This is a genomic window from Pseudoduganella violacea (assembly GCF_014191875.1).
Lineage (GTDB): Bacteria > Pseudomonadota > Gammaproteobacteria > Burkholderiales > Burkholderiaceae_D > Rugamonas > Rugamonas violacea_A.
This window is the reverse complement of record NZ_JACHXD010000009.1, coordinates 1-223,720: the sequence shown is the minus strand read 5'-3', so window position 1 is coordinate 223,720 and position 223,720 is coordinate 1. Positions and strand designations below refer to the sequence as shown.

General features: G+C 64.1%; 214 protein-coding genes and 1 tRNA gene (1 of these 215 cut by a window edge). 56 read left to right on the top strand and 159 right to left on the bottom strand.

Features of this window, described 5'->3' with window-relative positions:
- From FHS03_RS17030 to FHS03_RS17010, 5 genes are all read left to right on the top strand, one after another.
- Positions 1-190, top strand: the 3' portion of a protein-coding gene (locus FHS03_RS17030; RefSeq protein WP_183442107.1) for a hydrolase. The gene continues 464 nt to the left of window position 1, outside the view; the window shows 190 of its 654 coding nt (coding positions 465-654); the start codon falls outside the window, past its left edge; the stop codon is at positions 188-190.
- A gap of 56 nt (positions 191-246) precedes the next feature.
- Entirely contained in the window at positions 247-519 is a 273-nt protein-coding gene (locus FHS03_RS17025; RefSeq protein ID WP_183442106.1) for a DUF1427 family protein, read from the top strand.
- Between the two features lie 62 nt (positions 520-581).
- Positions 582-2,492 carry an amidohydrolase gene (locus FHS03_RS17020; RefSeq protein ID WP_183442105.1) on the top strand — a complete coding sequence of 637 codons (1,911 nt, stop codon included), beginning with the start codon at positions 582-584 and terminating at the stop codon, positions 2,490-2,492.
- An 11-nt stretch (positions 2,493-2,503) separates the two neighbouring features.
- Entirely contained in the window at positions 2,504-2,956 is a 453-nt protein-coding gene (locus FHS03_RS17015) for a DoxX family protein (protein WP_183442104.1), read from the top strand.
- Between the two features lies 1 nt (position 2,957).
- Positions 2,958-3,662, top strand: coding sequence for a YoaK family protein (locus tag FHS03_RS17010; protein WP_183442103.1), 705 nt, complete (start codon positions 2,958-2,960; stop codon positions 3,660-3,662).
- Here the strand turns inward: FHS03_RS17010 and FHS03_RS17005 are convergent.
- The 4 genes from FHS03_RS17005 to FHS03_RS16990 form a co-directional block, all read right to left on the bottom strand.
- The gene (locus FHS03_RS17005) at positions 3,659-4,297 is read right to left on the bottom strand and encodes a response regulator (RefSeq protein WP_183442102.1); all 639 of its coding nucleotides are present in this window, start codon (positions 4,295-4,297) and stop codon (positions 3,659-3,661) included. The two genes, FHS03_RS17010 and FHS03_RS17005, sit on opposite strands and share 4 nt — an antisense overlap.
- A 143-nt stretch (positions 4,298-4,440) precedes the next feature.
- Complete coding sequence (locus FHS03_RS17000; RefSeq protein ID WP_183442101.1) at positions 4,441-4,695, bottom strand: DUF1059 domain-containing protein; 255 nt, start codon at positions 4,693-4,695, stop codon at positions 4,441-4,443.
- A gap of 87 nt (positions 4,696-4,782) precedes the next feature.
- Entirely contained in the window at positions 4,783-6,435 is a 1,653-nt protein-coding gene (locus tag FHS03_RS16995; protein WP_221208168.1) for a methyl-accepting chemotaxis protein, read from the bottom strand.
- Positions 6,436-6,543: 108 nt separating this feature from the next.
- A complete protein-coding gene (locus FHS03_RS16990) occupies positions 6,544-6,963 on the bottom strand; it encodes a winged helix-turn-helix transcriptional regulator (protein WP_183442100.1) in 420 nt (139 codons plus the stop codon).
- Positions 6,964-7,299: 336 nt separating this feature from the next.
- Between FHS03_RS16990 and FHS03_RS16985 the strand changes: the two genes are divergently transcribed.
- Positions 7,300-8,088: a substrate-binding periplasmic protein gene (locus tag FHS03_RS16985; RefSeq protein WP_183442099.1), complete on the top strand. Its 789-nt coding sequence runs from the start codon at positions 7,300-7,302 to the stop codon at positions 8,086-8,088.
- Positions 8,089-8,172: 84 nt separating this feature from the next.
- Here FHS03_RS16985 and FHS03_RS16980 read toward each other — a convergent pair whose 3' ends face one another.
- The gene (locus FHS03_RS16980; protein ID WP_183442098.1) at positions 8,173-9,576 is read right to left on the bottom strand and encodes an FAD/NAD(P)-binding protein; all 1,404 of its coding nucleotides are present in this window, start codon (positions 9,574-9,576) and stop codon (positions 8,173-8,175) included.
- A 102-nt stretch (positions 9,577-9,678) separates the two neighbouring features.
- Here FHS03_RS16980 and cysC point away from each other — a divergent pair, with 102 nt between their 5' ends.
- On the top strand, positions 9,679-10,296 hold the full coding sequence (gene cysC / locus FHS03_RS16975) for an adenylyl-sulfate kinase (RefSeq protein WP_183442097.1): 618 nt from the start codon (positions 9,679-9,681) through the stop codon (positions 10,294-10,296).
- Here the strand turns inward: cysC and FHS03_RS16970 are convergent.
- The 6 genes from FHS03_RS16970 to pepN form a co-directional block, all read right to left on the bottom strand.
- Entirely contained in the window at positions 10,291-11,112 is an 822-nt protein-coding gene (locus FHS03_RS16970; protein WP_183442096.1) for an arginase family protein, read from the bottom strand. The genes cysC and FHS03_RS16970 overlap by 6 nt on opposite strands.
- Positions 11,109-12,362: a hypothetical protein gene (locus tag FHS03_RS16965; RefSeq protein ID WP_183442095.1), complete on the bottom strand. Its 1,254-nt coding sequence runs from the start codon at positions 12,360-12,362 to the stop codon at positions 11,109-11,111. Before FHS03_RS16965 ends, FHS03_RS16970 begins: the two co-directional genes overlap by 4 nt.
- 12 nt (positions 12,363-12,374) lie before the next feature.
- Positions 12,375-13,073, bottom strand: coding sequence for a methyltransferase (locus FHS03_RS16960; protein ID WP_183442094.1), 699 nt, complete (start codon positions 13,071-13,073; stop codon positions 12,375-12,377).
- A gap of 145 nt (positions 13,074-13,218) precedes the next feature.
- The gene (locus FHS03_RS16955; RefSeq protein ID WP_183442093.1) at positions 13,219-14,502 is read right to left on the bottom strand and encodes a hypothetical protein; all 1,284 of its coding nucleotides are present in this window, start codon (positions 14,500-14,502) and stop codon (positions 13,219-13,221) included.
- An 84-nt stretch (positions 14,503-14,586) separates the two neighbouring features.
- A complete protein-coding gene (locus FHS03_RS16950; protein WP_183442092.1) occupies positions 14,587-15,033 on the bottom strand; it encodes a hypothetical protein in 447 nt (148 codons plus the stop codon).
- Between the two features lie 113 nt (positions 15,034-15,146).
- Positions 15,147-17,831, bottom strand: a complete 2,685-nt coding sequence (pepN, locus tag FHS03_RS16945) for an aminopeptidase N (RefSeq protein ID WP_183442091.1) — start codon at positions 17,829-17,831, stop codon at positions 15,147-15,149.
- 92 nt (positions 17,832-17,923) lie between these two features.
- On the opposite strand from pepN, the gene FHS03_RS16940 reads away from it, so the two are divergent.
- Positions 17,924-18,376, top strand: coding sequence for a GNAT family N-acetyltransferase (locus FHS03_RS16940; protein WP_183442090.1), 453 nt, complete (start codon positions 17,924-17,926; stop codon positions 18,374-18,376).
- The gene (locus FHS03_RS16935) at positions 18,373-18,729 is read left to right on the top strand and encodes a nucleotide pyrophosphohydrolase (protein ID WP_183442089.1); all 357 of its coding nucleotides are present in this window, start codon (positions 18,373-18,375) and stop codon (positions 18,727-18,729) included. Before FHS03_RS16940 ends, FHS03_RS16935 begins: the two co-directional genes overlap by 4 nt.
- Before the next feature lies 1 nt (position 18,730).
- On the opposite strand, the gene FHS03_RS16930 is transcribed toward FHS03_RS16935, so the two are convergent.
- The 3 genes from FHS03_RS16930 to FHS03_RS16920 all read right to left on the bottom strand — a co-directional run bounded on the left by FHS03_RS16930 (position 18,731) and on the right by FHS03_RS16920 (position 23,067).
- Positions 18,731-19,633: an alpha/beta hydrolase family protein gene (locus tag FHS03_RS16930; RefSeq protein ID WP_183442088.1), complete on the bottom strand. Its 903-nt coding sequence runs from the start codon at positions 19,631-19,633 to the stop codon at positions 18,731-18,733.
- Positions 19,634-19,957: 324 nt separating this feature from the next.
- The gene (locus tag FHS03_RS16925) at positions 19,958-22,165 is read right to left on the bottom strand and encodes a DEAD/DEAH box helicase (RefSeq protein ID WP_183442087.1); all 2,208 of its coding nucleotides are present in this window, start codon (positions 22,163-22,165) and stop codon (positions 19,958-19,960) included.
- Positions 22,166-22,257: 92 nt separating this feature from the next.
- Positions 22,258-23,067, bottom strand: coding sequence for an SDR family oxidoreductase (locus FHS03_RS16920; protein ID WP_183442086.1), 810 nt, complete (start codon positions 23,065-23,067; stop codon positions 22,258-22,260).
- Between the two features lie 106 nt (positions 23,068-23,173).
- Between FHS03_RS16920 and FHS03_RS16915 the strand changes: the two genes are divergently transcribed.
- Positions 23,174-24,820 (top strand): M28 family peptidase, encoded by a 1,647-nt coding sequence (locus tag FHS03_RS16915; protein ID WP_183442085.1) that lies wholly within the window; start codon positions 23,174-23,176, stop codon positions 24,818-24,820.
- A 5-nt stretch (positions 24,821-24,825) separates the two neighbouring features.
- Here FHS03_RS16915 and FHS03_RS16910 read toward each other — a convergent pair whose 3' ends face one another.
- Positions 24,826-25,239, bottom strand: coding sequence for an SRPBCC family protein (locus FHS03_RS16910; RefSeq protein ID WP_183442084.1), 414 nt, complete (start codon positions 25,237-25,239; stop codon positions 24,826-24,828).
- Positions 25,240-25,320: 81 nt separating this feature from the next.
- Positions 25,321-28,185: a bifunctional diguanylate cyclase/phosphodiesterase gene (locus tag FHS03_RS16905; RefSeq protein ID WP_183442083.1), complete on the bottom strand. Its 2,865-nt coding sequence runs from the start codon at positions 28,183-28,185 to the stop codon at positions 25,321-25,323.
- A gap of 293 nt (positions 28,186-28,478) precedes the next feature.
- Between FHS03_RS16905 and FHS03_RS16900 the strand changes: the two genes are divergently transcribed.
- The 4 genes from FHS03_RS16900 to FHS03_RS16885 all read left to right on the top strand — a co-directional run bounded on the left by FHS03_RS16900 (position 28,479) and on the right by FHS03_RS16885 (position 31,396).
- Positions 28,479-28,931, top strand: a complete 453-nt coding sequence (locus tag FHS03_RS16900; protein WP_183442082.1) for a host attachment protein — start codon at positions 28,479-28,481, stop codon at positions 28,929-28,931.
- Positions 28,932-28,940: 9 nt separating this feature from the next.
- The gene (locus tag FHS03_RS16895) at positions 28,941-29,639 is read left to right on the top strand and encodes a dienelactone hydrolase family protein (protein WP_183442081.1); all 699 of its coding nucleotides are present in this window, start codon (positions 28,941-28,943) and stop codon (positions 29,637-29,639) included.
- 163 nt (positions 29,640-29,802) lie between these two features.
- Entirely contained in the window at positions 29,803-30,915 is a 1,113-nt protein-coding gene (locus tag FHS03_RS16890; protein WP_183442080.1) for a PQQ-dependent sugar dehydrogenase, read from the top strand.
- A 37-nt stretch (positions 30,916-30,952) separates the two neighbouring features.
- The gene (locus tag FHS03_RS16885) at positions 30,953-31,396 is read left to right on the top strand and encodes a thioesterase family protein (protein ID WP_050409621.1); all 444 of its coding nucleotides are present in this window, start codon (positions 30,953-30,955) and stop codon (positions 31,394-31,396) included.
- A 136-nt stretch (positions 31,397-31,532) separates the two neighbouring features.
- On the opposite strand, the gene FHS03_RS16880 is transcribed toward FHS03_RS16885, so the two are convergent.
- A complete protein-coding gene (locus tag FHS03_RS16880) occupies positions 31,533-32,030 on the bottom strand; it encodes a DUF3016 domain-containing protein (RefSeq protein WP_183442079.1) in 498 nt (165 codons plus the stop codon).
- Between the two features lie 147 nt (positions 32,031-32,177).
- Positions 32,178-34,418 carry a PhoX family protein gene (locus tag FHS03_RS16875; RefSeq protein ID WP_183442078.1) on the bottom strand — a complete coding sequence of 747 codons (2,241 nt, stop codon included), beginning with the start codon at positions 34,416-34,418 and terminating at the stop codon, positions 32,178-32,180.
- Positions 34,419-34,553: 135 nt separating this feature from the next.
- Here FHS03_RS16875 and FHS03_RS16870 point away from each other — a divergent pair, with 135 nt between their 5' ends.
- Positions 34,554-35,363, top strand: coding sequence for a DNA-formamidopyrimidine glycosylase family protein (locus FHS03_RS16870; protein ID WP_307729552.1), 810 nt, complete (start codon positions 34,554-34,556; stop codon positions 35,361-35,363).
- Between the two features lie 102 nt (positions 35,364-35,465).
- Complete coding sequence (locus FHS03_RS16865) at positions 35,466-36,971, top strand: HD domain-containing phosphohydrolase (protein WP_183442077.1); 1,506 nt, start codon at positions 35,466-35,468, stop codon at positions 36,969-36,971.
- A gap of 127 nt (positions 36,972-37,098) precedes the next feature.
- Here FHS03_RS16865 and FHS03_RS16860 read toward each other — a convergent pair whose 3' ends face one another.
- Positions 37,099-39,054 carry a GAF domain-containing sensor histidine kinase gene (locus tag FHS03_RS16860; RefSeq protein WP_183442076.1) on the bottom strand — a complete coding sequence of 652 codons (1,956 nt, stop codon included), beginning with the start codon at positions 39,052-39,054 and terminating at the stop codon, positions 37,099-37,101.
- A 128-nt stretch (positions 39,055-39,182) separates the two neighbouring features.
- Positions 39,183-39,674, bottom strand: a complete 492-nt coding sequence (locus FHS03_RS16855) for a hypothetical protein (RefSeq protein ID WP_183442075.1) — start codon at positions 39,672-39,674, stop codon at positions 39,183-39,185.
- A 528-nt stretch (positions 39,675-40,202) separates the two neighbouring features.
- On the opposite strand from FHS03_RS16855, the gene FHS03_RS16850 reads away from it, so the two are divergent.
- Entirely contained in the window at positions 40,203-40,580 is a 378-nt protein-coding gene (locus FHS03_RS16850; RefSeq protein WP_050409626.1) for a hypothetical protein, read from the top strand.
- A gap of 7 nt (positions 40,581-40,587) precedes the next feature.
- Here FHS03_RS16850 and FHS03_RS16845 read toward each other — a convergent pair whose 3' ends face one another.
- Together FHS03_RS16845 and queC are read right to left on the bottom strand one after the other, a co-directional pair.
- Positions 40,588-43,710, bottom strand: coding sequence for a sensor domain-containing diguanylate cyclase (locus tag FHS03_RS16845; protein WP_183442074.1), 3,123 nt, complete (start codon positions 43,708-43,710; stop codon positions 40,588-40,590).
- Between the two features lie 157 nt (positions 43,711-43,867).
- The gene (gene queC, locus FHS03_RS16840; RefSeq protein ID WP_183442073.1) at positions 43,868-44,587 is read right to left on the bottom strand and encodes a 7-cyano-7-deazaguanine synthase QueC; all 720 of its coding nucleotides are present in this window, start codon (positions 44,585-44,587) and stop codon (positions 43,868-43,870) included.
- A 124-nt stretch (positions 44,588-44,711) separates the two neighbouring features.
- Between queC and FHS03_RS16835 the strand changes: the two genes are divergently transcribed.
- Positions 44,712-46,499, top strand: coding sequence for an autotransporter assembly complex protein TamA (locus FHS03_RS16835; RefSeq protein ID WP_229426256.1), 1,788 nt, complete (start codon positions 44,712-44,714; stop codon positions 46,497-46,499).
- 8 nt (positions 46,500-46,507) lie between these two features.
- The gene (locus tag FHS03_RS16830) at positions 46,508-50,917 is read left to right on the top strand and encodes a translocation/assembly module TamB domain-containing protein (protein WP_183442071.1); all 4,410 of its coding nucleotides are present in this window, start codon (positions 46,508-46,510) and stop codon (positions 50,915-50,917) included.
- On the opposite strand, the gene FHS03_RS16825 is transcribed toward FHS03_RS16830, so the two are convergent.
- Together FHS03_RS16825 and FHS03_RS16820 are read right to left on the bottom strand one after the other, a co-directional pair.
- A complete protein-coding gene (locus tag FHS03_RS16825; RefSeq protein ID WP_183442070.1) occupies positions 50,914-51,096 on the bottom strand; it encodes a hypothetical protein in 183 nt (60 codons plus the stop codon). The genes FHS03_RS16830 and FHS03_RS16825 overlap by 4 nt on opposite strands.
- Before the next feature lie 64 nt (positions 51,097-51,160).
- Positions 51,161-53,611, bottom strand: a complete 2,451-nt coding sequence (locus FHS03_RS16820; RefSeq protein ID WP_183442069.1) for an alpha/beta hydrolase family protein — start codon at positions 53,609-53,611, stop codon at positions 51,161-51,163.
- 130 nt (positions 53,612-53,741) lie between these two features.
- Here FHS03_RS16820 and FHS03_RS16815 point away from each other — a divergent pair, with 130 nt between their 5' ends.
- Entirely contained in the window at positions 53,742-54,266 is a 525-nt protein-coding gene (locus tag FHS03_RS16815) for a hypothetical protein (RefSeq protein WP_183442068.1), read from the top strand.
- A 1-nt stretch (position 54,267) separates the two neighbouring features.
- Here the strand turns inward: FHS03_RS16815 and FHS03_RS16810 are convergent, their stop codons facing one another.
- From FHS03_RS16810 to FHS03_RS16775, 8 genes are all read right to left on the bottom strand, one after another.
- Positions 54,268-55,737: a TIGR01777 family oxidoreductase gene (locus FHS03_RS16810; protein WP_183442067.1), complete on the bottom strand. Its 1,470-nt coding sequence runs from the start codon at positions 55,735-55,737 to the stop codon at positions 54,268-54,270.
- On the bottom strand, positions 55,734-56,378 hold the full coding sequence (locus FHS03_RS16805) for a DUF4166 domain-containing protein (protein ID WP_183442066.1): 645 nt from the start codon (positions 56,376-56,378) through the stop codon (positions 55,734-55,736). The genes FHS03_RS16810 and FHS03_RS16805 overlap by 4 nt, the downstream gene beginning before the upstream one ends.
- Positions 56,379-56,381: 3 nt before the next feature.
- Positions 56,382-56,915 (bottom strand): GbsR/MarR family transcriptional regulator, encoded by a 534-nt coding sequence (locus FHS03_RS16800; protein WP_183442065.1) that lies wholly within the window; start codon positions 56,913-56,915, stop codon positions 56,382-56,384.
- 94 nt (positions 56,916-57,009) lie between these two features.
- Positions 57,010-59,835 (bottom strand): ATP-binding protein, encoded by a 2,826-nt coding sequence (locus FHS03_RS16795; RefSeq protein WP_183442064.1) that lies wholly within the window; start codon positions 59,833-59,835, stop codon positions 57,010-57,012.
- Positions 59,836-59,838: 3 nt separating this feature from the next.
- Positions 59,839-60,564 carry a hypothetical protein gene (locus tag FHS03_RS16790; protein ID WP_183442063.1) on the bottom strand — a complete coding sequence of 242 codons (726 nt, stop codon included), beginning with the start codon at positions 60,562-60,564 and terminating at the stop codon, positions 59,839-59,841.
- Positions 60,557-61,930 carry a hypothetical protein gene (locus tag FHS03_RS16785; protein WP_229426255.1) on the bottom strand — a complete coding sequence of 458 codons (1,374 nt, stop codon included), beginning with the start codon at positions 61,928-61,930 and terminating at the stop codon, positions 60,557-60,559. The genes FHS03_RS16790 and FHS03_RS16785 overlap by 8 nt, the downstream gene beginning before the upstream one ends.
- 240 nt (positions 61,931-62,170) lie before the next feature.
- Complete coding sequence (locus FHS03_RS16780) at positions 62,171-62,926, bottom strand: DUF3108 domain-containing protein (RefSeq protein WP_183442062.1); 756 nt, start codon at positions 62,924-62,926, stop codon at positions 62,171-62,173.
- Positions 62,923-64,068, bottom strand: a complete 1,146-nt coding sequence (locus tag FHS03_RS16775) for a DUF3108 domain-containing protein (protein WP_183442061.1) — start codon at positions 64,066-64,068, stop codon at positions 62,923-62,925. Before FHS03_RS16775 ends, FHS03_RS16780 begins: the two co-directional genes overlap by 4 nt.
- Before the next feature lie 136 nt (positions 64,069-64,204).
- Between FHS03_RS16775 and FHS03_RS16770 the strand changes: the two genes are divergently transcribed.
- On the top strand, positions 64,205-65,098 hold the full coding sequence (locus FHS03_RS16770) for a PhaM family polyhydroxyalkanoate granule multifunctional regulatory protein (protein WP_183442060.1): 894 nt from the start codon (positions 64,205-64,207) through the stop codon (positions 65,096-65,098).
- Positions 65,099-65,119: 21 nt separating this feature from the next.
- On the opposite strand, the gene FHS03_RS16765 is transcribed toward FHS03_RS16770, so the two are convergent.
- The 5 genes from FHS03_RS16765 to FHS03_RS16745 form a co-directional block, all read right to left on the bottom strand.
- Positions 65,120-65,335: a hypothetical protein gene (locus FHS03_RS16765; protein WP_050409639.1), complete on the bottom strand. Its 216-nt coding sequence runs from the start codon at positions 65,333-65,335 to the stop codon at positions 65,120-65,122.
- Positions 65,336-65,362: 27 nt separating this feature from the next.
- Entirely contained in the window at positions 65,363-67,081 is a 1,719-nt protein-coding gene (locus FHS03_RS16760; protein ID WP_183442059.1) for a response regulator, read from the bottom strand.
- A gap of 5 nt (positions 67,082-67,086) precedes the next feature.
- Positions 67,087-67,797: a sensor histidine kinase gene (locus tag FHS03_RS16755; protein WP_183442058.1), complete on the bottom strand. Its 711-nt coding sequence runs from the start codon at positions 67,795-67,797 to the stop codon at positions 67,087-67,089.
- Between the two features lie 98 nt (positions 67,798-67,895).
- The gene (mnmC1, locus tag FHS03_RS16750) at positions 67,896-69,599 is read right to left on the bottom strand and encodes an FAD-dependent 5-carboxymethylaminomethyl-2-thiouridine(34) oxidoreductase MnmC1 (RefSeq protein ID WP_183442057.1); all 1,704 of its coding nucleotides are present in this window, start codon (positions 69,597-69,599) and stop codon (positions 67,896-67,898) included.
- Between the two features lie 2 nt (positions 69,600-69,601).
- Positions 69,602-70,159, bottom strand: a complete 558-nt coding sequence (locus FHS03_RS16745) for a DNA-3-methyladenine glycosylase I (protein ID WP_183442056.1) — start codon at positions 70,157-70,159, stop codon at positions 69,602-69,604.
- 96 nt (positions 70,160-70,255) lie between these two features.
- Between FHS03_RS16745 and FHS03_RS16740 the strand changes: the two genes are divergently transcribed.
- Positions 70,256-70,726, top strand: coding sequence for an OsmC family protein (locus tag FHS03_RS16740; RefSeq protein WP_183442055.1), 471 nt, complete (start codon positions 70,256-70,258; stop codon positions 70,724-70,726).
- A 152-nt stretch (positions 70,727-70,878) separates the two neighbouring features.
- Here the strand turns inward: FHS03_RS16740 and FHS03_RS16735 are convergent, their stop codons facing one another.
- The 3 genes from FHS03_RS16735 to FHS03_RS16725 form a co-directional block, all read right to left on the bottom strand.
- Entirely contained in the window at positions 70,879-73,629 is a 2,751-nt protein-coding gene (locus FHS03_RS16735) for a GGDEF domain-containing protein (protein ID WP_371871724.1), read from the bottom strand.
- Positions 73,630-73,846: 217 nt separating this feature from the next.
- Entirely contained in the window at positions 73,847-74,563 is a 717-nt protein-coding gene (locus FHS03_RS16730; RefSeq protein ID WP_229426254.1) for a DUF4142 domain-containing protein, read from the bottom strand.
- Between the two features lie 136 nt (positions 74,564-74,699).
- A complete protein-coding gene (locus tag FHS03_RS16725) occupies positions 74,700-75,206 on the bottom strand; it encodes a winged helix-turn-helix transcriptional regulator (protein ID WP_050409645.1) in 507 nt (168 codons plus the stop codon).
- A 471-nt stretch (positions 75,207-75,677) separates the two neighbouring features.
- Here FHS03_RS16725 and FHS03_RS16720 point away from each other — a divergent pair, with 471 nt between their 5' ends.
- Entirely contained in the window at positions 75,678-76,016 is a 339-nt protein-coding gene (locus FHS03_RS16720; protein ID WP_183442054.1) for a hypothetical protein, read from the top strand.
- A gap of 3 nt (positions 76,017-76,019) precedes the next feature.
- Here the strand turns inward: FHS03_RS16720 and FHS03_RS16715 are convergent, their stop codons facing one another.
- From FHS03_RS16715 to FHS03_RS16700, 4 genes are all read right to left on the bottom strand, one after another.
- Positions 76,020-77,030, bottom strand: a complete 1,011-nt coding sequence (locus FHS03_RS16715) for a Csu type fimbrial protein (RefSeq protein WP_183442053.1) — start codon at positions 77,028-77,030, stop codon at positions 76,020-76,022.
- Positions 77,030-79,471, bottom strand: coding sequence for a fimbria/pilus outer membrane usher protein (locus FHS03_RS16710; RefSeq protein ID WP_183442052.1), 2,442 nt, complete (start codon positions 79,469-79,471; stop codon positions 77,030-77,032). Before FHS03_RS16710 ends, FHS03_RS16715 begins: the two co-directional genes overlap by 1 nt.
- 64 nt (positions 79,472-79,535) lie before the next feature.
- A complete protein-coding gene (locus FHS03_RS16705) occupies positions 79,536-80,270 on the bottom strand; it encodes a fimbrial biogenesis chaperone (protein WP_229426253.1) in 735 nt (244 codons plus the stop codon).
- Positions 80,271-80,735: a Csu type fimbrial protein gene (locus FHS03_RS16700; RefSeq protein ID WP_229426261.1), complete on the bottom strand. Its 465-nt coding sequence runs from the start codon at positions 80,733-80,735 to the stop codon at positions 80,271-80,273.
- Between the two features lie 241 nt (positions 80,736-80,976).
- Here FHS03_RS16700 and FHS03_RS16695 point away from each other — a divergent pair, with 241 nt between their 5' ends.
- Positions 80,977-81,762 (top strand): response regulator transcription factor, encoded by a 786-nt coding sequence (locus tag FHS03_RS16695; RefSeq protein WP_183442050.1) that lies wholly within the window; start codon positions 80,977-80,979, stop codon positions 81,760-81,762.
- Positions 81,763-81,898: 136 nt separating this feature from the next.
- On the opposite strand, the gene FHS03_RS16690 is transcribed toward FHS03_RS16695, so the two are convergent.
- Positions 81,899-84,454: a TonB-dependent receptor gene (locus FHS03_RS16690; protein WP_183442049.1), complete on the bottom strand. Its 2,556-nt coding sequence runs from the start codon at positions 84,452-84,454 to the stop codon at positions 81,899-81,901.
- A gap of 398 nt (positions 84,455-84,852) precedes the next feature.
- Here FHS03_RS16690 and FHS03_RS16685 point away from each other — a divergent pair, with 398 nt between their 5' ends.
- From FHS03_RS16685 to FHS03_RS16675, 3 genes are read left to right on the top strand one after another with little or no spacing between them, the layout of a single operon-like run.
- Entirely contained in the window at positions 84,853-85,230 is a 378-nt protein-coding gene (locus FHS03_RS16685) for a BlaI/MecI/CopY family transcriptional regulator (protein WP_183442048.1), read from the top strand.
- The gene (locus FHS03_RS16680; protein WP_183442047.1) at positions 85,227-86,474 is read left to right on the top strand and encodes a M56 family metallopeptidase; all 1,248 of its coding nucleotides are present in this window, start codon (positions 85,227-85,229) and stop codon (positions 86,472-86,474) included. Before FHS03_RS16685 ends, FHS03_RS16680 begins: the two co-directional genes overlap by 4 nt.
- Positions 86,475-86,478: 4 nt before the next feature.
- On the top strand, positions 86,479-86,739 hold the full coding sequence (locus FHS03_RS16675; RefSeq protein WP_183442046.1) for a hypothetical protein: 261 nt from the start codon (positions 86,479-86,481) through the stop codon (positions 86,737-86,739).
- Positions 86,740-86,876: 137 nt separating this feature from the next.
- Here the strand turns inward: FHS03_RS16675 and pnuC are convergent, their stop codons facing one another.
- From pnuC to FHS03_RS16660, 3 genes are all read right to left on the bottom strand, one after another.
- Complete coding sequence (pnuC, locus tag FHS03_RS16670) at positions 86,877-87,440, bottom strand: nicotinamide riboside transporter PnuC (RefSeq protein ID WP_183442045.1); 564 nt, start codon at positions 87,438-87,440, stop codon at positions 86,877-86,879.
- Between the two features lie 38 nt (positions 87,441-87,478).
- Complete coding sequence (locus FHS03_RS16665; protein ID WP_183442044.1) at positions 87,479-88,702, bottom strand: M48 family metallopeptidase; 1,224 nt, start codon at positions 88,700-88,702, stop codon at positions 87,479-87,481.
- A gap of 123 nt (positions 88,703-88,825) precedes the next feature.
- Positions 88,826-90,346 (bottom strand): tetratricopeptide repeat protein, encoded by a 1,521-nt coding sequence (locus FHS03_RS16660; protein ID WP_221208167.1) that lies wholly within the window; start codon positions 90,344-90,346, stop codon positions 88,826-88,828.
- Between the two features lie 307 nt (positions 90,347-90,653).
- Here FHS03_RS16660 and FHS03_RS16655 point away from each other — a divergent pair, with 307 nt between their 5' ends.
- Both FHS03_RS16655 and FHS03_RS16650 read left to right on the top strand, forming a co-directional pair.
- Entirely contained in the window at positions 90,654-91,340 is a 687-nt protein-coding gene (locus tag FHS03_RS16655) for a substrate-binding periplasmic protein (RefSeq protein WP_229426252.1), read from the top strand.
- A 118-nt stretch (positions 91,341-91,458) separates the two neighbouring features.
- The gene (locus FHS03_RS16650; RefSeq protein ID WP_183442042.1) at positions 91,459-92,775 is read left to right on the top strand and encodes a metallophosphoesterase; all 1,317 of its coding nucleotides are present in this window, start codon (positions 91,459-91,461) and stop codon (positions 92,773-92,775) included.
- A gap of 53 nt (positions 92,776-92,828) precedes the next feature.
- Here FHS03_RS16650 and FHS03_RS16645 read toward each other — a convergent pair whose 3' ends face one another.
- The 3 genes from FHS03_RS16645 to FHS03_RS16635 form a co-directional block, all read right to left on the bottom strand.
- Complete coding sequence (locus FHS03_RS16645) at positions 92,829-93,272, bottom strand: SRPBCC family protein (protein WP_176347815.1); 444 nt, start codon at positions 93,270-93,272, stop codon at positions 92,829-92,831.
- 39 nt (positions 93,273-93,311) lie between these two features.
- Positions 93,312-93,716, bottom strand: coding sequence for a VOC family protein (locus tag FHS03_RS16640; RefSeq protein WP_183442041.1), 405 nt, complete (start codon positions 93,714-93,716; stop codon positions 93,312-93,314).
- 158 nt (positions 93,717-93,874) lie between these two features.
- Positions 93,875-94,375 carry a nuclear transport factor 2 family protein gene (locus FHS03_RS16635; RefSeq protein WP_183442040.1) on the bottom strand — a complete coding sequence of 167 codons (501 nt, stop codon included), beginning with the start codon at positions 94,373-94,375 and terminating at the stop codon, positions 93,875-93,877.
- Positions 94,376-94,571: 196 nt separating this feature from the next.
- On the opposite strand from FHS03_RS16635, the gene FHS03_RS16630 reads away from it, so the two are divergent.
- Together FHS03_RS16630 and FHS03_RS16625 are read left to right on the top strand one after the other, a co-directional pair.
- Complete coding sequence (locus FHS03_RS16630; protein ID WP_183442039.1) at positions 94,572-95,195, top strand: CHAP domain-containing protein; 624 nt, start codon at positions 94,572-94,574, stop codon at positions 95,193-95,195.
- A 78-nt stretch (positions 95,196-95,273) separates the two neighbouring features.
- Entirely contained in the window at positions 95,274-96,059 is a 786-nt protein-coding gene (locus FHS03_RS16625) for a metallophosphoesterase (protein WP_183442038.1), read from the top strand.
- Between the two features lie 21 nt (positions 96,060-96,080).
- Here the strand turns inward: FHS03_RS16625 and FHS03_RS16620 are convergent, their stop codons facing one another.
- The 22 genes from FHS03_RS16620 to ubiE form a co-directional block, all read right to left on the bottom strand.
- On the bottom strand, positions 96,081-96,554 hold the full coding sequence (locus tag FHS03_RS16620) for a PIN domain-containing protein (RefSeq protein WP_260110299.1): 474 nt from the start codon (positions 96,552-96,554) through the stop codon (positions 96,081-96,083).
- Positions 96,548-96,763 (bottom strand): hypothetical protein, encoded by a 216-nt coding sequence (locus FHS03_RS16615; protein WP_183442036.1) that lies wholly within the window; start codon positions 96,761-96,763, stop codon positions 96,548-96,550. Before FHS03_RS16615 ends, FHS03_RS16620 begins: the two co-directional genes overlap by 7 nt.
- A 102-nt stretch (positions 96,764-96,865) precedes the next feature.
- Positions 96,866-97,645 (bottom strand): enoyl-CoA hydratase, encoded by a 780-nt coding sequence (locus FHS03_RS16610; RefSeq protein WP_183442035.1) that lies wholly within the window; start codon positions 97,643-97,645, stop codon positions 96,866-96,868.
- Positions 97,646-97,736: 91 nt separating this feature from the next.
- Positions 97,737-98,933: an acetyl-CoA C-acyltransferase gene (locus FHS03_RS16605; RefSeq protein ID WP_183442034.1), complete on the bottom strand. Its 1,197-nt coding sequence runs from the start codon at positions 98,931-98,933 to the stop codon at positions 97,737-97,739.
- 28 nt (positions 98,934-98,961) lie between these two features.
- Positions 98,962-99,459, bottom strand: a complete 498-nt coding sequence (locus FHS03_RS16600; protein WP_229426251.1) for a YiiD C-terminal domain-containing protein — start codon at positions 99,457-99,459, stop codon at positions 98,962-98,964.
- Between the two features lie 9 nt (positions 99,460-99,468).
- Positions 99,469-101,868: a 3-hydroxyacyl-CoA dehydrogenase/enoyl-CoA hydratase family protein gene (locus FHS03_RS16595; RefSeq protein WP_183442033.1), complete on the bottom strand. Its 2,400-nt coding sequence runs from the start codon at positions 101,866-101,868 to the stop codon at positions 99,469-99,471.
- A 17-nt stretch (positions 101,869-101,885) separates the two neighbouring features.
- Positions 101,886-103,676: an acyl-CoA dehydrogenase C-terminal domain-containing protein gene (locus FHS03_RS16590; RefSeq protein WP_183442032.1), complete on the bottom strand. Its 1,791-nt coding sequence runs from the start codon at positions 103,674-103,676 to the stop codon at positions 101,886-101,888.
- A gap of 58 nt (positions 103,677-103,734) precedes the next feature.
- On the bottom strand, positions 103,735-104,322 hold the full coding sequence (locus FHS03_RS16585) for a TetR/AcrR family transcriptional regulator (protein ID WP_050409668.1): 588 nt from the start codon (positions 104,320-104,322) through the stop codon (positions 103,735-103,737).
- A gap of 200 nt (positions 104,323-104,522) precedes the next feature.
- Positions 104,523-104,906: an RNA-binding S4 domain-containing protein gene (locus FHS03_RS16580; protein WP_183442031.1), complete on the bottom strand. Its 384-nt coding sequence runs from the start codon at positions 104,904-104,906 to the stop codon at positions 104,523-104,525.
- Entirely contained in the window at positions 104,903-106,066 is a 1,164-nt protein-coding gene (gene clsB, locus FHS03_RS16575; RefSeq protein WP_183442030.1) for a cardiolipin synthase ClsB, read from the bottom strand. The genes FHS03_RS16580 and clsB overlap by 4 nt, the downstream gene beginning before the upstream one ends.
- An 8-nt stretch (positions 106,067-106,074) precedes the next feature.
- The gene (locus FHS03_RS16570) at positions 106,075-106,884 is read right to left on the bottom strand and encodes an endonuclease/exonuclease/phosphatase family protein (RefSeq protein ID WP_183442029.1); all 810 of its coding nucleotides are present in this window, start codon (positions 106,882-106,884) and stop codon (positions 106,075-106,077) included.
- Between the two features lie 52 nt (positions 106,885-106,936).
- A complete protein-coding gene (locus tag FHS03_RS16565) occupies positions 106,937-108,613 on the bottom strand; it encodes a PAS domain-containing sensor histidine kinase (protein WP_183442028.1) in 1,677 nt (558 codons plus the stop codon).
- Positions 108,613-109,902 (bottom strand): HD-GYP domain-containing protein, encoded by a 1,290-nt coding sequence (locus FHS03_RS16560; RefSeq protein WP_183442027.1) that lies wholly within the window; start codon positions 109,900-109,902, stop codon positions 108,613-108,615. Before FHS03_RS16560 ends, FHS03_RS16565 begins: the two co-directional genes overlap by 1 nt.
- Positions 109,903-109,935: 33 nt before the next feature.
- Positions 109,936-110,397 carry a dihydroneopterin triphosphate diphosphatase gene (gene nudB, locus FHS03_RS16555; RefSeq protein ID WP_183442026.1) on the bottom strand — a complete coding sequence of 154 codons (462 nt, stop codon included), beginning with the start codon at positions 110,395-110,397 and terminating at the stop codon, positions 109,936-109,938.
- Between the two features lie 49 nt (positions 110,398-110,446).
- The gene (gene aspS, locus FHS03_RS16550) at positions 110,447-112,252 is read right to left on the bottom strand and encodes an aspartate--tRNA ligase (RefSeq protein ID WP_183442025.1); all 1,806 of its coding nucleotides are present in this window, start codon (positions 112,250-112,252) and stop codon (positions 110,447-110,449) included.
- Positions 112,253-112,281: 29 nt separating this feature from the next.
- Positions 112,282-112,869, bottom strand: a complete 588-nt coding sequence (locus FHS03_RS16545; protein WP_183442024.1) for a DUF502 domain-containing protein — start codon at positions 112,867-112,869, stop codon at positions 112,282-112,284.
- 27 nt (positions 112,870-112,896) lie between these two features.
- Entirely contained in the window at positions 112,897-113,202 is a 306-nt protein-coding gene (locus FHS03_RS16540) for an FmdB family zinc ribbon protein (RefSeq protein WP_183442023.1), read from the bottom strand.
- A gap of 320 nt (positions 113,203-113,522) precedes the next feature.
- A complete protein-coding gene (locus FHS03_RS16535; RefSeq protein WP_183442022.1) occupies positions 113,523-114,146 on the bottom strand; it encodes a methyltransferase in 624 nt (207 codons plus the stop codon).
- 12 nt (positions 114,147-114,158) lie between these two features.
- Positions 114,159-115,727, bottom strand: a complete 1,569-nt coding sequence (gene ubiB / locus FHS03_RS16530; protein ID WP_183442021.1) for a ubiquinone biosynthesis regulatory protein kinase UbiB — start codon at positions 115,725-115,727, stop codon at positions 114,159-114,161.
- Complete coding sequence (locus FHS03_RS16525) at positions 115,724-116,368, bottom strand: ubiquinone biosynthesis accessory factor UbiJ (protein WP_183442020.1); 645 nt, start codon at positions 116,366-116,368, stop codon at positions 115,724-115,726. The genes ubiB and FHS03_RS16525 overlap by 4 nt, the downstream gene beginning before the upstream one ends.
- 111 nt (positions 116,369-116,479) lie before the next feature.
- Complete coding sequence (locus FHS03_RS16520) at positions 116,480-117,457, bottom strand: Tim44 domain-containing protein (RefSeq protein ID WP_183442019.1); 978 nt, start codon at positions 117,455-117,457, stop codon at positions 116,480-116,482.
- A gap of 8 nt (positions 117,458-117,465) precedes the next feature.
- Positions 117,466-118,200 (bottom strand): bifunctional demethylmenaquinone methyltransferase/2-methoxy-6-polyprenyl-1,4-benzoquinol methylase UbiE, encoded by a 735-nt coding sequence (gene ubiE / locus FHS03_RS16515; protein ID WP_183442018.1) that lies wholly within the window; start codon positions 118,198-118,200, stop codon positions 117,466-117,468.
- A 107-nt stretch (positions 118,201-118,307) separates the two neighbouring features.
- Here ubiE and FHS03_RS16510 point away from each other — a divergent pair, with 107 nt between their 5' ends.
- Positions 118,308-118,787 carry a PIN domain-containing protein gene (locus tag FHS03_RS16510; RefSeq protein WP_183442017.1) on the top strand — a complete coding sequence of 160 codons (480 nt, stop codon included), beginning with the start codon at positions 118,308-118,310 and terminating at the stop codon, positions 118,785-118,787.
- Positions 118,784-119,038 (top strand): hypothetical protein, encoded by a 255-nt coding sequence (locus FHS03_RS16505; RefSeq protein ID WP_183442016.1) that lies wholly within the window; start codon positions 118,784-118,786, stop codon positions 119,036-119,038. The genes FHS03_RS16510 and FHS03_RS16505 overlap by 4 nt, the downstream gene beginning before the upstream one ends.
- Here the strand turns inward: FHS03_RS16505 and FHS03_RS16500 are convergent.
- The 4 genes from FHS03_RS16500 to FHS03_RS16485 form a co-directional block, all read right to left on the bottom strand.
- Complete coding sequence (locus FHS03_RS16500; protein ID WP_183442015.1) at positions 119,035-119,457, bottom strand: gamma-butyrobetaine hydroxylase family protein; 423 nt, start codon at positions 119,455-119,457, stop codon at positions 119,035-119,037. The genes FHS03_RS16505 and FHS03_RS16500 overlap by 4 nt on opposite strands.
- 20 nt (positions 119,458-119,477) lie before the next feature.
- Positions 119,478-119,930, bottom strand: a complete 453-nt coding sequence (locus tag FHS03_RS16495) for an HIT family protein (RefSeq protein WP_183442014.1) — start codon at positions 119,928-119,930, stop codon at positions 119,478-119,480.
- Complete coding sequence (locus FHS03_RS16490) at positions 119,927-123,937, bottom strand: DUF3683 domain-containing protein (RefSeq protein WP_183442013.1); 4,011 nt, start codon at positions 123,935-123,937, stop codon at positions 119,927-119,929. Before FHS03_RS16490 ends, FHS03_RS16495 begins: the two co-directional genes overlap by 4 nt.
- Before the next feature lie 219 nt (positions 123,938-124,156).
- Positions 124,157-124,651 carry a YqaA family protein gene (locus tag FHS03_RS16485; protein ID WP_183442012.1) on the bottom strand — a complete coding sequence of 165 codons (495 nt, stop codon included), beginning with the start codon at positions 124,649-124,651 and terminating at the stop codon, positions 124,157-124,159.
- Positions 124,652-124,836: 185 nt separating this feature from the next.
- On the opposite strand from FHS03_RS16485, the gene ilvA reads away from it, so the two are divergent.
- The 5 genes from ilvA to rapZ all read left to right on the top strand — a co-directional run bounded on the left by ilvA (position 124,837) and on the right by rapZ (position 130,196).
- Positions 124,837-126,369, top strand: coding sequence for a threonine ammonia-lyase, biosynthetic (gene ilvA / locus FHS03_RS16480; RefSeq protein WP_183442011.1), 1,533 nt, complete (start codon positions 124,837-124,839; stop codon positions 126,367-126,369).
- A gap of 150 nt (positions 126,370-126,519) precedes the next feature.
- On the top strand, positions 126,520-127,353 hold the full coding sequence (queF, locus tag FHS03_RS16475; RefSeq protein ID WP_183442010.1) for an NADPH-dependent 7-cyano-7-deazaguanine reductase QueF: 834 nt from the start codon (positions 126,520-126,522) through the stop codon (positions 127,351-127,353).
- A 353-nt stretch (positions 127,354-127,706) separates the two neighbouring features.
- Positions 127,707-128,189: a PTS sugar transporter subunit IIA gene (locus tag FHS03_RS16470; protein WP_050409689.1), complete on the top strand. Its 483-nt coding sequence runs from the start codon at positions 127,707-127,709 to the stop codon at positions 128,187-128,189.
- A 35-nt stretch (positions 128,190-128,224) separates the two neighbouring features.
- Positions 128,225-129,160, top strand: a complete 936-nt coding sequence (gene hprK / locus FHS03_RS16465) for an HPr(Ser) kinase/phosphatase (RefSeq protein WP_050409690.1) — start codon at positions 128,225-128,227, stop codon at positions 129,158-129,160.
- Positions 129,161-129,335: 175 nt separating this feature from the next.
- Complete coding sequence (gene rapZ, locus FHS03_RS16460) at positions 129,336-130,196, top strand: RNase adapter RapZ (protein ID WP_183442009.1); 861 nt, start codon at positions 129,336-129,338, stop codon at positions 130,194-130,196.
- Positions 130,197-130,201: 5 nt separating this feature from the next.
- On the opposite strand, the gene FHS03_RS16455 is transcribed toward rapZ, so the two are convergent.
- From FHS03_RS16455 to FHS03_RS16415, 9 genes are all read right to left on the bottom strand, one after another.
- The gene (locus FHS03_RS16455) at positions 130,202-130,576 is read right to left on the bottom strand and encodes a VOC family protein (RefSeq protein WP_183442008.1); all 375 of its coding nucleotides are present in this window, start codon (positions 130,574-130,576) and stop codon (positions 130,202-130,204) included.
- Positions 130,577-130,674: 98 nt separating this feature from the next.
- A complete protein-coding gene (locus FHS03_RS16450) occupies positions 130,675-131,763 on the bottom strand; it encodes an enoyl-CoA hydratase/isomerase family protein (RefSeq protein ID WP_183442007.1) in 1,089 nt (362 codons plus the stop codon).
- Positions 131,764-131,874: 111 nt separating this feature from the next.
- Positions 131,875-132,237, bottom strand: coding sequence for a ribosome hibernation-promoting factor, HPF/YfiA family (gene hpf / locus FHS03_RS16445; protein ID WP_183442006.1), 363 nt, complete (start codon positions 132,235-132,237; stop codon positions 131,875-131,877).
- 73 nt (positions 132,238-132,310) lie between these two features.
- A complete protein-coding gene (locus FHS03_RS16440; protein ID WP_183442005.1) occupies positions 132,311-133,786 on the bottom strand; it encodes an RNA polymerase factor sigma-54 in 1,476 nt (491 codons plus the stop codon).
- A 4-nt stretch (positions 133,787-133,790) separates the two neighbouring features.
- A complete protein-coding gene (lptB, locus tag FHS03_RS16435) occupies positions 133,791-134,546 on the bottom strand; it encodes an LPS export ABC transporter ATP-binding protein (protein ID WP_183442004.1) in 756 nt (251 codons plus the stop codon).
- A gap of 2 nt (positions 134,547-134,548) precedes the next feature.
- Complete coding sequence (gene lptA / locus FHS03_RS16430) at positions 134,549-135,136, bottom strand: lipopolysaccharide transport periplasmic protein LptA (protein WP_183442003.1); 588 nt, start codon at positions 135,134-135,136, stop codon at positions 134,549-134,551.
- 25 nt (positions 135,137-135,161) lie between these two features.
- Positions 135,162-135,755: an LPS export ABC transporter periplasmic protein LptC gene (gene lptC / locus FHS03_RS16425; RefSeq protein WP_183442002.1), complete on the bottom strand. Its 594-nt coding sequence runs from the start codon at positions 135,753-135,755 to the stop codon at positions 135,162-135,164.
- Positions 135,756-135,769: 14 nt separating this feature from the next.
- Positions 135,770-136,309 (bottom strand): KdsC family phosphatase, encoded by a 540-nt coding sequence (locus tag FHS03_RS16420; RefSeq protein WP_183442001.1) that lies wholly within the window; start codon positions 136,307-136,309, stop codon positions 135,770-135,772.
- Entirely contained in the window at positions 136,309-137,307 is a 999-nt protein-coding gene (locus tag FHS03_RS16415) for a KpsF/GutQ family sugar-phosphate isomerase (protein WP_183442000.1), read from the bottom strand. Before FHS03_RS16415 ends, FHS03_RS16420 begins: the two co-directional genes overlap by 1 nt.
- 117 nt (positions 137,308-137,424) lie before the next feature.
- Here FHS03_RS16415 and FHS03_RS16410 point away from each other — a divergent pair, with 117 nt between their 5' ends.
- Positions 137,425-139,404, top strand: coding sequence for a monovalent cation:proton antiporter family protein (locus tag FHS03_RS16410; RefSeq protein ID WP_183441999.1), 1,980 nt, complete (start codon positions 137,425-137,427; stop codon positions 139,402-139,404).
- On the opposite strand, the gene FHS03_RS16405 is transcribed toward FHS03_RS16410, so the two are convergent.
- The 3 genes from FHS03_RS16405 to FHS03_RS16395 all read right to left on the bottom strand — a co-directional run bounded on the left by FHS03_RS16405 (position 139,401) and on the right by FHS03_RS16395 (position 143,027).
- Positions 139,401-140,549, bottom strand: coding sequence for a GGDEF domain-containing protein (locus FHS03_RS16405; protein WP_183441998.1), 1,149 nt, complete (start codon positions 140,547-140,549; stop codon positions 139,401-139,403). The two genes, FHS03_RS16410 and FHS03_RS16405, sit on opposite strands and share 4 nt — an antisense overlap.
- Positions 140,550-140,583: 34 nt before the next feature.
- Positions 140,584-141,435 (bottom strand): MOSC domain-containing protein, encoded by an 852-nt coding sequence (locus FHS03_RS16400; RefSeq protein ID WP_183441997.1) that lies wholly within the window; start codon positions 141,433-141,435, stop codon positions 140,584-140,586.
- A gap of 122 nt (positions 141,436-141,557) precedes the next feature.
- On the bottom strand, positions 141,558-143,027 hold the full coding sequence (locus FHS03_RS16395) for an NYN domain-containing protein (protein ID WP_183441996.1): 1,470 nt from the start codon (positions 143,025-143,027) through the stop codon (positions 141,558-141,560).
- Positions 143,028-143,151: 124 nt separating this feature from the next.
- Between FHS03_RS16395 and FHS03_RS16390 the strand changes: the two genes are divergently transcribed.
- Positions 143,152-143,658, top strand: coding sequence for a nuclear transport factor 2 family protein (locus tag FHS03_RS16390; protein WP_183441995.1), 507 nt, complete (start codon positions 143,152-143,154; stop codon positions 143,656-143,658).
- Between the two features lie 3 nt (positions 143,659-143,661).
- Here the strand turns inward: FHS03_RS16390 and FHS03_RS16385 are convergent, their stop codons facing one another.
- Positions 143,662-144,399, bottom strand: coding sequence for an AraC family transcriptional regulator (locus FHS03_RS16385; RefSeq protein ID WP_183441994.1), 738 nt, complete (start codon positions 144,397-144,399; stop codon positions 143,662-143,664).
- Between the two features lie 96 nt (positions 144,400-144,495).
- Here FHS03_RS16385 and FHS03_RS16380 point away from each other — a divergent pair, with 96 nt between their 5' ends.
- Positions 144,496-144,882: a nuclear transport factor 2 family protein gene (locus FHS03_RS16380; RefSeq protein ID WP_183441993.1), complete on the top strand. Its 387-nt coding sequence runs from the start codon at positions 144,496-144,498 to the stop codon at positions 144,880-144,882.
- A gap of 65 nt (positions 144,883-144,947) precedes the next feature.
- Complete coding sequence (locus FHS03_RS16375; protein WP_183441992.1) at positions 144,948-145,697, top strand: class I SAM-dependent methyltransferase; 750 nt, start codon at positions 144,948-144,950, stop codon at positions 145,695-145,697.
- An 11-nt stretch (positions 145,698-145,708) separates the two neighbouring features.
- Here FHS03_RS16375 and FHS03_RS16370 read toward each other — a convergent pair whose 3' ends face one another.
- Positions 145,709-146,644 carry an EamA family transporter gene (locus FHS03_RS16370; protein ID WP_183441991.1) on the bottom strand — a complete coding sequence of 312 codons (936 nt, stop codon included), beginning with the start codon at positions 146,642-146,644 and terminating at the stop codon, positions 145,709-145,711.
- A gap of 161 nt (positions 146,645-146,805) precedes the next feature.
- Between FHS03_RS16370 and FHS03_RS16365 the strand changes: the two genes are divergently transcribed.
- A complete protein-coding gene (locus FHS03_RS16365) occupies positions 146,806-147,378 on the top strand; it encodes a TetR/AcrR family transcriptional regulator (RefSeq protein ID WP_229426249.1) in 573 nt (190 codons plus the stop codon).
- Between the two features lie 23 nt (positions 147,379-147,401).
- Here the strand turns inward: FHS03_RS16365 and FHS03_RS16360 are convergent, their stop codons facing one another.
- The 5 genes from FHS03_RS16360 to ychF form a co-directional block, all read right to left on the bottom strand.
- On the bottom strand, positions 147,402-148,010 hold the full coding sequence (locus tag FHS03_RS16360) for an ATP-dependent Clp protease proteolytic subunit (protein ID WP_183441989.1): 609 nt from the start codon (positions 148,008-148,010) through the stop codon (positions 147,402-147,404).
- Positions 148,011-148,056: 46 nt separating this feature from the next.
- Entirely contained in the window at positions 148,057-148,413 is a 357-nt protein-coding gene (locus FHS03_RS16355; RefSeq protein WP_183441988.1) for an SRPBCC family protein, read from the bottom strand.
- Positions 148,410-148,724, bottom strand: a complete 315-nt coding sequence (locus FHS03_RS16350; RefSeq protein ID WP_183441987.1) for an ArsR/SmtB family transcription factor — start codon at positions 148,722-148,724, stop codon at positions 148,410-148,412. The genes FHS03_RS16355 and FHS03_RS16350 overlap by 4 nt, the downstream gene beginning before the upstream one ends.
- Positions 148,725-148,995: 271 nt before the next feature.
- On the bottom strand, positions 148,996-149,199 hold the full coding sequence (locus FHS03_RS16345; protein WP_183441986.1) for a type II toxin-antitoxin system VapB family antitoxin: 204 nt from the start codon (positions 149,197-149,199) through the stop codon (positions 148,996-148,998).
- A gap of 121 nt (positions 149,200-149,320) precedes the next feature.
- The gene (gene ychF / locus FHS03_RS16340) at positions 149,321-150,412 is read right to left on the bottom strand and encodes a redox-regulated ATPase YchF (protein WP_183441985.1); all 1,092 of its coding nucleotides are present in this window, start codon (positions 150,410-150,412) and stop codon (positions 149,321-149,323) included.
- A 146-nt stretch (positions 150,413-150,558) separates the two neighbouring features.
- On the opposite strand from ychF, the gene FHS03_RS16335 reads away from it, so the two are divergent.
- Positions 150,559-151,089, top strand: coding sequence for a DinB family protein (locus FHS03_RS16335; RefSeq protein WP_183441984.1), 531 nt, complete (start codon positions 150,559-150,561; stop codon positions 151,087-151,089).
- Here the strand turns inward: FHS03_RS16335 and pth are convergent.
- The 7 genes from pth to FHS03_RS16300 all read right to left on the bottom strand — a co-directional run bounded on the left by pth (position 151,086) and on the right by FHS03_RS16300 (position 157,111).
- Positions 151,086-151,670: an aminoacyl-tRNA hydrolase gene (gene pth / locus FHS03_RS16330; RefSeq protein ID WP_183441983.1), complete on the bottom strand. Its 585-nt coding sequence runs from the start codon at positions 151,668-151,670 to the stop codon at positions 151,086-151,088. The genes FHS03_RS16335 and pth overlap by 4 nt on opposite strands.
- A 120-nt stretch (positions 151,671-151,790) precedes the next feature.
- Positions 151,791-152,393: a 50S ribosomal protein L25/general stress protein Ctc gene (locus FHS03_RS16325; RefSeq protein ID WP_183441982.1), complete on the bottom strand. Its 603-nt coding sequence runs from the start codon at positions 152,391-152,393 to the stop codon at positions 151,791-151,793.
- A 162-nt stretch (positions 152,394-152,555) separates the two neighbouring features.
- Complete coding sequence (locus FHS03_RS16320) at positions 152,556-153,506, bottom strand: ribose-phosphate pyrophosphokinase (RefSeq protein WP_050409716.1); 951 nt, start codon at positions 153,504-153,506, stop codon at positions 152,556-152,558.
- A gap of 164 nt (positions 153,507-153,670) precedes the next feature.
- Positions 153,671-153,747, bottom strand: a tRNA-Gln gene (locus tag FHS03_RS16315).
- A gap of 73 nt (positions 153,748-153,820) precedes the next feature.
- Positions 153,821-154,702 (bottom strand): 4-(cytidine 5'-diphospho)-2-C-methyl-D-erythritol kinase, encoded by an 882-nt coding sequence (ispE, locus tag FHS03_RS16310; protein ID WP_183441981.1) that lies wholly within the window; start codon positions 154,700-154,702, stop codon positions 153,821-153,823.
- Positions 154,699-155,301 carry an outer membrane lipoprotein LolB gene (locus FHS03_RS16305; protein WP_183441980.1) on the bottom strand — a complete coding sequence of 201 codons (603 nt, stop codon included), beginning with the start codon at positions 155,299-155,301 and terminating at the stop codon, positions 154,699-154,701. The genes ispE and FHS03_RS16305 overlap by 4 nt, the downstream gene beginning before the upstream one ends.
- Positions 155,302-155,320: 19 nt before the next feature.
- Entirely contained in the window at positions 155,321-157,111 is a 1,791-nt protein-coding gene (locus FHS03_RS16300) for a tetratricopeptide repeat protein (protein ID WP_183441979.1), read from the bottom strand.
- Positions 157,112-157,188: 77 nt separating this feature from the next.
- Between FHS03_RS16300 and mutM the strand changes: the two genes are divergently transcribed.
- Genes mutM through mutY form a run of 3 tightly spaced genes read left to right on the top strand, consistent with a single transcriptional unit; the run spans position 157,189 to position 161,133 of the window.
- Positions 157,189-158,022, top strand: a complete 834-nt coding sequence (gene mutM / locus FHS03_RS16295; RefSeq protein WP_050409719.1) for a bifunctional DNA-formamidopyrimidine glycosylase/DNA-(apurinic or apyrimidinic site) lyase — start codon at positions 157,189-157,191, stop codon at positions 158,020-158,022.
- A gap of 45 nt (positions 158,023-158,067) precedes the next feature.
- Positions 158,068-159,996 (top strand): dynamin family protein, encoded by a 1,929-nt coding sequence (locus FHS03_RS16290; protein ID WP_183442197.1) that lies wholly within the window; start codon positions 158,068-158,070, stop codon positions 159,994-159,996.
- A gap of 15 nt (positions 159,997-160,011) precedes the next feature.
- Positions 160,012-161,133: an A/G-specific adenine glycosylase gene (gene mutY / locus FHS03_RS16285; RefSeq protein WP_221208166.1), complete on the top strand. Its 1,122-nt coding sequence runs from the start codon at positions 160,012-160,014 to the stop codon at positions 161,131-161,133.
- On the opposite strand, the gene FHS03_RS16280 is transcribed toward mutY, so the two are convergent.
- The 9 genes from FHS03_RS16280 to FHS03_RS16240 form a co-directional block, all read right to left on the bottom strand.
- Positions 161,130-161,429 carry a hypothetical protein gene (locus FHS03_RS16280; protein WP_183441978.1) on the bottom strand — a complete coding sequence of 100 codons (300 nt, stop codon included), beginning with the start codon at positions 161,427-161,429 and terminating at the stop codon, positions 161,130-161,132. The two genes, mutY and FHS03_RS16280, sit on opposite strands and share 4 nt — an antisense overlap.
- A gap of 65 nt (positions 161,430-161,494) precedes the next feature.
- Entirely contained in the window at positions 161,495-162,625 is a 1,131-nt protein-coding gene (locus FHS03_RS16275; RefSeq protein ID WP_183441977.1) for a deoxyguanosinetriphosphate triphosphohydrolase, read from the bottom strand.
- Between the two features lie 12 nt (positions 162,626-162,637).
- A complete protein-coding gene (gene aroKB, locus FHS03_RS16270; RefSeq protein ID WP_183441976.1) occupies positions 162,638-164,284 on the bottom strand; it encodes a bifunctional shikimate kinase/3-dehydroquinate synthase AroKB in 1,647 nt (548 codons plus the stop codon).
- Positions 164,285-164,294: 10 nt separating this feature from the next.
- Positions 164,295-166,472 carry an Ig-like domain-containing protein gene (locus tag FHS03_RS16265; protein ID WP_183441975.1) on the bottom strand — a complete coding sequence of 726 codons (2,178 nt, stop codon included), beginning with the start codon at positions 166,470-166,472 and terminating at the stop codon, positions 164,295-164,297.
- Between the two features lie 54 nt (positions 166,473-166,526).
- Positions 166,527-168,758: a type IV pilus secretin PilQ gene (locus FHS03_RS16260; protein ID WP_183441974.1), complete on the bottom strand. Its 2,232-nt coding sequence runs from the start codon at positions 168,756-168,758 to the stop codon at positions 166,527-166,529.
- Positions 168,755-169,285, bottom strand: coding sequence for a pilus assembly protein PilP (locus tag FHS03_RS16255; RefSeq protein WP_183441973.1), 531 nt, complete (start codon positions 169,283-169,285; stop codon positions 168,755-168,757). The genes FHS03_RS16260 and FHS03_RS16255 overlap by 4 nt, the downstream gene beginning before the upstream one ends.
- Positions 169,282-169,944 carry a type IV pilus inner membrane component PilO gene (locus tag FHS03_RS16250; protein WP_183441972.1) on the bottom strand — a complete coding sequence of 221 codons (663 nt, stop codon included), beginning with the start codon at positions 169,942-169,944 and terminating at the stop codon, positions 169,282-169,284. The genes FHS03_RS16255 and FHS03_RS16250 overlap by 4 nt, the downstream gene beginning before the upstream one ends.
- Positions 169,945-169,956: 12 nt before the next feature.
- Positions 169,957-170,595 carry a PilN domain-containing protein gene (locus tag FHS03_RS16245; RefSeq protein ID WP_183441971.1) on the bottom strand — a complete coding sequence of 213 codons (639 nt, stop codon included), beginning with the start codon at positions 170,593-170,595 and terminating at the stop codon, positions 169,957-169,959.
- A complete protein-coding gene (locus tag FHS03_RS16240) occupies positions 170,595-171,671 on the bottom strand; it encodes a pilus assembly protein PilM (protein ID WP_183442194.1) in 1,077 nt (358 codons plus the stop codon). The genes FHS03_RS16245 and FHS03_RS16240 overlap by 1 nt, the downstream gene beginning before the upstream one ends.
- A gap of 357 nt (positions 171,672-172,028) precedes the next feature.
- Here FHS03_RS16240 and FHS03_RS16235 point away from each other — a divergent pair, with 357 nt between their 5' ends.
- Positions 172,029-174,365 (top strand): penicillin-binding protein 1A, encoded by a 2,337-nt coding sequence (locus FHS03_RS16235; RefSeq protein WP_183441970.1) that lies wholly within the window; start codon positions 172,029-172,031, stop codon positions 174,363-174,365.
- Positions 174,366-174,421: 56 nt separating this feature from the next.
- Here the strand turns inward: FHS03_RS16235 and cyaY are convergent, their stop codons facing one another.
- Complete coding sequence (cyaY, locus tag FHS03_RS16230; protein ID WP_176347890.1) at positions 174,422-174,763, bottom strand: iron donor protein CyaY; 342 nt, start codon at positions 174,761-174,763, stop codon at positions 174,422-174,424.
- 40 nt (positions 174,764-174,803) lie between these two features.
- On the opposite strand from cyaY, the gene lptM reads away from it, so the two are divergent.
- Positions 174,804-174,995, top strand: coding sequence for an LPS translocon maturation chaperone LptM (gene lptM, locus FHS03_RS16225; protein WP_183441969.1), 192 nt, complete (start codon positions 174,804-174,806; stop codon positions 174,993-174,995).
- Between the two features lie 3 nt (positions 174,996-174,998).
- The gene (gene lysA, locus FHS03_RS16220) at positions 174,999-176,276 is read left to right on the top strand and encodes a diaminopimelate decarboxylase (RefSeq protein WP_183441968.1); all 1,278 of its coding nucleotides are present in this window, start codon (positions 174,999-175,001) and stop codon (positions 176,274-176,276) included.
- 34 nt (positions 176,277-176,310) lie between these two features.
- Here lysA and FHS03_RS16215 read toward each other — a convergent pair whose 3' ends face one another.
- From FHS03_RS16215 to FHS03_RS16190, 6 genes are all read right to left on the bottom strand, one after another.
- Positions 176,311-177,261: an Rpn family recombination-promoting nuclease/putative transposase gene (locus FHS03_RS16215; protein WP_183441967.1), complete on the bottom strand. Its 951-nt coding sequence runs from the start codon at positions 177,259-177,261 to the stop codon at positions 176,311-176,313.
- Positions 177,262-177,340: 79 nt separating this feature from the next.
- Positions 177,341-177,991 carry a protein-methionine-sulfoxide reductase heme-binding subunit MsrQ gene (msrQ, locus tag FHS03_RS16210; protein WP_183442192.1) on the bottom strand — a complete coding sequence of 217 codons (651 nt, stop codon included), beginning with the start codon at positions 177,989-177,991 and terminating at the stop codon, positions 177,341-177,343.
- A 5-nt stretch (positions 177,992-177,996) separates the two neighbouring features.
- Entirely contained in the window at positions 177,997-178,974 is a 978-nt protein-coding gene (gene msrP, locus FHS03_RS16205; RefSeq protein ID WP_183441966.1) for a protein-methionine-sulfoxide reductase catalytic subunit MsrP, read from the bottom strand.
- 82 nt (positions 178,975-179,056) lie between these two features.
- Complete coding sequence (gene ccsB, locus FHS03_RS16200; protein ID WP_183441965.1) at positions 179,057-180,208, bottom strand: c-type cytochrome biogenesis protein CcsB; 1,152 nt, start codon at positions 180,206-180,208, stop codon at positions 179,057-179,059.
- Positions 180,209-180,235: 27 nt separating this feature from the next.
- Positions 180,236-182,326: a cytochrome c biogenesis protein ResB gene (locus FHS03_RS16195; RefSeq protein ID WP_183441964.1), complete on the bottom strand. Its 2,091-nt coding sequence runs from the start codon at positions 182,324-182,326 to the stop codon at positions 180,236-180,238.
- A 153-nt stretch (positions 182,327-182,479) separates the two neighbouring features.
- Positions 182,480-183,148, bottom strand: coding sequence for a c-type cytochrome (locus FHS03_RS16190; protein ID WP_183441963.1), 669 nt, complete (start codon positions 183,146-183,148; stop codon positions 182,480-182,482).
- 161 nt (positions 183,149-183,309) lie between these two features.
- Between FHS03_RS16190 and yihA the strand changes: the two genes are divergently transcribed.
- Together yihA and hemB are read left to right on the top strand one after the other, a co-directional pair.
- Positions 183,310-184,020 (top strand): ribosome biogenesis GTP-binding protein YihA/YsxC, encoded by a 711-nt coding sequence (yihA, locus tag FHS03_RS16185; protein ID WP_183441962.1) that lies wholly within the window; start codon positions 183,310-183,312, stop codon positions 184,018-184,020.
- 20 nt (positions 184,021-184,040) lie between these two features.
- Positions 184,041-185,057, top strand: a complete 1,017-nt coding sequence (gene hemB / locus FHS03_RS16180) for a porphobilinogen synthase (RefSeq protein WP_183441961.1) — start codon at positions 184,041-184,043, stop codon at positions 185,055-185,057.
- Between the two features lie 138 nt (positions 185,058-185,195).
- On the opposite strand, the gene FHS03_RS16175 is transcribed toward hemB, so the two are convergent.
- The 5 genes from FHS03_RS16175 to FHS03_RS16155 all read right to left on the bottom strand — a co-directional run bounded on the left by FHS03_RS16175 (position 185,196) and on the right by FHS03_RS16155 (position 192,715).
- On the bottom strand, positions 185,196-186,104 hold the full coding sequence (locus FHS03_RS16175; RefSeq protein ID WP_183441960.1) for a cell envelope integrity TolA family protein: 909 nt from the start codon (positions 186,102-186,104) through the stop codon (positions 185,196-185,198).
- Positions 186,105-186,210: 106 nt separating this feature from the next.
- Positions 186,211-189,348, bottom strand: coding sequence for an efflux RND transporter permease subunit (locus FHS03_RS16170; protein ID WP_183441959.1), 3,138 nt, complete (start codon positions 189,346-189,348; stop codon positions 186,211-186,213).
- A complete protein-coding gene (locus FHS03_RS16165; RefSeq protein ID WP_183441958.1) occupies positions 189,345-190,544 on the bottom strand; it encodes an efflux RND transporter periplasmic adaptor subunit in 1,200 nt (399 codons plus the stop codon). Before FHS03_RS16165 ends, FHS03_RS16170 begins: the two co-directional genes overlap by 4 nt.
- A 93-nt stretch (positions 190,545-190,637) precedes the next feature.
- Complete coding sequence (locus FHS03_RS16160) at positions 190,638-191,993, bottom strand: ATP-binding protein (RefSeq protein ID WP_371871722.1); 1,356 nt, start codon at positions 191,991-191,993, stop codon at positions 190,638-190,640.
- Positions 191,990-192,715, bottom strand: a complete 726-nt coding sequence (locus FHS03_RS16155) for a response regulator (protein WP_183441957.1) — start codon at positions 192,713-192,715, stop codon at positions 191,990-191,992. Before FHS03_RS16155 ends, FHS03_RS16160 begins: the two co-directional genes overlap by 4 nt.
- 188 nt (positions 192,716-192,903) lie before the next feature.
- Here FHS03_RS16155 and FHS03_RS16150 point away from each other — a divergent pair, with 188 nt between their 5' ends.
- Complete coding sequence (locus FHS03_RS16150; protein ID WP_183441956.1) at positions 192,904-193,383, top strand: Spy/CpxP family protein refolding chaperone; 480 nt, start codon at positions 192,904-192,906, stop codon at positions 193,381-193,383.
- A gap of 181 nt (positions 193,384-193,564) precedes the next feature.
- Here FHS03_RS16150 and dsbD read toward each other — a convergent pair whose 3' ends face one another.
- Positions 193,565-195,403, bottom strand: coding sequence for a protein-disulfide reductase DsbD (dsbD, locus tag FHS03_RS16145; protein WP_183441955.1), 1,839 nt, complete (start codon positions 195,401-195,403; stop codon positions 193,565-193,567).
- Between the two features lie 130 nt (positions 195,404-195,533).
- On the opposite strand from dsbD, the gene FHS03_RS16140 reads away from it, so the two are divergent.
- Entirely contained in the window at positions 195,534-197,207 is a 1,674-nt protein-coding gene (locus tag FHS03_RS16140; protein WP_183441954.1) for a M28 family peptidase, read from the top strand.
- Positions 197,208-197,256: 49 nt separating this feature from the next.
- Here the strand turns inward: FHS03_RS16140 and rplQ are convergent, their stop codons facing one another.
- From rplQ to rplC, 28 genes are all read right to left on the bottom strand, one after another.
- Positions 197,257-197,652 (bottom strand): 50S ribosomal protein L17, encoded by a 396-nt coding sequence (gene rplQ, locus FHS03_RS16135; protein ID WP_183441953.1) that lies wholly within the window; start codon positions 197,650-197,652, stop codon positions 197,257-197,259.
- A 122-nt stretch (positions 197,653-197,774) separates the two neighbouring features.
- Positions 197,775-198,752: a DNA-directed RNA polymerase subunit alpha gene (locus FHS03_RS16130; RefSeq protein ID WP_050409749.1), complete on the bottom strand. Its 978-nt coding sequence runs from the start codon at positions 198,750-198,752 to the stop codon at positions 197,775-197,777.
- A gap of 109 nt (positions 198,753-198,861) precedes the next feature.
- Positions 198,862-199,485 (bottom strand): 30S ribosomal protein S4, encoded by a 624-nt coding sequence (rpsD, locus tag FHS03_RS16125; RefSeq protein ID WP_050409750.1) that lies wholly within the window; start codon positions 199,483-199,485, stop codon positions 198,862-198,864.
- A gap of 223 nt (positions 199,486-199,708) precedes the next feature.
- On the bottom strand, positions 199,709-200,113 hold the full coding sequence (rpsK, locus tag FHS03_RS16120; protein WP_008444339.1) for a 30S ribosomal protein S11: 405 nt from the start codon (positions 200,111-200,113) through the stop codon (positions 199,709-199,711).
- A gap of 14 nt (positions 200,114-200,127) precedes the next feature.
- Entirely contained in the window at positions 200,128-200,493 is a 366-nt protein-coding gene (gene rpsM / locus FHS03_RS16115) for a 30S ribosomal protein S13 (protein WP_050409751.1), read from the bottom strand.
- Between the two features lie 19 nt (positions 200,494-200,512).
- Positions 200,513-200,626, bottom strand: coding sequence for a 50S ribosomal protein L36 (rpmJ, locus tag FHS03_RS16110; protein ID WP_005663407.1), 114 nt, complete (start codon positions 200,624-200,626; stop codon positions 200,513-200,515).
- 32 nt (positions 200,627-200,658) lie between these two features.
- Entirely contained in the window at positions 200,659-200,877 is a 219-nt protein-coding gene (gene infA / locus FHS03_RS16105; protein WP_005663428.1) for a translation initiation factor IF-1, read from the bottom strand.
- Positions 200,878-202,212: a preprotein translocase subunit SecY gene (gene secY, locus FHS03_RS16100; protein WP_183441952.1), complete on the bottom strand. Its 1,335-nt coding sequence runs from the start codon at positions 202,210-202,212 to the stop codon at positions 200,878-200,880.
- Positions 202,213-202,243: 31 nt separating this feature from the next.
- Complete coding sequence (gene rplO, locus FHS03_RS16095; RefSeq protein ID WP_050409753.1) at positions 202,244-202,675, bottom strand: 50S ribosomal protein L15; 432 nt, start codon at positions 202,673-202,675, stop codon at positions 202,244-202,246.
- 27 nt (positions 202,676-202,702) lie between these two features.
- Positions 202,703-202,879, bottom strand: coding sequence for a 50S ribosomal protein L30 (rpmD, locus tag FHS03_RS16090; protein WP_050409754.1), 177 nt, complete (start codon positions 202,877-202,879; stop codon positions 202,703-202,705).
- Positions 202,880-202,890: 11 nt separating this feature from the next.
- On the bottom strand, positions 202,891-203,409 hold the full coding sequence (rpsE, locus tag FHS03_RS16085; protein WP_050409755.1) for a 30S ribosomal protein S5: 519 nt from the start codon (positions 203,407-203,409) through the stop codon (positions 202,891-202,893).
- Between the two features lie 10 nt (positions 203,410-203,419).
- Positions 203,420-203,782 carry a 50S ribosomal protein L18 gene (gene rplR, locus FHS03_RS16080; protein WP_028833785.1) on the bottom strand — a complete coding sequence of 121 codons (363 nt, stop codon included), beginning with the start codon at positions 203,780-203,782 and terminating at the stop codon, positions 203,420-203,422.
- Positions 203,783-203,795: 13 nt separating this feature from the next.
- The gene (gene rplF / locus FHS03_RS16075; RefSeq protein ID WP_050409756.1) at positions 203,796-204,329 is read right to left on the bottom strand and encodes a 50S ribosomal protein L6; all 534 of its coding nucleotides are present in this window, start codon (positions 204,327-204,329) and stop codon (positions 203,796-203,798) included.
- A 12-nt stretch (positions 204,330-204,341) separates the two neighbouring features.
- The gene (rpsH, locus tag FHS03_RS16070) at positions 204,342-204,737 is read right to left on the bottom strand and encodes a 30S ribosomal protein S8 (protein WP_050409757.1); all 396 of its coding nucleotides are present in this window, start codon (positions 204,735-204,737) and stop codon (positions 204,342-204,344) included.
- A 14-nt stretch (positions 204,738-204,751) separates the two neighbouring features.
- On the bottom strand, positions 204,752-205,057 hold the full coding sequence (rpsN, locus tag FHS03_RS16065; RefSeq protein ID WP_050409758.1) for a 30S ribosomal protein S14: 306 nt from the start codon (positions 205,055-205,057) through the stop codon (positions 204,752-204,754).
- A gap of 7 nt (positions 205,058-205,064) precedes the next feature.
- Complete coding sequence (rplE, locus tag FHS03_RS16060; RefSeq protein ID WP_176347905.1) at positions 205,065-205,604, bottom strand: 50S ribosomal protein L5; 540 nt, start codon at positions 205,602-205,604, stop codon at positions 205,065-205,067.
- Positions 205,605-205,610: 6 nt separating this feature from the next.
- Complete coding sequence (gene rplX, locus FHS03_RS16055) at positions 205,611-205,925, bottom strand: 50S ribosomal protein L24 (RefSeq protein ID WP_050409760.1); 315 nt, start codon at positions 205,923-205,925, stop codon at positions 205,611-205,613.
- Positions 205,926-205,934: 9 nt separating this feature from the next.
- The gene (gene rplN / locus FHS03_RS16050) at positions 205,935-206,303 is read right to left on the bottom strand and encodes a 50S ribosomal protein L14 (RefSeq protein ID WP_050409761.1); all 369 of its coding nucleotides are present in this window, start codon (positions 206,301-206,303) and stop codon (positions 205,935-205,937) included.
- A 254-nt stretch (positions 206,304-206,557) separates the two neighbouring features.
- Entirely contained in the window at positions 206,558-206,830 is a 273-nt protein-coding gene (gene rpsQ / locus FHS03_RS16045) for a 30S ribosomal protein S17 (protein WP_050409762.1), read from the bottom strand.
- Positions 206,827-207,018 carry a 50S ribosomal protein L29 gene (gene rpmC, locus FHS03_RS16040; RefSeq protein WP_093556911.1) on the bottom strand — a complete coding sequence of 64 codons (192 nt, stop codon included), beginning with the start codon at positions 207,016-207,018 and terminating at the stop codon, positions 206,827-206,829. The genes rpsQ and rpmC overlap by 4 nt, the downstream gene beginning before the upstream one ends.
- Before the next feature lie 12 nt (positions 207,019-207,030).
- Positions 207,031-207,450 (bottom strand): 50S ribosomal protein L16, encoded by a 420-nt coding sequence (rplP, locus tag FHS03_RS16035; RefSeq protein ID WP_050409764.1) that lies wholly within the window; start codon positions 207,448-207,450, stop codon positions 207,031-207,033.
- Positions 207,451-207,452: 2 nt separating this feature from the next.
- Positions 207,453-208,250: a 30S ribosomal protein S3 gene (rpsC, locus tag FHS03_RS16030; protein ID WP_050409765.1), complete on the bottom strand. Its 798-nt coding sequence runs from the start codon at positions 208,248-208,250 to the stop codon at positions 207,453-207,455.
- 9 nt (positions 208,251-208,259) lie between these two features.
- Positions 208,260-208,592, bottom strand: a complete 333-nt coding sequence (gene rplV / locus FHS03_RS16025; protein WP_176347944.1) for a 50S ribosomal protein L22 — start codon at positions 208,590-208,592, stop codon at positions 208,260-208,262.
- Positions 208,589-208,864 (bottom strand): 30S ribosomal protein S19, encoded by a 276-nt coding sequence (gene rpsS, locus FHS03_RS16020; RefSeq protein WP_050409767.1) that lies wholly within the window; start codon positions 208,862-208,864, stop codon positions 208,589-208,591. Before rpsS ends, rplV begins: the two co-directional genes overlap by 4 nt.
- Positions 208,865-208,873: 9 nt before the next feature.
- Positions 208,874-209,701 (bottom strand): 50S ribosomal protein L2, encoded by an 828-nt coding sequence (rplB, locus tag FHS03_RS16015; RefSeq protein WP_050409768.1) that lies wholly within the window; start codon positions 209,699-209,701, stop codon positions 208,874-208,876.
- Positions 209,701-210,018, bottom strand: coding sequence for a 50S ribosomal protein L23 (rplW, locus tag FHS03_RS16010; RefSeq protein ID WP_176347907.1), 318 nt, complete (start codon positions 210,016-210,018; stop codon positions 209,701-209,703). Before rplW ends, rplB begins: the two co-directional genes overlap by 1 nt.
- The gene (gene rplD / locus FHS03_RS16005) at positions 210,015-210,635 is read right to left on the bottom strand and encodes a 50S ribosomal protein L4 (protein WP_183441951.1); all 621 of its coding nucleotides are present in this window, start codon (positions 210,633-210,635) and stop codon (positions 210,015-210,017) included. The genes rplW and rplD overlap by 4 nt, the downstream gene beginning before the upstream one ends.
- A 3-nt stretch (positions 210,636-210,638) precedes the next feature.
- Positions 210,639-211,295: a 50S ribosomal protein L3 gene (gene rplC, locus FHS03_RS16000; protein WP_183441950.1), complete on the bottom strand. Its 657-nt coding sequence runs from the start codon at positions 211,293-211,295 to the stop codon at positions 210,639-210,641.
- Positions 211,296-211,575: 280 nt separating this feature from the next.
- Between rplC and FHS03_RS15995 the strand changes: the two genes are divergently transcribed.
- Both FHS03_RS15995 and FHS03_RS15990 read left to right on the top strand, forming a co-directional pair.
- Positions 211,576-213,639, top strand: coding sequence for a M4 family metallopeptidase (locus FHS03_RS15995; RefSeq protein WP_183441949.1), 2,064 nt, complete (start codon positions 211,576-211,578; stop codon positions 213,637-213,639).
- A gap of 184 nt (positions 213,640-213,823) precedes the next feature.
- Entirely contained in the window at positions 213,824-215,887 is a 2,064-nt protein-coding gene (locus FHS03_RS15990) for a M4 family metallopeptidase (RefSeq protein WP_183441948.1), read from the top strand.
- Positions 215,888-215,951: 64 nt separating this feature from the next.
- Here FHS03_RS15990 and creD read toward each other — a convergent pair whose 3' ends face one another.
- From creD to FHS03_RS15960, 6 genes are all read right to left on the bottom strand, one after another.
- Positions 215,952-217,331, bottom strand: coding sequence for a cell envelope integrity protein CreD (creD, locus tag FHS03_RS15985; protein ID WP_183441947.1), 1,380 nt, complete (start codon positions 217,329-217,331; stop codon positions 215,952-215,954).
- An 82-nt stretch (positions 217,332-217,413) separates the two neighbouring features.
- Entirely contained in the window at positions 217,414-218,868 is a 1,455-nt protein-coding gene (gene creC, locus FHS03_RS15980) for a two-component system sensor histidine kinase CreC (protein ID WP_183441946.1), read from the bottom strand.
- Positions 218,865-219,623 (bottom strand): two-component system response regulator CreB, encoded by a 759-nt coding sequence (gene creB / locus FHS03_RS15975; RefSeq protein ID WP_183441945.1) that lies wholly within the window; start codon positions 219,621-219,623, stop codon positions 218,865-218,867. The genes creC and creB overlap by 4 nt, the downstream gene beginning before the upstream one ends.
- Positions 219,624-219,823: 200 nt before the next feature.
- Positions 219,824-222,718 carry a TonB-dependent receptor gene (locus tag FHS03_RS15970; RefSeq protein ID WP_183441944.1) on the bottom strand — a complete coding sequence of 965 codons (2,895 nt, stop codon included), beginning with the start codon at positions 222,716-222,718 and terminating at the stop codon, positions 219,824-219,826.
- Between the two features lie 301 nt (positions 222,719-223,019).
- Positions 223,020-223,337 (bottom strand): 30S ribosomal protein S10, encoded by a 318-nt coding sequence (gene rpsJ / locus FHS03_RS15965; RefSeq protein WP_050409777.1) that lies wholly within the window; start codon positions 223,335-223,337, stop codon positions 223,020-223,022.
- A 116-nt stretch (positions 223,338-223,453) separates the two neighbouring features.
- The coding region (locus FHS03_RS15960; protein WP_503826787.1) for an EF-Tu C-terminal domain-related protein at positions 223,454-223,720 on the bottom strand (267 nt) is incomplete at its 5' end.

Sequence of the window (223,720 nt, the reverse complement as noted above, 5' to 3'; positions counted from 1 at the left end):
CGCCATGCAGCGCATGATCCAGGCTGGCGCGCGTCCTATGACCTCGCTGCAGTATCTGCTGGAACTGCAGCGCGACTGGGCGCGCACTGACAGCTATGAGCTGACCACCGGCATCGCCAAGAAATTCGGCGGCGCCTACGGCCTGGGCATCATCTACGCCCAGACCATGTTCCACGCCAAGGAAGGCTGATGCAAAGGGGCTGCGGCGGTGAAGGGCCGCAGCCTTTTTTACCCGGAACAACACCCATGAAAATATACATCGCATCCCTCGCCGCCGGCCTGCTGGTGGGTTTAATCTATGGCGTACTGAATGTGCGTTCGCCGGCACCGCCGGTGGTGGCCCTGGTCGGCCTGCTCGGCATCCTGCTGGGCGAGCAATTGCCGCCCCTGGTCAAGCAGTGGTTCAAGCCGCAGGACGGCCAGGTTTCCTGGTTCAGCGAACAAGTCAAACCGCATTGCTTCGGCGAGCTGCCGACGGCGGATAAAAAAACGGCGGACGACGCCCAGCGCTCGGCCTGAGCGCGCGCAAGCGGCATCGCGCCTTGAACGGTGCCGGCAGATTCACCTTTTCGGAGCAGTACATGAACACTCCCAGCCATCCAGACCTCATCCTCTACCGGGGTCAATTCACCACCCTGGACCGCAGCAATCCCCAGGCCGACGCGGTCGCCATCCGCGATGGCCGCTTTACCCATGTGGGCAGCGCGCAGGAGATCCTGGCGCTGGCCGGTCCCGCCACCGCCAGGATCGATCTGCAGGGACGGCGCGTGCTGCCCGGCCTGATCGACAACCACCTGCACATCATCCGCGGCGGCCTGAATTTCAATATGGAGCTGCGCTGGGACGGCGTGCGCAGCCTGGCCGACGCCATGGCCATGCTGCGCCAGCAGGTCGCCATCACGCCGGCGCCGCAATGGGTGCGCGTGGTGGGCGGCTTTACCGAGCACCAATTCGTGGAAAAGCGCCTGCCGACCATCGAGGAACTGAACGCCGTGGCGCCCGATACGCCGGTCTTCATCCTGCACCTGTACGACCGCGCGCTGCTCAACGGCGCCGCGCTGCGCGCCGTGGGCTACGACAAGAATACGCCGGAGCCCCCGGGCGGCCGCATTCTGCGTGACAGCGCCGGCAATCCGACCGGCCTGCTGCTGGCCAAGCCGAATGCGGCCATCCTCTACGCCACGCTGGCGAAAGGGCCGAAGCTGCCGCCTGAGTATCAGCTCAATTCCACGCGCCACTTCATGCGCGAGTTGAACCGCCTGGGCGTGACCGGCGCCATCGACGCCGGCGGCGGCTTCCAGAATTATCCCGAGGATTACCAGGTGATCCAGCAGTTGTCCGACGCGGGACAACTGACCGTGCGCCTGGCCTACAACCTGTTCACGCAAAAGCCCAAGCAGGAGAAGGAAGACTTCCTGAACTGGACCTCCAGCGTCAAATACCAGCAGGGCGACGACTACTTCCGCCACAACGGCGCGGGCGAGATGCTGACCTTCTCGGCCGCCGACTTCGAAGACTTCCGCGAACCGCGTCCCGATATGCCGGAATCGATGGAAGACGACCTGGAAGGCGTGGTGCGCATCCTGGCACAGAACCGCTGGCCGTGGCGCATGCATGCCACCTATGACGAAACCATCAGCCGCGCCCTCGATGTGTTCGAACGCGTCAACCAGGAGATTCCGCTACAGGGACTGAACTGGTTCTTCGACCATGCGGAAACCATTTCGCCGGAATCGATCGACCGCATCGCCGCGCTGGGCGGCGGCATCGCCGTGCAGCACCGCATGGCCTACCAGGGCGAGTACTTCGTCGAACGCTACGGCGCCGCGGTGGCCGAGGCGACGCCGCCGGTGAAGCAAATCCTGGAAGCGGGCGTGAAGGTGTCGGCGGGGACGGACGCCACCCGCGTCGCCTCCTACAATCCCTGGGTGTCGCTGGCCTGGCTGGTCAGCGGCAAGACCGTGGGCGGCCTGCGTCTTTACCCGCAACGCAATTGCCTGGACCGCGAAACGGCGCTGCGCATGTGGACCGAGAACGTGACCTGGTTCTCCAACGAGGAAGGCAAGAAGGGCCGCATCGCCGTGGGCCAGCTGGCCGATCTGATCGTGCCGGACCGCGACTTCTTCGCCTGCGCCGAAAGCGATATCGCCGACACGTCCTCGCTGCTGACCATGGTGGACGGCAAGGTGGTGTACGCCGCCGGCCCCTTCGCCAGCCACGACACGCCGCTGCCGCCCGCCATGCCCGACTGGTCGCCGGTGCGCAACTACGGCGGCTATGGCGCCTGGGGCAACCGTGGCAGCCTGTCCTTCGCGGGACGCGGCGCGGCGGGCCACGCGCACAGCAAGGCCGCACAGGCGGCGGCTTGCGGCTGTTCGCGCCAGTGCAATGTGCACGGCCACCAGCACGCCACGGCATGGACGCGCAGCCTGCCCGTGGCCGACCTGAAAAGCTTCTGGGGCGCCCTGGGCTGCGCCTGCTGGGCGGTGTGATGGCCGGCGTAATGAAACCTTCACGGAGCGCGCAGACCCATCCCACCCGCACGCCGCCGCGCTGGCGCGTGTGGGCCGCCGCACCGGCCCTGCACTGGCTGGCGCTCCTGCTGCTGTGCGCCGCCTATCTGCAAGGCGGCTTGAACAAGCTGACGGATTTCGGCGGCGCCGTCGCCGAGATGCGCCATTTCGGCCTGTCGCCCGCCGCCCCGCTGGCGGCGGCCGTCATCCTCGGCGAGCTGGGGGCGGCGCTGCTGGTGCTCAGCGGCCGCCTGCGCTGGCTGGGCGCATTGGGGCTGGCCCTGTTCACCGTGGCCGCCACCTTTGTCGCCAACCGTTACTGGGAAATGCAGGGCATGCAACGCTTTATGGCGGCCAACAGCTTCTACGAGCATCTGGGCCTGGCCGGCGCTTTCCTGCTGGTGGCCTGGCACGATCTGCGCGCGCCGCAGGGAGGACGCTGAGATGGCCGGCAACCCCTCCCCCGGCAGCGCCCCAACAGCCAGCGCCCGCTGCTGCGCCGCCACATTGAGCTTCCTCGCCGGCTATGTGGACACAGCCGGCTTCATCGCGCTGTTCGGCCTGTTCACCGCCCACGTCACCGGCAACTTCGTGCTGCTGGGACGGGCGCTGGTCGAGCCGCATCACGATGTGCAGCTCAAGCTCCTGGCCTTCCCGGCCTTTATCGCCGCCGTGGCGCTGTGCCATCTGCTGGTGCTGCGCTGGCAGCGCCTGGGCGGCAACGCGCTGCGGCGCGCCCTGCTGCTGCAATTGGGGCTGCTGCTGGCGGCGGCCGTCTGCGGCTGGCTGGCGGCACCGATCCGCAGCAGCGATGCGCCGCTGGTCATGCTGAGCGGCTTGCTGTGCACGGCGGCCATGGGCGTGCAAAACGCTTACGGCAAGCTGCTGCTGCCGCAGCTGGCCGCCACCACGGTCATGACCGGCAATGTGACCCAGCTGGTGATCGACGCCATCGACGCGGCGCGCGGCCCAGGCGCGGCGCGTGCGGCGGACCAAATGAAACTGCTGTGGCCCGTGCTCAGTTTCGCGGCGGGCGCCTTCGGCGGCGCGCTGGCGGTCAGCCGTTACGGCATGGCGGCGCTGCTGCTGCCCTGTTGCCTGTTGGCGCTGCTGGCGACGCTGGCCGCGAGCGCGCGACGTGCGGACTAAAACGTAATCATGCCGCGCTTGAAGGCGATGGTGACGGCATGCGTGCGGTCGTTGGCGCCCAGCTTGGCGAGGATGGTGCGCATATGCGCCTTCACCGTTTCTTCGGAAATGGCCAGATGCAGCGCGATGCGCTTGTTGGAATTGCCGGCCGCCGCGCTGCGCAGCACTTCGGCTTCGCGCTCGCTCAGCAGGCTGCGGCCCATATGCTCGGCCAGCTCCATCGCGATCTCGGACGGGATGCGGCGCTGGCCGGCATGCACGGCGCGGATGGTGTCCAGCAGATCCCGGCGCAGACTGCTCTTCAGCAGAAAGCCGGCCGCGCCGCCCTGCACGGCGCGCTGAATCTGGGCGTCGCCTTTGAAGGTGGTCAGCATCACGATGCGCGCCGCCGGAAAATCGCGGCGGATCGCCAGCAGGGCCGTAACGCCGCACATTTCCGGCATGGCGATGTCCATCACCGTCACGTCGGGACGACAGAGCGGATACATGGCCAGCGCCTGCACGCCGTTCTCCGCTTCGCCCGCCACGCACATATCGGGCTGGCTGGCGATCGTTTCCGCCAGCCCCGCGCGCAGCAAGGGATGGTCGTCGACGATCAGAATGCGGATCGGCGATCCGGCGGCGGGAAACTCCATACTTGTCATTCGGGGTAGGCAAAAACGCGAGGGAGAATTTATACCACGCCGCCGCCGCAAGCCACTAGAAGGCTTCCTCGGACGCTGCCAAAAAAAATGCCAGCCGGGCGGCTGGCATGACGCGTGCCGCCTGGCAGTGCGCGCTAATGCGGCAGGGGGCGGCCGCTATCCTGGCCGCTCTGCGCGGCGCCACCGGGCAGCGCCTGCTCGCCCGGCATGCCATCCTTGATCATGGTGCGGATCTGCCGGCGCAGTTCCGGGCTGTCCGCATGCTGGTGCACGCTCACGGCGTGCTGCACGGCGACGGCCAGCAGCTCCTCTTCATCGTCGGCCGACATGGCGACGGTGCAGTGGGCATCGCTGGGAAAATCGCGGCAATCGATGTATTTGCGTGTCATGGCATCCCCTCTGTTTGACGAACGGCGAAGCGCCGCCCAGTTTCACTATAGTTCGCCAACAGCCACTTTACTTGCATAAATTAATGCTCACACCGCACCCTGCGCGGACCGCAAGCCGCGCCTTGCCGCCGGCCGCTGGCGCGGCGGCAGCACCAGGCGCGGCGGCACGCCGGCGCGCTCCTCCACCACGGTAAAGCGGGCCACCGCCGCGCGCAGGCCGTGCGCCTGCGCCGACAAGGCTTGCGCCGCCGCCGTGGCCTGCTCCACCAGCGCCGCGTTCTGCTGCGTGACCGCATCCATTTGCATGATGGCCATATTGATCTGTTCGATCCCCGCGCTCTGCTCGTGCGAGGCGGTGCTGACATCGCCGATGATGTGCCGCACCTTGCCCACCGCCTGCACCACCTCGGCCATGGTGCGGCCGGCCATATCGACCAGTTGCGCGCCGCCCGCCACGTGGCTGGCCGAGGCGCCGATCAGCTCCTTGATCTCGCGCGCCGCCGTGGCGCTGCGCTGGGCCAGGGTGCGCACCTCGCCGGCCACCACGGCAAAGCCGCGTCCCTGCTCGCCGGCGCGCGCCGCTTCCACGGCGGCGTTCAAGGCCAGGATATTGGTCTGGAAGGCGATGCCTTCGATCACGGCGATGATCTCCGTCACCTGGGCCGAGCTGGCGGCGATGTCCTGCATGGTCGCCACCACGCGCTGCACCACCTGGCCGCCGCTGGCGGCGACCTCGGCCGCGCTCTGCACCAGGGCATGGCCGCTGCGCGTATTCTCGGCGTTCTGGCGCACGGTGGTGGTCAACTCTTCCATGCTGGACGCGGTTTCCTCCAGCGAGGAAGCCTGTTCCTCGGTGCGCTGCGACAGGTCGGCATTGCCCTGGGCGATTTCATCGGCCGCCACGGCGATCGTATTGGCCGACTGGATGATGCCCGACACCATGGTGTTCAATTGGCGCCGCATCGATTCGAGCGAGGCCATCAGGCTGTCGCGCTCGCCCGACAGGGGTACGGCCACGCCCAGATTGCCGTCGGCGATCTGGCGCGCCACTTCCTGCGCCAGGGCCGGCTCGCCGCCGAGCTGGCGCAGCAGGCTGCGCGTGACCAGCCAGCCCGTCAGCAGGCCGCAGCCGATGGCGATCGCGCCCAGCAGCATGATCAGGGCGCTGGACGATTCGGCATGGGCGGTGGCGGCCACGCCGGTGTCGGCATTGAGCTTGTCTTCCATCGCTTGCAGCGCGCCGGTGGCGGCCAGCCAGGCGCGCTGGCCGCGCCGCATCTCGCCCACCAGCAAGGCGGTGGCGCCGTCGCGCTCGCCCGCCATGGCCAGCGCCATGGCTTGCTCGAAGGCCGGCAGGCTGTCGGCCTCCGCACTCTTCAGGGCGTTGTAGAGGCGCAACTCCTCGGGCAGGGTATTGGCGTCTTCATGGAACATTTTGCCCAGCTGGGCATAGGTCTCGGCATACAGGGCTTCCTGCTTGCGCACGCGCTCGACCTCGGCGCGCATCTGCGCCGCGTCGCTCAACAGGGCCAGATTGCGGATGGCGATGGCGCGGTCCTGCACCGTCGCCCCCAGCGTGGCCGCCAGCCGGGCTTCGACATTATTAATATTGACGATGCTGTTCAGATTCTCGTTCAGCGTATATAGGCTATACAGGCTCAGCGCGGAAATACTGGTCAGCAATAACATCAAGATGCCGAAGCCGGCCAGCATGCGCTGCCGGACACTGAGATGTTTCATCGTCTCTCCCTTTTGGGCCAATAAAGAAAAAACGATGGTATGGAGCCTGCCGCCATTCAACAAGAAGGCACAAACATGTTACCTATTAATAATAATTATTACTAATTACTAATTTCGCCGGCCATGGGTCATGCCCACCGCCGGCGCGGTCGAGCGTTGGCTTTTTTCATCGAAACGGCTGCGCGCCGTGTGCACCTGTTCCTGGTGTTCATAGGCCCACTCGACCAGGCCCACCATGGGCTTGAGCAGGCTATGGCCCAGATCGGTCAGCGCGTATTCGACGCCGGGCGGCACGGTGGGATATACCGTGCGCACCACCAGGCCGTCGCGCTCCAGGCCGCGCAGGGTCAGGGTCAGCATGCGCTGCGAAATGACGCCGATGCCGCGCCGGATCTCATTAAAGCGCAACGGTCCTTGGCAGAGGCAGCTGACTATTGTGAAGCTCCATTTATCGCCCAGCCGGTCCAGCACCGCCCGCGTGGCGCGGCATTTCCCCTCATCTTTATGGAATGCATGTCTATGAGGCATTAATACGATTCTCTTCGGGTTCGCACTTTCAATGCGATTGTTTTTATTTTTGATTGAACGATCGGGAATATAGGCGCGCTGGAAGCTGGCCCGACCGTGCCGGATTATTACAGGAAAATAAGGGCGAGACCGATGGTAGGGGCCGGCTTGGCATTGTGCAAGAGGGAACATTCATGTTCCCTACTAACAACTTATATTTCCTGATAATTAAGCTTCCATTAAGGAAAATCCGGCGTAAAGAAGTCTTGCCAGCCGGTGTGGGCGGCATGCTAGGATGCATGTCAGGGGCCGTGAATACTTGAAACGGGCCCCGATGGCAAACCGAGCGGAGCGGCAATGCGCGCCAGACGACGCTACCTTCTAGTCCTCACCAGCCTGGCCCTGCTGGCCGGCCTGCCGGCGCGCGCCGCACCGCCGCCGCTGACCTTCTGCTTCGAGGATGTGGCGCAGCGGCCGTGGACCACGCCCAAGGGCAAGGGCTTGAATTTCGAGCTGCTGCGGCGCGTCGAAAAACAGCTCGGCGAGCAATTTCTCTATGTACCCAAACCGTGGCGGCGCTGCCTGGAAGAGATCCGCTCCGGCCGCGTCGATGGCGTGATCGCCGCCGCCGATTCGCCGGCGCGGCGCCGCCTGGGCCAGTTCCCGCTGCTGCCGGACGGCCGCTCCGATCCCGCGCGCGCACTCAACGAAGACCATGCCTACGTCTACCTGCGCATCGGCGGCGAGGGCCGCTGGGATGGGCAGACGCTATACAGCCCGAACGGCGAGATCGCCGTGCAAACCGGCTATATGATCGCCAGCGTGCTGCGCGAACGCGGCTACAAGCCGCGCGAGCTGGTGAAGTCGGCCGACGATGCGCTGCGCCTGCTGGTCTCGGGCATGTTCGATGTGGCGGTGCTGCAGGGCAGCGAGGCCAGCCGCCTGGCGCAGCAGGACCCGCGCTTCCGCGAACGCGTGCAGCAAGCCACACCGCCCTACGCCACCCTGGTCTTCCACCTGATCTTCAGCCACCAGGCGTATGAGCGCGAGCCGGCCCGCGCCGAAGCGGTCTGGCGCGAAATGGCCGTGGTGCGCCAGTCGCATGAATACCGCCAGCTGCTCAAGGAAGCTGGCGTCGGCAACTAAGGCGCGGCGGGACGGTTCCGGCGCCAGCAAGGAACGGCAAAGGGATTGCAGGCTGGTTTTCGCATCCAAAGGACAAGCCGCGCATCATGATTTTTTCAAGCAATCCTGCGCGATCTGGCGGGCGAAACGGCGCAGTTCGGGCACGGCGATGGCTTCCCAGTAGTCCGCTTTCAGCCAGGGGCCGATATAGTGCAGCACCGTGCTGCAGCGGCCGGCCGCGTCGCGTACCGCGCAGCCCGGCCCCACTTCGATGCCCAGGCCCAGCGCGTCGGTGCGCAGCAGGCCGGCGGCCAGCAGTTGGCCCACCAGCGCGTTGCCGCAGGCGGCCGGGCCGGCCGGACCGGTGCAGTTGATCACGCGCGCCACGCGCAGCGTCAGCGCGGACGCGTCCCCGTGGCCGGAGCGCGGCTGCAGACGCACGCGCACGCTCTCGGCATCCTCGCCATAGCCAAGCAGGCGCGCCGCGTGCACGCGCAGGATGCCGCTGCCCAAGGCCGCCTGCAGGCGCTGCGCAACCTCGGGCGCCATGCGGTGGCGGTGGCTGTCCCAGTAAGGCTGCACATGGCGCAGGAAGCGCCGTCTTTGCGTACTGTCCCAAGCCTGCCAGATGGCCGGCGTATGCGGCCGCAGCGCGGCCAGCGCGGCGCGCCAATCGTGGCCGGCCGCCTGCAGCGCGCGCGCGTGCTGGCGCAAGCCATGCAGTTGGGCGCGCACGGTCGCAGCCTGGCCCCAGATGGCCGGCAGCAGCGTGCCCGTGACGGCGCTGCCGGCCGGCGGCGGCGCCAGACGGCGGTGGGCTTGCGGCAGCAGGCCGTGGCGCGACACCATCTCGATGCGGCGCGTGGGATTACGTTGCAGCAGGCTGAGGGCGACGTCCACCGCCGTCAAGCCGCTGCCCAGCAGCAGCACCGGCTCTTCCGGCCGCAGGCTGTCCAGCTGCGCGCTGTTCCAGGGGTCGCGCTGGTAGCGCGCGCTGGCGTAAAAACCCATATCGGCCACGCGCGGGTCGGCCGAGGGGAAGTGGCCGAAAGCCAGCACCACGCGTTCGGCGCGCAGCGCGACACCGCCGGCCAGGCGCACCGTGGCGCCGTCGTCGTCCACGCCCAGCGCCTCGGCCTGGGCGGCGATGCGCTCCAGGCGCACCAGCGGCGGCGCCGCCTCTTCGCTCTGGCGCAGCAGCCACTCCAGGTAATCGCCATACAGCTTGCGCGGCACGAAGCTGGCGGCGCCGATGCGGCTGTCGCGCGCCTGGGCATAGCGCAGGAAATGGCCGGGGTCGTCGTCCAGCGCGCTCATGACGCCGGCGGGAATATTCAGCAGGTGGCCGGCGCTGCTGGTGCCGTAGGCCAGGCCGCGCGCCATGCCGGGACTGCGGTTCAACAAGAGGATGCGCAGGGCTGCGCGCGGCGAGCCGGCCGCCTGCCGCAGCAGCTGTACCGCGCACGCCACGCCGGAAAAGCCGGCGCCCACGATCAGCACCGTGCGCATGCCGCCCTCCCCGACAAGGCAAACCAATCCGTGTATATTGCAGATACCAGTCCCGCCATCGAAGCAAGTCCCTTCTTTCCCCGCAAAAGAAAGGCCTGAGCCATGACCAGCAGCGACATCGTTTGGCAGTACAGCAGCATCACGCGCGCCCAGCGCGAGCAGTTGAACAACCACCGCAGCGCCGTGGTGTGGTTCACCGGCCTGTCCGGTTCCGGCAAGTCCAGCGTGGCGCGCGCCGTCGAAGCGCGCCTGTTCCAGCAGGCTTGCCGCAGCTTCGTGCTGGATGGCGACAATGTGCGCCACGGCCTGTGCTCCGACCTGGGCTTCGCGCCCGCCGAACGTTCGGAAAACATCCGCCGCGCGGCCGAAGCGGCGCGCCTGTTCAGCGAGGCCGGCATGATTGTGCTGGCAGCCTTCATCTCTCCCTTTCGCGCCGACCGGGAACGGGCGCGCGCCCTGCTGCCGGCCGGCGATTTTCTCGAAGTCTATTGCCGCTGCTCCGTCGCCGCCTGCGAAGAGCGCGACGTCAAAGGCCTGTACCGGCGCGCCCGCGCCGGCGAGATCGCCGACTTCACCGGCATTTCCTCGCCCTACGAGGAACCCACGCGGGCCGAGCTGGTGCTCGACACCTGCAGCATCGGCGTCGAGGAGGCGGCCCGCCGCGTGCTCGACCTGCTGCGCGAACACGGCGTCATCGCCGCCCGCCACTGGCCCTTATGAGCCGGGCAGCAGCAGGTGCAGCAGCTCCAGGCAGGCCAGCGCCGTCTTGTCGCCCGCATCGCGGTCGCCGTGCCAGGCCGACACCGAGACCGCCGCAATCGGGTAGCGCGCCAGGCGGCGGAACAGCGCCGCCGTCTCGGCATAGCTGGGACCATGGCCGACGTGGTACTTGAGCGCCGCCAGCTCCGCCGCGTCCATCACATCGGTATCGAAATGCACATACAGGCTTTCTTCCGGCCGCAGATGGCCTTCGATCTCGCCGAAGCCGCAGCACACGATGTCGGAGGCGCGCAAGGCCACGTCCTCGCCCGGATCGAGGTCGCGCGCATCCGACAGCAGCACGCGCCGCTCCGGATAGGGCCGCACGCCGACCGCGCGGCGCAGCGCCGCGATGGCGTCGCGGCTGTTCTGGCGCCGGTCCTGCCGCCCCACCAGCATGGCCAGCGGCATGCCGCCCAGGTACTGGGTCTGGGTCGTGCCCCAGGTATGGAAATCGCCGTGCGCATCCAGCCACAGGATGCGCTGCGGCTCGCATCCGGCCTGCTGCAGGCCGGCCAGCATGCCCAGTGTCGAGATGCAGTCGCCGGAAATGCTGACCGGCTGCTCGCCCGCCTGCACCGCGCGGCGCACCTGCTCGGCCAGTCCGGCATACACCTCGCCCATGCTGGCCATCTGCGCGCCCTTGTCGGCGATCTTCGTTTCGCTGCGGCTGGGCAGCGCCAGCACCTGCCACGGCGCCGTATCGAGTTGCGCCACGCGCGCCAGGCCGTCGCGGCGCTGGCCCATCAGATAGGGGACAAGGAAACGCCGCCTCATTGCCAATCCTCCTGTTCCATGCGGTAGCCCAGTTCGTCCATCAGGCTGGCCACCTCCGGCCGCGCGGCCAAGGCCCCCAGCTGCGGGCGGCGCTTGCGCCAGCGGCCAGCGCCGGGCGCCTCGGTCGCCATCGTCACCGGCAGCGCGGGCGGCATGGGCAACGGCGCCAACTCCAGCCAGCGCGTGGCGCGGCCCATGATGGCGGCCGGATCGGCGATGAAGTCCTCGAACGCCAGACGTATCGCCGGCACGCCGCTGGCGATGATGGCGCGGTGGCTGGCCAGCCACTGCGCCAGGCACACCTCTTCCAGGCTGGCGGCGCTGAGCGCATGCCAGTCCGGCGGCAAATCGAATTTCCACCAGTGGCGGCCGAAAGGCAGCTGGTCGGAATAGCCGGCGATGTCGAGCGAGACGCCGGCGCGGCGCAGGTCCTGGGCGAAGAAGCCGACGGGTGAAAGCCAGCCGTCCATCAAGCCGTTCACGCATTGGGCGTAGCCGCGCGTCAGGTGGATATAGCGCACCGCCGCCCGCGGGAAGAGCTGCTCGTACAGGCCGGGACGGTAGGCGTCGGACGGCGTCTTGAACAGCAAGATCTTGTCCTGCGCGTCGGCGGCGGCGAAACGGCGCCGCCGCAGGCGCGGCAGCACGAAGGGCGGCTCCTCGATCTTGGCCGTCTCGTCGAAATACTTGTTGGCGCCCGGCCCCAGGCGGCCGTCGTAATAATCGACGCGCCAGGGTTCGCGCCAGAACAGGGCCGCCAGCACCTGGCTCTGCACTTCCTGCTCGTCCAGCGGCTCGGGCGCATCCCGTTCGCGCGCGCAAGCGTGGCCCAGCACCTCGTCCAGCGCGCGCTGCATGCGCTGGTATTCCTCCGGCACGCTGAACAGGGCGGGAAACTGCAGCAGCAGACGGCGGCGCCAGCGCGCCGTCAGCTCCGGCAAAGGCGCCCAGTGCGCGTCGGCCACGGTCAAGCCGTCGAAGATATTGTCGGCCAGCGCCTCGATGTCGTTCAAGCTGCGCAAGGCGTCGCTGTCGGAGTTGAAGCCAAAGCCGTTGCCGCTCAGGGCCAGGAAGGGTTCGGCCTCGCCGTCCAGCGAAGCGATGTCGGGATGCCCGGCCAGCACGCTCTTGAACAGGCTGGAGCCGGAGCGGGAACTGGTCAGTATCACCGCCACCCGCCGCACCGCGCCGCGCCATGGCGCGGCTGGCACGGCGCGCAGCGCGGCGACCGACTGCAGCAGCGCTTTCATGGCAACCGCCGCTTATGGCGCGCCGGCGTGGGCGCGTTCGATCAGGAAGGCGTAGAACTGCTTGGTTTCCGCCTTGTCGGCGCTGGCGGTCGCCATCAGGCGCACGCTGAAACCAGCTTCCTGCGCCAGCTTTTTCACCTCGTCCACCGCGCCGAAATTCGAGTGCGCGAAATAGATCCGGCCGCCCGGCTTCAGGTAGTTGCCGACCTGGCGGAAGAACTGGGTATTGGTCTGGAAATCGGTGTCCCACTGCGAGCGCGCCACCACATCGTGCGCTTCCTTGTTGCGGAAAGGCAGATTGGCGGTGATGACGTCGAACTGCTCCTCGCCCGCCTGCTCGAACAAATTGGACTGGCGCACTTCCATCACGTTTTCAAAGCCGTGCTGCTGCGCGTTGTGGCGCGCGCTCTTGACGGCGGCCGGATTGATGTCCAGCGCCAGCACGCGGCCCGCGCCGCCGTAGCAGGCGAAGACGGCGATCACGCCGGAGCCGGTGCCCACATCGAGCACGCTGGCGCCGGGCGGGATGTGCAGGTTCTGCACCAGCGGCTGGCTGTCGGTGAAGGGCCAGAAGGTGTCGGGGTAGACCAGGAAGCTCTTGCCCAGATAGCGCACCGTCTTGCCTTCAGGCGGAATGGTCTTGAACAGTTTCTGCCGGTCCTTCTGCCAGCGGTCGATCTTCGCCGTGCCTGGTTCGGAGGAGGTCTGCATATCATCACCTTTCACAGCGGGGTAACGCTTAGCGGGGAGAACAGCTCGCGGACTATCCTAGCGCATGTTGGGAAGCGGGATCAAGCACGCCACGATTGCGCCGCAGTCCGCGCTCGAACTGCGACACTATCGTCATGCAAGCGTATCAGCGCAAGCCGCTCGCCAGGCGCGGCGACGACAGCAGCGCGCGGAACGCGGCCCAGCGCTGGGCGCGCGCCTGCTGCGGATCGTTGGCGGTGGCGTGGCGTTGCACATACGCTTTCACCAAGTCGGCGCCCAGGTTGTAGTTGATGACATAGCTGCGCACCGTGTCGTAGAACTGCACGCGCTGCGCCGATTTTTCCGGCGGGTAGAGCTGCACGTTGACCAGCCAGTCGATGGTCTGGGCGCGCGTGAAGCTGCCATCCAGGTACTGCATGGCGGCGTCGTTGTCGGCGTAGCTCAGTTTCGACAGCAAACGGCGCAGGCGCGCATATTGCGGCGCCAGCGCCGGATCGAGGCCGGCCAGCGGGAACAGCACCTTCTGCTCGAACTCCAGGCGCTCGTCCTCGCTGAAGGCCAATTCGATGCCGTAGTTGGCGCTGCCTTCGGCGATCAGCGACATCGGCGATTGCAGCGGATAGACGCTGTACTCGACCCAGCCCTTGCCCTTGACCAGGCTCTGTTCCAGCAGCGCGTTGTAGACGTGGTGGCCGGGATAGCCTTCGTGGCAGCCCAGGTCCACGGCGCGGTCGATATAGATGGGGAATTCGGTGTTGATCTGGATCAGGCTGCGCGACTGGCCCTTGTACCAGTTATAGCCCGACCAGGGCTTGCCGGTGACGAATTCGAGCGTGAAGCTTTCCTGCGCGGGCAGGCCGATATGCGGCGCGGTGCGTTCGCGGCAAGCGCGGATGGCGGCATCCATCACCGGACGCAGACGGTCGGCCGGGATCACGAACTGCTGGCGGAAGGCTTTCAGGCGTTCGGTCACGGGACCGCTGCCCGGCAGCAGCTGCGCGATTTCGCCGACCAGGCTTTCGTAGTAGGCGCGCGTATGGTGGGGCGTGACGGCGTCGTACAGGCGCGCGGTTTCCTCATCGAAGCTGAACTTCTTCCCGTCCAGCATATCGATATAGGCCTGCATCGCGGCCAGCTGCTTATTGAGGAATTCGATGCGCAGGGTGTCGTCGGCGTCGGCGCCCTGCTGCCCGGCCAGCAGCTTGAGCGTGGCGCCGGCGTCGGCGCGCAGCTCCTTCAGCGGACGCTTCTGGCGCGCCGCTTCTTCCTGCCATTGCGGCGGGCCGTAGTAAGCATCGACATAATTGGCGTCATGCTGGCCAATGGCCAGCACCAGTTTGGTATAGCGTTCGGCCACATCCTGCAGCGGCGCGGCCCAGACGCTGCCCGCCATCAGCAAGGCGGCGCTGCCCAGCAGCAGTTTCTTCATCCACTCCCTCCTGTTCCGGTAAGGACGCGTGCGCGTCCGGCCGGCACAGTGTAAGGGAGTGGCCTGCTTTACACAACGACAAGGCTAGCGGTGCATGGCCATGCGCAGCAGCGGCGCATCCAGTCCCGCCATATCCGCGGGCTGGGCCAGCAGCAATTCGCCGCCCACCTCGCCGTCGATGCCGCGCCAGAGCCGCATATGGAGGCTGCGGTCCTCGGCCACGAAGGTATCGGTGCCGGCGCCGATCAGGCGCACTTTGCGGCCGTTGTCGAGAATCGCATACATGCTGGCCGTGCCGGCAAGCAGCGACAGTTCCTGGCCGTTGGACAGATCATAACTGCCGCGGTAGGACGCGAAATTGGTGACGTTCATGCCATAGCTGGTTGCCGGCAGATCGATGCGGTCGATCTGGCCCGGAATGCGCACGGTTTCCACCGGCTGTTTGGCGTCTTGCGCTGGCGGTTCCGCCAACGCCATCCCCTGCCCGGCGCCGGCCAAAACGGCGAGCAGGCATAGTGTGGTCTTGTTCATGGAATTCCCCTTTATTGGACGGGGCAGGGCCGGGATGCCTTCCGGACCTGCCGCCGTTTTTACTATAGACCAGCGCTATAGGGGGACGAAATAGATTTGATGGATCGAAAAGGCTAGCTTAATGGTACTGTCAAAGCCCGGCGGATCGCCACGCAGCGCGCATCCTCCTGGTGCGCCAGCAGCAGGGCGCGGCGGGTGCCTGTGGACAGTTCTTTGTTGTCCTCCACCGCAGCGGCCAGGCGCTGCACGCTGGCTGGCGTGCACGTGGCCGGGATCATGCTGGCGCCATAGGCGCGCATGAAGACCGGGCCGGCCGCCTTGTCCAGCAGCGGCAACTGGCGCAAGCGGTCGGCCGCGCTTTGCTCGCTCAGCGCATGCTGCTCGGCCGGATACATGGCGCCCATGGCGGTGCGGATGCGCGAGAACGGCAGCTTGCTTTGCAGGTCGCCGATCTTGGCCAGCCATTCCTGCTTAACCTGCGCATCGGGACTGATCACGCGCGCCGCCAGCGCGGCCGCCTGGCCGCTGTCGCTATTGTCGCGCGCCTGCTCGGCCTCGATGCGGGCGGCGGTGCCGGGATAGTTGCGGCGGCTCAGGTGGCCCAGAATGGCCCAGCGCAGATCCTGGCTGATGTTCAGGCCAGCGGCTTTTTCGCGGCCATCGAGCATGGCCGCCAGGCGCGCCAGCGCGGGCTGGCTGGCCACGGCGCCCAAGTGCAGGTCGAACCAGCGGCGCTGGAAATTGCTGTTGCCCTTATTCGCCAACACCTGGGTCCAGCTCAGCTTTTCCAGCGCGGCCGCGGTGCGCTTGGTGTAGGACGCGGCGGGCGCCATCAGGTTCAGGTAATCCTGCGCCTTGTCCACTTTGCCGATCACGTCGCCCAGCACCGCGTAATCCTTCTCGTACGGCAGGTTGTGCTGCGCCACCTGCAGGAAATCGTTGAGCGGCAGGTCGCCATCGCGCACGCTGTCCCACAGATTGTTCCACAGCATGGCGCGCAGCAGCGGATCATCGACCTTGCGCAGCGACTGGCGCGCGGTGGCGAAGGAGCGCGCATCGAGCTTGACCTTGGCAAAGCCCCAATCCTCGTAGTTCGGATAGACCAGGTCCGGGCAGGCTTCGCCGGCCAGCTCCGGCACCGCTGTGCTGGCGCCCTGGTAGGTCACGCCCTGCTGGCGTTCCAGCTTGAGCTGGCCGCCGCGCTTGACGAACAGGCCGACCTGCACGCGCTGCTCGCGCAGCACCGGATAAGCGGCCGGCGCGCTTTGCTGCAGGCTGAATTCCTGCAGCTTGCCGCCCTTGCAGGTATAGCTGGCGGTGATGGTGTTCACGCCCGGCTGGTAGAGCCACTGCTGGGTCCATGGCCCCAGATCGCGGCCGGCCGCCTCGCCCAAGCTGCCGATGAAGTCGTCCAGTTTCGCGTTCTGCCAGGCGTACTTGGCCAGGTAGTTGTGCACGCCCTTGCGGAACACTTCCTGGCCCAGCAGGTGGCGCAGCTGCTTGAGCGTGGACGCGCCTTTGGCGTAGGTGATGGCGTCGATATTGTCGAAGGCATTGGCGGTGGACGGCACCGGCACCTCGATCGGGTGGGTGGTCACGCGCTGGTCGTGCTCATAGGCGCCGACCTTGCCGCGCGAATAGAAGGACTGCCAGCCGTTCTTGAATTCGGTCGCCTCGGACGCGGCCAGGGTCGCCATGAAGGAAGCGAAGCTCTCGTTCAGCCACAGGCCGTTCCACCATTTCATCGTCACCAGGTCGCCGAACCACTGGTGGGCCATCTCGTGCATGATGACCGTGGCCAGCGATTCGCGCTGGGCGGCCGTCATCTCGTCCTTGTGCACGAAGCGCGCCTCGCCGAAGGTGACGGCGCCGGCGTTTTCCATGGCGCCGTAGAGGAAGTCGGGCACCAGGATCTGGTCGTATTTGTCGAACTGGTAAGGAATGCCGAAGTACTCGTCGAAGAACTTCAAGCCTTGCGCGGTGTAACGGAACCAGGTCTCGGGCTGCACCTGGGCCGCCAGCGACTGGCGCGCCATCAGGCGCATCGGATATTTGGCGCTGGTCTTGTCTTCCCACACCTTGTAAGGGCCGGCGTGCAGGGAGAAGTTATAGGCGCTGAGTTTTTTCGAGACAGGGAAAGTCCAGCGCTTGGCGCCGTCCACGTCCTGCACCGAGGTTTCGCGCGTCATCGACACCACCTGCCAGTCGGCCGGCGCGGTGACGTTGAGCTGGTAGGTCGCCTTCAGGTCGGGCTGGTCGAACAGGGCGAACATCTGGTGCGCGGCGGCCGGCTCGAAATGGGAATAGGTATAGACGCGGCCATCGGCCGGATCGACCATGCGGTGCAGCCCCTCGCCATTGGTGCTGTGCTTGCGCTCATACGCCACCGTGACGGTGTTGCGGCCCTGGCGCAGGTCTTCCGCCGCCAAGGTGATAAACCATTTATTGTATTTCGGCGTCACGGCCTTGCCGTTGACGGTGAGCGCGCTGATGCTGGCCTGGTCCAGGTCCACGGTCAGCGCCTGGCTGGCGTCGCTCAGGTCGAAATGCAGCGTGGTGGTGGCGCTGAAGCTTTCGGCGCCGGTGAGTTTGAAGTCCAGTACATAAGCCACGTTCGAGACGCGGGCCGAACGCGCCATGGCGTCGGCTTCGCTGAGCCAGGGGTTGTCGGCGCGCGCCGCATTGGTAACAGCAGCGACGGCGGCAGCGGCGGGGGTGGCGGCATGGGCGCTGATGGCGCCCGCTGCGAACGCGGAACTGATAGTCAGCGCCACAGCTTGAGATACTAGCGATTTCATTCTTCTCCCTTTCTCTTGTGAGCGCCCATCTGTGGTGGGCGGCGCAGGGATGATAGCATTGTCGCCTGTTGCCGCCACCTGAAAAAATGCCGATGAAGATCGTTTTTGAAACCCCGGATCAGCCGGAGGTGCATGCCCTGATCGCCGAGCTGGATGCTTACCAATACGGGCTGTATCCCCCGGAGAGTGTGTACGCGCTGGACCTGTCCGCCCTGCGCCAGGACAATGTGCTGTTCGCCGTGGCGCGCGACGGCGACGGCGCGGCCCTGGGCTGCGGCGCCATCGTGCTGACGCCGGAATTCGGCGAACTGAAACGCATGTATGTGCGGCCCGCCGCGCGCGGCCAAGGCCTGGCCAGCCGGCTGCTGCAGGCGCTCGAAGGCGCGGCCGCAGCGCGCGGCTGTCCGCGCTTCGTGCTGGAGACCGGACCTTTGCAGCCGGAAGCGCTGGCCCTGTACGAACGCCTGGGTTATGCGCGCTGCGGCCCGTTCGGCGATTATCCCGACGATCCGCACAGCGTCTTTATGCACAAGGCGGCGGCATGAGCCGGCAGGACTCCCTCGACGAACTGCGCGGACTGACCCGCGCTTTTGCGACGGAGCGCGACTGGGAACAGTTCCACACGCCGAAGAACCTGGCGATGGCGCTGTCGGTGGAAGTGGCCGAGCTGGTCGAGCATTTCCAGTGGCTGCCCACCGGCGCGCTGGACGAACTCGATGAACGCAAGCGCGAAGGCATCCGCCACGAGCTGGCCGATGTGCTGCTCTACCTGGTGCAGCTGGCCGACAAGACCGGCGTCGACCTGCGCGCCGCCGCGCTGGAGAAGATGGCGCTGAACCGGGCCAAGTACCCGGCCGCGCAGGTCAAGGGCGACGCCCGCAAGTACGACGAGTATTGAGTCAGCCCGCCAGGCCCAGCGCCTTGCGGATTTCGGCGCCGACGATGCGCCAGGCGGGCGAGCTGGCCGCCACCTCGTCATAGTGGCTGGCACCTGGGAGGACGATCACGGCGGCCGCATCGCCGGCCGCGACGGCGCGGCGCGCATAGTTCTCACCCGTTTGCGGCGGCGAGATGTCATCGAGTTCGCCGTGGATCAGCAGCGTGCGGATGGCGGCTGGCAGCATCTCGGCCGGCGAGGTGTCGGCAAACACGTCGGGACGCCCGGGCGTGGGCAGGCCGGCCAGCTGCGCCGTGTCGCGCTCGCAGGTACGCTTGATCAGCTCCGCCTCGTTGCGCAGGTCGGCCAGACCGCCCAGGCTGATCACGCTGGGAATCGGCAGCGGAGCGGCGGCGTAAGCGGGACTCCATGCCGGCAGCTTGTGGCGCGAAGCGGCCCACTGCGCCAGATGGCCGCCGGCCGAATGCCCCACCGCCACCACGCGCGCCAGGTCGGCGCAGGCTTCCTGCTTGAGCAGGTCGACCGCCGTGGCCACGTCCTGGTACATGCCGGGATAGCCGCCGCCCGCCTCGTCATAACGGCGGTATTCCACATTCCATACCGCGATGCCTTGCGCAAGCAGGGCGTTGGCCATGCTGCGCATCTGCACGATGCCGCCAAAGTCCACCGTCCAGCAGCCGCCGTGGATCAGCACCACCACCGGGAACGGTCCCTCGCCTTCCGGCTTGAACAGCTCCACGAACTGCGAAGGCGCGCCGCCATAGGCGATGCGGCGCGCGGGCGGCGCGCCATCCAGCGCCAGATAGTCCTGCAGCGTCATTGGCGCGGTGACAATGGTCTCGGCAGCGCCAGGGCAGCCGTCAGCGACGGCGGAAAACAGGGGCTTGCGGACTTGCTTCAGCATGGGAATCCTTGCGGTTAGTCGGGCCAGCCCGCAGCATAGCGCGTTGCGGGGTGGATGTCATTTCGACTGCGTAACGGAATGTGCCTGAAAAATACTGCCTGAAATTGTCTGAATCTGTTTGAGTTTGTCTGATTTTGCCTGCTTTTGTCTGGCCGGAATGCAGCTTGGAAAATGCAGGCAAATTCAGACAAATTCAGGCCAAAACAGGCAGTCGTTTCAGACAGGTTCCGCGAGGGAGTCGAAAACACAAACCTGGATCAGCGACAGCCATGCGGACAATAAAAAACCGGCCAATGGCCGGTTTTTGGTGCGGAAGCTGAAGAATCAGCCCTTCTTGCCCTTGAAGCCAGGCTTGACGGTGGTTGGCTTGCCTGCCGCCGGCTTTTTAGGCGGCGTGTGTTTTTCCGATTGCGGCGGCATCTTGTCGGCGAGGCTGATGCGCAGCTGCTGGCCGCCCACCCACACCTTGCCCAGATGCTTGAACAGATCGGGCGGCATCCCGTCCGGCATTTCCAGCACCGAGTGGTCGTCGAAGATTTCGATGCGGCCGATGAACTTGGCTTCCAGACCCGCCTCATTGGCGATGGCGCCCACCAGATTGGAGGGCGTCGCCGCGTGCTGGCTGCCCACCTCGACGCGGTAAGCGCGCATCGGGATATTCAGCTTGCCCGGCTTTTCCTTTTTCTTCTTGGCTGGCGCCTCGTCGAACATCGGCTCCTCGTCATCCCCACGCGGCGCGGCGGCCGGCGCCGGCTTGGCCTTCTTCGGCGCCGGCGCTGCAGCGGCAGGTTTGGCAGCGGCAGCAGGCTTGGCGGCGGCAGGCGCTTCGCCATCACGGCTGATGCTCAGCGCCTGGCCCGCCACGCGGATGCCCGCCAGCGTGTCCAGCGTCTCGCTGTTCAAATCCTCCGGCATATCGAGCACGGTGAAATCGTCGAAGATCTCGATGCGGCCGATGTATTTGGAATCGATGCCGCCCTCGTTGGCGATGGCGCCCACGATATTGCCCGGCTTGACGCCGTGGCGGTAGCCCACTTCGATGCGGTAGGTCAGCATGCCCGGATCGGGTGCGCGCGGCGTGCGCTCCTTCTTGGCGAAGCGTTCGCCACGATCGGGACGCTCGCCACGGTCAGCGCGCTCGGGGCGGTCGCCCTGCTCGCGCGGCGGGCGGCCGTCGTCGTGCCAGCCGGTTTCGCGTTTCTTGTCCAGCATCAGGGGCTTGTTCCCGCGCGCCATCTTGGCCAGGGCCGCCGCGATTTCCAGCGCCGGCACATTGTGCTCGCTCTCGTAGGCTTCGATCAGCGCCTGGAATTCATCCAGGCCGCCCTGCGCCAGCACATCGGTGATCTCGTCCTTGAAGCGGGCGATGCGCACGTCGTTGACCGCCTGCAGCGTCGGCAGTTCCATCATGCCGATCGGCTGGCGCGTGGTGCGCTCGATCGATTTCAGCAGATTGCGTTCGCGCGGGGTGATGAACAGAATCGCTTCGCCGCTGCGGCCGGCGCGGCCGGTACGGCCGATACGGTGGGTATAGCTTTCGGCGTCATACGGCACGTCGTAATTGATCACGTGGCTGATGCGCTCCACGTCCAGACCGCGCGCCGCGACGTCGGTCGCCACCAGGATGTCGATCTTGCCGTCCTTGAGCTGGCCGATGGTGCGCTCGCGCGCGGCCTGCTGCATATCGCCGTTGATGGCGGCGGCCGAGAAGCCGCGCGCCAGCAGGCGTTCGGCCAGTTCCTCGGTGCCCAGTTTGGTGCGCGAAAAGATGATCATGCCGTCGAACGGCTCGGCTTCCAGGATGCGGGTCAGCGCGTCGAGCTTGTGCATGCCGCTCACCAGCCAGTAGCGCTGGCGGATATTCTCGGCGGTGCCGGTCTTGGCGGCCACCGTCACTTCGGCCGGGTTGCGCAGATAGGTGGTGGCGATGCGCTTGATCTGCGACGGCATGGTGGCCGAGAACAGCGTGGTCTGGCGCGTTTCCGGCGTCTCTTGCAGGATGCGCTCGACATCGTCGATAAAGCCCATGCGCAGCATTTCGTCGGCTTCGTCCAGCACCAGGGTTTTCAGCTTGGACAGGTCGAGCGAACCCTTGTCCAGGTGGTCGATCACGCGGCCCGGCGTACCCACTACCACGTGCACGCCGCGGCGCAGGGCCGACAGCTGCGGGCCGTAGCTTTGGCCGCCGTAGATCGGCAGCACATGGAAATTCGGGATATGGGCGGCGTAGCGCTGGAAGGCTTCCGCCACCTGGATCGCCAGCTCGCGCGTGGGCGCCAGCACCAGCGCCTGCGGCGCCGCCTGTTTGGTATCGATGCGCGACAGGATGGGCAGGGCGAAAGCGGCCGTCTTGCCGGTGCCGGTCTGGGCCTGGCCCAGCACGTCGCGGTTGTCGAGCAGATAAGGAATGGTCGCGGCCTGGATCGGCGAAGGCGACTCATAGCCGACCTCCTTCAAGGCCTTGATCAGGGCCGGGCTCAGATTCAGGTCGGTAAACAGGACGGGGGCGGTATTTGGAGCTGTTGCAGTCATGGCGGCACTCGCTTAAAAATTATTGTTCGAATCGCCTAATGCGACAGAAAGCCTCTAGTTTACTCTTTCCGGCGCTTCCAGTCCCGGAAATATCAGCTGTGCGGCCGCGCTTCGGCCTTGACGGCCGCCAGCGCCATGTTTTCCACCAGGCCGGGCGCGATCAGTTTCAGCCAGCGTCCCAGCTTGCCCTTGGCCGTCATCACCACCTCGCGCTTGCGCCCCGCCATGCCGGCCAGGATCAGCGCCGCGCACTCCGCCACCGGCATGGCCGCCTCCTCTTTCAGGCTGCTGGCGCCCAATTCGCCGCCGGCCGCGTTGAAACCGCGATAACGGATGCGCGTCGCCACCACGCCCGGATAGGCGGTGGTGACGCTGATGCCATGCGGTTTCAGTTCCGCGCGCAGGCTCTCGAAAAAGCCGGCCATGGCGAATTTGCTGGCGCCGTAGGCGGTGCGTCCCGGCACGCCCACCAGGCCGGCCAATGAGGCCACCGCCACCACCTGGCCGCGCGCCTGCTTGAGCCAGGGCAGGGCCGCATGGGTGCACCACACGCTGCCCCACAGGTTCACGCGCATCAAGTCCTCGTACCAGCCCAGATCCTGCACCTCCTCGAACAGGGCGTGGCCGGAGCGGCCGGCATTATTGACCAGCGCATCGATGCGGCCGAAACGCCCGGCCGCCGCCGCGATCAGGCGCCGGCATTCGTCCTGCACGCCGACGTCGGTGGCCTGCACCAGCACCTGGGCGCCGTCCGCCCGGCACTGTCCCGCCACCTCCTCCAGGGCGGCGGCATTGCGCGCCGCCAGCACCAGCGCCAGGTCGCTGCCATGGCGCCGCGCCAGCTGGCGCGCCATTTCCGCGCCGATGCCGTCGGATGCGCCGGTAATCACGATGACTTGCATGCCGCCCTCCTTGTCAAAAGATGATGCTTGCATACTAAGCCATTTTCGCCGTGGCGGATCGGGTAAGATGCCGGCTGACCTTTCCATTCCCTTAATTGGAGAAGCAATGCGCAAGACCCTTCCGACCCTGCTGGCCGCCCTCTCCCCCCTGCTCGGCCATGCCGCCGCATCGGCCGCCCCAGCCACCCAGGCCGCGCCCACCGTGCAAGCGGCGCCGCTGCGCGCCCACCTGGCCTTCCTCAGCCACGACCTGCTGGAAGGACGCGGCACCGGCCAGCGCGGCGGCGACCTGGCCGTGAGCTATCTGGAAACCCAGGCCGCCGCCATCGGCCTGCAGCCGCTGGCCGACGGCAGCTACCGTCAATCGGTGAAGATCGAGGGCAGCAAGCTGCTGCCGGAAAGCTCGGTGCGCTTCGAGGTGGGCGACAAGAGCATCACGCCCATCGTCGGCAAGGACATCGTGTTCGGCACCGCCAGTGGCCGCAGCAATATCGCCTTCAGTGCGCCGCTGCTGTTCGTCGGCTACGGCGTGCACGCGCCGGAAGAGCGCTGGGACGACTACAAGGGCCGCGAAGTCAAAGGCAAGATCCTGGTCATGATGGTCAACGACCCGCAGCCCACGGCCGAGGAACCGAACCGCTTCGCCGGCAAGGCCTACACCTACTACGGCCGCTGGCTGTACAAATTCGAGGAAGCGGCGCGACGCGGCGCGGCCGGCGTGCTGCTGATCCACACCACGCCGTCGGCCTCCTATCCCTGGAGCGTGCCGGCCAATGGCTTCAGCCACGAACGCTTCCACCTGGCCGGCCCCGGCAACCAGATGGAAGGCTGGCTGCATGAAGACACGGCGCGCGAACTGTTCGCCGCCGCCGGCCAGGATCTGGACAAGCTGCGCGCCCAGGCCGAATCGCGCGAGTTCCAGCCGGTCGACCTGCGCATCCGCGCCAAGGCCGAGCTGCGCAGCAGCATCCGCCAGGTCGAGCAATTCAATGTGATCGGCATCGTGCCCGGCACCGACCCGCAGCTCAAGGAAGAAGCCGTGGTGTATTCGGCGCACTGGGACCACCTGGGCGTGGACGAGAATGTGCGCGAAGGCGACCGCAGCGACCATATCTGGAACGGCGCCATCGACAATGCCTCCGGCACGGCCGCGCTGCTGGCCATGGCCGCCGCGGCGGTCCCGCATCCGGCGCGGCGCGCGCAAGTGTTCCTGTGGCCGGCGGCCGAGGAACAAGGCTTGCTGGGCAGCGCCGCCTATGTGCGCAGCCCCGCCTTCCCGCTGGCGAAAACGGCGGCCGACCTGAATCTGGACAGCATGAACTTCGCCGGCCGCACCAAGGACATCGGCGTGGCCGGGGCCGAGCGCAGCAGCCTGTATGAGACGGCAGGCCAGGTGGCCAAGCAGATGGGCATGAAGCTGGCGCCCACGATTCCCGACCTGTCCGGCGCCTACTTCCGCGCCGACCACTTCAACTTCGCCAAGGCCGGCGTGCCGGCCTTCAACGTCGGCTCCGCCGTCTTCTCCGGCGACGGCCACTTCGAGTTCGCCCACCAGCATGCCGAGCAGGCCGCCCAGATCGTCGGCTTCAAGCGGCACTACCACCAGGTCACGGACGAATACCACCCGGGCTGGGACTTGAGCGGCATGCTGCAGCAAGCCCAATTCACGCTCAAGCTCGGCTACGCCGTCGCCAACAGCACGGCCATGCCACGCTGGAAAGCCGGCGAAGCCTTCGGCCGCGTCCCGCGTTAACGACGCTAGGCGTCGAGCTGGCGCGCGAGCTGGTCGAGGGCGCTGCGGTAGAGCTTGCGGAAAAGGTCGACCAGGGCTTGCTCGTCGGCGGGGGCGCAGTCGAAGTCGCAGGACCATTCGACCACGCTGCGGCCGGGGCCGGCCGCCGTCACGTCGAGCGTGGCGAAGCAGCGCGTCAGCGGCAGCGGCGCGTCGACGATCGAGGAGGTATAGGTCTGCTCGCTTTCACTGTAGTACTCGAGCCGTTCGACGAGGACGATGCCGTCGCCGGTCGTCAGGCGGCGCAGGCGGCCGCCCTGCTCCAGCTGGCTGCTGGCGATGGCGCCGCTCCACTGCGCCAGGGAATCGAAACCGCTGATGGTGTGCCAGACTTGCGCCGCCGGCAGATTCAGCGCCGCGCTGATCGATACGATGGACATGCTTGCTCCTGTAAGCGTGACATTTCGGGGACGCCAATATTATCATATTAACAATCCCGCGGCGCGTCCGCCCCCGCAATTTCAGATGGCCTGGCCCAGCATGCGGTCGGCCTGGGCGCCGCGTTCGGCCGCCTGGCGCGCGTCGTGCGCCGCCAGCACCGCCAGGAATTCGGCGGCCGGCACCGGGCGGCTGAAGTAATAGCCCTGCATCTGCTGGCAGCCGTGCTGGCGCAGGAAGTCGAGCTGCTGGCGGGTTTCCACGCCTTCCGAAATCACCTCCAGTTTCAGGTTGCTGGCCAGGGCGATGATGGTCCTCACGATGGCCGCGTCGTCGGCGTTCTCGGTGACGTCGCGCACGAAGGTCTGGTCGATCTTCAGCACGTCGATGGCGAAGCGCTTCAAATGCGCCAGGCTGGAATAGCCGGTGCCGAAATCGTCGATCGCCAGCTTCACGCCCAGTTTCTTCAACTCGTGCATGACGCTGATGGCCTGCTCGATATCGTTCATCACCTGGCTCTCGGTCAGTTCCAGCTCCAGGCAATGCGGGGCCAGGCCGGTTTCGGCCAGCGCCGCCGCCACCGATTGCACGAAGTCCTGTTCCGCCATCTGGCGCGCCGACACATTCACCGCCACGCGCAGCTCGCCCTGGCCCAGGCGCTGCCAGGCCAGGGCCTGGGCGCACGCCGTGCGCAGCACCCAGGCGCCGAGCGGCACGATCAAGCCGGTTTCCTCGGCCAGCGGAATGAAGCGGTTGGGCGCCACCATGCCCAGCTCGGGATGCTGCCAGCGCACCAGCGCTTCCATGCCCACGATGCGGCCGCAGGCGATATCGACCTGGGGCTGGTAGTGCAGCACGAATTCGCGCCGCTCCAGCGCCTGGCGCAGCGCGCCTTCGATCAGCAGGCGCTCGCCCAGCTGCTCGTTGAGCGCCGCTGTGTAGAACTGGTAGTTGTTGCCGCCCATTTCCTTGGCGCGGTACAGGGCGATGTCGGCGCGCTCCATCAGGATGCCGGGATCGGCGCTGTCGGCCGGATAGACGGCGATGCCGGCGCTGCCGCTGAGGAAAAGCTCGGCCTCGTCCAGCAGCAGCGGCGCGGCCAGCGCGGCCAGCACGCGCTGCACCTGTTCCGCGCGCGGCGTCAGCGCGCCATGCTCGGGCAGCAGCATCAGCGCGAATTCGTCGCCGCCGATGCGCGCCACCGTGTCCACCGGGCGCACGGCCTGCTGCAGGCGCTGCGCCACCGCCTGCAGCAAGCGGTCGCCGCCCTTGTGGCCCAGATGGCTGTTGGTGAACTTGAAGCGGTCCAGGTCGAGCGACACCAGCCACAATGAATGGCGCTTGCGCGCCGAGTGGGTAATGGTCTGGCGCAGGCGGTCCTGCAGCAGCAGGCGGTTGGGCAGGCCGGTCAGGGCGTCGTGCATGGCCTGGTGGTGCAGCTCGGACTCGTAAGCCTTCATCGCCGTGATGTCGTGCTGGATCGAGACATAGTGCGTGACCGCGCCCTGTTCGTCGCGCACCGGCGAAATATAGATCTCGTTCCAGAAGGCCGTGCCGTCCTTGCGGTAATTGCGCAGGATGGCGTGGCCGTCGCGCTGCTCGCGGATGGCGCTGCGCACCTCGACCGCGCCCGGCTGCTCGGTGTCGTCGCCGTGCAGCAGGCGCGGGCTGCGGCCCAGGATGTCGGCCGCGCTGTAGCCGGTGATGCGCTCAAAGGCGCGGTTCACGTAGACGGTGGGATTGCCCGGCTGCGCCGCCGTGATCACCACCGCATTGGTGCTCGACTCGATGGCGCGCTCGCGCAGCAGCAGCTCGCGGTTCAATTCCTTGAGCTGGGCGGTGCGTTCCTCGACATGGCGCTGGATCACGCGGTTGCGCAGCGACAGGGTGCGCATATAGGCCGCGCCCAGTCCCGTCAGCAGCAGGCCCAGGGCCAGCGTCGAGAGCGAAGCCAGATGGTCGCTCAGCAGCACCTCGTCGCCCGGCGCCGCCGTCACGCGCCAGCGCTGGCCGGCCACGTCGAAGCCTTGCCGCAGCGGCGCCGCGCGGCCCGGGTACAGCCAGCGCGGCAGCGTGCCCTGGCCCGACGGCGCCGCCGCCGCCGCGTACAGCGGCTGCTCGCGCTGGCCGTCCGCCGCGGCGGCGTACACGTTCAGGCTCATGCCCTGGTTGGGACGCAGGCCGGCCGCTTCGAACACCTTGGCGATCATATCGGCCGGACGCAGCACGATGGCCGTCTCGCCGATCACGGCGGCGCGCCGCTGCGCCACGCTGGCCAGTTCGGCGCCGTAGCGGTAGACCGGCATCGAGATCACCACGCCCACGCGCGGCGCCGGCCCCTCGACCAGCGCCACCAGCTGGCCGGCCGCCGGCAGGCCGGTAGCGTAGGCATGCTGGCGCACGTCCTCGCCGTCGGCCGGATACAGGGTGTCGAGGCCGAGCGCCATTTCATTGCCCTGCAGCGGTTCCAGATAGTCGATCACGCGGTAGCGCGCGCGTTCGCCGGCCGTCACCGCCACGCCGTCGCGCATCTCGGTCAGGCGCGCGTCGGCCTGGAAGCCGCGCAGGCTCGCCTCGAAGGCCGGGCGTTCGGCCGCGTCGATAAAGCGCAGATAGCTGGCGCTCTGCACATAGGGGTAGTAGGCCAGCGTGGGCTGGGTGAAGCGGCGGAATTCCTCGCGGCTCACGGCCATATGGCTGGCAAACAGCTGGTTGACGGCGCGCAGGCTGCCGATGGCATTGTCCACGCCCTCCTTCAGCGCCCACAGGCGCACATGGGCGCGCTGCTGGAAGGCCAGCTCCAGCTTGTCCTGCTCCAAGCGGCTGATGCCGGCAAACAGCAAGCCCGTCAGGCTCAGGCCCGACAGCAGGACCAGGGTGACCGGGCGCGGCCAGCCAGATTTGCCTGGGGCTCGGACAGGGGGCGCGGATGGAATGGTGTCGCTCATCTAAAACAGGGGAAAACACCAGATTAGCATGGATTCGCCCCGCTCCCCGGCCGCGCTGGCCCGGCCCGGCCCAATCGCGGCCCTTTTTCGCCGCCCCGTGTTCCATATACCACATAGCAACTTCATGTATTACAGGGAAAGATCGCAAGCGGCTCGGCGGCGCCTCACGGTCCGGCCAGGCCGGCCCGGTCTGCGTTGCGCCGCCCCACGAGCACGCGGCATATACTGGCTTGCCCCGTGGGTTTCCCCGCGCCGGGGGCGCCGGCGCAAGCGAACATGAGGAGGTGGCAAGCATGGAAAAAACCTGGATCGTGGTAGCCAACAGTAGCCGCGCGCGCATTTTCCAGCTCGACGAGCCGCACGCCGCGCTGCGAGAAATCGAAGACCTGGCCAATCCCCTGGGCCGCGCCGACAACAAGCAGCTTGCCAGCGACGGCGAGGGCCGTTTCGGCGGTCCCGCTGGCCAGAGCCATACCGCGCCCGGCCAGGAAGAGCCGGTGGCGCATGAGGTGCGCCTGTTCGCGCGCAGCGTCGGCGAACGGCTGGAGCTGGCGCGCGGCGCCAACCGCTACCAGCATCTCTGCCTGATCGCCGCGCCCAAATTCCTCGGCCTGCTGCGCGAAAACACCCATGCCTCCACGCGCAAGCTGGTGCAGGCCGAACTGGCGCGCAATATCGCCAGCTTCAGCATGCAGGATATCGAAGAATGCGTGGCGACGCTGGGCCTGCGCCGCGCGCTGGCCTGAGGAGGCGGCATGGACGGCAGCAGCAAGTGGATCGATCTCGCAGTCGACGAGGGCAGCTTCGGCGCCTACCTGGCCTTGCCGCGCGGCGGCGCCGGCCCGGGCATCGTGCTGCTGCAAGAGATTTTCGGCGTCAACGCCCATATCCGCAGCGTGGCCGAGCAGTATGCGGCGGACGGCTATGTGGTGCTGGCGCCCGACCTGTTCTGGCGCCAGCGGCCGCGCGTGGAGCTGGGCTATGACGACGCCAGTTGGGCGCAGGCGGCGCAGTATATGCAGCAGGCGGACCTGGAGCAGGCCCAGCAGGATATCGGCGCCACGGCCGCCGTGCTGCGCGGCCTGCCCGGCGTCGGCGCCAGGATCGGCGCGCTCGGCTTTTGCTTCGGCGGCCGGCTCGCGTATCTGGCGGCGGCCAATGGGAACGTCGATGCGGCCATCGCCTACTACGGCGGCCGCATCGAGCAGCACTTGGACCGCGCCGGCGACATCCGCGTGCCGCTGCTGCTGCACTTCGGCGGCCAGGATGCGCACATCCCGCCCGAGGCGGTGCGCCGCATCGCCCACGCGTTCGACGAGCGCGAGCATGTGGCCATCCATCTCTACCAGGAAGCCGAACACGGCTTCAACTGCTCGCACCGGGCCAGCTACCATCAGCGCTCGGCGGCCCTGGCCCATGGCGAAAGCCTGATCTTCCTCAGCGAGCACCTCTAGCGGCAGGCTGCGGCGCCATCCCCGCGCTCCGGGACGCGTCGCCCCACGACATGGAGCGAATACGGAGGTTGTCATGCGCAAGCTGTTCTCTTCCGCTTCCCTTGGTCTGCTGGCATTCGGCACCGCCTGAGGCGGCGGTTCCGGCGGCGGTGCCGCCGATGCCATGCCGCCCGCGGCGGCGCCGGCGCCGCTGCCCGCCGCCCTGAGCCTGGGCTTGCGCGAAGTCGCGTCCGGCCTGAGTCAACCGATCATGCTGACCGCGCCGGCCGGCGACCGCCGCCAGTTCATCGTCGAGCGGCCGGGCCGCATCCGCGTGCTGGAAAACGGCAGTCTGCTGGCCAAGCCCCTGCTCGACATCAGCGCCCAGACCAGCACCGACGGCGAACGCGGCCTGCTGTCCCTGGCCTTCCATCCCGAGTTTGCGCGCAACGGCTACTTCTACGTGTATTACACCGACCGCAGCGGCAATATCGCCATCGACCGCTTCCGCATGTCGGCCGATCCCTCTGTGGCCGACCCGCAGTCGCAGACGCGCGTGCTGAGCATCGGCCATCCCACGTATAGCAACCACAACGGCGGCCTGCTCGCCTTCGGACCGGACGGCTATCTGTATATCGGCACCGGCGATGGCGGCGGTGGCGGCGACCCGAACCGCAATGCGCAGAACCCCGAAAGCATGCTGGGCAAGCTGCTGCGGCTCGACGTCGATATCAGCCTGCCGACGGCGTACAAGGTACCGTCCGACAATCCCTACGCCGGCCAGAGCGGCAAGCGCGGCGAAATCTGGGCGCTGGGCCTGCGCAATCCCTGGCGCTTCGCCTTCGACGGCACCAGCCGCCAGCTGTATATCGCCGACGTCGGCCAAGGCGAGCGCGAGGAAGTCGATATCGCCGCCATCGCGGCGGGCGGCAACAACTATGGCTGGCCCATCATGGAAGGCAGCGCCTGCTACAACGCCGCCACTTGCGCCAGCGCCGGGCTGGTCCGGCCGGCCTTCGAATACACGCATGGCAGCGCGGGCGCCAACGGCTGCTCCATCACGGGCGGCTATGTCTACCGCGGCGCGGCCATTCCCGAACTGGCGGGACGCTATTTCTACTCCGACTACTGCAAGGGCTACCTCAAGAGTTTCCTCTACAGCGGCGGCACGGTGGGCGAGCAGCGCGACTGGGGCATTGCCAGCGTCGGCAACGTGCTGTCCTTCGGCCAGGATGCCCAGGGCGAGCTGTATGTGCTGGTCGGCGGCGGCAAGGTTTACAAGATCGTGCGGCAATAGGGCTACAATCAAGTTTTGCACTCGCGAACGAACGGCCATGGCACGACTGAAACTAGAATTCCCCGAAGACCAGTTTTGTTTTTCCACCCAGCTCACGGTACGCGTCACCGACATCAATGCCGCCAACCACCTCGGCAACGACTCGATGATTTCCATGATTTCGGAAGCGCGGGCGCGCTTCCTGTTTGACTTCGGCGTGCAGGAGACCGAGGGCGACGGCACCGGCATCATCGTCACCGACCTCGCCACCACCTACCGCGCCGAAGGCCATGCCCGCGACCAGCTGCTGTTCGAAGTCGGCGTCATGGACTTCAACAAATACGGCGGCGACATCACCTTCCGCATCACCCGCCCGCAGGACCAGGTACTGGTCGCGATGGCCAAATCCGGCTTCGTCTTCTTCAACTACAAGCTCAGCCAGGTCGTCCCCATGCCCGACGAGTTCCGCGCCAAATTCCCCCGCGTCAACTGGATCGATTAAACCTTTGCGCCAGATCAAACAATGTCCCACCCTGGTGTCAGGCACTAGGGTCGGACATTCTTTGCGTTAGATCAAAGAATGTCCACCTCTGGTGCCTGACACCAGGGTGGGACATTTGTTGAGATAGATCAAAGGCTTATTTTTGGCTGAGTTTGGACTCGGTGAAGGTGGCTTGGAACCAGTCGTCGAGCATCTGCTTTTCGTAGCGCAGGGAATCGCCGCTGGAGTAGCGGTTCAGGCGCTGGATGTAGTTCATGTTGCTGAGCTGGCTGTCGCCGCTGCGCACGAGCTTGCCGTCCGCTTCCAGGCTGTAATGCAGGGCCATATGGGGCCAGTCGGCGCCGCCGTTCAGGATGCGGATGTCTTCGATGCGGCGCGCCGGTTCCAGCCGGCCCGCCAGGTCGATATCGTTGACGTCGATTTTCAGGCTTTGCCCGGCCGGCAGGCTTTGGCCCAGCTTAACGAAGTGTTCGCGCAAGTCTTTGAGGACGAGCTCGCGGTCGCGCTCCATGCGCGGCAGGTCGTTATAGCTGTCCGGCTTGATGAAATTGACCGTGACCTCGGCGGCGGAGGCGGCCGTGGCGGCCAGCAGCAAAAGCGCCGCGGCCAGGGCGTGACGGGCGTGGAGTCGCATGGTTTTTCCTTTCCGTTCAGAGTAGTCTCATTTCACTATACTCTTTTCCCCACACGGCCAGGAGAACTGAAAACTTTGCTTACGTATCGATACAAAAGCCCCGCAAACCGCCGGTTTGCGGGGCTTGGCCCTCATTGGCGCTAGAACTTAGCTGCCGATGCGGCCGCCGTCATTCTTGGTGATGACGATGGTGGCCGAGCGCGGACGCTTGCCGGCGCCGTAACCGGCGTTGGCCGGCCATTGGCTGGTGTACTTGCCCGGATCGCCGATATTGGCCTGGTCCGTGCCTTCGCCCGGGTGCTGGATGTTGACGAACAGCGCCTTGCCGTCCGGGGTTTCGGCGATGCCGGTCAGTTCGCAGTCGACCGGGCCGACCAGGAAGCGCTTGACGGTGTCGGCCGTGGCGGCCTTGCCGACGAAGGTGTCGACCTTGAAGGCGGCGGCGGTGCCGGCGGCCGGGTAGTCCAGCGTGACTTTCTTGCCGTCGCCGACGCTGCCCGGAATGGCGGCCAGCATCATGCAGTTGGTGACGTCGGTGTAAGCGCCGTCATCGGTCTGGATCCACAGCAGGCCGGTCGATGGCGTGAAGGCCAGGCCGTCCGGGCTGGAGAAGTCCTGGTCGGCGGTCAGGTTCGACAGGTTGACCTTGCCGGCGTCGGCGCCCGACTCGGCGCCGAACAGGTAGACGTCCCAGCTGAAGGTGGCGGACGAGGCGCCGGCGCTGCCTTCCTTGATGCGCAGGATGTGGCCGTTCGGGTTGCCCTTCTGCTCGCTCTTGCCTTTCAGGTCGGTGTAGGCGCGCGGGTTGGGGCCATCGACCAGGGTGCCGGAGCCGGCGGCGACGCGGCCGCTGTTATTGGTCAGCGAGAAGTAGATTTCGCCATTGGCCGGGTTGACCGTGCACCATTCCGGACGGTCCATCTTGGTCGCGCCCACGGCGTCGCCCGCCAGACGGGCGTTGACCAGCACGTCGGCCTGGTCGGCGAATTTGTAGCCGGCATAGCCCGCGATGGCGGCGTTGTTGATGCTCAGCTCGATCCATTGGCCGCTGCCGTCGGCGCCGAATTTGGCGACGTAGAGCTTGCCCTTGTCCAGGTATTTGTCGCCGGTTTTCAGCATATCGCTCGGGGTGGCGTCGGCGGCGGCCCACACTTCCTCGGTGACGAATTTGTAGATGTATTCATTGCGCGAATCGTCGCCCATGTAGACGCCGAGCGGCTGGCCGACGACCGGTTTGCTGAAGGCGGCGCTTTCATGGGCGTAGCGGCCCAGGGCGGTACGCTTTTTCAGGGCGCGCGTCTTGTTGTAGGGATCGGCCTCGACGATGTAGCCCATGGCGTTCATCTCGTTGCGGTAATCGTCCTTGCCGTCGGTGGAGGCGCCGGTCTTGCTGATATTCCATCGCGCGTATTTATCGTCGGCGCCGCCGGTTTCCCAGCCGTGGCGCGAGGCGCTGCCGGCGTTGCGGCCATAGCGCTTGAGCGAGGCCACGCTCTTGTCGCCGGCGCGCGCGGTGTCGTCGTTCTTGTCGCGGGTGAAGTAGCCGGACCAGTTTTCCTCGCCGCTCACGAAGCTGCCCCATGGGGTTTTGCCGGTGCCGCAGTTGTTCAGGGTGCCACGGGTTTTCTTGCCGTCCGGCGAGTACTTGGTGACCATCAGCGCATTGCCGGCGGCCGGGCCGGACAGTTCGCACTCGGTCAGGCAGGTGACGCGGCGGTTGAAGGCCGAATCCTTGACGTATTCCCATTTGCCGCCGGTGCGGCGCACTTCGACCACGGAGATGCCGTGCAGGCCGGTTTCCTTGTCCACTTCCACGGCGGGGCGCGGCAGGGTGTTGGTGCCGCCATTGGCATGGATGAAGAAGGAGGACAGGGCCTGGTTGGTGGTCGCTTCGTGGTTCATGGCCAGCAGGCCACGGTCGGCGCCGGAGGCGGACGGTTTGCCGTCGGCGCCCAGGCCGAAGAATTCCATGCCGTCGTGGTGGTCGCCGGCGCGGTTTTCGTAGTCGGCATCGCTGCCATCGTTCTTGAAGGCGCTGGTGGACGCGGTCAGCGGATCGCCCAGGGCGTACAGGATGCTGGCGGTGTAGCCGGCCGGCACCACCACGCTGTCGAGCAGGCTCTTGCCGACGGCGCCGAAGGCCAGCAGCTTCTCGGCCGGCGGGGTCACCGGCGGGGTGACGGGCGGCTGCGGCGACACCACGCCATTGTTATTGTCGCTGCCGCCGCAGGCGCTCAGGCCGAAGGTGGCCATGGCCATGCTGACAGCCGAGGCGGCGCTGCCGCGCAGCAGATTGCGGCGGCTGATGCGCTGGTCCAGCACGGTGCTGAAGTGCTCGTTCGGGGTGTCGTTGTAGCCGATATCGTCTTGATCGATTTTGTTGGTCATGACCGTTTTCACTAGAGTGGTGGGGTTAAAAAAACTGCCGCCATTCTAGGGAGGGAAAATGACAGGATTGTGACGTGACTTGCAATCTGCGGAATGTGTGTGGGCGCACGGCGGCCGGGACGGCCTGGGTGCAGCATGGCATTTTCAGCTGCGGAGGCCGCCATGCCGGAAGGACCGTCGATCGTCATCCTCAAGGAAGCGGCGCGCCAATTCGAGGGGCGCACCATCGCCGCGGCCAGCGGCAACAGCGGCGGCATCGATTTCGCCGCCCTGCCCGGCCAGCCGCTGCTGGCGGTGCGCAGCTGGGGCAAGCATTTGCTGCTGGAATTGCCCCTGTTCAGCCTGCGCATCCATTTGCTGATGTTCGGCAGTTACCGCATCAACGAGCGCAAGCCCGATGCCGTGCCGCGCCTGGCGCTGCGCTTCGCCGAAGGCGGCGAACTCAATTTCTATACCTGCTCGGTGCGCCAGATCGCCGAAGCGCTCGACACCGTCTACGACTGGCGCGTCGATGTCATGGCCGACGCCTGGGAACCGCGCCTGGCGCTGCGGCAGTTGCGCGCAAAACCACAGATGCTGGCCTGCGACGCCCTGCTGGACCAGAATATTTTCTCGGGAGTGGGAAATATTATCAAAAATGAAGTATTGTTTCGTTTAAGAATACATCCTCTCTCAAAAGTAAAAGATATTCCCGCAACGAAATTGCGAGAGCTGGTCAAGCAGGCCCGGCAATACAGCTTCGAATTCAAGCAGTGGAAGCAGGCATCGGTGCTGAAACAGCATTGGCTGGCGCACACGCGGCGCATCTGTCCGCGCTGCCGCATACCGCTGCAGAAAGCCCATCTGGGCCTGACGCGGCGGCGCAGCTTCTGGTGCGAGCGCTGCCAAAAGCGCTATGACAGCGCAGCAAGGCCGGCAAGTGTTGCAAATGAGAGAAAGCAATAATTGTTTCTAGTTGTTAATGAATGAGGCAAGCAATACAATCACCGGGCTGCGCCCAAAACCCTGTGCGCTCGTCCGGGACTTTAGCCAACTAGCGGAATACCTATGTCTTTTCTGACTTCAGCAACGCCCAAGCTCGCGCCATGGAAAATCCTGCTGGTCGACGACGAGCCCGACATCCACGACATCACCAAGCTGACCTTGAGCCGCTTCCGCCTCGACGGACGCGGCCTGACTTTCGTCCACGCCTACAGCGGCGCCGAAGCCAAGCAAGTGCTGGCGCGCGAAAGCGATATCGCCCTGGTCTTCCTCGACGTGGTGATGGAAAAGGAGGACAGCGGCCTGGAAGTGGCGCGCTGGATGCGCGAAGAGCTGGGCAACCAGTTCACCCGCATCGTGCTGCGCACCGGCCAGCCGGGCCAGGCGCCGGAAGAGCGCGTGATCGTCAATTACGACATCAACGATTACAAGGAAAAGACCGAGCTCGACCGCACCAAGCTGTTCACCACGACCTTTGCCGCCCTGCGCGCCTACCGCGACATCATGAAGGTGGAGGAAGCGCGCCGCCAGCAGCTCAATTACCGCGAAGGCTTGGAGCGCGTGATCGCCGCCTCGGCCCACATCTTCCAGCAGCGCAACCTAAAGGATTTTGCCAGCGGCTTGCTGCAGCAAGTGGTGGCCCTCTTGCGCCTGGAGCAAAGCATGCTGCTGCGCCTGCGCGCGGCCACCGCCATCACGGGCGAACAAGACTATGAAATCCTGGCCCAGATCGGCGCCGACGCCGAACCGCTGCTCACGCCCGAGCTGCTGGCCCAGCTCAAAGTGGCCGAGCGCAACCGTATTTCGCGCATCCTTGGCGACACCTATGTCGGCTACTTCCCGAATACCAGCGGCAAGGCTTCGCTGCTGGTGCTCAAAGGCGTGGACGAGATTTCCGAGATCGACGCCAAGCTGCTCGAAGTATTTTGCTCGGGCGTGGCGATCGCCTTCGACAATATCCTGCTCAACCAGGAAATCACCGACACCCAGGCCGAGCTGATTCTGCGCCTGGGCGACGTGGTCGAATCGCGTTCGAACGAAGCGGGCAACCACGTGCGGCGCATGGCCGAAATCTGCCAGATGCTGGGCCAGGCCGGCGGCCTGCCCGACGACGAAACCGCCGTGCTCACGCATGCCGCGCCGATGCACGACATCGGCAAGATCGCCACGCCCGACGCCGTGCTGCTGAAACCCGGCAAGCTCGACGCGGCGGAATGGGAAATCATGAAGCAGCACCCGGCGGTCGGTCTCTCGATCCTGGACGGCTCGCAGCGGCCGATCCTGAAAGCGGCCGCCGTGATCGCCCACCAGCACCACGAAAAATACGACGGCAGCGGCTACCCGCAAGGGCTGAAAGGCGAGGATATCCACCTGTATGCCCGCATCGTCGCCGTCGCCGACGTGTTCGACGCCCTGATGCACAAGCGCTGCTACAAGGACGCCTGGCCGGTCGAACAAGTGATCGGCCACCTGCGCGAAGTCGCCGGCCACCACCTCGACCCCAAATACGTCGAACTGCTGATCCAAAACATCGACCGCGCCCTCGCCATCAACGAACGCTTCCCCGACTAAAGTTTGCGCCAAATCAAACAATGTCCCACCCTGGTGTCAGGCACTGGAGCAGGACATTCTTTGATCTAAATCAGCAAATGTCCTACCTTGGTGCCTGACACCAGGGTTTGACATTGTTTGATGCAGATCAAGCGGCGGGCTTTTTGCGCTGGTCGCGGGGGAAGCGCAGGTGGTAGTGCAGGCCCATGCCGGGGGCACTCACGACCTTGATGCTGCCGCCCAGGGGGCCGGTGACGAGGTTGTATAGGATGTGCGCGCCAAGGCCGCTGCCGCCGCTGCCGCGCTTGGTGGTGAAGAAGGGATCGAAGAGCTGGCTGAGCAGCGAACTGTCCATGCCGATGCCGTCGTCGCTGTAGTCGAACTGGATGTGCTCGCCATCGCTCTTGCCGCTGATCTTGATGCTGCCGCTCTGGCCTTCTTCGAAACCGTGCACCAGGGAGTTCATCACCATATTCGTCACAATCTGCGAGATGGCGCCGGGGAAGCTGTCGAGCTGGATGTCGGGCGCGCAATCGACCTCGACCTTGATGGGCTTGCCTTTCAGCTTGGGCTGCAACGAGAGCAGCACTTCGTCCAGGTATTTGCGCAGATGGAAGTTGCGGATATTGTCGGAACTCTGGTCCACCGCCACTTGCTTGAAGCTGCGTACCAGGGCGGCGGCGCGCTGGGTGTTGGTGGTCATGATGCGCAGCGATTGGTCGATGGTGTCGAAGAAGGCGTGCAAGCCGTCTTCGTCGAGCTGGCCGGCGGCCAGGTCTTCCTTGGTCAGCTTGAGTTCCTGCACCAGGTGGCTGGTGGCGGTGACGCAGATGCCGAGCGGGGTGTTGATTTCGTGGGCGACGCCAGCCACCAGGCGGCCCAGCGAGGCGAGTTTCTCCTGGCGCACCAGCTCGCTTTGCGCCGCCTGCAACTGGGTCAGGGCGGTGTTCAGCGCGGCGTTCTGTTCTTCCAGCGTGTCCTTGGCGCGGCGGATGGCGCGATCGGCCTGCATGCGCGCAATCGCCACCGCCACATGGCTGGCCATGAAGGCCAGGATGTCGAGGTCGGCCTGGCTGTACTCCACCGAAGCGTCATAGCTTTGCACGATGATCACGCCATAAGCGCGGTCGCCGAGCAGCATGGGCGCGCCCATCCAGCTGCGGATGTCTTCGCTGCCCAGCGGTTCGTCGATCTCGCCGGCGGCGCGCAGGGCGGCATAGGCCGGGCCATCGAGTAGTTGGGCCTGCTTGCGCTGGAGGATGTAGGAACTCATGCCGATGCCGTAGTGGAAGCGCTTGACCGGCGCTTCGGCGTCCTTTTCATCGACGAAATACGGGATGCTGATTTCCGCGCTGTCCGGATGGTAGAGCGCGATCAGGAAATTGCGCGCCGTCACCAGCTCGCTGATGATTTCATGCAGGCGACGGTAGAGCACGCCCGCGTCGGAGGCCGAGGCCGACAGGCTGGCGATCTCGTACAGGGCGCGCTGCAGATTTTCGGCGCGGCGCCGCTCGGCCACCTCGTGCTCCAGGCGCAGCGTGCGCTCGCGCACGGCGCGCTCCAGCCGGTCCATGCTTTGCAAGCCTTGCAGGGCGCTCGACACGTAGTTGGCGATCAGCGCGAACAGGGCCTGGTCTTCTTCGCTATAGGTATGTGCCGCGTCATAGCTTTGGATGACGATGGCGCCCAGGATCTGGTGGTTCTGGTCGAGCAGCGGACAACCCATCCAGTGCTCGGCCACCGTGCCCTGGCCGAAGGCGCCGCCGGTTTCGCGCGAGATATGCTCTTCGGCCGTCATCACCAGCGGCTGGCGGTTCAGGATCACCCAGGCTGTCGGCGATTGCTCGGGCGAGGCCAGCTCGACCCATTGGCCGGGATCGGGCGCCTCGTCCTGCACGTCGACGAAGTAGACGAAGCGCACGCTGTTGTCGTCGCCGTCGCGGTCGTTGAGCGCCACATAGAAGTTGGCCGCGTACATGATGCGCCCCAGCGCCGCGTGCACGGCTTGCAGGAAGAGCGCGATATCGGTGCAGCTGACCGATTGCTGGCCGATTTCGAGCAGCATGGACTGGACGGCTTCAAGACGGCGCAAACGGCTTTCCATATTTCCCCTGGACGATGAATAATTCACAACGGAAATATTATCAGGGCGCCGCCGCCGGGGCCAGCGGATTCCCGCGCCAGCCGCCGAAAGCCGGTCCGGATGCGGCAAAGCCGCAACCTCGGGGCCGCTTAGTGGGGGCGGCGGAAGTCGTTTTCGATCCAGGCCGCGGCGCTGGTCGCGCTGAGCTTGAAGTTGGGCGCCACGCGTACCTGGGCCAATTGCTCGCCATAGGCGTCGACGGCGCTCAGCAGGGCGTAGGGATCGTCCTCGTCCGGCACGATGTCGAGCTTGACGGTCAGGCTGCCCTGCTCGCTCTCCACGCGCAGCGATTTATGCAGCTGGGCATGCAACTGCTGCTCATGGCGGCGGATCACCTCGCTGGCGGTCTTGACCAGGGTGTGGAAGGCGTTGATGTCGAGCGGCTTGGGATTTTTCTTGTCGCGCCCCATGGTCCAGGGGCCGACCAGGGCCGGTTCCGGTTCGCCATCCTTGATCATGGCGACCGCCCAGCCATCGTCATCCTCATTCTTGATGACGCGTGCCGTCCAGCCATTGCCCTGCCAGACGCGGTCTTCCTGGATCAGGACATCGTCTTCTTGCTGTTCGGAAAAATCATTCATGCTGGGCTCGCGGCGGGAAAAAGGCAGCCATGATACCAGCCCGCCCAAAACAAAGCCCGCCGAAGCGGGCTGTATTCAGCAGAAATAAATCGCCGGCTGGCCCGGCGGCCGCACCGGCGGTCCCGGCGGCGTGATGCGCGGGTCGATGGCCGGCTCCGGCGTCTGGTATTTGTACGGAGTGATAATGATGGGCGGAATCGTCGGCGGCGCGGACGGCGGCCCCTTGGGCCCGCCGGAACAATCAAGTGCGCTACGCTGGCGCCCTGCTCTGCCGATTCCCGAGGATAACGATTGATCCTCGTCAAATGCTAGCCATGCCATATGCCCCTCCATGCGCGAGATAGGTATTCAGTATAGGCAAGCTTGAAGCAAGTTCAAGGCTGGAATTTCCTCCATTCATCGATTTCATTGCCCATTCGGCCCGCCAAATCCACCGTCCGTCGCAAGCCCGTCGCCGGCCGCTGCCGCGCGCAGTACAGTACCACCATGCCAAACGGCATCAGAACAATCAACCATACGGGGTTCGCCATGAAAAGACTGCTCGCCTGCGCTGTTATCGTGCTTCTCGCTATCGCTGCCATGCACACGCTGGACGTGGGCGATTGGACCGTGAGTTTCGGCGGCGACGAATACGAGGGGCCGCTGGCCGCCCTCTTCAGCCTGATCTTCGGCGCCGGCGGTCTGGTGATCGCGGCCGTCGCCATCGTCTGCGCGGCACTCTTCGTCGGCCTGCTGTTCGCCGGACTCGGCGTGCTGATGGTGGCGGGCCTGGCACTCCTGGCCGTGGTGCTGGTGGCGGCCATCTCGCCCTTCCTGCTGCCGCTGCTGATCCTGTTCGGCCTGTGGTATATGGTGTCGCGCCGCCGCGAACGCCGCCAGGCCGATCTCAAGGAACACACCATCTGATCCAGTTTCATGCGGAAGCGGCCGGGGGATGCCCCGGCCGGTCCGCCTCCTTTGCCGCCTCGCCTCCCGTCTCGCCTCCTGCCTCCGCTCCTGCCTTCGTTTCCGCCTCGGCCGGCGCCGCCGCGCTGTCCCGCCCCGCCACTTCCACCCGGTTACGTCCGCCGCGCTTGGCGCGGTACAAGGCCTTGTCAGCACGGATCAGGGCCGCGTCGCCGCTGGCGTCGAGCGCGTCCATGGCGGCGATGCCGACGCTGACCGTCACCGTGAATTCCTGTTCGCTCAAGAGCAAGGGCGTGCTGGCGATGCGCTGGCGCAGCCGCTCGGCATAGGAGGCGGCGGCGGCCAGGTCGGCGCCCGGCAGCAGCACGGCGAATTCCTCGCCGCCGACGCGGCCCAGCATATCGATCTTGCGCTGGCTGTCGCGCATCAGGGTGGCCAAGTGGCGCAGCACGGCGTCGCCGGCGGCATGGCCGTGTTCGTCGTTGATGCGCTTGAAGTGGTCCAGGTCGAGCATCACCACGGCCGTGCGCTCGCCGACGTCGCGCTGCAGGCGGGCCTGCTCGTCGTCAAGGCGGGCCATGAATTCGCGCCGGTTCGGCAAGCCGGTCAGGAAGTCGGTGGTGGCCAGCAGCAGCAATTCGTCGTTCAGGCGCTTGCGCTCGGTGATGTCGACGGTGGAAACGATGACGAAGTCCAGGCTATGGGCGTGGCCGGGCATGACCAAGAGGGTCAACTCGTTCTGCCGCGCCACCCCGTCCAGGCGGCGGAAACTGCTTTCGCAGGCGAACAGATGGGCCCCCTGGGCCAGGGCGGTGAGCGCGCGCGCAAAGGCCGGCAGCGCGCTGTGGTCGAAATTTTGCGCCAGGCTCAGGGCCGACAGATCCTTATGGCCGGGCAGCGCGCCGACCTGCTGCAGGGCGGCCGCGTTAAGGTCGGTGATGCGCACCAGGCTGGCAAGCTGTTTGAGCTGGCTGGGATTGTGGTGCAAATAGGCGGGAATATCTTCCACGCCCGACATTTCCAGCTCCACCAGGCGGGCCCGCACTTCCGACCAGTCCTGCTCCCACAAGGCGACGGGCGCATTGTCATACAGGCTGCGGAAACGCGCCTCTTCCACGCGCAGCGCCTGCGCCGCCTGGGCCTGCTCGATGGCGATGCCGGCCAAGTGGGCGGCCTGTTCGATCAAGGTGATATTGGCCGGGCTGGGCCGCTGCGGCAGTCGGCTGTAGATGGCGAAGGCGCCCAGCACCGTGCCCGAGGAGCTGCGGATGGGGTCCGACCAGCAGGCGCCCACGCCGGCGCGCCGCGCCAGATCGCGGTGGCGCAGCCACAGCGGGTCGGTCTGGATATTCTCGACGATCACGCGGCAGTTGGCCGCCACCGCCTGGCCGCAGGCGCCATTGCCCAGCATGACGGGCTGGCCATGGATGGCGGCGTTGAAGAAGGCCGGCAGGCTGGGCGCAGCGCCCACCAGCAGGCGGCTACCTTCGGGGTCGAGCAGCAGGATGCTGCACAGCATGGAAGGATTGTCGGCCTCGATGCCCAGCACCACGCTTTCCAGGATGGTTTGCAGCGGCGCGCCGGTGGCCAGCAGCTCCAGCACCTGGCGCCGGGTCTGTTCGCGCTGGTCGATCTGGGTGCGCTCGGTGATGTCGCGGAAAGACCACAGCCGCGCCTGGCCGCTGCCCAGACGCAGCGTGCGCGTGAATTGTTCCAGCACGCGGCCATCTTTCAGGTTCAGCAGCGCTTGCCGTTCTTCGTTGTCGCGGTGCGGCTGCTTGCCCGCTTCCAGGAACGGCTCGGCCTGCTCCAACTGGCCCGCCACATGGGCCATCAGGATCGGCCCGTCGCTTTGCCCATCCATCTGTTCCGGCACATTCCACAGCTGGCGGAAACGCCGGTTCACGTTCAGCACCGTGCCGCGGCAATCGTCAACCAGGATGCCGTCGATGGTGGAGTCGAGAATGCTGCGCAACATGGCCTGGCTGCGCTGGGCGCTGTCGGCCAGCGCCTGCATGCTGGCCTGGCCTTCCTGCAGCTCGGCCGCCAGCTCGCGGCTATGCTGCAGCGCCAGACCGGCGCGCGCGCGGCTCTGCGCCAGCAGCCAGGCCAGCAGGGCCATCAGCACGCTGAGCATCAGGCCGGCAATGCCGATCAACTGGGTCTTTTCGTCGCGCAGGCTATAGCTCTCGGGCAGCGCGGCGATGCGCACCGTCCAGCGGTGGTTGGCCACGCTGATCTGTTGCGTGGTCTGGCGCGCCATGGCGGCCGGTTCGCCAGGCGCCGGCTCAGCGGGAGCACTGTCATACATGCGCTGCGCCGGATCGACGCTATTGCCGTCGTAGATTTCCACGTCGAGACTGGCGCCGCGCTCACCGCCGATGCCGGCCATCAGATCGCCCATGCGGAAAGGCGCGTACACCCAGCCCTCGATGGCGGCGCGGCGCTGCGCCAGGGTCTGCTGCGGCATGCCCTTGCGGTAGACCGGCAGCAGCACCAGGAAGCCGGCCTGCCCCGGTGCGTTTTTTTCCTGCACCAGGCGCAACCGGCCTGTCATGGCCGGCAGGCCGGAATCGCGCGCCTGTTCCAGCGTTACGCGCCGCATCGGCTCGGACATCGGGTCGAAGCCGAAGGCGCGCAGATTGCTGCCGCTGAACGGTTCCAGATAGAGCACCGGCGCATAGTGGGGACGCAGGCCGGCCGGCGTGATCGTATAGTCGGGAAAGCCTTCGGCCCGCACGGCGGCGATATGCGCCTCGCGCGCACTGCCCGGCACCCAGCGCATGAAGCCCACGCCCTGTACACCGGGGAAATGCTGGTTCAACTCTTGGCCCGCGACGTAGATGCGGAACGCTTCGCGGTCCACGCTGCCGGCACTGGCGAACAAACCCTGCACCCCATACAGCACCTGCACATAGGTCTGCATGCGCTGGGCCATGCTGTTAATCAGCTCGCGGACGCGGTGGTTGAAATCGGTTTCAGCCTCCCGCTCGGCGTCGGCGCGCGCGCCCAGCCACAGCGCGCAGGTGGTCGCGGAACAGACCGCCAGCACCAGGGCCGCCAGCACACCGGGCCGCAGCAAGCCATGCAGCAGGCGGTCGCGCAGCGAGGGGTGGGCGGGCGTGTCCATAGTGTTCCTGCCAGCAGAGGGTGACATTCATAGTACGTTACCGCCCCCTGCCCCGCAATGAATATTATGTGCTGTGGGAAATACCGCATGCACTATGTGCAAAGCCAATGGAAACTAGCAAAACGATTGTCAGTCTCTTCGGTATTGCCAGGCCGCCTCAGGCCGGCTTGTTGGCGGCCGCCGCCGCGAACTGGCGGTAGCCACGCGCGCGCAACTCGCAGGCCGGGCAGGCGCCGCAACCATAGCCCCAGTCGTGCAGGGCGCCGCGCTCGCCCTTGTAGCAGGTATGGGTAGAGGCGCGGATCATATCGACCAGGCCGACGCCGCCGAGCGACTGCGCCAGTTCCCAGGTCTGGGACTTGTCCAGCCACATCAGCGGGGTTTCCAGCTTGAGGCGGGTATCCATGCCCAGGTTGAGCGCCACTTGCAACGCTTTCATGGTGTCGTCGCGGCAGTCGGGATAGCCGGAGAAATCGGTCTCGCACATGCCGCCCACCAGCACCGTCAGGCCGCGACGGTAAGCCAGGGTGGCGGCCACGGTCATGAACAGCAGGTTGCGGCCGGGGACGAAGGTGTTCGGCAAGCCATTTTCCTGCATGACGATTTCGATGTCCTCGGTCATGGCCGTCTGCGACAGGGCCGAGATCAGGGACAGGTCGATCATATGGTCTTCGCCCAGGCGCTGCGCCCATTGCGGCTTGTGGGCGCGCAGTTGTTCCAGCAAGGACGGACGCACGGTCAGTTCGATGGCGTGGCGCTGGCCGTAGTCGAAGCCGATGGTTTCCACGCGCTGGTAGCGTTGCAGCGCCCAGGCCAGGCAGGTGGTGGAATCCTGGCCGCCGCTAAACAGCACCAGTGCGGTATCAGTTGCTAACATATGAAACTTTCTGTAAATCTTATCAGGGACGCCATCCACTGTACCAATCCGGTAACATGTGGACATGAACATTAAGGCAGGACCACGAATTTTGGCACAAGTAGCGAGAAATGTATTGCGGCGCATGGCGCTGGCCGCGGCCGCGCTGGTTCTCCCGCTGGCCGCCTGGGCGGCCGAGGGGCTGCACTACAATGTGCGCATCCAGGCGCCCGGCGAGCTGGAAACGCTGCTGGAGCAGAACCTGGACTTGCTGCGTTTCCGCGGCAATGCGCGCATGGACCGCGACCAGCTGCAGCGCCTGGTGCGCACGGCGCCCGAACAGATCCGCACCCTGGTCGCCACGGCCGGCTACTACTCGCCCGTACTGAGCGTGCGCGTCGACACGCCGGACGCCACGCCGACGGTGGTGGTCGAGGTGCAGCCGGGCGAACCGGTGCGCGTGGGCGAAGTCGAAATCGTGCTCGAAGGGTTTGCCAGCAGCGGCGGCGAGGCCTTCGACAAGGACGCGCTGAAGGCCGGCTGGAGCCTGCCCGAAGGCGCCGTCTTCCGCCAGGACGAGTGGGAAACGGCCAAGCGCGGCATCCTGCGCCAGCTGATGCAGACCCGCTATCCGCGCGCCCAGCTCAGCGAAAGCCAGGCCACCGTCGATCCCGACACGCACAAGGTGCTGCTGCATCTGGTGCTCGACAGCGGCCCGGAAATGCGTTTCGGCGAATTGCGCATCGAAGGCTTGCGCCGCTATCCGGAATCGGTGGTGCGCAACCTGAACCAGATCCGTCCCGGCGACTATTACAACGAGGCGGCGCTGCAAGCCTACCAGGCGCGCCTGCAGGACACCGGCTATTTCAGCGGCGTGGAAGTGAGCGCCGACATGTCGGCCGTGATCGGCGAACAGCTGGAAGCGGCCGAAGCGCGCCAGGAAGGCCAGCCCCAAGCCACGGCCGCCAGCGCCATGGCGCCCTTGCCGCTGCTGGTGCGCGTGAGCGAGAACAAGCGCCGCAACGCCAGCGTGGGTCTGGGTTTCAGCACCAATACCGGCGCCCGTACCCAGGTCAACTACGACGACCTGTCGGTCTTCGGCCTGAAGATGAAAAGCGCGCTGACACTGGAAACCAAGCGCCAGACGGCGCGCACCGATTTCTACTTCCCCACCACGGCCGACGGCTATAACGACAGCTTCGGCGCGGCCATCGAGCGCAATGACATCCAGGGCGAGATCACGCGCACCGCGTCCGTGCAGGGCAAGCGCGCCTGGGGCACGCCAAGGCTGGAGCGCAGCATCAGCCTGCAGTACCTGACCGAATCGAAATCGATCGACCGCATTCCCACCAGCCGCAGCCAGAGTTTGCCGCTGACCTATGCCGTCACCTGGCGCAAGCTGGACAATCTGCTGTTCCCGAGCAAGGGCTATGTGCTGAACGCGCAACTGGGCGGCGCCCTGCTGCCGCTGCTGACGGACGAACCGTTCATCCGCAGCACCGTGCGCGGCATCACCTACCTCCCGCTCAACAGCAAGAGCAGCATCATCCTACGCGGCGAAGTGGGCGTGCTCGCTTCGCGCAAGAAGGATGGTGTGCCGACCACCTTCCTGTTCCGCGCCGGCGGCGACAACTCGGTGCGCGGCTACGCCTACCAGGAACTGGGCGTGCGCGAAGGCGAGGCCACCGTGGGCGGGCGCTATCTGGCCACCGCCAGCGCCGAATACCAGTACTGGGTCAAGCCCGCCTGGGGCGGCGCCGTCTTCTACGACGCGGGCAATGCGGCCGACTCGCCGAAATCGATCCACCCCAAATCCGGCTATGGCGTCGGCGTACGCTATAAGAGTCCGGTCGGTCCGATCAATGTCGATTTCGCCTACGGCCACGCGACGCGCAAGATGCGCATCCACTTCTCGCTGGGCTTTACTTTCTGATGGCTGATATGGACGATAGCAAGAACCCTCCTTCCGCGCCATCCTCGCAGCCGGACGGCGCGCCCGCCACGCGCGCGCAGCGGCGCTGGCTGCGCCGCACCCTGGTCGGCGCCGGCGCCACCGTGGTGGTGCTGGGCGGCGCCCTGTGGCTGCTGGGCCGCGAAACCACCTTGCAGCGCCTGATGCAGCAGATCGCCAGCGCCAGCGGCGGCCAGATCGTGGTCAGCGGCGTCAGCGGCTCGCTGTATGGGCGCATGCACCTGGGCCACATCGTCTACCGCAGCGAAGACAGCATCGTCACGGCCGACAATATCGACATCGACTGGTCGCCCCTGCAGTACTTCTCGGAAGGCATTGCGATCAGCGAGCTGCATGTGGAAGGCGTGACGGTGCGCAGCATCGGCCCCTCCAAGCCGGCCACCATGCCCACCTCGCTGGCGCCGCCTTTCCGCCTCAGCATCGCCGACGCGCGCCTGCAGCGTCTGACCCTGCTCGGCGCGGACAATAGCCGCAACGACATCAGCGCCGTGCGCCTGCAATTGCAGGGCGACGGCAAACAGTGGCAGCTCAAGAACGCCAGCGCGCTGACGCAGATCGGCCGCGTCGATGCGCAAGCCAGCATCGCCACGCAAGCGCCGTTCGCGCTGAGCGGCCAGGCGAGCCTGAGCCAGACCGGCGCACCGGCCGGCGTGAAACCCGCGCGGCTGGACGCCACCGTCGGCGGTAATCTTGAGCTGCTGACGGTGCAGGCCAAGGGCAGCTCGCCGAACGCGAATGGCGACGCCACGTTGACGCTGGCGCCCTTCGATCCGGTGATCCTGCGCACGGCCGAGGTCAAGGCGCGCGGCGTCGATCCGGCCCGCTTCGATCCGCTGTGGCCGAAGGCCGACCTGAATCTGCATCTGCAGGCGGCGGTGGCGCCGGGACAAAAATTGTCCGGCAGCCTGGCGCTGATGAACCAGGGCGAGTCCGGCCCGCTGGACAGGCAGCGCCTGCCGCTGCGCAGCGTCGGCGCGCGCCTCGGCGGCACGCTGGCGCAAACCAAGCTGGACGAGGTGCTGATCGATCTCGGCGCGGCTGGCAAGCTCCAGGGCAACGGCAGCGTGCAGCGCAATGCCGACAGCAACGCCATCGAAGTGGCCGACTTCCGCCTGCACACCGAGCGTCTCGACCTGAGCGCCATCCACGCCAGCGCCAACAAGACGGCCATTGCCGGCGAACTCAAAGCGCATAGCGACGGCAAGCAGCATCTGTTCAGCGCCGCGCTGGCGCAAGCCGGCCTGCGCCTCGACGCGCAAGCCACGCTGGCCGACCAGCTGCTGCGCGTGCAGCAACTGCGCCTGCTGGCGAAACAGGGCAGCATCAGCGCCAGCGGCGAAGCCAGCCTGAAAGACGGCAAAGCCTTCAAGGCCACGGCCTCGGCGTCGCGCTTCGATCCTGCGGCGCTGGGCAGCTATCCGGCCGCCGACCTGAATGCCGAGGTGCGCGCCAGCGGCAAGCTGGAACCGGCCTGGCAGGTGGCCGCCGATTTCGCCTTCAAGCCAAGCCGCCTGTTGGGTCAACCCCTGTCCGGCGCGGGCAAGCTGCAGGCCGACGCACAGCGCGTGCACGCCGTCGATGCGCGCCTGGCGCTGGGCAAGAATATGGCGGAAGTACGCGGCAGCTTCGGCGCGCCGAACGATAGCCTGAACTGGAAGCTCGATGCGCCGCAACTGGCCGTCGTCAGCGGCAGCCTGCTGGGCGCCGTAAATGCCAGCGGCGTCGCCAGCGGCAGCTTCACCGCGCCGCGTTCCACCTTCACGGCCGATGCGCGCGGCCTGGCGCTGTCCACGGCCAAGCAGCGCGCGCCGGATAGCCTGCTGCACGCCAGCGGCGAAGTGGGACTCGATGCCCAGCGCAAGCCCGAACTGAAAGTAGCGGGCAATGCTAGCCGCTTCAATCCGGCCGCTTTCGGCGTCGGCATGAGCGGCAGCATCGGGGCGGAATTCAGCGCCAGCGGAAGACTGGCGGAAGACTGGCGCGGCAAGCTCGATCTGAAACTGCAGCCCTCCACCTTGTCCGGCGCGCCGCTGTCCGGCCATGCGCATCTGACAGCCGACGCGGCCCGCATCGACAACGCCGACCTCGACCTACACCTGGGACCGAACGCCCTGCAAGCCAAGGGCGGCTTTGGTGGCGCAAAGGACAGGCTGGAATGGAAACTCGACGCCCCCCAGCTCTCCAGCCTCGGCCCCGACTTCGGCGGCCAGTTGCGCGGCGGTGGCACCTTGAGCGGCAGCGTGGCGCGCCCCGCCCTCGCCTTCAGTCTCGATGGCTCCAGCCTGCGCCTGCCCGGCCAGCAGCAATTGAAAGCCCTGCGTGCCAGCGCCAATCTGGGCGGCATGGAAGCCAATGACGCGCTGGCGGTCGATGCCGAAATCACCGGCTACAGCGCAGCCGGAACGACGGTGGACCGCGCCCGCCTGCAAAGCAGCGGCACGGTCGGTGCGCACAGCCTGCAATTGAGCGCCGTCAGCCAGGACTTCGACGCCAGCCTGCGCCTGCGCGGCGGCTGGGCCAAAGATGCCTGGAACGGCACGCTGGAAGCCTTGCAGAACAAGGGCCGTTACGCGCTCACGCTGCAAGCGCCGGCGCCGCTGCGCCTGGCCGCCGCGCCGGGCAGCGGACCGGCCGGACTGGCCAAGCCAGAACAGATCGCCCTGTCCAACGCCGTGATCAAGCTGCCCGACGGCAGCGTGCGCATCGAGAACCTGGAGAAGAATGGCGCCCACTGGCGCAGCCGCGGCGCGGCGGCCGGCGTGCCAGCCAGCTATCTGGCGCAGATGTCGCAGGCCTGGCGCGACAGCATCATCAGCGACCTAACCATCGGCGCCGACTGGGCGCTGGACATGCAGGCGCCCGCCGCCAAGGGTGCGACTCCGGCCCTCGACGGCAGCCTGCATATCTTCCGCGAGAAGGGCGACATCACCGTCACCGGCGGCGACAAGCCGGTGGCCCTTGGCCTGCGCCAGCTCGATACCCGCCTCAATGTGGCAGGCAATCAGCTGCGCGCCCAGCTGCTGCTCGATGGCGCGCGCGCCGGCAAGGCCAGCGCCGACGCCACCGCCCAGTTGCGCGACGGCCGCATCCCGCACGACAGCGCGCTGACCCTGAGCGGCAATGTGGACATGCCTTCGCTGGCCTGGCTGGCGCCCCTGGTCGGCATCCCGAGCCTGGAGCTGGACGGCGCGCTGAAAGCCAATTTCAGCGGCGGCGGCACGGTCGGCGCGCCGACGCTGAACGGCAGCGTCAGCGGCGACAAGCTGGTGGTGAACTGGGCCGAACAAGGCATCCGCCTGCGCAACGGCCAGTTGCAGGCGCAGTTGGCGGGCGACCAGCTGCAGTTGCAGCGCCTGCGCTTCGAAGGCGTGCAAGGCAGCGCCCAGGCCGACGGCTGGCTGCGTTTCGCCAATGCCGAAGCGACCATGCAGCTCAAGCTGGCGGCCGACAAGCTTGAAGTGCTGGCCCGTCCCGACCGCACCCTGGTGCTGAGCGGTTCCAGCACCCTGGTGCGCGACGCCAAGCACTTCCAGCTCGATGGCAAGTTCCGCGCCGACCGCGCCTCGATCGAACTGCCTTCGCAGGACACACCCACCATCAGCGAGGACGTGGTGATCCTCGGCCGCAACAAGCCGGCGCCGAAAGCCGACGGCAAATCGCTGCCGCTGAACGTGGACCTGGAAGCGGACCTGGGCGACAACTTCCATCTGAAAGGGAAAGGCCTGGACGCGCAACTGGCCGGCGCCGTGCGGGTGCGCATACAGGACCGCCGCGCACCGCGCGTGAACGGCAGCATCCGCGTGGCCAGCGGCACCTATGCCGCCTACGGCCAGCGCCTGGCCATCGAGCGCGGCGTGATCAACTTCACCGGCGCTTACGACAATCCGGGGCTGAATATCCTGGCTGTGCGCAAGCGTCCCGAAGACAGTCAGCTCAGCGAAAGCAATGTGGAAGCGGGCGTCGAAGTGCGCGGCACGGCGCTGGCGCCATCGGCCAAGCTGGTTTCCACGCCCACGGTGCCGGACAGCGAGAAGCTGTCCTGGCTGGTGCTGGGCCACGGCATGGCCGATGTGGCGGGCAATGAAATGGGCTTGCTCGGCACCGCAGCGGGCGCGCTATTCGGCGGCAGCGGCGGCAGCCTGGCCAACAAGGTCGGTCTGGACGAGTTGGGCGTGTCGCAGGCCAAGGGGCTGGAAAGCACAGTGGTCACGGTCGGCAAACGGCTGTCCTCGCGCGCTTACCTCAGCTTTGAGCAAGGCACGGGCAGCGCCACCAGCCTGGTCAAGCTGCGCTACAAACTCAATTCGCGCATCACCCTGCAATTCCAGACCGGCACCAACAACGCGCTCGACGTGCTGTATACCTGGGCCTTCGACTAAAGCCGGAGCATGGCGCGCGGCGCGCTGGGATTATGGTCGGGCACCGGATCGTCCTGCGGGACGGGCACGTTTGGATGGTGGGGGTGGACGGGCTGCGGCTCGGGCTGCGGCTCATCCACCGGCACCGGCAGATCGGGCGCGCGGTGCACCCGGTACGCGGGATTGCTGAAAGGGTTCATGTTCGACTCCGGTAAAAATAGTTACCTAAGCAAAGCTGCATGAACCCTTATTCTACGCGCCTGTTCAGGGCTTGGCGTTCTTGACGTACTTGTCCAGCCACTGGTTGGATTCATACAGCATGTGCATGATCGATTCGCGCGCGCGGTAAGCGTGCGATTCGTTCGGCAGCATCACCAGTCTTGCCGTGCCGCCCAGGCCTTTGACAGCCTGGAACATGCGCTCGCTCTGGATCGGGAAGGTGCCGGAGTTATTGTCCTGTTCACCGTGGATCAGCATCAGCGCATCCTTGATCTTGTCGGCGTTATTGAAAGGCGACATGGTCTGGTAGGTGGACTGCGCCTTCCAGAACGGCCGGTCTTCCGACTGGAAGCCGAACGGGGTCAAGGTGCGGTTGTACGCGCCGCTGCGCGCAATGCCGGCGCGGAACAGGCGGGTATGGGCCAGCAGGTTGGCGGTCATGAAGGCGCCATAGGAGTGGCCGCCGATGGCAATGCGGTGGCGCTCGGCCACGCCGCGCCGCACCACCTCGTCCACCGCCGCCTCGGCGTCGGCCACCAGCTGCGGCAGATAAGTGTCGTTCGGCTCTTCATCGCCCTTGCCCACGATCGGGAAGGATGGATTGTCCAGCACCGCATAACCCATGGCGAGGAAGGCGGCCGGCCCCCAATAGCTGATGGCGTTGAATTTATACGGCGAGCCGGTGGTCTGGCTGGCGGCGCTGGCCGACTTGAACTCCTGCGGGTAAGCCCACATCAGCAGCGGCAGCGGCCCGTCGCGCTTGACGTCGTAGTTCGGCGGCAGCATCAGATTGGCGGTCAGGTCCACGCCGTCGGCGCGCTTGTAGCGGATCTGCTCTTTCTTCACATCCTTCAGTTGCGGCAGCGGATGCGGCATATGGGTCAGGGCCGTCAGTTGCGCGGCGCTGCCCGCGCCCAGCTGGCGCAGATAGATATTCGGACGCTCGCTCGGCGATTCGCGCGTCGACAGCAGGCGGCTGCCGTCGTCGTTCAGCACCGCCAGCACGTTCTCGTAGTACGGCGCTTCGCTCTGGAACAGGCGTTCCTTCTTCTTGGTGTTCAGGCTGAAGCGATCGACGAAGGGACGTTCGCCTTCCTCCGTGGCGCCGGCGCCTGCCAGCAGGATGGTGTTGTCGGCACCCAGCACCAGGCGCGCATGGCCGGCCGCGTCGGCACGGGTCACAGGCTTGCCCGGATCGTTGTAGCGGTCTTCCGAAGAACCGGACCAGACCAGCTCCGGCGCGCTCGCGGCCTGGTCGGGCGCAATCTTCCACTGCTTGGCGGCGCGGGTCTTCCACCAGCGTTCATTGAGCAAGGCAACGTCGCCACGGCCCCAGACGATGCCGGCATAGCGGCTGCCCAGTTTCGCCAGCAGGCGCGGTGCGGTATTGAACGGCGCGGCCTGCATATACACGGCGTCGCGGATCTCGGCTTTCTGCGCCGGGTCGCCGCCGTCCTGGGCTTCAGCCCAGACCAGGGTGGCTGGCGCGTCGGCGCGCCAGCTCGGGTGACGCACGCCGGTCGGCACCGCGTCATTACCCGGTGGCAGACCTTCCTGCAAAGGCAGTTTGGCGACGGTGTGTTCGACCTTGCCGTCCAGCGCGCGCACTTCGACGCGCTTGGCGAAATCGTTGGCCGGCACCAGGTAGGAATAAGGACGCTCCAGCACTTCGGTCAGCAAGTGTTTGCCGTCGGGCGAAATATGCACTTCGGAGAACTGCTCCGGCTTACCGATCAATTTGGTCTTGCCGTTCAAGTCCACGGTCGCCAGTTGCACGGTGATGTAGTGTTCGAACAGCTTGGCGTCGGCCTCGTTCTTCAGCAGATCCTGGTAGGTGCGCAGCTGCTTGGCGCCGCCGGGCGCGCTATCCTGGGTGGCGGGACCGGTCGGGATGCCCGCGCCGGCAGGCGGCACGTGGTTGCCGGCCGGTTTCAACTGCACCAGCAAGCCCTTGTTGTCGGGCAGCCAATGGAAGCCCTTGTCCATCACGGTGTTGAGCGGCTGGTTCAACAGCTTCTTCGCGCTGCGCGCGGCCACGTCCACCAGCCACAGTTCCATGCCGGCAGCCTTGCCTACGCCATCGTCCTTGCCCAGGTGGGTGAAGGCCAGATAGCGCTGGTCGGGCGACCAAGCCATTTCCGCCAGGCGCAGATGTTGCGGCAGGCCGGCGATCTGTACTTCCTTCTGCGTGTCGATGTCGAGCAGGGTCAGGCCGGAACCGAAGTTAAAACGGCTGCTGGAATAGCTGCGCGGATGGATGCGCAGGCCGGCCAGCTTCAGCTCGGGCTGGGCCACTTCGGCGATGCCCGGCAGGGCCGGCGTGGCGATCATGGCGGCCAGATTGCGTTTCGGGCTCAGTTTCAGCTGAGGCGGACGCGGCGCGTCGACAATGGCTTGCAGGGCGGCGGGCGGCGTTTGATACGCGGTCTGCGCGCCGGCCAGCGGCGCGGCGGCGATCAGGCCCATGGCCAGCAGCGGGGAAGTACGAGAAGTCATGGTGCTCCGTTCATTCATTTTGGAAAGGAACGGACGAGTTTGGGCAAGCGACTGCCAAATGTCAATCACATAAAGTTACAAAGCCGATCCCTGTACAATCCTGTTTTTGCCGATTTCCGCGACCGCCTACATGGAACTGACCACTCTTGCCCTGCTCATCCTGATTCCCCTGCTGGTATGGCGCATCTATCTGCGGCTGAAACAGATCTTCAGGCGGCAGGAATCGCTGGCCTGGCGCCATGTCATGGGCGTGGCGGTCTGCGGCGCGCTGCTGCTGGCCCTGGGCTTCGCCATGCTGCCCGATACCGGCGCCATCTCCTTCCTGGCGGCGGGCGCCCTCGGCGGCGGCTGGCTCGCCGCATTCAGCCTGAAACGCACGCGCTTCGAAAATCGCGGCCTGCGCTTCTATTTCACGCCCTATCCGCGCTTCGGCATGCTGGTCTGCCTGCTGTTCGCGGCGGCCGTGCTGTCGATCGGCGTCGAGCTGTATATGAACAGCCGCGCCGCCATCCCGCAAGCGATGTCGCAAGTGACGCTGATGCGCGCGCCGGCCAGGGCCATCGCCTTCGGCCTGATGCTGGGCTTCATCGGCGTCTTCTCCGCCGGCCTGCTGCGCTGGCGCCGCACGCAAAAGCCGCTGCCGGACGCCGAGTAAATCACATCAAGCTGGCCAGCGCGCCTTGCAGGCCGGGATAGCGGAAGCGGAAGCCGCTGGCATGCAAACGCTGCGGCACCGCGCGCTGACCTTCCAGCAGCAAGTCGGTTTGCTCGCCCAGCAGCAGGCGCAGCGGCCAGGCCGGTAGCGGCAACAGGCAGGGACGGTGCGCCAGGCGCGCCGCCGTCCGGCTGAATTCAAGCTGCGGCAGCGATTCCGGCGCGGCGAAATTGAAAGCGCCGTTGGCCAGCCCTCCCCGCTCATGCTGACGACATAGGTGGGCGACGCCGGCCAGCAGATCCCGCACATGAATCCAGGCCATGGTCTGCCGTCCGCTGCCCAACCGTCCGCCCAGCCCCAGGCGCACCGGCAGCAGCAACATGGGCAGGGCGCCGCGCTGACCCAGCACCAGGGCAAAGCGCATGCGGACCACCGTCACGCCATGCGCTTCGGCGCCGCGCGCGGCCTGCTCCCATTCGCTGCACAGGCGCGACATGAAGATATCCTGCGGCGCCGCATCCTCGTTCAATTCCGACCTGTCATCCAGAGCTTGCCGGCCGTAGTAGCCGATGGCGGACGCCGACAGCAGCAGGCCAGGCTTATGTTCCGCGCGCGCCATCCAGGCCACCAGGTTTTCCGTCAACGCCACGCGGCTGCGGCGCAATGCGGCGCGCCGCGCCGCCGTCCAGGGCCAGCCCAAAATGCTGGCGCCAGCCAGGTTGACGACGATATCGACGCGGCGCGCGGCTGGCAGCTCGTCCAGCGACGCCACGCAACTGACGCGGCCATCGAAGGTCCATGCCGCCTGCCTTGGATTGCGCGCCAACAGGATCACTTCATGACCGTCGCGCAGCAGGGCATGCACCAGCAACTGGCCGATAAAGCCGGTGCCGCCCGTCAGCAGGAAGCGTTTGGCGCCGCTGCCGAAGCGCAGCGTCTCTTCCGCGCCCGCCTCATCCTCGGCGGCCAGGCGCCACAAGCGGCGCGCCGCCAGCGCATCGCGCCAGCCGGAGAGGCCAACGCCCACGCCGCACAAGGCAAGGAAGATACCCAGGCCGCCATGCGGCGTATAAGCCAGTCCGGTTTCGGCGGCCTGCCATTGCGGCATATTCATTGCCAGCAGGGCGATGAAGGCACCACCATTCACCGCCAGCACAGTATGCGTCACGCGCTCGGTGGCGGGCAGCAGGCGGCTGCGGTCTTCGATCACGAAGTCCCACAAGGTCAGCACGATTTCGACTATGAACAGGCCAAGCAGCACCCAGGCCCAGGCGCCCTGCCAGGTCCAGAATGCCAGGCCGGCGAACAACAGGCTGTAGATCAGGGAGCGCGCGGCGTGGATCGACAGCTCCAGGCGTGCCGTCACGCGCTGCGGCAGCGCCTCGCTCAGCTCATGGTGGTAGAGCGTATCGAAAGCCCCGAGACAGCCCTGCAGCGCCATCAGCTGCAAAGCCAGCAAATGCGTATTCATGCCTGCCCTCCTTCGGTTTTTTCGTAAAACACGCCGGCCTGCACGAAGCTGGTGCCGAACAGGATGTGCCGGATCTCGATGCGGATATTGAAGCGGTTCGGCGCCTCGTTGCGGTGGCAAAGGAAAGTCTTGCCCGGCGTGAGCAGGTCAGGCAAGGGCACGCGCCAGCCCAGGATCTGCCAGAAATAGCCGTCGCTGGTGAAATGCAGATTGCCATCCTCGACCCGCAGCAGCAGCTTCATGCCCAGCCCCAGGCCCACATACTCCAGCACCTCGCCCTTCTCGCTTTCCGCCATATACGAGGTGAAGCGGACCGGCTTATGCCGGCGCAGGCGGTAGATGCGCTGCTTGAAGATATATGGGCAGCCGGGCTTGGAATAAACTTCGATATCGACCGGGAAATCGAAGTCGTCGTAGGGAATCAGGGCGCCCTCGATCAAGGGACCGGACAGGAATCCCAGCAGCTTGCCGAAAACCGAGGAACGCAGCTCGCTCAAGCTGCCGGCATAGCGCAGCGGCTTGCCAGGCGCGGGATTCTTGTCGAAGCGGCGCTGGATATCCGGGTGCAGCTTGCCCCATTCCGCACCGAGTATCTTGCGGAACAGCTCCCCCTCGCCACGCGGGACGCTAGCGCTGTCCATGGCCTATTTCCCTTCCTTGCCGAGCAGGCGGGCCACCTTGCCGCCCATCTTCAGGAAGCGCTTCAACAGCGGCTGCGGCAGGCGCTTGTAATCCTCATAGCTGTCGCCCAGCATCTCCAGGAAGCCCAGCACCTCGCCCATGCGCTGGCGCGTGGCGGGCGAGATTTTTTTATCGTCCTCGGCCTCGATCGCGCATTCGCGCAGCACGCTGAGCGTGGGATCGATCTCGCGCCGCTTGCGCTCCTCCATGATGACGCGGAAGATTTCCCAGACATCGTGCAGGGCCAGGAAATGGTCGCGCCGGTCGCCCATCACATGCGTCACCCGCACCAAGCCCCAGCTTTGCAGCTCTTTCAGGCTGTTGCTGACATTCGAGCGCGCCACCGTCAGGGTGAGCGCGATCTCCTCCGCGTTCAGCGGCTCATTGGCCAGGAACAGCAGGGCATGAATCTGCGCCACGGTGCGGTTCACGCCCCAGCGCGTGCCCATCTCGCCCCAGTGCAGGATGTATTTCTGTTCGGTTGGGCTGAGCTCCATGATTTCCCTCGATTCTTTAATTTCTGTCGTTACGGAAATTAAAGACCAAAAGAAAACCGGTGTCAAGCACCGGTTTTCTGGAGGAGGCGCCGGATCAGGCGGCGGCCTGCTCGCTCTGGCGGCGCTGCAGCACGAAGATCGGCTGCGCCCACTGCGTGTCTTTCTTCTTCTTGCTGGTGATCAGGGTCAGCTCGGAAGGGTCGTATACGTCGGTATTATGGGTCAGCGGCGTCGTCATCAGGTACTGGGCGTCGGTGTTCTTCAGGAACTCGCCGACCAGCTGGATATTGCGGATATCCAAGTGGGCGAACGGTTCGTCGATGAACACGAAGCCGCCGGAACCGTCTTCGGATTTCAGCAGGCCAATCAGCAGCACCAGGGATTTCATCACCTGCTGGCCGCCGGACGCTTCGCCGTCGTTCATGCCGATCGGGCCTTTGCCGTCGAACTTGAAGCGCACATGCAGGCCAGCCTGCGACAGCAGCAGGTCGTCGTTTTCCAGTTTGACCGGATCGGCGTGCACCTCGATATTGGCCAGCTCGCCCAACTCCTTGATGTTCTTGGAGTAGGCCTTGATGGTGTAGCGCAGACGCTCGATGTAGGCGCCGCGCGCATTGGCCGTGGCCTCGATGGCGCGGTTGTTCTGGTAGCGGCGCTCCTCGGTTTCCTGCTTGCGGTTGGACAGCTGGTCGTTCAGGCGCTGATACTGGTCGATCACGGTCGCATCCAGTTCCCAGTCGTCGCGCGCCAGGCTGGCTTGCAGGCTGGCGATACGCAGATCGACCTGGTGGGCATTCTGGTGCTGCGCCACCAGCGCCTGGCGGCGTGCCGGCTTGCGCCATTCGCCCGGCAAGTGGCGCCACTGGCGGCGCAGGGCCAGCAAGGCGCGCGCATGGTCGCTGCGCTGTTCCAGCTGGCGTTTGTAGTTCAGGCGCATGCCCGCTTCCGCTTCCGACAGCGCCATGCGGGCGTTCTGCCAGGTGGTGTCGGCGCGGGTGCGCGCCACAGTGGCGTTTTTCATCAGGCTTTGCAGCTCGCCCAGGCGGCCGCCGACCTCGGTGCGCTCGGCACGCAGCGGCACGGCGTTGCGCGCCGCCTCGTCGAATTCGTCGGCGCGCGCGCTCAGTTCCTTGACCGCATCCACGCCGGCCACGCGGGCTTTCAGCGCGCTGGTTTCAGACACCAGCTTGCTGATCTGCAGGGTGTATTTGTCTTCCTCGGCTTCCAGCGACGGCAGGTTCTTCTGGATCGCATCCATACGCTGGGTGCGGCCGGCGGAACCGAAGCGGTAACGCGAGGCTTCCACGAACAGGGAGCGGCCGCCGCGGCGTTCGCGGTGGTAAGCCTCGGGCGTGATCCACTCCTCGATATTCCCGAGCTTGGCGCCGTCTTCCACCGAATCGACGCGGGTAATACGCGCCAACTGTTCGATCAGCCAGACCGGCGCCTTGGCGGTAAAGCGCACCACCGACAGCAGGCTCTCGTTCTTGGCCTGCTGCGCCGTCACCAGTTCCGGCACGATGAAGTGGCGATAGCGCTCCTTCTCGGCCAGGCGGTAGGCGGCCGACGCGTCGGAGGCATTCTCCAGCAGCACCACGGAGGCATAGCCGCCCAGCACGCCCTCGACGGCGCCCTGCCATTTCGGATCGGTCACTTCCACGATATCGGACAGCATATCGTGCGGGATATTCGCATCGCGCAGGGCACGGCGCATGGCGCGCACATTGTCCGGCTCCGGCATCGCGGTCTTGCCTTGCAGCGCCGAGATGGTGGTCTTGTCGCTGGCGATGCGGGCCGAGACGGCGTCGCGCGCGGTGCGCAGCTTGGCCAGTTCGGCTTCCTTGGCTTCCAGCTGGGCCGCCACGTCGGCCACATCGGCGCCCGCTTCGGCCGCCAGCTTCTGCAGACGGTTCTTCTGCTCGATCAGGCTGTCCAGCGGCTTCAGTTTGGCGTTGATCTGCGACAGGCGGCCTTGCAGCACGGTCGATTCCTGCTCCAGCAGCGTTTCCTGCTGCTGCGCATCGGTCAGCGCCTTGGCCTGGCGCGCCACTTCATTGCGCTTGTCGGTCAACTGCTGGTCGGCCTGTGCCATCGGCTTGCGCGCCTCGCGCAGCTGCTTGCCGATATTGCCGGCCTTCTCGCGCGCCTCGTGGTATTCCAGCGACGGCAGCACTTCCTCCTGCAGATTGCGGCGCTCCTTGTGCAGACCTTCCCACTGGTGGTAATTGGCCACGCGCAGGCGCAGGCCTTCCAGATTGGCGCGCGAACCATCGAGCTCCGCCTCGAAGCGTTTCAGCTCTTCCTCGGTGTCGCGCTGGTGGCGCTTGGCTTCGTCGTAAGCGTCCAGCACTTCCTTGTCGCCGAAGACCTGGAACACCAGGTCCAGCAACTGGCGCGGCGCGTATTCGCACAGCTTGTCGGTTTCGCCCTGCTCCAGCGCCAATACTTTGGCCATGGCCGGCGACAGGCCGGCATTGGCCAGGCGCTTGCGGTAGTTTTCCACGCCCAGCCAGTCATTGGCTTCAGTGACTTCCTCGATTTCGACATTCCCCGGACGCATCAGGTACTGGCGCTTCCAGTCGCCGCCATTCTTCTGGATCTGGCAGAACAGGGTCACATCGTCGTCGGAAAAGAAGCCGCTGCCGCGGAAAGGACGGTTGGACAGCTGCTTGCCGACGGCGCGGTTGTCCACCACGGCGCGCAGCCAGGCGGTCTGCTGGCCGGAGTGGCGGGCGTAGTGCTTGTAGGTGCGGCCCATCGAGCAATCGAGGCCGAACAGGGTGCGCAGCGCGTCGAGCAAGGTGGTCTTGCCCGAGCCGTTCTGGCCGGCGATGGTGATGATCTTCGCATCCAGCGGAATATTCTTGATGCGCTGCCAGTAGTCCCAGTGGACCAGCTCTAGCGATTTGATGTGAAACATGGATCAGTCCTGATTCGGGTGTTCGGTGGACGCGGAAGCCTCGGCTTCCATGGCGGCTTCGTTGGCGGCGGCCAGCACGGCGCGCGGAATATGCACCACCTGGTCCGGCACGCGCTTGAACACGTCGGCCAGGGCGCCGTTGATGATGCGCTCCTTCAGCAGGTCGGTATCCATCAGCAGGTCCAGCAGCGGACCTTCCACCAGGATGTCGCCGCGGCGCTCGATGAAACCGAGCTTGGACAGGATGCCCAGGTTCATGTCCATACGGGTCTTCTTGCCCAACTTGTCGCCGAAGTCGGCCAGCAGCGCCTTGTACGGGATGCCGATCGAAGTGTCCTCGGCGCGCGGCACCGGTTTCTCCTGGCCGAACATATCGTTCTGGTCGTCGTCGGCGTGCTGGTGGGTTTCCTGGCGTTCGCGCTTGGGCAGGATGATCAGCGCCCACAGCACCACCAGCAAGGCCACGCCATCGCGCGCCAGGCCGAAATTATTGTTCTGCCAGGTGTCGCGCGCGCCGAACACCTTCGGCTCGATGGCGCGGTGCAGGCACAGGGTCACGTGGTCGGCGTAAACATTGTCCAGCAGTTTCAGGCCGCAGGCCATCAGGCGCGCGTCGACCTCGACGCGGAACTGCTCGTCGGACAGGGCACGCTTGACCAGGCGGTCGTCGCGGCGCAGGGTCTGATGCGTCAACAGGCGCGCAATCAGGATTTGGGAATCGTCATTCATCGGCCTTGCCGCTTTCTTCCAGATCTAGTGAGAGGGATGCCATGGAGATGGCCGCGATTTCGAGATCGGGCAGCTTGACCATGGTGTCGGTCGGCGTGAAGGTGAGAGGCAGGCGCGCCAGTTCGGCGGTTGCGCCCTGCAGGCTGGCCTCGGCCGCGTCGCCCAACAGCGGCAGCAGCGAGGCGCGGTAAGAGGCGACCGCGAAGCTGGCCGGCAGCAGCGATTCGTGCACCGGAATCTCTTTCGGCGCGCCCTCGGCGACGCTGGGGAAGTTATTCAGGTTGGCGAAGTCCGACAGGCGGGCCAGCCAGTCATCGAGTTCTTTTTGCATGGCGGGCGTATCGTTAATCGTGGTCGGCGCGTCCTGGCCGGTCGGCAGGCCGCCCTCGCCGGTATTGCCGGCGCGTTCGGCCATCAGTTCCGTTTCGGCCACGTCGATCATCTCGGCGGGCGTGATGAACAGCGGCTTGGCCGGCTGGTCGATGGCGTCTTCGGCCAGCGAGGCCAGATCCTCGTGCTCCAGCAGCCAGCGCTTGATATCGGTGGTGGACAGGCCGGACTGGCCCAGATGCACGCGCTGGCGCTCGATCTGGTTCAGGGCGCGCGAGAACATGCCCTGCATATTCAGCAGCTGGCTCTGGGCGCGGCCGATGGCCTGGGCGGCGCGGTGGGTCGCCGCGTCAGCCCGCTCGTCCGAGGTGATGGCGCGCAGGATTTCCGAGCCCTTCTCCACCCAGTCGCACGCCAGGTGCCACTTCGCCTGCGAGGCGCGCAGACGGAATTCGGAACCGGAAGCGATGGCGTCGCGGAATTCCTCGGTCAGGTCAACCAGGCGGCCCAGCAAATGCTGCAACTGCTCGACGGTGACGCCGCCCACGGCCTGGGCGCCGGCCACCTGGGACAGCAGGAAGCCCATTTCCGCCTGGTCCTCGGTCTGGCCCAGGCCCAGCAGGCTGTCGATGGCCGACAGCACATTGCGCGCCATCGGCGTCACGCGGTAGACCGCCTGTTGCGCATCCCAGGCCAGCAACTGGTTCGAGCGCAGGCGCATCAGCACCGTTTCCAGGCTCTCCGGCAGCATATAGGCCAGCTTGGTATTGATGTCGGCGCGCGAAAACGCGGACGAAGCGGTATCGTTGGCCAGCTCGCGCAACACGAGCAGGCGCACCAAAACACCCTCGAAACCGCCGTGGAACAGGGCCGTAAACACCTGGAGCAGCGGCTGGGCGCGCTTCAGGTGGAAGACCTGTTCAATCTCGTCTACCGAGACATTGGGCTGGAAGTGGGCTTGCAGGGCAGCATTTTGCTCCTGCTCGGTCGGGTTTGCATCGGCAGCCAACGCTGCACTTGCCATAATATCAATCATCGTACTCCGGTATCCTGGCCCAGACATGCAAGTTTGCTATCAGCAACAAACTACGCGGGGGCGTCAGTATACCAGCTACCACCGCCCCCCTTTGCGCCAAATCAAACAATGTCCCACCCTGGTGTCAGGCACCAAGGTCGGACATTCTTTGATTTTTCTCAAGGAATGTCCACCTCCGGTGCCTCGGCGGCCCCGCCTGACACCAGGGTGGACATTTGTTGAGGGAGATCAAACGGGGGTTTATTTGCGGTCGATTTTGGTGAGCAGCTGTTCGAAGCTGTCGCCGTCTTCTTCGGAGAAGAGGATGCGCACGGGGTACCAGTCGAGGCTGGGCGCCAGCCAGAGGTCGACTTGCTGGCCTTTGTCGCGCTTGGGCGGGGCTTTGCTGAAGTGCAGGGCTTCGATGTCGCCCATGGCGGTTTTCAGGGTTTCGCTGCCGACTACTTTGAAGGTCCAGGTTTCGGCGTCGCGCCGGCCGGCGACGAAGAAGGCCCATTCGCTGCCGGGCTTGAACTTGTCGGGAGCCTGGCGCGCGATGGCGGCCAGTTGCCAGGGGGCGCTGGTGCGGTCTTGCTCGCCGCCTTTGAGGGGGTAGCTTTCCTGGGCGTCGGCGAATTCGATGGTCTTGCTGTCGCGCTTGAACTGGGTGGTGGACGCGCCTTTGCGGATGCGCTTCTCGTAATAGCTGTCCGGCGCCAGGCCGTAATCGTCGACCGCGCCTTCGCTGCGGTTTTCCAGCACTTTGCCGAACAGGCCGGAACGCGCTTCGCTGAGGATGGAGTATTTGCCGCCGCCGGCGCGCCAGGCCACGCTCGCTTCGCCGCTCAGCGGCAGGCCGTGGTTGCGCGCTTTCAGCGCGTATTGCAGGTCGGCCGAGGGCGGCAGGTTGAAGGGCCGCTTGATGCTCGGGTGCTCGCTGGCCGCCAGGGCCGGCGCCTGCAGGGCCGCCAGCAGCAGGCTGGCGGCGAGGGCTTGCTTGAAATGGGTCATGGTCATTGAATAGTCGAGTCCAGTTGTGTGATGCGCGTGACGGTTTGCGTGGTCACGGCGCCATTCGCTTCGGTATTGCGGATCTGTACCGGATACCAGCCCAGCGTGGGCGCCAGCCAGATGTCCAGCCGCGCCGAGTAACTGCCCGGCTTGGGCGGCCGCGTCAGGCGCCAGGCCTGCAGCTTGCCGATGGCCGTGTCCAGCTCTTCTTCACCGGCCAGCTGAAAACGGTAAACGCTGGCGCCCCGGTCTTCGCCGACAAGAATATCGATGTCGCCGTCGAACTGCTTGACGTCGGCGCGGCCGATGGCGGCCAGCTGGAAAGGCACGCTGGCTTTGTCTTGCGCGCCGGCCAGCAGCGGCACTTTCGCTTCGCTGGCCGAGAAGCTGATCTGGCGCTGCTCGCGGTTGAAATGGGTCGCCGTCTGCGAGCGGCCGCGCCGTTTCTCGCGCATGGTTTGCGGCGCGATGCCGGCGTCGTCGATGCTGCCTTCGCTGTCGAGCGCGAGCAGGTTGACGCGCGCGATCAGCACGGTGATGCCCACTTCCAGCCCCACCTTGTAGCGGCTGCCGTCGCTTTGCCAGCGCATGGCGGCCGAGCCGTTCCATTTGGTGCCGTTGGGGTCGACCCGCTTCACGTCCAGCTCAAAACCGGCCGACGGCGGCAGATCGACCTTGTAGCGCCGTCCACCCTGGGGCGGCGGCGCGGCATCGGCTGCCGGCGATTGTACGTCGGTTGCGGCGGGGATGGCGCCCGGCTGGACGGCCGGCGCGGCGGCGGCAAGCGCGCCAGCGGCCATGGCGCCCTCGGCATCGGCCGTGACCGGCGCGGCCACATCGAGGCCGGCTTCGAGCACGGCCGGCGGGACCGGCGGCGCCGGCTGCAAGTCCGGCGCGGGCGGCGGCAGGATGGGCTGGCGCGGACGCGGCGGCGGCGGCCGTTCGCGCGGCGGCGCTTCGGGCTTGGGCACGCGCGCGGCCAGCGCGGGCAGCAGTTCGATTTCGACCATGCGCGGCAGCGGGCTGCGCGCGGGGCTTTCGCCCATATGGCCGGTCAGCCAGGCTATGACGGCGTAGTGCAGTGCGACGATCAGCGCCAGCAGAATCAGCGGCCGGCTACGGCTGGAGTAGTAAGAAACGCTCGTCATGGCCGCTAGTGTACCGTGTCCGCCGGGGCCAGGCTGAAGGCCAGCTGAAGTGAGAAAATTGGCAAGATTTTTTTCGCCGTATCTGCTACGCTGATCTTCCTTACGCAAGCCTGCTTCAGACAAACGGAGAATGCCCATGACCTCGCCGCAAATGTCCAATATCCCCGGCGCCGCAGTAATGACCGACACCCTCGATTTCGTGAAAAACCTGTGGGGCAGCATGGGCGTGCCCGGCATCGGTCTGCCCGGCATCGCCACGCCGACCCTCTCGGTCGATGAGTTGGAAAAGAAGATCAACGATTTGCGGGCCGTCGAGGCCTGGCTGAACCTGAACGCCACCATGGTCCGCAGCAGCATCCAGGCGCTGGAAGTCCAGCGCGGCACCATCAACGCGCTGAAATCCATGGGCAAGACCCTGGCCGCCGCCATGCAGCAGCCGTCCAGCGGCGAGCATTCGCTATTCGACACCATGCCGTATGCGGCTTTCTTCCAGCCGCCCGGCGCGAAAACGGAGACGGCCGGCAAAAGCGGCACGGCCGCCAGCGGCGGCGCCGCTCCCGCCAAGGATGAGGCCAAGTCCGAAAACAAGGACGCCGCCAGCCCCAAGCCCAGCATGGCCGATGCTGCCAGCGCCGCAGCCGCGCAGATGGCCAATCCGGCCATCTGGTGGAATCTGCTGCAGGAGCAGTTTAAACAAGCCGTCAGCTCGACCATGGCGGCCGATCTGGGCGCAGCCGCAGCCAAGCCGGCCGCGCAAGGCGCCGCCAACGACAAGGCCGGCGCCGCGCAGAACAGCGCGCCCGAGGACAGGGATGCGGCGGCCGGCCATAGCGCGCCCGCCGCCAAGGCCGACAGCGGCAATGCCGGCGCCCACGCCGGCGCGGCCAAAGATGCCCAAGCCGCCAAACCGGCCGGCAAGGGCGGCTCGTCCAAGGCGGCCGTAAACGGCGCCGCCAAGGCCGATACGGCCAGCAGCAAGGCGCCCGCGCGCAAGCCGGCCGCCAAGCGCAGCGCGCCGCAGCCTAAGTAAGCACAGCGCCGGCGCCTTGGCCTAGGCCAGGCGCTGGATGCGGATTTCCTGTATCTGCCCGTCGTCCTGGCGCAGCACCTTGACGATGCGGATCAAGCCCTCTTCTTCCATGCCCAGCGCACTGGCGTGCGCGGCCTGGAAGGATTCCAGCGTGTCGCCCTTGGCGCTGACGGGACGTATCCACGCCGCCGCGCCAACCTTCATTTTTTCGTATACCTCTTTCGCGATATCGCGCATCCTCGTCTCCTTCGGTTGGGAGTTGGTTTAGTTTTCTTGAGCCGGTGCAGGCGCGGGTGCTGCGGCGTCGGGGCCGGCCTGCTCTTCCTCGACGCTGGTGGGTGGCGGGGCCGGCGCCAACAGCGCCAGCTGTTCGATCATTTGGGCAAAGCGCTGCTGGCCCGGGGCGATGCGGTCCACATACATGAGCACATCGCTGGCCTCGGCCATCAAGGCGTCGTCGTAACCATGTTCCTGCAGGTGCGAGATCAGGATCTGCGCCGAGTTGAACAGGATGCGCAGATTGTTGGGCAGGGCGCGGCGCGCTTCGCGCATCCAGGCCACCGCTTCGCCCAGCTTGCCGGTCTTCCACAGCAGCACACCCTTGTTCATCATATCGGCCGCCTCCTTGCGCGCGGCCGTGATCAGCAGCATGCCCTCTTCGCCCATGCGCGCCTTGTCGAAGATTTTCTGCACCTCGTCGAGCAGCACCTGGTTGTCGTGGTTGTTGCGCGTGACGTAGCACAGCAGATCAACCGGCGCATCCTTGACGCCGACGGCAAACAGCAGGGTCGCCATTTCCATGCAGGTCGGGATGTCCGGACGCACCGGGTCGGCCGCCAGCATGACTTCCAGCTCGTCGCCCGCCTTGCGCGCGCGGCGGTAGTCGCCGCTCTCGTGGTAGACCAGACCTTCGGTGATCTTGGCGCGCAGTTGCAAGGTCTCGCCGGTGAAGTCGCGCTGGGCGACGGCCAGCAATTGCAGCGCCTCTTTCGAGTCGTTTTTCTGGCCGCAGACGCGCGCCAGGCCGAAGTAGGCGTCGGCCGTTTTCATGATCGAGTATTCGCCGATGGCGATGCACTTGCGGAAGGCTTTCTCGGCCAGCGGTATATTGCCGACCTTGAGCGCGGCCTGGCCCAGATTGCGCTGGCGCGGCACCGAGTTGGGCGAGAGCTTGGCCGCCTTCTCCAGCACGTCGCAGGCTTCCTGGCTCTTGCCCATCAACTCCAGCGACTTGGCCAACTGGTCGTAGGCGTCGATGAAGTAGCGGTTTTCCGCGATCACGCTGTGGAACATCTGGCGCGCCGCCTCATGCTCGCCATTCGCCATGCGGATCTTGCCCAGTCCCGTGCGCGCCCAATTGTAGTCGCGCTGCTCGAGCACCTGCTCGAACACCACGCGCGCCTTTTCCGGCTCGCCCGCCTTCAGCAGCAGATTGGCCTTCATGCGCAGCAGGTCGACCTCGTGCACCTTATTGTCGCTGGCCTGCTCGTCGCACAGACGGGCGGCGCGCAGATAATCCTTGTCGATATAGGCTTCGTCGATCTGGCGGAAGATCTGCTTTTTCAGCCAGACGCGGTTCAGGCGCGTGAGCAGCACGCCTTCGGTGATCGGCTTGATCAGATAGGCTTCGGGCTGGTGCTCAGCCGCGCCCATCACCGATTCCACGCTCTTCTCGGCCGATACCGTGAGCCAGACGCTGCTCGGCGTCATCAGGTTGCGGATGCGCGCCTCTTCCAGCACCTGCTGGCCATTCTTGCCCTCGCCCAGATTGAAGTCGCACAGCACCACGTCGTAATGGGTGCGCGACAGCAGGGTCATGGCTTCGCCGCCGCTGGCCGCCTGGTCGATATGCTTGGCGCCCAGATTGCGCAGGGCTTCGCGCAGCAATTGGCGGATGCCGACGAAATCGTCGACGATCAGATAACGCTTCTCGGCCCAGTCGATGCCGGGCGTGGGGTCATTGGCGTTGTGAACCTGGTCCATGGCGCTCAGGGCAGACGCAGAATGAAGACGCCGCCGCCCAGACGTCCGCCGTTTTCGAGGTGGACGCTGCCGGCGCGGCCGCGATGGCGGTGCATCTTCGCCACTTCGCTGGAGAAGTACAGACCCAGGCCCGTGCTGTTGCTGGCGAAATCGACCGGCCCGCCGCCGTTCAGCGCGGCGCCGGCCTGCAGCATGGCAGGCGGGAAGCCGATGCCGTTGTCCTCGACGCGCAGCTCCAGCCAGCCATCCCGCTCGGCGATGCTGAGGCGGATGCGGTCGGTGGTGTAGCGGATGGCGTTATTGATCGCGTGCAGCAGCACGCCGATGATCAAGTCTTCGTCGAAGGTCCAGATCAGGTCGGGCGTATAGTCGGCGTCGAGGCGGATGCCCTTGGAGTTGAGCAGGATGCGCTGCTGCCCCGCCAACTGCTGCACCAGTTCCTCGATGCGCACGGCGTTCGGGTCGTAGGGATAACTGGGCTTGCCCACTTCCTTGTACAGGGCCAGCAGCTGGATCAGCTTATCGTTCAGGCGGCGCGTCTGGTACAGCATATGCGCCATTTGCGGATAGGAGGTGTCGGCGACTGCGGGCGCGCCGGGGGCGTTTGCCAGCAGATTCTCCAGCGTGCCGCTGAGCACACTGATCGAATTCTTCATGTCATGCACCGTCGATGCCAGGAACAGGAATAGCTCAGGCGATCCGCCGTGGTCTTCCATCCGTGCCGCCTCCTCATTGTTTCCAGAAGCGAATTATAGCTCGCCGGGCGGCGGCCCCCCCGGCGGCTATGGCGCGCCCGCCACAGTCGGACGGCGGCTTACTCCTTGCGTCTGGCTTTCAGGAAGAAACGCGCGGGGTCGAGCGCCTCGACCAAGGGCGCTTCCAGCGGCGGCGGCTCGTCTTCGAGTTGACAGGCCAATAACTCGGCGGCCAGCGGCGCCCAGATCAGGCCGCGCGAGGCGTAACCCAGGAGGCTATACAGGCCGGCATGGCGCGGCACGTCGCGCAGGCGCTCCATGCGGTACTCGGCGCCATAGTCGGGCAGCTGGCCGACCAGGGGCAGGCGGTCCGGCGCCATGCAGCGGAAACCGACGCGGCCCTGCAGCGGCGCCTGCTCCAGATGGTAGGGCGCCAGCCGCTCCGCGCCGAGGATCTGTTCGGCGCGCTGCAGGTTCTCGCGCTGGCTAGTGTCGCGCAAGGCTCGGTCCTCGTCGCCGTCATAGGTGGCGCCGACGCAGACGATGCCATCCACCGCCGGCGTCATATACGCTTCGCGGCACACCACCAGCGGCAGCGGCGGGAAGGCATCGGCCGTCAGATGCGTGACCTGGCCGCGCATGGTGTACAGCGGCAGCGGCGCGCTCTGGGCCAGATGGCGCGCCCCGCCGCCATTGGCCAGGATCACGTTCGGCGCTTCGGCCAGCAGCTCGCCGCTGACGCCGCGCACCTGCCACAGGTCCGCCACGCGGTGCAGCGTCAGCGCCTCGCTGTGGAACACGTGACGCAGGCGCTCGCCGCAGGCGGCCAACATGCTCTTGCAGGCCGAGGTCGGATAGGCCCAGCCGCTTTGTTCGAACAGCCAGGCGCCATGCGGCGTGGCCGAACCAAGCAGGCTGCCGGCGGCGTCGGCATCGAGCCAGCGCACGAATTCCGGCGGATAGTTCCAGTGTTCGACCACCTCGCGTTGCAGGGCCGCGTGTTCGGCGTCGCGCGCCAGTTGCAGCACGCCGCATTGCGCGCCCTTCACGGCGCGCTGGCCGCCGGCGCTGACGCCGCCCAGGCGCTGCCAGTGGCGCAGCGCGTACAGATAGGCGGCGCGCGTCAGGCGCGTCGGGATATTGTCGTCCTTCGACAGCAGCGGCATGAAGATGCCGGCGTGGTTGCCCGACGCTTCCTGCGCCGGGCCGCCATGGCGCTCGACCAGCGTCACCTGCCAGCCGCGCGCGGCCAGGCGTTCGCAAGCGGCGGCACCGGCCACGCCCGCACCGATGACGATGGCTTCGCGCCGCGGCCGCGCCGGACGCGGCGCCTGCGGCTTGCGGCTCGCGTACAGCGCCTGCAGCCAGCCGTCCGCCGCGGCCCCGCCCTGCCACACAAAGCCGGCCGAGCGCAGCGCTTTCAAATCGGTCTCCTGCGGCGCGCGCACGCGCAAGGTGGCGCCGGGCGCGGCCAGGCGCGCCAGATTGCGCATGGCGGCAATCGGCTGCGGCAGCACGAAGGCGTTGACCCGCGCCGCGATCTGCGGCAGCCACTCATCCAGCTCGCCCACCAGCAGGTCCAGCGTGACGCGTTCGCCGTCAAGGGCCAGGCGGTGCATGCCTGGCAAGGCCAGCGGCCAGGTGGCGCGCAGGATCGCGCCGTGGCGGCCATCCAGCGCCAGCGCGGCGGCCGGCGGCAGCGTGGTCGCGACGGCGATATAGTGCAGCGGCGCGCCGTCGGCGGGCCAGTCGCGCCAGATGGCGCCGAACTGTTCGCCGTGGCCGAAGGCGCAGTCGAAGATCACATGGCGCAGGGCTTCCATGCTCACGCTCCCTTGCGGCAGAAGCAGGCCGGGTCGTGGTCGTCGACCATGCCGATGGCCTGCATATAGGCGTAGATAATGGTGGAGCCGACGAATTTGAAGCCGCGCTTGGACAGGTCTTTCGAAATGCGGTCGGACAGCGCGGTCTTGATGATGCGCTCCGGCCCCGGATTGACGATGGGCTGGCCGTCCACATAGGCCCACAGGAATTGATCCAGGCTGCTGCCTTCGGCGCGCAGGCGCAGATAGGCTTGCGCGTTGCCGATGGCGGCCGCCACCTTCAGCCGGTTGCGCACGATGCCGGGATCGGCCAACAGCGCGGCCACCTTGTCCGGGCCGTAGGCGGCGATTTTTTGCGCATCCCAGCCATCGAAAGCGACGCGGTAAGTCTCGCGTTTCTTGAGGATGGTTTCCCAGCTCAAGCCCGCCTGCGCGCCTTCCAGATTCAGCATCTCGAACAGGCGCAGCTCGTCGTGGCAGGGCACGCCCCACTCCTCGTCGTGGTAAGCCAGGTAGAGCGGATTGGCCGGGTTGGCCCAGGAGCAGCGGGTTTTCGTCATGAAAGCAGGATGGGACAAGCGCGGCCTGCCCGATTCAATTAGGATAACGCTCCGGATTATCCAATATTCGCCACACTCGCAATAGGGGGAAATATCATGCAATTCGAAGCCCGTCTGGAATGGCAGCGCCAAGGCCAGGCTTTTCTCGACCAAAAGTATAGCCGCGCCCACGACTGGATCTTCGACGGCGGCCTGCGCGTGCCCGCCTCGTCCTCCCCGCTGTCGGTGCCGCTGCCGATGTCGAAAGTCGAAAATGTCGACCCCGAAGAAGCGCTGGTGGCCGCCGCCTCCAGCTGCCATATGCTGTTCTTCCTGTCGATCGCGGCGCGGCGCGGCCACACGGTGGAAAGCTATAGCGACCACGCCATCGGCCTGCTCGGCAAGAACGCCGACGGCAAGCTGGCCATGACCAGCATCACGCTGCGCCCGCGCATCGTCTTCAGCGGCACCGCCTGGCCCAGCGAAGACGAACTCGCGGCCATCCACCACGAAGCCCACGACAAGTGCTACATCGCCAATTCGCTCAAGGCCGAGGTGGTAGTCGAAACGCCGGTCGACGCCGGCTGACGCCCGGCCCCGCCTTTGCGCTAAATCAAACCATGTCCCACCCTGGTGTCAGGCACCAGAAGCGGACATTCCTTGATCCTGCGCAAACAATGTCCCACCCTGGTGCCTGACACCAGGGTGGGACATTTGTTGAGGGAGATCAAAGCGGGGGCTTAGTTGCGGGGGCCGCGCAGCAAGCGGACCTGGTCTTCGTCGAGCGCGCGGTCGAGGCGGTGCACCAGGCGCGAAAACAATTGCTCGGGACGGGTGCTGGCGGTGCTGTATAGCGCGGCCCAGCCGTTGCGGCCGGAGTTCTTGGCGATGTAGAGGGCTTGATCGGCCAGCTCGACGACCTGCGACCAGTTGAGCAGGCGCGGTTGCGCGGGCAGGAAGGGGAAGCAGGCAAAGCCGATCGAGCAGGTTTTGTCGAGGCGGCTGCCGTCGGGCAGGGTGAAGGGTCGTCCGGCCACGGCTTGGCGGATGCGCTCGGCCACCTGCTTGCCTTCCTCGCGGTGGGTGGCGCGCGCCAGGACGAGGAATTCTTCGCCACCCCAGCGCACCAGGTAGTCGGATTCGCGGAACACTTCGCGCAAGCGTTCCTGCATCTGCACCAGCACGGCGTCGCCGGCGCCGTGGCCGTGGTTGTCGTTGACTTCCTTGAAGTGGTCGAGGTCGACCAGGAAGAACACCAGATCCTTGTCCGGCAGGATCTCGCCACGTTCGGCCTGCGGTGGCGCGGACGGCTCGTCGTAGCGGCGCAGGCTGAGCGCCACGTCGGCGTCCACATGCTGCAGGAAGAAGCGGCGGTTGCGCAGGCCCGTGAGCTGGTCGGTCAGGCTGACCTCTTCCAGCGCCTGGTAGGCGCGCTGCAGTTCCAGATTTTTGTCGAGCAGCTCGGCCTGGGTGGCGGCGTTGTCGAGCGCGATGGCGCCATAGGCGCACAGGGTGCCGAAGATCAGGCGTTCGCGCTCGCCATAGGCGCGTGCCTGCAGCGATTGCACCGTCATCACGCCCAGCACGCGCTCGCCCACGGTGAGCGGGGCGAACAGCAGGGTCAGCGTGGGCAGGGTGCCGGGGATCAGGTTCGGCGTCAGCGCGTCGGCTTCCAGCTCGACCAGGATTTCGCGCCGCTCGCGCAGGCTGCGCACGGAGTTGGCTTGCTGGTCGGCCAGCGCGTAGCGCGTGGCCGGCAGCGGCTGGCCCGCCTCCACTCCGAAGGCGCAGCGCAGGTGCAGGCCGTCGGCTTCCAGCAGGAAGACCGAGAAATGCGTGGCGTCGAGCAGGCCGTGCACATGGCGGTCGAGCGCGCGGAAGACGGCGTCGGCGTCCAGATGCGCGGTGATCTCCTGGCCGATGGCGCTCAAGTGGGCCAGCGTGGCATTGGTCTGCTGCAGCACTTCGGCGCGCTGGGCTTCGGCCGCCGCCAGTTGGCGGTGGTGTTCGCCCTCGGTCTGGGCGCGTTCGGTGCGGTACTGCACCTGCATGGCGATGGCGCGGTTGGTGGCGTCCTGGTTGTGGGTCTTGTCGCGCGCGGCGCTGGCCTGCAAGGCGATGCCGTAGGCGCGCTGGTAGTTGCCGATGGCGGCGTATTCGCGCGCCGCCGTGTCGAGCAGCAACCAGGGCACGGTATAGCCTTCGATGGCGGCGGCCAGCGCCAGCGCCTGTTCCAGGTAATGCAGCACGGCGTTGGGCGCCGACAGGCTTTCCGGCGCGGGCAGCGCATGCCGCTCGTGGATCTGCGCCAGCACGCGCAAGGCGGCGATCTGGTTGCAGACGTCGCCGCTGGCGCGCGCCAGCGACAGCGCCGAGCAAGCCACCTGCTGCGCTTCGCGCGGGCGGCCCTGCAGCGACAGCGCATGCGCCTTGCCGCGCCGCGCCGCGCTTTGGAAATCGGACTGGCCGAGGGCCGCGCCGCGCTCTTCGAGCTGGGCGAAGCTGGCCAGGGCGCCGTCATAGTCGTCCAGGTCGAGCGCCAGGTCGCCCTGGTATTCCAGCGCCACGGCATAGGCGCGCGAATCGGACAGCGGCAGCAGGGTTTGCAGCGCCTTGTGCAGCAGGGTTTGCGCCGCTTGGCGCTGGCCCAACTGGCGCAGGGTTTCCGCCGTCTGCATCTGGCACAGGCCGATGCTCAGGGGCCAGCCGGTGGGGCGCGCCAGGTCGAAGGCGCGCTGCAGCCATTCGAGCGCGGCGTCGTGCGCATTCAGGCTGGTAAAGCCGTTGCCGATATTGGTGGCGAGGATGATGGCGCGGCGCAGCTGGCCGCTGGCCAGGGCGGCGTCGAAGCCGGCCATCAGGTGGCTGATGCCGCGCCCGAATTCGGCGCACTGGAAGGCGCTGGTGCCGAGGAAGTCGCTGATCCAGCCGGCGACGGCGGGATGCGCGTCCGGCGTTTCGTCGCCGAAGCGCTGGCGCCAGCGCTCGGCCGTGCCTTGCGCGTCGCGGAACACCGAGAACAGGGCGGTGGCGGCATCGACCACGTCGGCGCGCATGGCGTCGCCGGCGGCGCGCGCATCGGCGCTGGCGATGGCCAGCTGGCGCTCGCATTGGGCGGCATCGCCGCAGTCGACGGCCACGCTGGCGAGCTGGCAGCGCGCATCGGCGCGGCCGAGGGCGTCGTCCAGCAACTCGTATTCGAGCAGGGCCGCTTCGGCCAGCGTCCGGGCCGCAGCCAGTTCGCCGTGCAGCCAGTGCCATTCGCTGTCGAGCAGTTGCAGGCGGGCCGCCAGCAGGCGACGTTCCAGCGCCTGCGCCATGGGCAGCAGCGCCGCCGCTTCGGCCGCCAAGACCTGCGCGCGCGCCAGATCGCGCTGGCGCAAATGCCAAGCCAGGTGCACCAGCTGACGCAGGCGCGCGACACCTTGCAAGACGGGCAAGTCCGCTTCACAGCGGGCCACATCCTCGTCGAGCACAAACAGTTCAAGCACTCTCATTCCTCAATAATTGCCGCAATACATCATCTGGCATTATTCCACAGTTCCGCCAAGCGCCCTGGCGCCGCGCCGAAATGTCAGGAATAGCAAGACGCGGCAGGACAAACCAGCCGCATGGTGGGTAAATAAATGTTGTCCAAATGCGACAGTAAGAGAGGAAACGCACCGCCAGCGGCCGCCGGGACGGCCGCCGCGTTGCGCAAGACCGATCTCAATAGCGTTCCGGCGGTGGTTTTGGCACCGGTTTGGCCGGAATATCGGGATTGGCGGGCTTGGTCGGCTGGGCCGGATTCAGCGGATTATCGGGATTGCCACTGCTGTCGCGCTCGCCTGGTGGCAGACGCAGGCCAGGCTCGCCGCTGCCGCTGCGGCCTTCGGTGCCGCTGCTGCCGGCCGAGGTGCCGCTTTTCAAGCTGGCGTTAAGCTGTTGCACCTGGCTCAGGTGCTGGTCCACGGTGGGCTGCAACTGGGCCGCCAGCGCTTTCACGTCGGCATCCTTGGCCTGCTTCTGCACCTTGCTGACCAGCGCATGGGCCTGGCGATGGCCTTGGACGCCTGCCTGTTCCAGGTATTGGCGGTCGAACTGCTCGCCGCTCAAGGCTTGCAGCTTTTGCGCCAGGGCTTTTTGCTTGCTGTCCGGTTCCGCAGCCAGGTTCACGCCCTTGTTCTGCGCCACTTGCTTGACCGCGTCCAGCCCTTTGCCGTGATCGTCGATCATCTGTTGGGCGAAGCTGCGCACTTGTTCATTCTGCGATTTTTGCAATGCGATCCGGGCCACTTCCACTTCGGCCATATTGGCCTGGGCCAGATCGTTCAGCAGGCGTTGGTCGCCCTTGTTCAGCGCCTGGGCCGACGCGCCGCCGGCTGCCAGAAGCGCCGCCAGCAGGCTGGCGCCGAGGCCGCGCTGCCACATCTTTGCCTTGTCCATATCCATTCCTTTCGAGTGTGAGTGAAAGGCCGCTTTCAGGACGGTGTATGTTTGGACTGGCTTTATTCTACGTGGGATCAATGGGATGGGACGCACACCACAGCCCCCAGCGGCTGTGGCGCCGTCCACCCTGCCGTCAGCTATGCGTTTGCGGCTGACGCTTGCTCACTTCATTCAGGCGCATGCGCATGATTTCATTGGCGGCCGGACCTGGCGCGAACATATAGTCCTCGTCATTGATGGCCAGGCCGCTGTTGGCGTCGACCAGCACCTGGTCGGCCGGCTTGCCGGTTTCGCGGCTGACCACCAGCAGGCTGGCCCCTTCCGGCGCCAGGTGCTCATTGCCCCAGGCGACGAAAGCCAGCAGCACCGGCTTGAAATCGCGGCCCGCCTTGGTCAGGATGTACTCGTAACGCGGCGGCCGGTTGCTGTACAGGCGCTTTTCCATCAAGCCGCCTTCCACCAGGCCCGCCAGACGGCGCGTCAGCATATTCGGCGCAATCTTCAGGCTCTTCTCGAACTCATCGAAACGCGTCAAGCCATAGAAGGCGTCACGCAGAATCAGGATGCTCCACCACTCCCCCACTTTACCCAGGCTACGGGCGATGGGGCACGGCATCTGGCCAAAATCAGTATGTTTCATTACAACCTCCCTGTCGGTCTGTTAGCAAAGTCCCCCCACGCCATCGCGCTACGCGGGGACACAATTCGGGCATTCACTTGCAAAATGAATGTCACTGCAGTAGCCTGTGAGGGCCAGCAAAACAATTGGTGACAATGTGTGATTTTTATCCCTGCCCATCTACGTGAATATCCTCATGCGATGAGCCCGGTTTACACTATGAAAACCCACCTACTTTGTACATCCAAAAAGGGGCTTAGAAACTCTCGAATAGTCACCCACTAAATCTCTCCAAAACTCACCTCACGCGCGCAAGCCGCATGAAACTTGATTTGTGACATTTCGCGTAAATTCCTTTGGGATACAATTTTTCCTGTAGAGATAGGTCGCGGCAGCTGGCGGCATATCGCTCCGGCCCCCTCCACCCGTGGCCGGCTGCCCGGCTCCGTAGCGGCCGCAAGTACGCTACACACCCCGACCATGTGTGCTTGAATGAAAATCTTGTCTCTCAGTGCAATTCTGTGCAGCCTTCTGCTGAGCGCGCCGCTCGCGGCCCACGCCGCCGGCAAGCGCAGCGCCACCATGCAAGTCTCGTTTACCATCGTCGCCGCCTGCGACATCAGCCGCAGCGCCGCAACGAGCACCGGCCCCGTGGTCGATTGCCCCGCCGCCACCCCATACCAAGTGCAGCGCGCCAGCAACAGCGCGCGGCCGGCGGACCCCGCCGGCAACAGCAGCAGCCCGGCCGCCACGGCCGCCGACACCGGCGCCGGCCGCCTGCCAGCGCCTGCCGCCGACAGCGCCGCGCCGCTGTGGACGGTCTACTTCTAAACCTCAGAACACAATCGTCGCCGTCACCGTATCGCTGTAATCGCCGGGCGAGGGCGTGGTCTGCGCCGGCACCCGGCCATACACGGTGATCGGCTGGGCCGATCCCGTGCCGGTGCCGCTCACCATGCTGGTGCCGCTCAAGCCGTCGCCCCAGATGGCGCCGTCGAGCACGGCGGAAATCTCATAGGCTATGGTTTCGCCCGTCGCTGTCTTGCGCATGCGGCGCGCCGCCACATTGCCGCTGACCGTGCCGCCGTTCAGGGCGATGCGGTAAGCGTTGTTGTTGGTGCACTGCACCGACAAGGAAGCCGTGGTGCGGATGGCGCTGCTGAGCAGGCTGCGGTTGCCGAACGCCAGGTTGCCGGTCGAAATCAGGCAGTTGTTGACCACCGTGGCCTGGAGCTGGAAGGTGTAGGTGGCGCTGCTGCCCGTGGTGCAGGCCGGCTGCACCAGGTTGTAGAAGGCATAGCTGATGCTGGCCGCGCCGGTGAAGCTGGAACTGTAGACGGTATTGGAATCGCTGACGGTGGCCACGCCCGTCAGCGCGGCCGCGGCGATCTTGCCGTACACCGTGAAATTGCGCATGATCGTACCGCCGGTCAGCAGCGGCGCCGAGCCGGTGACGGTGATCGGCGTCGGCGTGCCCGCCAGCGCGGGCGAGCCCCAGATCGAGGCAGCGGCATAGCTGTTGTCGCGGTAGAGGTTGTAGTTCAGGCGCAGCGCGCCATTGCCCAGCGCGCGCGGATTGCTGCCGGTGGAATTCGCGCCCAGGCCGGCATTGACGCACACCACCACGTTCGGAAACAGCAGCAGGAAAGGCGGTGTCGGCGACAGCAGGCTCCAGGTGCACGTCACCACGCCGCTGCCGTTGGCGAAATAGTCGGAACCCGGCACCGGGCTGACCGAGGTGAAGCTGATATCGCTCAGCGTGGCGCTGCAGCTGTCGGCCCGCGCGCCGCCGGCCAGCCCGAGCCAGCCGAACAGCAAGAGCGCCAGGCCCTGGCCGCGCCGCATCAGCGTCCTCCCGCTGCAGGCAGGCAGGGGAAAGGCCCCAGCACCGGCAAGGCGCTGCCGGCCGGCGGCCGGTAGCGGAAACGCAGGCGGCACTGCGCGCCTGGCTTGCCCACCACCAGCTCGTTCTCCTCGCCCAGCTCGTCGACGAACGTCATGCCGTCGTAACCGATCACGGTCTCCGCCCCGCTCTGCACATGGCGCACCGGCGTGCCGACCGCCATCGGCGTGCCGTCGGCCTGCTGCACGACAACGGTGGCGGCGCGGTAGCGCTCGACCGGGAAAGCGGCCAGCACGCCCGCCAGCCGGCGCGGCGCCACCTCGGCGCGCGTGCTGCGCACGCGCACGTCGGCGGCCAGGCCGCCGGTATCGATGGCCAGCCGGTTCAGCGCATAGGGCAGCAGATTCGGCACCAGCAGATAGCCGCCGCGGCCGGTGTGGCCGATCTCGCGGTTCTCGTGCACCACCGGCACGCCGGCCACGCCGGTCGAGACCAGCGCGAAGCCGCTGCCCACCTGGCGCGCGGCCAGCACGGCGCCGTCCATGGCCACCAGGGCGCCACTGGCGCTGAGCGACGTGCCGCGCTGCCCGGCGCGGCCCTGGGTCAGCAGGCTGACCTGGCCGGCGTCGCCCAGATACTGGACCTGGGCCTGGTCCACCGCCGTCTGGTCGATGCTGCCTTTCTGCAGCGCCCAGCCGAAGCCGCCGCCAAAATCCGGCGCGCGCGTCAGGCTGAACAGCTTGCTGCGCACGCCGTTCTGGCGGCCACTGCTGGCCGCCGCGTTGACGCGGTTGTCGAAGGAATAGCTCAGATTGAAGAACAGGCCGCGCACGGCGCGGTCCTTGAGGTCGCGGAAGGCGCTCACGCCCAGATAGAGGCCATTGCCCATGCTGAGGGAATACGAGAGCGCGGCAATGCGCGCCGCCGGCTGCGCGGACGGACGCGCGCCCGTATACGCCAGGCTCAGGCTCTGGCTCGACGACAGCGCCAGGTTCAGCGCCATGCGGTCGCTGCCGCGCAGCACCGGCGTGCCTTGCGCGCTGCCCAGATCGGCATAGCCGCCGCTGGCGCGCACGCTGAGCAAATCGACGCTGAAACGCCGGCCCAGATACTGATAACCGAGCGCCAATTGGCCGCCGCCGCGCCGCGCCGCGCCAGACGCGCCGGCCCCGTCCTGCGCCGCGCCATTGTCCGTGCCGCTCCCGTCCTGCACGCCGCCGAGGCCGCCCGCCACCGTCGGCGGCAAAGCCCGGCTGTGATAGCTGCCGGCCAGCGCCGCGCTCAGCACGCCGGCCTGGCCCAGGCGCCACAGCAGGCCGCCGCCGCCGTTGACGAGATGACCGCCCGCCTCGCCATGCGCTTCCAGCGTCAGGCGCGGCGACCAGCCGTGACGCCAGGAAGCGCTGACGGCCGGCAGCGCATAGCCGAAGGAACGGCTGCCATAACCGCGCCGCAGCGCGCCCAGTTCCAGCGCATAATCGCTCAAGCCTTCGCTCAGCATGCGCGTATCGACGTAGAGCGGCAGCGTGGCGCTGACGGCGCGGCCGGCCGCGTCGCGCGTGACGACGGTGGCCTGGCCCGCGCCGTTCAAGCCGGCGATCTGGCGCACCACGAAGGGGCCGCTCGGCACCTCGGCGCTGTACTGCTGCACGCCGTTGACATACAGCTGCAGCACGCCCGGCACCACGGCCGAACCGCCGAGCGCGGCCACCGGATAGGTCAGCAGGTCAGGCCGCAAGTCGAAGTTGCGGCGCCACTGCACGCCGCCCATGCGCAGCGCGCGCGACCAGCTCAGCGAACCGCTGACGAAGTCGCCGACCTGCAGGCTGCGCATGCTGGTCTCGTCCTCGCGCAGCCAGTAGCTGTCGAGGCGGATGTAATTGCGCTCGGCCCCGCTGGCATTCCACAAGCCGCTGCTGCTGAACGCGCCCGCGCCGGAAAAATAGCGCCACTCGTTGAAGATGGCCAGGCGGCGCTCGCGTCCCAGCTGGGCATAGGCGTCGCAATTCAGCAGCAGGCCGGGCGTGACGCTGGCCGGCGCGCTGGGGCGGCCGCCACGCGCGTCGAGCGCAAACGGCGGGCGCAGCGCGTCGGCCAGCTGCAGGTGGAGGCGCTGGCGCACCGTATCGTAGTCATAGCGCAGGCCGGGGATGCGCTCGAGGTCGAACTCGTCCTGGCCGGCCACGCCGAACAGGGCCGGGTCCAGCCCCAGCTCGCGCAGATTCTGCACGCTGCTGCGCAGGCCGGACGGTCCTTGGCGGAAACGCAGGATCATGCCGCTATCCTCACCGTTCACGCTGACCTCCAGGTACAGCTCGTCCGGCGCGGACGGCGGCGGCGGCGCCTGGGCGCGCGCGGGAATGGGAGCGAGAACGGGAACGCAGCAGCACAGCCCGAAGCTGTGCGCCAGCAGCAGCCGGTAGGCCCAGTGCTCCGCCCTCATGAATACGCATCGCTCCTTGTCCCCGTGCCGCGTGGTTAAGTGTCCAGGATAAACGTCTTGCTGCTTACGGCGCCGCCGCCGTGCTGGCGGCCGTCTGCGGCCGCGCATTGATGCTGGTGCGGATGGTCAGCGGCCCCTCCAGTTGCGCCGCCGTGTCCAGCGGCAAACGCCATTCGCGCGTGCGGCCCGCCAGCGCATAGCCCAGCAAGCCCTTGCTCACTTCATATTCCTTGCCGGCCGCATTGGCGACCACGGTGGCGCCGATCTGGGCATGCAAGCCGCCGCTATTGCGCAGCCGCAGATGCCAGGCGCCGTCCTTACGGTAAAACATCCAGGCCAAGTCCGGCGCACCGTTGTCCTGGACCGACGCCATGAACACCGGCACCGAATAGCGCAGCCGGATCGCCACGCCGCCGCCAGCCTCGTCCTCGCCGGGAATCTCGTCGATCAGCAGGCGGAAGCTCTGCTCATTACCGGCCGCGGCGCCGCCGTCGCGCCGCACCAGGCGGATGGTCTGGCTGGTTTTGGGGGGAATCTGCAGCAGCGGCGGGCTGGCCAGCAGCAGCTCGGTCGGCTGCAGCACATCATCGCCGCCCTGCTGGTCCCAGGCATACACCCGCACCTGGCCGAATACCGGCGTCTCGCCATAATTCTGCAATTGCAGGCTGAGCGCCGTCTGGCCGGGACGGAAGGCCAGGTTCACCGGCGAGATCTGCAGATTGGCGGCCGCGGCCGCGCCGCCCAGCAAGAGCAGGACCGCGCCCAGGCGGCCAGCCGGACCGCAGGCCATGGCACGCATCTAGAAGTACACGGTGGCGGTGATGGTCGACTTATAGGTGTCCGGCGCGGGCGTGGCCTGCGCTGGCACCTCGCCATACACGGTGATCGCCTGCAAGGCGCCGGTGCCGGTGCCGCTGCGCGTATCCGTGCCCTGGGTATCGCCCCACAGCGTGGCGCCCGCCGTCTGGTACAGATTGAAGCGCACCGTGCCGGTGTTGCCGCCGGTGCCGCTCATATAGCGCGTGGTGCCGGTCGAGCCGGTGCCCGTGCCGGCGCTCAGGCCCAGGTTGTACGGCGTGGTGTTGGTGCAGGTGACATTGATCGTGGTGTTCACCGCCACCGTCGCGTTCAGCACGCCCTGCGACTGGCCGAAGTCCAGGTTGGAGGCCGCAATGGTGCAATCGGCGATGATCTTCATCGTCACATCGAACGTCGCCGTCTTGCTGCCATTGGTATACACGGCGGCCGAGACCAGCAGCGGCATGCCGGCCGCAAGCAGAATGGCGGGATGAAAGCGCCTGGCGAGCTTCATGTGTCCTCCCGGGAAGAGCGCAACCGATACTGAAAAAATTTATTGCCCTAACTCAATCTTCGATCCCATTATCAGACACTTCCTACAGTGCGACTTTTGCTATCCGTGACAGCGCTTTTGCTGGAAGAGAAAGCCGGCCTTTTTTTTTGATTATGGGCATAATACGCAACAGACTCTGCAGCCGGCCCCGACCATGTACCTGACCAATGATGCCCGTGTGCACAGCATTCTGATCGTGGACGACTCCGCGTTCGAGCAACGCATGCTGGTCGATCTGCTGAGCGAACAGGCGTACCGCGTGGCGGTCGCCTTCAACGGCCTGCAGGGCTACCAATTGGCGCTGGCCGACCGGCCCGACCTGATCCTGCTCGACGTGCGCATGCCGAATATGGATGGCTACACCGCCTGCCGCCTGCTGAAGGCCAATCCGGTCACGCACGACATTCCCATCATTTTTCTGAGCGGCGCCGACGCGGTGGAAGACCGCATCATGGGCTTGTCGATCGGCGGCGTCGATTACGTCTCCAAGCCCTTCACGCCGGGCGAATTGGCAGCGCGCATCCACGTCCACCTGAACCTGATACGGCGCGCGCCGGAAGCGGCCCCGGCCAGCGTGGACGAAGCGGCCGCCAGCGATCCCGACGCCGTCACCGTCAGCGCCGCCAAGCGCCTGATCTCGGACAACCTGGCCGCCCTGCCCAGTCTGGCCGAAATCGCGCGCAGCGTCGGCACCTACCGCGAAAAACTCTCGCTGCTGTTTCGCGAACACACCGGCATGACCGTGTTCGCCTTCATCCGCGAAGAACGCATCGCGCGCAGTCTCGAACTGCTGCGCGACACCGATATCGACGTGCAGGATATCGCCCTGCTGGTCGGCTTCAACAACGCCGGCAACTTCGCCACCGCTTTCCGCGAAAAAACCGGCCAAACCCCCAGCGCCTACCGCCACAGCGCCCAAACGCAAGCCAAAGACAGCTAAACTTTGATCCCCTCAACAAATGTCCCACCCTGGTGTCAGGCACTAGGGTGGGACATTCTTTGATTTTGCACAGACAATGTCCGACCTTGGTGCCTGACACCAGGGTCGGACATTGTTTGATGTGGCGCAAACGCGGTTAGAACTTGTAGTTGAGCTTGACGGCGGCGAAGCGGCCGCGCGGGTCGGACTGGGTGTAGTCGAAGAAGCTGGTCGACGAGTCCCACGAGGGGCGCTTGTCCGTCAGGTTCTGTACGATCAGGCTCAGCGTCGTGGCGGGGTTGAGTTTCCACGCCACCGTCAGGTCCACGGTGCCGACCGGCTTGACGCGCTCGCCTTCATTGCTGACTTGCTGGTAGCCGTCGACATAGTTCCAGTTCAGGGTGCTGGTGAAGGCGGCGTAGTCCCAGGTCAGGCCAGTGACGCCGCGCCATTTCGGAATCGAACCGAAGTGGTTGGTGCCGGCGCCGTTGGTGGCCGCTTCGCCCAGGGCCAGCGGCTGCTCAAACTTGAGCACGCGGCTGAGCTGGGCGTTCAGGCTGAGCTTGCCCCACGGCTGGGCGGCGAAGCTTTGGCGCAGGTCGATGTCAAAGCCGGACACCAGACGGTCGCCCTGGTTGGCGTACTGGCGGTACAGGGTCAGAATGCGGCCCTGCCCGTCGCGCACGATCTTGCCCGGGAACTGGGCTTCGGTGGCGATGATGTTTTCGGCCGTTTCGGTGTCGATCACGCCCTTGGTCTTGATGCGGTAGTAGTCGATGGCGACGCTGGTACTGCTGCTCGGCGCCAGCACGATGCCCAAGTTCAGATTGGTCGAGCGCTCGGGATTGAGCTTGGCGTTGGCGGCCGTGATATTGGTCACGCCGCGCGCCTGGTTCGGCGCCACCGGATCGCGCGGGTCAAGCACGCTGCCATAACTGACCGAGGTCGAATTGGTGATCTCCGGCAGCGATGGCGCGCGGAAACCACGCGACACGGTGCCGCGCAGCAGCAGCCATTGCGCGGCCTGGTAGCGCACGCTGCCCTTCGGCGAGAAGGCATTGCCGAAGTCGTTGTAATGGTCGGCGCGGGCGGCCAGGTTGACGTTCAAGTCCTTGACGACCGGCACGTTGAGTTCGGCGAACAGGGCGCTGACATCGCGCGTGCCCTTGATGATATTGATGGCGGGCCGCAGCTCGGTGCCCGACAGCACGGCGGTCGAGGTGTTCGAATCCATCTCTTCACGGCGCCACTGCGCGCCGAAGGCGAAGCCGAGCGGACCGGCCGGCAGGTCGGCCAGCTCTTTCGAGGCATTGAAGTCGACCACGCTCAATTTCGATTCGGCCGGACGCAGGGTGGACAGGCGCAGGCGGTTGCGCACGGCCTCGCTGTTTTTCGACTGGTCGGCGAAGTTGTAGCTGCCGTCGGCCAGCACTTTTTCGAATTCGTAGCGGTTGACGAAGTTCTGCACGGTTTCCTTGAGCTTGCTGCCGGAATGGGCCAGCGAAACATCGTAGTCCCAGCCCAGGTAGCTGCCCTTGACGCCGGCCAGGGCGCGGAAGAAGTCCACCTTGTCCTGCTTCATGCGCGGGCCGAGGTCGAATAGCGTGGCGGTAAAGGGCAGCGGCTTGGCGGTCGGGTTGTTGGGATGCCCCACCGGCAGCAGCACGGGGATGGTGTCGAGCGCCTGCTTGCCATTGTTCCAGGCGCGCAGGCCGCTGCTCACCGACAGCGGCGCGGCGAAGGTCTGGTCGGCCTGCGAGTAGCCGTACAGCAGGTCGGCATAGGCTTCGGTCTGCTCATTCAGACGCAAGGTGCCGCGCAGCGAGCTGTGCACGCGCTTGATGCCGGGGATCAGGGTCTTGTAGGGCGAGGGGTTGTAGGCCAGCACCTGGCCCGTCTTGCCGGGCGTGATGTCGCCGTAGGGCAGCAGTTCCAGCGGGCCTTGCCGGCCGCCCAGCAGCTGGGTCGCGTCGCCATTCACATAATTGGTCGGCACCCAGGTGCGGCTGCCGCCAGCCTGGTTGCGGAAATCGCTGCCTGCCAGCCAGTCGACATCGCTTTGCTGCAGCTTGTCGCGCTTCAGCGCGTCGAGCGAGAACACCACGCTCCAGCCTTTTTCATCGAGATTGCCGAAGCCGGTCTGCAGGCTGGCGCTCTTCTCGGTCTGGCCCGTGCCCTGGGTCGAGCTGCCCACCTGCACGCTGGTTTCCGTGCCTTTGAATTCCTTGTAGAGAATGATGTTGACCACGCCGGCCACGGCGTCCGAACCGTAGACCGAGGAAGCGCCGTCCTTGAGCACTTCGATGCGCTGCACGGCGGCCATCGGCAGGCTGTTCAGGTCGACGAAGGTTTCCTTCAAATCCTGGGCCGTGGCATAGCTGGCCACGCGCTTGCCGTTGACCAGGATCAGGGTGTTCTGCTGGCCCAGACCGCGCAGCGACAGGCCCGAGGTGCCGGCCGAGAAGCTGCCGGTGTACTGCTCGTTATAGCTGTTGCCGCTGTTGGCGGAAATGCTGCGCAGGATGTCGGCCACGCTGCTCTTGCCGGTGGCGGCCAGTTCCTTGGCCGTGATGACCTGGACGGCGCTGGCGCCCTCCTTCTGCGTGGTGCGGATATTCGAGCCCGTCACGATAACGCGTTCCACCTCTTGGGCGGCGGCGAAGTGCGGGAAGGCGGCGGCGATGGCCAGGGTGATGCTGAGCGGCTTGAACATTATTTCCTCTGATTGACAAAAAGCGGACGTGCAGAGTCCTGCCAGCCTTATGGGCCGGGATTGGGCTGCGCGGATAAAACGGGATGCGGTTTAGGACGGGGCGGGCGTCACATGCACTGCGCCATGCACTGCAGGTACAGGACGTGGCGGCGGGAGGCTGCGGTGATCAGGGTGGTACGGAACATGACGGACACCAAGGGGTGATGCTTTTCGGAGTTAGCACTATACCCAGGCTTTTTCATTACCAGAACGAATTAAATCTTCCTTACTTATGCAATCCGAATATAAAACTCTGTAGACAGCCTTGTATACTTAACACCACATGGAGCGGCAGATAAAAGTATACAGGTTTGTCTAGACAGACTATTCTAGAAAAAACTTAGCAAGGAAACCATGCCATGACCACACCGCCCCCCAAGCCGACGCCGGCCGAACTCGAATTGCTGCAGTACCTGTGGCCGCTCGGCAGCGCCACCGCCAAGCAAGTCCACGAAGCCATGCTGGCCGATAAGCCCGGGCTCGGTTATGGCGCCGTGCTGCGCCTGCTGCAGATCATGCACGGCAAGGGCTTGCTGATCCGCGACGCGAGCCAGCGCTCGCACGTGTACGCGCCGACCCAGGCCAAGGATGCGATGCAGGGCAATCTGCTGCAGGACTTGCTGCAGCGCGCCTTCTCCGGCTCGGCCAAGGCCCTGGTGCTGGCCGCGCTGCGCAGCGGCATCAGCAAGCAGGAGCGCGCCGAGATCGAAGCCCTGCTCAAAGAGGAGAAAAAATGAGCGGCCTGATCGAAGCGCTGGGCTGGACCCTGCTCGACTTTTTATGGCAAGGCGTGCTGCTCGGTGCGGCGGCCTGCCTGACCCTGGGTTTGCTGCGCCATGCGCGGCCCCAGCAGCGTTATGCGGCGGCCGGCCTGTTCCTGACGCTCTGCCTGCTGTGGCCGCTGCTCAGCCTGTATGGCCGCCTGCAAGGCATGGCCGCGGCCGGCAGCGCCAGCGGCGCGGCCAGCCTGTTCGCCGTCTATGCGCCGGCCGACCATTGGCAAGTGCTGGCGCAGCGCTATCTGCCGCTGCTGGTGGCGCTGTGGGCGCTGTGCATCGCGGCGCTCGGCCTGCGCAGCGGCCTCGGCCTGTGGTGGCTGAGCCGCACCATCCGCCGCGGCGGACGGCATCCCGTCTGGCAAGCGCGGCTGACGCAACTGGCCCAGGCTTGCGGCCTGCGCCGTCCGGTGCGTCTGCGCGTGGTGGATGGCCTGCCCAGTCCCGTCACGGCGGGCTGGTGGCGGCCGGTGGTGCTGCTGCCCGCATCCCTGCTGTCGGGCCTGCCGCCCGAACTGCTCGAAGCGCTGCTGGCGCACGAGCTGGCGCATATCCGGCGCCACGATTACCTGGTCAATCTCTTGCAGAACGCGGTCGAAACCCTGCTGTTCTACCACCCCGTGGTGTGGTGGTTGTCGCAGCGCATCCGCGCCGAACGCGAATTGATTGCCGATGATTTAGCAGCAAGCCAGCTGGGCGAACCGCGGCGTCTGGCCCTGGCCCTTTCCGAACTGGAAAAACTCCAGTTCTCCACTCAACGACTGGCTCTCGCAGCCAATGGAGGAGATTTAATGGCACGCATCAAACACCTAATCCAGCCCGAACCGCAGCGCGTCAACTGGAAAGCCGTCCTGCCGGCACTGGGCCTCGCGGCGGCCTGCCTGGGCGGCTTCGCCAACGCCACCACCGATCAGCTGGTCAGCAAGCCCGACACGGCGGCCGTGGTGGATTTCTCGAGCTGCAAAAAACCCGTCTGGCCGCAGGCCGCGCTGACCGAACAGCGCACCGGCACCGTGACGCTCGGCTTCGTGATCGGCGCGGACGGCAAGGTCAAGAGCAGCGAGGTACACCGGTCCAGCGGCCACGCCGATCTGGACGCGGCCGCGCGCGACGGCATTGCGCTGTGCTCGTTCAAGCCCGCCCAACACAAAGGCAAGGCCGTCGCCTCGCGCAAGCAGATTCAATACGTCTGGACGCTGGAGTAAGCCGATGCCGAAACGTGCGCGCTGCGCGCTGACGCTAATGGGACTGCTGGGCAGTCTGGCGGTGGACGCATCGCCGCTGCCCGCCCATCCCTTCGTCTCCACCGGCGGCAAGGCCCGGCAGTGGCTGGCGCCCGACCTCGCTGAAATGCAATTCGAGACCGGCGCCCAGCAAGGCGATTCGGCAACGGCCGCCGCCAGCAACTACACCATCCCCAGCGCCATCCCCTTCGCGCAAGCCGTCAACACCATCTTCCGCCTGCAATAATCCTTTGATCTACCGCAAACAATGTCTCACCCTGGTGTCAGGCACCAGGGTGAGACATTTCTTGATAAAGCTCAAAGAATGTCCGACCTTAGTGCCTGACACCAGGGTGGGACATTGTTTGATTTGGCGCAAACGATTTAGGTGGGAGCGCTGCGCTGGCGGCGCCAGTGGCGCCAGGAGATCAGGGCGTTGAGCCAGTAGGCGGCGTAGAGCAGGGCCGTCAAGTGCAGGCCTCGGCTCAGATAAAGTGGAACGGAGATGGTGTTGACCACAAGCCAGACCGGCCAGGTTTCGAGACGCCGCCCCATCAGCAGGAATTGGGCGATGATGGAAAACACCAGCACGGCGGAGTCGATGAAAGGGGCGTAGGCGTCGGTGTAGTGGTGCAGCATCAAGCCATACAGGCCGGTGGCGGCAATGCCGCTCAGGGCCATCCAGAGCAGACGCCGCGGTCGCACGGTGGTAATCGGCAACGCGCCGCCGTGATTGCCGCGCAGCCATTGCAGCCAGCCGATGGCGCAGGTGACGATGAAGAATAGTTGCAGGGCGACGTCGGCGTATAGCCGCACCTCGTAGAACAGCAGGGCGAACATGCCGCAGCCGACAATGCCGAGCCACCAGGAATGCACATTATTGCGTCCGGCCAGGACGATGGAGATTGCCATCACCGCATTGGCGGCGATTTCCAGATTTGAACTCAAGCGGCTTTCCGTTTCCGGCGGCGCCGCGCGGGCGCCGCTTAGTTATTTTCGCGGCCGCGGCAGTCGGCCGGCAGCAGTTTGGCGGGGATGCCGTCGCTGCCGCAACGCCACACCAGTTTCCTATTTTCATCGAGCGCGGGCATGAAGGCAATGGCCTTGCCGCGATAGCTGAAGTCGGCGGGGAAGACTTGCACGGTGCCGCTGGCGCCGTCGACCTTCACGTCCACCACGGCGTGGTTGGGGTCATCGAGCGCGTAACCGGCCTCGGCCAGGCTGTCGGGATTGCGGCCGTTGACGTAGAAATAGCGTTCGACGGCGGCGGTGGCGTCCTTGCCGACGTTGACGGCGTGCGCCATGCGCTGGCGGTCGCCGAAATCCTTGTAGACGGGAATACCGATGGCGCCGAACACGGCCACCACCGCCAGCACGGCCAGCACGCCGCTGGCGCCGCCGGCCAGCGCCAGACGCGGCAACAGCAGCGCGGGCAGATAGGCCAACGCATGGCGGCCCGGCAACTGGGCCGTGCCGTCGCCGGCCAGGGCGCGCATCACGGCCATGCGCTTGACCAGCCAGGGATGGTCGCTGATGAGTTCGTGGAAGGACATCCAGAAGCCGGCGCTTTGCTGGGCCTGGGCGCTATAGGTGCCGATACTCAGATTGCGCCAGCGGCGCGCGCCGGCCGCCAGCGCGGCCAGGCCGATCTGGGCGCTTTTCAAATCGTCGCAGGCGTGAAAACCATGGCGATCGCAGCTGTATTCGCGCGCGCGCGCATAGGCCGCGCCCAGCAGCGGCAATACCGAGGCCGGCAACAGCAAGGCGGCCCAGCGCATATGCTGGCGTTTTATATGGCCGATTTCGTGGCCGATATAAAAATTGATGGCATCCGGTTTATCTTCGAGCGCATCGACCACTTCCGAATACAGCACGATGATGTTATTGCCGAGAAAGCGGGTGGCAAAGCCGTTGAATATGCCGCCCATTTGCAGTAAATATGCTTCCGGTACTTGCTGCACCCCCAGCCGTTCGCAGCAGACGTCCACGCGCGCCTTGAGGTCGGGAAATTGGCTATAGCTGATGCGCACCGCCGTGCCTTTTAAATGCGACACCACGGCGGATTGCATAAAGCAATAAATAAGCAGAAAAACGATGAAATAGGCGAGGATGGCGGTTTTTAAAACGACGACCAGAATTGTCCAGAACAAAACCGAAATGCCCAGCATCAGGCGGAACAGCTTCTTTTCATTCCGATACACCAGCTCCATCCCACGCTCCGCCTTGATAATGTTGGCGTATTTTATGCGAGTTTATAAAAAAATAAAATAAAGCCTCTATTCGTATTTATACTTATTTCGGCCGATAGAGCTTGATTTATTAATCGTTTTATATTAAGCCGGGAATAGGACAAGCCAGCCAGCCACCGGCTGGCCCTGGTCCAGACGCAAGGTGGCGGCCTGCAGCCGCGGCGCGCGCCAGCCCTGCTCTGCGGCCAGACGGCGCAGATAGGCGGCCGAGTGGGCGTAGCGGCCGCTGGCGCGCAGCAGATGGTCGGCGCCCGCCTCCGCTTCGCTCTGCTCGACCGAGAAAGCCAGCCAGCCGCCCGGCCGCAGCGCCTGGCGCGCCGCCGCCAGCAACGCGTCCAACGCGCCGGCATACACAAAAACATCGGCCGCGACGATCAGGTCGAAGGCGGCATCTTGCTGGTCCAGCCAGACGCCCATATCGGCGCACACCAGCTCGTCATAGACGCGCAGGCTGGCAGCCCGCTCCAGCATCTGCGGCGACAGATCCAGCCCGGTCAACCGCCGCGCCCAGGGTTGCAGCAGCGGCGCGCACAGGCCGCTGCCGCAGCCCAGGTCCAAGACGTCCAGCGCGCCCGACGGCGCGGCCGGCAACTGTTCGCCCAGCAGCGCCGTCAGCAATTGCGGCGTGCGGTATTGCAGCGCGCCCACCAGGTGCTGCTCGAAGTCGGGCGCATACTGGTCGAACAGCGCGCGCACATAGGCCGGCGGCGAGGCGGACGGCGCCGGCTGCACGCCCAGCGCCGCCAGCAGGAAGGCCACCGTGTCGGCATCGGCGCCCAAGGCTTGGGCGGCGCGATAGGCGGCGACCGCCTCTTCGCGCCGGCCGAGGGCGCGCAAGGCATTGGCGCAACCGAGCTGGGCGCGCGCCGACGCGGGATCGAGTTCCAGGGCGCGCTGCTGGCTGTCGAGCGCCGCCGCGTGTTCATGCAGGCGCTGCAGCGCGCTGCCGCGGTTGCTCCAGGCTTCGGCCCAGGCGGGACGCTGGCGCAGCGCGCGTTCGTAGCCGTCCACAGCATCGGCATAGCGGCCCAGGGCGTGCAGCGAGACGGCGGCGCCGTGCAAGGCGTCAGCATCGCCGGCGCGACGGGCCAGCACGGCGCCGAAGCTGTCGAGCGCCTCGGCATGCCGCTCCTGCAACTGCAAGGCCAGTCCCTGGCCGCACAGCGCTTCCGGGTAGTCGGGCTGAATCGCCAGCGCGGCGCGATAACTGTCCAGGGCAGAATCGAGGCGTGCCAGGTGGCGCAGCGCATTGCCCCGGTTACACAAGGCCATCGCATAGTCCGGCCGCAGCACCAGCGCGCGTTCAAAGCTGGCCAGCGCCGCCTCGTGGCGGCGCAGGTCTTGCAAGGCCGCGCCGAGATTGCAGTGGGCGATGGCCTGCGCCGCATCCAGGGCCAGCGCCTGGCCGATCAGTTCGAGCGCGCGCTGCGGCGCGCCGCGCTGGCGTGCCAGCACCCCGCTCAGGTGCAGGGCGTCGAAGTTGTCGGGGGCTTGTTGCAGCACGGCCGCGTAGCCGGCTTCGGCTTGTTCCAGCGCGCCGCGCTGGTGCTGGGCCACGGCCGCTTGCAGCAGCGCGGCGATGGCGGAAGGGTCGGAATATTTCATGCGCGGTATTACATCACATTTGCAAGCGGACGGGACGTCAAACGCCTGTCATATTCCGGCGGCACAATATCGTCCATGCCCTGGAGGACAGGGGCAACCCAGGCAGCCCCCGCTGCCTCTACCGGCGCCGGCGGTCGGGAAATATACCGGCACCAGATTCTTCCTCCCTTTTCTGCTAGGACAGGCCGCAGATTCCGCGACATTTTAACTTGCCGCAAAGTACAATCGCGGTATGGGAGCACGTCATTTCTTCATCGCGATAGCCTGCTGGATCTGTACTGGTCCAGCCCTGGCGTGCAGCTTGAAAATGGCGCCCGAACAGTGGCCGCCCTATATCTACCGCGATGCGCGCGCCCGGCTCACCGGCCTCGACCTGGAATTGGTGACGGCCATCATGCACGAGGCCGGCTGCACCCTGCTGATCCAGCAAGAATTGCCCTCGGCGCGGCGGCAATTGATGTTCCAGAATGGCAATCTCGACCTGATGTTGGCGGCCAACAGCACGCCGGAACGGCGCGCCTATGCCCGCTTCAGCGTACCTTACCGCTATGAAATCGTGGGCCTGTTCACCACGCCTGGCAAGCTCAAGCAATACCAGCAGCTCGGCAGTTTCGAAGATGTGAGCGACCAGCAACTTACCCTGCTCGCGCCCAAGGTCGGCTGGTATGGGCCGGACTATGCGCGCTCCATGCACGGCATCGAAGCGGGCGGCCGGCTCTCCACCTTCAACAGCTTTCAGCAGGGCATACGCATGTTCGCGGCCGGCCGTGCCGAGTTGATCATGGGTGATGCCGCCGCCCTGCGCTACGAGGCGCGCCAGCAGGGCGTGCCGCTGACGTCCCTGCCCTATGTGCCGTTCAAGGCGCCGGTACATCTGATGCTGAACGCCGCCCGCACCACGCAGGCCGAACTGGACCAGATCAACGCCGCCATCGGCCGCCTGGAACAGCGCGGCGTGCTGGACGCCATTCGCACCCGCTATATTAGCCACTAAGCAGGCACGAATCGGCCACCGACGCGCCCCCGCGTGACAAAAGGTGGATTTTGCCATATGGTCAAAATGTTAAAGTGATGCCCGTTTGCGCCAAAGGCGCGCCTACACGGGTGAAAGCATGGGGAAGCAATACAGGAAATGGTGGTGGCGCAGCGTGCTCGGCATTGCACTGCTGGGTATCGGCGGCCTCGTTCTCAGCCTGTCGAACGCGCGCCTGCAACTGAGCCAGGAAGGTGTGCACGAAGCGCTCTACCTGCCGCTGGCGCCGGGCGCCTATGCCAAGGTGCATACCTACGCCGGCAGCGGCGACGCGCCCATCATGCCGGGCTATCTGGATGGGCCGGTGGTGCGGCGCACGGCGGGCGATCATTGGAGCGCCAGCTGGTTCTGCGAAAAGCGCGTCGAACACCGCGACGGCAGCGGCCAGCGCCTCGACATCGATTGCGGCGGCCAAAGCCGGCGCCATTTGCTGGGCCATATGCCCACGCCCAGCCACAACGTGGCCGCCATGCCGGAGCAGCTTGTTGTGCTGAGCGACATCGAAGGCAATCTGGGCTATCTGGAAGGGGCGTTGGCGCGTCTGCAGATCGTCGACGGCCAAGGCAACTGGGCCTATGGCCAAAATCATCTGGTGATTCTGGGCGACAGCGTGGACCGCGGCCGCGACGTCTCCGCCGTGCTGTGGCGCTTGTATGGCCTGACGCAGCAGGCCCACGCCGCCGGCGGCGCCGTGCATACCCTGCTCGGCAATCACGAACAATACCTGCTGCAAGGACGAATGAAATCGGTGCATCCGGCGCTGCGCTATTCGGCCCAGCAACTGGGCGGCTACCGCAGCGTATTCGCCGGCGACACCGTGCTGGGCGACTGGCTACGCAAGCTGCCGGTGGTGGTGCAAATCGGCCCCGTGCTGTTCGCCCACGGCGGCATCAGCGCCAGCGTGGCGCGCCAGGGCAAATCGGTGCAGGAATTGAATACCATCATGCGCGCTTACTGGCGTGGCGAAACAGCGCCGCGCGACGAGCTGGAGCTGGTACTGGGCCGCCAGGGACTGACCCAGTACCGCGGCTATCTGGAAGCGCTGACGCCCGATTACGGCCAGGCCGGCGAGGACGACGTCAGCCTGGTGCTGCGTACCTTCGGCGCCCGCCACATCGTGGTCGGCCACACCATCGTCTCCAAGGTGCAGCCGCTGTTCGGCGGCCGCGTGTACGCGGTGGACGTCAACAGCGACGCGGCCAGCGGCGAAGTGCTGCTGTTCGAACGCGGCGTGCCGCGCACCGTCGACATCGGCGTGGCACGCAATCTGCCGCCCAAACGCGCACAGGCCAGGCGCAGCCGCTCCCTCTTCCTGACCCGGCCGGAAGACGTGCAGGCCGTGTGGCAAACCATCGCCAGCAATTACGAGCTGGCGCAACTGCCCTACCCTTACTGATCCGGCGCACGCGGCACGGAGCCAGCAGCGCGCCGGCGCCGGCCAGACACGTCTTACTCCGTGACCTGGGCTTCCACCAGTTGGGCCAGCAAGGTCAGCGACTCCTGCCAGCCCAGATAGCAGGCTTCGGCCGGGATCACATCGGGAATGCCTTCCTGCACCACGTTCAGTTCCACGCCGCAGAAGACCTTGCGCAGGCTGATCGTGGTCTGCATTTCGCCAGGCAGATTGGGATCGTCGAACACACCGGTATAGCGCAGCAGTTCGCCCGGCGACAGCTCCAGATACTTGCCGCCGAAGGAATGGGTATGGCCGGTGGTGAAATTGGTGAAGGACATGCGGTAGCTGCCGCCCACCTTGGGTTCCTGCTGATGCATCTTGGCGGTGAAGCCGTGCGGCGGCAGCCATTTGCACAGCGCATCGGCGTCCAGGAAGGCGCGGTAGACGTGATCGGGGCTGGTGCGCAGGACACGGTGCAGACGGATCGTGGTGCTCATGTTTGTCTCCTTGGTGGATGTGGTGGCGTCAGTATGCGCTTAAGCGGCTTGTTGCGGCACCATATAGGCCAGCTCCCACAGATGGCCGTCGAGATCCTCGAAACCATGCGAGTACATAAAGCCATAATCCTGCGGCGCGCGCGGCGCCTTGCCGCCGGCGGCCAAGGCTTTCTTCACCAGCCCATCCACCTCCTCGCGGCTTTCGCAGGACAGGCAGACGATGGCTTCGGTCGCTTCCTTGGCGCTGGCAATCGGCTTGCCGGTGAAGGTGCGGAAGAAGTCTTCCACCAGCAGCATGGTGTAGATGCTGTTTTCCGCGATCACCATGCAGGCGGCATTCTGGTCGGTGAACTGGGGGTTAAATGTATAGCCCAACGCCGCGAAGAATGCTTTCGATTTATCCAGATCCTTAACCGGCAGGTTGACGAAGATTTGCTTGTTCATATCGGCCTCTCTGATGAGTCATGTGGGTGGGTTTTTCTGGCATTGCGTCCGCCATTATTCCCACGACGCCCCAGCATCGCCGAAATCGACAAGATTGCGAAAAAAATTTCTATATTTTTTGAAACGGGCCGGCGCCGGCCCGCTGCGCAATAGGAGACTCAGGAAGCCTTGTAAGTCTTGTCCTGCTCATCCACCCAGGGCTGGAACAGGGCAACCGGCCAGTTCGGGTCCACATCCGAAATGCGGGACAGGCACTTCCACACGCCGTCGCGTTTCTCGAAAGTGTCGGTATAGGTGCCGGTCGAGACAAAGCCTTGTTTCTCGGCCTTCCAGGTCACGATCCAGTTCCATTCCACATTGGCGGTATTACCGCTGCCTTCGATCACAAAAGTGCCGAGCGCGTGGCGCATCTTCTCCAGCGGGAAAACACTGTGGGCGTAATCGTAAAGCTGCTTGAGGCCCGCCACGCCTTCGAACAGATTGGTGCGGATATCGTTGACCTTGAAGGTCGCCTCCGGCCAGTACAGGCTGACATACTTTTCCGCCGACTCCCGGCTGCCATCGTTATCGATATAGCGCTGATGCAGATTGAGCTGCTCGAAAATCTGAAAACGGTCTGCCACCGTCAGCTGGTTCAACTGCTTGTTTTGCTCCGCCATGACTCATCCTTTATAAAGTGCGGTTGATGTACCGGCAGCAGAATAAAGAAATTACCTTGCCCGCATAAGCCAGCCGCGAGCGAATCGGCAGTTCGCTTTTTCCGAACAGTCCAATGCCCGCGCATACAGATCACTATAATGGCGCCCACGCGGGTCAGCTGTCTGGCCCCTTCTTTGACTGGAATTCAGGTTCTGTATGCGCAAATCCCTTGTCTCTCTTGTGACGATCTTGGCCTTGGGAGCGGGCCTGTTCATCGCGGTTAACCACGTCAACATCAATCCCAAGCATTCGGTGGGCGAGGTTCTCGATTCCCACCGCAATGTCTCCGTCTTCTATAACGGCGCGATTGGCCACGTCTCGGAAAGAAATCTCGCCCCCGACGGCTACAACCTGGGCCTCAAATATCAATGCGTCGAGTTCGTTAAACGCTATTACTACGAGCGCTTCCAGCACAAGATGCCGCAGGACCGCGGCCATGCGAAAGACTTCTACGATCGCAAATTATCCAGCGGCGCATTGAATATCGAACGTGGGCTTCTGCAGTTTGCCAGCGGGTCAGGAGAAATGCCTGCCGAAGAAGACCTGCTGGTCTTCGGCCCCTGGGTGTTGAACCGCTTTGGCCATGTTGCCATCGTCAGCCAGGTCGGCCCCGACTATGTGGAAGTAATTCAGCAAAACCCCGGCCCCTTCGGCACCAGCCGCGAGCGATACAAGCTGCTCATCGAGAATGGCCGGCCACGCGTCGACGCGCCCCGGCTGCTGGGATGGTTAAGGATGCCAATGCCGGTAGACCCGGCCAGCGGACACCCGACTGAGTAGCATGGCCATGCGCGCCGTCCGCAAGACAATGCGCCTCTGGGGTATGCTAGTGGCATCCAACCGCTCTCGCCGCCACTGATGCGACTTCTCATTCTCTCCGATCTGCACCGCGAATTCTGGACCCGGCATCAGCTCGTCTTTGACACGGCAAGCAATGCGCCCGACGCCGTGATCCTGGCGGGCGATATCGATATCAGCGGGGTACGCGCGGTGCAGTGGGCAGCGGAGGCCTTCCGCGGCATTCCCGTGATCTATGTCCACGGCAATCACGAAGGCTACGGCCACAATCTGGACAACGAGATCGAGAAGATCCGTACAGCGAGCGCCGCGACGGAGAATGTCAAGTTCCTCAATTGCGAAGAGCACCGTATCGGCAATGTGCGCTTCCTGGGCGCCACTTTCTGGACCGACTTCAAGCTGTTTGGCGAAGAGCAGCGCTACTTCGCCATGACCCAGGCGCAGTCCGTCATGACGGACTACCGCCGCATCCGCCTTGCCAAGCAAGGCTACCGCAGGCTGCGCGCCTCGGATACCGCTCAGTTCCATGAAACCCATAAGGCATGGCTGAGCGCAAAGTTGGCGGAACCATATGTCGGCCCGAATATCGTCGTGACGCATATGGCACCTTCGGTGCGATCCGTACCGGAACACTATGCGCATGACCTGGTTTCGTCAGCCTACGCTTCCAATGCCGACGAACTGGCCGCCAAGGCCGACCTCTGGGTGCATGGGCATACGCACAGCTCCATGGACTACCGGATCGGCAAGTGCCGGGTGGTTTGCAATCCCTTCGGCTACATGAACAAGGCGGGGGAAGCGGAAAACCTGGCATTCAATCCAGGCTTCACCATCGATATTTTCTGAGCAGCGCTCAACTGGGCATCCTCATGGCGCTGCTGCCACGTCGCTTACCGTCCACCTGACGAGTTTTCCATCTTCATCGTAGTCACATTGGCATTTATACGGTACGCGTACGGAGTTGGCGCCAAAGTCGCGAGGATTGCGAGTGACGACGGTAAGGCCTAGAACATTCGCCGTCGCTCCAATAATCGCATCGGGAAGCTTGATCTGCCGTTTGGGAATCTCTACCAGGCCAGCCGCGCGGATCTGGGCCGCGTTGAAGGTAATCAGGTCATCCGTGTGCATTACCTTGATGCGCAAAGCGCTCAGAAATTTACGGAATTGACCGGCTTGCTGGGACTGATTTGTTTGGTCGGCCATTAAACAACCAACCATCACTTCCATCCAGGTGACAGCGCTGATAGTGATGTCGGCGTAATAACTGGCCTCCGTTCGCGCTTCTTGGATGCCATTCATGAGATCCATAAGAATGCTGGAGTCGAGTAGAACGCTTACCATTCAGCGCGCAGCTCCTCCTGAAGCGCCAAGCCATCTTGAGTGATGTCTGTTCGACCCTTCCACATGCCAAATATCAGGTCGATGGCTTGAAGGCGCTTTTGGCGTTCAACCTCCTGCTCAGCAACGACTTTCAACTCAGCAGCGCTAGCTTGCTTGCCGGCCGGCCTGTCCCGTACTGTCTTCCTGCCCGATTTCGCTGGAGCGCCCATATCGTCCTCGCGTTCTCAATGTGGTGGCAATACCTACCTTAGCACAGGAGCCATCGACGGTGGTGGACAAGAGTATTGGCCGTGGCAACACGGCCAATTACATCAAGCAAACTTGCTGAAATCCGGCTTGCGTTTCTCGAAGAAGGCGGTGAAGGCTTCCTTCGCTTCCGGCGCCAGCAGCATTTCGCCGAACAGCTTGCTTTCGGCATCGATGTGGGCGGCCAGGTTGGCGCCGCGCGCGGGGCGCATCAGGCGCTTGGTGGTGCGGATGGACGCGGCGGGCAGCGCGACCAGCTTCGCGGCTTGGGCCTGGGCGTAGGCCAGCACGTCGGCGGCCGGCAGCACTTTGGACAGGATGCCCATCTCATACGCTTCCTGCGCGCCGAAGGCTTCGCCCAGCATCAGCTTTTCGGCGGCGCGGGCGTGGCCGGCGGCCAGCGGCAGCAGCATGCTGGAACCGAATTCGGGGCACAGGCCAAGCTGGCTGAATGGCACGGAGAATTTGGCGCTGTCGGCGGCGTACACCAGGTCGCAGTGCAGCAGCAGCGTGGTGCCGATGCCGATGGCGGCGCCGCTGACAGCGGCCACGATAGGCTTGCTGCTGCCGCTCAAGGCGCGCATGAACTGGAACACGGGACGGTCGGTGAAGGCTTCGCCTTCTTTCGGCTGCGAGTTTTTCAGGAAGTCGTCGAGGTCATTGCCGGCCGTGAAAATCTCGGGCTTGCCGGTGATCAGGATGGCGCGCACTTCGGCGTCGCTTTCGGCCGCGTTGATGGTGTCGGCCAGGGTCTGGTACATGACGGAGGTGATCGCGTTCTTGCGTTCCAGGCGGTTGAATTCCAGGGTCAGGATGCCGCCGGCCTTGCTGCTCAAAATATCCATATTGTCTCCATGTGGGAAGGGCGCCGGGTGTGAACCGCGGCGCCCTTTGTCGCGGCGGGCCAGGCGGCCCGCCCTCTCTTGTGGATGCGTATTACACTCGTTCGATGATACCAGCTGCGCCCATGCCGGCGCCCACGCACATCGTCACCATGCCGTATTTCAGGCTGTTGCGGCGCAGGGCGTGCACCACGGTGGCGGCACGGATGGCGCCCGTCGCGCCCAGCGGGTGGCCCAGGGCGATCGCGCCGCCCAGCGGGTTCACTTTGCTGGTGTCCAGGTTCAGGTCGCGGATCACGGCCAGCGCCTGCGCGGCGAAGGCTTCATTCAGCTCGATCCAGTCCAGCTGGTCCTGGGTGATGCCGGCGGCGGCGCAAGCGGCTGGAATCGCCACTTTCGGGCCGATGCCCATGATTTCCGGCGGCACGCCGCGCACGGCGAAGGAGGAGAACTTGGCCAGCGGGGTCAGGTTGTGCTCTTTCAGGATTTTTTCGCTGACCACGATCAGGGCACCAGCGCCGTCCGACATCTGCGAGGAGGTGGCGGCGGTCACGGAACCTTTGTTGGCGAAGACGGGCTTCAGCTTGGCCATCGATTCCATCGAGGCGTCGGCGCGCGGGCCTTCGTCGGCGTCCACGGTGCGCTTGCCGACCTTGATTTCGCCGGACTTCAGGTCAGGCGTGCGGGTGGTGATTTCGACCGGGGTGATCTCGTCCTTGAACAGGCCGGCCTGCTGGGCGGCGATGGCTTTGCGGTGCGATTCCAGGCCGAAGGCGTCCTGGTCTTCGCGCGACACTTTCCATTGCTGCGCCACTTTTTCGGCGGTCAGGCCCATGCCGTAGGCCAGGCCCACGTTCTCGTCCTTGAAGGTGTCCATATTGATCGATGGGTGGTGGCCCATCATCGGCACCATGGACATCGATTCCACGCCGCCGGCGATCATCACGTCGGCTTCGCCCACGCGGATGCGGTCGGCCGCCATGGCCAGGGCGGTGATGCCCGATGCGCAGTAGCGGTTGACGGTGACGCCGCCCACGGTGTTCGGCAGGCCTGCCAGCACCACGGAGTTACGCGCGATATTGAAGCCTTGTTCCGCTTCCGGGAAGGAGCAGCCGATGATGGCGTCGATGATCAGGGCCGGGTCCAGGTTCGGCACGGCGGCCATGGCGCCCTTGATGGCGTGCACCAGCAGATCGTCCGGGCGGGTCTTGTTGAACATGCCGCGCGGCGCCTTGCCGATCGGGGTGCGGGTCGCGGCGACGATGTATGCTTCTTGAAGTTGTTTGCTCATTTTGTGCTTTCGAATATTTGGTGATCGATTAGCGTTTCGCGGACAGATACCAGTCCACCTGCACTTGTGCGGCCAGCGTGCCTTCGGCGTCGAACACGTCGACATTCACCGGGAAGGCCACCTTGCCCTGTTCTTTCAGCTGCGCCTTGAGCGCCGCCAAGTCGCCCGGCACCCGGCCGCTGGCGCGCGTAGCGCCCTTGGCGACCTTCTGGTACTGGATACGCGATTCCTTGGCGACCGGGCGCATGTCCATGATCAGGTCGGCGAAGCCGCCTGCCATGGCCGCGCCGGACGCGGTTTCGGCCAGCGTGAACAAAGCGCCTGCGTGCTGTGTGCCGAGATGGTTATGCAGCTTGGGATCGTCCGGCAGCACGACTTCGGCCGTGCCGGCGCCGATGCTCTCGATGCGGATGCCCAGCAGGCGCACGAAAGGCAGCGACTCCGTCATATGCTGCTTGATGCGTTCATAAACCATGCTCGGTTTCACTTTCAACAGGACTTTAAATGCCAGCGACAGGATGGACATGAGCCAGGCTTAGTTGCGCACCGGCTTACCGGTTTGCAGCATGCCCATGATGCGCTCTTGCGTCTTCGGATGGTTCAGCAATTCCAGGAAGGCTTTGCGTTCCATATCCAGCAGCCACTGTTCGCTCACCACGCTGCCCTGGTCGATGTCGCCACCGCTCACGATCTCGGCGATCATGTCGCCCAGCTTGTAGTCGTGGGCGGAGATGAAGCCGCCGTCGCGCATATTCACCAGCTGGCCACGGATGGTGGCCCAGCCGTAGCGGCCAGTAACCGTCACCGGACGCTGGATCGGCGCGCGGTAGCCCGCGTCGAACATGGAGCGCGCGGTCACTTTGGCCACATGCAGCAGTTCATACGGGTTGAACACGATCACGTCGTCTTCTTTCAGATAGCCCATGGCGCGCGCTTCCAGAGCCGATTTCGCCACGTTCGCGGTTGCCGCGTTGGTGAAGCCGGTTTTCAGGAATTGCAGGATGTCGTTGCCCTTGGCTTCCTTGTTGGCGCGCACAGCCGCCTCTTTCAGGCCGCCGCCGGCAGGGATCAGGCCCACGCCCACTTCCACCAGGCCGATATAGGACTCGATCGAAGCCACGCGCTTGGACGCGTGCAGCGCCATTTCGCAGCCGCCACCCAGGGCCAGGCCAGCCACCGCTGCCACCACCGGCACGTTGGAATACTTCATGGCCATGAAGGTGTCTTGCAGTTCGCGGATGATCGGGTCGACCGCTTTCGCGCCGCCGGCCATGAAGGCTGGCAGGGCCGATTGCAGGTCGGCGCCGGCCGAGAAGGCGCCGCCTTCGGCTGCGTCGGTGTTCCAGATCACCAGGCCTTTGAAGTTCTTTTCAGCTTCGGCCATGCCGCGCTGCAGGCCTTTGATCACGCCGTCGCCGATCACGTGCATTTTGGTTTTCAGCGAGATCACCAGCACTTCGTCGCCGGAGTGCCACAGGCGCACGGAGTCGTCTTCGAAGACGGTGGTGCCGGCGGTCTTGGCGTCAGCGCCGCCGCTGCCGAACACCGGCGCGCGGAATTCCTGGCGCTGGTACACGGCCAGGTCGGAACGCGGCACGAAGGATTTGGAGATGGCGGAGTAGGAGCCTTCAGGGGTATGCACGCCCTTCTCGGCTACCTGACCTTCGAACACCCAGGCTGGCAGCGGTGCGTTGCACAGCGCCTTGCCTTCGTCGATATCCTGTTTCACCCACTCGGCGATCTGGTTCCAGCCGGCTGCTTGCCAGGTCTCGAACGGGCCAACGCTCCAGCCGAAGCCCCAGCGCATGGCGAAGTCGATGTCGCGCGCGTTGTCGGCGATCGATTCCAGGTGGTAGGCGATGTAGTGGAAGGCGTCGCGGAAGATCGCCCACAGGAACTGGCCTTGCGGGTTGGTCGATTCGCGCAGCGCCTTGAATTTCTTGACCGGGTCTTTCTCTTTCAGGATGCGGCCGATGATGTCGGCCGCTTTCGCGCCGCCGGCAACGTACTCGCCGGAAGCGAAGTCCAGACGCTGGATTTCCTTGCCCACTTTTTTGTAGAAGCCGGCGCCGGTTTTCTGGCCCAGGGCGCCGCCCTCGATCAGTTTCGCCAGCACGGCCGGGGTCTTGTAGACGCCGAAGAAGGGATCGTCCGCCAGGTTGTCCTGCATGGTCTTGATCACGTGGCCCATGGTATCCAGGCCCACCACGTCCGCGGTACGGAAGGTACCGGACTTGGCGCGGCCCAGCTTGGCGCCGGTCAGGTCGTCGACCACGTCCACGGACAGGCCGAACTTCTCGGCTTCATGGATGGTGGCCAGCATGCCGAAGATGCCCACGCGGTTGGCGATGAAGTTCGGGGTGTCTTTCGCGCGCACCACGCCCTTGCCCAGCACCGAGGTCAGGAAGGTTTCCAGCTGGTCCAGGATTTCCGGCTTGGTGGCGGCGGTCGGGATCAGTTCCACCAGATGCATATAGCGCGGCGGGTTGAAGAAGTGCACGCCGCAGAAGCGCGCCTTCAATTCCGCGTCGAAGCCGTCGGCCAGCTTGTTGATCGACAGGCCCGAGGTGTTGGAGGCGAAGATGGCGTTTTGCGCGATGTGCGGCGCGACCTTCTTGTACAGGTCATGCTTCCAGTCCATGCGCTCGGCGATCGCTTCGATGATCAGGTCGCAGCCGGCCAGCAGGTCCAGATTGTCTTCGTAGTTGGCGACCTGGATCAGTTCAGCGTCGGCCTTGTCGCCGAACGGCGCGGGCGACAGCTTTTTCAGGTTCTCGATGGCGCGCAGGACGATGCCGTTCTTCGGCGTACCTTCTTTTCCCGGCAGATCAAACAGCACGACCGGCACTTTGGCGTTGACGCAGTGGGCGGCGATCTGCGCGCCCATCACGCCGGCGCCCAGCACGGCTACTTTTTTCACGGTGAAGTTAGTCATGTTTATCCTCTAGGTTCTTAGAACAGATCAGCGTCGAGTGCCATCAGGCTGGCGGCGCCCGAACGTGCCTGGCGAATCAAGGTTGCGGTTTCAGGTTGCAGGCGAGCGAAGTAGAAGCGCGCGGTCGCCAGCTTGGCTTTGTAGAAGTTGTCGCCCGAGCCTTCTTTTTCCAGTGCGATCTTGGCCATTTGCGCGAAGAAGTAGCTGTACACCAGATGGCCCACGACGCGCAGGTAAGGCACGGCGGCGGCGCCCACTTCGTCCTGGCTCTGGAAGGCTTTCATGCCGATTTCCATGGTCAGCTTGGTGACTTTCTCGCCCAGGTCGCCCAGCGGGGTGATGAACTCGGACAGCGCTTCGTCGGTGCCGTTGTCTTCCACGAAGGCGCGGATTTTCTCGCCGAACTTGCGCAGCTTGGCGCCGTTGTCCATCAGGATCTTGCGGCCCAGCAGGTCCAGCGACTGGATGGTGTTGGTGCCTTCGTAAATCAGGTTGATGCGGGCGTCGCGCACATACTGCTCCATGCCCCACTCGGAGATGTAGCCGTGGCCGCCGTACACCTGCATCGCTTCCGAGGTCGCAATCCATGCGTTGTCGGTGATGAAGGCCTTGATGATCGGCGTCAGCAGCGCCACTTCGTCGGCGGCGTCCTTGCGCACTTCTTCGTCAGGGTGGTGCAGTTCGCGGTCGATCTGCAGCGCCACGTAGGACGAGAAGGCGCGCGCGCCTTCGGCGTAGGCCTTGGCGGTCAGCAGCATGCGGCGCACGTCCGGGTGCACGATGATCGGATCGGCCGCTTTTTCCGGTGCTTTCACGCCGGACAGGCTGCGCATCTGCAGACGGTCCTTGGCGTACACCAGGGCGTTCTGGTAAGCGACTTCGGTCAGGCCCAGGGACTGCATGCCCACGCCCAGGCGGGCGGCGTTCATGAACACGAACATGGCGTTCAGGCCTTTGTTCGGCTGGCCGATGATCCAGCCCTTGGCGCCGTCCAGGTTCATCTGGCAGGTCGAGTTGCCGTGGATGCCCATCTTCTCTTCGATGGCGCCGCAGGTGATCGGGTTGCGCGCGCCGATGCCGCCGTCGGCGGTCGGCAGGTATTTCGGCACCAGGAACAGGGAGATGCCTTTCGAGCCTTCCGGCGCGTCCGGCACGCGGGCCAGCACCAGGTGCAGGATGTTTTCGGACATATCGTGTTCGCCGGCCGAGATGAAGATCTTGTTGCCGGTGATGGTCCAGGAGCCGTCGGCTTCAGGGATGGCTTTCGAACGCAGCAGGCCCAAGTCGGTGCCGCAGTGCGGTTCGGTCAGGCACATGGTGCCGGTCCATTCGCCGGACACCAGTTTCGGCAGATAGGTTTTCTTCTGTTCGTCGGTGCCGTGCTCCAGCAGGCACTCGTAGGCGCCGTGCGACAGGCCCGGGTACATGGACCAGGCCTGGTTGGAGGAGTTCAGCATCTCGTAGAAGGAGTTGTTCAGAACGATCGGCAGGCCCTGGCCGCCGTATTCCGGATCGCAGGCCAGCGCGGCCCAGCCGCCTTCCACGTATTGTTTGTAAGCTTCTTTAAAGCCTTTTGGAGTGGTCACGGTTTTCGCGACCGGATCATGGTGGCAGCCTTCGCGGTCGCCCGAGTGGTTCAGCGGGAACAGCACTTCGGACGTGAACTTCGCGCCTTCTTCCAGCACCTGGTTGATGATGTCGGCGTCGGTTTCCGCGTGGGCCGGCAGTTCCTTGAGCTGTTCTTCCACTTTCAGGAACTCATGCAGAACGAATTGCATATCCCGGATTGGCGCGACGTATTGACCCATGATTTATCTCCTGACGGCTAAATAATTAAGATTGGTGACATGCTGCGCGGGGCGCAGCTTAAGCTTTGTAGTTCTCGATCAAGCGTTCGAAACCGACGCTGGCGCGTTCCAGACTGCCCGGGATGCGCAGGAAGCGCGCATCGTGGTGCAGGGCCAGGATCAGGCCATACATCTCGTAGACCAGCTGCTGGGCATCCGTATCGGCTTTCAGGTGGCCGCATTCGGTCGCCTGGTGGGCACAGCGCAGCAAGGCGCCCTGCCAGGCCGCCACCATCGACACCAGTTCCTCGCGGATCGGTCCCGGACGGTCGTCGTATTCGACGGCGCCACTGATATAGATGCAGCCCGACGCGATCTCGACGCTGACGCGCTTGACCCAGCGCGCGAACATGGCGCGCAAACGCGGCAGGCCGCGCGGCTCCTTGACGCTGGGATAGAACACTTCCTGCTCGAAACGGCGGTGGTACAGCTTCACAACTTCCAGCTGCAAGTCTTCACGCGAACCGAAATGCGCGAATACTCCCGATTTGCTCATATTCATGCGGTCGGCGAGCAAACCGATGGTCAGGCCTTCCAGCCCGTCACGGCTGGCCAGGTCCAGCGCCACATCCAAAATGGCAGCGCGAGTCATTTCGCCCTTGCGCATAAATTTTGTCGAAGTATTAATAAGAATGGCACTCACTTTTAAATCCGTATCAGGAGAAAAACCTATTCTCGCTCTGCGGATTTGCTTCGTGTAAAAAGAATTGCGAACGCTCGTACTATTATCCAGTGGGGGATAAATGTCAAACGGGATTGTTAGAGTCGGCGTTCTATTGATGCGTTGCAGCAATACGCCTGGTGATATCACTCGTCGCCGGTGGCGCGGTCCCACTGGCGGCGGTCGCGTTTGGTGGGGCGGCCCTTGAAATCGGCGCCCGGTTCGCGGAACAGTTTGCGCCTTTCCTGCTCGGCGGCGCGGCGCGCGATGGAGGCCGCGCTTTCCTCGTACAAGGTACGGGCGATGGGCGCCGCTTCGCGCTTGCCCGACAGGCCCAGCACCAGCACTTCCCACTCGTCCGAACCGTTATCGATGTGCAGCTTGTCGCCCGGCTTGACGTTGCGCGCCGGCTTCACGCGCTCGCCGTCCAGCTTGACCTTGCCCTTGTCGATGGCTTCGCAGGCCAGGCTGCGTGTTTTGAAGAAGCGCGCCGCCCACAACCACTTATCGATGCGGATATTCTCGTTCAAGCGTATTTCCCTACCGCGAAGATTCTCATTAACATCTTATAACAAACATACGCAAAACCATAGCCGAAGCGGCGCCAGCGGCCGATGCTGCGGAAATCCTCCAGATGCACTTCGACGCCGTCGGCCATCGCCTGTTGTATATGGCGGCGCAAGCCCTGATTGAAAGCGGCATCCTTGATCACGACATTCGCTTCCTGGTTGAGGAAGAGGCTGAGGCCATCCACATTGCTGGAGCCGACCGTGGACCAGTCGTCGTCGATCACGGCCACCTTGGCGTGCAGCTGGGTCTTGTGGTACTCGACCACCCTGACCCCGGCCGCCAGCAGCTTGGGATAGAAGGAATGCGCCACCGCGTCCTGCAGCCAGATCTCGCCCACGCCGATCAGCAGCACCACCTCGACGCCGCGCTGGGCGGTGGCGGCCAGGGCGCGGCGGAATTTGCGGCCGGGCGCGAAATACGGGTTGGCCAGCAGCACGCTCTTTTTGGCGCGGCCCAGCGCTTGCAGATAGGCGCGCTGGATGGTGCGCCGGTTGCGCAGATTGTCGCGCACCACGAAACCGGCCTGCACCGAGCTTTCGCGCGCCACCTTGCTGACCTTGCGCATCTCGTTGAACAGGCCGAGACGGCGGATCAGCGGCAGCTTGCCCACGCGCAGCCACTGCGCCTGGGCTTCATGGTGGATGGTGGCCACCAGCGGCCCGCGCACCTCGACCGCGAAATCCCAGCGCGGCGCGGCCAGCGCGATGCTGCGGTCGTAGTCGCAATACATATCGTCGTTGATATTGATGCCGCCCACCAGCGCCACCTCGCGGTCCACCACGCAGATCTTGCGGTGGGTGCGCGTGACGCCGCGCTTGAACCAGGGATTGAAGATGCGGTGCTGCACGCCCGCGTCCAGCAGTTCCGCGTCCATGCGGGTGGCGCGGCCATGGCCGGTGCCGAACCAGTCGGTGATCATGCGCACCGCCACGCCGCGCCGCGCGGCGCGCATCAGGCAGGCCTGCATGGCGTGGCCGGTATCGTCGTCGGCGAAGATATAGGTCTCGAAATAGACTTCGTACTGCGCCGCGTCGATTGCCGCCATCAGGGCCGGAAAATATTCGGTACCGCAGTACAGCAGCTTGACTTCGTTATCGGCAATGAAATTGACTGAGCGCATAGTCCCCGCTAGGCGAAATCCAGGGTCGCCACGATGGGGGCATGGTCGGACAGCTTGGCCCACATCGCCCCGTGCATGACTTGCGCCGATTCTACCTTGAAGCCGCGCACATAAATACGGTCGAGACGGAAGAATGGCAGGGCGGCGGGGAAGGTCTTGGCCGGATGCTGGGCCGCCTGGCGCCGCGCCAGCGTGCGCACCAGGTCGCCCAGGCTGGAGCCGGCGCCGATTTCGTCGAACACCTCAACCACGCCGAGCGCCTTGCGCAGCTTGGCGCTCAGGGTATTGCGCCAGTCGTTGAAGTCGCCGGCGATGATGACCGGTTCGCCATGGCCGGCCGAGGTGTTGACGGCCTCGATCAGCGCCTCCAGCTGGCGCACCCGGCTGCGTTCGAACAGGCCGAGGTGGATCACATAGCAATGGATCGGGCCGCGCGGCGTTTCCACCACGCTGTGCAGGATGCCGCGCTGCTCGTAAGCGTGGTCGGAGACGTCGGTATTGGTCCAGCGCGCGATGGGATAACTGCTGAGCAAGGCGTTGCCGTGGTGGCCGTGGTCGTATTGCGCATTCAAGCCATACACGGACTGGTGCGACTCACCCGCGAAAAATTCATGCTGGCCGCCCTTGGGCCAATGGCGGTGGCCGTGGTGCTCCTCGCCATAGCGGGCGGCGATGCGGTCGTGCTGGCCCTGCACTTCCTGCAGGAAGATCAGGTTCGCATCGAACTGGGCGATCGCATTCTTGAGCGCGTGTACCCGCGGCTGGCTGCGGTACGACACTCCCTTATGGATGTTGTAGGTGGCAACACGGATCTTCATGCAGGCATTGTACCCTTACGGCCCGGCTTGCCAAGCGTCAATCGTGCCGGGGTCAGAAGCTGGGGCTGAGCTGTTCGGCCGGCTGCTTCGGCAAGATCACGCGGAAGCGGCTGCCTTTGCCGACGGCGCTTTGCACTTCCATGCGGCCGCCGTGTTTTTGCACGATGCCATAGGACAGCGACAGGCCCAGGCCGGTGCCCTTGCCCACCGGCTTGGTGGTGAAGAAGGGTTCGTAGATGCGGTCGATCAGTTCGGGCGGGATGCCTTTGCCGGTGTCCTCCACTTCGACCCACACCGCCTGCTCGTCCTGGCCGGTGCGCACGGTGATGCGGCCACGCTCTTCGATGGCGTGGGCGGCGTTGACCAGCAGGTTCATGAACACCTGGTTCAGCTGCGAGGGGAAGCAGGCCAGCGGCGCCACGCCGCCATATTCCTTGACCACGTCGGCCTTGTATTTCAATTCGTTCCAGACCAGGTTGAGCGTGCTGTCGAGTCCCGCTTCCAGGCTGGCGACGGCCAGCTCGCCGCCGTCGACGTGGGAAAAGTCCTTCATATCCTGCACGATGCGCTTGACGCGCTCCAAGCCTTCCAGCGATTCGCTCAGCAGGCTGGCCAAGTCTTCGCGCAGATAGTCGGCGTCCACTTCGGCTTTCAGCGTGGCCAGCGCGGCGCGGTCGCCCACGGCCAGCTTGGGTTCCAGCGCTTCATAGGCGTCGAGCAGGTGCAGCAGGGATTCGGCGTAGCGCTGCAGGCTGCCCAGATTGGAATTGACGAAGCCCACCGGATTATTGATCTCGTGCGCCACGCCGGCCGCCAGCACGCCGATGGAGGCCATTTTTTCCGATTGCAGCAACTGGCTCTGGGCCTCGCCCAGCTTGCGGATCAGATCGGCCTGGCGCGCCTTTTCCTGCTCCAGCGTGGCGTTCGCCATCTGCAGATCCTTGGTGCGTTCGCGCACCCGGTATTCCAGTTGGTCGCGCGATTCGCGCAAGGCTTGCTCGGCGCGCTGGCGCTCCGTGATGTCGGTGAAGCCAAACACGCGGCCGATGATGCGCTCGCCCAGATACTGGGGCCGCGAACGGCATTCGAAGACGCGGCCGCTGCGCAGGCTGAGCAAATCCACCGTCTCGTTGGCATCGACCACCTGCTGCAGGCGGGTGCGGCATAGCTCGCCCTCCACCACCAGGCCCGCCAGATAGCCCAGGATGGCGCCATCGTCGCCCGCCTCCAGCAGGGATTCGGGCAGGTCCCACATGCGGCTGAACAGGCGGTTCATGCTGCTGATGCGGCCATGCCAGTCCAGCACCAGGATGCCGTTGCCGGTCGATTCCAGCGTGGCGCGCAGCTGCGACAAGGTCTGTTCCAGCACATCCTCCACCTGGCGCTCGTGGCGCGTGTCGCGCGCCAGCACCAGCAGCAGGGTGCGTTCCTCCTGGCGGATCACGCGCACCGTTTTCATCACCGTCATCAAGCTGGCGTCGGCGCAGTGGTATTCGCCTTCCTGCGCCGCGATTTCCTGGTACTGGCCGTTGCGCACATCCTCCCAATAGAAGACGTCCTGCAAGGAGCTTTCGATATCGGTGATGGACATGCCCTGCAACTGCTGCAAGGGGTAGCCGAGCACTTGCGCCGCCATCTGGTTCGCCAGCAGGATGCGCAGATCGGCCGGGTCCACCAGCAGCATCAAGTGTGGACTGTGGTCCAGCATCAGCTGCTGCAGGCTTTCCATTACGCGGCGGCCCCCTGTCCCTGCTTGCTGGCGTCGAAGTAATAGCTGACCCGCTTGCGCGGGCTCAGATAATGGTAAATCTCTTTCGGCACCTGGGCCGGCTTGATGGCCTTGACGATATTCAGGTCGGTCTCGCGCTCGGTGTCGACCAGGATCGCCTCCTCCTTCGGCACGCCGGCTTCGTACACCACCAGCACCGGCTTGGTGGGCTTGGCGGTATTGATGGTGGCGACCATACCGATCACCCCGTTCGACAGCTGCACCACGGTGCCGGGCGGATACACGCCGAGGCAGCGGATGAAGACCTGCAGCAGCTTGGGATCGAATTTGCCGCGCAGCTTGGCGAACATCAGTGCGAGCGCCTCGTGCGGCGTCATGGCGGCGGCCGGATTGGCCGGGTTGCACAGCTCATCGTAGAAATTGGCGATGGCGACGATGCGCCCCAGCAGGCCGGTGGCCTCGCCTTTGAGCTGGCGCGGATAGCCGCTGCCGTCAAAAGCTTCGTGATGGTCGCGGATCACGGATTGCACCGCCGCCGGCAAGCCCATTTTCTGCGCCAGCTCCAGCCCCACCTCGCAATGGGTTTCGTACAGGCGCAGCTCGGCGCCGGCGAGCGGCTCGAACTGATGCATCAGCCGGTCGGGCAGGTTCTTCAAGCCGATATCGTGGAATAGCGCGCCGGTGCCGAGCGCCGCCGCCGCTTCCACCGGCAGCTTGATATCGCGCGCCATCATCATCGCCAGCATGGTGACGTTGAGCGAATGGGTATAGATTTCCTCGCCGCCCACCTTGTCGCCCATGACGTGGATGGCCAATTCCGGCGCGCACAGGATGGAATCGGTGATCTTGCCGATCAATTCCTCGGCCTTGCGCACGGTTTCCGCCGGCCGCGCGAACATATTGCGCTCGATGTCGCGGATCGCGTTGGCGGTGTCGAAAAAAGCGTGCTCGATGCGCGCCGCCGTTTCGCGCTGCTGGCGAATGCGCGCCATCAGCACCATCTTGGCTTGCAGCGCGGGCGATTCGGGACCATGCAGCTCGACCACCGCGGATGCGGCCGGGGGCGGCGCGGCCTGCGGCGCCGGGGCGAGCGGCGCCGGCGCCACATCGCTGAGCGCCGGATCGAAACGGATGGATTTCAGGCCCAGACCACGCAGGACGCGGATCTGGTCTTCACTTTTAATTTTAAAGTGACTGAATGCGAACGGGTGCTCGAACCACTTCAGGTCCAGATGCACATACAAACCGATTTGCAGCTGATCTATGGAGATATCGAGGGTGTCCGCCATCGTGCCCACCTGTCCGCAGGATCATGACTTGCATTATCCCCTCTTTTTCAGCTGCTGCGGCAATTGCAACACCGCTTCCGCGTTGGAGGGCGAAAAACAGCGGTCGGCCGCTTCCAGCCAGGGCAGCCAGACGTATTGCAAGTGCTCGCGCGCGCTCAGCATGATGGGCGTGTCGCGCGGGACTTCGACGCTGAACACATGTTCGGTATTCTGCGTGACGCCGGGCGCGTAGCGGTGGCGCCAGACGGGATAGATTTCGTAGATATTGGCCAGCCCCCAGTCGCGCAGCACGATGCGCTCGCCGTCGGCGACGATGCCGGTTTCCTCGAACAATTCGCGGGTCGCGGTTTCCAGCAAAGGTTCGTCCACCGCGTCCTTGGAACCGGTGACGGATTGCCAGTAGCCGGCGCGGTCGGCGCGTTCGATCAGCAGCACGTCCAGGGCGGCGGTGTAGATCACCACCAGCACGGATTCGGGGATTTTATAGGGTTTCATGCGATAAAAGAAAAGGCGCCTCAGCGCCTTTTCTCCAAGAGCAAACCGCTTAGCCAGCCACTTTCGGCTCAGCCGCGCGCAGGCGGATGTGCAGTTCGCGCAACTGCTTCTCGTCCACTTCCGACGGCGCCTGGGTCAGCAGGCACTGGGCGCGCTGGGTTTTCGGGAAGGCGATCACGTCGCGGATCGAATCGGACTTGGTCATCAGGGTCACGATGCGGTCCAGACCGAAGGCCAGGCCACCGTGCGGCGGCGCGCCGTACTGCAGCGCGTCCAGCAGGAAGCCGAACTTCAGGCGGGCTTCCTGGTCGTCGATCTTCAGCGCGCGGAAGACTTTGGATTGCACTTCTTCGCGGTGGATACGGATCGAGCCGCCGCCCAGTTCCCAGCCGTTCAGCACCATATCGTAGGCCTTGGCAACGCAGGCGCCCGGATTGGTTTCCAGCATGTCTTCGTGGCCGTCTTTCGGCGCGGTGAACGGGTGGTGGGTCGCGGTCCAGCGGTCCGATTCCTCGTCGTATTCAAACATCGGGAAGTCGATCACCCACAGCGGTGCCCAGACGTCGTCGAACAGGCCGGCTTTCTTGCCGAACTCGGAGTGGCCGATCTTCACGCGCAGGGCGCCGATGGCGTCGTTCACCACCTTGGCCTTGTCCGCGCCGAAGAAGATCAGGTCGCCGTCTTCGGCGCCGGTCAGTTCCAGGATCTTGGCCAGGGCCGCGTCGTGGATGTTCTTCACGATCGGCGATTGCAGGCCGTCGCGGCCTTTGGCTTTCTCGTTGACCTTGATGTAGGCCAGGCCTTTGGCGCCGTAGATGGCGACGAACTGGGTGTAGGCGTCGATTTCCGAACGCGGCATGTCGGCGCCTTTCGGCACGCGCAGGCCGACCACACGGCCGTTAGGCATGGCGGCGGCGCCGGCGAAGACCTTGAACTCGACATCCTTCATCACGTCGGTCAGCTCGGTGAATTCCAGCTTGACGCGCATGTCCGGCTTGTCCGAACCGTATTTACCCATGGCGGTGGCGAAGTCCATCACCGGGAACGGGTTAGGCAGTTCGACGTCCATGGTGTTCTTGAACACCATGCGGATCATGTCTTCGAACAGATCGCGGATTTCCTGTTCGTTCAGGAAGGAGGTTTCGCAGTCGATCTGGGTGAATTCAGGCTGGCGGTCGGCGCGCAGGTCTTCGTCGCGGAAGCACTTGGTGATCTGGTAGTAGCGGTCGAAGTTGGCCACCATCAGCAGCTGCTTGAACAGCTGCGGCGATTGCGGCAGGGCGAAGAACTGGCCGGCGTTCACGCGCGAAGGCACCAGGTAGTCGCGCGCGCCTTCCGGGGTAGACTTGGTCAGAGTCGGGGTTTCGATATCGATGAAGCCCAGGTTGTCCAGGTATTTACGCACTTCCATCGACACCTTGTAGCGCAGGCGCAGATTGTTCTGCATCTGCGGACGGCGCAGGTCCAGCACGCGGTGGGTCAGGCGGGTGGTTTCGGACAGGTTGTCGTCGTCCAGCTGGAACGGCACGGCCACCGAGGCGTTCAGCACTTCGAGCTGGGAGCAGATCACTTCGATCTTGCCCGATTTCAGGTTGGCGTTGACGGTGCCGGCCAGGCGGTCCTTGACCACGCCGGTCACGCGCAGGCAGTACTCGTTACGCACGGATTCGGCGACCTTGAACACGTCGGCCTGTTCCGGGTTGCAAACGATCTGAACCAGACCTTCGCGGTCGCGCAGGTCGATGAAAATCACGCCGCCGTGGTCGCGGCGACGGTGCACCCAGCCGCACAGGCTAACAGTTTGGCCCAGCAGCGCTTCGGTGGTGAGGCCGCAGTAGTGAGTACGCATAGACATGGTTATTTCTCAGTTCAGGTTAAATTGTTTTATTCGGGCGCAACCACGCCCATGGAAACGATGTACTTCAGGGCGGCATCGACCGTCATATCCAGTTCGACGACGTTTTCACGCTTCATCATCAGGAAAAAGCCGGAGGTCGGGTTCGGCGTGGTGGGCACGTACACGCTCACATACTCGCCCACCAGATGATTCTTCACATCGCCGCCCGGCGTGCCGGTGAGGAAGGCAATGGTCCAGGACGCCTGGTGCGGATACGGAATCAGCACGGCCTTGCGGAAGGCATTGCCGGACGAGGAAAACAGCGTGTCCGACACCTGCTTGACGCTGCCGTACAGCGAGCTGACCACGGGAATGCGGTGCAGCAGCTTTTCCCACATGCGCACGACATAGTTGCCGATCAGATTATTGGTCAGCAAGCCGGTCAGGAACACGATCAGGATGGTCAGCATCGTGCCCAGGCCGGGAATGTCGAAGCCGATCAGGGTGCGCGGCTGCCAGCGCTCCGGCACGATCAGCAGGGACTGGTCCATGGTGCTGATCACCAGATTCAATACCCAGGCCGTGATCGCCAGCGGGACCAGGATCAGCAGGCCGGTAATAAAGTATTTACGCATCGTTTTCACCGTGGTGGGCGCCTTGTCTCAGGCCGACTCGCCGCTGCCGCCGCCACTGCTGGCTGCGGCCGGTGCGCTCGATGCCGCGGGCGCGGCCTCGCTCTTGGCGGGGGCCGTGTTATTGCTGGCAACACCGGTGGCCGGCACACTGCCGCCACGGAAATCGGTCACGTACCAGCCGGTACCCTTGAGCTGGAAACCCGCTGCCGTCAGTTGCTTTTTAAAGGCCGATTTACCGCAGGATGGGCAGTCGGTCAGCTGCGGATCGGAGATCTTTTGCAGCACGTCCTTGGCAAAGCCACACTCCTCGCAGCGATAAGCGTAAATAGGCATTACTTACTCCGCAAAAATCATCAAAAACCCTGAATTATAAAGCCTTTTTCCCGCCCGTTGACTCCTCCGGGCGGTCCAGGCAGGGAATTTTGTTTCCAATAGAAAAATACTATTCGATACAAGAAACATTCAGTGCTGTAATGACAGCACTACGAGGCCATAACCATAATGAGCCAGCATCTTCTTGCCACTTTACTCACGCTTTGCGCCGCCCTGCCCGCCAGCGCGGCGCCCGCCCTGCCCTTGCTGCAAAATCCCGACCAGCCGGTGCCAGCCTCGGCCGTCGGCCTCACCATCGTGCTGACGCTGGCCTGCGGCGCTTACCGGCGCCGCCACTCCAGCCAATACTCCTTCCCGGCGAAGACGGCGATGGAATCGCCGACCGGCTCTTCCAGCGTGCAATCGAAGAAAGGCGCGAGCAGACCGTGCAACTCCTCGCGGCTGGTGCCGAACGGCGGCCCCTTGGGATTCGAATCGTAAAAGAAGCAGCCGGCCAGCACGGCGCCGGGCGCCAGCAAATCGGCCCAGCGCTGGGCCAGGCGCGGCCACATGGCACGCGGCATGGCGCACAGGAAGGCGCGTTCATAGATCAAGTCGAGCGGCTGGGGTGGCGCGTAGGCAAAGAAATCGGCCTCCTGCACGCGCGCGCGCCAGGGGCCGGCGATTTGTTGCGCCGCAACAACAGCGGCCGGCGAGAAGTCGATGGCCGTGGCGTCCCAGCCCGCTTCGCACATCAGGTTCAACTCATAGGCCGAGCCGCAGCCGGGAATCAGCACCGTGGGCGCGGATAGACGAGCCAATCCAGCGGCGGCGGCCGGCCAGCCGGCGATGAAACGGCGCAGGCGCTCCGGCGCGCCGCCCTTGTCCCAGGGCGTGAACTCTTTTTCGAAGCGCTCGTCCCAGAAGGCGGGCGAGAGCGGATCACGGCTGTGGAATTCGGGCATGGCAGATCTCGCTTAGTAGGCGCCGTGCCAGCGTAGCCAGGCTTGCAGCCCGACCACGCCGATGGCAAAGGCGCCGGCCAGATAAACGAAGAAGCTGAGCATGCGGTTGGTGCGGCGCTGCTCTTGCAGTAATTGTTCCAGCAATTCGTTGCGGCCCCTATCCGGCTCGCCGGCCACGCTCAGCGCATGGTGCACCAGGCGCGGCAGCGCCGGCAGGATATGGCTGTAGCGCGGCGCCTCGGCTTTCAAGCGTTCGACCAGGCCGCGCCAACCGACCTGCTCGCCCATCCAGCGCTCCAGATAGGGTTTGGCGGTCTTCCACAGGTCGAGGTCGGGATCGAGGGTGCGGCCCAGGCCTTCGATATTGAGCAAGGTTTTTTGCAGCAGCACCAGCTGCGGCTGGACTTCGACATTGAAGCGGCGCGAGGTCTGGAACAGCCGCAGCAGCACCTGGCCGAAGGAGATGTCTTTGAGCGGACGGTCGAAGATCGGCTCGCAGCAGGCGCGCACGGCCGCTTCCAGCTCGTCGATCCGGGTTTCCTTGGGCGCCCAGCCGGACTCGATATGGGCTTCGGCCACGCGTTTGTAGTCGCGGCGGAAGAAGGCCAGGAAGTTCTGCGACAGGTAATCCTTGTCGTAATCGTTGAGCGTGCCGACGATGCCGAAGTCGAGCGCGATATAGCGGCCGAAGGTGGCGGGATCGATGGACACCAGGATATTGCCGGGGTGCATATCAGCGTGGAAGAAGCCGTCGCGGAAGACCTGGGTGAAGAAGATTTCCACGCCGTCGCTGGAGAGCTTTTTGAGGTCCACGCCCGCTTCCAGCAGGCGGTCGATCTGCGACACGGGAATGCCGTACATGCGCTCCATCACGATCACATTGCTGGAACAGTAATCCCAGTACATTTCCGGCACCAGCAAGAGGCGCGATTCGGCGAAGTTGCGCCGCAGCTGGCTCGCGTTGGCCGCCTCGCGCATCAAGTCGAGTTCATCGTGCAGGTATTTGTCGAACTCGGCCACCACCTCTTTCGGCTTCAAGCGCTTGCTGTCGGGCCAAAGACGGCTGACCCAGTCGGCGGCCAGGCGCATCAGCGCGACGTCCTCGTCGATCAGGCGCTTCATGCCGGGACGCAACACCTTGACGGCCACTTCCGTGCCATCCTTCAGCGTGGCGAAGTGCACTTGGGCGATCGAGGCCGAGGCCACGGGCACGCGTTCGAAGCGGGCGAACAGCTGCTCCGGATGGGCGCCCAGCGAGCGTTCGATCTGGGCGATGGCCAGGTCGGAATCGAAGGGCGGCACGCGGTCCTGCAGGCGCGCCAGCTCGACCACGATATCGGCCGGAATCAGGTCGGCGCGGGTGGACAACACCTGGCCGAATTTAACGAAGATCGGACCGAGCTCTTCGAGCGCCATGCGCAGGCGCACGCCGCGCGGCGTGGACAGGTCGCGCCAGAAAAACACCGTGTCGAGCAGACGGGAAATGCGCGGCTTGTCGAAGCCGGAGATGGCGATCTCGTCCAGGCCATGCTGGACGACGACGCGCAGGATCTTGAGCAGCCGCAGGAATTTGAGAATCATTGAACGTCCGTCTTGTGTTGCAGGGCCGCGCTGCGGCGGGCAAGTTTTTGTTCGAGCTTGTCCAGGCGCTTGGCGGCGCGCTCCACATCGTCGCGCAGGCGGCTGATGCCGGCGGCGAAATCCTCGGTCATGGCGGGACGCAGCAGCACCGGCTTTTCTTCCACCAGGAACTCGGCCACGTTCTCGGCCAGTTTCTGCCGGCCGCTTTGCAGCGCGCCGAAGGCGGCGCGGGCGCCGGCGGCCAGACGCACGGCGGCGATCGGCCCCAGCAGTTTTTCCAGATCATGCTCAGCCTCCCAGCGCAGCGACTGGCTCAGGCGCGAAATCGCATTGGCGAATTCGGCGTCGCCCTCGATCTGCACATAGGAAAACGCGCGTTCGCGGTTTTGCGCGATCAGCGGCAGGTCGGACAGCTTGAGACGGATCGTCACGGCCGGCGTCGCATCGGCCGGCGCGGCTTCCACCATGCCATCGGCGGTGGCGCGCAGGCGCAGCTCGGCCGGGCTGGCGGCGATGCAGGCGACCTTGCCCGCGTGCAGCTTCAACTCCTGGCGCGCCCAGGGCTCCTGCGCCAGCAGGTGGTTGACGGTGGCGGCGACCGGGGCGCCGGGGGACGGCAGTGCAAAGGGAAGTGTGAACATAATCGGGACACCAAAAAACAAAACCGCCCGGAAATCCTGGGCGGTCCTGATATTACCAGTTTGCCGCAGCTTGCCGCTGCGGCCGACGGGAAACTAAGGCAAGGCAGCGCCTCAGGCAAGCTGCTGGATACCGCCCAGCAGCCAACCGCCGGAACCGGACACCGGCTTGACCAGGTTCCAGACTTCGTTGAAAGGCTCGGCCAGGGCATCGGGCGCCGGCTTGATCTGGCCGGTGAATTTCACGCTGGCCAGGTAGTCCGTGCCATTGTTTTCAATGCCCAGCAGTTCGGCGTCGATCGTCACCACATCGGTGAAATCGGCCTTGCCGCCGCGTTCCTGGATCTGCATCTTCAGTTCGGCGAACACTTCCGGCGTGGTGAACTCGCGGATATCGTTCACATCGGATTTATCCCAGGCCGCTTGCAGGCGGATGAAGTTGCTCTTGGCGTGGCGCAAGAAAGCAGGCTGGTCGAAATCGGCCGGCACGCCCCATTGCTGGTGCGGCACGGGCGCCGGCGCGGCGGCCGGTTCGAACGCCGGCTGGGCTGGCTGGAAAGCGGCCGGCTGCAGACGCGAGCCGATTTCCGGCGTGCTGCTGCCGCCCTGCGGCGCGCCGAAGCCGCCCACATTGCCGCTATTACCACCGAAACCGCCATTGCCGCCAAAGGCAGCCGGGGCTGGACGGGGGCCAGCCGACTTGTTGCGGATCATGCGCACGATGAAGAAGATCACGCCGCCGATCAGGGCGATCATCAGGATCGAGCTGATGGCGCTGGCCAGGGCGCCGCCCAGGCCGAAGTGGGACAGCAAGGCGCCCAAACCGAGGCCCAGCAGGGCGCCGCCCAGGATACCCTTCCATGGGCTAGGCGGTTTCACGGGCGGTGCGGCCGGCGGCGTGGCGGCAGGCGCCTGCGTGGCTTGGCGCTGGGCTGCCGGCGCTTGCGCGGGCTGGGCCGGCATCTTGCTTACGCTCTGCGACTGACGGCCGATCGAACGACCGCCGCCCATCGGGCGGGCTGCCAATTCAGCCATCATGCTCATCGCGGAGATGGCCAGGGTGGCGCCGATCAGAATTTTCTTGAAGTTCATAATTATTCCTACAGTTTGATACCGGTGTGTAAAGCGGCCACACCTGCCGTCAGGTTGTAATACTGTACGCGCTCAAGACCGGCTGCCTGCATCATGGTCTTGAGGGTTTCCTGGTCCGGGTGCATGCGGATGGACTCGGCCAGGTAACGGTAGCTTTCCGCGTCGCCAGCGATTTTCTGGCCCATCCACGGCAGCACCGAGAACGAATACAAATCATACGGCTTTTGCAGCGGCGCCGCGACTTTCGAAAATTCCAGCACCAGCAGCTTGCCGCCCGGCTTCAGCACGCGGCGCATTTCGGACAGCGCCACATCCTTGTGCGTCATATTGCGCAGGCCGAAGGCGACGCTGACCCGGTCGAAGTAATTGTCCGGGAAGGGCAGTTTTTCCGCATCACACAGCAAGGTGGGGGTGACCTGGCCGCGATTCAAGAGGCGGTCGCGGCCGACGCGCAGCATGGATTCGTTGATATCGGTCAGCCACACCTCGCCCGTCGGCCCCGCCTGCTTGGCGAATACCTTGGCCAGATCGCCGGTGCCGCCCGCGATATCGAGCACCTTGAAGCCCGGGCGCACGGCGGCGTTGGCAATGGTGAAAGCCTTCCAGACGCGGTGCAAGCCGGCCGACATCAAGTCGTTCATCACATCATACTTGCTGGCGACGGAGTGGAAGACCTTGGCGACTTCCTTGACTTTATCGTCTTCGGAAACGGTTTTATAGCCGAAATGGGTGGTATTGGTCATGGTGGGCTGCCTGTTAATTTTGACTGCATTATACAAGCGCCCAGAGTGAAAAACCCTTGATCTGCCTGAAGATGGCCCAGGCTTGTCCGCTCTAAGCTGGCAAAACCATGCACAACACCGCCTATCTCGACCATTCGGTGATCTGCCACTACGCCGATCCCCTGAGCCGCCACGCCCTCACCCGCGCCTGCCAGCAGCTGACGCGGCACTGGTGGCGCACGCAGATGCAGCCGGCCCTTACCTATACTTCAGAGTACGCCATCGATGAAATCCTGCGCGGCGACCCGCGCCTGGCCTCGGCCCGCCTGACGGCCGCCCGCTCACTGACTGTGCTGCCGAAAGACCTGAACCACAAAACGATGGGGGAACTTTTAATTTTCAGCGGCTGTCTAATGGCCAAGGCGAAACAGACTGCCAGGCAATTCAGCTGTGCCAGCTGGTGGGAAATTCATTTATTTGCTACCTGGGACTATACCCAAATTGGGAGAGCCGACCGCCTGCGGCTGCTGCGGCAAATTATCGGCGGCTTTGAAATGCAAGCACCCGAAATCGTGAATATTTTGCAATTAATGGAGATGCCGCCATGAATACATCACGTTTCCCTCCAGACATCTATATACCCGAACTGGACCAGAAAACCATGGCGGAGATGGACGCATTGCATGCTGAATTTGTTGAGGACAGCAAGGATTACCCGCCCTCCGAACCCCGTCCGCTAGGCCTGAATCTGGAGGCTTTTCGCCAACTCCCCCCGCAGACAAGGGCTATCTTCCGCTATATTTGGGAGCGCCATCAGCGCGAGTACGAAGAGTTTTTAGCGAAGAAAAACGCGGCTTAATGCTTGTGGCCGCAACCGCGCGGCTGGGCAGCGGCGGCGCCGGGCAGCACCGCGCCAGGCGCGCGGCCGCTGTCGCTGGTAAAGCCGGCGGCCTGCAGGCGCACCAGATAGGCGGCCCAATGCTGGTCCTGGCGCGCGCCCAGATCGTAGAGATAATCCCAGGTGTATAAGCCGCTGTTATGCCCATCGGTAAAAGTGGGTTTGACGGCATAATTGCCGACCGGTTCCAGGTCCGTCATCCCGACTTCGCTCTTGCCCACTTGCAGTACTTCCTGCCCCGGTCCATGGCCCTTCACTTCGGCCGATGGCGAATACACGCGCAGCAGCTCGAAGGGAATCGAAAAGGTGGCGCCATCGTCGAAGCTCACTTCGAGCACGCGGGATTTGCTGTGGACGGTCAGACCGGTGGGGTTATGCATACTGAAACTCTTCCAAAAACTCAGGCACTCAGGCGTTGAATGATCGCCGCCCGCAAAGCCGGCAGCATGGCGCTGCGCTCGACCACGGCCTGCACCGGTGCCTCGCGCTGCTGCGCACCCCAGGTTGGATTAGGGAAGTGCGCATCGTCAGTGTAACGCGGGATCACATGCCAGTGCACGTGCGGGGTCATATTGCCGAAACTGGCGACATTCACCTTATGCGGCGCCATCACCTCGCGCTGCGCCAATTCCACCTGCCACACGGCGCGCATCACATGTTCGCGGTCCTCGGGCGCGAGGTCGGTCATTTCCTTGACATGGGCGTTCCACACCACGCGGCAATAACCCGGATAACCCGGCTCGTCGACCAGCACCACCGACAGGCGCTCATCGCGCCAGATCAGGGACGCGTCATCGCCGCCGGCGAAGGCGGCCAGCAAGGTGCACAGATCGCAGGGCTTGTTCACGCTCATACCAGTACCCTTTCGATGCCGCCGTCATTGGCGCGCGTGACGTAATCGGGCAGCCAGTTCTCGCCCAGCAGGTGCTTGGCGATTTCCACCACGATGTAATCGGCCGTAGTGCCCGAATCATCGTTATAGCGCGACAGGCCTTGCAGGCAGGACGGGCAGCTGGTGAGGATCTTCACATCGCCATCGAAGCCCTGGCGCAGCTTGTCCGCGCCCTTGACCATCTCTTCTTCCTTGCGGAAGCGCACCTGGGTCGAAATATCGGGACGCGATACGGCCAGTGTGCCGGACTCGCCGCAGCAACGGTCGTTCTTCTCGATCTTCACATTGTCCACGGTGGATACCAGGGCATTCACCGTCTTCACGGGATCCTGCATCTTCATCGGCGTGTGGCAAGGATCGTGGTACATATAGCGCGTGCCGGTCACGCCTTCCAGCTTGACGTTCTTCTCCAGCAGATATTCGTGGATATCCATGATGCGGCAACCGGGGAAGATTTTCTCGAACTCGTAAGTCGCCAGCTGATCGTAGCAGGTGCCGCAGGACACCAGCACGGTCTTGATGTCCAGATAGTTCAGCGTATTCGCCATGCGGTGGAAGAGGACGCGGTTATCCGTCATCATCTTCTCGGCCTTGTCGTACTCGCCCGAGCCGCGCTGCGGATAGCCGCAGCACAGATAGCCCGGCGGCAGCACGGTCTGCACGCCCACTTCCCACAGCATCGCTTGTGTGGCCAGACCCACTTGCGAGAACAGGCGCTCGGAGCCGCAGCCCGGGAAGTAGAACACCGCTTCCGTATTCGCATTGGTCTTCTGCGGATCGCGGATGATCGGGATCATCTTGTTGTCTTCGATATCGAGCAACGCGCGCGCCGATTTCTTCGGCAGATTGCCTGGCATCTTCTTGTTGATGAAGTGGATCACCTGCTCACGCACGGGCGGCTTGCCGACGGTCGGCGGCGGCGCCTTGGTCTGGCTGCGCGCCACTTTCTTGAAGATGTCATGGCCCAGACGCTGCGCCTTGTAGCCCCAACCGATCATCACTTCGCGCGTGGCGTTGATGGTGGCCGGGTCGGTCGCGTTCAGGAAGAACATCGAGGCGCGCTTGCCGGGATTGAAGCTGCGCTTGCCCATCTTGCGCAGCAGATTGCGCATATTCATGGACACATCGCCGAAGTCGATATTCACCGGGCAAGGCGTGACGCATTTATGGCATACCGTGCAGTGGTCGGCCACGTCCTCGAATTCTTCCCAGTGGCGGATCGAGATGCCGCGCCGCGTCTGTTCTTCGTAGAGGAAGGCTTCGATCAGGGCCGACGTCGCCAGGATCTTGTCGCGCGGCGAATACAGCAAATTGGCGCGCGGCACATGGGTCGAGCACACGGGTTTGCATTTGCCGCAGCGCAGGCAGTCCTTGACGCTGTTGGCGATGGCGCCGATATCGCTCTGCTGCATGATCAGCGATTCGTGGCCCATCAGGCCGAAGGACGGCGTGTAGGCATTGCTCAGGTCCGCGTCCATGCCGGGCAGGTTCAGCAGCTTGCCCTTGTTGAAGCGTCCTTCCGGATCGACGCGCTGCTTGTAGGCGCGGAAGTCGCCGATCTCTTCCTCGGTGAGGAATTCGAGCTTGGTGATGCCGATGCCGTGCTCGCCCGAGATCACGCCGTTGAGCGAACGCGCCAGCTTCATGATGCGGGCCACGGCCTTGTGCGCGTCCTGCAGCATTTCGTAGTGGTCCGAGTTCACCGGCAGATTGGTGTGGACGTTGCCGTCGCCCGCGTGCATGTGCAGGGCGACGAAGACGCGGCCGCGCAGGATGCGCTTGTGGGCCGCCGTCGCCTCGTCCAGAATCAGCTTGTAGGCCGCGCCGTTGAAGATCTGGCGGAACGGCGCGCGGATTTCCTGCTTCCAGCTGACGCGGATGGTGCGGTCCTGCACCACGTCGAACAGGGTGGCTTGCGGCTGGCGCTGCAGGCGTTCGTCGAAGGCCGGAGCCAGTTCCTGCAGGCCCAGCTCCTGCAGCTTGTGGCGCGCTTGCGCCAACGGCAGATCGAGGTTTTCCAGCGTATAGGTCCAGCGCTCGCGCACCTGCTCCAGCAGGGCCGCTGCTTGCTGCGGACGGTCGCCCAGCATTTCGGCGTCGCCCACCTTGTCGTCACTGGCATCGTCGCTCTTGCCGACCGGGAGATTGCCGGCGGCGAAAAATTCGCGCAGCGCGTCCGCCAGTTGCAGCTTGTTCTTGATCGACAGCTCGATGTTGATGCGCTCGATGCCATCGGTATATTCGCCCATGCGGTTAAGCGGAATCACCACGTCCTCATTGATCTTGAAGGCGTTGGTGTGCTTGGCGATGGCGGCGGTGCGGGCGCGGTCCAGCCAGAACTTCTTGCGCGCTTCCGGGCTGACGGCGACGAAGCCTTCGCCGACGCGGGTATTGGCCAGGCGGATCACTTCCGACGCGGCGCTGGCGACGGCATTCTCGTCGTCGCCGACGATGTCGCCGAACAGCGCCATCTTGGGCAGCACGCCGCGCTTGGATTTGGTGGCGTAGCCGACCGCGCGCAGATAGCGCTCATCCAGGTGTTCCAGGCCTGCCAGGCGCAGCGTGGCGAACTGCTCGCCCTGGGCTGGCAGACCGTCCAGATAATCCTTGATCTCGACGATCGATGGAATCGCGTCGCGCGCCTGGCCGAAGAATTCCAGGCAGACGGTGCGCGTATGCTTGGGCATCTTGTGCAGAATCCAGCGCGCCGAAGTAATCAAGCCATCGCAGCCTTCCTTCTGGATGCCGGGCAGGCCGGCCAGGAATTTGTCGGTGACGTCTTTGCCCAGGCCTTCCTTGCGGAAGCGGCGGCCTTCGATTTCCAGGATCTCGGTCTTGAACGGCGCGCCTTTCGCTTCGCCCTTGGCGTTCGGATGCGTCCATTCGAGGCGGAAGCGCGCCATCGGCGTATCGTGGATCTTCGACAGATTGTGGTCGATGCGCGTGACTTCGAGCCAGTCGCCGTTCGGGTCGACCATGCGCCAGGACGCAAGATTGTCCAGCGCCGTGCCCCACAGCACGGCCTTCTTGCCGCCCGCGTTCATGGCGATATTGCCGCCGATGCAGGAAGCGTGGGCCGAAGTCGGGTCGACGGCGAACACGAAGCCCGCCTTCTCGGCCGCTTCCGACACCTTGTTGGTGATCACGCCCGCTTCGGAGTAAATAGTCGCGTATTCGCGTTCCAGGCCGGGCAAGACCTTCATTTCCACGGCGCCCAGGGTCAGGAGCTTTTCGGTATTGATGACGGCCGACAGCGGCGTCAGGGGAATCGCGCCGCCGGTATAGCCGGTGCCGCCGCCGCGCGGGATAATGGTCAGTCCCAGCTCGATACAGCCTTTCACCAGGCCGGCCATCTCCTCTTCGCTGTCCGGGGTCAGCACCACGAACGGGTATTCCACGCGCCAGTCGGTGGCGTCGGTCACGTGCGAGATGCGCTTCATGCCGTCGAAGCAGATATTGTGCTTCTCGGTATAGCGGCCCAGCACCTTGTTGGCGCGCTTGCGCAAGTCGTACATGCGGCCGAATTCTTCGCCGAAGTCGGCCACCGCCTTGCTGGCCGCCTTCAGCAGCTTTTCCACATTGCCGCTGCGCTGGGCGGCATCGCCATCGGCCTCGGTGGCGTCCACCGTCAGGCGGCGCTTGTCGACTTCGGCCAGGCGGTGGTGCAGCGCATCGATCAATTTGGCGCGGCGCTTCGGATTGTCCAGCAAATCGTCCTGCAGATAGGGATTGCGGCGCACCACCCAGATATCGCCCAGCACTTCGTACAGCATGCGCGCGGAACGGCCGGTCTGGCGCGCGCCGCGCAGCTCGTCGAGCAGGCGCCAGGACTCTTCCCCTAACAGCCGTATGACGATTTCGCGGTCGGAAAACGAGGTGTAGTTATAGGGGATTTCGCGCAAGCGCGTGTGGGCGTGCCCATCGGGCGTTTCTGCAAGCAAGGCCTGGATTTGTGCTGGTGCGTTCATTATGCGTGGACTAGTGGCTGACGCTAAGAAAGACCATTCTATCGTATTGCGCCGCACAAGATCCTAACAGCCCCAAGGCATCACAGGGTTCCGTTAACGTCAGTTTGCCGAAATTAATTTGAAAAATGTGGCGTTTAGCGCACGTTTATTGCATTTCACCGATTTTTACCAGGGATTATTCATGCGATACGCCCCGAGGCAAAATTGCGTTTGCAGCATTCAGCCGCCCAGCACGTGCGCCACGGAACGCCAGAAGCCGTCCGGCACATACAGCAGCAGGGTCGTCATGGTCAGATAGCGCGCCAGCTTGCCGATGGCCATATACATGAGCGCGGGCCAGAACGGCAGCTTGAGCCAGCCGCCCAGGGTGCACAGGGGATCGCCGATGCCGGGCAGCCAGGACAAGAGCATGGTCTTGGCGCCGTAACGCGCCAGCCAGCCGAACCAGCGGCTCTCGCGCTCCTTGGCGAAGGCCGACTTGGCGGTATAACCCATCCAGTAATCGACCGCGCCGCCCAGGGTATTGCCGACGGTGGCGACGGCGATGGCGGGCCAGAACATGGCGCCATTGGCCTTGACCACGGCGAAGACGGCCGGCTCGGAGCCGAGCGGCACCAGCGTGGCAGACACGAAGCTAATGAGAAAGACCGAGGTCAGGCCCACTTCCGGCGCGGCCAGCAGGGCCAGCAGCCAGGCAATTGCGGATTCGATCATGAAGATTTGGAGGATGGCTCAGGCTGTCCATTATAATGAGTCGCACCAAGCACATCGCACGACTGAGTCCGGCGCCAGCATACCCGCGCGCGCCGGCGTGCAGCCTCCCTTCGGTTATCCGCCGTTGAACAGCAAGTCTTTGCACCCCGCCAGCCTCCCTGGCCCGACTTTTTTGTTTGCAGACTATGACTATCGACTACCTGAAGAAAATCCTGACCGCCCGCGTCTACGACGTGGCCCAAGAAACTCCGCTGGAACTGGCGCCGACCCTATCGCAGCGCTATCAAAACCGAATTTATTTCAAGCGCGAGGACATGCAGGACGTGTTCAGCTTCAAGGTGCGCGGCGCGTATAACAAGATGGCCCATCTGAGCGAAGCGCAATTGAAGCGCGGCGTCATTTGCGCCTCGGCCGGCAACCACGCCCAGGGCGTGGCGCTGTCGGCGGCGCGCATGGGCTGTCCGGCCGTGATCGTGATGCCGGCCACCACGCCGCAGCTGAAGATCGAGGCGGTGCGCGCGCGCGGCGGCGCCCACGTGGAAGTGGTGCTGCACGGCGAATCCTATACCGACGCCTACAACCACGCGCTGACGCTGGAAAAAGAACAGAAGCTGACCTTCGTCCACCCCTTCGACGACCCCGACGTGATCGCCGGCCAGGGCACGATCGCGATGGAAATCCTGCGCCAGCACGCCGGTCCGATCCACGCCATCTTCGTGCCCATCGGCGGCGGCGGCATCATCGCCGGCATCGCCGCCTATGTGAAACAGATCCGGCCCGACATCAAGATCATCGGCGTGCAAACGCTCGATTCGGACGCCATGGCGCGCAGCCTGAAGGCGGGCGAGCGCCTGACCCTGTCCGACGTCGGCCTGTTCGCCGACGGCACCGCCGTCCGCCTGGTGGGCGAGGAAACCTTCCGCATCGCGCAGCAGTATGTGGACGATGTGATCCTGGTCGACACCGACGCCATCTGCGCCGCCATCAAGGACGTGTTCATGGACACGCGCTCGATCCTGGAACCGTCCGGCGCCTTGGCCGTGGCCGGCGCCAAGGCCTATATCGAACGCGCGGAGCTGAGCAAGGACCCGGTCCTGCACCAGACCTTGATCACCGTGGCCAGCGGCGCGAACATGAATTTCGACCGCCTGCGCTTTGTCGCCGAACGCGCCGAGCTGGGCGAGTCGCGCGAAGCGGTGTTCGCCGTCACCCTGCCCGAGCAGCGCGGCAGCTTCAAACGCTTCTGCGCCCTGGTCGGGCCGCGCAATGTGACCGAGTTCAACTACCGCATCAGCGACCAGGACCAGGCCCACGTGTTTGTCGGTGTGCAGATCGCCGACCGCAACGAATCGAGCGCCCTGGCGCGCCGCTTCGAAGATAGCCAGTTCACGACGCTCGACCTGACCCATGACGAACTGGCCAAGGCCCACTTGCGCCACCTGGTGGGCGGCAAGAGCGCGCTGGCCAAGGACGAGCTGCTATACCGCTTCGAGTTCCCCGAGCGTCCCGGCGCGCTGATGCGCTTCCTCGACAGCATGGCGCCGAACTGGAATATCTCGCTATGCCACTACCGCTCCCAGGGCGGCGACGTCGGCCGCATCCTGATCGGCCTGCAAGTGCCGTCCGACGAGATGGGCGAGTTCCACAAATTCCTCGCCACCCTCGGCTACCGCTACTGGGACGAAACCCAGAACCCGGTCTACAAGCTCTTCCTCTAACGGCCGCCCGCAACAGCCGAGCCCGTGTCCACCTTGGTGCCTGGCACCAAGGTGGACACGGGCTCGGCTGTATGCGGCGGCTGCTCATCCGGCGGCGGGGGCGCTTTTGCGTTAACATGGAGGGCTGTCTGATTTACTCTGAGCACCGCCATGACCAATACCGCCGACCAGTCCCCTCTGGGCAAGAATTCCGCTTACCGTACCGACTATGCGCCGGAACTGCTGTTCCCCATCCCGCGCCAGGGTAAGCGCGACGAACTGGGGCTGCAGGGCACCCTGCCCTTCTTCGGCGTCGATCTGTGGAATGCGTATGAGCTGTCGTGGCTGAATATGCGCGGCAAGCCGCAGGTGGCCGTGGCGCGCATTACGGTGCCGGCCGATTCGCCGAATATCATCGAGTCGAAATCGTTCAAGCTCTATCTGAATTCCTTCAACCAGACCCGCCTGGGCGGCCCGGATGCACTGAAGACCTTGCTGCAGCAGGATCTGTCGGCCGCGGCCGGCGCCAGCGTGCAGGTCAGCCTGACCATGCAGGAGGACTTCGGCAGCCTGCAGATGGGCGAACTGTCCGGCCTGCTGCTCGACCGCCTGGATATCGAAGTCGATAACTACGCGCCGCAGCCGGAAATCCTGAAAGCCGACTTCGACGAGCAGCCGGTGGAAGAGGTGCTGGTGTCGCATCTGCTGAAATCGAATTGCCTGGTCACGGGTCAGCCGGACTGGGGCAGTGTGCAGATCAGCTATGCCGGCCCGCAAATCGATCAAGAAAGTCTATTGAAATACCTGATCGGCTTCCGCGAGCACAATGAATTTCATGAGCAATGCGTGGAACGCATCTTCACCGACATCCTGCGCCACTGCCGTCCGCAGCAGTTGACCGTGTATGCGCGCTATACCCGCCGCGGCGGCCTGGACATCAATCCCTGGCGCAGCAACCACAGCGGCGCGCGCCTGCCGTCCAATCTGCGCAACGCGCGCCAGTAAGCGGCCCCATGGATTGTTGATTGCAATCAACAATCCTCCGCATTTTTTACAATGTGGTGAAACATTTCAGCGGGTTTTGTCTTACAATCAGTTAAGAACTGTTATGGAATTACCCACGGCGAAAGCGCGTCCCCACAGGCAAAAAGCTGGCATTTTGCCGGAAACCTGCGCGTGAATTGCCAAGACGGCTGCCAGTATTTTTTGAATAACGCTTTAGCCTGCCTCAGGCGGGCTGGAGCGGAATGCGGAGGCCAGCCGGGCGCTAGCGATTTCATGTTACAGGCCGCACAAACAGGCCTATAATTCTGTGCTCGCAAGCCACCTTTGTGCGCCGCACCATTTCACGTCGCGTTATGAATAATCTGAGCAAAATCCTGTCGCTAGAGAATGTCCAGTTAGATCTGGAAGTCTCGAGCAAAAAGCGCGCCTTTGAGCAAGCCGGTCTGATTTTTGAGAACAACTGCGGCATCGCCCGCTCCACCGTGTCCGACAATCTGTTCGCGCGCGAGCGCCTCGGGTCGACCGGGCTGGGCCATGGCGTCGCCGTGCCGCACGGCCGCATCAAGGGTTCCAAGAGCCTGAAGACGCCGCTGGCCGCCTTCGTGCGCCTGGCCGAACCCATCCCCTTCGAATCGCCCGACGGCAAGCCCGTCAACCTGCTGTTCTTCCTCTTGATTCCCGACCATGTGACCCAGCAGCACCTGGAAATCCTGTCGGAGATCGCCGAGATGTTTTCCGACGACGCTTTCCGCACCGCCTTGTCGACTGATACCGACCCGCGCTCGGTGCATAGCCGCATCGTGAATTGGCAACCCAGCTTGCAAGCGGCAGGTTAAACTAGGATCGATACCACTTTCCGCAAAGAAGACCCATGCTGCAAACTCCGCTGACGATACAAAGGCTGTATGACGATAACCGCGAGACTTTGCAGCTGGGATGGTTCGCCGGCTTTCCCGGCGGCGAGCGCCTGATCTCGGGCGATGTGGCGTCGGCGGCCGACCAGGTCGGCCACTTGAATACGATTCACCCGGGCCGCATCCAGGTCTTCGGCCACCAGGAAATCAATTACTACCAGCGCCTGAAATCGCTGACGCGCGCCCATGTGATCGGCGAGCTGATCGCGGGCGGCCCGCCGGCCCTGATCATTGCGCAAGGCCTGGAAACGCCGCCCGACATCCTCGCCATCTGCGACGAGAAAAATATTCCCCTGTTCTCCACGCCGCTGGCGGCGGCCCAGGTGATCGACTTCCTGCGCGTCTACCTGTCGAAGAAGCTGGCGCAGCGCGTCATCATGCACGGCGTGTTCATGGACGTGCTGGGCGTGGGCGTGCTGATTACCGGCGACTCGGGCCTGGGCAAGAGCGAGCTGGGTCTCGAGCTGATTTCGCGCAGCCACGGCCTGGTGGCCGACGACGCGGTGGAGTTTTCGCGCATCGCGCCGAATATGATCGAAGGCCGCTGCCCGCCGCTGCTGCAAAACCTGCTGGAAGTGCGCGGCCTGGGCCTGCTCGACATCAAGGCCATCTTCGGCGAGACGGCGGTACGGCGCAAGATGCGCCTGAAGCTGATCGTGCACCTGGTGCGCCGCTCGGCGCTGGAAGAGGAAGTGGAACGCCTGCCCTTCCAGTTCCCGACCGAGGACGTCTTGGGCCTGCCGATCCGCAAAGTCGTGATCCCGGTGGCGGCCGGCCGCAATATCGCGGTGCTGCTGGAAGCGGCCGTGCGCAACACCATCCTGCAATTGCGCGGCATCGATACGCTGCAAGAGTTCATGGAACGGCAGCGTCAAGCCATGAGCGGAGATTGAATGCTGCTAAGGAGTGCGCCCTTGCAAGGGCGCACCGTTCCGCAGGCGCGCGGCGATGCCGCACCAATTCCCTGCTTCACCAACGTCAAGCCATGAGCGGCGACTGATACGTGCGCGCAGTGAATCAAGCCGCAAGCGAGGTTAAAACACCGGCTTTTTCGGGTATCATGCCCGCATGCGAATCGTCCTCATTACTGGTATCTCCGGCTCCGGCAAATCGGTAGCCCTGAACGTCCTCGAAGACACCGGCTACTACTGCGTGGATAACCTGCCGCCGGCCCTGCTGGCGAATCTGGTGGTCACGCTCGGCACGGAAGGCACGGAGGCGCTGGCGGTCGCGGTCGACGCGCGCAGCGCCGCCTCCCTGGCCAGCCTGCCCGGCGATATCGAGGCCTTGCGCTCCCTCGGCCATGATGTGCGCGTGATGTTCCTCACCGCGAGCACGCATTCGCTGGTGGCGCGCTTCTCGGAAACGCGGCGCAGCCATCCGCTCTCGCACCAGCTGCGGCCCGGCGACAATCCCAATGCGCGCCGCACCCTGATCGAATGCATCCTGGAAGAGCGCGAGCGCCTGTCGGCCATCCAGCAGTTGGGCCATGTGATCGATACTTCGGAATTGAGCGCCAACAAGCTGCGCGCCTGGGTCAAGGATCTGGTGCACAGCGAGCAGGCGCCGCTGACCCTGTTCTTCGAATCCTTCGCCTTCAAGCTGGGCGTGCCGCTCGACGCCGACTTCGTGTTCGACGTGCGCGCCGTGCCGAACCCCTATTACGACCTGGCCTTGCGCCCGCTGACCGGACGCGACGCGCCGGTGATCGCCTTCCTCGACGCCCAGCCCAGCGCCGAGGAGATGTTCCAGGATATCCGCAACTTCATCGCCAAATGGCTGCCTTCGTTCAAGAACGACAACCGCAGCTACCTGACTGTGGCCGTGGGCTGCACCGGCGGCCAGCACCGTTCGGTGTATATGGCCGAACGGCTGGCGCGCCATTTCCAGGCCGGCGAGCAGGTCGTGCTGCGCCACCGCGAACAGTAAGGCTTCTATTTCGACCAGTGCACGACCTCGATCTGATGCTGATCGGGGTCAAACACCATGGTGCCGTAGTACTTTTCATTGATGTCCGGCCGCAAACCAGGTTCGCGCAGCTTGCTCGCGCCCAGCTCGATGGCCTTGCTGTAGAAGGCTTGCGCCGCTTCCTGCGAGGGCGCCGTGATGGCGACGTGGGCGCGGTGCCCCACCAATGCATCGCCGTTCTGCGCCGGATAAATGGCAAAGCTCCAGTGGCCGTTGGCGCCGAAAATGACCTGGCCGCCATCCTGGTGCTGGACGCTATAGCCCAGCGGCTCCAGGCAGGCGGTGTAGAAGGCCAGTGCGCGCGGCAGGTCGCGCGTGCCGATGGATACGTGGTCGATCATGATGTTCCTCCCTCAAAAATGGTCAGAACATCATACTGAGCGGCGCAGAAACGTTTTCTTGAAAACGCCCTCCGCGACGCAACAATTTCTCTTAGCGCTCAGGGCGCGAGATGGCGTAGCGGGTGCGCGTGCTCCGGCCAGGCCGGCTCGAAGAAGCGCGCCACAGCCTCGGCCGACACTTCAGCCAAGGTGGGCGGATTCCAGCGCGGCTGGTTGTCCTTGTCGATGACCAGGGCGCGCACGCCTTCCAGCACTTCCCCATGTTCGAAATTGCGGCGCACCAGATTGCGTTCCAGGCGCAGGCAGTCGGCCACGCCGAGCGCGGCGCCACGCTTCAGCAGTTCCCGCGTCACGCACATCATCAGCGGCGAACGCTGCTCCATGGCGCGCAAGGCTTTCTGCGCGAAATCGCTGGCATCGCCGCGCAGCGACTCCATCACGGCGGCGACGCTGGCAGCGGCGAAATGGCGGTCGATCAGGGCGCGCTGCGCTTCCAGCTCGCTGGCGCCGGCCTGGGCGCGCAAAGGCGCGGCAAAGGCTTCGATGGCAGCACGCAGCTGCGCTCCCGGCGTGGCGTCGATCAGGGCTGCCAGCGCGGGCATATCGCTGTCCGGGACGTAGTGGTCGGCCAAGCCCAGATACAGGGCGTCGGCCGCGCCGACCGTGAGGCCGGTCAGGCCCAGGTACATGCCCAGTTGGCCCGGCGCGTGCGAGAGGAAATGGCTGCCGCCCACGTCGGGGAACAGGCCGATATTCACTTCCGGCATGGCCATCTTGGTGCGGTTGCTGACGATGCGCACGCCGCAATCCGGCCCGCCCTGGGCGATGCCCATGCCGCCGCCCATCACCACGCCGTCCATCACGGCGATATAGGGCTTGGGATAGAAATGGATTAAATGGTTTAGCGCATATTCCTCGGTGAAGAAATCCTCCAGCAGGGCGCTGCCGCCTTGCGGCGTCTGCTGCCCGACCTCGTAGAAGAAGCGGATGTCGCCGCCGGCGCACAAGGCCTTCTCGCTGCTGCTGCGGATCACCACGGCGGCAATGGCGGCATCGCCACGCCAGGCCAGCAGGGCTGCGCTGAGCGCGCGCACCATATCGAGCGAGAGGGAATTCAGTGCCTTGGGACGATCCAGGGTGATGATGCCGGTGCCGTTGCTGACGCGGGTGTGGACATATGCGCTCATGAGGTCTCGCCAAAATTTGAGGAAGCTTATTCTAGCGCGGCATATGGATTTACGGCGGATACAAAAAAGGGCGCTGATGCGCCCTTTTGTCGGTGCTGCCTGGCCCTGGTATCAGGTGGCGGAGGCAGATGCTTCTTCGTAGGTGTCCGGCAGGCGCTTGATAGCGGCGTGGCTATGGTCCTGGAGTTTGGCTTTGTGCTTCATGACCTGGCGATCGAGCTTGTCGATAAGCGTATCGATGGCGGCGTACAGGTCTTGCGACAGGCTTTCCACATACATGGTCTTGCCGGAAACGCGCAGATTGATTTCCGCTTTTTGACGTTTTTCTTTCTCGGTGAGGTTATCTACAGTCAGGATGACAGCAATATCAATTACATGATCGAAGTGGCGTTTGATACGCTCCAGCTTGTTCTGCACGTATTCGCGAATCGCTGGGGTCACGTCGAGATGATGTCCACTGATGGTGAGATTCATACACACTCCTAAAGATGATGTCGCTACAAGTTCGTGCGCGCCCAATCTGGCCGGGCTGGCAGGAACCCAGGCACTACAAAGATTTGCGGAGACTAACTGGCGGGATCTTCAATGCTTCGCGATATTTGGCAACAGTGCGTCGCGCAATTACCATGCCTTGTTCTCCCAGCATGTCCGCAATCTTACTGTCGGATAAAGGATTTTTCGGGTCTTCTGCTCCTGTCAATTGCACAATCAGCGCCCGTATCGCCGTGGAAGAAGCTTCGCCCCCCGCTTCCGTCGCGACATGGCTGCCAAAAAAATATTTCAACTCAAACATGCCATGGGGGGTGAGCATATATTTTTGAGTTGTTACGCGAGAAATAGTGCTCTCGTGTAGTCCCAGTGTATCAGCAATTTCACGCAACACAAGGGGTCTCATGGCCACCGCGCCGTGCGAGAAGAAATTCTTTTGGCGCTCCACGATGGCCTGCGCCACGCGCAAAATGGTGTCAAAGCGCTGGCGCATATTCTTGATCAGCCACTTCGCCTCCTGCAGCTGGGCGCTCATCTGCGTTTCGCCCTTCCCCTGGCGCAGCAGGCTGGCGTACAGGGAATTCACGCGCAGGCGCGGCATCACATCGTTATTCAACATGACGATCCAGCCGTTGCGGCCCTTCCTCACCACCACGTCCGGCACCACATAGTCCGACACGTCGGCGGCGAAGGCGGCGCCGGGATGCGGATTGCACTGGCGGATCACTGCCTGCGCTTCGCGCAGGTCTTCATCGTCGCAGTCGAGGGCTTTTTTGAGCTTGGTGAATTCGCGCTGGGCGAACCAGGCCAGGTGCTTTTCGACGATGCACAAAGCCATGCGCCGCGTCACCAAAGGCACGCCGGGCAGGCGGCGGATCTGCAGCGCCAGGCATTCGGCGGCGCCGCGCGCGCCGACGCCGGCCGGATCGAAGCTTTGCAGCAGGGTGAGCGAGGTTTGCAGCTCGTCCAGCTCCACATCGAGTTCCAGCGGCAGGCGCGCGTGGATTTCTTCCAGGCTCTCGTCCAGATAACCGTTGTCGTCCAGCGCATCGACGATCAGCTCCATCAGCGCGCGGTCGCGCGGCTCCTGCAGGGTGACGCGCATCTGCTCCAGCAAATGCTCGCGCAGGCTGCAGTGGTGGGCTTCCAGCTGGGGACGGGCGTCGTCGTCTTCGGGCGCCTTGCCGCGGCCCGTATCGCCCCAGTCGCCATCGGCTTCGGCCACACTCTCGCTCTCGCCGCCTTCGTAGGCCGGTTCGGCCTCGGCGGCCGGCGCCGGCGCATCGGCCGGCGCGGCATTGTCCGGCGCCGCGTCGCCGGCGGCCGGCGCCTGGCTGATGGCGCCGTCGGCCAGCAGCCGCACGGAACGGTCCAGCGGATCGTCAAGACGCTCCAGCAGGGGATTGTCAGTCAGCAGCTGTTCCAGTTCCTGATGCAGTTCCAGCGTGGACAGTTGCAGCAGACGGATGGACTGCTGCAACTGCGGCGTCAACGCGAGGTGTTGCGAGGTGCGCAGTTGCAAAGACTGTTTCATGGCTTTACATGCGGAAGTGTTCGCCCAGATAAACGCGGCGTACCGATTCGTCGGCGATGATGTCGTCCGGACGGCCGGAGGCCAGCACAGAGCCTTGGTTAATGATGTAGGCACGATCACAAATGCCCAGGGTCTCCCGCACATTATGGTCGGTAATCAGCACGCCGATATTGCGCTCCTTCAGGAAACGCACAATCCGCTGGATTTCGATCACTGCGATCGGATCGACGCCGGCAAACGGCTCGTCCAGCAGCACGAAGCGCGGATTGGTGGCCAGGGCGCGCGCGATCTCCACGCGGCGCCGTTCGCCGCCCGACAGCGACAGGGCCTGGTTCTCGCGCAGTTTCTCGATCTGCAGGTCAGCCAGCAGTTTTTCCAGGCGCGCGTCGATTTCCGTCTTGGCCAGCGCCTTGCCGTCCACCTTTTGGATTTCCAGCACGGCGCGGATATTCTCTTCCACCGTCAGCTTGCGGAACACCGACGCTTCCTGCGGCAGATAGGACAGGCCGAGCGTGGCGCGGCGGTGGATCGGCAGGCTCGATACATCGGTGCCGCCGATGTCGATGCTGCCCGCGTCCGAGGCCACCAGGCCCACGATCATGTAGAAGGACGTGGTCTTGCCGGCGCCGTTCGGCCCCAGCAAGCCGACCACCTCGCCGCAGTCGACCTGCAGCGACACGTCATGCACGACCTGGCGCTTGCCATAGCTTTTTTGCAGGCCGCGCACGACCAGGGTATTGCCCTTGCATTGAGCCTGCATGCTTATTTCCCCGCGTTCGGCGTGGTGGCCGGCGCAGCAGGCGCCGCGGCAGGCGGTTCGGTGCGGGTCGGCTGGATCACCATGGTGCCGCGGCCGCCGCCCGGCTTGGATTCGCCGGTTTCGCTATTCTTCACGGTGAAGAATTCCTTGCGGCTGTCGTAGGAGATGAACTCGCCCTGCACTTCGTCGCTCGGCTTGCTGCCTTCCAGGCGCTTGATCTTGGCCTTGGTGAACAGCTTCACCAGCTCGACCTTCTCACTGTATTCGATGCGTTCGGCCTCGCCTTCGATCCACTGGTCGCCGACACCGTCGCGCTTCTGGCGGAAGGTCGCTGCCTTGCCGCCCGCGCCGGTCAGGGTCACGAACTGGTAGCCCTCGGGGTCCTGGCGCACCACGGCTTTTTCGGCGTGCATGCGCAGAGTGCCGCGCGTGATGACCACGTTGCCGGTGGCGATCTTGAGCTGTTTCACATCATCCACGTCCAGATTGTCGTAGTTGATTTCCATCGGCTTGTAAGAGTCGGCTTTCTCGGCCTGGCTCATGCCGGCCATGCCAAGCAGGATGGCGGCCGTCAGCAGAAATTTTTTCATTGAATTTCCATTCTCTTGGTATTGATTAGTGCTGCTTAGGCGGCAGCACCAGCGTGCCGCGGCCTTTCAGCGTCAGCTCGCGGCTCGCGTTATTGCCACGCAGGCCGCTGCCGCTGGCACGGGCTTCGCCCTGGCGGATCTGCACCGGCTGGTCGGTTTCCATGCGGTCCTCGTCCGGATAGATGGTCAGCGCCTCGGTGCGCAGCTGGAAAGGCTGGCCCTTGGCGGCGGCCGCGCGGTCGATCTGCACGTCCTTGGTCAGCACGACGCGGCTGTTATTGTCGTCCACGCGCGCGTGCTGGGCGCGCATGTCCATCGGCGGCTGCTCCTTGCTGCTCAAGCTGCGCACCAGCGGCTTGTCGATCTCGGAAGAGTCGTCGACCGGACGGTGGGTCAGCTTGTCGCCGGAGATGATGTAGTTGGGGCGTCCATCCTTGCTCATGCGGACAAAGCTGAACTCCTCCACGATGTAGTCTGGTTCATTCAGGCGCTGGCTGGCCTGGATCTGGTCGCCGGCCTGGTTCATCAGCTGCAGCAGCCAGAAGCTGCCGAAGGCGAGGAAGAGCATGGCCATCATCACGATGGACAGGCGGAAGCGGTGGGCGGTACGCTGGCGCATCGGGCTGTCCTTTGTCAGACCAGGAACTGGGCCAGAATCTGTTCGTAGCTGCCCTGGGCGCGCAGCAGCAGTTCGCTGGCTTCGCGCACGGCGCCGCGGCCGCCGCTGGCGGCGGTCACATGGTGCACGCGCTGCAGCACCTCGGGACGGCCGTTCGGCACGCCGATGGCCAGGCCGACGCGGCTCAGGATCGGCAGGTCCACCACATCGTCGCCGATGAAGCCGACCTGCTCGGCGGTGAGGCCGGTCTTGGCCAGCAGGTCCATGAAGGGCGTCAGCTTGTCATGGCCGCCCTGGTGCACGAATTCGATGCCCAGGTCCTTGGCGCGGGCCGTCACCTGGGGCGAGCGGCGCGCGCTGATGATGGCCGTCAGCACGCCGGCCTGCTGCAGGAATTTGATGCCCAGGCCATCGTGCACATTGAAGGTCTTCATCAACTCGCCTTCGGCGCCGTAATGCAGGCTGCCGTCGGTCAGCACGCCGTCGACGTCGAAGATCATCAGCTTGATTTTGGCGGCGCGTGCCAGCACGTCCTGCTTGTCGATGCCGCTCATCAGATCACCTTGGCGCGGGTCAGGTCATGGATGTGCAGCGCGCCCACCAGCTTGCCGGCGGCGTCCACCACCAGCATCTGGTTGATGCGGAACTGCTCCATCACGGCGACGGCGTCCACCGCCAGCTGGTCGGGGCCGATGCTGCGCGGGTTGGCGTGCATCACGTCGCGCATCACCACCTTGCTGAAGTCCTGCACCTTGTCGATCATGCGGCGCAGGTCGCCGTCGGTGAAGACGCCGGCCGGACGGCCGTCGGGGTCGACCACGGCGGTCATGCCCATGCCCTTCTGCGTGATTTCCAGCAGCGCGTCGGGCAGCACGGTATCCAGGCCCACGGCCGGAATGGCGTCGCCGCTGCGCATGATGTCGCGCACATGGGTCAGCAGGCGGCGGCCCAGCGCGCCACCGGGGTGGGAGCGGGCGAAGTCTTCTTCCTTGAAGCCGCGCAGGTCGAGCAGCGCGACGGCAATCGCGTCGCCCAGCGCCAGGGTGACGGTGGTGCTGGCGGTCGGCGCCAGGTTCAGCGGGCAGGCTTCCTTGGCGACGGAGACGTCCAGGTGCACGTCGGCCAGCTGCGCCAGGCTCGACTCGGGCTTGCCGGTCATGGAAATCACCACGCCGCCCATGCGTTTCACCACGGGCAGGATGGCCATCAGCTCCGCGCTTTCGCCGGAGTAGGAAATGGCGATAAAGGCATCGTCGGAGGTGACCATGCCCAGATCGCCGTGGGCGGCTTCGGCCGGGTGCACAAACAGGGCCGGGGTGCCGGTGGACGCCAGGGTGGCGGCGATTTTGCGGCCGATATGGCCGGATTTGCCGATGCCGGACACCACGACCCGGCCCTTGCAATTTAGCAACAGCGACACGGCCTGGCCCACGCTCTCGTCGCTGGCCAGGCGGGCATGCAGCGCGGCCAGGGCGTCGGTCTCGATTTGCAGGGCTTCGCGCGCCAGTTCCAGGGCGCGTTTGGCGGTGTTCGCGTCAAAAGCTTTCAGCATTGTTTTTTCATGGGTTACACTCATGCCCAAAGTATAGCCGAATTGGGAAAGCAAAAAACTTGCCAGACAAAACAAAGCACGCATCCGGCTACGTCCGGCGCTGGAATCGAGGCCGCCATGTTCTCTCCCCTTGAACTGACCCTGCTGCTGCTCGGCAGCGCCGTCCTGGGCGTGGTGGCATTCCGCATGCTGCACCTGCCGCCCATGCTCGGTTATCTCGCGGTGGGCATCCTGATCGGCCCGCACGCCCTCGGCCTGGCCGAGGAAAGCCCCGCCACCCACGCCCTGGCCGAATTCGGCGTGGTGTTCCTGATGTTCTCCATCGGCCTTGAATTCTCCCTGCCCAAGCTGATGGCCATGCGCAGCATCGTGTTCGGCCTGGGCATGGCCCAGGTGGGGCTGACCATCGTCTCCACCATGGCCTTCGGCTGGCTGGTGTCGATGGTGCTGCCGGCCTATCTGCAAATCAGCTGGCAGGCCGCCTTCGCGCTGGGCGGCGCGCTGGCCATGTCTTCCACCGCCATCGTCTCCAAGATGCTGACCGAGCGGCTGGAGCTGGAAAGCGACCACGGACGCAAGATCATCGGCATCCTGCTGTTCCAGGATCTGGCCGTGGTGCCGCTGCTGATCCTGATCCCCTCCCTCGCGCAAAACCCCGAGAACCTGGCCGCCACCCTGGGCTGGGCCAGCCTGAAAGCGGTGATCGTGCTGGTGCTGCTGCTGTTCATCGGCCAGAAGCTGATGCGCGGCTGGTTTACCATCGTCGTCAAGCGCCGCTCGCAGGAGCTGTTCATGCTCAACCTGCTGCTGGTGACCCTGGGCGCGGCCTGGATCACCGAGCGCGCCGGCCTGTCCATGGCCCTGGGCGCCTTCGTGGCCGGCATGCTGATCTCGGAGACCGAATATCGGCACCAGGTGGAAGAAGACATCAAGCCTTTCCGCGACGTGCTGCTGGGGCTTTTCTTCATCACCGTCGGCATGCTGCTCAACTTCCGCGTGGTGATGCAGAACTGGTGGCTGGTGCTGATCCTGCTGGCCGGGCCGGTGCTGCTCAAATTCGCCCTGATCGCCGGTCTGGCCAAGCTGTTCGGCTCCTCCGACGGCACCGCCATGCGCACCGGCCTGGGACTGGCCCAGGCCGGCGAATTCGGCTTCGTGCTGCTGAATGTGGCGGGCGGCGTGCAACTGATGGACGGCGCCCTGATCCAGGTGGTGCTGGCCTCGATGGTGCTATCCATGCTGGCCGCGCCCTTCCTGATCGAACAGTCCGACCGCCTGGTGCTGAAATTCTCCAGCAACGAGTGGATGATGCAGTCGCTGAACCTGACCAAGATCGCGGCGCGCAGCATGGCCACGCAACAGCATGTGATCGTGGCCGGTTTCGGCCGCAGCGGGCAAAGCCTGGCGACCTTGCTGACGGAAGAGAAGATCGACTACCACGCGCTCGACCTGGACCCGGAGCGGGTGCAGGAGGCGCAGGCCGCCGGCGCCAACGTGTCCTACGGCGACGCGGCGCGGCGCGAAAGCCTGGTGGCGGCGGGCGTGACGCGCGCCGCCGCCCTGGTCATCACCTATGCCAGCACGCCGTCGGCGCTGAGGGTGCTGCATCTGGTGCACGAACTGGCCCCGAACCTGCCGGTGATCGTGCGCAGCCATGACGACACGGACCTGGACCGCCTGAAAGCGGCTGGCGCGGCCGAAGTGGTGCCGGAACTGATGGAGGGCAGCCTGATGCTGGCCTCGCACGCGCTGGTGATGCTGGGCGTGCCGCTGCGGCGCGTGGTGCACCGCGTGCAGGTGGCGCGCGAAGAGCGCTACGCCTCGCTGCGCGGCTATTTCCACGGCGCCAGCGACAGCGGCGAAGAGGCCGACCTGGTGCGCCTGCATTCGGTGGCGTTGGCGGAAAACGCCTCCTGCGTGGGCAAGGCCTTGTGCGATGTGCAGATGAAAGAGACCGGGGCCGAAGTGGCCGGCATCCGGCGCGGCAAGCTGCCGCTGGACGTGACGCCGGATACGGTGCTGGAAGCGGGCGATGTGGTGGTGCTGCGCGGCGGCGCCGAGGAAGTGGCCCGCGCCGAAACCCAGCTGTTGATTTAGTGCGGCTGGTAGCGGATCACGCGATTGCGGCCGCCCTCTTTCGCCTGGTACAGCGCTTCGTCGGCGTGGGCGATCAGTTCCAGCGCCACCTGTTCGGCCGGGCGGTCTTGCTCCGGCTGGCCCAGGCTGGCCACGCCGATCGAGGCGGTAATCGATACCTGCAAACCCTGCGCTAATTCGATCAGGCTGGCAGCCACGCCGGCGCGGATGCGTTCGGCCACGAAGGCCGCGCTCTCCAGATCGGCATCGATCAGCAGCACCACGAATTCCTCGCCGCCGAAACGGGCCAGCGCGTCCGACAGGCGCAGCTCGGCCTTGATGCGGGCCGCCACTTCGCGCAGCACATCGTCGCCGCCCTGGTGGCCGACGGTGTCGTTGACGCGCTTGAAGTGGTCGATGTCGATGTACATGAAGGAGATCTGGTAGTTCTGGCGGCGCGCGCGCGCGATCTCTTCGAGCAGGCGGCGGTCGATGTAGCGGCGGTTGTAGACGCCGGTCAGCGAGTCGGTCAGGCCGATGTACTTCAGCATCTCGTTGCTGATCACGTTTTCCAGGCAGATGGCGATGATCGAGGCCATATGCTCGATAAAGTCCGTGCCCAGGCTGGGCGTGAAGCGGGTGGGGTCGACGCTGCCCAGATTCAGGCTGCCGATGATGCGCTTATTGCGCAGCAGCGGCACCAGGGCGACGCTCTGCAGGCCTTGCGGCGCCTGCGGGAAGTGGCGCGCGTGGCGGGCCGCCTCGTACATGCACAGCAGGGGGCGCGGCGCCTGGGCGGCAAGATTGCGCGGTTCCAGCTCGAAACCCAGTTCGTCGATGCTTTCGGCGAACAGCAGATCGGGGAACTGGGCGAAGTCCACGCCCAGCTTTTCCATCACGGTGTGGATGTCGGCGTCCTCGTCGATCAGGGTCAGGGTCACGCTCTCCAGCTCCGAGATCACGGGCAGGGTGCGGAAGATGGTGCTCACCAGCTCGGGGAAATTGGAGGCGCCGACGATCTCCAGGTCGAAAGCCTGGTGGCGCGTCATGATGGAGTGGTTGCGCTCGGCCTGCTCCAGCAGATAGGCCAGGCGCGCGCGCAAGGCCTGGTTTTCTGCCGCCAGGTCGGTTTGCGGGGGCTGTATGCCCGTAACTTGCTGCCTCATATCCATCTGCCTTGAATGCCGCCCAAAATAGCGTTCAAAACGCCAGTGTAACCTCGATTTCCTGGCCGACGCGCAAACGTTCGCCATCGCCTTCCAGTACCACGCTATTCATGCCGAAGCATAGCGCACCGTCCACCACTTCCTTGGCACGATAGCCCGCCATCAAATCCAGCGGATCGGGGCCGAATTCGCCCTTGTTCTGGTCCACCGACGGGATCGGGCAGCGCGAGCAGGGCTTGGCCGCTTGCAGCACGATAGGGCCGAGCTGGAAAGTGTCCACATAGTCTTCCTCATACGCGTCCAGGCCCGCCACCACCAGATTGGGACGGAAGCGGTTCATGGGAATGGCGTCGCGGCCGGCGGCGCGCAGGCGGCCGTTCAAATCTTCCAGCGAGGCGGCGCCGGCGATCAGCAAGGGATAGCCGTCGGCGAACATGGTGGGATGGCGGGCGCCGGCGGTCCATTTGCCGCTGGTCAGGCGCTCGCCTTTGGCGTGGAAGCGCGCCAGGCGGCAGGGAATGCCGAGGAAGCTGCTGAACCAGGCGGCCGTGGTGGCGTCGCAGTCGTAGGCCAGCACGCGGTCGTCCCAGACCTGGACTTCCAGGGTGGGCGCCAGCTCGGGGTCGGGCAGGCCCAATTCGATTTCCAGCTGCAGCATGCCGGGCGCGCGCAGCTCGAGCGTCTCGCTTTTCAGGCGCGGCACGATCAGGGCCATGCGCGGATGATCGCGCTGGGTCAGGAACATGCCATTCTCATCGACCACCACCCATTCCCGGTCATACACCTGTTCCGTCATCAGGCCGGAACGGGTCAGCGTGGCTTCGTGCAGAACGATGCCGGCGCAGGATTTGATGGGATAAAGGGTGATTTCGCTGAGGATTGCCATGGATGCCGCCGCGGCGGCAGGCTTATGCCGCTGCCGCTTATGATTATTCAGGCTTCAAGTATGGCAGCAAAGCGCCCGGCAGTAAATCGCCGGGGCGCTTTCTCTTCGGCTTAAGCCTGGATTCAGGCGTCAGCCTTGGGCTTCGGTTTGCGCGGCAGGCGGCTGCGCGCAGGGGCTTTATGCGTGCCGGGCTTCGGCACGCGCTTGGCGGCAGCGGCGTCGCTAGCTGCATCTGGCCCCTCCGCCGCCGCGACCGCAGGAGCCGCCACGGGTGCCGCCACGGTTTCCGCAACAGCTTCCGGCTGCGCCTCGGCGACAACTACGGCCGCGCCTTCCGCCGCCTGTTCGGCTGCCTTGGCGGCCTTGCTGGTGCGGGCTGGCTTTTTGACTGCAGTCTTGCGCGCGGCGGGCGCGCGCTTGGCGGCGGCCTTGGCAGGCTTGGCTTTCGCCTCCGGCGCAGGCGCTTCCTCGGCTGGGGCTTCGGCTGGCGCGTGCTCAAGCGCTTCCCCCAGCGGCACAGCCTCTTCGCGCTGCGGCGCTGGCGTTTCGGGCCAGACGCTGGCTGGAGCCTGGGCTTCGGCGTCGATCACGTCCGCCCCGGCGTTCGGCTGCACGACTTCGTGCTGCTCGCCGCCACGGCGGCTGCGGCCGCCGCGGTTGCCGCGTCCGCGGCGCTGTTCGTTGCGCTCGCCATCCTGCTGCGACGGCGCTTGCTGCGCTGCCGGCGGCTGGGCGGCTTCGCCGTCCGCGCTCTCGGCAACGACGGGCTGCACCGGACCGCTGCCGCGATACACGTAGGCGCCGGATTTTTCGTCACGGCCGAATTCCAGCAGGCCGCGCGCCTTCATCTCTTCCAGCAGATTGCCGAAGGTGCGGAAGCCGTAATAGGACTCGCTGAAATCCGGCTTGCGGCGCTTGATCGCCTCTTTCAGCACCGATGCCCAGATCTTGCCGCTGTCGCCGCGCTCGGCCACCAGGGCGTCGAAGGTGGCGTAGGCGATGTCCACGGCCTGGCTGCGGCGCTTGTCCATCTCTTCGCGGCGGCGTTTTTCCTCTTCCGGCGAGCGCTTGGGCTGCTGCGAGTCGCGCGAATCGCGCTTGGCGGCACGGCGGCTTTCGCGCACCAGGTCGTCGTAGAAAATGAATTCGTCGCAGTTGGCAACCAGCAGATCCGAGGTGGAATCCTTCACGCCGACGCCGATCACCTTCTTGGCGTTTTCGCGCAGCTTGGACACCAGCGGCGAGAAATCGGAGTCGCCGGAAATGATGACGAAGGTGTTCACGTGGGCTTTGGTGTAGCACAGGTCGAGCGCATCGACCACCATGCGGATATCGGCCGAGTTCTTGCCGGACAGGCGCACGTGGGGAATTTCGATCAGCTCGAAGTTCGCCTCATGCATCGGCCCCTTGAAGCCCTTGTAGCGGTCCCAGTCGCAATACGCCTTCTTGACCACGATGCTGCCTTTCAGCAGCAGGCGCTCCAGCACTGGCTTGATGTCGAATTTTTCGTAGTTGGCGTCGCGCACGCCGAGGGCGACGTTTTCAAAGTCGCAGAACAGCGCCATGCTGACGGTATCGTTGGGTGAAGCCATGTGTCTTGTTATCTTCAGTGATCGGTGGAAGGTGGCGGGTGATTATACAGCCAGCGCCGAACCGGCCCGCTTACTGATGTATTCTTGTCAAAGCGGACACCCGCGCCAACCTTAAGGATTGCCCATGAAAACCGCCTTCGCCGCCCCCCTGCTTGCCGCCTGCCTCGCCCTGCCCTTCGCCGCCTGCGCCCAGTCCCCGGCCGCCGACCAGGCCTTCCGCGCCAAGGTGAATGACTTTGTCGACGGCTGGCACAAGGACGCGGCCAACGCCGATCCGGCCTATTTCGACAAGATGGCGCCCGAGGGCATTTACATCGGCACCGATAAATCCGAAGTGTGGACGCGCGACGCCTTCAAGGTCTGGGCCAAACCCTATTTCGACCGCAAGAAGGCCTGGGCCTTCACGGCGCAAAAGCGCAATGTCTATTTTTCTCCCGACAAAAAATATGTCTGGTTCGACGAGCAGTTGAATACGCAGATGGGCACCTGCCAGGCCAGTGGCGTGCTGCGCAGCACGGAGAAGGGTTTCCTGATCGAGCACTACCAGCTTTCGCTGGCCGTGCCCAATCCGCTGATGGATAAATTCACCAAGGCGGTTGCCGCACACGAAGGCAAGGACGCATCAAAATAAGCTTTATTCCGTCTCGCTGAAATAGCGGCTGGGCGTCACGCCGAAGCTGCGTTTGAACATGGCGATGAAGGCGCTCACATTGTCGTAGCCCAGATCGAGCGCGATGGCGGTGACGGAGCGTTGCGCCGCCAGCATTTCCAGCGCCCGCATCAGGCGCGCGCGCTGGCGCCAGTCGGCGAAGCTGAATCCCGTTTCGGACAGAAAGCGGCGTGCCAGCGTGCGTGGCGCCATGCCGGCCCAGGCGGCCCAATCCTCCATGCGGCGCTTGTCGGCCAGGTCGGCGGCGATGGCCTGGGCGATGCGGCGCAGGCGCGCATCGGCGGGCATCGGCAACACCAGCGAGGCGCGCGGCAGGCTGGCCACTTCATCCAGGATCACGCCCGCCACGCGCTGGCGCGCCGCGTCGAACTCTCCCTCCACCCATTGCGCCGCGCGCAGCACCGCCTCGCGCAGCAGGCCGGAAGCCTGCATCACGCAGGGCTGGCGCGGCAGGCCGGCGCAGGCCGCGTCATCGACATACACGCTCCAGCCGGCGAAAGCGCCGTGCGAATGCAGGGAATGCGGACAGTGCGGCGGCACCCAGACCGCATGCGTGGCGGGCACCACCCATAGGCTATCGCCCGCGCCCACCGTCAGCAGGCCGCGCTGGGCGCCGAACAATTGGCCGCGCGCGTGGCTGTGCGAAGCGGTGATGCGCCCGGCGTCATTTTGGACCAGGAGCGCGCTGAGAAAAGAGGTCATTGGCTGAAATGCGGTATTGATTGTCCATTTTAGCGCAGACCAGCCAAAACTCCCGCCCTATCATGGCTTCACCATCAACCAAAAACGGAGCAAGCCATGCTGAGCAAAACCTGGATGCAAAACGCGCTGAATGAAGTCCTGCAGCCGCAGGCCACTACCCAGACCTACGAAAAATACTTCGACCCGGATTATGTGCAGGTAGTGGACGGCAAAACCCTGGACTACGCCGAAGCCACCCACCATTTCGCCATCGTGCGCGACAAGATGAAATCGCTGCGCATCGTGATCGACGACTTTGTCGCCAGTGGCGACACCATCGCCGAAAGCCACATCGTCGACGGCGAGACCAAGGAAGGCGAGACCGTGCAGTTTGAAGTCATCGCCATCACCCGTCTCAGGGATGGCCGCATCTGGCGCCTGAACGAACTGACGCGCCAGATCAAAGGCGGAGAGCATAGCCGCGATCTCGGCTCGCGCACCTGAGCCACCGCCTGCGCGATGGCGGAGAGTGCGCTAGAGTAGCGTCCTTCCGCCAACGAGGGCCACGCATGACCGACGACCAGCTCTATCACGATCCCGAACTCGCCCAGTTCTACGATGCGGAAAACGCATGGACCGAGGGGTTGGAGTACTGCCGCCGGCTGGCCGCGTCCCGCGCCTCGGTGCTGGACCTGGGCTGCGGCACCGGCCTGTTTGCCGCCACGCTGGCGCAAGAGGGCCGCTGTACCGTGACAGGCGCCGATCCCGCCGCCGCGATGCTGGATATCGCCAGGGCGCGCGGCGGCGGCCATCTGGTGCGCTGGCTGCCGGCCGATGCCCGCACGCTGCGGCTCGATGAACGCTTCGACCTGGTCGTGCTGACGGGCCACGCCTTCCAGGTCTTCCTGACGCGCGAGGACCAGGCGGCCGTGCTGCGCACCATCGCCAGCCATCTGCAACCCGGCGGGCGCTTCATCTTCGACAGCAGAAATCCGCTGATGGAGGAATGGCGGGAGTGGACGCCGGACCAATCGCAAAGAACGTTGACGCATCCGCGGCTGGGCGCCATCGAGGCATGGAACGATGTGTCGCGCGACGCGGCGAGCGGCATAGTCAGCTACGACAGCTACTACCGCGTGAAGGACGGCGGCCGCCTGTATTCGGCGCGCTCGCCAATCGCCTTCCCCGCTCAAGAGCAACTGGCCGAACTATTGGAAGAAGCAGGCCTGAGCGCCGCGTCATGGCTGGGCGGCTGGGACGAGCGTCCTTGCACCGCCGAGGCGCCCGAGATCATCGCAATGGGAACGCTGCGGGCATAAGCAAAGCGTCCTCACTCCCGCGGCGTCCACTGGATGATGACGATGCCGCTGAGCAGGATCAGCGCGCCAAGCACGCCGTACCAGCTCATTCGTTCGTGCAGGACGAGCACGGCCAGGATGGTCGCGACCAAGGGCTCCAGCAGGCTGGCGATGGCGCCGCCGATGGCGCCCGTGCCCTTCAGGCCATTCAGGAAAAGCGTCTGCGCCAGGGCGGTGGGAATCGCCGCCACGTACAGCAGCATCGCCCAGCCCGACCAGGAATAGCTGAGGTGCAGCCCTTGCTCCGGACCGAACGGCAAGAGCAGCAGCGCGCCGATCGCAAAACCAATGGCCCCCGCGTGCGAGGCGCTGCAAACGCTGCCGGCGGCGCGGGCGGCCAGCACATAGAAGGCCTGCAGCAAAGCGCATGCGACAGCGATCGCCACGCCGGCCCAGAAGCGATAGGTATCCGGATTCAAGTCCGTGGGCAAGCCGACCAGCAGTATGGTGCCGCCGATGGCGGCGGCCAGGGCCACCAGCGTACGGGCATGCAAGCTCTCCCGATACCACAGCACCGAAATCAGCGCCACAAAGATGGGCGCGCCGCAAATGCTGATCAACACCGAAATGGCCACGCCGACGCGCTCGATCGCCAGCACATACGTCAACTGGTAGAAGGCCATGCTGCCCCCCAGCGCCAGCAGGATAAGCAGCCCTTTCGGCGTCAGCGGCGTCAGCCAGGCGCCCGTATACAGGCGCGCCATCAGCAATAGAAACGGCACGGACAGTGCCAGCCGCAGAAAGCTGATCGACACCGCATCCGCGCCGCCAACCGCCCCCAAGGATTGAAAGACGAGGCCTGTGGTTCCCCACAGCGCGGCGGCGGTCAGCACCGATATCCAGCCGCTTTTCAGAGAACTGACGCCACCACCAGGCGCCAACTGCTGACTTGAGCTCAAGCGTCCCATTTCGATGCCCCTTAAAGAGAACCTGCTTGCGTTATCGTCCCCCGCCGCTTGTGGCTTGCGGGGACGATCCGCAGCTATAATTAACTCCACCGTCAACGATGTCATCATAGTCAACGTTGACACCAGTGTCAAATTGAGAAAGAGCGGGGGCGGGTATGGTGATGACCAGGCAGTTTGATGAGGAAGTCCTGCTGGGCAAAGTGCTGAACGTGTTCTGGGTCAAAGGCTGGCAGGCCACCTCGATGAGCGACTTGGCCAGCGCCGCCAGCGTGCAGCGCGGCTCCCTCTATCACGCCTACGGCGACAAGGAACGGCTGTTCCTGCTCGCCTTCGATCGCTATGCGGAACAGGTATTGGCGGCATCGCGGGCCGCGCTGGCGGCGCCAACGGCCCGGGTCGCCTTGCAGCGCTTCTTCGAGGTTTCGATCGCCAGCATGACCATGGATACGCCGCCACGCGGCTGCTTCACGACCAAAACGGCGATGGAAAGCGGGCAGAGTGGCGCGGAAATCCATGGCCGGGTGTGCGCCCTGACGCAGGGTCTGGAGGCAGCGCTGGTCGAGGCGCTCGCGCGCGACACGGTGCGCCCGTCGCTCGCCATGTCCCCGGCAGAGGCGGCAAAGCTCATCCTGGCCTTCACGCGTGGGCTGGCCGTAATGGAACGGCTTGCGCATGGCCCCGAGCAGTTGCAGGCTTTAAGCCAGAGCATGGTCGCCCTGATCGCCACGGCATAACGGCAAGGCTGCGGATATACGCGCTACGCCAGCGCATCATCGCGCTGCTTGAGCACGCGGTCGATCAAGCCCCATTCAACGGCTTCCTCGGCCGTCATGAAGCGGTCGCGGTCCAGGGTACGTTCGACATCCTCGTAGCTGCGGCCGCAATGTTCGGCGTACAGGCGCGTGACGCGTTGCTTGGTGCGCTGCATTTCCTCGGCGTGGATGAATATATCCGAAGCCTGGCCCTGGAAGCCGCCCAGCGGCTGGTGCACATGCAGGCTGGCATTGGCCAGCGCCACCCTTTCGCCTGGCGCGCCCGCCATCAGTAGGAAGGACCCCATGGAACGCGCCGTTCCCATGCACAGCGTATGCACCGGCGATTGGATGTACTGCATGGTGTCGTACATCGCCAAGCCGCTGGTGATGACGCCGCCGGGCGAATTGATGTAAAGGTAAATGGGCTTGTGCGGATTCTCGGCTTCAAGGAACAGCAGCTGGGCGCAAACCAGGGCCGATACCGTGTCGTTCACCTCGCCGTTCAGGAAAACGATGCGCTCGCGCAGCAGCCGCGAGTAGATATCGAAGGACCGCTCGCCGCGGCCGGACTGTTCGAGAACCATAGGGACGAGCTGCATCATTTCGCGCATTGGCGAACTCCTTTCTCGCTGATTGAGGGAGAGCCTGGCTAGGGCGTCAGGCCAGCATCATGTACGGGCCGGCATCGTTGGCTGCCGGCGGTAGTGCGCGCGGCAAGCGTGCATCGCTCAGGCCATGGATGATGCACAGCAGGGTGCCGCCATCCTGGCCGGGACTAATCTGGAAAGTCACCACGCTTTCGAGGAAAGGCGGCGCGTCGTCCTGCATGCGGTAGCTGACTTCTTCACCCGCGACCGAGGCAAGCGGTTCGGCATCGGCCAGCGCGCCATCGGGTAGCCAGCGCTCGCGGAAGGCGGGGATGCTGACGGCGCGCCACACCTTCTCGGGCCGCGCATCGAGCGCGTATTCCTGCACCAGTTCCTGCTTTGCCTCTTCGGCTGCCATGTCGCTCATTGGTCCATGTCCTTTAGCAAATCCTTCAGCGCGTCGATCCGCGCCGGCCAGTACAGGCGGTATTTCGCCAGCCAGCCGGCAATCAGCGCCAGGCCTTCGGGATCAACCTCGTAGTTGACGAAGCGGCCCTGCCGCTCCTCGCGCACCAGCCCCGCATTGCGCAAGACCGCAAGATGCTGGGACATGGCCGACTGGCTGATCTCCATGCCTTCGCGCAAAGCGCTGGCATTCATGCTGCCCGCCGCCAGCTTCTCGAAGACGGCGCGGCGGGTGGGATCGGCCAGCGCCTTGAAGATATCGTTTTCAACCATGAAAACACATTAGCAAATACTAATGTATTGTGCAAGCACTTCTCTCGCTTGAGCTTAGTTGGAGGTAGGGTGATACAAGATTCGAAAGCGCTTTGCCTGCATGGCCAAGCGCTTATCCCAGGTCCAAAGCTGAGCGCCCGGACTCAGCAGGGCTGACATCAAAAGAAACACATCAACCAAGCCGCAGCCCAAGCCATAAAGCTTATTGATCAGGATGTCATTCCGGCGGCGAAATGATCGCCCCATATCGAGGTGTCGACAAGTATGCCGCTCATCGCAAGCGCCATGCCCGTCTGCGGGGAATGTCGGACATTTCGCGAGCGCTCGCGCCTAATGCTGCAAGCCGCTTTGCTGCCGGCACCCGGACAAAGGTTTTGACCGCTTCGCGGAAGAGATCCGCCTTATCCATGGCGGGGTCCGCAAGCTCCAGCGCTTTCTCATACAGCTCATCATCAATCGTCACGGTTGTTCTCATGGTAGAACCCCTGCATCACTGATGAATATATTTTGCGTCAATTTGCGCATCTCGCAAGCTGGATACGAAGAAAACAAAAAAGCCGCGAAAGTTCGCGGCTTGGGGATGGGGCAAAAACGGATCAGACGTTGAACAGGAAGTTCAGCACGTCGCCATCCTTGACCACGTATTCCTTGCCTTCGGCGCGCATCTTGCCCGCTTCCTTGGCGCCGGTCTCACCCTTGTAGGCGATGTAGTCGTCATAGGCGATGGTCTGGGCGCGGATGAAGCCGCGTTCGAAGTCGGTGTGGATCACGCCGGCCGCCTGTGGCGCGGTGTCGCCCACGTGGATGGTCCAGGCGCGCACTTCTTTCACGCCGGCGGTGAAGTAGGTTTGCAGGCCGAGCAGCTTGTAGCCGGCGCGGATCAGGCGGTCCAGGCCCGGCTCTTCCATGCCGAGGTCGGCCAGGAAGGCGCTCTTGTCGGCGTCGTCCAGGTCGGCGATTTCGGCTTCGATCGCGGCGCAGATGGCAACGATCGGGGCGTTTTGCGCCTTGGCGTAGTCGCTCAGCTTGTCGAGCAGGGGATTGTTGCTGAAGCCGTCTTCGGAGACGTTGGCCACGTACATGGCCGGCTTGGCGGTGATCAGGCACAGCGGCTTGATCAGGGCCATCTGGTCGGCGTCCAGCCCCAGCGAACGCACGGGCTTGGCTTCGTTCAGGTGCGGCACCAGCTGTTCCATCAGGGCCACCAGCTTGGCGGCATCCTTGTCGCCGGAGCGCGCTTTCTTCTGCTCGCGGTGGATGGCTTTTTCCACGGTGCCGAGGTCGGCCAGCGCCAGCTCGGTCTGGATCACTTCGATATCGTCCAGCGGGCTGACCTTGCCGGCCACGTGGATCACGTTTTCGTCTTCGAAGCAGCGCACCACGTTGACGATGGCGTCGGTTTCGCGGATGTGGGACAGGAACTGGTTGCCCAGGCCTTCACCCTGGGACGCACCGGCCACCAGGCCGGCGATGTCGACGAATTCGACGATGGCGTTGACCATGCGCTCAGGCTTGACGATCTCGGCCAGCTGGGCCATGCGCGGGTCCGGCACTTCCACCACGCCGACGTTGGGTTCGATGGTGCAGAATGGATAGTTCTCGGCCGGGATGCCGGCCTTGGTCAGTGCATTGAAGAGGGTGGACTTGCCCACGTTGGGCAGGCCGACGATGCCGCATTTGAGACTCATGGAAAACCTTTAATGATAGTGTTCTGCTACGGACGCTGCCGCAAATAGAACGAGATTGTACCGCAGAACGGTCCCGCTTCCCGGTCTGGGCCAAGGGCGGTACATGATATTGTTGCGCGCATCCTGCCACTATTTTGGAAGCCGCGATGAAGAGAACCGAGCAATTCCGCCTGCTGGCGAAATATAACGAGTGGATGAACCTGAAGCTGTACGAGGCCGCCGCCAGTCTGCCGGCGGCAGCGCGCAAGGCCGACCGTGGCGCCTTCTTCGGCTCCCTGCACGGCACTTTGCAGCACCTCGTCGCGGCCGACACCATCTGGCTGCGCCGCTTCGGCAGCCATGCGCGTTTCGCGCAGGTGCTGGCGGACTGCACGGCGCTGGCGCAGCCGCCCAGCCTGCAAGGCGAGGAGATGGCGTTTGGCGCGCTGCGCGAACGCCGCGTCTTCCTCGACCGGCAGATCCTGCGGTGGACGGACGCGCTGAGCGAAGACGATCTGGATCAGACCCTGCAATACCGCAGCATGAAGGGCGCGCCCGGCAGCCGCCCGGTGGACGGCCTGCTGCTGCACTTCTTCAACCACCAGACCCACCATCGCGGCCAGGCCACCACCCTGCTGTCGCAGGCCGGCGCCGACGTGGGCGCGACCGATCTGCTGATCCTGGTGGCCGATCTTTAAGCCGTGTGCAGCTCCATGGTGGCCTTGGTGAAATCGCCCGCCACCGCGAGCGGAAGGATGCGCAGGGATTTTTCGATCGACTCGTCGATCAGCATCTGGTCTTCGCGGCGCGGACGGTGCAGCACGAAGTCGGCCACCGGCTGCGCCAGATTCAGCGTGCGCGGATGGCCGATGCCGATGCGCAGACGCCAATAGTCCAGGGTGCCGAGCGCGGCGCTGATGTCCTTCAAGCCATTGTGGCCGCCGGACGAGCCGCCTTTTTTCAGCTTGGCCGAACCGGGCGGCAGATCGAGTTCATCGTGCACCACCAAGACCTCGTCCGGATTGATCTTGAAGAAGCGCGCCAGGCCGCCGACCGACTGGCCGGAACGGTTCATATAGGTCTGCGGCTCCAGCAGCCAGACTTCCTTGCCGCCGATGGAAGTCTTCGCCATCAGCGCATTGAAGCGCGTTTCACGCTGCAGGCGCGCGCCGGGCAGGGTGTTGGCGAGATTATCGACCAGCCAGAAGCCGGCATTGTGGCGGGTTTGTTCGTACTCGGGACCAGGGTTGCCGAGGCCGACGATCAGGCGGATGGACATGGGATTGCAATCCAGGCAAAAGGCGGATTATACCGCCGCGCCCGGCCAGGCTGTAGGCGCATAAAAAAAACCCCGGCCGAGGCCGGGGTTTTTCATGCTGCGCAGGACTGCGCGGGCAAATTACTTCTTGGCTTCTTCAGCGGCAGCGGCTTCAGCAGCAACGTGGCCAGCTGGCACGGAGGCGGTAGCGATGGTCAGGTTGTTGCCGTGGGTGATAGCGGTCACGCCTTTTGGCAGTTTCAGGTCAGCAACGTGCACGGAGTGGCCGACGTCCACATTGGTCAGGTCGACCACGATGAACTCTGGCAGGTCAGCTGGCAGGCAGGAGATTTCGATCTCGTTGGCGACGTGGCTGATGGTGGCGCCGTGCAGTTTCACTGCTGGGGACACTTCGGCGTTTTCGAAGTGCAGAGCCACTTTCACGTGCACTGGCTTGTTGGCGTCGATGCGCTGGAAGTCAGCGTGCAGCACCAGTTGTTTGTAAGCGTGCATCTGGAAGTCGCGCAGCAGCACTTTCTGTACTTGGCCGTCGATTTCCAGGTCCAGGATGGACGAGTGGAAAGCTTCTTTTTTCAGCGCGTGGAACAGCGCGTTGTGGTCCAGAGCGATGGTCACTGGGGCTTCGGTGCCACCGTAGATGATGCCTGGGGTTTGGCCGGAAATACGCAGGCGGCGGCTCGCACCCGTGCCCTGCAGTTCGCGTTTGAATGCAACTACTTTCATTTGAGACTCCAAAAATAAACAAGGCTTGCGCCTTGCGGTAAGAAGCGTCCCGCGACCAGGACGCTCCGGAAATCGGAGGCGGCAAGCCGTCTCCGGAAAAAACACGACGGCGCCACCGGAAAACCGGTCGCGCCGCCTGAATATTGTGCTTTCGCGGGCCGCTTAGTCCACGAACAGGGAGATCACGGAATCGCCCTTGATGATGCGTTTGAAGGTTTCGGCCAGCAGCGGTGCGCAGGTCAGCTGGCGGATCTTGCCGCAAGCCTTGGCCGCATCCGACAGCGGGATGGTGTCCGTCACCACCAGCTCGTCCAGCGAGGAGCCGGAAATGCGCTCGATGGCTGGGCCGGACAGCACCGGGTGGGTACAGTAGGCGATCACTTTCTTGGCGCCGCGCTCTTTCAGCACTTCAGCCGCTTTCACCAGGGTACCGGCGGTGTCGACCATATCGTCCATGATGACGCAGTTGCGGCCTTCCACGTCGCCGATGATGTTCATCACTTCGGAAACATTGGCTTTCGGACGGCGCTTGTCGATGATGGCCAGGTCGCAGCCCAGGCGTTTCGCCAGCGCGCGCGCGCGCACCACGCCGCCGACGTCGGGCGACACGACCAGCAGGTCTTGATGGTCTTTCTTTTGCAGGTCGCCCAGCAGGATGGGCGATGCATAAATATTGTCAACCGGGATATCGAAGAAGCCTTGGATCTGGTCGGCGTGCAAGTCCATGATCAGGACGCGCTCGACGCCGGCTTCTTCCAGCATATTGGCCACAACTTTGGCGGAGATCGCCACGCGGGCCGAACGCGGGCGGCGGTCCTGGCGGGCGTAACCAAAGTAAGGAATGGCGGCCGTGATGCGGCCAGCGGACGCGCGTTTCAGGGCATCGACCATCAGGATCAGTTCCATCAGGCTGTCGTTCGTCGGGGCGCAAGTCGACTGCAGCACGAAGACGTCTTTACCGCGGACGTTTTCATTGATTTCGACCATTACTTCGCCGTCCGAGAATTTCGAAACGACTGCTTTGCCGAGAGGGATGCCGAGATTTTTTGCGACCCCTTCTGCCAGCGCAGGATTAGCGTTGCCGGTAAAAACCATCAGGTTTTCGTAAGCCATGGGAGTCCCAGGAAGGTAAGCGTTGATTTCTTTGAAAAGTCACCGGGTCCGGCAGATGCCGCATCCGGCGCTGAGCTAAAAGGATACACCAGCGTGACTGGCAGTATCTTTGTTTTTACTCCGTGCCGGACACTTTCAGCATCGACAGATCACAGAGAAAACGGTGGCAGGGGAACAAGGATTCGAACCTTGGTATGCCGGAATCAAAATCCGGTGCCTTAACCAGCTTGGCGATTCCCCTACTCTAAACTGAAGCTTTTCGTCAGTAGGCCAGTATTATACAAGCTATTTAACGTAAAGCCAAATCTTTTTACTCACTTCAACATTTCAGCGATGGGATGCTGTGTCAGCGCTTTAGCTTTCCAAGCAGTCCAGGCGGCAGGCACATTGCTGAGCACTGCATCGGCCTGGGCCTCGCTATCGAAGGCGCAGAACACACAAGCACCGGAGCCAGTCATCCTGGCATCGCCGTAAGCCCCCAGCCATTCTACCGCCTTCGCTACCGGCGGGAACAAGCGGGTGGCCACTTGTTGCAAGTCGTTCTTTCCAAAACCACGGTTATCTTGGCGATTTCCGTAGTGGCTGGAAAAGTCCGTTATCTTAACGAGGGGCGTGTCCCTTGTCAAATACTCGGACGAAAAAATTTTCGCGGTGGGAACCGCGACGCCCGGTTCGACCACCACATACCAGCAGGCGGGCGCGGCGACGGGCTGCAGCGCCTCGCCCACGCCTTCGGCAAAACCGGTCTGGCCGAAGATAAAGAAGGGAATGTCGGCGCCCAGCGGCAGGCCCAAGTCCATCAGCTCTTGCCGGCTCAGACCGGCCTGCCACAGATGGTTCAGCGCCATCAGCGTGGTGGCCGCATCGGACGAGCCGCCGCCGACGCCGCCGCCCATGGGCAGCACTTTTTCGATGCCGATGTCGACGCCGGGCGGCAGCGCGCCGCGCCGTTTCAGCACCTCGGCCTGCAGCAGGCGGGCGGCGCGGATAATCAAGTCCTGCTCTTGCGGCACGCCGGGAATGTCGTTGACGCGGCGCAGCTCATGGTCGGCGCGCAAGTCGAAATGCAGGCGGTCGCAGCGGTCGATCATCTGGAACACGGTTTGCAGCAGATGGTAGCCGTCGGCGCGGCGGCCATTCACGTGCAGGAATAGATTCAATTTGGCCGGGGCCGGGCAATTCTTCAAGCTGCTCATTCGGGACGGATCACAATACGGATGGAAATATCGTCGATGGCTTCGCCGGTGCGGCGTTCGACGTCGATGCGCTTGGGCTTGGGCGGCACGCTGCCTTCCTGCCAAGTGACGTAGCTGAGCTGCCAGCCATCCTTGGTTTGAATAGTATTGACAGCGGGACTGGCGGCAAAGGGCTTGCCATCGGCGCCGATGGCGTGGCCCTGCAGCCAGTCGCGCAGGCCGGCCACGGGCAGCGGCCAGCCCAGGGCCTCGCGGCTTAGCTGGTTGATATCGCGCGCCGAACGCGGCGGGTTCTTGCCATCGTTCAAGGTGGCGCCTTCGGGCGTGACGGCGATAACGGCGATGGTCTGGCCGATCGGCGAGGACAGGGTGATGTCGGTGCGCGCGGCGCTCTGGCGCCATTCGAAGTTGCCGGTCACCGATTCGCGGTTGCCGTCGCGCGTGAAATTGGCCGACATGCTGCCGCGCAGTTCCTGCGCCTCGCTAAACGGCGCCACATGGACGGACGAGAGCGGGCCGCCCGGGGCGGTGGCGCAACCGGCCAGCGCGAGCATGGCAGCGGCGGCGCAGGCGGCCAGCGCGGCGCGGGTATGGGGCATGTAGTCCTTATTATCTTGCTTAGATGCTGGCATTCAGGCGTTCCAGGGTGCTGCGCAGCGCATCGTTTTTCGGGTCTTTGGCGCGCGCTTCGCGCCACAGGCTTTGGGCGCCATCCTTGTCGCCCAAAGCCCACAGCACCTCGCCCAGGTGGACGGCGATTTCCGGATCGTTGCGCAGCTTGTAAGCCTGGCGCAGATACTGCTCGGCCTCTTTCAGCTTGCCCATGCGGAATTGCACCCAGCCCATGCTGTCCATGATGAAGGGATCGCCCGGCGCCATCTGCAAGGCTTTTTCGACCAGGGCTTGCGCCTCGTCCAGGCGCACATTGCGCTCGGCCAGCGAATAGCCGAGGGCATTGTAGGCGTGGTGGTTATCGGGCGCGGCCTCGATGACCCGGCGCAGGATCTGCTCCATCAACTCCAGCCGGCCCAGTTTTTCGGCCGCCAGCGCAAAGTCGTACAACAGCTCGGCGTGGGCGGGGAAGCGCTGCACCGCGCCTTCCAGCACGGCGAAGCTGTCTTCCGACTTGCCGGCGTCGCGCAGCAGTTGCGCTTCGGTCTGCATGATCTGGGCTTGTTCGGCCGGGTCGCTGGTCTGGATCTGGCTCAGCAGGGTGCGCGCCTGGGCCAGATCGCCCTTGCGCGCCGCCAGATGGGCGCGCTTCAGGCGCGAAGTCAGGTAGACGCGCGGATCGTTGCCTTCCACCCGGTCCAGCCAGCCGATGGCGGTGTCGAAATCGCCGCGCTCTTCGGCGATCTGGGCCAGGATCAGCAAGGCTTTCGACGGGTCGCGCTCTTCGCCCTCGCTGCTTTCCAGCACCGCGACGAAACGCTTGAAATACTCTTCCGCTACGGGAATCTCGTTGGCCTGCATCGACATGATGCCGAGCGCGTACAAGGTGGCCGGATTGTCCGGCTGGGCGGTCAGCAACTGCTCGAACTGCTGGCGCGCCTGGCTGTATTGTTTTTGTTCGACCAGCAGGCGGGCATAGGCCGAACGCACTTCGCGCGCTTTCGGATACTTGGCCAGGAAGCCCTTGAAAAGCTGGGTGGCGCCATCCATATCCTGCAAGACCTGGCCCAGGGTCAGCACGGCCAGTTCCGAATCGGGCTTGATGCGCAGCGCTTCCTTCGCCTCTTTCTGGGCGCGTTCGTTGTCGCTATTGGCCGCCGCGCCCTGGGCCAGCACCAGATGGGTTTCCAGCATGCCGTCATACGGCGCCAGCACGCGCTGCATCAGCGCGAAAGCGGCGCCCTTGTCGCGCGCGCGCAGCAGGAATTGCTGCATCTGGAACATGGCTAGGCCGCGCGCGGCCGGCGGCGCCGTTTTCAGGCGCTGGGAAAAGACTTGCTCGCTTTCGGCCAGATCGTCACCCAGCACGGCAAAGCCGAGGAAATATTGGGCCGCCTCGTCCGATTCCGGCGCCAGTTCGCGCCACAGGCGGATGGCGGCCAGCGCCTCATTGCCCTGCTTGGCGGCCAGGGCCATTTCGGCCGAACGGCGCGCCAAGCGCGGGTCGCGCGTCTGCTGGGCCAAGACCATCATGGTGACGTAGGCGCTTTGCCACTGGCCGCGCTTGAAATCGAGTTCGGCCTTGGTCAGTTTGTAGAACAGCTCGCTGGTCAGTTCGACGGCGGGCAGCTTTTCTTCGGCCTGGGCGGCGGCGGCAATGGCTTCCGAGGCCGGGCTTTCAGCCGCCGGGGCGGCCGCGGCCTCCGCTTCGGCCGGCGTGTCCGCCTGTTTTTGTGGCGCAACGGCACATGCCGACAGCAAAGCCGAGAGGGTTACAATGACGAATGCGTTTTTCAAAGGATTGATCCTGCAAATCGGGCTCAAGTCTTGATTTTACGCCCAACCACATGCTTGCGTGCATTTACGAGTCCTCCATGCCTGAATTACCCGAAGTAGAAGTCACCCGTCTCGGCGTTGCGCCCCACCTGGAAGGCCGGCCGGTGCGCGCGGTCGTGCTGCGCCGCGAGGGCTTGCGCTGGCCGTTTCCGGCCGAGCTGCCGCAGCTGCTGGCGGGCCGCACCGTGCTGTCCACCGGGCGGCGCGGCAAATACCTGCTGATCGAGTTCGAGCATGGCACGCTGATCGTCCACCTCGGCATGTCGGGCCATCTGCGCGTGCTGCCGCCCGATATTCCGGCCGATAAGCACGACCATTTCGACCTCGTGGTGGAAGGGCCGCAGGGGCGCGAAGTGCTGCGCATGACCGATCCGCGCCGCTTTGGCGCCGTGCTCTGGCACCCCAACGAGGATGGCGAACTGGACGAGCACATGCTGCTGCGCGGCCTGGGCGTGGAGCCGCTGGGGCCGGCCTTCACGGGCGCCCTGCTCTACCGCCAGACGCGCACGCGCAGCGCCGCCGTCAAGCAGGTGCTGATGGCGGGCGATATCGTGGTGGGTGTGGGCAATATCTATTGTTCCGAGAGCTTGTTCCGCGCCGGCATCAACCCGAAGACGGCGGCCAACCGCATCAGCCCGGCGCGCTACGACCGCCTGGCCCAGTGCATTCGCGAGGTGCTGGCCGAGGCCATCGTGCAGGGCGGCAGCACGCTGCGCGATTTCATCAGCGTAAACGGGCAGTCCGGTTATTTCCAGCAATCGTATTTCGTCTATGATCGTGCTGGCGTGCCCTGCCGCATTTGCGGCGCGCCGGTGCGCCAGATCAAGCAAGGCCAGCGTTCGACCTTTTATTGCGTGAACTGCCAGAAATAATCCCCTGGCGTTTTGGACCATCCAACGTGCGAGGCAAGCGGCATGATGGCGAGAGACCTGGAGCACTACAGCGCATGGCGTCTGGGCGTGGCCAAGACGGTGCAGTCTTACCGCGCCTGGCTGGCCGGCACGCCGCTGGCCGACGCCGCCGCCGAACAGCGCCTGGCGCGCGCGCTGGCGCGCCTGGCCGACGACAAGATGTCGGTGGCCTTCGTGGCCGAATTCTCGCGCGGCAAATCGGAGCTGATCAACGCCATCTTCTTCGCCGATTACGGCCAGCGCATCCTGCCCTCGGCGGCCGGACGCACCACCATGTGCCCCACCGAGCTGAAATACGATCCGGCCTGGCCGCCCTGCATCCGCCTGCTGCCGATCGAGACGCGCGCCTCCCAGCTCTCCACCAGCGATTACCGCGACGATGCCGCCGCCTGGACCATGCTGCCGCTGAACCTGGAGGCGGCCGACGAGATGCAGCAGGTGTTCAAGCAGGTCAGCCGCACGCGCCAGGTGAGCGTGGACGAGGCGCGCCGCTATGGCCTGTATGACGAGAACGATCCCGACCTGGCCGCCACGCTCGACGCGCAGGGCCAGGTCGAAATCTCGCTGTGGCGCCACGCCATCATCAACTTCCCGCATCCGCTGCTGAAGCAAGGCCTGGTGATTCTCGATACGCCCGGCCTGAACGCCATCGGCACCGAGCCGGAACTGACGCTGAACCTGATCCCGCACGCCCACGCCGTGCTGTTCATCCTGGCCGCCGATACCGGCGTGACCAAGAGCGATATCGAAGTCTGGCGCCAGCATATCGGCGGCGGCGCGGGCCGGCTGGTGGTGCTGAACAAGATCGACAGCATGTGGGACGCCTTGCGCAGCGACGCTGAAGTCGATGGCGAGATCGCGCGCCAGCAGGAGCACGCGGCGCATATGCTGGCACTGCGGCCGGACCAGGTGTTTCCGGTGTCGGCGCAGAAGGCGCTGGTGGGCAAGATCACGGGCGACCAGGCCTTGCTCCACAAGAGCCGCATGCTGGAGCTGGAACGCGCCCTGTTCGATGAGCTGATTCCGGCCAAGAAGGACATCATCCGCCAGCGCCTGGCCGACGATCTGGCGGCCCTGGGCGCCGCGCAGCAGGCCATGCTGGCGGCGCGCATGCGCGGCCTGGTCGAGCAGCTGCATGAATTGCGCAGCCTGCGCGGCAAGAACCAGAGCGTGATCGCGCATATGATGCGGCGCGTCGATGCCGAGAAAAAGGAATTCGACGCCAGCCTGTTCAAGCTGCAGGGCACGCGCGCCGTCTTCACCCGCCTGTCCACCGAGCTGTATGACAGCCTGGGCATGGATATGCTGCGCGACCATGTGCACGAGGTGCGCGCGGCCATGGGCAACAGCGCCTTCTCGACGGGCATGCGCGAGGCGGTGCGCGTCTTTTTCGCCGCGCTGCGCGCCGACCTGCAATTGTCGGAACAGAAGGTGGGCGAAATCCACGGCATGATGGATGCAATGTACCGCCAGTTCTCCAGCGAACACGGGATCGCGCTGGCCCTGCCCATGGCGTTTTCGCTGGAACGCTACCGGCAGGAGATCGCCGACATCGAAAACGTTTATCATAAGCAGTTTGGCGCCGCCGCCATGCTGACCACCTCGCGCCTGTCGCTGATGGAGCGCTTCTTCGATTCGATCGCCTCGGCCGTCAAGCGCTGCTTCAAGGCCGCGAATGCCGATGCCGAGGCTTGGCTGAAAGTCATCATGGCGCCGCTGGAGGCGCAGATCCGCCAGCACAAGGAGCAGCTGAAGCACCGGCTGGCCGCCGTGCAACGCATCCACGAGGCCAGCGACAGCCTGGAACAAAAGATCGCCGCCTTCGAGGCCGGCCAGGCGGAATTGGAACAGCAGAAAGCCCGGCTAGCCGAACTGGCGGGCGATATCAGCATCGCCCTGCATGCCGAATTCGTGGCGCTGGATGCCGCCGCATAAATCACAGGAATTGAATTGCTTCACGAAGACTTTGCAGACCCCAGCTTTTCCGCCGCCCTGATCGGCTGGCAGAAAGAACATGGACGCCACACCCTGCCGTGGCAAAACACGCGCGACGCCTACCTGATCTGGCTGTCGGAAATCATGCTGCAGCAGACCCAGGTGTCGGCCGTGCTGGGGTATTACGCGCGTTTCCTGGAGCGCTTTCCCACGCTGCGCGAGCTAGCCGCCGCACCGGTGGAGGATGTGATGGCGCAGTGGAGCGGCCTCGGTTACTACACCCGGGCGCGCAATCTGCACCGCTGCGCGCAGCAGGTGGTGGCGCAGTACGACGGCGTCTTCCCGTCCGACCCGGCCCTGCTGGCGGAGCTGCCCGGCATCGGGCGCTCGACGGCGGCGGCGATTTCCGCCTTTTCCAGCGGCACGCGCGCCGCCATCATGGACGGCAATGTGAAGCGCGTGTTCGCGCGGGTGTTCGGCATCGATACCTTCCCCGGTGAAAAGAAGACCGAGCAAGCCATGTGGCGCCGCGCCGAAGCCCTGCTGCCGGCCAGCGGCATCGAGTCCTATACCCAGGGGCTGATGGACATGGGGGCGACGCTGTGCACGCGCAGCAGCCCCGATTGCGCGCGCTGTCCGATGCAGCAGCGCTGCGTGGCGCACCTGACGCAGCGCACCAAGGAACTGCCGGTGCGCAAGCCGAAGAAGGCGGTGCCGGAAAAGCACGCGACCCTGCTGCTGATCGTGGACCGGGGCGAGGTGCTGCTGGAGCAGCGCGCCGCCAGCGGCATCTGGGGCGGCCTGCTGTCGCTGCCGGAACTCGATGGCCATACGCTGGCCGAGGATGAGGAACAGCCGGAAATCGACCAGGACGCGCTGGCGCGCGCCATGCAGCCCTTCGGCGAAATGGAGTCGCAGGAGCGCTTGATGACGGTCACCCACGTCTTCACCCACTACAAGCTGCATATCGCGCCGCTGCTGATCACGCTGGCGCGCCGCGAAGCGCTGGCCGGCGAAGCGCGCTACCAGTGGCTGGCCACGAACCGCGTGGCCGACGCCGCCCTGCCCGCACCGGTCAAGAAGCTGCTGCTGGAATTGCTGGGCGACCAGGCGAACAGCCAGGCGCGCATGTTTTAACCCGCCAGATGTATCGTAGCGACGGCGGCCGAGATTGAAACGGCCGCCAAGGCTGTGGCGGTCGAGATAAACCAAGTGATAAGCCGGGATTCGAGCTTGGCAATCTGTGTTTCCAATTTCGCCACATCCTCCTTGGTGGCGTAATTGGAGCGGATAACCGCAAGGTCTTCCTTGGTCGCGTAAACCTCCAAATCCTGCTTGGTCGCATAATTGGCACGAATCTGCCCAAGATCGAGCTTGATGTGCGCCACATCCGCTTCCAAGGTAACGAACCGTTCGATGAAGTTCTCGTCCATGATGCTTCATCATTGTCCGCGCAAGCGGCAAGGTCAAGCGAAGCGGACGGCGTGCTTGATATGGATCAGAGTTCTTCCAAGGAGTACAGCCGGCGGTGCACCTGGATGGCGTAGCGGTCGGTCATGCCGGCGATGTAGTCGGCGATGCGGCGCGCCTGCAGGCTGGCGTCGCCGGTCGGTTCGCGGTAGTCGGGCGGCAGCAGGAAAACGTCGGCGGTGAAGGCGTCGTACAGCTCGCGCAGCATGCGGCTCGCTTTCAGGCGCATGCGGTTGACCTTGTAGTGGCGGTACAGATTCTCGCGCAGGAAGCGCTTGAGTTCCGTCGCGTCCTTGCGCATCTGGTCGGAGAAGCGGATCAGCGGCGGCGCGGCACGCACTTCCTCAATGCTGCGCGGCGCGGCTTCGCGGATACGTTCGCCGGAGGTGGCGATCAGGTCGTCGGCCAGCGCCGTGATCAGGCGGCGCAAGGTTTCGTAAATGGCGCGGCGGCCAACCAGGCCCGGATACACCGTCTGCACCTCGCGCCACAGGCGGGCGAAGAAATCCACCTGCTCCAGCTGGGCGATGCTGATCAGGCCCGAACGCAGGCCATCGTCGATATCGTGGCTGTTGTAGGCGATTTCGTCGGCCAGATTGGTCAGTTGGGCTTCCAGCGAGGGCTGGCTGCGGTCGAGGAAGCGCTGCGCCACCTCGCCCAGCAGGCGCGCATTGTGCAGCGAGCAGTGCTTGAGGATGCCCTCGCGCGTTTCGAACATCAGGTTCAAGCCATCGAAAGCGCCGTACTGCTGCTCCAGCTGGTCGACCACGCGCAGGCTTTGCAGATTGTGTTCGAAGCCGCCATGCTCCTGCATGCATTCGTTCAGCACATCCTGGCCCACATGGCCGAAGGGCGTGTGGCCCAGGTCATGGGCCAGGGCGATGGCTTCCACCAGGTCTTCGTTCAGGCGCAGATTGCGCGCCAGCGAGCGGCCGATCTGGGCCACTTCCAGGCTGTGCGTGAGGCGGGTGCGGAACAGGTCGCCCTCGTGGTTGAGGAAGACCTGGGTCTTGTATTCCAGCCGGCGGAAGGCGGTGGAATGGATGATGCGGTCGCGGTCGCGCTGGAACTGGCTGCGCGAGGCGTGCGGGGTTTCCGGGACGCGGCGGCCGCGCCCCAGGTCCGAATGCGCGGCGTAAGGGGCGAGGCTTGCTTCCATGGCGGCTCCGGCTCAGCGCACGCAGGCGGCGATGGTGTCGAGCAGCAGTTCCTGCGGCGCGTTGGTGATGCAGGGACTGCCCACCGGCTTCATCAGGATGAACTTGATGGCGCCGCCCTCGTTCTTCTTGTCGACTTCCATCAGCTCCAGCCAGCGCTGCGTGCCCAGGTCGGGCGCCTGCACCGGCAGGCCGGCGGCGGCCACCAGGGCGCGCATGCGCGCCACGGCATCGGCGTCGATAAAGCCCATGCGTTGCGACAGCTCGGCCGCCATTACCATGCCGCAGCCGACGGCCTCGCCGTGCAGCCAGACGCCGTAGCCCATGCCGGCCTCGATGGCGTGGCCGAAGGTGTGGCCGAAATTGAGGATGGCGCGCAGGCCGCCTTCGCGCTCGTCCTGGCGCACCACGTCGGACTTGATTTCGCAGGAGCGGGCGATGGCGTAGGCCAGGGCGCCCTTGTCGCGCGCCATCAGCTTGCCGATATTCGCTTCGATCCAGTCGAAGAAGGGAGCGTCGATGATGGCGCCGTGCTTGATGACTTCGGCCAGGCCGGCCGACAGCTCGCGGTCGGGCAGGGTTTCCAGGGTCGAGGTATCGGCCAGCACCACGCGCGGCTGGTAGAAGGCGCCGATCATATTCTTGCCCAGAGGGTGGTTGATGCCGGTCTTGCCGCCCACCGAGGAATCGACCTGGGACAGCAGGGTGGTCGGCACCTGGATGAAGTCCACGCCGCGCATATAGCTGGCGGCGGCAAAGCCGGTCATGTCGCCGATCACGCCGCCGCCGAGGGCGATCAGGGTGGTCTTGCGGTCGCATTTATGGGCCAGCAACGCATCGAAGATTTTCATCAGGCTGGACCAGTTCTTGAATTCCTCTCCATCGTCCAGCACGATGGAAATGACTTCCTTGCCGGCGGCGGCCAGCGGCGCGCGCACGCGCTCCAGATACAGCGGCGCCACGGTGGTGTTGCTGACGATGGCGACCTTGCCGCCCGCCACATGGCGCTGCAGCAGCGCGGGATCGTCCAGCAGGGCCGGGCCGATGGAGATCGGGTAGCTGCGCTCGCCCAGATCGACATTGAGAAGGATATTGGATTGTTCGTTCATCGAGGGTTCCGCCTGCGTGACACAGTTCGGCGCCGCCTCGCAGGCAAGCGCGTCGAGCTGGTTCATAATAATCTGAACCATCGATTGTACGTTAGGACGGCCGGTATCGATCACCAGGTCTGCCATTTCTAGGTAGAGCGGCTCGCGCTGCGCCATCAATTCTTCCAGCTTGCGGCGCGGATCGGCCGTCTGCAGCAGGGGGCGGTTCTTGTCGTGGCTGGTGCGCGCCAGAATGCTGTTGATGCTGGCGCGCAGGTAGATCACCGTGCCGCGCTCGCGCAGCACGGCGCGGTTGTCGGGGTTGAGGATGGCGCCGCCTCCCGTGGCCAGCACAATGCCCTCCTCCGCCGTCAGATCGCGGATCACTTCGGCTTCGCGGCGGCGGAAACTCTGTTCGCCTTCGATCTCGAAGATCAAGGGAATGGATGCGCCGGTGCGCGACTCGATTTCGTGGTCGGAGTCGACGAAGCGCATGCCCAGTTTGCGGGCGAGGATGCGGCCTATGGTCGTTTTCCCCGCCCCCATCAGTCCTACCAAAAACACATTTTGCATTCAGCCCCAGCTAGTTCGGATTAGTGCAGACGTTGGCCTTGCCGTATGGGCTGGTCTGCCCCGGCGGTATCAGATCCTTATTATTGTAATCTGTTGCCAGCCCAATCAGGGACACATATCCGACATAGCGTGCTTCCGTGCCCGCCACCTGGCCGCGGATGGTCATGTCCGCATCGACCCAATAGACCCGGTCGCGCGGATAACTAAGAGAAATGGTAGCTTGACCGCGCGCATCGCTGACAGCAGTGGCCGTGATGGTGAGCGGGATGCCCGGGTCGAGGCGGCCATTGCCGTTGATATCCTTGGCGACGGAATAAATTCCGCTGCCGTCGCTATCCTCGTTGGCGCACTGCACATACAGCGAAGGCGCCCAGGGGCCGTCCGAACCCTGGAAGGCGAGGAAGCCTTTGTAGTAGAAACGCGGCTTGATGGAGGCCGTCAGGTTCACGCCCGGCACGGCGGCGCCGGCGGCGTCGCTGACGAAGACCGAGTAATCCATGCGGTAGGTGGCAGCATCCGGGGTCTGCACGGTATTGCCGGTGCCGGCCGAGATGAAGAGTGAGCGTCTGCCCACCGTCAGGCGGGCAATGGCGCTGGCGTTCGAACCGCCGACCAGGCGCGCCATGATCTGCACCCCATCCACCGCCGTGGTGGAGGTGCCGGCCACATAACTGACCGTGGCCGCGCCGTCGCTGCCGGTGGTGACGACCGAGGGCTGGGTCAGCTGGCCGCCACTGGGGTCGGCCAGGATGGAGAAGGCCACTTGCGCGCCCTTGACCAGGTTGCTCGAGACCGAACCGTCGCGCACCACGGCGCGCAGCGCCACCTGCTGCGAGCTGCTGCCCGGCGCGTTGGCCGCCACCACCGCCGGATCGGCTTGCACATTGATGGTGTCCACGCCCGACAGCGGGGCCACGAATTCCGCCGCGCTTTGCGCGGTGGCGCCGCTGGTGGTATCGGTGGCCGTGAGCGTGGCCGGTCCCGGACTGGTGGCTGACAGGTAGGCGCTGCCGTCGCCGCCGCTCAGGGCCAGGGCGCCGCTCAACACCGTGGTACAGCCGGCATTGCTGTAGAAGTTGCCGCGCGAGGTATTCAGGGTCACGGCCGAACCGGTGTCGCTATGCACGGCGACCGGATGGCAGCCATTGATGATGATGGTCTGGCCGCTGACCACCGTCACCGTCAGCACCGAGGCGCTGACGGTGATCGGAGCCGTGGCCGTTTCGCCCAGCGCGCGCACCACGATGGTGTCGCCGCCGGCCGCGCTGGCCGTATAGCTCAGAATCAGCTGGCCGGCCGAATTGGTGACGGCGGCGCCGCCATCCTTGACCACGATCCGGTTGATCGATGAGCTGAAGCTGACCGGCTTGCCGATCAGGGCGTTGCCGGCGGAATCGACCAGCTTGACCGTCACGTCGCTGCTGCCGCCCACATTCACGGTGCCGCTGGCGTTGACCTGCAGCCGGGTGCCGATCACGTTCACCACGGCCGTGGTGGGCGTGGCGCCCTGCACCGAGGCCGTGACCCGGATGGCGCGCGAACTGGGGTCGCCGCCGGTGCTGAGTTTTTCGGTGACGCGGCCATTGGCGTCGGTGATGCGCGAAGTGGTGGTCAGGCTGCCGGAATCAGCCGACAGGTCGACCTTCACGCCTGGCATCACGCTGTTGTTGGAATCCTTGACCAGGGCCACCAGGGCCACTTCGGCGCCGGTGGCGCCGGCCGACTGCAGCGTGCCGGAATCGGCCGTCAGCACCACGGTGGGCGTGGCCGTCACCACCTTGACGGTGACGGTGTTCGAGGTGGCGCCGCCGGCGCTGGCCGTGATGGTGATGTCGCGCGCGCTGGCGTCGCCTTTGACATTGAGTTTTTCCACCACCTTGCCGTCGGTGTCGGTGACGCGGTTGGTGGCGCTGATATTGCCGGAACTGGATTTGAAGCTCACGGTCTCTCCCGGCAACACATTATTGCTGCCGTCCTTGACCACCGCCGTCAGCGTGACTTCGGTGCCATCCTGGCCGGAAGAAGGAATGGTGGCGGCGCTGGCCGTCAGCACCACCGTGCTGGCCTTGGAGGGCTGCTGTCCATTGAGATTCGTGCCGGGGGAGCCGCCGCCGCCGCCGCAGGCGGCCATGAGGCTGAGGAGGCTGAACGAGGCCAGCAGGCCAAGCCAGGTGGGGAGTTTCTGCATGAAGCCAGCTCTGGATGTGCGCATCGGTCTTCCCTCTCGAATAGACAGCGAAAGCTAACGTGCCGACAACCTCTCGGCCACAATCTTGGGCGTGATGAAGACCAGCAGTTCGGTCTTGTCGTTGGTACGGCTATTGTTGCGGAACAGGAAACCCAGCACCGGCACGTCGCCCAGCATGGGCACTTTGCTGACCGTGTTGCGCTCGATCTGCTGGTAGATCCCGCCCAGCACCACGGTGCCGCCGTTTTCCACCATGACCTGGGTCTTCACATGCTTGGTGTCGATGGCGAAGCCGGCCCGCGTCTCCTGGCCCACGCTATCCTTGTTCACATCGACGTCGATCACCACATTGCCATCCGGCGTGATCTGCGGCGTCACCTCCAGGCGCAGATTGGCCTTGCGGAAAACGATGGCGGTGGCGCCGCTGCTGGTGGCGATCTGGTATGGCAGTTCCAGGCCCTGCTCGATGGTGGCGACGGCCTTGTCGGCCGTGACCACGCGCGGGCTGGAGACGATCTTGCCGGTGCCGTCGGCCTCCAGCGCCGACAGTTCCAGGTTGAGAAAGCGGTTGGCGGCCGAGGAGAACAGGCTGATGGCCAGGCTGCCGGCCTGCTGGCCATTGATCGAAGCGGCCGGCAGGTTGATGAACTGGCTGTTGGTATAACCCTGGTCGGTGCGCGGCGTCTGGCCCAGGACTTCGCCGATGCCCGACATATTGCCGCCAATGCCGATGCGGGTATTGCCATTGCCGATCTGCCAGCCGGAATCGCCGCCGCGCAGGGTGCGCAGGTCGGCGAAACCAAGCTTGGCGCCCAGGTTGCGGGTGAAGGAATCGCTGGCTTCGACGATGCGCGCCTCGATCAGCACCTGGCGCGTGGCGATATCGGTTTTCTGGATCAGCTTGCGCACATCCTCGATCTTGGAAGCGATGTCGGTGACGAACAGCTGGTTGGTGCGCGGCTCGATGATGGCGCTGCCGCGCTTGGACAGGATGCGGTTGCGCACATCGGCGCCGCCATCCAGGCCGAACACGGTCTTGAAGGATTCGGCCTTCTGGTAATTGAGCTGGAAGATTTCGGATTTGAGCGGTTCCAGGTCGGCGATCTGGGCGCGCTGTTCCAGCTCCAGCTTTTCCTTGGTCAGCAGCTCCTCCTTGGGCGCGATCCACATCACGGAACCGTTCTTGCGCATGTCCAGCCCCTTGGCCTGCAGGATCACGTCGAGCGCCTGGTCCCAGGGCACTTCCTTCAGGCGCAGGGTCAGGTTGCCGGCCACGCTGTCGCTGGTGATGATGTTCAGGCCGGAGATATCGGCGATCGCCTGCAGGGCGGCGCGCACTTCGACATTCTGGAAATTGAAGGATAGCTTCTCGCCCCGATAGCCCTGGGTGCCCTGGGTCAGCTTGTTCGGGTCTTCGCGGATCGGCTTCACGTCGACCACCAGCTGGGTGTCGCTCTGGTAGACGCTCTGCTCCCACAAGCCCTTGGCTTCGACGGTCACGCGCACATTCTCGCCCTGCGGCACGGCGGTGACGCGCTGCACCGGCGTGCCGAAGTCGGTCACGTCGATGCGGCGGCGCAGGGTTTCCGGCAGGCCGGTGCGCAGGAAATCGACCACCACCCCGGTCGCGGTCTGGCGCACATCGACCGCCACCTGGTTGTTGGGCAGATCGACCACCACCCTGCCCTCGCCATTGCTGCCGCGCCGGAAGTCCAGGTCGCGCAACATCTGCTTGCCCGTTGCCGCCGCCGCAGGAGCGGCGACGACGGGCGCCGCGGCGGGCGGCGCCTGGGCGGCGCTGCCCTGGCGCTGGGCGGCGCTGGCCGGCAGGCCGCTGGCGTCGACCGCCGTCGCCACGCCGCCCGAGCCCTCGATGGTGAGGATCACATTATTGCCGTCGACGGCGGTGGCGTAATTCAGGCTGCGCTTCAGATTGAAGACCAGGCGCGAACGTTCGCCCACCTGCACCACGGTCACGCTGCGCAGGTCGCCCAGGTTCAGCTCCTGCATGGTCTTGCCGGTGGCATTGACGGTGGTGCCGAAATCGAGCGCGATGCGGGAGGGATTGGTGATGGCAAAGCCGAGCGGCGGCTTTGCCGGCGCGTTGCGCAGGGCGATCTTGACGATCACGTTGGAGCCCTGCTGGTTGGCCGTGATCGATTCGATGGCATTGCCGGCCGGCGCCTGGGCCAGGGCGGGCGCGGGGGCCAGGGCCGCGGCGCCCAGCAGCGCCAGCGTGGCGCCGGCGCGGCGCAGTCCCCGCGCCAGGGTGTGGATGGCGGTCATGGCTTGCTCTCCTTCTCCTGCAACTCCAGCTTCGACGTGCGTTCGACCCAGTCGCCGGCCGCATCCTGTACGATTTCCTTCACATTCACCGCGTCTTCCGTGATGCCGGTGACCAGGCCGAAGTTCTGGCCCAGATGCTGCCCGGTCTGCACGTGATGGATGGCGCGGTCGATCTGCAGCAGCGCGTACGTGGTCCGGTCTTTCTGCAGGACGCCCACCATCTTCATGGTATCGAGCGGGAAGCTCTCCAGGAACTCCTTGCGCCGCTGCATATCGGGCTGGATGCCGCCGCCGGAGCGGCTCTTGGCCAGCTCGATCAGCAGCTTGGCGGGACTGAAGGGATCGGGCGCTTCGGCCGAGGCATAGGCGAAGGGGATGAAGGTCTTGGGCTCGGCCAGGGGCGGCACCGCCACCTTGGTCTGGGCGTCGATTTCCTTCATCCACTGCCGCACTTCCTGCTCGTCGCTGTCGCCGCAGGCGCCCAGCAGCGGCAGCAGCAAGGCCAGGCAGGCGGCGCGCGCGTTCATTTTTTATTCCCCTTCTTCTTGTCGGCCGCCGCCTTGCGCTGGGCCGCCACCTCATCCTGGTCCAGGTAGCGGAAGGTCTTGGCCACCGCCTCCAGCACCAGGGAGCCATCCTTGGCCGTGTTCAGGTTCATATTGTTGAGGGTGACGATGCGCGGCAGATTGGCCATATCGCCGGCGAAGGAGCCGATATCGTGGTAGCGCCCCGCCACCTTGATATCGATGGGCAGTTCGGCGTAATAATCCTTGACCACCACCTGGCCGGGACGGAACAGCTCGAACTGCAGGCCGCGTCCCAGGCCGGCCTGGTTGATGTCGGACAGCAGGGCCGCCATCTCGGCCTTGCTGGGCAACTGCTTCTCCAGCCGCACCACATACTGGTCGACCTGCTGCTTCTGCGCGATCAGGGCGTCGAGATTGACGGCCTGCGCCACCTTGATCTTGTACTCGTCGCGCAGCTTGAGTTCGCGCGCGGCGCCGGTTTCCTGCTCTTCGAACTGGCCGCTCCAGTAGCCGAAGTAACCCAGCACCATCACCGCCACCGTCACGCCCAAGGCGCACAGCAGGCGCGGCGCCAGCGGCCACTGGCCCGGATGCACGCCTTGCAGCCCGCGGAACTGCGCCGCCAGTGTCTCGCCCAATTGTTTCAGGTCGGTCGCCATATGCGCTCTGCCTCAGGGTGGGGCCGCCTTGGCCGCATTGCCGGCGGGCCCCGGCTTGGCGCCGGGCGTACTCTCTTCCGGCTTGTCCTTGTCGCGCGGGCGCTTGATGCTGACGATCAGGTTGAACTCCACCACCTTTTTCGTGCTCTTGCCCTGGGCCAGATTGGCCGCGCGCACTTCGATCAGATCGGGCTTTTCCAGCCAGGGCGAGGCGCCCGCCAGATTGCGCAGCAGTTCCGAGACGCGTTCCTGCGATTGCGCATAGCCGCCCACCGTCACGCGCTGGCCGTCCTGCTTGAAGCCTTTCAGGTAGACGCCGGACGGGGTCTGCTTGACCAGTTCGTCGAGCAGATACACGGGCTGGTTGCGGTCGCCCTGCAAATCCTCGACCGCCTGCTGGCGCGCCTTGAGCGCCTCGATTTCCTGCTTCAGGGTGGCGATGGTGGCGATCTTCTTGTCCAGCTCCGCGATGGCCTTTTTCAGTACCTCGTTGCGCTGGTCCTGGATAGCGATGGCGCGCGCGTTGTAGCCACCCACCAGCAGCACCAGGGCCACGCCGAGCAGGCCGCCCAGGGTCAACAGGGCAAAGAAGGAGGCCTTCCTCTGCTTGCGTTTTTCCTCGCGGTGCGGGAGCAGGTTGATGCGTATCATCAGCCGAACCTCCGCAGCGCCAATCCGCAGGCCACCAGATACGCCGGCGCGTCGCCGCGCAGCTGCTGCTCGCGCACGCCGGCCGCCAACTGCATGCCCTTGAACGGCGACAGCACGGTGCTGGAGATCTTGCTGCGGCTGGCGATGATATCGAGCAGGCCGGGAATCAGGGCGCAGCCGCCGGCGAGGTAGATCTGGTCGACCTTGGTATAGGGCGTGGAGGTGAAGAAGAACTGGATGGCGCGCGTGACTTCGAGCGCGGCGCTCTCCAGGAAGGGCGCGAGGATGTCGGCGGCGTAGTTTTCCGGCAGCTCGCCGGAGCGCTTGCGCGCCTCCGCCTCTTCATAGGACAGGCCGAAGGAGCGCACAATGTCCTGGGTCAGCGAGTTGCCGCCGAAAGGCTGCTCGCGCTCGTAGATGGTCTGCCCGTCCAGCATCACCGAGATATGCGTGACCTGGGCGCCGATCTGGAACAGGGCGATGACCTGGCCGGCGCCGCCTTCCGGCAGTTGGGCCACGATGCGGTCCAGCGCGGCGCGCGCGGCGTAGGATTCGATATCCATGACGCTGGCCTTCAAGCCCGAGGCTTCGCCGATGGCGACCCTGTCCTCCACCTTTTCGCGGCGGGCGGCGGCCAGCATCACTTCGATATCGTCGGGCGAATTGCCGACCGGGCCGATGACGTCGAAATCGAGGCTGACCTCATCCAGGGCGAAGGGAATGTACTGGCTGGCTTCCGATTCGACCTGCACTTCCAGCTGTTCTTCGGACATGCCGGCCGGCAGGATGATCTTCTTGGTGATGACGGCGGCGGGCGGCATGCCCAGCGCCACATGGCGCGCGCGCGTGCCGCTCTTTTTCACGACGCGGCGCACGGCGTCGACCACCTGGTCCATGTTCTCGATATTGCCGTCGGTGACCGCGCCGCGCGGCAGCGCCTCGGTGGCGCAGCGCTCCAGCCTCACGCCCTCCTTGCCGGCATCGCTCAATTCCACCAGCCGCACGCTCGAGGTGCTGATGTCGATGCCGACCAGCGGCGGATGGCCGCCACCGAACAGGGTCTTGAGGTCTACCATCACGAGCATGTCCCCCTTGGTTCAGCACCTGTACGGTCGCAGGTGCTGCCGGATGCGCTCCAGTGTTATACCTGTCGGAACACCTTGCTGCGGCACGGGTCCAGACAATTTTGGTCAGACGGTACGTTTAGATGCTAGCAATAAGGCAGACGCGATGTAAAGCCATTTCTACCGTGCACATTTACTTGTATGTGCGTGTTTTGCCACAGATTTTGCCCAGCCGCCGCTGCCGGAATGGCAAGCTTATCGGCTTGTTAAAGGTAAAGTTTTGTGACAATTCCCTGCGCCGGCGCGCGCGCCGGCCGTCCAGCCCCTCGCTTATAATGCTGTGGATAAAATACTGAAAGCTCCCTGCGCATGACATCATCCAACAAGGCGACGCCTACCCCTGACAACAAGCCCTCGCGCTCGCGCGGCTTCCTGCTGATGGCCCTGGCCTCGCTGGTCGGCCTGCTGATGGCGGCGGTACTGCTGGTGGTCTTCGGCCTGGCCATGGCTTACCCCAACCTGCCCTCGCTGGACCAGCTGACCGATTACCGTCCCAAGATGCCGCTGCGGATCTTCTCGGCCGATAATGTGCTGATCGGCGAATTCGGCGAAGAGCGCCGCAACCTGGTCCATATCAAGGACATACCCGATGTGATGAAGAAGGCCGTGCTGGCCATCGAGGACGACCGCTTCTACGAGCATGGCGGCGTCGATTACCTCGGCATCCTGCGCGCGGCCGTGCACAACGCCACCGGCGGCGCGCGCCAGGGCGCGTCCACCATCACGCAGCAGGTGGCGCGCAACTTCTTCCTGTCCAGCGAGCAGACCCTCAAGCGCAAGGCGTATGAAGCCCTGCTGGCCTGGAAGATTGAGCAGAATCTGACCAAGGACCAGATTCTCGAGGTGTACATGAACCAGATCTATCTGGGCCAGCGCGCCTACGGCTTCTCCTCGGCGGCCCAGATCTACTTCGGCAAAAACCTGAAGGACATCAGCGTCGCCGAAGCGGCCATGCTGGCCGGCCTGCCGAAAGCGCCGTCGGCCTACAACCCGGTGGTCAATCCGAAGCGCGCGCGCACCCGCCAGCAGTACATCCTGCAGCGCATGGCGCAGCTGGGCTATATCACGCCGGCCCAGTACGAGGCGGCCAAGAACGAGCAGCTCAAGGTGAAGACCGATTCCAGCGAATTCGGCGTGCACGCCGAGTACGTGGCCGAGATGGCGCGCCAGCTGGTATACGAGCAGTTCAAGGAAGACACCTATACGCGCGGCCTGAACGTGTTCACCACCATCACCAAGGCCGACCAGGATGCGGCCTACCTGGCCCTGCGCCGCGGCGTGATGGACTACGAGAAGCGCCACACCTACCGCGGCCCGGAAGCCTATATCGACATCCCGTCGAACAAGGCCGACGCCGACGAAGCCATCGAAACCGAGCTGGCCGAGCATGCCGACAGCGACGATATCGTGGCCGCCATCGTGCTCTCGGCCAGCCCGCAGAAAGTGGTGGCCGTCACCGCCTCGGGCGAGGAAATCACCATGACCGGCGCCGGCGTCGAGATGGGCAAGTCCTGGCTGTCGGAAAAAGCCGCGCCGAACCGCCGCATCCGCCGCGGCGCCGTGATCCGCGTGATGCAGGAAGGGAAAGATTGGCAGATTACCCAGATGCCGGAAATCGAATCGGCCTTCGTGGCCGCCAGCACCGAGGACGGCGCGATCAAGGCCATGGTGGGCGGCTTCGACTTCAACCGCAACAAGTTCAACCACGTGACCCAGGCCTGGCGCCAGCCCGGCTCCTCGTTCAAGCCCTTCATCTATTCGGCTTCGCTGGAGCGCGGCCTGTCGCCAGCCACCGTGATCAACGACGCCCCGATTTCCTTCGACGCCGGCCAGACCGGCGGCCAGGCCTGGGAGCCGAAGAACTACGACGGCAAGTATGAAGGTCCGATGACCATGCGGCGCGGCCTGACCAAGTCGAAAAACATGATTTCGATCCGCATCCTGCACAAGATCGGCGCCAAGTACGGCCAGGAATACACCACCCGCTTCGGTTTCGAGCCGGAGAAGAATCCACCCTACCTGACCCTGGCCCTGGGCGCCGGTTCGGTGACGCCGCTGCAGATGGCGGGCGCCTACGCCGTCTTCGCCAATGGCGGCTACAAGGTCACGCCTTACCTGATCTCCAAGGTGACGGACGCCAACGGCAAGGTGCTGTCCCAGGCCAACCCCGACCGCGCCGGCACGGAAAGCAGCCGCGTCATCGACGAGCGCAACGCCTTCATGATGGACAGCATGCTGAAGGACGTGGTGCGCTTCGGCACGGCGACCAAGGCCCTGGTGCTGCGCCGTCCCGATATCGCGGGCAAGACCGGCACCACCAACGATTCGATCGACGCCTGGTTCGCCGGCTACCAGTCAAAGCTGGTGGGTGTGGCCTGGATCGGCTACGACCAGCCGAAGAACCTGGGCAACCGCGAAACCGGCGGCGGCCTGGCGCTGCCGATCTGGATCGGCTTCATGCAGAAAGCGCTGAAAAACATCCCGATCGAGGATAGGCCGGTGCCCGAAGGCATCATCATGGCCGATGGCGAATACTTCTATGCCGAGAATCCGCCGGGCGTGGGCGTGCAGAGCCTGGAAGGCAATGCGCGCGGCACACCGGCCGAGGAAAAAGCCAGAGATGCCGTGAAGAACGAACTGTTCTGATAAACAAAGAGAACTGCGCAAAGGGGACCACGGTCCCCTTTGTTTATTCCTGTTCCTTACGCCTGTTCGGAAATCACCACCGGCGCGCCGCCGGACTGGTGGGCCGTGATGGCCGTCAGCGCTTCGAACAGTTCGGTGTTGTCGCGCGTGTCGCGCCATTTGCCGTCGACCTGGCGGTAGTGGAAGCCGCCGGTGCGCGCCGCCACCCAGATTTCCTTCATGGCGGCCTGGCTATTGACGATCACCTTGGAGCCATTGTGCACAAATTCGATTTCCAGCACATTGCCGCTGCGGCTGCACTCGACGTCGAGCATGTCCTGCTCGAACAGGCGGTCATAGGCGGCTTCGATGGCGGACAGGGTGGCGTCGGCCAGGTCCAAAAATTCCGATTCGGTCATGCTACACTCCAAGCTCTCTGATCAAACCGTGATTTTAATCGTGAAGTCCACTTTTGCGCTGACTGGCGTTCTCGCCACCTGCCTGCTGCTGTCCGCTTGCGGCCAGACCGGCCCCCTGTACATGCCGAAAACCCAGACCAAGGCCGGCGGCTCCACCGCGCCGGGCAAGCCGGGCGTCGCACCGGCTTCGTCCCCCGTCCCGGCCACCCCGCCCGTATCCCAACAACAGTAATCCATGTCCCAATTCGCTTACCAGAACGGCGTGCTGCACGCCGAGGGCGTCGCCCTGAACGCCATCGCCGAACAATACGGCACGCCGACCTACGTCTATTCCAAGGCCCAGTTGCTGGGCAACTTTGCCGCCTATGCCGACGCCTGCGCCGGCCGCGACGCGCTGGTCTGCTATGCGATGAAGGCCAATTCCAACCTGGCCATCCTGGACTTGCTGGCGCGCCAGGGCGCGGGCTTCGACATCGTGTCGGGCGGCGAACTGCTGCGCGTGATCGCGGCCGGCGGCGACCCGCGCAAGGTGATCTTCTCGGGCGTAGGCAAGAGCGTGGACGAGATGCGCCTGGCGCTGACGCACGACATCCTGTGCTTCAACGTGGAATCGATTCCCGAGCTGCACCGCCTCAACGAGGTGGCGGGCAGCATGGGCAAAAAGGCGCGCATTTCGCTGCGCGTGAATCCGAATGTGGACGCGAAGACCCATCCATATATCGCCACCGGCCTGAAAGCGAACAAATTCGGCGTGGCCTTCAGCGATGCGCTGGACACCTACCGCACCGCCGCCAGCCTGCCGCACTTGGACGTGTGCGGCATCGACTGCCATATCGGCTCGCAGCTGCTGGACGATGCGCCGCTGCTGGAAGCGCTCGACAAGCTGATCGAGCTGATCGACACGCTCGATGCGGAAGGCATCCACCTGCACCACCTGGACATCGGCGGCGGCCTGGGCGTGGATTATGGCGAAGTGGGCGAAGGCGCGCCGGTGGCCGTGGGCGATTATCTGGGCCGCCTGTTCCGCCGCGTCGACGCCTGGCGCGCCGAACGCCACGGCGGCAAGCCGATCAAGGTGATCTTCGAGCCGGGCCGCTCCATCGTCGGCAATACCGGCGTGCTGCTGACGCGCGTGGAATTCCTCAAGCACGGCGAAGAAAAGAATTTCTGCATCGTCGATGCGGCCATGAACGATATGGCGCGTCCGGCTCTGTACCAGGCCTGGATGGATATGCAGCCGGTTGTGCAGTCCTCTGCTGCCGGCGAGACCTTCGACGTGGTGGGACCGATCTGCGAATCGGGCGACTGGCTGGCGCGCGAACGCGCGCTGGCGGTGGCGCCGGGCGATCTGCTGGTGATGCACACGGCAGGCGCCTATGGCATGACGATGGCCTCGAACTACAACACGCGCGGCCGCGCCGCCGAAGTGATGGTCGATGGCGGCCAGACCCATCTGGTACGCCGCCGCGAAACGCCGCAAGAGCTGTTCGCGCTGGAGTCGGTGCTGAAATAAGCTTCCCGGGCTGCGCACCGGCATGGTGCGCAGCTCAATCCTCCGGGCCGTCGGCGAAGATTTCTTCGAGGTTGAGGCCATCCGCGAAACGGTCGGCCCAGAGGTCGAAATCCTCTTCCGCCCCCCAATGCATCTGCCACAGATAGTCTTCGTGCAATGGGCCAAAGCGCTTGATCAAGATACGTTCCAGAACATGCTGCCTCGCACGCATCAGCTTGCCGTAAGCGAACTGTTCGGCAAAAGTGTCGAAGTCAGGGATTTTGATTCGCATTGGATGGCCCTCCCTACACATCAATGCTTCCAGCTTAGGCGCGCATGATTGCCCTGGCAAGCGCCGCTGCAACCAGTTCAAGACGCCATCACGCAGCGGCTGAGGCGGCTTTTCCCTCAACCATTCGGCAAGAAGCGTAACCACCTCCGCAAACCCGGGACCCTCACTTTCGTACTTGAAACGAAGCATCGCGACAATGATATTGCGCAGACCATTGTGCTTTCTCATCAATCGCCGCAAATCGAGAAGTACAAAGCGCTGTGCGGCCTGCAAAGCTTCCATACCAGCGGGACAGGCGGCGATCAAGTCGGCCAGGTCAGGGCTGCCGGTCCAGCGCCGCGCGCCACTATAGAGGACGAGCGGCAGGATGGGTGGCAGTTGATGCGCGGCTGGCAGCTCGTGGCGCTTGACCAGATCCTGGTACATCAGGCCGATATAGACCTGCATGCGCAAGGCCATCCAGGGGTCGGGCGTGGACTGGAATTCAAGCAAGAGGTAGAGGTACAGCCATTGCCCGGCCATCTTCACTTTCCACACCATATCACTGTGGCGCTGGGCGCCCTCCTCGCCCACATAGCTGCCGTTGACACGCTCCAGCGTCCCCAGCTCCAGCTGGTTCAGCCAGTCTGCCGGGATAAAGGCGCGCAGCAGGTCGGCCACTATTTCAGGATGGGAGAAGAGTTGCCGGTATGCGCTGTCGTGCTGATGGGCCATGGCCCATTGTAGGGAGGCCAGGTGGCGCTGCGACGGGCAAGGATGCGCAGGCTTTGCGCATCCTCAAGGAGGGCATGTCTTAGTGGCAGCAGCCGGAACAGCCTTTGGCGGCGGCCGGCGCAGCGGCGCGCTTGCTGTAGGCCCACCACAGGCGCACTCCCAACAGCGCAGCGACGATCAGGCCGAACAGGATAGGTTGGCTGAAATCGTGCTTGGCCGCCTTCATCCACCAGAAATGCAGGATGCCCAGCGGCGCGATGATGTAGACCAGCCGGTGCAGCCACTGCCAGCGCTTGCCGCCCAGGCGCTTGATCATGCCATTGCTGCTGGTAATCGCCAACGGCAGCAGCAGCACGAAGGCGCTGAAGCCGACGGTGATGAAGGGCCGCTTGAGCACGTCCTTCCACATCGCTTCCACATCGAAGAAATGGTCGAACCACAGGAAAGTCAGGAAGTGCAGGAAGGCGTAGAAGAAGGCATACAGGCCCAGCATGCGGCGCAGGCGGATCAGCCAAGGCCATTGCAGCAGGCGGCGCAGCGGCGTCACCGCCAGCGTCAGGCAGAGGAAGTACAGCGTCCAGTCGCCGCTGCCGCGCGTGATGAACTGCAGCGGCTCGACCAGTTGGCCGCTGACCGTGAGCCAGGCCATGCGCGCAAAGGGCAGCAGCGCCAGCACGAAGACGGCGAGCTTGATGCGGGATAGCTGTTTGGGGGTGGGGAAAAAGTCCATCATATTCAGAAATACTTCTTCAAATCCATGCCGGTATACAGTGAGGCCACATCGCTATAGCCGTTGAACATCAGTGTCTTACGCTTGCGCACGAAGAAGCCATCCTCGCCGATGCGGCGCTCGCTGGCCTGCGACCAGCGCGGGTGGTCGACTTCGGGGTTCACATTCGAGTAGAAGCCGTATTCCGAGGGCGCGGCCAGATTCCAGGCGGTGCGCGGCATCTCGCGCACGAAGCGGATCTTGACGATGGACTTGGCCGATTTGAAGCCATACTTCCACGGCACCACGATGCGCACCGGCGCGCCATTCTGCTTGGGCAGGGTTTCGCCATACATGCCCAGGGTGAGCAGGGTCAGCGGATGGTTGGCCTCGTCCAGGCGCAAGCCTTCCACATACGGCCACTGCAGCACGCGGCTGCCTACGCCGGGCATCTGCTTCTTGTCGGCCAGGGTGATGAATTCGACGTATTTGGCGTTGCCGGTCGGTTCGACCCGCTTGATCAGTTCGGACAGCGAATAGCCGACCCAGGGAATCACCATCGACCAGCCTTCCACGCAGCGCAGGCGGTAGACGCGCTCTTCGAGCGGCGCCAGCTTGAGCAGGGCGTCCAGATCGAGCGTCAGGGGCTTTTTCACCTCGCCCTCGATGCTCACGCTCCAGGGCTGGGTTTTCAGCGTGTGCGCGTTCTGGGCCGGGTCGCTTTTGTCGGTGCCGAATTCGTAGAAATTATTGTAGCTGGTGGCGTCCTTGTAAGCGCTTTGCTTGTCGAGGGCGGAATAGGCGGGATTGAGCTTGGCGGCCAGTTTCGGATTCAGGCCCTGGGCCTGGGCTTCCTGGCCCAGCGATTCGAGCAGGGCGCCGCCGGCCACCGCGCCCAGCGCCATCTGGCGCATGAAGCTGCGGCGCGACTCGAAGACGGCGCGTGGGGTGATTTCAGATGGAAACGGCAAGTCGATGCCGTTTGGATTCCGTTTGATCAACATGGCAACTCCAGGAAAAAAGTGCAGGCTTGTTGTTTAGTCTGGCCAGACAGCGAAACCTTACACCTCTTTCCTGAAAGCTGATTTAAAGCTTGCCGTAGGAATGCAAGCCGGAGAGGAACATATTGACGCCCAGGAAAGCGAACGTCGTCACCAGCAGGCCGACCAGCGCCCACCAGGCCAGGAAGCGGCCGCGCAAGCCCGTCACCAGGCGCATATGCAGCCAGGCCGCGTAGTTGAGCCAGACGATCAGGGCCCAGGTCTCTTTCGGGTCCCAGGACCAGTAGCCGCCCCAGGCTTCGGCCGCCCACAGGGCGCCGAGGATGGTGGCGATGGTGAAGAAGGCGAAGCCGGCCGAAATCGACTTGTACATCACATCGTCCAGCACTTCCAGCGCCGGCAGGCGGTCCACCAGATAACCGGAGGATTTGAGCAGGTAGGCGCCGGCCACCATGGCCGCCAGCGAGAAGGTGCCGTAGCCGATGAAGTTGGCCGGCACGTGGATCTTCATCCACCAGCTTTGCAGGGCCGGCACCAGGGGCTGGATTTCGGCCGCGTCGCGCGACACGGTGTACCACAGCAGGAAGCCGACGGCGGCCGAAATCACCAGCAGCACGAAAGCGCCCAGCTGCCGGGTGTTGTAGCGTTTTTCATAGTAGAGGTAGAACATCGCCGTGATCAGCGAGAACAGGATGAAGACCTCGTACAGATTGGAAATGGGGATGTGGCCGACGTCGGCGCCGATCAGGTAGGACTCGTACCAGCGCACCAGCATGCCGGTGGTGCCCAGGATCACGCCGGCCCAGCACAGCTTGGAGCCGACCGTGAAGCCCATGCCCGAACGCAGGCCCAGGCCGATCAGATAGAACAGGGTGGAGAGGAAGAACATCACGCTCATCCACAGGATCGCCGACTGGCTCGACAACATATTGCGCAGCCAGAATTTCTGGTTCGCCATATTCAAGTCGCCCGCGTACAGCGCGATGGCGGCCAGCGCCAGCGCGGCCGTCAGCGGCATCAGCCAGCGCACCGGCTTCCAGTGCCAGCCCAGGGCGGCGAAGGTGGGCGCGCAGGCGAGCAGGATCACTTTTTCATAAATGTCCATATACGCGCCGAAACGGTTCAGCGCGAACAGGGCGGCGCCCAGCAGACCGGCGGCGAACAGCCAGTCGATCCAGTTGAGGCGCTTGAAATAGCCGGGCGCCTCGGTATAGGTTTGGGTTTGCGTAATTTCCATTATTCCTCTCCACAACGTAGCAACAGCTTACGCCGATTGCGGCAATTTTTCCTTCATTTCATTGAATTCCCTATCGAAGTCCAGGGTGCGGCGCTGGGTGCTCATGGCCATCAGCGCGTGCGTGCCCTGCCCTTCCTCCTTGATCCAGACCCACAGGCGGCGTTCGCGGATATAGAACATGGCGAACACGCCCAGCACCAGGAACAGGCAGCCGAGGTAGACCACGCTCTTGCCGGGCGACTTCGTGACCTGGAAGACCGACGCCTTCACCTCGGTGAATTCGTCGAGCTGCAGATAAATCGGGGCGCCGTAGAAGAAGGCGTCCGACAAGGCATTGGTGGCCAGCTGCAGATAGCGCGCATGCTTCTCGTCAGCCGTGACCGGGGCCAGGCCATCCTTGTCGCGCGCGATCTGCCACAGCTCCCACAGCGTGCCGTTGAGGATTTTCATAAAGATGTCGGCGGCCTTGGCCTGCTCCTGCTCCGGCACTTTTTCCAGGAAGCGGCTGATGGCCATGAAGCCGCCCTGCTTGTCGTCGCCGGCGAAGATTTCCAGGCTCTTCAGCGCGGAATCGCGCAGTTGCAGGTTCAGCACGGCATTAGCGGCGGCGGTAGCCGGCGCGGCGCGGCGCGCATAGCGTTCGGCGGCGCTGGCGCGCAGGGCCGGGTCTTGCAGCGCGGCGCGCAGGCGCATCCAGTCGCGCACGCTGTATTCGTCGTCGGCCGGGATGCGCAGATAGCTGAAGGCATCGTTCGGATTGGCGCGCACGCCGGCCAGGAAGACGGTGGCGCCTTCCAGTTCCAGCGGCTGCATATAGTTCTGGAATTCGCGCGCCTGGCCGGTCTTGTCGCGCAGCTTGTACTGCACGCTGGGGCCGACGTTCTTCAAATCCTTGTTGTTGGCGGTCTTGGCGGCCGAACCGAGGTGCTTGTCCAGGCTGCGCGCGAATTCCTTGTTCAAGTCCTCGCCCTTGGTCACGGCGCGCGCATCCTGGCTTGCCATGTTTTCCACATTGAAGGGGCGGAAGCCCGACCATTCGATGGTGTAGTCCTCGGTCATCGGCGTGCTGGCGTTGACTTCACCGCTCAGTTCAAACTGCCCGGCCTTGGCGCCCTTCATCGGGTAGCCTTTGAGCTTGAGCTTGGTGCCGCCATCCTCGAAGCTGGACTGGTAGACGGCCAGGCCCTTGTAGACCAGGGGCTTGTTGACTTCGATGGTGGCGGGGATGGTCTTGCCGTTTTCCTTGTCGCGGATCACCACATCGCTGGCGAACAGCTTGGGCATGCCCGTGCTGTAGAAGTCGATGGTAAACTTTTTGAGTTCGATGGTGAAAGGCAGTTCCTGGATCAGCACGCCGTCGGCGCGCGGGATGATGGCCGTATCGCTGGCCTGGCCTTCGGGAATCGCGGTATTGGCGCGGAAGGTCGGGTTGGCCTGGCTCAGGCGGTGCTGCTGGGGAATATCGGAAATCAGGCCGCCGCCGGTGAACGGGGTCTTGCCCATGGTCCATTCCTGCAGACGGATCGGCATGTCGGAATCGAGCAGGCCGCCGACGCAGATGATGACGATGGCGGCGTGGGCGAAGATATAGCCGAATTTATTGCCGGCGCCGCGTTTCGCGGTCAGCAGCAGGGCCTGGTCTTTTTCGATGATGCGGGTCTGGTAGCCGGCGTGCTGCAGGCGGGTGGCGGTCTGCTGGGCCAGCGCGGCGCGCGCCAGCGGCGTGGTCCATTCGCTGTGGTGGTGGAAGTTGCGCAGCGACTGTTCGCGCACATGTTCGCGCCAGCTGCGCATATCTTTCAGCATCTTGGGCGTATTGCGCACGATGCAGAGCGAGGTCGAGACCACCAGGAAGCCCATGATGAGCAAGAACCACCAGGCGGAGTACACCGCATATAGGCTCAGTTTATTGAAGACTTCAAACCAGAAGGGACCAAACTGGTTGATGTAATTGCTCATGGCCTGGTTCTGCTGCATCACCGTGCCGATGATCGAGGCGATTGCTATCATCGTCAAAAGACTGATAGCAAAGCGCATCGAGGACAGCAGCTCAAACGCTTCGTGCAGAGTGGGTCGGTGGCTGGCCGGCGGGGCGGCGGTGGTACTGGCGGTGCTCATGCGGATGTCTTCACAAAAGGGACGGAACCAGGCAGGCAGGAGGATACCAATAAAAAGGGCAGCCCGCTTACGCGGCCGCCCTTTATACTGCCTGAACCGTCCTGTGCGCTTAAAGCAGACTTAAAGCAGTCGGCGCGGGACTAGCGGAGGTGATTATTTCAAGCCGGCCACGTAGTCAGCCACGGCCTTCATTTCCTCGTCGGACATGCGTTTGGCGATGGTGCTCATTTCCGGGCTGTTCTTGCGGCCATCGGCCTTGAACAGGGCCAGCTGGGCGGCGGTGTAATCCTGGTGCTGACCGCCGATGCGCGGATAGGTGGCAGGCATGCCGGCGCCGGCCGGGCCATGGCAGCTGGCGCAGGCGGGAACGTTCTTCTCGGCGATGCCGCCGCGATAGATCTTCTTGCCCAGTTCCACCGTGTCTTTATTTTTGGCGGCGCCGGGTTTCGAGGTCTGGGTTGCCAGGTAGGCGGCGATGTTTTTCTTTTCCTCATCCGACAGCATTTTGGAGAAGGTGGTCATCACCGGCTGGCTGCGCGACGGACCTTCGAAGCTCACCAGCTGTTTGTAGAGATACGCTTCCGGCTGACCGGCCAGTTTCGGGTTGGCGGTGATGGTCGAATTGCCGGCGGCGCCGTGGCAGGAGACACAAGCGGGCAGGCCGCGCGCCGCGTCGCCATCGGCGTACAGGGTGGCGCCTTTAGCGGCATCGGGCTTGGCAGCGGCCGGCGCGTGCTTCGCGTCGGAGGCCGATGCCACACCGGAAACGGCCAGCAGTGTAATGAACAAGGATTTTATAAATGGTGAAAACGCACGATTCATTCGGACACCCTGAGACAATTAGAAATTAGTAATAATCATTGCTGTATCAGTCTGCGTTATTAGCCGGCCGATCACCCCACAACAGCAATTAGTAACCCCTTATTGTACAATAGCTTTCTCGCGTTATCGCTCCCTTTTTGTTGTAATTCCCGCCTATTCCCATGTCCAAACTCTGGCAAGCCCGCTTCTTCACTACCGTCAACCACTTGCGCGACCTGCCTCGCACAAGCGTGCCGGAAATCGCTTTTGCCGGCCGCTCTAATGCCGGCAAATCGACCGCAATTAATATCCTGTGCAATCAAAAAGGTCTGGCATTTGCATCTAAAACTCCGGGCCGTACCCAGCATATTAATTTCTTTTCGATCGGCGGCGCCCATGTGGCAATGCACCGCAAGGACGAAACCAATGTGGACGAAATCCAGGCGCTGATCGCCGACCTGCCCGGCTACGGCTATGCCGAAGTGTCGGGCGACGCCAAGCTGCATTGGCAACGCCTGCTGGGCGACTATGTGCAACGGCGCGACCAGTTGGCCGCCCTGGTCCTGATCATGGATGCGCGTCGCCCATTTACCGAACTCGATATCCAGATGCTCGAATGGTTCGCCCCCACCGGCAAGCCGATCCACTGCATCTTGACCAAGGTTGACAAGCTCAACCGCAATGAATCCGTCAACGTGCTGCGCCAGGCGCAAGCCAAACTGGACAGTTACGTCGACGAAGACGGCGAAGGCTTCCCCTTCACCGTACAGCTGTTCTCCGCGCTCAAGCGCATCGGCATCGACGAAGCCACCGCCAAGATTGAGGAACTGATCGGCCTGGCCGGCGACGCGGATGCACCGGATGACGCCGCCGCGCCCGGAACAGACCAATAATAGCCATAGGAACCCCAGCGATGCACCATCCCCAAGTCTCCGCACAATTCCCTGCGATCCGCATGCGCCGCATGCGCCGCGACCCGTTCTCGCGCGCCCTGATGCGCGAAAACGTGGTGACGGCCGCCGATCTGATCTACCCGGTCTTCATCCTGGACGGGAGCAACCGGCGCGAGCCGGTAGCCTCGATGCCGGGCGTCGAGCGCGTGTCGGTGGACGTGCTGCTGAAGGTGGCGGAAGAGTGCGTGGCCCTGGGCATTCCCGTGCTGGCCCTGTTCCCGAATATCGACGCGGCGCTGAAAACCCCGGACGGCGTGGAAGCGACCAATCCCGACGGTCTGGTACCGCGCGCCGTGCGCGCGCTGAAGCAAGCCTTCCCCGAGCTGGGCATCCTGACCGACGTCGCGCTCGACCCCTACACCAGCCATGGCCAGGACGGCCTGCTCGACGCCAGCGGCTACGTCATCAATGACGCCACCACCGAGATGCTGGTGCGCCAGGCGCTGACCCAGGCCGACGCCGGCGTCGACGTGGTCGCCCCATCCGATATGATGGACGGCCGCATCGGCGCCATCCGCGCCGCGCTCGAAGCCAAGGGCCACATCCACACCCGCATCATGGCCTACTCGGCCAAATACGCCTCCGCCTTCTACGGTCCCTTCCGCGACGCGGTCGGCTCGGCCGGCACCCTGGGCAAGGCCGACAAGAACACCTACCAGATGGACCCGGCCAACAGCGACGAAGCGCTGCGCGAAGTCGCGCTCGACCTCAACGAAGGCGCCGACATGGTGATGGTCAAGCCCGGCATGCCCTACCTCGACATCGTGCGCCGCGTAAAGGACGAATTCAAAGTACCGACCTTCGCCTACCAGGTCAGCGGCGAATACGCGATGCTGAAAGCGGCCGCCCTCAACGGCTGGCTGGACGGCGACAAAGTGATGATGGAATCCATGCTCGCCTTCAAGCGCGCCGGCGCCGACGGCGTCCTCACCTACTTCGCCCTCGACATCGCCCGCAAGCTCAAAGCCAGCACCTAAAACCTCTGATCTAGATCAACAAATGTCCCACCCTGGTGTCAGGCACCACGGTGGGACATTTTTTGCGCTGGATCAAAGAATGTCCGACTCTAGTGCCTGACACCAGGGTGGGACATTGTTTGTTTTGGATCAAAGGGTTTAGCGGGGGCGGCGGTATTCGGGGAACATTTCCTTCATCAGGAAGGCCGCCAGTTCGGCTTCATCGTCCTTGCGCGCGCTCATGCGCACGACCTTGCCGAGGCGGTGGGATTCCCATTCGAAGTCGCCGGGCTTTTCTTTGCGGATGAGCTCGATCATCTTTTTCACCACGGCCGTTTCGATGTCGGCTTCGCCGCTCACTTCGACGTGCACCTGCTGCAGCCACTGGCGCTTGAAGTTGGTGTTCCAGCCGCGGAATTTGACGTCGGCGCTGTTGAAGGTTTTGTTGGTGACATCAAAAATGCCGCCGGTTTCGTTGCGTTCGCCATTGGCGCTGCGGCCCTGGGCGCCCATGATGTTGGCGCGGGCGATGCGGCGCGCACGGTCGTCGTCGCTTTCGGGTGCGGCGTCGGCCGAGGGCACCGCGCCGCGGCGGCGGCGCGCCGCTTCGACCATGGCCTGCATATCGTCCACTTGCGGTGGCGGCGGCGTCAGCTTGGCGGGCGGCTGCGGCGTGCGCGGCTGCTCGGGTATCTCAACCTGGGTGATGGCGTTCGGGTTGTGGCGCTGCGGCACGATGCGCGGCGTGATCTTGGCCGGCTGGGTCTTGCGCGGCGTGGGTTTCTGTTCAGGCTGGGGCTGGGCTTTGGGCTTGCTGGGCTTTTCTTTTGGCAGCGGCGCGACCCACACCATATCGCCTTCCTTGGCCGGCGGGGTCAGCACGATCTTGTGCTTGGGGCCGAACAGGAAGTACAGCGCCACCAGCACGTGCAGGGCCACCGAGATGGCGATGCCGATGCGGTTCGGCTGCTTGTCGCCATAGCCCCCCGGCGGCGGCAGGCGCTGGCCGCACGCTTCGCAATACTCGTGGTGATCCGTGTGGGAGCGGGTGAACTGAAACAAAATCATCGGACTTTCTGCGCAAAGCGGTCTGCTGGTCTGGTGAAGAAGCTTACTAAAACTCGGTCTTGACGGATGTTAGCGAATGTATCAGCAACAGCCGTCCCGCATCATATCAGTGCTTGACCGCGCTGACAGCTTTCAGCTCAACCAGCTTGCCGCCCTCCTCCACTTCCTCATCAGCCAGATCGGCGTCGCTCATGGGGCCGCTGCCGCTGTATTTGTCGAGGAAGAGGTAGATCACCGGGGTGATGTAGAGCGTAATCACCTGCGAGAACAGCAGGCCGCCGACCACGGCCAGGCCCAGCGGCTGGCGCAGCTCGGCGCCCGCGCCCAGGCCAAGCGCGATGGGCAGCGCGCCCATCATGGCGGCCAGGGTGGTCATCAGGATGGGACGGAAGCGCAGCACGCAGGCTTCGCGGATCGCCTCCTGCGGCGTGCGCCCTTCGGTGCGCTGGGCTTGCAGGGCGAAGTCGATCATCATGATGGCGTTCTTCTTGACGATGCCGATCAGCATCAGAATACCGATGATGGCGATCATGGTCAGGTCGAGGTTGAACAGCCACAAGGTCAGCAGCGCCCCGACCGCGGCCGAAGGCAGGCCGGCCAGAATCGTCAGCGGGTGGATATAGCTTTCGTACAGCACCCCCAGCAGCACATAGATCACGCCAAGCGCGGCAATAATCAGGATGAGCTGGCTACTCTGCGAGCTCTGGAACACGGCCGCGTCGCCGCCATAGGTCGTGATGATGGAAGGCGGCAAGCCCATCTCGGCGCCCATGCGGTCGATCTTGGCTGTCGCGTTGCCGAGCGGGACATCGGGCGCCAGGTTGAAGGAAATCGTGATCGCCTGCAGCTGGCCCTGGTGGTTGACCGAAGTCGGCCCCACCGTGCGCTCGACTGAGGCAAAGCTCGACAGCTGCACCAGCTGGCCGCCGGCATTGCGCACCGAGACCTTGGTCAGCGCATCGTCGAACTGGCGGTCTTCGGTGGCCGCTTCCAGAATCACGTAATAGCTGGCGGCCGAGGAATAGATGGTCGACACCTGGCGCTCGCCAAACGCGAGATACAGCGCGCTGCGGATATCGGCGATCTTCACGCCCAGGGTATTGGCCTTGTCGCGGTCGATCTTGAGCGAGGCTTGCAGGCCGCGGTTCTGCGAATCGGTGGTGACGTCGCGGAAGTCCTGGTCGGCGCGCATTGATTCGACAAACTTGCCGGCCCAGTCGTTGAGCGCGTCGGGACTGACCGACTGCAGCGTGTACTGGTAGCGGCTCTTGCTCGGACGGCCGCCCAGCTGCAGATTCTGCGCCGGACGCAGATAGACGGAAATGCCCGCCACCTGGCGCGCCGATTTGCGCAGGCTGTCCAGCACTTCGGGCATCTTGGCGCGCTCGCCGCGCGGCTTGAGCACGAGGAACATGCGGCCGGTATTGCCGCCGCTGGAGAAGGATGTCACGTCCTGCACATTCGGGTTGGCGCGCATGCGCTCGACCACCTGCATCTGCAGTTCCAACATGGCCGAGGACGAAATGTCTTCCGAGGCTTCGGTGGTGGCCTGGATCTGGCCCAGGTCTTCCTCGGGGAAGAAGCCTTTGGGAATGGTGGCGTACATGATCACCGTCAGCACGAAGGTGGCGACGGCGATCGCCAGCACGATGTAGCGGTGGCGCAGGGCCACGTCGAGCGTGCGCGCATAGCCGTCGCGCAGCTTGCCGAACGCCGCCTCGAAGTGGCGGCCGATGAAGCTGTCGTCGCCCGAGGTTTCGTGCGAGTCGGCCGGCATGAAGCGCGCCGCCAGCATGGGCACCAGGGTCAGCGACACCACGGCCGACACCAGCACCGACAGCGCCACCACCACGGCGAATTCATGGAACAGCAGGCCGATCACGCCCGGCATGAAGAAGATCGGAATGAAGACCGCCACCAGCGAAATGGAAATCGAAATAATCGTGAAGCCCATTTCGCGCGAGCCGACCAGGGCCGCCTGCAAGGGCTTCATGCCGTGCTCGATATGGCGCACGATGTTTTCCAGCACCACGATGGCGTCGTCCACCACCAGGCCGACGGCGAGCGTGATGCCGAGCAGGGACACGTTGTCGAGGCTGTAGCCGAAGGCGTACAGCAGGGCCAGCGCGCCGAGCAGCGAGATCGGCATGGTGACGGCCGGGATGAAGGTGGCGGCCAGGCGGCGCAGGAAGAGGAAGATCACCAGCACCACCAGCACCACAGTCAGCGCCAGCGTCAGGTTGACGTCGTGGATGGCTTCGCGGATCGAGACCGAACGGTCGTTGACCAGGTTGATCTTGATCGATTGCGGCAACTGGGCGCGGAAGCGCGGCAGCAGGGCACGCACGCCGTCGACCACCTGCACGGTATTGGCGTCGGGCTGGCGCTGCACCATCAGCACGATCGAGCGTTCGCCGTTGTAGCTGCCGGCCGTCTTCACGGACTGGAAACTATCCTCGACGGTGGCGACGTCTTTCAGGCGCACCGGCTGGCCGTTGCGGTTGGCGATGATGAGTTCGGCGAATTCGGCCGCCTTCATGAGCTGGGCATTGCCCTGGATGGTCAGGGTCTGGCTCGGCCCGTCGAGAATGCCGAGCGGGGTGTTGGCGTTGGCGGCGCGCACGGCCGTGGCCAGCTCGTCGAGCGTCAGATTGCGCGCGTTGAGCAGGTCGGCCTTGGCGCGCACGCGCACGGCAAAGCGCTTCTGGCCGTTGACCGACACTTGCGCCACGCCCGGCAGGGTGGACAGGCTGGGCGCGATCAGGTTTTCCGCGTAATCGTTGAGTTCGGACAAGCTCAGCGAGGGCGAGGTCATGGCCATGAACAGCACCGGCGCGTCGGCCGGGTTGACCTTGCGGTAGGACGGCAGCTCCGTCATCTCCTGCGGCAGCGCGCGCTGGGCGCGCAGCAGGGCCGCCTGGACGTCGACGGCGGCCTGGTTGACGTTGATGCTGGGGTCGAATTCCAGGGTCAGCGAGGTCGAGCCAAGATTGCTGGTCGAGGTAATCAGGCTCAGGCCGGCAATGGTGGAGAATTGCTTTTCCAGCGGCAGGGCCACGGACGAGGCCATGGTTTCCGGGCTGGCGCCGGGCAGGTCGGCGCTGACATTGATGACCGGGGTGTTATAGCTGGGCAGGGCGGCGACCGGGATGTGCGAATAGGACAGCACGCCGGCCAGAATCACGCTCAGCGACAGCAGCACCACCATGACGGGGCGCCGGATGCTCAGTTCGGACAGATTCATTCCGCCTTACCCTTCTGCTGCTGGCCTGGCGCCTGGCCAGGATGGGCGCCCTTGGCGCCGCCATGCTTGCCGGCCGCATCGGCGATGCGGATCTTGCCGCCGGGACGCAGGTTTTGCTTGCCTTCCACGATGATCTTTTCATCGCCCTTCAGGCCGGTCACAGCGGCCTGGGTGCCGAAGGCATGCAGGCGCTGCACATTCACGACGGCGGCCGTATTGTCGGGCGCCACGGTGTAGACGAAAGTGCCGCGGGTATTCGTAATGATAGCGTTTTGCGGCACGACCAAGGCATCTTTCAGGGTTTGCACGGTGAGCTTGGTGTTCACGTACTGGCCGGGCCAGAGGCGGGTATCGCGGTTGTCGAACTGGGCCTTCACGCGGATCACGCCGGCCACGGGGTCGACCGTATTGTCGATAAAGCTGAGCTGGCCATCGATGGGCTGGTTCGAATTGTTCTGGAACACCTGCACCGCCACCTTGCCGGCGCGCTGGGCGTCGAGCAGGGCCGCCAGGCTGCTTTCGGGCAGGGTGAAGGCGACATTGATGGGGTTGAGCTGGGTAATCACGGCCAGCGAGGTCGACAGCTGCACCAGGCTGCCCGGATAGACATTGATGGCGCCCACCCGGCCCGCCATCGGGGCGCGGATCGCGGTATAGCTCTGGCTGACCTTCTGGGCGCGGGCGGCGGCGATATCGGCTTCCAGGGTGGCGCGCGCGCCCTCGACCTGGCTCTTCAGGGTATCGACGGCGCCCTGGGCGATGAATTTCTGGTTCAGCAGTTCCTGGCTGCGCTTGTACTGGCGCTCCAGGTCGGCCAGGGTGGCGCGGTCCTTGAGCACCTGGGCTTCGGCCTTGTCCAGATTGGCAGCCTCGCTGCGGGCGTCGAGCGAGAACATCAGCTCTCCTTCCTTGACGAACTGGCCTTCCTTGACATGGACCTTGACGATGGTGCTCGTGGTCTGGGGATGCAGGTCGACCGTGCTGATCGGGCTGACCGTGCCGTTGGCCTGCAGCAGCACCGGCACATCCTGGCGCACGGGGGCGACCACATTGACCGTGGTCGGTCCCTGGCCCATGGCGTTGGCGCCAGCCTTGCCGCCGCCCTGCCCTTCCGCGGGTTTGTGCGTGAAATGCCAAGCGCCCGCGCCGATCAGGACAGCTACGCCTACCAGAATTCCCAGTGTCTTCTTTTTCATTCGTACTTTACGGCAAAGTTTAAGAGTCGCCGCCCGCGCCTGCACGGCGAGCGGATTGTCGCATACATGGGCGACGTTAGAGTGAGGATCGTGTCATTTGCCGGCGTAATACTCCGGAATCACGAGGGTGGCTTCGAGTCCGCCCTGTTCCAGATTGGCCAGGGTCAGGGTGGCGCCATGCTGCTCGGCGATATTGCGCGCGATGGTCAGGCCCAGACCCGTGCCGCCCGAGCTGCGCGAACGCGAAGTCTCGATGCGGTAAAACGGTTCGAAGACGCGCGCCAACTGGTCGGCCGGGATGCCGGGGCCGCTGTCGCGGATGCGGATGCGCGCCGCGCCGCCGACGCGTTCGACCGCGACTTGGGCCTGTTGGCCGTATTTAACGGCGTTATCGAGCAAATTGACGAGACAACGGCGGATATCGAGCGGGCGGCACATCATCGCCATGGTCGAACGGCCATCCAGTTCGACGCGCTGGCCGGCATCAACCGCATCGGCGCAGACGCTGTCGAGCAGAGAGTCGAGATCGAGCGCCTGCATGGCTTCGGTGGTGTCCATGCTGCGCGCCAGGTCCAGGCCTTCCTTGACCATCTGCTGCATGGCCGAGAGGTCGCCGATCAGTTTCTGCTGCAAATCCTCGTCGCGCACTTTTTCCAGGCGCAGGCGCATGCGCGTGAGCGGGGTTTGCAGATCATGGGTGATGGCGGCCAGCATCTCGGTGCGCTGGAAGATGTGCTGGCGGATGCGCGCCTGCATGGCGTTGAAGGCGGCGCCGGCCTGGCGGATCTCGCTGGCGCCGGCCAGGGCCAGCGGCGGGTGGTTGATGTCGTTGCCGAGGTCTTTGGCGGCCTGGGCCAGCTTTTTCAGCGGCCGCATCGTCATGCGCGTGACCAGATAGGCCAGGATGGCGATGCTGAGCAGGAAGGGCAGGAAGACGGCGTATTCATTGTGGCCGGTGGGCGGCGGCGAGCGCGGCGGCAGCACCGAGAGCTTGAGCAGCTGGCCGTCGCGCATGCGCACCAGGATTTCCTCGCAGGTGCCGCGCCACTGGGTGGGGCCGAAGATGGAATTGGACTGGCGCGGCTGGTCGCAAGCCTCGGGCCGGCCAGCCAGCGGGGTCAGCAGATAATCCGCGCCCAGGCGGGCGCCCAGGGCGCGCGAAAACTCGGTGGGCGGCTGGGTGGCGGCGCCCAGGCTTTCGATCGGCTCCAGGCGCAGGCCGCCCTTGCTGGCCACGCGCAGATACTGGCCGCGCGCCTCGGGCAGCACCACCTCGGCCGTGGTGATCAATTGCTCGACGCGTTCCAGCGCGTGATAGTCGCGGTAGCGCGACAGGGTGCGCTGCCGCTCGTTGACGGCCAGCCACTGGGTCAGGGCCGCCGACGCGACGATGCCCAGCATCAGGACCAGAAACACCCGCCCGGTCATCGAGCGCCAGAAAGCCTTCACGCCGCAGGCTCCACGCTGACCGCGCCGGCCAGCACATAGCCGCCGTTGCGCACGGTTTTAATGATTTGCGGCATGCGCGCATCCTCGCCCAGCTTTTGGCGCAGGCGGCTGATCTGGATATCGATCGAGCGGTCGAAGGGGTCGGCGTCGCGGCCCTGGGTCAGGTTCAAGAGCTGGTCGCGGTTGAGCACGCGATTCGGATGTTCGAGGAAAACCTTGAGCAGGCGAAATTCGGCGCCCGAGAGCATGATGACGATGCCTTGGGGGTTGAGCAGGTGGCGCGCCGTCAAATCCAGGGTCCAGCCCGAGAAGCGGATCTGCTGGGCCTGGTCCGACACGCCGGCCGGCTGAGAGTTACTACGGCGCAAGACGCTGCGGATACGCGCCAGCAGTTCGCGCGGCTCGAAGGGCTTGGGCAGGTAATCGTCGGCGCCCATCTCCAGGCCGAGGATGCGGTCGAGCGGCTCGCTGCGCGCGGTCAGCATGATGACCGGCAGGGTCGAATGGGCGCGCAGCTTGCGGCACAGGGTCAGGCCATCCTCGCCCGGCAGGTTGAGGTCGAGCACGACCAGGTCGGGGCGGGTTTCATCGAGCACCTTCCACATGGCGGCGCCGTCCGCCGCGCCCAGGCTGCGGTAGCCGTTCGACTCCAGGTAGTCGGCCAGCAGGGTGCGGATGTCGCGGTCGTCGTCGACGATCAGAATAGTAGAAGATGGTTCCATGCCTCAATTATCCTTAGTTCCGCCGCCGCTTACCAATGGGCTTTTGTATCGTCTTGTATATGCCGCCGGGCGAAACATCTCGAAACAAAAAGCGGCGCTGCCGACACTTGTCAGAAACACCTGCTTGAGAAGATAAGACCATGTGCTAAACCTAAGGTGCACATATTCCCACTCCCTGAAAGGAAAGTATGATGACCAGCTTACGCAAACGTATTGCTATCGGGATGACCGTGCTGAGCCTGGGCACGGCCGCATTCAGCGCCTATGCCGAAGAAACCCCGGCGCAAGGCCGCCATGCGCACGCCGCCAATAAAGAAGAAGCCAAGGCCAAATGGCAGGAACATTTCGCGCAACGCCAGCAGCGTTTGCACGATAGCCTGAAATTAACGGCCCAGCAAGAACCGGCTTGGGCGACATTTATCGCCGCGATTAAACCGGAGATGAATGCCGCCCATTCCGACCGCGCCGCCGCCGCGAATATGACGGCGCCGCAAAGAATGGAGAAACACCTGGAAATGGCAAAACAGCATATCGCCAAGCAGGAAAGCCATTTAGCCGCCCTGAAAACCTTTTATGCCGTGCTCAGTCCCGAACAGCAGAAAATCTTCGACGAACAAGCGAAGCGCCTGCACCAGCATCGCCGCGGCATGATGCGCCACCACCATTAAACCCGCGCGCCGGGCCGATGCCCGGCTTTTTTGGCTTCACTCATGCTCAATATTGGCATGATTACACCAAAAACCAGCACGCCATAGCCGAGCCCGTGTCCGATTGGGGTCTGACCCCAAGGTGGACACGGGCTCGGCTGTGGGGGAATAAAAAACCCGGCTTAATTGGCCGGGTTTTGGTTTATTGCAGCTTGTTGAGGGATTGCAGGAATTTTTCGCTATTCTGGAATCCGATCACGCGGGAATCGGGTATTTCTTTTCCGCTGCGGTCGAAGAGAATAAAGCCGGGGGGGCCGAATAATTTGAAACGGCGCAGCATTTCTTTATCGGCTTCGTCATTGGCGGTGACGTCGACTTGCAATAAGACGCTATTGGCCAATTTGGCTTTGACTTGTGGATCAACAAAGGTGAATTTTTCCATTTCTTTGCACGATACGCACCAGTCGGCATAAAAATCGAGCATTACGGTTTTGCCGCCGGTATTGGCCAAGGTGGCGTCCAATTGGGCGACGGTTTTAATGCGGGTGAATTCCAGGCCATGCGCCTGGCCGCCGCGCAGATGCGATAAGGGCGCCAGGGGATCGCGGCCGCCGCTGAGGGCGCCAATCAGCTGGGCGGCGCCGACAAACGCAAAGACCAGGCTCAGGGCTTTGAGTCCCCAGTGCCGGGATGTGACGAAGAGGTACATGCCATAACCGAGGCCAAGCACGGTCCAGCCCAGCATCTGCACCAGCGCCGGCAACACGGGCGACACCAGCCACCAGGCGACGGCCAGCATCAGCACGCCGAAGAAGCGTTTCACGCCCTCCATCCAGGCGCCGGCGCGCGGCAGCACGGCACCGGCCGAGACGCCGACCAGGACCAGGGGTACGCTCATGCCGACGGCCAGCGCGAACAGGGCGCTGGCGCCGATCACGACGTCGCGCGTCTGGCCGATGTACAGCAAGGTGCCGGCCAGCGGCGCGGCCACGCAGGGGCCGACGATCAGGGCCGAGATCGCGCCCATGGCAAAGACGCCAGCCAGCTTGCCCGAGGATTGGCGGTTCGATGCCGCCATCAGCCGGCTCTGCAGGGAGGCCGGGACTTGCAATTCATACACGCCGAACATGGACAGGGACAGCAGCGCCATCAGCAGCGCAAACGCGCCCAGCACCCAGGCGTTCTGCAGATACGCCGCCAAGCCTTCACCAGCCAGCCCGGCCGCCACGCCCAGCGCGGTATAAATGATGGCCATGCCCAGCGCGTAAGTCACCGACAGCAGCAGGCCGCGCTTGCGCGTGGCGCCCGCGCCTTCGCCAACGATGATCGAGGACAGAATCGGCACCATGGGCAGCACGCAGGGCGTGAAGGACAGGCCCAGGCCCAGCAGCAGGAACAGCGGCACGATGACCATCAGGCGGCCGCTCTTGAGCGCCGCTTCGATGCGGCCCAGCTCGCTGGTCCCGGCCGCCGCGCCGCGCGCCGAACCGGCGGCCTCGGCAGCCTGGGCGGCTTGCTCGGCGGCATAGCCTTCCGGCGTGCTCAGGCCCGCCAGGTCCTGGCCCGCGCTCGCGCTGCTGATGCTCAGGCCGCCGCCCTGCAGGCGCGTGCTGGCGTCTTGCGGTGAATAGCACAGGCCTTTGTCCGAGCAGCCCTGGCTGGTCGCCATCAGGGTGAAGGGGCCGGCCGCTTCGACCGGGATGACGATGGTCACGCTATTGCGGTAAGTCTCGACTTCTTTCTGGAAGGTTTCATCGAACTTGACCTTGCCCGGCGGGATCTCCGGCTCGCCCAAGGTGGCGCCCACGGCCTTGAAGGCGAAGCGCTCGCGGTACATGTAATAGCCGTCGGCAATCTTGTAGGTCACGGCCACGCTCTTGCTGTCGGCCATGCGGGCCGAAAACTGGAAGGCGACATTGGGGTCGAGGAATTCTTCGTCGGCGCGCGCGCTGCGGCCCGCCAGCAGGGCCAGCGTCAGCAGCACGGCCAGGGCCGCCAGCAGCCAGCGCGCGAAGGGACGGGGGGAAATAAGGCTGGACATAGCAATCGTCTTTAATCTGGGCAATAGAGCAAGCGAATAGTACACCGCCCAGTCTATTCGCGCCGATGATGCAGCGCAATTTCGGCCGATTTATGCCAGACTTAAGAAATCTTGTCACGGAGACCACTTTATGCGCATCCGCCCCACCCTGCTGCCCCTGCTTGGCGCTGTTCTGGCCGCCCCCACCCTAGCCGCCCCCACCTTCGGCACCGCCAGCGAAAACAGCTTGCTGGCCCATATCCAAGTCCTGGCGTCGGACGAGTTCGAAGGCCGCGCGCCCGGCACGCCCGGCGAGGCGAAGACCATAGCCTATCTGGAGCAGCAATTCCGCCGCCTGGGCCTGAAGCCCGGCAATCCGGACGGCAGTTATGTGCAGGCGGTGCCGATGCGCGGCCAGTACGCCACGCCCCGTTTCAGCTACCAGGAAGAGGCGCGCCAGGTGCAGCTGCGCTTCCCCGACGATTTCGTGGCCTATGCCAGCGGCCCTGATGAGCAGCGCGCCGTGCGCGATTCGGAGCTGGTCTTCGTCGGCTACGGGGTGGTGGCGCCCGAGTACGACTGGGACGATTACAAGGGCGCCGACCTGCGCGGCAAGACCCTGCTGATGCTGATCAACGACCCCGCCCTGCCCGACCCGCGCGACCCGAGCCGCCTCGATCCGGCCATGTTCCGCGGCGAAGCCATGACGTATTACGGCCGCTGGAATTACAAGTACGAGAGCGCCGCCCAGCAGGGCGCGGCGGCGGCCCTGATCGTGCACGAAACCAAGCCGGCCGCCTATCCGTATGAGGTGGTGCGCAACGGCGCCCTGGCCGAGCGCTTCAGCCTGCTGGACGACGGCACGGCCGATGGACCGCCCGTGCCGGGCTGGATTCATCTGGACAAGGCAAAGGAACTGGTGGCGGCCGCCGGCTACGATTTCGCGGCGCTCAAACAGGCGGCGCTGTCGAAGGATTTCCATCCCATCAGCCTGAAGGCGCAGGCCAGCTTCGACGTGAGCAGCCAGTCGCGCAAGCTGAATTCGCACAATGTGGTGGGACTGATCGAGGGTTCCGATCCGGTGCTCAAGCACGACTACATCATCTATAGCGCACACTGGGACCATTTCGGCATCGACGAGCGCTTGCCGGGGCCGCGCACGCGCCAGATCTACCATGGCGCGCTGGACAACGCCTCCGGCGTGGGCGCCCTGCTGGAGCTGGCGCAAGCATTCCAAGCCTTGCCGCAACGGCCCAAGCGCTCCATCCTCTTCCTCGCCACCACGGCCGAGGAAAGCGGCCTACTCGGCGCGAAATACTATGGCAACGAGCCGCTCTATCCGCTGGCGCGCACCATCGCCAATATCAATATCGACGGCATCAACGCCTGGGGCCGCACCAGCCAGATCGAGAACGTGACCTCGGGCCATTCCACGCTGGACGAGCTGCTGGCGCGCCACGCCATCGCCCAGGGCCGCAGCATGACGCCCGACGCGCGTCCCGAGCTGGGCAGCTTCTACCGCGCCGACCAGCTGGAATTCGCGCGCCAGGGCGTGCCGGTGCTGTACACCAAGTCGCGCAGCGGCTATATCGGCAAGCCCGACAACTATGCGCGCGAGGTGGTCGATTACTACGTGACCCACGATTACCACAAGGTCAGCGACGATGTGCGCGACAACTGGGATTTCAGCGGCGGCCTGGAGGATATCGAGCTGCTGTTCCGGGTCGGCCATGAGCTGGCCCAGGGCGGCACCCGGCCACAGTGGTATCCCACGTCGGAATTCCGCACCCTGCGCTCCACCCTCAGCCTGCGCGCCAAACCGTAAACGAAAAAAAGCCCGCCAAGGCGGGCTTTCTCCACAGCTACAACCGGTATTACTCGGCGGTAGGAGCGTCTTCCACTGCGGTGACTTCTGGACGGTCCAGCAGCTCGATGTAAGCCATTGGAGCGTTGTCGCCAACGCGGAAACCCATTTTCAGGATACGCAGGTAGCCGCCGTTGCGGTTTGCGTAGCGTGGGCCCAGTTCTGCGAACAGCTTCAGAACCATTTCACGATCGCGCAGGCGGTTGAAGGCCAGACGCTTGTTAGCCAGGGTGTCGGTCTTGCCCAGGGTCAGGATCGGCTCGATAACGCGGCGCAGTTCCTTGGCCTTTGGCAGGGTGGTTTTGATCGCTTCGTGACGCAGCAGCGAAACAGTCATGTTGCGCAGCATTGCCAGACGGTGGGACGAGGTACGGTTCAGTTTACGAAGGCCGTGACGGTGACGCATGGTATTTCCTTTCGGTTGTGTTTAATTCCGAGTTCTTCGATCGCCATGGCTTGCGCCGGGCGCGGACCGGTTTCTGAGGTTAAACCGCCCGGCAGTCATCTGCCGGACGGGGTGCTGCAAACTTACTTCTCCAGACCGGCAGGTGGCCAGTTCTCGAGTTTCATGCCCAAGGTCAGGCCGCGCGACGCCAGCACTTCCTTGATTTCGTTGAGCGACTTGCGGCCCAGGTTCGGGGTCTTCAGCAGCTCGTTTTCGGTGCGCTGGATCAGGTCGCCGATGTAGTAAATGTTTTCGGCTTTCAGGCAGTTGGCCGAACGCACGGTCAGTTCCAGGTCGTCCACTGGACGCAGCAGGATCGGATCGACCAGCGGCGCGCGCGATGGCGCTTCAGCGGCGGCTTCGGTGCCTTCCAGGGCGGCGAACACGTTCAGCTGGTCGACCAGCACGCGGGCCGATTGACGGATCGCTTCTTCCGGGGTGATCACGCCATTGGTTTCAATATTGATGATCAGCTTGTCCAGGTCGGTACGCTGTTCCACACGCGCCGATTCCACGGCGTAGGACACGCGGCGCACTGGCGAGAAGGACGCGTCCAGGATGATGCGGCCGATGGTCTTGTTGGTGTCTTCCGACAGGCGGCGCACATTGCCCGGCACATAGCCACGGCCTTTTTCGACCTTGATCTGCATGTCCAGTTTGCCGCCGGCGGTCAGGTGGGCGATCACGTGGTCCGGATTGATCAGTTCCACATCGTGCGGCAGATCGATGTCCGAAGCCAGCACGGCGCCTTCGCCTTCTTTCTTCAGGGTCAGGGTGACGGAGTCGCGGTTATGCACCTTGAACACCACGCCCTTCAGGTTCAGCAACAGGTCGACCACGTCTTCTTGCACGCCGTCCAGCGAGGAGTACTCGTGCACGACGCCGGCGATGGTCACTTCGGTCGGCGCGTAGCCGATCATCGAGGACAGCAGAACGCGGCGCAGGGCGTTGCCGAGGGTGTGGCCGTAGCCGCGCTCGAACGGCTCCATCACGACTTTTGCGTGGCCGGCGCCCAGGGCTTCGACGTCGATAATACGTGGTTTCAACAAACTGTTTTGCATTGAAATGTCCTTTTCATTACCCTCGGCTCGTTACACCGATAAGGCTGATGGCATTAGTGAAAAAGCCCACTCCGTGGAGTGGGCGGGTCTTGCGGCTTACTTACTGCGATTAACGCGAGTACAGTTCGACGATCAGCGATTCGTTGACGTCGTTGGCGATTTCGTTACGCTCTGGCAGGGACTTGAAGGTACCTTCCATTTTCTTGGCATCCACGGACACCCACGATGGCATGCCGACTTGCTCGGCCAGGGACAGGGCCTCGACGATACGGGTCTGTTTCTTGGCTTTTTCGCGCACGGCGATCACGTCGCCGGTTTTCACGACGTAGGAAGCGATGTTCACCACATTGCCGTTCACGGTGAAGGCTTTGTGCGATACCAGCTGACGCGCTTCAGCGCGGGTCGAGCCGAAGCCCATGCGGTAGGCCACGTTGTCCAGGCGGGTTTCCAGCAGGGACAGCAGGGTTTCACCGGTGTTGCCTTTGCGGCGGTCGGCTTCAGCGAAGTAGCGGCGGAACTGACGTTCCAGGATGCCGTACATACGCTTCACTTTTTGCTTTTCGCGCAGCTGGTTGCCGTAGTCCGAGGTACGGGCGCCGGATTTCACGCCGTGCTGGCCTGGCTTGATGTCCAGTTTGCATTTGGAGTCCAGCGAGCGACGGGCGCTCTTCAGGAACAGATCAGTGCCTTCACGGCGGGACAGTTTTGCTTTTGGTCCGATATAACGTGCCACGGTGTTTTCCTTAAATAATGATGACGCCCCAGCCGCATCGGTATGCGGTTAGGCGCTAGTCTGGCCCGATTGGCCAGACGGTGGCTCAACACGCCCGCCGAAACCGGTTCGACAGGCGAAAATAGCCGGACAGTATAACCGTTTCCGGTCCACTGTTCCAGCGATTTTCTATCCAGCAGGCAGGTGGCCGGCGCGCTGCATGCCGGCCATAGCCATACTGGACTTAGATACGACGACGCTTAGGAGGACGGCAGCCGTTGTGCGGCACTGGGGTCACGTCCTGGATCTCGGTGATCTTGATGCCCAGGTTGTTCAGTGCGCGAACCGCGGATTCACGACCAGGACCTGGGCCCTTGATACGCACTTCCAGGTTCTTCACGCCGCATTCCACCGCCACTTTACCAGCGGCTTCAGCAGCAACCTGCGCTGCGAACGGGGTCGATTTACGCGAACCCTTGAAGCCAGCGCCACCGGAGGTCGCCCACGACAGAGCGTTGCCCTGACGGTCGGTGATGGTGATGATGGTGTTGTTGAACGAAGCGTGAACGTGAGCGATACCTTCAGCGACGTTCTTTTTGACCTTCTTGCGAACGCGCGCTGCTGCTGCGCTGCTTTGTTGCTTAGCCATAGTAGTTTCCTAGATTATTTCTTCAGCGATTGAGCGGCTTTGCGCGGACCTTTACGGGTACGTGCATTGGTGCGGGTGCGCTGACCGCGGACCGGCAGGCCCTTACGGTGACGCATGCCGCGGTAGCAGCCCAGGTCCATCAGACGCTTGATGTTCATCGACAGTTCGCGGCGCAGATCGCCCTCTACTACGAACTTCGCGACTTCATCACGCAGCTTTTCCAGTTCGCTGTCGTCCAGGTCCTTGACCTTTTTATTGGTCGGTACACCCGTTTGGGCGCAGATGAACTGCGCGCGCGGGCGGCCAACACCGTAGATGGCGGTCAGGCCGATAACGGTGTGCTGATGATTTGGGATGTTAACCCCTGCAATACGTGCCATTCGTTATTCCTCGAACTGATTAACCTTGACGCTGCTTATGGCGTGGTTCGACGCAGATTACGCGAACAACACCTTTGCGCTTGATGATCTTGCAGTTGCGGCAGATCCGCTTGACTGAAGCGTTAACTTTCATTTTTGCACTCTCTTTGGTTCGATTACTTAAATTTACTTGGTCCGGAACACAATACGGGCCCGGCTCAGGTCGTACGGCGTCAACTCCACCGTGACCTTGTCGCCAGGGAGAATGCGGATGTAATTCATGCGCATTTTACCCGAAATGTGGCCTAACACCACGTGGCCGTTTTCCAGCTTCACTCGAAATGTTGCATTAGGCAGATTCTCGAGGATCTCGCCTTGCATCTGTATGACGTCGTCTTTTGCCATTTATCGCGTCGGAATTCCGCCCTTGAAGTTAGCTTTGCGCAGCAGCGAATCGTATTGCTGCGACATCACATAGTTTTGTACCTGGGCCATGAAGTCCATGGTCACCACGACAATAATCAACAGAGAAGTACCACCGAAATAGAACGGTACCTTCCACTGGGCGACCATGAATTCCGGCAACAAGCACACCAGGGTGATGTAGACGGCGCCGGCCAGGGTCAAACGGGTCAGAATCTTGTCGATGTAGCGGGCGGTCTGCTCGCCGGGACGGATGCCCGGCACGAACGCACCACTCTTCTTCAAGTTCTCCGCGGTCTCCTTGCTGTTAAACACCAAAGCGGTGTAGAAGAAGCAGAAGAACACAATGGCCACGGCGTACAGCAATGCATGAATCGGCTCGCCGGGGGCCAGCGATGCAGCCAGATCTTTCAGGAACCGCACCACCGGATTGGCGGTGTCGGCACCCTTCGAAAACCAGTCCACGATGGTTGCCGGGAACAAGATAATCGACGAAGCGAAGATTGGCGGAATCACGCCTGCCATATTGAGCTTAAGCGGCAGGTGGCTGGTCTGCCCACCGTAGATCTTGTTACCGACCTGACGTTTGGCATAGTTGACCAGAATCTTGCGCTGACCGCGTTCCACGAACACCACGCCGTAGGTTACCAGGGCAACCAGGGCGACGATGACGATCACCGAGAAGGCGCTGATCGAACCGGTCGACACTTGGGAGAACAAGCCACCCAAGGCACCCGGCAGACCGGCGGCGATACCGGCGAAGATGATGATGGAGATGCCGTTGCCGAGACCACGCTCGGTAATCTGCTCCCCCAGCCACATCAGGAACATGGTGCCGGTCAACAGCGTCACCACGGTCACGAAGCGGAAGCCCATGCCAGGGTCGAGCACCAGGTTCGGCTGGGCTTCCAGCGCGACCGCGATGCCGAAGGCCTGGAACAAAGCCAGACCGACCGTGGCGTAACGGGTGTACTGGGTGATCTTGCGACGACCCGCTTCCCCTTCTTTTTTCAGCGCTTCCATCTGCGGCGACACGATCGACAGCAACTGCATGATGATCGAGGCCGAGATGTACGGCATGATACCCAGCGCAAACACCGTAAAGCGCGACAGGGCGCCACCCGAGAACATGTTGAACATGCCCAGGATGCCGCCTTCCTGCGACTTGAACAGTGCGGCTAACTGTACCGGATCGATTCCCGGAACCGGGACGTGAGCCCCGATCCGATACACCACCAGAGCGCCCAGCAAAAACCAGAGCCGGCCCCAAGGGAACCCGGCTGCGGCACTTTTAGCAAGCTGTGGATTAGTCGCCAATTTTCGCTCCGATTAAGCTTTTAGCGGTCACTCAGGCTACCGAACCGCCGGCAGCTTCGATGGCGGCTTTCGCGCCTGCGGTCACTTTCAGACCTTTCAGGGTGACAGCCTTGGTGATTTCGCCGGAGGCGATCACGCGCACATCGCGTGCCAGCACGTTCAGCACGCCGGCTTGCTTCAGGACCAGGATGTCGACTTCACCGACCGCCAGGGCGTTCAGATCCGACAGACGCACTTCCGCCTTGAAGGTTGCATTCAGCGATTTGAAGCCGCGCTTTGGCAGACGGCGTTGCAGAGGCATCTGACCGCCTTCGAAGCCGACCTTGTGGAAGCCGCCCGAACGCGATTTCTGACCTTTGTGACCACGGCCAGCGGTTTTACCGAGGCCGGAGCCGATACCGCGGCCAACGCGACGCTTAGCGTGTTTCGCGCCAGCTGCTGGTTGAATGGTATTCAATTCCATTTGATTCTCCAGATCGTAAGCCGCAGCTTACGATACGACTTTAACGAGGTAGGCGACCTTGGTGATCATGCCGCGTACCGATGGAGTGTCCTGCAGCTCGGAAACCGAGTTGACACGACGCAGGCCCAGGCCGCGCACGGTGGCACGGTGGTCTTGACGAGTGCCGATCAGGCCCTTCACCAGTTTTACTTTGATAGTGCTCATGCGGTTTCCCCTTAAGCCAGGATGTCTTCCACCGATTTGCCGCGTTTGGCAGCGATCTCGGCAGGAGTGCTCATTTTCGACAGGCCGTCCAGGGTGGCGCGCACCAGGTTGTACGGGTTGTTCGAACCGGTGGATTTGGCTACCACGTCGGTCACGCCCATCACGTCGAAGATTGCGCGCATTGCGCCACCGGCGATGACGCCGGTACCTGGCTTGGCCGGGCTCATCATCACGCGCGAGGCGCCATGACGGCCGGTCACGGTGTGCTGCAGGGTGCCGTTTTTCAGCGGTACTTTGATCAGGTTGCGGCGGGCTTCTTCCATTGCCTTTTGCACACCGACCGGTACCTCTTTCGACTTGCCCTTGCCCATGCCGATGCGGCCATCGCCGTCACCAACCACGGTCAGCGCCGCGAAGCCCATGATACGACCACCCTTGACCACTTTGGTCACGCGGTTGATCGCGATCATTTTTTCGCGCATGCCGTCATCCGGCTTGTCGCTTTGCATTTTTGCTTGCATTTTTGCCATGATCGTATCCTTAGAACTTCAGACCGGCTTCACGCGCGGCTTCAGCCAGCGCCTTGACACGGCCGTGGTAACGGAAACCGGAGCGGTCGAAGGCGACTTCGGTGATGCCCGCTTTCAGTGCTTTTTCTGCGACACGCTTGCCGACCAGTGCGGCAGCGGCGGCGTTGCCACCCTTGCCCGACTTGCCAGCCAGTTCGGCGCGCACTTCCGCTTCTGCGGTGGAGGCCGAAACCAGTACTTTGGCGTCTGGGCTGGTCAAGTTCGCGTAAATGTGCAGATTGGTGCGGTGGACCGACAGGCGGTTCACTTTCAATTGCGCGATCTTGATGCGGGTTTGACGTCCGCGGCGCAGACGAGATTCTTTTTTGTCCATCGTCAGCCCCTAATTACTTCTTCTTGGTTTCTTTAAGCTTAACCACTTCGTCCACATAGCGGACACCCTTGCCTTTATAAGGCTCTGGGGAGCGGTAAGCACGAACTTCGGCGGCCACCTGGCCAACCTTTTGGCGATCGATGCCGCTGATCACGATTTCGGTCGGGGTCGGGGTTGCCACTTTGACGCCGGTTGGCATCGCGTGAACGACCGGGTGGGAGAAGCCCAGCGACAGGTTCAGCTTGTCGCCAGCGGCTTGCGCCTTGTAACCCACGCCAACCAGGCTCAGCTTCTTCTCGAAGCCCTTGGTGACGCCGGTAACCATATTGTTTACCAGGGCGCGCAGGGTGCCGGACATGGCGTTCGCTTCGCGGCTGTCATTGGCCACGTCGAAAGTCAGGGTACCGGCGTTGTTTTCCACTTTCACCAGGCCGTTCAGGCTCTGGCTCAGGGTGCCCAACGGGCCCTTTACGGTGATCGCTTGCGCGGAGATGGCGACTTCGGCGCCAGCCGGCACGGCGATCGGCATTTTAGCTACACGAGACATTGTGCTAACTCCTTAAGCCACGAAGCAGATAACTTCGCCACCGACACCGGTAGCGCGCGCTTTGCGGTCGGTCATGACGCCTTGCGGGGTCGACACGATGGCAACGCCCAGACCGTTCATGACGGTCGGGATTTCGTCCTTGCCCTTGTACACGCGCAGGCCCGGACGGGACACGCGCTCGAGGCGCTCGATAACAGGACGGCCTACATAATATTTCAAACCGATTTTCAGTTCCGCCTTGCCTTCGTTCGAGGTCACGGCGAAATCTTCAATGTAACCCTCGTCCTTGAGGACGTTGGCAATCGCTACTTTCACTTTCGACGATGGCATGGCCACGGTCGACTTCTGCACGCCTTGGGCGTTGCGAATGCGGGTCAGCATATCGGCGATAGGATCGCTCATACTCATTGCTTGTTCTCCTATTACCAGCTGGCTTTAGTCATACCCGGGATCTCACCACGCATGGCGAATTCACGGAGTTTGATACGGCCCAGACCGAATTTACGGAAGGTGCCGCGTGGACGACCGGTCACGACGCAACGGTTGCGTTGACGGGTCGGGTTCGAGTTACGTGGCAGGGCCTGCAGTTTCAGGCGCGCTTCGTAACGCTCTTCTTCCGACTTGGACTGGTCATCAATGATGGCCTTCAGCGAAGCGCGCTTGGCGGCGAATTTCTCAGCCAGGGCCACGCGTTTCTGCTCACGGTTAATCAGTGCGAGTTTTGCCATGATCTACTTAGTTCCTGAACGGGAATTTAAAGGCGGCGAGGAGCGCTTTGGCTTCGTCGTCGGTCTTGGCGGTGGTGGTGATCGAGATGTTCATACCACGCAGCGCGTCGATCTTGTCGTACTCGATTTCCGGGAAGATGATCTGCTCTTTCACACCGATGTTGTAGTTGCCGCGGCCATCGAAGGAACGGCCGGACACGCCACGGAAGTCACGCACGCGCGGCAGGGCCACGGTGATGAAACGGTCCAGGAACTCATACATGCGGGCGCCGCGCAGGGTCACCATGGTACCGATCGGGTAGCCTTCGCGGATTTTGAAACCGGCGATTGCCTTACGGGCCTTGGTCACGACTGGCTTCTGGCCGGCGATCTTGGTCAGGTCGCCAACAGCGTGCTCGATGATCTTCTTGTCGGCTACGGCTTCCGAGAGACCCATGTTCAGGGTGATCTTGGTCAGGCGCGGCACTTCCATTACCGATTTGTAACCGAATTTCTCGGTCAGATCGGCAACGACCTTGTCTTTATAAAATTGTTGCAGACGGGCCATTTCTTATTACCCCTTCACTACTTCGCCGGAGGACTTGAAGATGCGGACTTTTTTGCCGTCCACTTCTTTAAAGCCCACGCGATCTGCCTTACCGGTCGCAGCGTTGAACAGCGCAACGTTGGACACGTGAATAGGCATGGTCTTGTCAACGATGCCACCAGTAACGCCAGTCATCGGGTTAGGCTTGACGGCTTTTTTAGCCAGGTTCACGCCTTCCACCACGACGTGCTCAGCGTCGATACGCTGTTGCACCACGCCGCGTTTGCCCTTGTCCTTGCCGGTCAGGACGATGACTTCGTCGTTTTTGCGAATCTTATCCATTACGACTCCTTACAGGACTTCCGGTGCCAGGGACACGATCTTCATGAACTTCTCAGTACGCAGTTCGCGCGTGACTGGGCCAAAGATACGGGTACCGATCGGTTCCAGCTTGGCGTTCAGCAGAACGGCGGCGTTGCCGTCGAACTTGACCAGGGAACCGTCCTGGCGGCGCACACCTTTAGCGGTACGCACAACCACGGCGTTATAAATTTCACCTTTTTTGACACGGCCACGCGGCTGAGCCACCTTAACGGTGACTTTGATCACGTCGCCAATGCCAGCATAACGGCGCTTGGAGCCGCCCAACACCTTGATGCACATAACTTCTTTCGCACCGGTGTTGTCGGCCACTTCGAGCCGGCTTTCAGTTTGAATCATAGTATTCTCTTTCCCAACTTAAGCCGAAGAATCCACACAATGTGAACCTCGGTCAGTCTTGGTCCCGCCAGACACGCGTAACGCGCCTGTTTGGGTGCTTGACCTTCAGACAAGTACTGACCGCGATCCATGTCTGTGGAAAGACACTTAGCGGCGATACATGAACGAAGCCCGCAAGTATCACATAAAACCTGCGGGCCTGCAAGAACTAATTGGACTGTGGCCGGCACCGCACGGTGCCGGCCGCAAACCTCTTAGACGATTTGTGCAGCTTGCACTACACGAGTCACCGTCCACGCCTTCGTTTTGGAGATCGGGCGACCTTCCTGGATCTCGACCGTATCACCGGCTTTGACTTGGTTGGTCTCGTCGTGCGCGTGGTATTTCGCGGAACGCACGATGATCTTGCCATACAGAGGGTGCTTCACGTGACGCTCGATCAGTACGGTAACGGTCTTGTCCATCTTGTCGGACACCACTTTACCGATCAGCGTGCGCTTGAGCGACTGTTTCACTGGTTCGTTCATTTGGCTTCCTTCAGATTCATTACCGTTTTAACGCGTGCGATATCGCGGCGTACCTTCTTGAGCTGCGAAGTGTTGCTCAGCTGTTGCGTCGCGGTTTGCATACGCAGACCAAACTGGGCCTTCAGCAGATCGTTCAGCTCTTTTTGCAGAGCTGCCTGGTCTTTGCCGCGGAGTTCAGATGCTTTCATATTTCACTCCAATTATTGGCCAACCTGGCGCACCACGAAGGTGGTAGCCAGCGGCAGTTTGGCAGCAGCCAGGCGGAACGCTTCGCGCGCCAGTTCTTCTGCGACGCCATCCATTTCGTACAGTACTTTACCTGGCTGGATTTCAGCCACGTAGTACTCTGGATTACCCTTACCGTTACCCATACGGACTTCGGCAGGCTTGTTCGAAATTGGCTTGTCCGGGAAAACGCGGATCCAGATACGACCGCCACGTTTGATGTGACGGGTCATGGCGCGACGCGCTGCCTCGATTTGACGGGCCGTGATACGGCCGCGTGCAACGGCTTTCAGACCGAATTCGCCGAACGACACGGCGGTGCCGCGCGTGTGCGAAATACCGGTGTTACGGCCTTTCTGCTCTTTACGATACTTTCTGCGTGCTGGTTGCAGCATGATTATTCTCCTGCTTTCTCAGCTGCGGCCGGCTTGGCAGCGCGGCGACCGGCTGGTGCGGTTGCGGTTTTAGCGCCTGGACGTGGGCGGCCAGCTGGCTTGCCGTCGTCACGACGCGGACCACGTGGCTTCTTCTCGTCAGCCGGGGTCTCGATGACTGGTGCTTCGCCGGTAGCGGAGCGGTCGCCTTTGTAAACCCATACCTTCACGCCGATGATGCCGTAGGTGGTCGAAGCTTCGGAAGTGCCGTAGTCGATGTCGGCGCGCAGGGTGTGCAGCGGCACACGACCTTCGCGATACCATTCGGTACGGGCGATCTCGATGCCGTTCAGACGACCGGACGACATGATCTTGATGCCTTGCGCGCCCAGACGCATCGCGTTCTGCATCGCGCGCTTCATGGCGCGGCGGAACATGATACGTTTTTCGAGCTGCTGGGCGATCGAGTCAGCGATCAGCTGGGAATCGATTTCCGGCTTGCGGATTTCTTCGATGTTCACGTGCACCGGCACGCCCATGATCTTGGTCAGGGCGGACTTCAGCACTTCGATGTCTTCGCCTTTTTTACCGATCACGACGCCTGGACGCGAGCTGTAGATGGTGAAGCGCGCGTTCTTCGCTGGACGCTCGATGACGATGCGGCCGACGGAGGCGTTCTTCAGCTTCTTCTTCAGGAAAGCGCGCGCTTTCAGGTCTTCGTTCAGCATCGAAGCGAAGTTGCCGTTGGTTGCGTACCAGCGCGATGCCCAGTTACGGGTAACGGCCAGACGGAAACCGGTTGGATGTATCTTCTGTCCCATCGTGACTCCTTAGTTTCCGACAGTCACGTAAATGTGACAGGATTGTTTCGAGATACGATCACCCCGGCCCTTAGCGCGTGCAGTGAAGCGCTTCAGGATCGGACCCTTTTCGACATAGATCGTTTTCACGAACAGTTCGTCGATGTCGGCACCGTCATTGTGCTCGGCGTTCGCGATGGCGGACTCCAGCACTTTTTTCAGGATGGCCGCGCCTTTTTTCGGGCTGAACTGCAGGATGTTCAGCGCAGCGTCCACCTTTTTACCGCGGATCAGGTCAGCCACCAGGCGGCCTTTTTGATCCGACAGGCGTACGCCTTTGAGGATAGCTTTAGTTTCCATTATTTCTTAGCCTTTTTGTCAGCAGCGTGGCCCTTGAAGGTACGGGTCAGCGCGAATTCGCCGAGCTTGTGACCAACCATGTTCTCGGAAACATACACTGGCACGTGCAGCTTACCGTTGTGCACAGCAATGGTCAGACCGATGAAGTCAGGCATGATCGTCGAACGACGCGACCAGGTTTTGATTGGCTTCTTGTCCTTGGTCGCTTGCGCGGCTTCGACTTTCTTCACCAGGTGGGCGTCGCAGAACGGCCCTTTTTTCAATGAACGAGTCATGGTTTATCCTTATTTCTTGCCGCGGCGCGAGACGATCATCGAAGAAGTGCGCTTGTTCGAACGCGTCTTCTTACCCTTGGTCTGCTGGCCCCATGGCGATACTGGATGACGACCAGCTGCGGTACGGCCTTCACCACCACCGTGCGGGTGGTCGATCGGGTTCATCACCACACCGCGGACGGTTGGGCGAACACCGCGCCAGCGCATGGCGCCAGCTTTACCGATCTTACGCAGATTGTGCTCGCCGTTGCCGACTTCACCGATGGTGGCGCGGCACTCGATGTGCACGCGGCGCACTTCGCCGGAGCGCAGACGCACCTGGGCGTAAGTACCTTCGCGGGCCATCAGCACAACGCCAGCGCCAGCGGTACGGGCCATCTGGGCACCTTTACCTGGCAGCATTTCCACGCAGTGCATGGTGGTGCCGACTGGGATGTTGCGGATTGGCAGGCAGTTGCCGGCCTTGATCGGCGCTTCCGAACCGTTCATCAGCACGTCGCCCACAGCCATGCCTTTGGAGGCGATGATGTAAGCGCGCTCGCCGTCCGCGTAGCACAGCAGGGCGATGTGGGCGGTACGGTTTGGATCGTATTCGATACGTTCCACTTTGGCAGGAATGCCGTCCTTGTTGCGTTTGAAGTCAACCAGACGGTAGTGCTGCTTGTGACCACCACCGATATGACGGGTGGTGATGTGGCCGTTGTTGTTACGGCCGGCGGTCTTCGATTTTTTCTCAACCAGGGCGGCGAAAGGACGGCCTTTGTACAGGTCGGCATTCACCACCTTCACCATGCCGCGACGGCCTGGCGAGGTTGGCTTCATCTTAACGAGTGCCATTATTTAGCCTCCTCGGAGAAATTGATTTCCTGGCCGGGCTTCAGGCACACGAAAGCGCGCTTGGTGTGGTTGCGGCGACCGATGAAACGGCCGGAACGCTTGACTTTACCTTCGCGGTTCACGGTCTGCACCGATTCCACTTCGACCTTGAACAGCAGTTCAACGGCTGCCTTGATTTCTGGCTTGGTCGCATCCTTGGAAACCAGGAACACGATCTGCTCGTTCTTTTCCGCGACCATGGTGGCCTTCTCGGAAATGACCGGCGCCAGCAGCACCTTCATCAGGCGCTCTTCGCTGTGTTTGATGACTGCGCTCATGCCAGCATCTCCTCAATCTTGGCCAGGGCCGCTTTGGTAACCAGGATCTTCTTGTAGAAGACCAGCGACATTGGGTCTGCGTGGCGTGGCTCGACAACCAGCACGTTCGGCAGGTTGCGGGAAGCCAGCAGCAGGTTTTCTTGGATGTCGTCAGCAATGATCAGCACCGAGTCCAGACCCATGCCGTTCAGCTTTTGCGACAGCAGTTTGGTCTTTGGCGCATCGATCGTCAGTTCTTCGATCACCACCAGGCGTTCCTCGCGGGCCAGCTGGGACAGGATCGAGCAGAGACCGGCGCGGTACATCTTCTTGTTCACTTTGTGGGTGAAGTTCTCGTCAGGCGAGTTCGGGAAGATACGACCGCCGCCGCGCCACAGTGGCGAGGAGGACATACCAGCACGCGCGCGGCCGGTGCCTTTTTGGCGCCATGGCTTCTTGGTCGTGTGGTGGACTTCTTCACGGTCTTTCTGCTTGCGGTTGCCGCTACGTGCGTTGGCAGCGTAGGCAACGACGACTTGGTGGATCAGCGCTTCGTTGTAATCACGGCCGAAGACGGTGTCTGCGGCAGCAACGTTGGAGGCGGCTTGACCTTGCGCGTTCAAGAGCTTGAGTTCCATCGATTAAGCTCCCTTCTTAGCTTTGACTTTAACGGCTGGCGATACCACCACCTGACCGTTTTTCGCGCCAGGAACGGCACCTTTCACCAGCAGCAGCTGACGTTCGGCGTCGATACGGGCGATTTCCAGATTCTGGGTGGTCACGGTGACGTCACCCATGTGGCCGGTCATGCGCTTGCCAGGGAAAACGCGACCTGGATCCTGCGCCATACCGATGGAGCCTGGAACATTGTGCGAACGGGAGTTACCGTGGGTAGCACGGCCGGACGAGAAGTTGTAACGCTTGATGGTACCGGCATAGCCTTTACCAATGCTCACGCCTTGCACGTCGATTTTTTGACCGACTTCGAACAGGGAAGCGACAACCACATCGCCCGCTTTCAGTTCGGCGGCTTTAGCGGCGTCCACGCGGAACTCTTTCAACAGAGTGCCGGCTTCGATGCCTGCTTTAGCGAAGTGACCAGCAGCGGCTTTGATCACGCGGGAAGCGCGACGTTGACCGAATGCGACCTGAACAGCGGAGTAACCATCCACTTCAGGAGTTTTGATTTGCGCAACGCGGTTGTTCGATACGTCCAGCACGGTGACAGGAATCGAATCCCCATCATCCGTGAAGATGCGCATCATGCCAACCTTGCGACCGAGGAGGCCAAGGCTCATTTTTTCTCCATTCCCACCTACGATTGGGCGGGGCTTTGTTTAACTACAAAAAGTGATACGGACCATGAAAAAGACGAATCCATACCGAAGCCGGCTAGTGTACTGTGATTTGCCCCTTGACGCAACAACTTAGTACGAGGTATGTCATGTTTCCGACAAGCCCGTCTTTCCCCCTGCCAAAAGTCATAGTGGCGTTGTTATTTTTGCACATTTATTAATATCAAAAAGATATCTTTCATATAATGAAACTTCATCCACCATTCATATGAAGGGGCAAGGCATGGAGTTCACCTTACAGACTTGGCTTAAATACAGTGCCGGCGCGGCCGCGCTGCTGGCGTGCTGCGGCGCTCAGGCGGCGCAGCGCGTGGAAGTGAATACCGCGAGCGGCAGCGGCCCGCTGCGCGCGGGCCTGGCCGCCAAGGCCGACCTGGGCGAAAGCGAGCTGAAGGCGGGGCGCAGCCTCGACTATCCGAACGGCCTGCGCGTGCAGCGCCACGAACAGTATTACCAGGGCGTGCCGGTGCTGGACGGCTTCGTCGTCGAGCACCGCCAGGGCGACGCCAAGACGGCCACGCTGCGCGGCTCGGTGCTGCAGCGCATCGCCCAGGACTTGCCCAGCGCGCGGCCGGTCTTCTCCGCCGCCGACATCCTGCTGCAAGCCAAGACCCAGTTGCAGCGCTTCCAGACCACGCACGACGCCGCCACCCTGTATGTGCATGCCGGCCGCGACAACGTGGCGCGCCTGGTCTACCTGGTCTCCTTCTATGTGCAGGACGGCCAGCAGCTGCGCTATCCGCACCTGCTGATCGACGCCAACCTGGGCCGCGTGCTGCAGCAGTGGGACGGCCACATGACGGCCGCCGCCAGCGGCCCCGGCGGCAACACCCGCACCGGCCAGTATGAATACGGCACGCAGCGCCCGGCCCTGGACGTGTCGGCCAACTGCAGCATGGACAGCAATGGCATTGTCACCGTCAACCTGGACGGCGCCCTGACCAACAATCCCCTGAAGACCCCGTATCAGTTCGCTTGCCCGCGCAATACCTTCAAGGCCGTCAACGGCGGCTATGCGCCGCTGAACGATATCCACGCCCACGCCGGCGCCACCTTGCGCATGTACATGGCTTACCTGAACACCCCGCCCGTGCCCCTGCCGCTGGTGGGGCGCGGCCACCCCGGCAACTATCTCGACAACGCTTCCTGGGGCGCCGGCGTCGCCACCTTCGGCGATGGCGTCAGCCAGTTCTACCCGCTGGTCGCGCTGGACGTGGTGGCGCACGAATTCAGCCACGGCTACACGGAACGCAATTCCGGGCTGAACTACTTCGGCATGCCCGGCGGCATGAACGAAGCGTTTTCCGATATGGCGGGCGAGGCCGCCGAATACCATGCGCGCGGCAGCAACGACTTCCTGGTGGGCGCCGAGATCGTCAAGAGCGGCGCGGCGCTGCGCCAGATGAGCAATCCCAGCGCCGACGGCCAATCGATCGAGCACACGGTGTACCACAATGACTTCACCAATGTGCACCACCTGAGCGGCATCTACAACAAGGCCTTCTACCGCCTCGCCACCCGCGCCGGCTGGAACGCGCGCAAGGCCTTCGAGGTCATGGCCGACGCCAACCGCCTCTACTGGACCAAGTTCAGCAGCTATAACGAGGGCGCCTGCGGCGTCGAGAACGCGGCCCGCAACCGCGGCTACGTGGTGGCCGACGTCACGGCGGCCTTCAACGCCGTCGGCGTCAATTGCGGCGCCTACCGCTCGGTGGCGCAGCAGCTCTATCTGGCCCAGCTGGGCCGGCCGGCCGATGTGGGCGGTTTGAACAACTTCATCGGCAGGCTGCAGGCCAGCGCCGTGCCTGACTATCTTTATAATATCGAGCAGGCCTACCGCAGCGGCAACCAGCAGATCCGCGACCTGGTGGACGGGCTGGGCAACAGCGCCGAGGCGCGCGCGCTGTATCCCGGCGATAACACCAGCTTCGTCCATGCCATCTTCAATACCCTCGCCAATCGCGCCCCCACGTCCACCGAGCTGGCGAACTGGCTGGACCAGTTGAATAACAAGGGGGCGAGCCGCGGCCTGGTGGCGCTGGCCGTGCTCGACGTCCTCTCAGCCGACAACGCCAGCGCCGATGGCAAAGCCGTGGCGCGCAAGACGGCGACAGCGCTCTACTTCACGGCCGCCATCGACACCAGCGCCGAGCTGGCCGCGTATAGCGGCACCAGGGCGGCGGCCAAGGCGCGCGCCATGCTCAGCCAGGTAGGCAGCAATACCGATGTCGTGGCCTTCCAAAACACGGCCGACCAGACCCTGGCCGATCTCGTCGCCGGCCGCTAAGCCTAGACGGCGTTCCGCACCCAGCACGGCCGCGTTCGCGGCCGTGCCTCCCCTCGCCGGCAGTACGGCAACACCGCAGGACGGTTATGTCCACACTATCAACTTTTTCCTGTAAGAAATAGTAAAAAGGCATTTTTGCATATAATGCAAATTCTTTTCCATTCATTTCAAAAAAGGACAAGGCATGGACTTAACTTTATCAACCCGGCTGAAAGCCGTCGCCGGCGCGGCTGCGCTGCTCGCTTGCGGCGGCCTGCAGGCGGCGCAGCGCGTGGAAATCAATACCACCACCAGCAATGGCCCGCTGCGCGCCGCCCTGGCGCCCAAGGCCGACCTGGGCGAAAGCGAACTGAAGGCGGGGCGCGGCCTCGATTATCCCAACGGCCTGCGCGCGCGGCGCCATGAGCAGTATTACCAGGGCGTGCCGGTGCTGGACGGCTTCGTGGTCGAACACCGCCAGGCCAATGCCGGCACGACCACCTTGCGCGGCTCGGTGCTGCAGCGCATCAGCCAGGACTTGCCGAGCGCGCGGCCGGTCTTCTCCGCCGCCGACATCCTGCTGCAAGCCAAAACCAAGCTGCAGCGCTTCCAGACCACGGACGACACCGCCACGCTCTATGTGTACGCCGGCCGCGACAACGTGGCGCGCCTGGTCTACCTGGTCTCCTTCTATGTGCAGGACGGCCAGCAGCTGCGCTATCCGCACCTGCTGATCGACGCCAACCTGGGCCGCGTGCTGCAGCAGTGGGACGGCCACATGACGGCCGCCGCCAGCGGCCCCGGCGGCAACACCCGCACCGGCCAGTATGAATACGGCACGCAGCGCCCGGCCCTGGACGTGTCGGCCAACTGCAGCATGGACAGCAATGGCATCATCACCGTCAACCTGGATGGCGAGGCGACCGGCAGTGCGAAGAAGACGCCCTACCAGTTCGGTTGCCCGCGCAATACCTTCAAGACCGTCAACGGCGGCTACGCGCCGCTGAACGATATCCACGCCCACGCCGGGGCCACCTTGCGCATGTATATGGACTACCTGAACATGCCGCCCGTGCCCCTGCCCCTGATCGGACGCGGCCATCCCAGTAACGCCCTCGACAATGCCTCCTGGGCCCGCGGCACCGCCAACTTCGGCGATGGCGAGAGCCTCTACTACCCCATGGTCTCGCTCGACCTCGTGGCGCATGAATTCAGCCACGGCTACACCGAGCGCAGTGCCGCCCTGGCCTACTTCGGCCAGCCGGGCGGCATGAATGAAGCGTTTTCCGATATGGCCGGCGAAGCCGCCGAATACCATGCGCGCGGCAGCAACGACTTCCTGGTGGGCGCCGAGGTCGTCAAGAGCGGCACCGCCATGCGCGATATGCGCAAACCCAGCGCCGACGGCAAATCGGTCGAGCACACGCTCTACCACCGCGAGACCATTGATGTGCACCGCTTGAGCGGCATCTACAACAAGGCCTTCCACCGTCTCGCCACCCAGCCCGGCTGGAACACGCGCAAGGCCTTCGAGGTCATGGCCGACGCCAACCGCCTGTACTGGACCAAGTTCAGCCGCTATAACGAGGGCGCCTGCGGCGTCGAGAACGCGGCCCGCAACCGCGGCTATGGGGTGGCCGACGTCACGGCGGCCTTCAATGCCGTCGGCGTCAATTGCGGCGCCTACCGCGCGCTGGCGCAGCAGCTCCACCTGGCCGTGCTGGGCCGGCCGGCCGAAGCGGCCAGCCTGGCGAACGCCATGAGCGCGCTGCAAGCCAGCAATGTCGACGACTATGCGAGCGAACTGGAGCCGCAATACCTGGCCGGCAACCAGCCGCTCCGCCAACTGGTCGATGGTCTGGGCAACAGCGCCGAAGCGCGCGCCCTGTACCCGGGCGACCATGCCAGCTTCGTACGCGCCGTCTTCAACAACCTCGCCAACCGGGCGCCGACGCCGGCCGAACTGGCCAACTGGGTCGACCAGCTCAGCACCAAGGGCGCCAGCCGCGGCTATGTGGCGCTGGGCGTGCTCAACGCCCTGGCCACCGATGGCAGCGAGGCCGACTTCGACGCCCTGCAGCGCAAGACGGCGATGGCGGTCTACTTCACGGCGGCCATCGACACCAGCGCCGAGCTGGCCGCGTATAGCGGCGCCAAGGCCGCCGCCAAGGCGCGCGCCATGCTCGGCCAGGTCGGCAGCGCGACTGATGTGGTGGCCTTCATGAGCACGGCCGACCAGACCCTGGCCAGCCTCACCGCCGCCCGCTAAGCCCGCCGCGGCCGTAAACAAGCACGGCCCGCTACGGCGGGCCGTGCTTCCCTGCGAACGCCGCTTAACGCAGCGGCGGTTCCGCCGCCAAGTCGTACCAGTCCACCTTACGCGTCGCCACCATCACCGCCGCCAGCACCGCGAACAACAGGATGGCGCCCATGAGCAGGGCATTGTTTTCCGAATTCAGCAAACCGTACAGGATGCCGTACAAGAGACTCAAGGCCACGCCGAAGCCCCAGCCGCGCCGGCGGTCGCCCAGCGCATGGCCCAGGTAGAAACCGATCAGCACGATACACGCCACGCTGGCCAGCAGATAGGCCACGAGGAAGGGCATGTGCTCGGACAGGCTGACCAGCAGCAGGAAGAACATGGCCAGGGCCAGGCCCACCAAGCCGTACTGCACCGGGTGGATCGGCAGGCGCTTGAGCACTTCGAACAGGAAGAAGGCGGCGAAGGTCAGCACCACGAACAGCAGACCGTACTTGGTGGCGCGCTCGGCCATCGAATAGATATTCACCGGTTCGATGAAGTCGACCGAAAACGCATCCAGCGCGCCGGCCGCGACCAGGGCGCCGGCGGGCGTGTTGCTGTTCGCCTCCTGGGCGCGCAGCTCGGCCTGGCGCAGCTGCTGCTGGGCATCGCTGGACAGGGCGGAAATGCGCCAGGTGGCCTCAAAGCCGCGCTCGCTGATGCTGCGCTGGGCCGGCAGGAAGCGGCCGCCGAATTGCGGATGCGGCCACGGCGAGGTCAGTGTGAAGCGGTTATTTTTCGCCAGCGGCACGAACTGCTGGCTCTCGATGCCGGCCAGGCCCAGGTTAAAGCTGAACTTGACGCTGCCGGCCGCCACATCGCTCATCTCAAGCGGCACGTGCAAGCCTTGGCGCTGCCCGGTCAAGCCCGAACCCTGCTCGAATTCGAGCAGGCGCTGGCCCCACAGGATTTTCGGAATATCGCGCACGCCGCGCACATCGGACACCCCCAGCGCCAGGAAGGGCTGGCCCGGCGTCAGATGGGACTGGGCCTGGGCGCGCGGCAATTCGCTCAAGGACGGCAGCACGAAATCGCCGCTGAACTTGTGCTCGCCGTTATACACCAGCACCTGGTGGATGCCGCGGTAGCGCCGTTCGGTGCCGATCACGCCGGCCACATTGAGCTGGTTGGGGAAGACCAGGTGGCGCCGCTGCACGCGGTATTTCTTGAGCTGGCGCGGCTTGTCCTCGCCGCCCTCCTCCATCTGCTCGTATTCGTCGGTATACGGCAGGACCAGCACCGGCCCGTAGACGGTCTGCTCGCCGACGGAATCGGCGGCGATGCTGCGCACCGCCTGCTCGCGGTAGGCGCTGCGCTCGTTGATGGTGGCCTGGATCATCATCAGCGGCAGACCGATCATCAGCATCAGGCCGATGATGATCAGGATTTTGAACAGCAGTTTCTTTTGCATGGCGCTTCCTGTAGTAAATGGTGGCGCCAGTGTAGAAAAGCTGTGTGCGTTGACGATGCGTTGCGTGTGAAGCGGCCGTGCGTTACAGGCGCAGCGGCAGGGGCAGGCGCAGCACGGCGCGGCAACCGCCCTGGTCCGCATTACCGACGTCGACGCTGCCGCCGTGCAGCGACGCCACTTCGCGCACGAACGGCAGGCCCAGGCCCGTGCTCTTGGCGCCGTCCGGCCGCGGCAGCGAATAGAAGCGCTCGAACAGGCGCTCGGCGGCATAGGCCGGGATGCCGGGGCCGCCATCGGTGACGGCGATCTCGGCCTGGTCGCCCTGGCGCCGCGCCGCCAGCGTGATGCGGCTGCCGGCTGGCGCAAAGCCGATCGCATTGTCGAGCAGATTGCCGAGTGCCTGGCGCAGCAGCAGCGCATCGCCCTGCACGCGCAGCGCGGCGTCGTCGGTGCCGCCCCCGTCCGCCGGCTGCACCTGCAGGACCAGGCCGCGCGCCGCCAGGCTGGCGCTGCAATCGCTGGCGGCCTGGCGCAGCAGCTGCGCCAGGTCAACCGTCTCCGGCGCATCCAGGCGCTGCTGCTTTTCCAGGCGCACCAGGGCCAGCAAGCGGTCGATCAGCTGCCGCTGGCGCGCATTCTGGCTCTGGATATTGGCCAGGAAGTGGCGGCGCTCCTGTTCCGGCATGTCTTCCTGCATCAGTTCGGCCGCCGCCTGGATCGCGGCGATCGGGCTTTTCAGCTCATGCGCCAGGGTGTGCATCAGGGTTTCCACATACTCCTTGCCCTCGAGCTTGACGCGCATGGCTTCGAGGGCGGCGCCCAGGGTGCCGATCTCGGTCTTGCCCAGGGCCGGCAGCACCGCCTTGCGGCCGGCCTGCACGGCGGCCACATAGTCCATCAGCCGGTGCAGGGCGCGCGCCAGCCAGAACGTGACGGCGATACCGATCAGCAGCGAGACGCCAAGCAGCAGCGCGCCCTGGCTCAGGATGCGGCGCTGGCTGCGCTCGATGAAGGCTTGCACGCTGGCGATCGGCTTGGCCACCGTCAGCACGCCGATGATGCGGCCGTCGGCGCGCACCGGGGCCGCCACATACATCACGGTGCTGGCATCGTCCTCGGCGTATTCGCGCGTGCTGCGCGCGCCGTAGCGGCCGCGCAGGGTCAGGTAGACGTCGTTCCAGCGCGAGTAATCCTGGCCCACGTCGCGGCCGCTGCTGTCGAAGCGCACGATGCCGGCGGCGTCGGTCAGATAGATGCGGTAATGCAGCCGGTCCTTGGGCACGCCGCTGATCTTCATGTCCAGGCCCTTGGCGAGGCTGCCGCGCAGGCTCTCCAGCAAGGGCGAATCCTGCAGCCGCCCGGCCTGCATATCGGCGGCGACGGCGGCAGCCAGCACCTGGGCCGTGTCGACCAGGGTGTCTTCCAGCGCGCCGCGCACGCCCGGCTTGACCTGCTGCACGAAGACATTGAGCAGGAACCAGGCGGCCAGGCCGACAATCAGGAAATAGCCGAGCAGGATGCGCAGGCCGATCTTCATGCGTGCGCCAGGCTATAACCCATGCCGCGGTGGGTCTGGATCGGGTCGGCCTCGGGGGCGATCTCGCGCAGCTTGGCGCGCAGCGATTTGACGTGGGCGTCGACGGTGCGCTCCAGGGTGTCGGGCGCGTCGGTCCAGACGCGGTCCATCAGCTGGGCGCGCGAGAGCACATGGCCGGGATGTTCGAGCAGGGTTTTCAGCAGCAGGTATTCATAGCGGGTCAGGTCCAGCGGCTGGCCGCCGAACAGGATGCGCGCCTCGGCGGCGCGCAGTTCGAAGGCGCAGGCCGCGGCCGGTGCCAGCGGCGCGGCGGCATGCTGGGCCGCTGGCGCCATGGCCATGGCGGCGGGCGGCGGCGCCGCGCGCAGTTCCGGCGGCCCCAGGCGACGCAGCACCACGCGCACGCGCGCCACCAGTTCGCGCGGCGAGAAAGGCTTGGCGACATAATCGTCGGCGCCGATTTCCAGGCCCACCACGCGGTCGATCTCCTCGCTGCGCGCGGTCAGGAAAATCACCGGCACATCGGAGAACTGGCGCAGGCGGCGGCAGACATCGAAGCCGCTGATGTCGGGCAGGCCGACATCGAGCAGCACCAGCAGCGGCGCGCCGTCGCCGCCCTGCTCCGCATGCAGCAGGGCCAAGGCTTGCTCGCCCAGCGTCACATGGCGCGGCGCAAAGCCGTCGCGCCGCAAGGCATAGGCGATGCCGTCGGCGATGGCCGCCTCGTCTTCCACAATCAGAATCGTTTTGCTCATCGCGCCAGTATAACGAAACCAGCGGAGGATTCAGGGCGCCCGCCAACACCGCGATTTTTCCCGCCAGGGCCAGTTCCCCTGCCGCAGTGGCGCCTGGCCCGCCGTGCCCCGGACCGCGGCGGAGCGCGCCCATGCCGGACGCAGCAAAAAAAATCCGGCGCCGCAGCGCCGGATCAGTACTGGCCTGACGGCCGACAGGCTTAGAACGTATAGTTCGCGCTCACGTTGAAGTAGCGACCATAGTTGTTGTGCAAGCCTTCGTCATAGCCGGCCAGCGGCTGGAAGGTGCTGCTGATGCCGGAGTACGGCACATATGGCGCCCTCTTGTCGAACAGGTTCTGGATATTAAAGTTGAGCGAGAGGTTCTTGAAACCCGTGTAGGTGTAGCCCAGGGAAACCGTCGTCCAGCTCTTGACCGCGCACTTCGGATAGAACTCCTCGTAGCGCGGCACCGTTGCATCGCGGTCCGGATCGGCATCGGTTGGCTTCGGCGTGCCATAACCGCAGAACGGTTCGGGATACGTTCTCGGGCCATAGTGGACGCGTTTCAGCGAGACCGGGCCGATATAGTTGACCGCCAGGTTCACATTGTGGTCGCCCAGCGACCAGTTGGTCGACAATGTCGTCTTCCAGCGCGGCACGCGGGTATTCTGGCTCAGCGCCCAGTCGTTCAAGCCCGGATCGGTACCCGCCGAATTGTGCTCGATATCGCCCGGGTTCATCGCCACCTTGTAGCTATGGGTGTAGGTCGTGTTCAATTTGCTGTCCAGCGAGCCCCAGCTACCCAGCTTCAGGCGGTGGCGCACATCCAGGTCGATGCCACTGATTTCCGTCGCGCCCTGATTGGTCCACGGCGTTTTCACCATCAGCAGCGGGCCGGTGTTCGGAATCGGGTTGCCGTTGGCGTCCTTGACCCAGTTCACCGGATTCGGGTTACGCTGCACCTTGCTCGGATCGCGATCCTCGTTTTTCAGCGCATCGACCGGGGTGCCCAGCGCCACCTCGCCTTCCTTGCGCACGCGGAACCAGTCCAGGGTCACATCGATCTCGCGGTTCGGCGCCCAGATCAGGCCCAGGGTATAGCTGCGCGATTTTTCCGGCACCAGGTTCGGGTTGCGGTCACCCACCCCGGCAATAGTCTTGCCGCAATCGTCTTCGGTGGCGCCAGGTTTCGGCGTGGTGTTGTCGGGCTCGCAGCGTTTCGGATCAAAAACATTGCGCTGGAAGTATTGCGCGCCCCCCGCCGCGACCTGGACCAGTGCCGGTGCACGGAAACCCTTGGCATAGCTGCCACGGACCGCCAGGCTTTCGATCGGCGTCCATTTACCGCTCACTTTCGGAACAAAGTTGGTTTTGATGCCAGGATATTTGTCGAAGCGGCCGGCAAAGTCCAGCTCCAGGTTCTTCAGCAGCGGTGTGCGCAGCTCGGCAAAAGCCGATTTCACGTCGCGTTCGCTTTGGATGACGGTATTGACCAGGCCCAGGATATCGCCTCGCGCCAGCACGTCGTCCGGCCGCAGGCCGATTTTTTCCCGGCGCACCTCCACGCCAAGGGCCAGGCCCATGGCGCCGCCCGGCAGCATGCCGAACTCGGTGTTGGCGCGCGCATCCAGCTGCAGGATCGAGGCGCTGCTGTCGGTCACCACATCATGGTTCAAGGTCGGGTCGGCGCTCAACTGGGCCAGCGAAGTGCCCGTGTTCAGCTTGCGCAGCGTGGGCAGATACAGATAGCCGTAGCCGGTATCTTTCTTTTTCGACTTGTTCCACAGCAAGCCCGTTTCCCAGTTCCAGCTCGACCAACTGCCTTCCAGGCCGGCCAGCAGGCGGATATTGTCGTTGACGATCTTGCTGCCGCCGCGCAGGTTTTCGAAACGGTAAGCCACCGAGGAGCGGGCGTTGGGGAAAGGATTGTCCGGATGGCCGATTTCCAGGATGGCCTGGAAGGGGGCTCCCACGGCGCTCGAGGTGAAGTTGGTGGTCGGGTTGGTGCCGATCGTGGTCGGGGCGCCGGTGTAGTTGCGTTCGGAACGGGCGTAGGCCACCTCGGCAAAGGCGCGCGTGTTCTCGCTCAACTTCAGCACGCCACGGCTCATCAGGCTGGCGTCCTTGCCCTCGCTTTGCGCTTCCAGATACTGCGGCGTGTCGTAGTTACAGAAAGTCCGGCCCACGTACACGCTGGCGGCGGAGAAGCCCATATCACGGCTGCCCACCAGTTGCTGCGACGGGTCGCAATCGGTGCGGATCACCAGGCGCTGGGCGGCAGTGGCGCGCGTCACCGCGAAGTTTGCCGAGCCCGGTTCGCTTTCACGGAAGAAGATCGGATGAGACGATACATTGCTGCCGTAGGACGTGGCGAAACGCTTATCCAGGATTTTGTGCTGCTCGACTTCGATGTCGGTGGCGTCGGCGCGCTTGACGCGGTCACGCTTGCTCACATCGACGGAAACGAACACGTTGTAGCCGTTGACATCCACATCGCCGACACCGTAGAAGGCGTTGGCGCCGCTTTTCTTGGAGTTGCCGTCGTCGTTGGCGCTGTGGCGGGCGGCCAGTTGGGCGCCCTGAAAGTTGCTCTTCGTGATGAAGTTGATCACGCCGCCCACCGCGTCGGAACCGTACACGGCCGAAGCGCCATCCTTCAGGATTTCCACCCGGTCCAGGGCCGACAGGGGAATGCTGTTCACGTCGTACAGCGTGGAATTGCCGTTGTTCGGATCGGCATAGGCCGCCGGCGTCATGCGCCGGCCATTTAACAGGATTAGGGTCGAGGCCGAACTCATGCCGCGCAGGGAGACGGTGCTGACGCCGCTGGCGAACGCGCCGCCATTGGTGTCGAAATTGCCGTCGCCGCTGATGGACGGGATTTTCCGCAGCAGATCGGCAACGCTGCTGACACCGGCATCCTTGATGTCCTTGGCAGTCACCACCTGCACCGGCAGGGGGCCTTCCTTGTCGGTACGTTTCAGATTGGAACCGGTCACATACACGGTCTGGGTATCATGGGCAGGCGCCTGTTGGGCCATAGCCGCTGAGGCATAGGTCAAGGCCACAGCTACCGCGATCACACTTTGTTTCAGCACTGGTTTCTGTTTCAAGATAACTCCATGAAAAGCTTTATTTTTCTGTCTGTTCTCAAAGTTATTCATTTATGAATAACCCCCTACTCCTGAACGAGTATTCTAAAGTTCTCATGTTTGTTATTGTCAAGCAATTAATTTGATTTTTTTCTTAACTACCTAATTGCAAGTTGTTGCTTTTTAATGAATTAATTCTGGATTTTCAGATCTTGGGAGTAGATAGGCGGGGTCGCCAGGGTGCGCGCGCGAAAAAAAACGGCCCGCACAAAGGCGGGCCGTTTTCGGAGGCGGACGACGAAGCCGTCCAGCCGGAATGCGATTACTGCAGTTTGATTTCGACGTCTACGCCGGCTGGCAGGTCCAGCTTCATCAGGGCGTCAACGGTCTTGTCGGTTGGATCCACGATGTCCATCAGGCGCTGGTGGGTGCGGATTTCGAACTGGTCGCGCGAAGTCTTGTTCACGTGCGGGGAACGCAGCACGTCGTAGCGCTGGATGCGGGTTGGCAGAGGCACTGGGCCTTTTACCACGGCGCCGGTGCGCTTGGCGGTGTCAACGATTTCCAGGGCGGACTGGTCGATCAGCTTGTAGTCGAAAGCCTTCAGGCGGATGCGGATTTTTTGATTTGGGGTGGACATGCTAATTCCTTAAAGAACGAACCGGAAAACTGAAGTTCCGGCAATGTATGTAAGAACTGCTAGCGGGCCGACATGATAGCACAGGCCGGCCCGCTTTTATCGCGCTAAGAAACTAATTAGCCGATGATCTTGGCAACCACGCCGGCGCCGACGGTACGACCGCCTTCACGGATAGCGAAGCGCAGACCTTCTTCCATCGCGATCGGGTTGATCAGCTTGACGGTGATCGACACGTTGTCGCCTGGCATGACCATTTCTTTATCGGCTGGCAGCTCGATCGAACCGGTCACGTCGGTGGTACGGAAGTAGAACTGTGGACGGTAGTTGTTGAAGAACGGGGTGTGACGGCCGCCTTCATCTTTCGACAGAACGTAGATCTCGCC

Bases quoted from the DNA above. Each gene is read 5' to 3' on its own strand.
- FHS03_RS16900 (WP_183442082.1), top strand. From the start codon at position 28,479: ATGGAAAAAACCTGGATCGTGGTAGCCAACAGTAGCCGCGCGCGCATT.
- FHS03_RS16690 (WP_183442049.1), bottom strand. From the start codon at position 84,454: ATGTTCAAGCCGCTCAGCATCACCCTGGCCATCGCCGCCGCCTTCCCG.
- FHS03_RS16525 (WP_183442020.1), bottom strand. From the start codon at position 116,368: ATGTTCACACTTCCCTTTGCACTGCCGTCCCCCGGCGCCCCGGTCGCC.
- FHS03_RS16645 (WP_176347815.1), bottom strand. From the start codon at position 93,272: ATGAGCACCACGATCCGTCTGCACCGTGTCCTGCGCACCAGCCCCGAT.
- FHS03_RS16620 (WP_260110299.1), bottom strand. From the start codon at position 96,554: ATGGTAAGCGTTCTACTCGACTCCAGCATTCTTATGGATCTCATGAAT.
- FHS03_RS16850 (WP_050409626.1), top strand. From the start codon at position 40,203: ATGAAAAGACTGCTCGCCTGCGCTGTTATCGTGCTTCTCGCTATCGCT.
- FHS03_RS16260 (WP_183441974.1), bottom strand. From the start codon at position 168,758: ATGACCGCCATCCACACCCTGGCGCGGGGACTGCGCCGCGCCGGCGCC.
- FHS03_RS16405 (WP_183441998.1), bottom strand. From the start codon at position 140,549: ATGAGGCAGCAAGTTACGGGCATACAGCCCCCGCAAACCGACCTGGCG.
- FHS03_RS16585 (WP_050409668.1), bottom strand. From the start codon at position 104,322: ATGCGCAAGGGCGAAATGACTCGCGCTGCCATTTTGGATGTGGCGCTG.
- FHS03_RS16245 (WP_183441971.1), bottom strand. From the start codon at position 170,595: ATGATACGCATCAACCTGCTCCCGCACCGCGAGGAAAAACGCAAGCAG.
- FHS03_RS16440 (WP_183442005.1), bottom strand. From the start codon at position 133,786: ATGAAACAGTCTTTGCAACTGCGCACCTCGCAACACCTCGCGTTGACG.
- FHS03_RS16355 (WP_183441988.1), bottom strand. From the start codon at position 148,413: ATGAGCGACATGGCAGCCGAAGAGGCAAAGCAGGAACTGGTGCAGGAA.
- ubiB (WP_183442021.1), bottom strand. From the start codon at position 115,727: ATGATTCTCAAATTCCTGCGGCTGCTCAAGATCCTGCGCGTCGTCGTC.
- FHS03_RS16635 (WP_183442040.1), bottom strand. From the start codon at position 94,375: ATGGCGGAGCAAAACAAGCAGTTGAACCAGCTGACGGTGGCAGACCGT.
- FHS03_RS16815 (WP_183442068.1), top strand. From the start codon at position 53,742: ATGGAACTGACCACTCTTGCCCTGCTCATCCTGATTCCCCTGCTGGTA.
- FHS03_RS16760 (WP_183442059.1), bottom strand. From the start codon at position 67,081: ATGGACCAGGTTCACAACGCCAATGACCCCACGCCCGGCATCGACTGG.
- FHS03_RS16990 (WP_183442100.1), bottom strand. From the start codon at position 6,963: ATGCCTCATAGACATGCATTCCATAAAGATGAGGGGAAATGCCGCGCC.
- FHS03_RS16715 (WP_183442053.1), bottom strand. From the start codon at position 77,030: ATGCGGCGCGGCCAGGGCCTGGCGCTCTTGCTGTTCGGCTGGCTCGGG.
- FHS03_RS16455 (WP_183442008.1), bottom strand. From the start codon at position 130,576: ATGATCGACCACGTATCCATCGGCACGCGCGACCTGCCGCGCGCACTG.
- FHS03_RS16150 (WP_183441956.1), top strand. From the start codon at position 192,904: ATGATGACCAGCTTACGCAAACGTATTGCTATCGGGATGACCGTGCTG.
- rplW (WP_176347907.1), bottom strand. From the start codon at position 210,018: ATGAGCGCAGTCATCAAACACAGCGAAGAGCGCCTGATGAAGGTGCTG.
- rpsH (WP_050409757.1), bottom strand. From the start codon at position 204,737: ATGAGTATGAGCGATCCTATCGCCGATATGCTGACCCGCATTCGCAAC.
- FHS03_RS16155 (WP_183441957.1), bottom strand. From the start codon at position 192,715: ATGGAACCATCTTCTACTATTCTGATCGTCGACGACGACCGCGACATC.
- FHS03_RS16865 (WP_183442077.1), top strand. From the start codon at position 35,466: ATGTCTTTTCTGACTTCAGCAACGCCCAAGCTCGCGCCATGGAAAATC.
- FHS03_RS17015 (WP_183442104.1), top strand. From the start codon at position 2,504: ATGAAACCTTCACGGAGCGCGCAGACCCATCCCACCCGCACGCCGCCG.
- FHS03_RS17000 (WP_183442101.1), bottom strand. From the start codon at position 4,695: ATGACACGCAAATACATCGATTGCCGCGATTTTCCCAGCGATGCCCAC.
- FHS03_RS16570 (WP_183442029.1), bottom strand. From the start codon at position 106,884: ATGAAGATCCGTGTTGCCACCTACAACATCCATAAGGGAGTGTCGTAC.
- mnmC1 (WP_183442057.1), bottom strand. From the start codon at position 69,599: ATGGAAGCCCTGCGCCATGTGATCTTCGACTGCGCCTTCGGCCACGGC.
- FHS03_RS16810 (WP_183442067.1), bottom strand. From the start codon at position 55,737: ATGAATACGCATTTGCTGGCTTTGCAGCTGATGGCGCTGCAGGGCTGT.
- rpsM (WP_050409751.1), bottom strand. From the start codon at position 200,493: ATGGCACGTATTGCAGGGGTTAACATCCCAAATCATCAGCACACCGTT.
- FHS03_RS16595 (WP_183442033.1), bottom strand. From the start codon at position 101,868: ATGACTAACTTCACCGTGAAAAAAGTAGCCGTGCTGGGCGCCGGCGTG.
- creC (WP_183441946.1), bottom strand. From the start codon at position 218,868: ATGAAGATCGGCCTGCGCATCCTGCTCGGCTATTTCCTGATTGTCGGC.
- FHS03_RS16255 (WP_183441973.1), bottom strand. From the start codon at position 169,285: ATGAACGCGCGCGCCGCCTGCCTGGCCTTGCTGCTGCCGCTGCTGGGC.
- FHS03_RS16335 (WP_183441984.1), top strand. From the start codon at position 150,559: ATGAAGAGAACCGAGCAATTCCGCCTGCTGGCGAAATATAACGAGTGG.
- FHS03_RS16965 (WP_183442095.1), bottom strand. From the start codon at position 12,362: ATGAAAGCGCTGCTGCAGTCGGTCGCCGCGCTGCGCGCCGTGCCAGCC.
- FHS03_RS16195 (WP_183441964.1), bottom strand. From the start codon at position 182,326: ATGAGCACCGCCAGTACCACCGCCGCCCCGCCGGCCAGCCACCGACCC.
- FHS03_RS16655 (WP_229426252.1), top strand. From the start codon at position 90,654: ATGGCGCCCGAACAGTGGCCGCCCTATATCTACCGCGATGCGCGCGCC.
- FHS03_RS16625 (WP_183442038.1), top strand. From the start codon at position 95,274: ATGCGACTTCTCATTCTCTCCGATCTGCACCGCGAATTCTGGACCCGG.
- FHS03_RS16780 (WP_183442062.1), bottom strand. From the start codon at position 62,926: ATGACCATGACCCATTTCAAGCAAGCCCTCGCCGCCAGCCTGCTGCTG.
- FHS03_RS16545 (WP_183442024.1), bottom strand. From the start codon at position 112,869: ATGCGTAAATACTTTATTACCGGCCTGCTGATCCTGGTCCCGCTGGCG.
- FHS03_RS16770 (WP_183442060.1), top strand. From the start codon at position 64,205: ATGACCTCGCCGCAAATGTCCAATATCCCCGGCGCCGCAGTAATGACC.
- FHS03_RS16685 (WP_183442048.1), top strand. From the start codon at position 84,853: ATGACCACACCGCCCCCCAAGCCGACGCCGGCCGAACTCGAATTGCTG.
- FHS03_RS16920 (WP_183442086.1), bottom strand. From the start codon at position 23,067: ATGCAAGTCATCGTGATTACCGGCGCATCCGACGGCATCGGCGCGGAA.
- FHS03_RS16320 (WP_050409716.1), bottom strand. From the start codon at position 153,506: ATGGCTTACGAAAACCTGATGGTTTTTACCGGCAACGCTAATCCTGCG.
- FHS03_RS16170 (WP_183441959.1), bottom strand. From the start codon at position 189,348: ATGAATCTGTCCGAACTGAGCATCCGGCGCCCCGTCATGGTGGTGCTG.
- FHS03_RS16910 (WP_183442084.1), bottom strand. From the start codon at position 25,239: ATGTCCATCGTATCGATCAGCGCGGCGCTGAATCTGCCGGCGGCGCAA.
- FHS03_RS16940 (WP_183442090.1), top strand. From the start codon at position 17,924: ATGAAGATCGTTTTTGAAACCCCGGATCAGCCGGAGGTGCATGCCCTG.
- FHS03_RS16360 (WP_183441989.1), bottom strand. From the start codon at position 148,010: ATGCGCGAAATGATGCAGCTCGTCCCTATGGTTCTCGAACAGTCCGGC.
- queF (WP_183442010.1), top strand. From the start codon at position 126,520: ATGACCAATACCGCCGACCAGTCCCCTCTGGGCAAGAATTCCGCTTAC.
- hemB (WP_183441961.1), top strand. From the start codon at position 184,041: ATGCACCATCCCCAAGTCTCCGCACAATTCCCTGCGATCCGCATGCGC.
- rplR (WP_028833785.1), bottom strand. From the start codon at position 203,782: ATGGACAAAAAAGAATCTCGTCTGCGCCGCGGACGTCAAACCCGCATC.
- msrP (WP_183441966.1), bottom strand. From the start codon at position 178,974: ATGTTGATCAAACGGAATCCAAACGGCATCGACTTGCCGTTTCCATCT.
- rpmJ (WP_005663407.1), bottom strand. From the start codon at position 200,626: ATGAAAGTTAACGCTTCAGTCAAGCGGATCTGCCGCAACTGCAAGATC.
- FHS03_RS16700 (WP_229426261.1), bottom strand. From the start codon at position 80,735: ATGCCGCTGCTGGTCTCGGCCGCCGTGTATACCAATGGCAGCAAGACG.
- FHS03_RS16240 (WP_183442194.1), bottom strand. From the start codon at position 171,671: ATGGTAGACCTCAAGACCCTGTTCGGTGGCGGCCATCCGCCGCTGGTC.
- FHS03_RS16730 (WP_229426254.1), bottom strand. From the start codon at position 74,563: ATGGACAAGGCAAAGATGTGGCAGCGCGGCCTCGGCGCCAGCCTGCTG.
- FHS03_RS16880 (WP_183442079.1), bottom strand. From the start codon at position 32,030: ATGCGACTCCACGCCCGTCACGCCCTGGCCGCGGCGCTTTTGCTGCTG.
- FHS03_RS16705 (WP_229426253.1), bottom strand. From the start codon at position 80,270: ATGCGTGCCATGGCCTGCGGTCCGGCTGGCCGCCTGGGCGCGGTCCTG.
- rplO (WP_050409753.1), bottom strand. From the start codon at position 202,675: ATGGAATTGAATACCATTCAACCAGCAGCTGGCGCGAAACACGCTAAG.
- FHS03_RS16845 (WP_183442074.1), bottom strand. From the start codon at position 43,710: ATGGACACGCCCGCCCACCCCTCGCTGCGCGACCGCCTGCTGCATGGC.
- creD (WP_183441947.1), bottom strand. From the start codon at position 217,331: ATGCAAAAGAAACTGCTGTTCAAAATCCTGATCATCATCGGCCTGATG.
- aspS (WP_183442025.1), bottom strand. From the start codon at position 112,252: ATGTCTATGCGTACTCACTACTGCGGCCTCACCACCGAAGCGCTGCTG.
- FHS03_RS16375 (WP_183441992.1), top strand. From the start codon at position 144,948: ATGACCGACGACCAGCTCTATCACGATCCCGAACTCGCCCAGTTCTAC.
- FHS03_RS16855 (WP_183442075.1), bottom strand. From the start codon at position 39,674: ATGAATGATTTTTCCGAACAGCAAGAAGACGATGTCCTGATCCAGGAA.
- rplQ (WP_183441953.1), bottom strand. From the start codon at position 197,652: ATGCGTCACCGTCACGGCCTTCGTAAACTGAACCGTACCTCGTCCCAC.
- FHS03_RS16800 (WP_183442065.1), bottom strand. From the start codon at position 56,915: ATGGAGCTCAGCCCAACCGAACAGAAATACATCCTGCACTGGGGCGAG.
- FHS03_RS16740 (WP_183442055.1), top strand. From the start codon at position 70,256: ATGCAATTCGAAGCCCGTCTGGAATGGCAGCGCCAAGGCCAGGCTTTT.
- FHS03_RS17010 (WP_183442103.1), top strand. From the start codon at position 2,958: ATGGCCGGCAACCCCTCCCCCGGCAGCGCCCCAACAGCCAGCGCCCGC.
- FHS03_RS16280 (WP_183441978.1), bottom strand. From the start codon at position 161,429: ATGGACGAGAACTTCATCGAACGGTTCGTTACCTTGGAAGCGGATGTG.
- FHS03_RS16875 (WP_183442078.1), bottom strand. From the start codon at position 34,418: ATGACCAACAAAATCGATCAAGACGATATCGGCTACAACGACACCCCG.
- FHS03_RS16765 (WP_050409639.1), bottom strand. From the start codon at position 65,335: ATGCGCGATATCGCGAAAGAGGTATACGAAAAAATGAAGGTTGGCGCG.
- FHS03_RS16610 (WP_183442035.1), bottom strand. From the start codon at position 97,645: ATGGATATTTTGAGCAGCAAGGCCGGCGGCATCCTGACCCTGGAATTC.
- mutM (WP_050409719.1), top strand. From the start codon at position 157,189: ATGCCTGAATTACCCGAAGTAGAAGTCACCCGTCTCGGCGTTGCGCCC.
- FHS03_RS16390 (WP_183441995.1), top strand. From the start codon at position 143,152: ATGAAAACCGCCTTCGCCGCCCCCCTGCTTGCCGCCTGCCTCGCCCTG.
- FHS03_RS16710 (WP_183442052.1), bottom strand. From the start codon at position 79,471: ATGAGGGCGGAGCACTGGGCCTACCGGCTGCTGCTGGCGCACAGCTTC.
- FHS03_RS16235 (WP_183441970.1), top strand. From the start codon at position 172,029: ATGACATCATCCAACAAGGCGACGCCTACCCCTGACAACAAGCCCTCG.
- rplP (WP_050409764.1), bottom strand. From the start codon at position 207,450: ATGCTGCAACCAGCACGCAGAAAGTATCGTAAAGAGCAGAAAGGCCGT.
- FHS03_RS16935 (WP_183442089.1), top strand. From the start codon at position 18,373: ATGAGCCGGCAGGACTCCCTCGACGAACTGCGCGGACTGACCCGCGCT.
- rpsS (WP_050409767.1), bottom strand. From the start codon at position 208,864: ATGACTCGTTCATTGAAAAAAGGGCCGTTCTGCGACGCCCACCTGGTG.
- FHS03_RS16490 (WP_183442013.1), bottom strand. From the start codon at position 123,937: ATGAACGCACCAGCACAAATCCAGGCCTTGCTTGCAGAAACGCCCGAT.
- rplE (WP_176347905.1), bottom strand. From the start codon at position 205,604: ATGGCCCGTCTGCAACAATTTTATAAAGACAAGGTCGTTGCCGATCTG.
- FHS03_RS16615 (WP_183442036.1), bottom strand. From the start codon at position 96,763: ATGGGCGCTCCAGCGAAATCGGGCAGGAAGACAGTACGGGACAGGCCG.
- queC (WP_183442073.1), bottom strand. From the start codon at position 44,587: ATGTTAGCAACTGATACCGCACTGGTGCTGTTTAGCGGCGGCCAGGAT.
- FHS03_RS16890 (WP_183442080.1), top strand. From the start codon at position 29,803: ATGCCGCCCGCGGCGGCGCCGGCGCCGCTGCCCGCCGCCCTGAGCCTG.
- FHS03_RS16795 (WP_183442064.1), bottom strand. From the start codon at position 59,835: ATGTTTCACATCAAATCGCTAGAGCTGGTCCACTGGGACTACTGGCAG.
- FHS03_RS16660 (WP_221208167.1), bottom strand. From the start codon at position 90,346: ATGAAATATTCCGACCCTTCCGCCATCGCCGCGCTGCTGCAAGCGGCC.
- lysA (WP_183441968.1), top strand. From the start codon at position 174,999: ATGTCCCAATTCGCTTACCAGAACGGCGTGCTGCACGCCGAGGGCGTC.
- rplX (WP_050409760.1), bottom strand. From the start codon at position 205,925: ATGGATAAGATTCGCAAAAACGACGAAGTCATCGTCCTGACCGGCAAG.
- cyaY (WP_176347890.1), bottom strand. From the start codon at position 174,763: ATGACCGAATCGGAATTTTTGGACCTGGCCGACGCCACCCTGTCCGCC.
- FHS03_RS16895 (WP_183442081.1), top strand. From the start codon at position 28,941: ATGGACGGCAGCAGCAAGTGGATCGATCTCGCAGTCGACGAGGGCAGC.
- FHS03_RS16190 (WP_183441963.1), bottom strand. From the start codon at position 183,148: ATGAATCGTGCGTTTTCACCATTTATAAAATCCTTGTTCATTACACTG.
- FHS03_RS16870 (WP_307729552.1), top strand. From the start codon at position 34,554: ATGGCATTTTCAGCTGCGGAGGCCGCCATGCCGGAAGGACCGTCGATC.
- FHS03_RS16305 (WP_183441980.1), bottom strand. From the start codon at position 155,301: ATGCCCCATACCCGCGCCGCGCTGGCCGCCTGCGCCGCCGCTGCCATG.
- FHS03_RS16825 (WP_183442070.1), bottom strand. From the start codon at position 51,096: ATGAACCCTTTCAGCAATCCCGCGTACCGGGTGCACCGCGCGCCCGAT.
- ubiE (WP_183442018.1), bottom strand. From the start codon at position 118,200: ATGACCAATACCACCCATTTCGGCTATAAAACCGTTTCCGAAGACGAT.
- FHS03_RS16370 (WP_183441991.1), bottom strand. From the start codon at position 146,644: ATGGGACGCTTGAGCTCAAGTCAGCAGTTGGCGCCTGGTGGTGGCGTC.
- FHS03_RS16980 (WP_183442098.1), bottom strand. From the start codon at position 9,576: ATGCGCACGGTGCTGATCGTGGGCGCCGGCTTTTCCGGCGTGGCGTGC.
- lptB (WP_183442004.1), bottom strand. From the start codon at position 134,546: ATGCAGGCTCAATGCAAGGGCAATACCCTGGTCGTGCGCGGCCTGCAA.
- FHS03_RS16560 (WP_183442027.1), bottom strand. From the start codon at position 109,902: ATGGCGGACACCCTCGATATCTCCATAGATCAGCTGCAAATCGGTTTG.
- FHS03_RS16775 (WP_183442061.1), bottom strand. From the start codon at position 64,068: ATGACGAGCGTTTCTTACTACTCCAGCCGTAGCCGGCCGCTGATTCTG.
- FHS03_RS16250 (WP_183441972.1), bottom strand. From the start codon at position 169,944: ATGGCGACCGACCTGAAACAATTGGGCGAGACACTGGCGGCGCAGTTC.
- FHS03_RS16680 (WP_183442047.1), top strand. From the start codon at position 85,227: ATGAGCGGCCTGATCGAAGCGCTGGGCTGGACCCTGCTCGACTTTTTA.
- rplF (WP_050409756.1), bottom strand. From the start codon at position 204,329: ATGTCTCGTGTAGCTAAAATGCCGATCGCCGTGCCGGCTGGCGCCGAA.
- rpsE (WP_050409755.1), bottom strand. From the start codon at position 203,409: ATGGCAAAAATGCAAGCAAAAATGCAAAGCGACAAGCCGGATGACGGC.
- FHS03_RS16720 (WP_183442054.1), top strand. From the start codon at position 75,678: ATGAAAATCTTGTCTCTCAGTGCAATTCTGTGCAGCCTTCTGCTGAGC.
- FHS03_RS16510 (WP_183442017.1), top strand. From the start codon at position 118,308: ATGCACAACACCGCCTATCTCGACCATTCGGTGATCTGCCACTACGCC.
- FHS03_RS16650 (WP_183442042.1), top strand. From the start codon at position 91,459: ATGGGGAAGCAATACAGGAAATGGTGGTGGCGCAGCGTGCTCGGCATT.
- FHS03_RS16790 (WP_183442063.1), bottom strand. From the start codon at position 60,564: ATGAATGACGATTCCCAAATCCTGATTGCGCGCCTGTTGACGCATCAG.
- FHS03_RS16960 (WP_183442094.1), bottom strand. From the start codon at position 13,073: ATGCAGACCTCCTCCGAACCAGGCACGGCGAAGATCGACCGCTGGCAG.
- pth (WP_183441983.1), bottom strand. From the start codon at position 151,670: ATGTCCATCCGCCTGATCGTCGGCCTCGGCAACCCTGGTCCCGAGTAC.
- ispE (WP_183441981.1), bottom strand. From the start codon at position 154,702: ATGAGCAGCTTGAAGAATTGCCCGGCCCCGGCCAAATTGAATCTATTC.
- lptA (WP_183442003.1), bottom strand. From the start codon at position 135,136: ATGAAAAAATTTCTGCTGACGGCCGCCATCCTGCTTGGCATGGCCGGC.
- FHS03_RS16275 (WP_183441977.1), bottom strand. From the start codon at position 162,625: ATGGAAGCAAGCCTCGCCCCTTACGCCGCGCATTCGGACCTGGGGCGC.
- FHS03_RS16395 (WP_183441996.1), bottom strand. From the start codon at position 143,027: ATGGCTTCACCCAACGATACCGTCAGCATGGCGCTGTTCTGCGACTTT.
- FHS03_RS16380 (WP_183441993.1), top strand. From the start codon at position 144,496: ATGCTGAGCAAAACCTGGATGCAAAACGCGCTGAATGAAGTCCTGCAG.
- FHS03_RS16485 (WP_183442012.1), bottom strand. From the start codon at position 124,651: ATGATCGAATCCGCAATTGCCTGGCTGCTGGCCCTGCTGGCCGCGCCG.
- FHS03_RS16540 (WP_183442023.1), bottom strand. From the start codon at position 113,202: ATGCCTATTTACGCTTATCGCTGCGAGGAGTGTGGCTTTGCCAAGGAC.
- FHS03_RS17005 (WP_183442102.1), bottom strand. From the start codon at position 4,297: ATGGAGTTTCCCGCCGCCGGATCGCCGATCCGCATTCTGATCGTCGAC.
- FHS03_RS16215 (WP_183441967.1), bottom strand. From the start codon at position 177,261: ATGGCCCATCAGCACGACAGCGCATACCGGCAACTCTTCTCCCATCCT.
- FHS03_RS16590 (WP_183442032.1), bottom strand. From the start codon at position 103,676: ATGGGTCAATACGTCGCGCCAATCCGGGATATGCAATTCGTTCTGCAT.
- FHS03_RS16290 (WP_183442197.1), top strand. From the start codon at position 158,068: ATGGCGAGAGACCTGGAGCACTACAGCGCATGGCGTCTGGGCGTGGCC.
- FHS03_RS16450 (WP_183442007.1), bottom strand. From the start codon at position 131,763: ATGAGCGCATATGTCCACACCCGCGTCAGCAACGGCACCGGCATCATC.
- FHS03_RS16830 (WP_183442071.1), top strand. From the start codon at position 46,508: ATGGACGATAGCAAGAACCCTCCTTCCGCGCCATCCTCGCAGCCGGAC.
- FHS03_RS16805 (WP_183442066.1), bottom strand. From the start codon at position 56,378: ATGGACAGCGCTAGCGTCCCGCGTGGCGAGGGGGAGCTGTTCCGCAAG.
- FHS03_RS16745 (WP_183442056.1), bottom strand. From the start codon at position 70,159: ATGACGAAAACCCGCTGCTCCTGGGCCAACCCGGCCAATCCGCTCTAC.
- lptC (WP_183442002.1), bottom strand. From the start codon at position 135,755: ATGCGCCAGCGTACCGCCCACCGCTTCCGCCTGTCCATCGTGATGATG.
- pepN (WP_183442091.1), bottom strand. From the start codon at position 17,831: ATGAAATCGCTAGTATCTCAAGCTGTGGCGCTGACTATCAGTTCCGCG.
- FHS03_RS16885 (WP_050409621.1), top strand. From the start codon at position 30,953: ATGGCACGACTGAAACTAGAATTCCCCGAAGACCAGTTTTGTTTTTCC.
- FHS03_RS16995 (WP_221208168.1), bottom strand. From the start codon at position 6,435: ATGAAACATCTCAGTGTCCGGCAGCGCATGCTGGCCGGCTTCGGCATC.
- FHS03_RS16350 (WP_183441987.1), bottom strand. From the start codon at position 148,724: ATGGTTGAAAACGATATCTTCAAGGCGCTGGCCGATCCCACCCGCCGC.
- FHS03_RS16785 (WP_229426255.1), bottom strand. From the start codon at position 61,930: ATGATTGATATTATGGCAAGTGCAGCGTTGGCTGCCGATGCAAACCCG.
- FHS03_RS16400 (WP_183441997.1), bottom strand. From the start codon at position 141,435: ATGGCAATCCTCAGCGAAATCACCCTTTATCCCATCAAATCCTGCGCC.
- rpsQ (WP_050409762.1), bottom strand. From the start codon at position 206,830: ATGAACGAACCAGTGAAACAGTCGCTCAAGCGCACGCTGATCGGTAAA.
- FHS03_RS16835 (WP_229426256.1), top strand. From the start codon at position 44,712: ATGGCGCTGGCCGCGGCCGCGCTGGTTCTCCCGCTGGCCGCCTGGGCG.
- FHS03_RS15995 (WP_183441949.1), top strand. From the start codon at position 211,576: ATGGAGTTCACCTTACAGACTTGGCTTAAATACAGTGCCGGCGCGGCC.
- FHS03_RS16175 (WP_183441960.1), bottom strand. From the start codon at position 186,104: ATGATTTTGTTTCAGTTCACCCGCTCCCACACGGATCACCACGAGTAT.
- FHS03_RS16930 (WP_183442088.1), bottom strand. From the start codon at position 19,633: ATGCTGAAGCAAGTCCGCAAGCCCCTGTTTTCCGCCGTCGCTGACGGC.
- FHS03_RS16630 (WP_183442039.1), top strand. From the start codon at position 94,572: ATGCGCAAATCCCTTGTCTCTCTTGTGACGATCTTGGCCTTGGGAGCG.
- rplN (WP_050409761.1), bottom strand. From the start codon at position 206,303: ATGATTCAAACTGAAAGCCGGCTCGAAGTGGCCGACAACACCGGTGCG.
- FHS03_RS16955 (WP_183442093.1), bottom strand. From the start codon at position 14,502: ATGAAGAAACTGCTGCTGGGCAGCGCCGCCTTGCTGATGGCGGGCAGC.
- FHS03_RS16985 (WP_183442099.1), top strand. From the start codon at position 7,300: ATGCGCGCCAGACGACGCTACCTTCTAGTCCTCACCAGCCTGGCCCTG.
- ychF (WP_183441985.1), bottom strand. From the start codon at position 150,412: ATGAGTCTCAAATGCGGCATCGTCGGCCTGCCCAACGTGGGCAAGTCC.
- rpsN (WP_050409758.1), bottom strand. From the start codon at position 205,057: ATGGCAAAACTCGCACTGATTAACCGTGAGCAGAAACGCGTGGCCCTG.
- rpsJ (WP_050409777.1), bottom strand. From the start codon at position 223,337: ATGTCCACCCCAAATCAAAAAATCCGCATCCGCCTGAAGGCTTTCGAC.
- FHS03_RS16860 (WP_183442076.1), bottom strand. From the start codon at position 39,054: ATGGAAAGCCGTTTGCGCCGTCTTGAAGCCGTCCAGTCCATGCTGCTC.
- rpmD (WP_050409754.1), bottom strand. From the start codon at position 202,879: ATGAGCACTATCAAAGTAAAACTGGTGAAGGGCCTGATCGGCACTCGT.
- FHS03_RS15990 (WP_183441948.1), top strand. From the start codon at position 213,824: ATGGACTTAACTTTATCAACCCGGCTGAAAGCCGTCGCCGGCGCGGCT.
- hpf (WP_183442006.1), bottom strand. From the start codon at position 132,237: ATGAATCTCACCATCAGTGGACATCATCTCGACGTGACCCCAGCGATT.
- yihA (WP_183441962.1), top strand. From the start codon at position 183,310: ATGTCCAAACTCTGGCAAGCCCGCTTCTTCACTACCGTCAACCACTTG.
- FHS03_RS16820 (WP_183442069.1), bottom strand. From the start codon at position 53,611: ATGACTTCTCGTACTTCCCCGCTGCTGGCCATGGGCCTGATCGCCGCC.
- rpsK (WP_008444339.1), bottom strand. From the start codon at position 200,113: ATGGCTAAGCAACAAAGCAGCGCAGCAGCAGCGCGCGTTCGCAAGAAG.
- cysC (WP_183442097.1), top strand. From the start codon at position 9,679: ATGACCAGCAGCGACATCGTTTGGCAGTACAGCAGCATCACGCGCGCC.
- FHS03_RS16495 (WP_183442014.1), bottom strand. From the start codon at position 119,930: ATGAGCGTGAACAAGCCCTGCGATCTGTGCACCTTGCTGGCCGCCTTC.
- FHS03_RS16500 (WP_183442015.1), bottom strand. From the start codon at position 119,457: ATGCATAACCCCACCGGTCTGACCGTCCACAGCAAATCCCGCGTGCTC.
- clsB (WP_183442030.1), bottom strand. From the start codon at position 106,066: ATGCGCTCAGTCAATTTCATTGCCGATAACGAAGTCAAGCTGCTGTAC.
- FHS03_RS16130 (WP_050409749.1), bottom strand. From the start codon at position 198,752: ATGCAAAACAGTTTGTTGAAACCACGTATTATCGACGTCGAAGCCCTG.
- aroKB (WP_183441976.1), bottom strand. From the start codon at position 164,284: ATGCAAAATGTGTTTTTGGTAGGACTGATGGGGGCGGGGAAAACGACC.
- infA (WP_005663428.1), bottom strand. From the start codon at position 200,877: ATGGCAAAAGACGACGTCATACAGATGCAAGGCGAGATCCTCGAGAAT.
- FHS03_RS16695 (WP_183442050.1), top strand. From the start codon at position 80,977: ATGTACCTGACCAATGATGCCCGTGTGCACAGCATTCTGATCGTGGAC.
- FHS03_RS17020 (WP_183442105.1), top strand. From the start codon at position 582: ATGAACACTCCCAGCCATCCAGACCTCATCCTCTACCGGGGTCAATTC.
- rapZ (WP_183442009.1), top strand. From the start codon at position 129,336: ATGCGAATCGTCCTCATTACTGGTATCTCCGGCTCCGGCAAATCGGTA.
- FHS03_RS16950 (WP_183442092.1), bottom strand. From the start codon at position 15,033: ATGAACAAGACCACACTATGCCTGCTCGCCGTTTTGGCCGGCGCCGGG.
- FHS03_RS16915 (WP_183442085.1), top strand. From the start codon at position 23,174: ATGCGCAAGACCCTTCCGACCCTGCTGGCCGCCCTCTCCCCCCTGCTC.
- FHS03_RS16365 (WP_229426249.1), top strand. From the start codon at position 146,806: ATGACCAGGCAGTTTGATGAGGAAGTCCTGCTGGGCAAAGTGCTGAAC.
- nudB (WP_183442026.1), bottom strand. From the start codon at position 110,397: ATGAAACCCTATAAAATCCCCGAATCCGTGCTGGTGGTGATCTACACC.
- ccsB (WP_183441965.1), bottom strand. From the start codon at position 180,208: ATGGAAATTACGCAAACCCAAACCTATACCGAGGCGCCCGGCTATTTC.
- rpmC (WP_093556911.1), bottom strand. From the start codon at position 207,018: ATGAAAGCATCTGAACTCCGCGGCAAAGACCAGGCAGCTCTGCAAAAA.
- FHS03_RS16725 (WP_050409645.1), bottom strand. From the start codon at position 75,206: ATGAAACATACTGATTTTGGCCAGATGCCGTGCCCCATCGCCCGTAGC.
- ilvA (WP_183442011.1), top strand. From the start codon at position 124,837: ATGACTATCGACTACCTGAAGAAAATCCTGACCGCCCGCGTCTACGAC.
- hprK (WP_050409690.1), top strand. From the start codon at position 128,225: ATGCTGCAAACTCCGCTGACGATACAAAGGCTGTATGACGATAACCGC.
- FHS03_RS16675 (WP_183442046.1), top strand. From the start codon at position 86,479: ATGCCGAAACGTGCGCGCTGCGCGCTGACGCTAATGGGACTGCTGGGC.
- FHS03_RS16410 (WP_183441999.1), top strand. From the start codon at position 137,425: ATGTTCTCTCCCCTTGAACTGACCCTGCTGCTGCTCGGCAGCGCCGTC.
- rplC (WP_183441950.1), bottom strand. From the start codon at position 211,295: ATGAGCCTTGGCCTCCTCGGTCGCAAGGTTGGCATGATGCGCATCTTC.
- FHS03_RS16535 (WP_183442022.1), bottom strand. From the start codon at position 114,146: ATGCCCGAATTCCACAGCCGTGATCCGCTCTCGCCCGCCTTCTGGGAC.
- FHS03_RS16470 (WP_050409689.1), top strand. From the start codon at position 127,707: ATGAATAATCTGAGCAAAATCCTGTCGCTAGAGAATGTCCAGTTAGAT.
- FHS03_RS16165 (WP_183441958.1), bottom strand. From the start codon at position 190,544: ATGAAAAAGAAGACACTGGGAATTCTGGTAGGCGTAGCTGTCCTGATC.
- FHS03_RS16140 (WP_183441954.1), top strand. From the start codon at position 195,534: ATGCGCATCCGCCCCACCCTGCTGCCCCTGCTTGGCGCTGTTCTGGCC.
- FHS03_RS16605 (WP_183442034.1), bottom strand. From the start codon at position 98,933: ATGAGCAAACAACTTCAAGAAGCATACATCGTCGCCGCGACCCGCACC.
- FHS03_RS16600 (WP_229426251.1), bottom strand. From the start codon at position 99,459: ATGTCCATCCTGTCGCTGGCATTTAAAGTCCTGTTGAAAGTGAAACCG.
- FHS03_RS16905 (WP_183442083.1), bottom strand. From the start codon at position 28,185: ATGAGCGACACCATTCCATCCGCGCCCCCTGTCCGAGCCCCAGGCAAA.
- FHS03_RS17025 (WP_183442106.1), top strand. From the start codon at position 247: ATGAAAATATACATCGCATCCCTCGCCGCCGGCCTGCTGGTGGGTTTA.
- FHS03_RS16325 (WP_183441982.1), bottom strand. From the start codon at position 152,393: ATGAAAGTAGTTGCATTCAAACGCGAACTGCAGGGCACGGGTGCGAGC.
- FHS03_RS16970 (WP_183442096.1), bottom strand. From the start codon at position 11,112: ATGAGGCGGCGTTTCCTTGTCCCCTATCTGATGGGCCAGCGCCGCGAC.
- FHS03_RS16520 (WP_183442019.1), bottom strand. From the start codon at position 117,457: ATGAACTTCAAGAAAATTCTGATCGGCGCCACCCTGGCCATCTCCGCG.
- FHS03_RS16755 (WP_183442058.1), bottom strand. From the start codon at position 67,797: ATGGAAGACCACGGCGGATCGCCTGAGCTATTCCTGTTCCTGGCATCG.
- FHS03_RS16385 (WP_183441994.1), bottom strand. From the start codon at position 144,399: ATGACCTCTTTTCTCAGCGCGCTCCTGGTCCAAAATGACGCCGGGCGC.
- FHS03_RS16415 (WP_183442000.1), bottom strand. From the start codon at position 137,307: ATGCTGAAAGCTTTTGACGCGAACACCGCCAAACGCGCCCTGGAACTG.
- msrQ (WP_183442192.1), bottom strand. From the start codon at position 177,991: ATGGACTTTTTCCCCACCCCCAAACAGCTATCCCGCATCAAGCTCGCC.
- FHS03_RS16925 (WP_183442087.1), bottom strand. From the start codon at position 22,165: ATGACTGCAACAGCTCCAAATACCGCCCCCGTCCTGTTTACCGACCTG.
- creB (WP_183441945.1), bottom strand. From the start codon at position 219,623: ATGAGCAAAACGATTCTGATTGTGGAAGACGAGGCGGCCATCGCCGAC.
- rplD (WP_183441951.1), bottom strand. From the start codon at position 210,635: ATGGAACTCAAGCTCTTGAACGCGCAAGGTCAAGCCGCCTCCAACGTT.
- FHS03_RS16565 (WP_183442028.1), bottom strand. From the start codon at position 108,613: ATGGAAAGCCTGCAGCAGCTGATGCTGGACCACAGTCCACACTTGATG.
- FHS03_RS16345 (WP_183441986.1), bottom strand. From the start codon at position 149,199: ATGAGAACAACCGTGACGATTGATGATGAGCTGTATGAGAAAGCGCTG.
- rpsC (WP_050409765.1), bottom strand. From the start codon at position 208,250: ATGGGACAGAAGATACATCCAACCGGTTTCCGTCTGGCCGTTACCCGT.
- FHS03_RS16505 (WP_183442016.1), top strand. From the start codon at position 118,784: ATGAATACATCACGTTTCCCTCCAGACATCTATATACCCGAACTGGAC.
- rplB (WP_050409768.1), bottom strand. From the start codon at position 209,701: ATGGCACTCGTTAAGATGAAGCCAACCTCGCCAGGCCGTCGCGGCATG.
- FHS03_RS16265 (WP_183441975.1), bottom strand. From the start codon at position 166,472: ATGCAGAAACTCCCCACCTGGCTTGGCCTGCTGGCCTCGTTCAGCCTC.
- FHS03_RS16665 (WP_183442044.1), bottom strand. From the start codon at position 88,702: ATGGAGCTGGTGTATCGGAATGAAAAGAAGCTGTTCCGCCTGATGCTG.
- FHS03_RS16420 (WP_183442001.1), bottom strand. From the start codon at position 136,309: ATGAGCGGCATCGACAAGCAGGACGTGCTGGCACGCGCCGCCAAAATC.
- FHS03_RS16640 (WP_183442041.1), bottom strand. From the start codon at position 93,716: ATGAACAAGCAAATCTTCGTCAACCTGCCGGTTAAGGATCTGGATAAA.
- dsbD (WP_183441955.1), bottom strand. From the start codon at position 195,403: ATGTCCAGCCTTATTTCCCCCCGTCCCTTCGCGCGCTGGCTGCTGGCG.